The sequence below is a fragment of the Bartonella australis AUST/NH1 genome, assembly GCF_000341355.1.
Lineage (GTDB): Bacteria > Pseudomonadota > Alphaproteobacteria > Rhizobiales > Rhizobiaceae > Bartonella > Bartonella australis.
Window position 1 is genome coordinate 865,071 of record NC_020300.1, and the last position, 230,686, is coordinate 1,095,756.

General features: G+C 41.7%; 178 protein-coding genes, 10 tRNA genes, 2 other RNA genes and 4 pseudogenes (2 of these 194 only partly in view). 69 read left to right on the top strand and 125 right to left on the bottom strand.

Annotation, left to right across the window (positions count from 1 at the left end; all coding sequences use genetic code 11):
- The 6 genes from nuoE to BANH1_RS03695 form a co-directional block, all read right to left on the bottom strand.
- Positions 1–198, bottom strand: the beginning of a protein-coding gene (nuoE, locus tag BANH1_RS03670) for an NADH-quinone oxidoreductase subunit NuoE (protein ID WP_015398076.1). Its footprint begins 438 nt before the window's first position; the window shows 198 of its 636 coding nt (coding positions 1–198); it begins with the start codon at positions 196–198; the stop codon falls past the left edge of the window.
- Positions 198–1,388 (bottom strand): NADH-quinone oxidoreductase subunit D, encoded by a 1,191-nt coding sequence (locus BANH1_RS03675; RefSeq protein ID WP_015398077.1) that lies wholly within the window; start codon positions 1,386–1,388, stop codon positions 198–200. Before BANH1_RS03675 ends, nuoE begins: the two co-directional genes overlap by 1 nt.
- Before the next feature lie 181 nt (positions 1,389–1,569).
- Positions 1,570–2,178 carry an NADH-quinone oxidoreductase subunit C gene (locus tag BANH1_RS03680; protein ID WP_041583234.1) on the bottom strand — a complete coding sequence of 203 codons (609 nt, stop codon included), beginning with the start codon at positions 2,176–2,178 and terminating at the stop codon, positions 1,570–1,572.
- Between the two features lie 13 nt (positions 2,179–2,191).
- Positions 2,192–2,773: a NuoB/complex I 20 kDa subunit family protein gene (locus tag BANH1_RS03685; protein WP_015398079.1), complete on the bottom strand. Its 582-nt coding sequence runs from the start codon at positions 2,771–2,773 to the stop codon at positions 2,192–2,194.
- Positions 2,764–3,129: an NADH-quinone oxidoreductase subunit A gene (locus BANH1_RS03690; RefSeq protein ID WP_015398080.1), complete on the bottom strand. Its 366-nt coding sequence runs from the start codon at positions 3,127–3,129 to the stop codon at positions 2,764–2,766. Before BANH1_RS03690 ends, BANH1_RS03685 begins: the two co-directional genes overlap by 10 nt.
- A 309-nt stretch (positions 3,130–3,438) precedes the next feature.
- Positions 3,439–3,515 (bottom strand) — tRNA-Asp (locus BANH1_RS03695).
- A 194-nt stretch (positions 3,516–3,709) separates the two neighbouring features.
- On the opposite strand from BANH1_RS03695, the gene BANH1_RS03700 reads away from it, so the two are divergent.
- From BANH1_RS03700 to parE, 5 genes are all read left to right on the top strand, one after another.
- Positions 3,710–3,785 (top strand) — tRNA-Val (locus BANH1_RS03700).
- 581 nt (positions 3,786–4,366) lie between these two features.
- Positions 4,367–5,011, top strand: coding sequence for a LemA family protein (locus BANH1_RS03705; protein WP_015398081.1), 645 nt, complete (start codon positions 4,367–4,369; stop codon positions 5,009–5,011).
- Positions 5,011–5,853, top strand: coding sequence for a TPM domain-containing protein (locus BANH1_RS03710; RefSeq protein ID WP_015398082.1), 843 nt, complete (start codon positions 5,011–5,013; stop codon positions 5,851–5,853). The genes BANH1_RS03705 and BANH1_RS03710 overlap by 1 nt, the downstream gene beginning before the upstream one ends.
- A 931-nt stretch (positions 5,854–6,784) precedes the next feature.
- Positions 6,785–7,522: a lipoyl(octanoyl) transferase LipB gene (gene lipB, locus BANH1_RS03715; RefSeq protein WP_015398083.1), complete on the top strand. Its 738-nt coding sequence runs from the start codon at positions 6,785–6,787 to the stop codon at positions 7,520–7,522.
- A 96-nt stretch (positions 7,523–7,618) separates the two neighbouring features.
- A complete protein-coding gene (parE, locus tag BANH1_RS03720) occupies positions 7,619–9,697 on the top strand; it encodes a DNA topoisomerase IV subunit B (protein WP_015398084.1) in 2,079 nt (692 codons plus the stop codon).
- A gap of 17 nt (positions 9,698–9,714) precedes the next feature.
- Here parE and recJ read toward each other — a convergent pair whose 3' ends face one another.
- Complete coding sequence (recJ, locus tag BANH1_RS03725) at positions 9,715–11,499, bottom strand: single-stranded-DNA-specific exonuclease RecJ (RefSeq protein WP_015398085.1); 1,785 nt, start codon at positions 11,497–11,499, stop codon at positions 9,715–9,717.
- Between the two features lie 317 nt (positions 11,500–11,816).
- On the opposite strand from recJ, the gene rplM reads away from it, so the two are divergent.
- On the top strand, positions 11,817–12,281 hold the full coding sequence (rplM, locus tag BANH1_RS03730) for a 50S ribosomal protein L13 (RefSeq protein WP_015398086.1): 465 nt from the start codon (positions 11,817–11,819) through the stop codon (positions 12,279–12,281).
- A gap of 2 nt (positions 12,282–12,283) precedes the next feature.
- Positions 12,284–12,766, top strand: coding sequence for a 30S ribosomal protein S9 (gene rpsI, locus BANH1_RS03735; protein ID WP_015398087.1), 483 nt, complete (start codon positions 12,284–12,286; stop codon positions 12,764–12,766).
- Positions 12,767–12,903: 137 nt separating this feature from the next.
- Here the strand turns inward: rpsI and BANH1_RS03740 are convergent, their stop codons facing one another.
- The 7 genes from BANH1_RS03740 to BANH1_RS03770 form a co-directional block, all read right to left on the bottom strand.
- Positions 12,904–13,269: a response regulator gene (locus BANH1_RS03740; RefSeq protein WP_015398088.1), complete on the bottom strand. Its 366-nt coding sequence runs from the start codon at positions 13,267–13,269 to the stop codon at positions 12,904–12,906.
- Between the two features lie 801 nt (positions 13,270–14,070).
- Positions 14,071–16,824, bottom strand: a complete 2,754-nt coding sequence (locus tag BANH1_RS03745; RefSeq protein WP_015398089.1) for an autotransporter outer membrane beta-barrel domain-containing protein — start codon at positions 16,822–16,824, stop codon at positions 14,071–14,073.
- 440 nt (positions 16,825–17,264) lie between these two features.
- Positions 17,265–17,341, bottom strand: a tRNA-Arg gene (locus BANH1_RS03750).
- 39 nt (positions 17,342–17,380) lie between these two features.
- Positions 17,381–17,686, bottom strand: a complete 306-nt coding sequence (locus BANH1_RS03755; protein WP_015398090.1) for an ETC complex I subunit — start codon at positions 17,684–17,686, stop codon at positions 17,381–17,383.
- Between the two features lie 86 nt (positions 17,687–17,772).
- Positions 17,773–17,849 (bottom strand) — tRNA-Pro (locus tag BANH1_RS03760).
- Positions 17,850–18,552: 703 nt separating this feature from the next.
- Positions 18,553–19,242, bottom strand: coding sequence for a DnaA regulatory inactivator HdaA (hdaA, locus tag BANH1_RS03765; protein WP_015398091.1), 690 nt, complete (start codon positions 19,240–19,242; stop codon positions 18,553–18,555).
- The gene (locus tag BANH1_RS03770; RefSeq protein ID WP_015398092.1) at positions 19,239–20,456 is read right to left on the bottom strand and encodes an AI-2E family transporter; all 1,218 of its coding nucleotides are present in this window, start codon (positions 20,454–20,456) and stop codon (positions 19,239–19,241) included. The genes hdaA and BANH1_RS03770 overlap by 4 nt, the downstream gene beginning before the upstream one ends.
- 169 nt (positions 20,457–20,625) lie before the next feature.
- Here BANH1_RS03770 and purM point away from each other — a divergent pair, with 169 nt between their 5' ends.
- A complete protein-coding gene (purM, locus tag BANH1_RS03775) occupies positions 20,626–21,711 on the top strand; it encodes a phosphoribosylformylglycinamidine cyclo-ligase (RefSeq protein WP_015398093.1) in 1,086 nt (361 codons plus the stop codon).
- Complete coding sequence (gene purN / locus BANH1_RS03780) at positions 21,708–22,319, top strand: phosphoribosylglycinamide formyltransferase (RefSeq protein WP_015398094.1); 612 nt, start codon at positions 21,708–21,710, stop codon at positions 22,317–22,319. Before purM ends, purN begins: the two co-directional genes overlap by 4 nt.
- Before the next feature lie 278 nt (positions 22,320–22,597).
- Here purN and BANH1_RS03785 read toward each other — a convergent pair whose 3' ends face one another.
- The 3 genes and pseudogenes from BANH1_RS03785 to BANH1_RS07205 all read right to left on the bottom strand — a co-directional run bounded on the left by BANH1_RS03785 (position 22,598) and on the right by BANH1_RS07205 (position 27,487).
- Positions 22,598–25,144, bottom strand: coding sequence for a response regulator (locus BANH1_RS03785; protein ID WP_015398095.1), 2,547 nt, complete (start codon positions 25,142–25,144; stop codon positions 22,598–22,600).
- A gap of 785 nt (positions 25,145–25,929) precedes the next feature.
- Positions 25,930–26,346, bottom strand: a complete 417-nt coding sequence (gene dksA / locus BANH1_RS03790; RefSeq protein ID WP_015398096.1) for an RNA polymerase-binding protein DksA — start codon at positions 26,344–26,346, stop codon at positions 25,930–25,932.
- A 685-nt stretch (positions 26,347–27,031) separates the two neighbouring features.
- Positions 27,032–27,487: pseudogene (locus BANH1_RS07205) on the bottom strand (flavin reductase).
- Between the two features lie 222 nt (positions 27,488–27,709).
- Between BANH1_RS07205 and rpe the strand changes: the two are divergent.
- The 10 genes from rpe (at position 27,710) to BANH1_RS03840 (ending at position 36,826) form a co-directional block, all read left to right on the top strand.
- Positions 27,710–28,384 carry a ribulose-phosphate 3-epimerase gene (gene rpe, locus BANH1_RS03795; protein WP_015398097.1) on the top strand — a complete coding sequence of 225 codons (675 nt, stop codon included), beginning with the start codon at positions 27,710–27,712 and terminating at the stop codon, positions 28,382–28,384.
- A gap of 10 nt (positions 28,385–28,394) precedes the next feature.
- Entirely contained in the window at positions 28,395–29,720 is a 1,326-nt protein-coding gene (gene purB, locus BANH1_RS03800; RefSeq protein ID WP_015398098.1) for an adenylosuccinate lyase, read from the top strand.
- Between the two features lie 55 nt (positions 29,721–29,775).
- Positions 29,776–30,324, top strand: coding sequence for an RBBP9/YdeN family alpha/beta hydrolase (locus BANH1_RS03805; protein ID WP_015398099.1), 549 nt, complete (start codon positions 29,776–29,778; stop codon positions 30,322–30,324).
- A gap of 158 nt (positions 30,325–30,482) precedes the next feature.
- Positions 30,483–31,247: a phosphoribosylaminoimidazolesuccinocarboxamide synthase gene (gene purC, locus BANH1_RS03810; protein ID WP_041582991.1), complete on the top strand. Its 765-nt coding sequence runs from the start codon at positions 30,483–30,485 to the stop codon at positions 31,245–31,247.
- 82 nt (positions 31,248–31,329) lie between these two features.
- Positions 31,330–31,569, top strand: a complete 240-nt coding sequence (purS, locus tag BANH1_RS03815; RefSeq protein WP_015398101.1) for a phosphoribosylformylglycinamidine synthase subunit PurS — start codon at positions 31,330–31,332, stop codon at positions 31,567–31,569.
- A gap of 11 nt (positions 31,570–31,580) precedes the next feature.
- A complete protein-coding gene (purQ, locus tag BANH1_RS03820) occupies positions 31,581–32,249 on the top strand; it encodes a phosphoribosylformylglycinamidine synthase subunit PurQ (protein ID WP_015398102.1) in 669 nt (222 codons plus the stop codon).
- Between the two features lie 310 nt (positions 32,250–32,559).
- A complete protein-coding gene (gene purL, locus BANH1_RS03825) occupies positions 32,560–34,770 on the top strand; it encodes a phosphoribosylformylglycinamidine synthase subunit PurL (protein ID WP_015398103.1) in 2,211 nt (736 codons plus the stop codon).
- A 71-nt stretch (positions 34,771–34,841) separates the two neighbouring features.
- Positions 34,842–35,075 (top strand): BolA/IbaG family iron-sulfur metabolism protein, encoded by a 234-nt coding sequence (locus BANH1_RS03830; protein WP_015398104.1) that lies wholly within the window; start codon positions 34,842–34,844, stop codon positions 35,073–35,075.
- A 99-nt stretch (positions 35,076–35,174) separates the two neighbouring features.
- Positions 35,175–35,507, top strand: a complete 333-nt coding sequence (grxD, locus tag BANH1_RS03835; protein ID WP_015398105.1) for a Grx4 family monothiol glutaredoxin — start codon at positions 35,175–35,177, stop codon at positions 35,505–35,507.
- Positions 35,508–35,575: 68 nt separating this feature from the next.
- The gene (locus tag BANH1_RS03840; RefSeq protein WP_015398106.1) at positions 35,576–36,826 is read left to right on the top strand and encodes a multidrug effflux MFS transporter; all 1,251 of its coding nucleotides are present in this window, start codon (positions 35,576–35,578) and stop codon (positions 36,824–36,826) included.
- A 104-nt stretch (positions 36,827–36,930) separates the two neighbouring features.
- Here the strand turns inward: BANH1_RS03840 and parC are convergent, their stop codons facing one another.
- Both parC and aspS read right to left on the bottom strand, forming a co-directional pair.
- Entirely contained in the window at positions 36,931–39,183 is a 2,253-nt protein-coding gene (parC, locus tag BANH1_RS03845; RefSeq protein ID WP_015398107.1) for a DNA topoisomerase IV subunit A, read from the bottom strand.
- 431 nt (positions 39,184–39,614) lie between these two features.
- A complete protein-coding gene (gene aspS, locus BANH1_RS03850) occupies positions 39,615–41,405 on the bottom strand; it encodes an aspartate--tRNA ligase (RefSeq protein WP_015398108.1) in 1,791 nt (596 codons plus the stop codon).
- 150 nt (positions 41,406–41,555) lie between these two features.
- Between aspS and rnd the strand changes: the two genes are divergently transcribed.
- Positions 41,556–42,710 carry a ribonuclease D gene (rnd, locus tag BANH1_RS03855; protein ID WP_041582994.1) on the top strand — a complete coding sequence of 385 codons (1,155 nt, stop codon included), beginning with the start codon at positions 41,556–41,558 and terminating at the stop codon, positions 42,708–42,710.
- Positions 42,711–43,007: 297 nt separating this feature from the next.
- On the opposite strand, the gene ppx is transcribed toward rnd, so the two are convergent.
- Both ppx and BANH1_RS03865 read right to left on the bottom strand, forming a co-directional pair.
- Positions 43,008–44,519: an exopolyphosphatase gene (ppx, locus tag BANH1_RS03860; protein ID WP_015398110.1), complete on the bottom strand. Its 1,512-nt coding sequence runs from the start codon at positions 44,517–44,519 to the stop codon at positions 43,008–43,010.
- Between the two features lie 7 nt (positions 44,520–44,526).
- Positions 44,527–46,668 carry an RNA degradosome polyphosphate kinase gene (locus tag BANH1_RS03865; RefSeq protein ID WP_144050537.1) on the bottom strand — a complete coding sequence of 714 codons (2,142 nt, stop codon included), beginning with the start codon at positions 46,666–46,668 and terminating at the stop codon, positions 44,527–44,529.
- A 309-nt stretch (positions 46,669–46,977) separates the two neighbouring features.
- Between BANH1_RS03865 and BANH1_RS03870 the strand changes: the two genes are divergently transcribed.
- Together BANH1_RS03870 and BANH1_RS03875 are read left to right on the top strand one after the other, a co-directional pair.
- The gene (locus BANH1_RS03870) at positions 46,978–47,226 is read left to right on the top strand and encodes a zinc-finger domain-containing protein (RefSeq protein ID WP_015398112.1); all 249 of its coding nucleotides are present in this window, start codon (positions 46,978–46,980) and stop codon (positions 47,224–47,226) included.
- 21 nt (positions 47,227–47,247) lie between these two features.
- Positions 47,248–48,501, top strand: coding sequence for an FAD-binding protein (locus BANH1_RS03875; protein WP_015398113.1), 1,254 nt, complete (start codon positions 47,248–47,250; stop codon positions 48,499–48,501).
- A 67-nt stretch (positions 48,502–48,568) separates the two neighbouring features.
- Here BANH1_RS03875 and dnaE read toward each other — a convergent pair whose 3' ends face one another.
- A complete protein-coding gene (gene dnaE / locus BANH1_RS03880) occupies positions 48,569–52,057 on the bottom strand; it encodes a DNA polymerase III subunit alpha (protein WP_015398114.1) in 3,489 nt (1,162 codons plus the stop codon).
- Between the two features lie 365 nt (positions 52,058–52,422).
- Between dnaE and recG the strand changes: the two genes are divergently transcribed.
- On the top strand, positions 52,423–54,531 hold the full coding sequence (gene recG / locus BANH1_RS03885; RefSeq protein WP_015398115.1) for an ATP-dependent DNA helicase RecG: 2,109 nt from the start codon (positions 52,423–52,425) through the stop codon (positions 54,529–54,531).
- A gap of 250 nt (positions 54,532–54,781) precedes the next feature.
- Here recG and glmS read toward each other — a convergent pair whose 3' ends face one another.
- The 5 genes from glmS to BANH1_RS03910 form a co-directional block, all read right to left on the bottom strand.
- On the bottom strand, positions 54,782–56,605 hold the full coding sequence (gene glmS / locus BANH1_RS03890) for a glutamine--fructose-6-phosphate transaminase (isomerizing) (protein WP_015398116.1): 1,824 nt from the start codon (positions 56,603–56,605) through the stop codon (positions 54,782–54,784).
- Between the two features lie 170 nt (positions 56,606–56,775).
- Positions 56,776–58,125 carry a bifunctional UDP-N-acetylglucosamine diphosphorylase/glucosamine-1-phosphate N-acetyltransferase GlmU gene (gene glmU, locus BANH1_RS03895; protein WP_015398117.1) on the bottom strand — a complete coding sequence of 450 codons (1,350 nt, stop codon included), beginning with the start codon at positions 58,123–58,125 and terminating at the stop codon, positions 56,776–56,778.
- A 14-nt stretch (positions 58,126–58,139) separates the two neighbouring features.
- Positions 58,140–58,928 carry a cytochrome c biogenesis CcdA family protein gene (locus BANH1_RS03900; RefSeq protein ID WP_041582996.1) on the bottom strand — a complete coding sequence of 263 codons (789 nt, stop codon included), beginning with the start codon at positions 58,926–58,928 and terminating at the stop codon, positions 58,140–58,142.
- A gap of 48 nt (positions 58,929–58,976) precedes the next feature.
- Positions 58,977–59,996, bottom strand: a complete 1,020-nt coding sequence (locus tag BANH1_RS03905) for a hypothetical protein (protein ID WP_015398119.1) — start codon at positions 59,994–59,996, stop codon at positions 58,977–58,979.
- Position 59,997: 1 nt separating this feature from the next.
- On the bottom strand, positions 59,998–60,321 hold the full coding sequence (locus BANH1_RS03910) for a HesB/IscA family protein (RefSeq protein ID WP_015398120.1): 324 nt from the start codon (positions 60,319–60,321) through the stop codon (positions 59,998–60,000).
- A gap of 98 nt (positions 60,322–60,419) precedes the next feature.
- Between BANH1_RS03910 and BANH1_RS03915 the strand changes: the two genes are divergently transcribed.
- The 4 genes from BANH1_RS03915 to BANH1_RS03930 all read left to right on the top strand — a co-directional run bounded on the left by BANH1_RS03915 (position 60,420) and on the right by BANH1_RS03930 (position 67,766).
- Positions 60,420–61,649: a deoxyguanosinetriphosphate triphosphohydrolase gene (locus tag BANH1_RS03915; protein WP_015398121.1), complete on the top strand. Its 1,230-nt coding sequence runs from the start codon at positions 60,420–60,422 to the stop codon at positions 61,647–61,649.
- Between the two features lie 2 nt (positions 61,650–61,651).
- Positions 61,652–63,409 carry an arginine--tRNA ligase gene (gene argS / locus BANH1_RS03920; RefSeq protein WP_015398122.1) on the top strand — a complete coding sequence of 586 codons (1,758 nt, stop codon included), beginning with the start codon at positions 61,652–61,654 and terminating at the stop codon, positions 63,407–63,409.
- A gap of 123 nt (positions 63,410–63,532) precedes the next feature.
- Positions 63,533–66,067 (top strand): SPOR domain-containing protein, encoded by a 2,535-nt coding sequence (locus BANH1_RS03925; protein WP_015398123.1) that lies wholly within the window; start codon positions 63,533–63,535, stop codon positions 66,065–66,067.
- 592 nt (positions 66,068–66,659) lie between these two features.
- Complete coding sequence (locus tag BANH1_RS03930) at positions 66,660–67,766, top strand: branched-chain amino acid aminotransferase (RefSeq protein WP_015398124.1); 1,107 nt, start codon at positions 66,660–66,662, stop codon at positions 67,764–67,766.
- Between the two features lie 93 nt (positions 67,767–67,859).
- Here BANH1_RS03930 and glpX read toward each other — a convergent pair whose 3' ends face one another.
- Entirely contained in the window at positions 67,860–68,855 is a 996-nt protein-coding gene (glpX, locus tag BANH1_RS03935) for a class II fructose-bisphosphatase (RefSeq protein WP_015398125.1), read from the bottom strand.
- Positions 68,856–69,391: 536 nt separating this feature from the next.
- Here glpX and BANH1_RS03945 point away from each other — a divergent pair.
- The 4 genes from BANH1_RS03945 (at position 69,392) to BANH1_RS03965 (ending at position 75,327) form a co-directional block, all read left to right on the top strand.
- Positions 69,392–69,466: transfer RNA gene (locus BANH1_RS03945), tRNA-Glu, on the top strand.
- A gap of 541 nt (positions 69,467–70,007) precedes the next feature.
- Complete coding sequence (locus tag BANH1_RS03955) at positions 70,008–71,993, top strand: DUF1561 family protein (RefSeq protein ID WP_015398127.1); 1,986 nt, start codon at positions 70,008–70,010, stop codon at positions 71,991–71,993.
- A gap of 592 nt (positions 71,994–72,585) precedes the next feature.
- The gene (locus tag BANH1_RS03960; RefSeq protein WP_015398128.1) at positions 72,586–73,800 is read left to right on the top strand and encodes an NADP-dependent isocitrate dehydrogenase; all 1,215 of its coding nucleotides are present in this window, start codon (positions 72,586–72,588) and stop codon (positions 73,798–73,800) included.
- 111 nt (positions 73,801–73,911) lie between these two features.
- Positions 73,912–75,327, top strand: coding sequence for an MFS transporter (locus BANH1_RS03965; protein ID WP_015398129.1), 1,416 nt, complete (start codon positions 73,912–73,914; stop codon positions 75,325–75,327).
- Between the two features lie 285 nt (positions 75,328–75,612).
- On the opposite strand, the pseudogene BANH1_RS07315 reads toward BANH1_RS03965, so the two are convergent.
- The 7 genes and pseudogenes from BANH1_RS07315 to ssb form a co-directional block, all read right to left on the bottom strand.
- Positions 75,613–75,832 (bottom strand): annotated as a pseudogene (locus BANH1_RS07315) (MFS transporter); the annotation flags it as partial.
- 460 nt (positions 75,833–76,292) lie between these two features.
- Positions 76,293–77,411, bottom strand: coding sequence for a tRNA guanosine(34) transglycosylase Tgt (gene tgt / locus BANH1_RS03970; RefSeq protein WP_041583241.1), 1,119 nt, complete (start codon positions 77,409–77,411; stop codon positions 76,293–76,295).
- An 853-nt stretch (positions 77,412–78,264) separates the two neighbouring features.
- A complete protein-coding gene (locus tag BANH1_RS03975; protein WP_015398131.1) occupies positions 78,265–78,777 on the bottom strand; it encodes a peptidylprolyl isomerase in 513 nt (170 codons plus the stop codon).
- An 18-nt stretch (positions 78,778–78,795) separates the two neighbouring features.
- Complete coding sequence (locus BANH1_RS03980) at positions 78,796–79,371, bottom strand: peptidylprolyl isomerase (RefSeq protein ID WP_015398132.1); 576 nt, start codon at positions 79,369–79,371, stop codon at positions 78,796–78,798.
- The gene (coaD, locus tag BANH1_RS03985; RefSeq protein ID WP_187287505.1) at positions 79,361–79,879 is read right to left on the bottom strand and encodes a pantetheine-phosphate adenylyltransferase; all 519 of its coding nucleotides are present in this window, start codon (positions 79,877–79,879) and stop codon (positions 79,361–79,363) included. The genes BANH1_RS03980 and coaD overlap by 11 nt, the downstream gene beginning before the upstream one ends.
- Before the next feature lie 24 nt (positions 79,880–79,903).
- Entirely contained in the window at positions 79,904–82,684 is a 2,781-nt protein-coding gene (gene gyrA, locus BANH1_RS03990; protein ID WP_015398134.1) for a DNA gyrase subunit A, read from the bottom strand.
- Between the two features lie 466 nt (positions 82,685–83,150).
- Positions 83,151–83,684, bottom strand: a complete 534-nt coding sequence (gene ssb, locus BANH1_RS03995) for a single-stranded DNA-binding protein (RefSeq protein ID WP_015398135.1) — start codon at positions 83,682–83,684, stop codon at positions 83,151–83,153.
- 224 nt (positions 83,685–83,908) lie between these two features.
- Between ssb and uvrA the strand changes: the two genes are divergently transcribed.
- The 3 genes from uvrA (at position 83,909) to glnA (ending at position 88,896) form a co-directional block, all read left to right on the top strand.
- Positions 83,909–86,818 (top strand): excinuclease ABC subunit UvrA, encoded by a 2,910-nt coding sequence (gene uvrA, locus BANH1_RS04000; RefSeq protein WP_015398136.1) that lies wholly within the window; start codon positions 83,909–83,911, stop codon positions 86,816–86,818.
- Between the two features lie 252 nt (positions 86,819–87,070).
- The gene (locus tag BANH1_RS04005; RefSeq protein ID WP_015398137.1) at positions 87,071–87,430 is read left to right on the top strand and encodes a P-II family nitrogen regulator; all 360 of its coding nucleotides are present in this window, start codon (positions 87,071–87,073) and stop codon (positions 87,428–87,430) included.
- A 56-nt stretch (positions 87,431–87,486) separates the two neighbouring features.
- A complete protein-coding gene (glnA, locus tag BANH1_RS04010; protein WP_015398138.1) occupies positions 87,487–88,896 on the top strand; it encodes a type I glutamate--ammonia ligase in 1,410 nt (469 codons plus the stop codon).
- Between the two features lie 619 nt (positions 88,897–89,515).
- Here the strand turns inward: glnA and BANH1_RS04015 are convergent.
- Both BANH1_RS04015 and BANH1_RS04020 read right to left on the bottom strand, forming a co-directional pair.
- Positions 89,516–90,298 (bottom strand): ATP12 family chaperone protein, encoded by a 783-nt coding sequence (locus BANH1_RS04015; protein WP_015398139.1) that lies wholly within the window; start codon positions 90,296–90,298, stop codon positions 89,516–89,518.
- A 603-nt stretch (positions 90,299–90,901) separates the two neighbouring features.
- Positions 90,902–91,885: an RluA family pseudouridine synthase gene (locus BANH1_RS04020; RefSeq protein WP_015398140.1), complete on the bottom strand. Its 984-nt coding sequence runs from the start codon at positions 91,883–91,885 to the stop codon at positions 90,902–90,904.
- Positions 91,886–92,292: 407 nt separating this feature from the next.
- On the opposite strand from BANH1_RS04020, the gene BANH1_RS07460 reads away from it, so the two are divergent.
- Positions 92,293–92,445 carry a hypothetical protein gene (locus tag BANH1_RS07460; RefSeq protein WP_210160693.1) on the top strand — a complete coding sequence of 51 codons (153 nt, stop codon included), beginning with the start codon at positions 92,293–92,295 and terminating at the stop codon, positions 92,443–92,445.
- Between the two features lie 289 nt (positions 92,446–92,734).
- Here BANH1_RS07460 and alaS read toward each other — a convergent pair whose 3' ends face one another.
- The 36 genes from alaS to rpsL form a co-directional block, all read right to left on the bottom strand.
- On the bottom strand, positions 92,735–95,398 hold the full coding sequence (gene alaS, locus BANH1_RS04025) for an alanine--tRNA ligase (RefSeq protein ID WP_015398141.1): 2,664 nt from the start codon (positions 95,396–95,398) through the stop codon (positions 92,735–92,737).
- Between the two features lie 223 nt (positions 95,399–95,621).
- Positions 95,622–96,665: a recombinase RecA gene (gene recA, locus BANH1_RS04030; protein ID WP_015398142.1), complete on the bottom strand. Its 1,044-nt coding sequence runs from the start codon at positions 96,663–96,665 to the stop codon at positions 95,622–95,624.
- 486 nt (positions 96,666–97,151) lie between these two features.
- Positions 97,152–97,334 (bottom strand): hypothetical protein, encoded by a 183-nt coding sequence (locus BANH1_RS04035; protein ID WP_144050538.1) that lies wholly within the window; start codon positions 97,332–97,334, stop codon positions 97,152–97,154.
- A 231-nt stretch (positions 97,335–97,565) separates the two neighbouring features.
- Positions 97,566–98,885 carry a replication-associated recombination protein A gene (locus BANH1_RS04040; RefSeq protein WP_041583244.1) on the bottom strand — a complete coding sequence of 440 codons (1,320 nt, stop codon included), beginning with the start codon at positions 98,883–98,885 and terminating at the stop codon, positions 97,566–97,568.
- Between the two features lie 7 nt (positions 98,886–98,892).
- Positions 98,893–100,287: a DegQ family serine endoprotease gene (locus BANH1_RS04045; RefSeq protein ID WP_015398144.1), complete on the bottom strand. Its 1,395-nt coding sequence runs from the start codon at positions 100,285–100,287 to the stop codon at positions 98,893–98,895.
- A 269-nt stretch (positions 100,288–100,556) separates the two neighbouring features.
- Positions 100,557–100,985 carry a 50S ribosomal protein L17 gene (gene rplQ / locus BANH1_RS04050; RefSeq protein ID WP_015398145.1) on the bottom strand — a complete coding sequence of 143 codons (429 nt, stop codon included), beginning with the start codon at positions 100,983–100,985 and terminating at the stop codon, positions 100,557–100,559.
- 24 nt (positions 100,986–101,009) lie between these two features.
- Entirely contained in the window at positions 101,010–102,023 is a 1,014-nt protein-coding gene (locus tag BANH1_RS04055; RefSeq protein WP_015398146.1) for a DNA-directed RNA polymerase subunit alpha, read from the bottom strand.
- A 93-nt stretch (positions 102,024–102,116) separates the two neighbouring features.
- The gene (gene rpsK, locus BANH1_RS04060; RefSeq protein WP_015398147.1) at positions 102,117–102,506 is read right to left on the bottom strand and encodes a 30S ribosomal protein S11; all 390 of its coding nucleotides are present in this window, start codon (positions 102,504–102,506) and stop codon (positions 102,117–102,119) included.
- A gap of 114 nt (positions 102,507–102,620) precedes the next feature.
- Positions 102,621–102,989: a 30S ribosomal protein S13 gene (gene rpsM, locus BANH1_RS04065; RefSeq protein WP_015398148.1), complete on the bottom strand. Its 369-nt coding sequence runs from the start codon at positions 102,987–102,989 to the stop codon at positions 102,621–102,623.
- A gap of 183 nt (positions 102,990–103,172) precedes the next feature.
- Positions 103,173–103,751, bottom strand: coding sequence for an adenylate kinase (locus BANH1_RS04070; protein WP_015398149.1), 579 nt, complete (start codon positions 103,749–103,751; stop codon positions 103,173–103,175).
- The gene (gene secY / locus BANH1_RS04075; RefSeq protein ID WP_015398150.1) at positions 103,748–105,094 is read right to left on the bottom strand and encodes a preprotein translocase subunit SecY; all 1,347 of its coding nucleotides are present in this window, start codon (positions 105,092–105,094) and stop codon (positions 103,748–103,750) included. The genes BANH1_RS04070 and secY overlap by 4 nt, the downstream gene beginning before the upstream one ends.
- 131 nt (positions 105,095–105,225) lie before the next feature.
- Positions 105,226–105,693 (bottom strand): 50S ribosomal protein L15, encoded by a 468-nt coding sequence (gene rplO / locus BANH1_RS04080; protein WP_015398151.1) that lies wholly within the window; start codon positions 105,691–105,693, stop codon positions 105,226–105,228.
- 20 nt (positions 105,694–105,713) lie between these two features.
- The gene (gene rpmD / locus BANH1_RS04085; protein ID WP_015398152.1) at positions 105,714–105,920 is read right to left on the bottom strand and encodes a 50S ribosomal protein L30; all 207 of its coding nucleotides are present in this window, start codon (positions 105,918–105,920) and stop codon (positions 105,714–105,716) included.
- 32 nt (positions 105,921–105,952) lie between these two features.
- Positions 105,953–106,501 (bottom strand): 30S ribosomal protein S5, encoded by a 549-nt coding sequence (gene rpsE / locus BANH1_RS04090; protein ID WP_015398153.1) that lies wholly within the window; start codon positions 106,499–106,501, stop codon positions 105,953–105,955.
- A 111-nt stretch (positions 106,502–106,612) separates the two neighbouring features.
- Positions 106,613–106,975 (bottom strand): 50S ribosomal protein L18, encoded by a 363-nt coding sequence (gene rplR / locus BANH1_RS04095; protein WP_015398154.1) that lies wholly within the window; start codon positions 106,973–106,975, stop codon positions 106,613–106,615.
- Between the two features lie 11 nt (positions 106,976–106,986).
- Positions 106,987–107,520, bottom strand: a complete 534-nt coding sequence (rplF, locus tag BANH1_RS04100) for a 50S ribosomal protein L6 (protein WP_015398155.1) — start codon at positions 107,518–107,520, stop codon at positions 106,987–106,989.
- Positions 107,521–107,556: 36 nt separating this feature from the next.
- A complete protein-coding gene (gene rpsH, locus BANH1_RS04105) occupies positions 107,557–107,955 on the bottom strand; it encodes a 30S ribosomal protein S8 (protein ID WP_015398156.1) in 399 nt (132 codons plus the stop codon).
- Between the two features lie 14 nt (positions 107,956–107,969).
- Positions 107,970–108,275: a 30S ribosomal protein S14 gene (gene rpsN / locus BANH1_RS04110; RefSeq protein WP_015398157.1), complete on the bottom strand. Its 306-nt coding sequence runs from the start codon at positions 108,273–108,275 to the stop codon at positions 107,970–107,972.
- 24 nt (positions 108,276–108,299) lie between these two features.
- Positions 108,300–108,857, bottom strand: a complete 558-nt coding sequence (gene rplE, locus BANH1_RS04115) for a 50S ribosomal protein L5 (protein WP_015398158.1) — start codon at positions 108,855–108,857, stop codon at positions 108,300–108,302.
- A complete protein-coding gene (rplX, locus tag BANH1_RS04120) occupies positions 108,850–109,164 on the bottom strand; it encodes a 50S ribosomal protein L24 (RefSeq protein WP_015398159.1) in 315 nt (104 codons plus the stop codon). Before rplX ends, rplE begins: the two co-directional genes overlap by 8 nt.
- A 12-nt stretch (positions 109,165–109,176) precedes the next feature.
- Complete coding sequence (gene rplN / locus BANH1_RS04125) at positions 109,177–109,545, bottom strand: 50S ribosomal protein L14 (RefSeq protein ID WP_015398160.1); 369 nt, start codon at positions 109,543–109,545, stop codon at positions 109,177–109,179.
- A 149-nt stretch (positions 109,546–109,694) separates the two neighbouring features.
- Complete coding sequence (rpsQ, locus tag BANH1_RS04130; protein WP_015398161.1) at positions 109,695–109,934, bottom strand: 30S ribosomal protein S17; 240 nt, start codon at positions 109,932–109,934, stop codon at positions 109,695–109,697.
- A 9-nt stretch (positions 109,935–109,943) separates the two neighbouring features.
- Positions 109,944–110,144 carry a 50S ribosomal protein L29 gene (gene rpmC, locus BANH1_RS04135; protein ID WP_015398162.1) on the bottom strand — a complete coding sequence of 67 codons (201 nt, stop codon included), beginning with the start codon at positions 110,142–110,144 and terminating at the stop codon, positions 109,944–109,946.
- A 12-nt stretch (positions 110,145–110,156) separates the two neighbouring features.
- Positions 110,157–110,570, bottom strand: coding sequence for a 50S ribosomal protein L16 (gene rplP / locus BANH1_RS04140; RefSeq protein WP_015398163.1), 414 nt, complete (start codon positions 110,568–110,570; stop codon positions 110,157–110,159).
- 36 nt (positions 110,571–110,606) lie between these two features.
- Positions 110,607–111,317 (bottom strand): 30S ribosomal protein S3, encoded by a 711-nt coding sequence (gene rpsC / locus BANH1_RS04145; protein ID WP_015398164.1) that lies wholly within the window; start codon positions 111,315–111,317, stop codon positions 110,607–110,609.
- Positions 111,317–111,706 (bottom strand): 50S ribosomal protein L22, encoded by a 390-nt coding sequence (rplV, locus tag BANH1_RS04150; protein ID WP_015398165.1) that lies wholly within the window; start codon positions 111,704–111,706, stop codon positions 111,317–111,319. Before rplV ends, rpsC begins: the two co-directional genes overlap by 1 nt.
- Before the next feature lie 2 nt (positions 111,707–111,708).
- Positions 111,709–111,987 (bottom strand): 30S ribosomal protein S19, encoded by a 279-nt coding sequence (gene rpsS / locus BANH1_RS04155; protein ID WP_015398166.1) that lies wholly within the window; start codon positions 111,985–111,987, stop codon positions 111,709–111,711.
- Positions 111,988–112,002: 15 nt separating this feature from the next.
- Positions 112,003–112,836, bottom strand: coding sequence for a 50S ribosomal protein L2 (gene rplB / locus BANH1_RS04160; protein ID WP_015398167.1), 834 nt, complete (start codon positions 112,834–112,836; stop codon positions 112,003–112,005).
- A gap of 25 nt (positions 112,837–112,861) precedes the next feature.
- Complete coding sequence (locus BANH1_RS04165) at positions 112,862–113,155, bottom strand: 50S ribosomal protein L23 (RefSeq protein WP_015398168.1); 294 nt, start codon at positions 113,153–113,155, stop codon at positions 112,862–112,864.
- Complete coding sequence (gene rplD, locus BANH1_RS04170; RefSeq protein ID WP_041583005.1) at positions 113,152–113,772, bottom strand: 50S ribosomal protein L4; 621 nt, start codon at positions 113,770–113,772, stop codon at positions 113,152–113,154. The genes BANH1_RS04165 and rplD overlap by 4 nt, the downstream gene beginning before the upstream one ends.
- A complete protein-coding gene (gene rplC / locus BANH1_RS04175; RefSeq protein ID WP_015398170.1) occupies positions 113,772–114,512 on the bottom strand; it encodes a 50S ribosomal protein L3 in 741 nt (246 codons plus the stop codon). Before rplC ends, rplD begins: the two co-directional genes overlap by 1 nt.
- Before the next feature lie 27 nt (positions 114,513–114,539).
- On the bottom strand, positions 114,540–114,848 hold the full coding sequence (gene rpsJ, locus BANH1_RS04180) for a 30S ribosomal protein S10 (RefSeq protein WP_015398171.1): 309 nt from the start codon (positions 114,846–114,848) through the stop codon (positions 114,540–114,542).
- 66 nt (positions 114,849–114,914) lie between these two features.
- Positions 114,915–116,090 (bottom strand): elongation factor Tu, encoded by a 1,176-nt coding sequence (tuf, locus tag BANH1_RS04185; RefSeq protein WP_015397909.1) that lies wholly within the window; start codon positions 116,088–116,090, stop codon positions 114,915–114,917.
- A gap of 63 nt (positions 116,091–116,153) precedes the next feature.
- A complete protein-coding gene (fusA, locus tag BANH1_RS04190; RefSeq protein WP_015398172.1) occupies positions 116,154–118,238 on the bottom strand; it encodes an elongation factor G in 2,085 nt (694 codons plus the stop codon).
- Between the two features lie 30 nt (positions 118,239–118,268).
- Positions 118,269–118,739, bottom strand: coding sequence for a 30S ribosomal protein S7 (gene rpsG / locus BANH1_RS04195; RefSeq protein ID WP_015398173.1), 471 nt, complete (start codon positions 118,737–118,739; stop codon positions 118,269–118,271).
- A 19-nt stretch (positions 118,740–118,758) separates the two neighbouring features.
- A complete protein-coding gene (gene rpsL / locus BANH1_RS04200; RefSeq protein WP_015398174.1) occupies positions 118,759–119,130 on the bottom strand; it encodes a 30S ribosomal protein S12 in 372 nt (123 codons plus the stop codon).
- A gap of 510 nt (positions 119,131–119,640) precedes the next feature.
- On the opposite strand from rpsL, the gene xth reads away from it, so the two are divergent.
- From xth to BANH1_RS04225, 5 genes are all read left to right on the top strand, one after another.
- Complete coding sequence (xth, locus tag BANH1_RS04205) at positions 119,641–120,423, top strand: exodeoxyribonuclease III (RefSeq protein WP_015398175.1); 783 nt, start codon at positions 119,641–119,643, stop codon at positions 120,421–120,423.
- 142 nt (positions 120,424–120,565) lie between these two features.
- The gene (locus BANH1_RS04210) at positions 120,566–121,471 is read left to right on the top strand and encodes a transporter substrate-binding domain-containing protein (RefSeq protein ID WP_015398176.1); all 906 of its coding nucleotides are present in this window, start codon (positions 120,566–120,568) and stop codon (positions 121,469–121,471) included.
- Positions 121,472–121,613: 142 nt separating this feature from the next.
- A complete protein-coding gene (locus tag BANH1_RS04215) occupies positions 121,614–122,366 on the top strand; it encodes an amino acid ABC transporter permease (protein WP_015398177.1) in 753 nt (250 codons plus the stop codon).
- 2 nt (positions 122,367–122,368) lie between these two features.
- Positions 122,369–123,085 (top strand): amino acid ABC transporter permease, encoded by a 717-nt coding sequence (locus BANH1_RS04220; RefSeq protein WP_015398178.1) that lies wholly within the window; start codon positions 122,369–122,371, stop codon positions 123,083–123,085.
- A gap of 11 nt (positions 123,086–123,096) precedes the next feature.
- On the top strand, positions 123,097–123,843 hold the full coding sequence (locus BANH1_RS04225; protein ID WP_015398179.1) for an amino acid ABC transporter ATP-binding protein: 747 nt from the start codon (positions 123,097–123,099) through the stop codon (positions 123,841–123,843).
- A 698-nt stretch (positions 123,844–124,541) separates the two neighbouring features.
- Here BANH1_RS04225 and BANH1_RS04230 read toward each other — a convergent pair.
- The 5 genes from BANH1_RS04230 to BANH1_RS04250 form a co-directional block, all read right to left on the bottom strand.
- Positions 124,542–127,265 (bottom strand): valine--tRNA ligase, encoded by a 2,724-nt coding sequence (locus tag BANH1_RS04230; protein WP_015398180.1) that lies wholly within the window; start codon positions 127,263–127,265, stop codon positions 124,542–124,544.
- A gap of 164 nt (positions 127,266–127,429) precedes the next feature.
- Positions 127,430–127,996: a DUF2497 domain-containing protein gene (locus BANH1_RS04235; RefSeq protein WP_015398181.1), complete on the bottom strand. Its 567-nt coding sequence runs from the start codon at positions 127,994–127,996 to the stop codon at positions 127,430–127,432.
- Between the two features lie 224 nt (positions 127,997–128,220).
- A complete protein-coding gene (locus BANH1_RS04240) occupies positions 128,221–129,513 on the bottom strand; it encodes a TolC family outer membrane protein (protein WP_015398182.1) in 1,293 nt (430 codons plus the stop codon).
- Between the two features lie 56 nt (positions 129,514–129,569).
- The gene (locus BANH1_RS04245; RefSeq protein ID WP_015398183.1) at positions 129,570–130,244 is read right to left on the bottom strand and encodes a protein-L-isoaspartate O-methyltransferase family protein; all 675 of its coding nucleotides are present in this window, start codon (positions 130,242–130,244) and stop codon (positions 129,570–129,572) included.
- A 210-nt stretch (positions 130,245–130,454) separates the two neighbouring features.
- A tRNA-Cys gene (locus BANH1_RS04250) sits at positions 130,455–130,528 on the bottom strand.
- Between the two features lie 188 nt (positions 130,529–130,716).
- Here BANH1_RS04250 and BANH1_RS04255 point away from each other — a divergent pair.
- Positions 130,717–130,791: transfer RNA gene (locus BANH1_RS04255), tRNA-Asn, on the top strand.
- Between the two features lie 385 nt (positions 130,792–131,176).
- Here the strand turns inward: BANH1_RS04255 and BANH1_RS04260 are convergent.
- From BANH1_RS04260 to ilvA, 3 genes are all read right to left on the bottom strand, one after another.
- Positions 131,177–132,556, bottom strand: coding sequence for a DEAD/DEAH box helicase (locus tag BANH1_RS04260; RefSeq protein ID WP_015398184.1), 1,380 nt, complete (start codon positions 132,554–132,556; stop codon positions 131,177–131,179).
- A 275-nt stretch (positions 132,557–132,831) separates the two neighbouring features.
- Positions 132,832–133,362, bottom strand: a complete 531-nt coding sequence (locus tag BANH1_RS04265; RefSeq protein WP_015398185.1) for a hypothetical protein — start codon at positions 133,360–133,362, stop codon at positions 132,832–132,834.
- Between the two features lie 34 nt (positions 133,363–133,396).
- On the bottom strand, positions 133,397–134,662 hold the full coding sequence (gene ilvA, locus BANH1_RS04270) for a threonine ammonia-lyase IlvA (RefSeq protein WP_015398186.1): 1,266 nt from the start codon (positions 134,660–134,662) through the stop codon (positions 133,397–133,399).
- A 160-nt stretch (positions 134,663–134,822) separates the two neighbouring features.
- On the opposite strand from ilvA, the gene BANH1_RS04275 reads away from it, so the two are divergent.
- Positions 134,823–134,908 (top strand) — tRNA-Leu (locus BANH1_RS04275).
- Between the two features lie 1,843 nt (positions 134,909–136,751).
- Here BANH1_RS04275 and BANH1_RS07575 read toward each other — a convergent pair.
- Positions 136,752–136,874 (bottom strand): hypothetical protein, encoded by a 123-nt coding sequence (locus BANH1_RS07575; RefSeq protein ID WP_256378710.1) that lies wholly within the window; start codon positions 136,872–136,874, stop codon positions 136,752–136,754.
- Positions 136,875–136,900: 26 nt separating this feature from the next.
- Here BANH1_RS07575 and secD point away from each other — a divergent pair, with 26 nt between their 5' ends.
- From secD to BANH1_RS04295, 3 genes are all read left to right on the top strand, one after another.
- On the top strand, positions 136,901–139,444 hold the full coding sequence (secD, locus tag BANH1_RS04285; protein WP_015398188.1) for a protein translocase subunit SecD: 2,544 nt from the start codon (positions 136,901–136,903) through the stop codon (positions 139,442–139,444).
- Positions 139,445–139,539: 95 nt separating this feature from the next.
- The gene (locus BANH1_RS04290; protein WP_015398189.1) at positions 139,540–141,324 is read left to right on the top strand and encodes a cation:proton antiporter domain-containing protein; all 1,785 of its coding nucleotides are present in this window, start codon (positions 139,540–139,542) and stop codon (positions 141,322–141,324) included.
- On the top strand, positions 141,321–142,259 hold the full coding sequence (locus BANH1_RS04295; RefSeq protein WP_015398190.1) for a lysylphosphatidylglycerol synthase transmembrane domain-containing protein: 939 nt from the start codon (positions 141,321–141,323) through the stop codon (positions 142,257–142,259). Before BANH1_RS04290 ends, BANH1_RS04295 begins: the two co-directional genes overlap by 4 nt.
- A 103-nt stretch (positions 142,260–142,362) precedes the next feature.
- Here the strand turns inward: BANH1_RS04295 and BANH1_RS04300 are convergent, their stop codons facing one another.
- A complete protein-coding gene (locus tag BANH1_RS04300) occupies positions 142,363–143,931 on the bottom strand; it encodes a TerC family protein (RefSeq protein WP_015398191.1) in 1,569 nt (522 codons plus the stop codon).
- Between the two features lie 499 nt (positions 143,932–144,430).
- On the opposite strand from BANH1_RS04300, the gene BANH1_RS04305 reads away from it, so the two are divergent.
- A tRNA-Lys gene (locus tag BANH1_RS04305) sits at positions 144,431–144,506 on the top strand.
- Positions 144,507–145,275: 769 nt separating this feature from the next.
- On the opposite strand, the gene BANH1_RS07050 is transcribed toward BANH1_RS04305, so the two are convergent.
- On the bottom strand, positions 145,276–145,578 hold the full coding sequence (locus tag BANH1_RS07050; RefSeq protein WP_051039098.1) for a hypothetical protein: 303 nt from the start codon (positions 145,576–145,578) through the stop codon (positions 145,276–145,278).
- A gap of 444 nt (positions 145,579–146,022) precedes the next feature.
- Here BANH1_RS07050 and cycA point away from each other — a divergent pair, with 444 nt between their 5' ends.
- Together cycA and BANH1_RS04325 are read left to right on the top strand one after the other, a co-directional pair.
- Positions 146,023–147,408: a D-serine/D-alanine/glycine transporter gene (cycA, locus tag BANH1_RS04315; protein ID WP_015398192.1), complete on the top strand. Its 1,386-nt coding sequence runs from the start codon at positions 146,023–146,025 to the stop codon at positions 147,406–147,408.
- A gap of 403 nt (positions 147,409–147,811) precedes the next feature.
- The gene (locus BANH1_RS04325; protein WP_015398193.1) at positions 147,812–149,212 is read left to right on the top strand and encodes an amino acid permease; all 1,401 of its coding nucleotides are present in this window, start codon (positions 147,812–147,814) and stop codon (positions 149,210–149,212) included.
- A gap of 97 nt (positions 149,213–149,309) precedes the next feature.
- On the opposite strand, the gene ilvC is transcribed toward BANH1_RS04325, so the two are convergent.
- The 10 genes from ilvC to BANH1_RS04375 all read right to left on the bottom strand — a co-directional run bounded on the left by ilvC (position 149,310) and on the right by BANH1_RS04375 (position 162,089).
- The gene (ilvC, locus tag BANH1_RS04330; RefSeq protein ID WP_015398194.1) at positions 149,310–150,329 is read right to left on the bottom strand and encodes a ketol-acid reductoisomerase; all 1,020 of its coding nucleotides are present in this window, start codon (positions 150,327–150,329) and stop codon (positions 149,310–149,312) included.
- 565 nt (positions 150,330–150,894) lie between these two features.
- Positions 150,895–151,629, bottom strand: coding sequence for a pyridoxine 5'-phosphate synthase (locus BANH1_RS04335; RefSeq protein ID WP_015398195.1), 735 nt, complete (start codon positions 151,627–151,629; stop codon positions 150,895–150,897).
- A gap of 87 nt (positions 151,630–151,716) precedes the next feature.
- The gene (locus BANH1_RS04340; RefSeq protein ID WP_015398196.1) at positions 151,717–152,838 is read right to left on the bottom strand and encodes an ATP-dependent DNA helicase; all 1,122 of its coding nucleotides are present in this window, start codon (positions 152,836–152,838) and stop codon (positions 151,717–151,719) included.
- Between the two features lie 528 nt (positions 152,839–153,366).
- Positions 153,367–155,166: an acetolactate synthase 3 large subunit gene (locus BANH1_RS04345; RefSeq protein WP_015398197.1), complete on the bottom strand. Its 1,800-nt coding sequence runs from the start codon at positions 155,164–155,166 to the stop codon at positions 153,367–153,369.
- Positions 155,167–155,379: 213 nt separating this feature from the next.
- Positions 155,380–156,255 (bottom strand): tRNA (adenosine(37)-N6)-dimethylallyltransferase MiaA, encoded by an 876-nt coding sequence (gene miaA / locus BANH1_RS04350; protein WP_015398198.1) that lies wholly within the window; start codon positions 156,253–156,255, stop codon positions 155,380–155,382.
- Between the two features lie 691 nt (positions 156,256–156,946).
- Complete coding sequence (locus tag BANH1_RS04355) at positions 156,947–158,437, bottom strand: Do family serine endopeptidase (RefSeq protein ID WP_041583248.1); 1,491 nt, start codon at positions 158,435–158,437, stop codon at positions 156,947–156,949.
- A gap of 183 nt (positions 158,438–158,620) precedes the next feature.
- Positions 158,621–159,526 carry a protease modulator HflC gene (gene hflC / locus BANH1_RS04360; protein ID WP_015398200.1) on the bottom strand — a complete coding sequence of 302 codons (906 nt, stop codon included), beginning with the start codon at positions 159,524–159,526 and terminating at the stop codon, positions 158,621–158,623.
- A gap of 3 nt (positions 159,527–159,529) precedes the next feature.
- Complete coding sequence (gene hflK / locus BANH1_RS04365; RefSeq protein ID WP_015398201.1) at positions 159,530–160,663, bottom strand: FtsH protease activity modulator HflK; 1,134 nt, start codon at positions 160,661–160,663, stop codon at positions 159,530–159,532.
- 125 nt (positions 160,664–160,788) lie between these two features.
- Positions 160,789–161,298, bottom strand: coding sequence for a dihydrofolate reductase (locus tag BANH1_RS04370; RefSeq protein WP_015398202.1), 510 nt, complete (start codon positions 161,296–161,298; stop codon positions 160,789–160,791).
- Positions 161,295–162,089 (bottom strand): thymidylate synthase, encoded by a 795-nt coding sequence (locus tag BANH1_RS04375; protein WP_015398203.1) that lies wholly within the window; start codon positions 162,087–162,089, stop codon positions 161,295–161,297. Before BANH1_RS04375 ends, BANH1_RS04370 begins: the two co-directional genes overlap by 4 nt.
- A 165-nt stretch (positions 162,090–162,254) precedes the next feature.
- On the opposite strand from BANH1_RS04375, the gene BANH1_RS04380 reads away from it, so the two are divergent.
- A complete protein-coding gene (locus BANH1_RS04380) occupies positions 162,255–163,562 on the top strand; it encodes an MFS family transporter (RefSeq protein WP_015398204.1) in 1,308 nt (435 codons plus the stop codon).
- A gap of 754 nt (positions 163,563–164,316) precedes the next feature.
- Positions 164,317–165,627, top strand: a pseudogene (locus tag BANH1_RS04385) (MFS transporter).
- 346 nt (positions 165,628–165,973) lie between these two features.
- On the opposite strand, the pseudogene BANH1_RS07325 reads toward BANH1_RS04385, so the two are convergent.
- Positions 165,974–166,112 (bottom strand): annotated as a pseudogene (locus tag BANH1_RS07325) (thymidylate synthase); the annotation flags it as partial.
- 199 nt (positions 166,113–166,311) lie between these two features.
- On the opposite strand from BANH1_RS07325, the gene BANH1_RS04390 reads away from it, so the two are divergent.
- From BANH1_RS04390 to BANH1_RS04425, 9 genes are all read left to right on the top strand, one after another.
- Positions 166,312–167,619: an MFS family transporter gene (locus BANH1_RS04390; protein ID WP_015398205.1), complete on the top strand. Its 1,308-nt coding sequence runs from the start codon at positions 166,312–166,314 to the stop codon at positions 167,617–167,619.
- A gap of 466 nt (positions 167,620–168,085) precedes the next feature.
- Positions 168,086–168,441: a transfer-messenger RNA gene (gene ssrA, locus BANH1_RS07210) on the top strand.
- Positions 168,442–168,599: 158 nt separating this feature from the next.
- Positions 168,600–169,148, top strand: a complete 549-nt coding sequence (locus tag BANH1_RS04395) for an SspB family protein (protein WP_015398206.1) — start codon at positions 168,600–168,602, stop codon at positions 169,146–169,148.
- Between the two features lie 13 nt (positions 169,149–169,161).
- Positions 169,162–169,344, top strand: a complete 183-nt coding sequence (locus BANH1_RS04400; protein ID WP_015398207.1) for a DUF4169 family protein — start codon at positions 169,162–169,164, stop codon at positions 169,342–169,344.
- Between the two features lie 18 nt (positions 169,345–169,362).
- Positions 169,363–169,608 (top strand): ribbon-helix-helix domain-containing protein, encoded by a 246-nt coding sequence (locus BANH1_RS04405; protein ID WP_015398208.1) that lies wholly within the window; start codon positions 169,363–169,365, stop codon positions 169,606–169,608.
- A 136-nt stretch (positions 169,609–169,744) separates the two neighbouring features.
- The gene (locus BANH1_RS04410; protein WP_015398209.1) at positions 169,745–172,198 is read left to right on the top strand and encodes an ATP-dependent helicase; all 2,454 of its coding nucleotides are present in this window, start codon (positions 169,745–169,747) and stop codon (positions 172,196–172,198) included.
- A gap of 401 nt (positions 172,199–172,599) precedes the next feature.
- Positions 172,600–173,181, top strand: a complete 582-nt coding sequence (locus BANH1_RS04415; protein WP_015398210.1) for an SCO family protein — start codon at positions 172,600–172,602, stop codon at positions 173,179–173,181.
- Between the two features lie 28 nt (positions 173,182–173,209).
- On the top strand, positions 173,210–174,079 hold the full coding sequence (locus BANH1_RS04420; protein ID WP_015398211.1) for a 50S ribosomal protein L11 methyltransferase: 870 nt from the start codon (positions 173,210–173,212) through the stop codon (positions 174,077–174,079).
- 13 nt (positions 174,080–174,092) lie between these two features.
- Positions 174,093–175,919: an aminopeptidase P family protein gene (locus BANH1_RS04425; RefSeq protein ID WP_015398212.1), complete on the top strand. Its 1,827-nt coding sequence runs from the start codon at positions 174,093–174,095 to the stop codon at positions 175,917–175,919.
- Positions 175,920–176,452: 533 nt separating this feature from the next.
- Here the strand turns inward: BANH1_RS04425 and ligA are convergent.
- The 23 genes from ligA to ettA all read right to left on the bottom strand — a co-directional run bounded on the left by ligA (position 176,453) and on the right by ettA (position 205,637).
- The gene (gene ligA / locus BANH1_RS04430) at positions 176,453–178,609 is read right to left on the bottom strand and encodes an NAD-dependent DNA ligase LigA (protein WP_015398213.1); all 2,157 of its coding nucleotides are present in this window, start codon (positions 178,607–178,609) and stop codon (positions 176,453–176,455) included.
- A gap of 97 nt (positions 178,610–178,706) precedes the next feature.
- Positions 178,707–180,374, bottom strand: coding sequence for a DNA repair protein RecN (gene recN / locus BANH1_RS04435; protein ID WP_015398214.1), 1,668 nt, complete (start codon positions 180,372–180,374; stop codon positions 178,707–178,709).
- Between the two features lie 6 nt (positions 180,375–180,380).
- A complete protein-coding gene (locus tag BANH1_RS04440; protein ID WP_015398215.1) occupies positions 180,381–181,274 on the bottom strand; it encodes an outer membrane protein assembly factor BamD in 894 nt (297 codons plus the stop codon).
- Positions 181,275–181,423: 149 nt separating this feature from the next.
- Positions 181,424–182,296 carry a UDP-3-O-acyl-N-acetylglucosamine deacetylase gene (gene lpxC / locus BANH1_RS04445; protein ID WP_015398216.1) on the bottom strand — a complete coding sequence of 291 codons (873 nt, stop codon included), beginning with the start codon at positions 182,294–182,296 and terminating at the stop codon, positions 181,424–181,426.
- 220 nt (positions 182,297–182,516) lie between these two features.
- Positions 182,517–184,286 (bottom strand): cell division protein FtsZ, encoded by a 1,770-nt coding sequence (gene ftsZ, locus BANH1_RS04450; RefSeq protein WP_015398217.1) that lies wholly within the window; start codon positions 184,284–184,286, stop codon positions 182,517–182,519.
- A 68-nt stretch (positions 184,287–184,354) separates the two neighbouring features.
- Complete coding sequence (gene ftsA, locus BANH1_RS04455; RefSeq protein WP_015398218.1) at positions 184,355–185,653, bottom strand: cell division protein FtsA; 1,299 nt, start codon at positions 185,651–185,653, stop codon at positions 184,355–184,357.
- Positions 185,653–186,561 carry a cell division protein FtsQ/DivIB gene (locus BANH1_RS04460; RefSeq protein ID WP_015398219.1) on the bottom strand — a complete coding sequence of 303 codons (909 nt, stop codon included), beginning with the start codon at positions 186,559–186,561 and terminating at the stop codon, positions 185,653–185,655. Before BANH1_RS04460 ends, ftsA begins: the two co-directional genes overlap by 1 nt.
- Entirely contained in the window at positions 186,549–187,475 is a 927-nt protein-coding gene (locus BANH1_RS04465) for a D-alanine--D-alanine ligase (protein ID WP_015398220.1), read from the bottom strand. The genes BANH1_RS04460 and BANH1_RS04465 overlap by 13 nt, the downstream gene beginning before the upstream one ends.
- Before the next feature lie 235 nt (positions 187,476–187,710).
- Positions 187,711–188,679, bottom strand: a complete 969-nt coding sequence (gene murB / locus BANH1_RS04470; RefSeq protein WP_041583010.1) for a UDP-N-acetylmuramate dehydrogenase — start codon at positions 188,677–188,679, stop codon at positions 187,711–187,713.
- Positions 188,657–190,084 carry a UDP-N-acetylmuramate--L-alanine ligase gene (murC, locus tag BANH1_RS04475; protein WP_015398222.1) on the bottom strand — a complete coding sequence of 476 codons (1,428 nt, stop codon included), beginning with the start codon at positions 190,082–190,084 and terminating at the stop codon, positions 188,657–188,659. The genes murB and murC overlap by 23 nt, the downstream gene beginning before the upstream one ends.
- On the bottom strand, positions 190,068–191,204 hold the full coding sequence (locus BANH1_RS04480; protein WP_015398223.1) for a UDP-N-acetylglucosamine--N-acetylmuramyl-(pentapeptide) pyrophosphoryl-undecaprenol N-acetylglucosamine transferase: 1,137 nt from the start codon (positions 191,202–191,204) through the stop codon (positions 190,068–190,070). The genes murC and BANH1_RS04480 overlap by 17 nt, the downstream gene beginning before the upstream one ends.
- Entirely contained in the window at positions 191,201–192,355 is a 1,155-nt protein-coding gene (locus BANH1_RS04485) for an FtsW/RodA/SpoVE family cell cycle protein (protein ID WP_015398224.1), read from the bottom strand. Before BANH1_RS04485 ends, BANH1_RS04480 begins: the two co-directional genes overlap by 4 nt.
- Positions 192,356–192,486: 131 nt before the next feature.
- Positions 192,487–193,884: a UDP-N-acetylmuramoyl-L-alanine--D-glutamate ligase gene (gene murD / locus BANH1_RS04490; RefSeq protein WP_015398225.1), complete on the bottom strand. Its 1,398-nt coding sequence runs from the start codon at positions 193,882–193,884 to the stop codon at positions 192,487–192,489.
- A gap of 4 nt (positions 193,885–193,888) precedes the next feature.
- Entirely contained in the window at positions 193,889–194,959 is a 1,071-nt protein-coding gene (gene mraY, locus BANH1_RS04495; protein WP_015398226.1) for a phospho-N-acetylmuramoyl-pentapeptide-transferase, read from the bottom strand.
- A 21-nt stretch (positions 194,960–194,980) separates the two neighbouring features.
- Positions 194,981–196,408 carry a UDP-N-acetylmuramoylalanyl-D-glutamyl-2,6-diaminopimelate--D-alanyl-D-alanine ligase gene (locus BANH1_RS04500; protein ID WP_015398227.1) on the bottom strand — a complete coding sequence of 476 codons (1,428 nt, stop codon included), beginning with the start codon at positions 196,406–196,408 and terminating at the stop codon, positions 194,981–194,983.
- Positions 196,405–197,856 carry a UDP-N-acetylmuramoyl-L-alanyl-D-glutamate--2,6-diaminopimelate ligase gene (locus BANH1_RS04505; protein WP_015398228.1) on the bottom strand — a complete coding sequence of 484 codons (1,452 nt, stop codon included), beginning with the start codon at positions 197,854–197,856 and terminating at the stop codon, positions 196,405–196,407. Before BANH1_RS04505 ends, BANH1_RS04500 begins: the two co-directional genes overlap by 4 nt.
- A gap of 17 nt (positions 197,857–197,873) precedes the next feature.
- Positions 197,874–199,625, bottom strand: coding sequence for a peptidoglycan D,D-transpeptidase FtsI family protein (locus tag BANH1_RS04510; protein WP_015398229.1), 1,752 nt, complete (start codon positions 199,623–199,625; stop codon positions 197,874–197,876).
- Positions 199,625–200,029 carry a cell division protein FtsL gene (gene ftsL / locus BANH1_RS04515; protein ID WP_015398230.1) on the bottom strand — a complete coding sequence of 135 codons (405 nt, stop codon included), beginning with the start codon at positions 200,027–200,029 and terminating at the stop codon, positions 199,625–199,627. Before ftsL ends, BANH1_RS04510 begins: the two co-directional genes overlap by 1 nt.
- Positions 200,023–201,024, bottom strand: coding sequence for a 16S rRNA (cytosine(1402)-N(4))-methyltransferase RsmH (rsmH, locus tag BANH1_RS04520; protein ID WP_051039116.1), 1,002 nt, complete (start codon positions 201,022–201,024; stop codon positions 200,023–200,025). Before rsmH ends, ftsL begins: the two co-directional genes overlap by 7 nt.
- Before the next feature lie 238 nt (positions 201,025–201,262).
- Positions 201,263–201,654, bottom strand: an RNA gene (rnpB, locus tag BANH1_RS07115) — RNase P RNA component class A.
- Positions 201,655–201,749: 95 nt separating this feature from the next.
- Positions 201,750–202,262 (bottom strand): lytic transglycosylase domain-containing protein, encoded by a 513-nt coding sequence (locus BANH1_RS04525; protein WP_015398232.1) that lies wholly within the window; start codon positions 202,260–202,262, stop codon positions 201,750–201,752.
- Positions 202,263–202,878: 616 nt separating this feature from the next.
- Positions 202,879–203,250 carry a hypothetical protein gene (locus BANH1_RS04535; RefSeq protein WP_015398233.1) on the bottom strand — a complete coding sequence of 124 codons (372 nt, stop codon included), beginning with the start codon at positions 203,248–203,250 and terminating at the stop codon, positions 202,879–202,881.
- Positions 203,251–203,987: 737 nt separating this feature from the next.
- Positions 203,988–205,637 (bottom strand): energy-dependent translational throttle protein EttA, encoded by a 1,650-nt coding sequence (gene ettA, locus BANH1_RS04540; protein ID WP_015398234.1) that lies wholly within the window; start codon positions 205,635–205,637, stop codon positions 203,988–203,990.
- Positions 205,638–205,822: 185 nt separating this feature from the next.
- Here ettA and BANH1_RS04545 point away from each other — a divergent pair, with 185 nt between their 5' ends.
- Both BANH1_RS04545 and pncA read left to right on the top strand, forming a co-directional pair.
- On the top strand, positions 205,823–206,332 hold the full coding sequence (locus tag BANH1_RS04545) for a hypothetical protein (RefSeq protein WP_015398235.1): 510 nt from the start codon (positions 205,823–205,825) through the stop codon (positions 206,330–206,332).
- Between the two features lie 54 nt (positions 206,333–206,386).
- Complete coding sequence (pncA, locus tag BANH1_RS04550) at positions 206,387–206,995, top strand: bifunctional nicotinamidase/pyrazinamidase (protein ID WP_015398236.1); 609 nt, start codon at positions 206,387–206,389, stop codon at positions 206,993–206,995.
- A 45-nt stretch (positions 206,996–207,040) separates the two neighbouring features.
- Here the strand turns inward: pncA and BANH1_RS04555 are convergent, their stop codons facing one another.
- Positions 207,041–208,093 carry a DUF475 domain-containing protein gene (locus BANH1_RS04555; RefSeq protein ID WP_015398237.1) on the bottom strand — a complete coding sequence of 351 codons (1,053 nt, stop codon included), beginning with the start codon at positions 208,091–208,093 and terminating at the stop codon, positions 207,041–207,043.
- Between the two features lie 363 nt (positions 208,094–208,456).
- Here BANH1_RS04555 and BANH1_RS04560 point away from each other — a divergent pair, with 363 nt between their 5' ends.
- The gene (locus BANH1_RS04560) at positions 208,457–208,996 is read left to right on the top strand and encodes a helix-turn-helix domain-containing protein (RefSeq protein ID WP_015398238.1); all 540 of its coding nucleotides are present in this window, start codon (positions 208,457–208,459) and stop codon (positions 208,994–208,996) included.
- 427 nt (positions 208,997–209,423) lie between these two features.
- Positions 209,424–209,603 (top strand): YegP family protein, encoded by a 180-nt coding sequence (locus BANH1_RS04565; protein WP_015398239.1) that lies wholly within the window; start codon positions 209,424–209,426, stop codon positions 209,601–209,603.
- 1,588 nt (positions 209,604–211,191) lie between these two features.
- On the opposite strand, the gene BANH1_RS04570 is transcribed toward BANH1_RS04565, so the two are convergent.
- Together BANH1_RS04570 and BANH1_RS04580 are read right to left on the bottom strand one after the other, a co-directional pair.
- Positions 211,192–211,869 carry a lysozyme gene (locus tag BANH1_RS04570; protein WP_015398240.1) on the bottom strand — a complete coding sequence of 226 codons (678 nt, stop codon included), beginning with the start codon at positions 211,867–211,869 and terminating at the stop codon, positions 211,192–211,194.
- A gap of 2,016 nt (positions 211,870–213,885) precedes the next feature.
- A tRNA-Ile gene (locus tag BANH1_RS04580) sits at positions 213,886–213,962 on the bottom strand.
- A 169-nt stretch (positions 213,963–214,131) separates the two neighbouring features.
- On the opposite strand from BANH1_RS04580, the gene BANH1_RS04585 reads away from it, so the two are divergent.
- Positions 214,132–214,884 carry an SIMPL domain-containing protein gene (locus tag BANH1_RS04585; RefSeq protein WP_015398241.1) on the top strand — a complete coding sequence of 251 codons (753 nt, stop codon included), beginning with the start codon at positions 214,132–214,134 and terminating at the stop codon, positions 214,882–214,884.
- A 413-nt stretch (positions 214,885–215,297) separates the two neighbouring features.
- Here BANH1_RS04585 and rpoD read toward each other — a convergent pair whose 3' ends face one another.
- Together rpoD and dnaG are read right to left on the bottom strand one after the other, a co-directional pair.
- Positions 215,298–217,295 carry an RNA polymerase sigma factor RpoD gene (gene rpoD, locus BANH1_RS04590; RefSeq protein WP_015398242.1) on the bottom strand — a complete coding sequence of 666 codons (1,998 nt, stop codon included), beginning with the start codon at positions 217,293–217,295 and terminating at the stop codon, positions 215,298–215,300.
- 346 nt (positions 217,296–217,641) lie between these two features.
- The gene (dnaG, locus tag BANH1_RS04595) at positions 217,642–219,570 is read right to left on the bottom strand and encodes a DNA primase (protein WP_015398243.1); all 1,929 of its coding nucleotides are present in this window, start codon (positions 219,568–219,570) and stop codon (positions 217,642–217,644) included.
- Between the two features lie 135 nt (positions 219,571–219,705).
- Between dnaG and BANH1_RS04600 the strand changes: the two genes are divergently transcribed.
- The 3 genes from BANH1_RS04600 (at position 219,706) to BANH1_RS04610 (ending at position 223,482) form a co-directional block, all read left to right on the top strand.
- Positions 219,706–220,917 (top strand): mechanosensitive ion channel family protein, encoded by a 1,212-nt coding sequence (locus tag BANH1_RS04600; RefSeq protein ID WP_015398244.1) that lies wholly within the window; start codon positions 219,706–219,708, stop codon positions 220,915–220,917.
- A gap of 71 nt (positions 220,918–220,988) precedes the next feature.
- Entirely contained in the window at positions 220,989–222,680 is a 1,692-nt protein-coding gene (locus BANH1_RS04605) for a Na/Pi cotransporter family protein (protein WP_015398245.1), read from the top strand.
- Between the two features lie 550 nt (positions 222,681–223,230).
- Entirely contained in the window at positions 223,231–223,482 is a 252-nt protein-coding gene (locus tag BANH1_RS04610) for a GlsB/YeaQ/YmgE family stress response membrane protein (protein ID WP_015398246.1), read from the top strand.
- 1,454 nt (positions 223,483–224,936) lie between these two features.
- On the opposite strand, the gene BANH1_RS04620 is transcribed toward BANH1_RS04610, so the two are convergent.
- On the bottom strand, positions 224,937–225,152 hold the full coding sequence (locus BANH1_RS04620) for a hypothetical protein (RefSeq protein WP_144050540.1): 216 nt from the start codon (positions 225,150–225,152) through the stop codon (positions 224,937–224,939).
- A gap of 682 nt (positions 225,153–225,834) precedes the next feature.
- On the opposite strand from BANH1_RS04620, the gene carA reads away from it, so the two are divergent.
- The gene (gene carA / locus BANH1_RS04625) at positions 225,835–227,031 is read left to right on the top strand and encodes a glutamine-hydrolyzing carbamoyl-phosphate synthase small subunit (RefSeq protein WP_015398247.1); all 1,197 of its coding nucleotides are present in this window, start codon (positions 225,835–225,837) and stop codon (positions 227,029–227,031) included.
- A gap of 139 nt (positions 227,032–227,170) precedes the next feature.
- Here carA and BANH1_RS04630 read toward each other — a convergent pair whose 3' ends face one another.
- Positions 227,171–228,442 (bottom strand): TCR/Tet family MFS transporter, encoded by a 1,272-nt coding sequence (locus tag BANH1_RS04630; protein WP_015398248.1) that lies wholly within the window; start codon positions 228,440–228,442, stop codon positions 227,171–227,173.
- A 719-nt stretch (positions 228,443–229,161) separates the two neighbouring features.
- On the opposite strand from BANH1_RS04630, the gene carB reads away from it, so the two are divergent.
- Positions 229,162–230,686 carry the start of a carbamoyl-phosphate synthase large subunit gene (carB, locus tag BANH1_RS04635; protein ID WP_015398249.1) on the top strand. Its footprint extends 1,961 nt past the window's final position, so 1,525 of the gene's 3,486 nt are visible here — the first part of the coding sequence; its start codon is at positions 229,162–229,164; its stop codon lies off the right edge, out of view.

Genomic DNA, 230,686 nt, shown 5'->3' on the forward strand with positions numbered 1-230,686 from the left:
CTGAGCAACATGCTCAATTGCAGCACGCGTTACCCACCCTTCTTGCTCTTGAGCACGCATCAATAAAGGAATTACTGCAGATTGCTCACGCCCTACAGGGTATTTTTTGATAGTATTTTGCGCCCACACTTGATTTTCTTTTGTAAAAGAAAACTTTATGGGCTGATAGCTCTCATCTGCAAGACGGCGTACGGACATTAGCGATCAACCTCCCCAAAAACAATATCAATTGAGCCCAAAATAGCCGTCGCATCCGCCAACATATGACCTCGAGTCAAAAAATCCATAGCCTGAAGATGAGCAAAACCAGGCGCACGCAATTTAACGCGGTAAGGCTTATTAGTCCCATCGGAAACGAGGTAAACACCAAATTCACCTTTTGGTGCTTCTACAGCAACATAAACTTCGCCAGGAGGTGTATGAAAACCTTCCGTATAAAGTTTAAAATGATGAATGAGCGCTTCCATAGAACTTTTCATTTCACTGCGCTTTGGAGGCACAATTTTACGATCTAAGCTCGAAACTGGTGTATTTTTTTCACTACTAAGTAAACGGTCTACGCATTGGCGCATAATTTTCGCCGATTGACGCATTTCTTCCATACGAATAAGATAACGATCGTAACAATCGCTATTTTTACCTACAGGAATATCAAATTCCATTTCGTCATAACATTCGTAAGGCTGGCTTTTACGTAGATCCCATGGCACACCAGCTCCACGGATCATTACTCCAGAAAAACCACGCGCCCAAGCTTCCTCAATACTCACCACGCCAATATCGACATTGCGCTGTTTAAAAATCCTATTTGGAGTTACAAGCGCGTCAAGTTTGCCGAGAGCAACGAGAAATGGATCAATAAAATTTCCAATATCTTCAATTAAAGATTCTGGTAAATCTTGATGTACGCCACCAGGACGAAAATAATTCGCATGAAGACGCGCACCGCATGCACGCTCATAAAAAATCATTAATTTTTCGCGCTGTTCAAACCCCCAAAGCGGAGGAGTTAAAGCGCCGACATCCATCGCTTGCGTTGTTACATTCAATAAATGATTAAGAATACGCCCTATTTCAGAAAATAGAACGCGAATTAATTGTCCCCTTTTAGGAACTTCAACACCCAGTAACTTTTCAATAGCAAGCACAAAAGCGTGCTCTTGATTCATGGGAGCAACATAATCCAAACGATCTAAATAAGGGCCAGCTTGAAGATAAGTTTTTGTCTCCATTAATTTTTCGGTCCCGCGATGCAATAGTCCAATATGCGGGTCCACGCGCTCAACAACTTCACCGTCTAGCTCCAAGACCATGCGCAAAACACCATGCGCCGCGGGATGTTGCGGACCAAAATTAATATTAAAATTTCGGACATTAACCTCAGCCACAATCGACCCCTTGCTTTTCTAAATGCGCTCTAAACTGGACATCAGTAAAACTTTGCTTACTACGCTGCAAAACATAAAACAGCCACCCACCCAGCACAAACACGTTAAACCTCTGACTCAAAAATACCAAATCACCTAAGAGCATCTTACTACTTTAATAACATATTTACCAACCGCAACATTACTTTTCACTATCCACCTTTTCATTAGGAGGCAAAATATGCTCAGCCCCCTCCCATGGTGAAAGAAAGTCGAAATCGCGCATTTCTTGCCGAAGAACAACAGGTTCGTAAATTACACGTTTTGCTTCATTATCATAGCGGCATTCAACGAACCCCGTTACAGGAAAGTCTTTACGCAAAGGATGCCCTTCAAACCCGTAATCGGTCAAGATACGCCTTAGATCCGGATGGCCAGAAAATAAAACCCCGTACATATCGTACGTCTCACGCTCGTACCATTCTGCACCAGGATAAATCGAGCAAGCAGAAGCAACTGGAGTATTTTCATCAGTGCGCACTTTAACACGTAATCGCAAATTCTGACGAGGAGACAATAATTGATAAGAAACATCAAAACGCTTGTCACGACAAGGATAATCAACACCACTAATATCTATTATAGCTATAAATTGGCAACGAGGATCATCACGAACAAACGCCAAAACATCGAGAATTGCGTCAAGACGTGACACAATAGTCAACTCACCAAATGCAAGAGCGCTTTCTTCTAGCTTATCGCTTAATTTATCTTGTAAATAAGCAGAAAGCTCAACCAATGATTCATTCATCATTATGAACCCCTTATCGCTCTATGGACCCGGTACGACGGATTTTTTTCTGCAATAATAATATACCATACAACAACGCCTCCGCAGTAGGAGGACAACCGGGGACATAAATATCTACAGGCACTATACGATCGCATCCGCGCACGACTGAATAAGAATAATGGTAATATCCACCACCATTCGCGCAGGACCCCATAGATATCACATAACGCGGCTCAGGCATCTGATCATAAACTTTACGCAAAGCAGGCGCCATCTTGTTTGTCAAAGTACCGGCAACAACCATTACATCGGATTGACGTGGCGAAGCGCGCGGCGCATATCCAAAACGTTCATTATCATAATGAGGCATTGAACATTGCATCATTTCAATAGCGCAACACGCTAAACCAAAACTCATCCACATTAATGACCCAGTACGTGCCCAAGTGATTAAAGCGTCTACCGAAGTTACCAAAAATCCTTTATCCCCCAATTCAGCGTTAACATCGCGGAAGAATTCATCATTAGAACCTATCAATTTGCCTGTGCTCGGGTCGATAATTCCCTTAGGCTTTGGAGCAAAGGCTGTTGAACTATCAAACATTAATCCCATTCAAGAGCTCCCTTTTTCCATTCATATACAAACCCGATTGTTAAAATCACTAAAAACATAATCATCGACCAAAAACCGAACATACCTATCGAGCTAAACGAAACAGCCCAAGGAAAAAGGAAAGCAACTTCGAGGTCGAAAATGATAAATAAAATTGAAACCAGATAAAACCTAATATCAAACTTCATTCGGGCATTATCAAATGAGTTAAATCCGCATTCATAAGCTGATAATTTTTCGGGATCAGGTGCGCGATAAGCTACGATATAGGGTATAACCAAAAGGACACCCGCAATAACTATCGAAACAACAATAAAAACCAACACTGGCAAATAAGAGCTCAATAAATGAGTCATAATCCTCTTCCGCTTTAATGAGACGCCTGAATTAACGCAATCACACAACATTGTCCAGATTGAACGCGCAAATTGTGATGAACATTTCGTCAATCCCGCTCGTACAACCCAAAGGCGTGCTGCGCGACATTATTCCCACCAGCATAGGTACCGCAGAGCGAAGAAAGACGCAAGCCCCTATCCTCAGAACCATAAAATAAAAAGGAAATTTAAGCTCTCAGTGCCCCGCGCCGCGCCGATAATATATAACCGTCAGCGGCCCCAATAGCAAAATGCCTACATTAAATAAAGGCTTAAAATAACCCGAAATGGCGCGAGTGACGGGGCTCGAACCCGCGACCTCCGGCGTGACAGGCCAGCACTCTAACCAACTGAGCTACACCCGCGCACTCTTTTCGGACCAATTAAATTGGCTTAAGCGGTCGTGTTAAGACCTTCATTCGTTCCTGTCAAGCAGGCTTGTGTATTTTTTTAAAATTAAATATATGGAAAACTTTTCTTCCCTTTAAAAAATATCAATGAGCAACATCTTTGCCCTTGCGTTTAAAAAAAAAGTTCCTTAAAAGGCGCTGATCGCATCGGGCGATTAGCTCAGCTGGTAGAGCGCCTCGTTTACACCGAGGATGTCGGGAGTTCGAGTCTCTCATCGCCCACCATCTTGTTTTTAATCAAAAATAGCGAGATTGGCTATTTGATATTTGCAGGTGAGATCGTCGGGTTCAAAGGCAGAAAAAGATCCTTCTTTCTGCAGCCAGCGCTTCGTATAAATGAGATGTCGCGGATGACATTTAGAGCTTTAGAACCCTTTTACCAAAGCAAATAATAAAGTCCACCTCCCCCATTAACGTAAGCATTTTAAATTTTCGATAGCTGAAGAGCTTAAGTAAAAGGTTTAACTTTTTTGTTTAACTCATGAATATTTTTTAGCTATGTATTATTTCATAAAAAATGCAATAAATCTGATAATACTTTTCATTATTAGTATTCATACAAAATATTCAATTATTAATACCATATTTTCAAATATTTCTCGAAGCAAATTAATTACAAACTTCATTTTTTTAATCTAAGATAGCTAAACTAGCTTCTTAAACAAGATAAATAGCAAGAAAGTTGCAAAAAAACTAAATACTTTCATAAAGTACAGCCTTTTCCACTCACTTAAAATTTAAGATACTTTGACCATATACAAATATGTCCTATATACACAGACTTAGGAAATTTTGGAGATATCTTTATGCTAAATGCACTGACCGCGTTAACTTCGTTCGCTTATCCTGTGACAAAAAGAGCAAAACGGTGGTCGATTGCTATTTTTTTGGCATCTTTAATGCCGTTTTTAAATGGTTGCGGTTTCAATACAATACCGACAAACGAAGAAAAAGCGCATGCAGCATGGAGCGAAGTATTAAATCAATATCAGCGTCGTGCAGATCTTATTCCCAATTTAGTAGATACCGTTAAAGCTTATGCATCTCATGAACAAACCGCGCTTTCTAATGTTGTTGAAGCGCGCGCAAAGGCAACGCAAACGCCCCTTAACGTTAATATGTTAAATGATCCGCAGGCTATGCAGCAATATCTCGATAATCAGACAAATTTATCGAGTGCGCTTTCGCGTCTTATGGCCGTTGTCGAAAACTATCCTGACCTTAAAGCGAATCAGAATTTTCTTGCTCTTCAATCTCAATTAGAAGGAACTGAGAATCGTATTTCCGTTGCGCGACGTGATTATATTGAAGCGGTACGTGTATATAACACTGCACTCAAAACGATGCCGACGATGATTTGGGCAAAATTATGGTTCCGTGATTCCAAACCCATGCAAACATTTACTGTCGACAACAATGTCCAACAAACACCAAGAGTTAATTTTAATTAATGATACCATCCCAACGCTCTATACAATATAGTTTTTTCCCGTATTTATGGGTTGTTGTGTGTCTTTTCTGTTGTTCCATTCCGCTCGGCAGTAGCGTTGCTTATCCGCAGGGTCGGTATCCTTCTTTGACCGGTCGCATCAATGATGTCGCTCGTTTACTTGATGATGCGACGATAGAAGATTTAACAAAAAAGCTAGCTGCATTGGAAGAAAAAGCAGGAGACCAAGTTGTTGTCGTGACCATTCCCAGTCTTTCAGGAATGGATATTGAAACTTACAGCAATTCCCTTTTTCGCATATGGAGTTTAGGTCAAAAACAGATCAACAACGGTGTATTGCTTGTTGTCGCACCAAATGAGCGCAGAGTACGTATCGAAGTGGGATATGGTTTAGAAGGAGAGTTAACGGATGCCATTTCCACGGTTATTATTAATAACTTCATTCTTCCCAATTTTCGTGAAGGAAATTATCGAAAAGGAATTATTGAAGCCATTGATGCAATTATCAATGTTATTACAAACAATGATTCTGATTTTACATATAGAATCAAAGAACAAGCTAAAATTATTGAAATAAAACGTAAACAAGCTGAAAAAGAACAGATGATAGCAAATGCAATTATATTTTTAGTCTTTTTTGCGGTGATTGGCTTGCCCATACTCGCAATGATCTTTGGCAAAAAAGTAGGACCTCAAAAATATCGCTGGATGGGTATCGTTTTTACCCCTTGGTTTATCGGCTTAAATTTTGGTAGAGGGGAATTTGGAAAGCGTTCAAGTGGCGGAAAATTTAGAGGCGGCGGGGGATCATCAGGCGGCGGCGGAGCGTCTGGCAGATGGTAAAATCCACCTTACGGGCGGGCAGGTAAGCACTTTGGTTCCCGTGCTTTTCAGCACCCAGTGCGCGCCGTCTTTTATGGAACCATTTCGAGGTGAGTCATCTTCTAATTCTCAACTCATATCCCACCCCGCTAACTATAATATTTTTCTCACGATATCCTGTAAGGATATTTTTTTAAGCTTTTAAAAATGTAATATAATGTAATTTCTTAACGAAAAACCTTCAATCAGTGATTAAAATAACTGAAGATATATCTTCAATTTCTAAAATTTTACAATTACATCTTTAGAGAGGCTCCTCCGTCGCTGTAGCAGAGACGTAATTTATTTTCGGCGCGCTCGCTCTTTTGCAGATTAAAATATAATCCTACCTATCACCGACGATAATGCCCCCCACTTAGAAGAATCTCCTATAAAAATGCCGTTTACACTAAAAATCAAACCGTAAGGTAAAATACCGCAATGCAATTATTAAAAAATTTTAATAATTTTTCCAATCTCGCCCTTCGTATCTTCCTTATTTTTAATATCATAATAAAATAATTTGAAATTACGGCAAAATCAGCCCGCGCATTGCAAGAAGCTTAAGCGCCCAAAAATAAACTAGTAGGCCCCTATAATCACTGACTCAAGGACTGGCTATATTTATTCTACCACTATTTAAGTTTTTTTTTCTACCAAAAATGATCAAATACGGCTTTTTACAAGACATTCAGTTTTCCGGTTTATACGCTCTAATCCGTAAACTGGTGGAATCTTCGCAATTTATTCCATTCATGAGCTTATAATTCTTCTCTGCTGCATTTAAGTTTATAAAAGGTCGATTTTTTTTGAAAAAGAAAAATATCAATAGCTTTATTTTTTGTGTTAGTTTTAATGCATAAGCTCGTGTCTTGCCACGTAATTGCTTTTACCGATAACAAATAAATCGCCAATGAGATTTAAATTGAAACATATTAATCGTCACCGCTCATCTCATCACTTCAAAGCAATTGATGATGCGCCACCAGTTGAATGGAAAGTAAGTAATAGCTTAGTTGAATACCCTGAAGCGCTTCGTTACATGCAAGAACGTGCAGAAAATATTTTTACCAAAACTGCGCGCGAACAAATTTGGCTTCTTGAGCACCCTTCCCTTTATACAGCAGGTACTAGCGCTAAAAAAAAAGATCTTTTAACCCCCGACTTATTCCCTGTTTATGAAGCAGGCCGTGGCGGCGAATTTACATATCACGGCCCTGGACAGCGTATCGCTTACATTATGCTTGATCTTAAGCGTCGGAAGCAAGACATACGCGCTTTTATCGGCGCATTGGAAGAATGGATCATACAAACACTTGCGCAATTCAACATTAAAGGTGAACGTCGCGAAAATAGGGTTGGTGTATGGGTTGTACGACAGAATTGCTCATCAGCAATAGGTAACATGCCTACTGAAGATAAAATCGCCGCTATTGGTGTCCGTGTGCGCAAATGGGTGAGCTTTCATGGCATTGCTATCAATGTCAAACCCGACTTATCTCACTATGCAGGAATTGTTCCTTGCGGAATTACGGACCACGGTGTAACAAGTTTACTTGATCTAGGTCCATCTGTAACAATGCATGATTTTGATATTGCTATGAGACAGACATTTGAACAAATCTTTGGTCCAACAATTGATGTTTCTTAAGTGCATTGATTTTCAAATAAAAAACAGGCATACAGGTCATCTCGGCCAAAAATTTATTTTAAACAACTCTAGATTTCAGATAGATAATTGAACGCCATGAGCGATGAGAATAAGGATCTTTTTAGTATTTTACATAATGCTCAGTCCCGTGCGGAAATGAAAGCGAAAAATCTCCACGTTTCAGTGGGTCCGGATGTCGAAGTTCCCGCAGTCTCCGCATCTTCTCCGAAAGACGATACAAAAGAAAGCGACTATAGTGCCTTATCTATACGAGTTCTTGAAGGTTTAGAGCCAGTCCGTTTACGGCCCGGAATGTATATTGGTGGAACAGATAGCAAAGCTCTTCATCATTTATTTGCAGAAATCATCGACAATGCTATGGATGAAGCCGTTGCCGGTTATGCTGATTTAATTGATGTATCATTAGACAGATACGGTTATCTAACGGTTACAGACAATGGACGCGGAATTCCTGTTGAGAACCATCCTCAAATGCCGGATAAATCGACCCTTGAAGTTATTATGACGCAACTCCATTCAGGTGCAAAATTTGATGGAAAAGCTTATCAAACCTCTGGCGGCTTGCACGGAGTAGGCATTTCTGTTGTTAATGCTCTTTCTGACCATATGGAAGTTGAAGTAGCGCGAGATCGCAAACTTTACCGCCAATGTTTTTCACGTGGTATTCCTCAATCCGGACTGGAAGATTTAGGTGATGTGTATAATCGTCGTGGTACACGAGTCCGTTTCCATCCTGACAGCGAAATTTTTGGCGAAAAAGTAGCTTTTGATCCAGAAAAAATTTATAAAATGGCCCGCTCTAAAGCCTATCTTTTCGGCGGAGTAAAAATTCGGTGGAATTGCGACCCTATAATTCTTGAAAACGTAAAAAATATTCCAGAGAAAGCTGTTTTTCATTTTCCGGATGGACTTAAAGATTACTTATCATCATTATTGGAAAATGAATATAGAGTAACAGCTGAAATTTTTTCTGGTAAAACAAAACAACGCGGGGGTCATGGCTCGGTTGAATGGGCGGTAGCTTGGCATGGCGGCGATGCTCGTATACAGTCTTACTGCAACACCATTCCCACCGGAGAAGGCGGAACACATGAAGCAGGACTGCGTCAAGCTCTTTTGCGAGGATTGAAAGCGTACGCCGAATTAACAGGAAATAAACGTGCTTCCATCATCACTTCTGATGACGTCATGATTTCGACAGTTGCGGTAATTTCTATCTTTATCAGAGAGCCAGAATTTGTCGGACAAACTAAAGATCGATTAGCCACAATTGAAGCGCAACGTATTGTAGAAAATGCAGTACGCGATCCTTTCGATCACTGGCTTGCAAATTCTCCTCAAGAAGCTACGAAACTCCTTGATTGGATCATTGAACGAGCCGAAGAACGTATCAAGCGACGCCAAGATAGAGAAATAAATCGGAAAACTTCCGTGCGTAAATTGCGCCTGCCCGGTAAATTGGCGGATTGCAGTCAAAATTCCGCTGCTGGCGCCGAATTATTTATTGTTGAGGGTGATTCTGCCGGCGGTTCTGCTAAACAAGCGCGGAATAGAGCAAATCAAGCAATTTTGCCTCTTCGTGGAAAAATATTAAATGTAGCAAGCGCTGCACGGGAAAAGATGGGCTCAAATCAAACAATCGGCGATCTTATACTCGCCCTTGGATGCGGAACACGCTCTAAATACCGCGAAGAAGATCTCAGATATGAGCGCATTATCATTATGACAGATGCGGATGTTGATGGCGCTCATATCGCCTCGCTCTTGATTACTTTTTTCTTTCAAGAAATGCCCGACCTTATTTGTCAGGGGCATTTATACCTCGCTGTTCCTCCTCTTTATAGAATATCACAAGGGGGAAAAGTCGCTTATGCGCGCGACGATATTCACAAGGATGAATTATTAAAAACAGAATTTACGGGGAAAGCCAAAATTGAAATTGGACGTTTTAAAGGTCTTGGAGAAATGCGCGCTGAGCAGCTAAAAGAAACAACTATGCATCCTGAAAAACGCACACTTTTACGTATTTCCGTTGATGCAGTTGAAATGCAAAAAGCCAAAAACACCATAGAAAGTTTAATGGGAACTAAACCAGAAGAACGATTTCGATTTATACAAGAAAATTCCGCTTTTGCGCGTAACTTAGATATCTGATCTTCAAAATATATTTATCAAACCACTGCAGCTGCGTCGATAACCCGTAATTGCGGATTAATAGTCCCTTTCCAATAATTTAAACTGAGATTACCGGCTAAATGAATTATTTTATCAACATTTTTAGAAAGAAAATCACCAAGCGGTGTTCCTACTGCGTGAAAAGCTACCCCTTGCAGTTTTTCCCCATCAATACTAGAGATAACAAGGCGAAGATGCCCTTTTCCAACTTCACACAAACTAATTAATCGATGAGAAGGAAAAGCAAAAACAGGTGTAGCATTTCCCGCGCCAAATGGGCCCGCTTTTTCGATCATATCAAAAAGGTCTTTATTAGCACCAGAAGCAGAGAGACAACCATCTACGCGGAGAGATTTGTTAGCGCGCAACTCTGAAACCACCGAAGCAACTTTTTCTTCGAGCCACTTTTGAAAATTTTCAATTTTTGCCGATTGAATTGTAAGGCCAGCAGCCATACTATGCCCCCCACCTTTTTCCAATAAATCCAATGCGACAGCCTCACGAACGAGTGCTCCTAAATCTATACCATTAATTGAACGCCCCGACCCCGTACCACTTCCGTCCGCTTTCAAAGCAATTGCGAAAACAGGGCAAAAAAAACGTTCTTTCAAACGAGACGCAAGGATACCGACAATCCCTGGGTGCCATTCTTGCCGAGCGACTACAAGCGATGATGGTGTTTCTTTATCCTGGTTAACAAAATCAGCATATATTTCTGCTTGGGCTAATTGTAGCTCCTCCATCTCCTGGCGTTCTTGATTAAGTTGGTCTAATTGTTCCGCTATTCTATCGGCTTCATCTCTATCGTTACAGCTAAGCAAACGCGCTCCCAACGCCTGATCTCCAATGCGTCCCCCAGCATTAATTCTCGGACCCAATAAAAAACCCAAATGAAAACTATTCAGCGGTTCGCCTATACGCGCAACCTTCGCTAAAGCCGCGATTCCAGGATTGCGCATGAAACGTGCAACTTGAAGCCCTTTAATCACAAAAGCCCGATTAACACCCTGCAACGGAACCATATCGCATATAGTGGCTAATGCAACAAGGTCAAGCATACTCAGAAGATCCGGAATAGCCCCTTCCCCTTTTTGCTCCCGCAATAAATGATTAACCCACGCTAATGTGATAAATACGACGCCAGCGGCACATAAATGCCCCTGTTCAGAAAAATCGTCAGGGCGGTTAGGATTAACAAGAGCAACAGCCTCCTGATGAATATCAGTCATTTGATGATGATCCAAAACCACCACATCAACACCTGCAAGCCTAGCCGCCTTTATTGCGCCTGGACTATTTGCGCCGCAATCAACAGTAATAATTAAGCTCGCTCCTTCTTGCGCTAACTTTTTCATAGCTTGTTCATTTGGGCCGTAGCCTTCTGCAATACGGTCGGGGATATAAATTTTTACTTTTAGACCAAAATAGCGCAAAAAGCGCGCCAATAGCGCTGATGAACAAGCACCATCAACGTCATAATCACCAAAAACAGCAATTTCCTCTTTGTTTATAATAGCTTTGACTAGACGCTCTGCCGCGTACTGCATATCAGTAAAGCTTTTGGGATCAGGCATTAAAGTACGTAAGGTCGGATTAAGAAAAGCGACAGCTTCAGTTTCATCAATATTTCGCGCCGAAAGAACCCGGGCTAACTGATCTGGCAGACCAAATTTTTGAGAAATAGCGAGAGCATTATTAATTCCCCAAATATCAAGAGAATCGAGCCAAACTTGGCCACAAGCGGAAGATTTGACATTAAGAAAATAAGGGGACAACTGCATCGTGCTCTATTATACGATTAAGGCACTAAAAATACAACAAAGACTCAAAAATGAAATGTCCTATTATAGAATGATATCCTTATAGAATGACACCACACTTGAAGAAAAAATATGAATAGCGCAATAAAGGTATTATAATACCTCTGTTATAACATACTGTTCCGAAAGTTTTATTTTTTCTTGACGCAAACTAAAAGACATTATATCAGGCATAACTTATTAATGTGCGTCGGAGCACATCTGTTGTGGTTATAATTCACAACGCAAAGCAACAAAAAATGCCCTCAATTTTAAGAGGGGCCAATAAAGGATTTTCTATGGCAACTTTTTCGCAAAAGTCAACTGAAGTGGTGAAGAAGTGGGTTGTTATTGACGCAGAAAACCTCGTTTTAGGCCGTCTTGCTACCCTCGTTGCTAACCGCTTGCGTGGCAAACATAAAGCTACTTTTACCCCACACATCGATGATGGTGACAATGTCATTATTATTAATGCAGATAAAGTGACTCTCACCGGTAAAAAATACACCGATAAAAAATATTATTGGCACACTGGCTACATCGGTGGCATCAAAGAGCGTACGACTCGCCAAATTCTTGAAGGACGTTTTCCTGAACGCGTTATAGAAAAAGCCGTAGAACGTATGATTCCTCGTGGTCCGCTTGGTCGCCGCCAAATGAAAAACCTGCGCGTTTATGCTGGGAACCAACATCCACATACAGCGCAACAACCTGAAATTCTCGATGTCGGTGCCCTAAACCGCAAAAATAAAAGGATTGCTTAATTATGGTTGAAAATGCTTTTTCTCAACTTAGTACAGCAGAAAGCACCGTAGAAGTTAATGCAAATGTTGCTCCTGTCCACGTGCAAAAGCTCGATTCACAAGGACGCGCCTACGCAACAGGAAAACGTAAAAATGCCGTCGCTCGTGTATGGGTTAAGCCAGGCTCCGGAAAAATTATCATCAATAAGAAAGAATTTGATAAATATTTTGCCCGTCCCGTTCTTAGAATGCTTCTTCGTCAGCCAATCGTTGCAGCAAATAGAGATACGCAATTTGATATTGAGGCAACTGTTGCTGGTGGTGGACTTTCTGGTCAAGCAGGCGCAGTGCGACACGGCATTTCTAAAGCGTTAACTTATTATGAACCAGAACTCCGCCCAATCCTAAAAAAAGGCGGCTTCCTTACGCGTGATAGTCGTATCGTGGAACGTAAAAAATACGGTAAAGCAAAGGCACGTCGTTCTTTCCAATTCTCAAAGCGCTAACCATAATTTTTATGTGGTACATAAAAACCCCTCTTTTCAGAGGGGTTTTTATTTTGAAGATATTATTAAAATTATTTCGTCGAAATTGCATCATTTCAGTTTTTTCCTTAATCGAAAAAGGAATCTTAATAAAAACTTCAACCCAAAAAACGCTTGACCGTTGCAATAAAATGGGGAACTGAGATAGGCTTTGACATATATTCTTCGCACCCACTCGCACGAATCCGTTCTTCATCTCCCTTCATAGCAAAAGCCGTTACAGCAACGACAGGGACAGATTTGAGTTCTTCATCTTCTTTTAATTGTTTAATAACATCGATACCTGATACTTCAGGTAACTGAATATCCATTAGAATAAGAGAAGGCTTTGATGAACGAGCTAAATCTAATGCAATAAGACCATTACGCGTTTCGACGGTTTCATAACCACTCGCTTCTACAAGATCACGAAATAATTTCATATTAAGTTCGTTATCTTCCACGATCATGACTTTTTTTAACATTAGCGCAACTCCACCCTTCCTATATAAAAAAGGATACATATAGGTCAAAATACATTACCGCTTAGCTAAAATAAAATGGCAAAAAATTGCAGACTACAAAAAACCGGGTAGCGTGCCGTGCGTTTGTAAGGGCGCCTTTTTACCACTCGTAACAATCTACTAGTACATTGCTTTCCAGCTCACGGAGATATACCTAAAAATATTCCTGCAACGATATTATCATCAAATTTTTGGGGCAATATACTAGCTTTCTATTTATTATCTATACCTGAACCAATTTTTAGCTTTTTTATCACAAAGCGCACTATAGAACGCGTAAAAAACCCAGACCCCGCCCTTTTCGTCAAAAAAGTGGAGCCCTCCGACCGACGGGCAGTAGCGCCCCTTAAATTAACATAATTCTATAAGTTTTGAGCACGACTGCCCTGGAAAACAACAAACAGTGAAATATCCGGAAGCATCCCCTGCGCCCTCATTACAACTAAGAAAGGCGCCCCTCCTCCAAAGACACACCAAAAAAAATCTGCGTTATTCTGCAAAAAAGAAAAATGGCCGCTACAAAAATATTTTTATTTATTCACAATTCCTTTTCCCTTGATTTAAAGGAGAGTAACTTCACGATGCTACGGGTACCTCCTAGACGACAACCCCCACGACGTGACAGGTACTTACTACTCATCATCAAAAATACTATATAGAGACTCCCCGCCTGTGATATATAAACACGTCACGTTTATATAAAAAACACTAAGGCCACAATATGTAATTTGTGACCTTATAAGGTGTTAATCAAAATACCGCTCAAAAGCGATAACGTAAACCACCGGATAAACTAATCCCAGAAAATCCAGCTTCAGTGAGTTTTTGCTTATAAAGCACGTCGCCACGAAGTGTAATTTTTTGAGGTAATATGACCTGGACGCCTAGTCCCGTCTCTAACAAAGAGCCAAAGGCGCCTAACTGGAAGGCATCCCCAAAACGCACAAACTGTTCATCTTTCAAGCTTCTGGAAAGATGCAATTTGCCATATAAAGAAACAGAAGGCTTATTTTCAATTGCAACAAACGTCTTGCTTAAACGCCCACCGACACGCACCGTCCACTGATCGAGATTCCCCATATCAATATCAAATTCATCGATATCACGTGCCTTATCAAATGAAAGATTCTGGTAAATAAGCTGAACCTGCGGATCAAAAACAAGACCTTCATATCGCGTCGTAAAAGCCTTACCACCCATTAACGAAATACTTAAGGGTTTTCCCTTTAAGCTTGCCGTTTTACCTCGCACAACAGTAGAGACATCACCCTTAAATAAGCCGTAAGATAAAAGCCCATCTATATAAAAACCTGCACTACGCCGCACACCAGCATAAGCAGAAACTAACCATTTTTCAAACGAACTTTTTTGACTATTTTCGACATGCTGAGGCTGGAGAGAGAGCTTGCCATAAGTTCCAATAACCCCGACAGATACGGCGCCATATTCATTCTCTACCGCTTTCAGCGAAAGACCCGCTTCTACGGCATTATAATCAACATCAGCTCCATACCCATACTCAAATTTTGATAAATTTGAATCATAGCGGTGACGCCCTCCGTAACTCAGCGCAAAAAAGGCCTTCCCTTCACCTGTAAACTTGTCAAAATTGGCTCGCGTGGTTTCTAATTGTTTATTTTGAGTATTGATATCCATCAAACCACTGTGAAACAAAGCGTTCGGTAAAAGAAGATAATTTGAAACTTGGGGCACAACGGCCTTAATCTTTGCTCCAGAAGAAGATAGCTCCATATATTTGTGTTCGAGGCGGAAATCCCAAAAATCTGGATCGGTTGGTCCGGTTCCATTAGTTTTCATAAATCTTTGACTTGTGGCGGGTCCAAGAGGAGAATTAGGGCCATAAGCATTAAGCTGATATTGATAAGGCAGGCCGTGCAGTGCGGCGTAACCATAACCTAATTTAAAAGAATCTTGCGTTGCTGCCCCCCAAATCTGAATCATCGAGATACCTTGACTATTTTCGCCACCTTCCGCCATCTCCCCGAAATTTTCCGAAACAGATTGCACATAAACCTTAGTAGTCCCGGAAATATCGCCGTGTATTGAAATCCGATCGCTTCGTTGAGCACCACGCGAATCACCAGCATTGAGATGAAGGCGAGCATTGCCCCGCGCAGTATAAGCAGCACCCGCCCCCTCCCCGATGATGAACGTTTGGTATTCCCCGGATTCCGGCTGTTCAAAAGTAATAGAACTATCAGAAAGATTTAACGATGTAATACAAGAAGAAGAACCTTGGCAACCACGCCTCCTGATGTGCATATCCCTGTATTTGCTTTGTGTTAAAGTCCACAGCGAATCGTTCGTCAATTCGATGATAGCCTTAGCTGTGCTCGCAGTATGGACTCCCCCTCTGAGTGTAGAAGAATCAGACAGAACTAGCGCAGAATAGTAATCACCTACTTCCAACAATATATCACCAGAAAGTTTTGTATCTTCTGATAAATAGACGCGGCCGTCAGCGCTTTTAGCGTAAATAGCTGTGCTTTTTGGAACCGCAAAAGTCGTTTTTTTCAAACGAACAACCCCTGTTTCCGCCCTTATTTCTTCTGCTGTTGTATCTTCCTGAACCTGATCCTTTTTCTCACTTTCCTCTAGAAATAAAATGCCATAGCGCCCCTTACCTTTTACACTGATAACCGAATTTTCGACATTAACCTCGTTCTTCCAAGGATAACCTTTAACCTTTTGAAGCCACATGCCGTCGTCATCTATAATGTCAGTAGTTCCATTTTTGAAAATAACACGCCCCCCCCCTAAAAGATAGAAAACTACATGAGAAGGTCTGAGTCCTTCATATTCTTTTGGCGACCGCGTGGAGGTAATAGAAACTTTATCCAAAGCGATATTTCCCCTTCTGCTTAAGTAGAGGACGCCGCTGTCTACTGCGCTGATCGCTCCCCCTGTCACCTTAATGGTTGAATCCGCTACGGAAACAAGACCCGTTCCAAAATCATTTGCCTCGATTTGTGTATCAGTTAAAGTGACAAAAGCTCCTTGATCTGCCGCCATGACACCCGTCGCTGCTTTAATCACTCCGCCCCTCATCTCAGCTATTCCTTTAGAAACATTGAGACCTATCTCCACATTTTCAAAGGTCGAATCGTTCAGAATGATCTTTCCTGCCTTTTCTACATGAACACCGTAATTTCCTTGAAGACTTGGATTGCCAATAACCTTTATATTTGCCGCTTTAATTACCGTATTTTGATTCGCCACTCTCAGGACTATAACTCGCGGAGGATTACCGTAGCTCCAATTTTGAGGAATATGAGAAGAAAAACTAGAAGGAGGAGACAAAAATTTTTCTAACTGATAAGATTTATCTACGAGTATGTGCGTTTTACCATCACTACATGTATAAAGGGCTGCTTCTTCATCACAGGCCGCCGGCACTCCGGCCTCAGGCTCTGCACTGAAACCCGCACTTTGTGAAAAAAGGGCAGCGACCATGATAACATATAAACTGACACAATTTTTAAACCTTTGAATCATATTATTTTAAACTTTCTCCCCCATAAAAAAATAAAATGGGCACCTTAACAGTATAAAAATACATAACGGATGCTATACATCTCGCACAGTGAAATATATAACTCATTATGTATTTTGTGTAAAGTCAAGACTAAATAACATAAAAATTTAGAATTTATGCTTTATGTTGTTGCTAAAAAATAGCCAGAAAGTATTCCCTCAAACATAACAAGTGGCTTGAAGAATAAACTAGGCAAAAACAAAAATCGTGAAACTGACGATATTACATCTTAGAGCTTTAAGCTGAACCAAAAACAGAGAAGCACCATTCTCTATCAAAATAGTCCGCGAACATAGTTAATAAAAAATAAAACAGTAACGAGGAAAAGAGAAGAAAAAGTGTGAAGTAACATAAAAGTGAAGATTGTCTATTCTTAAATAATTATTAATTTACTGTATTTTGGCGATCCCGACAGGATTCGAACCTGTGACCCACGGCTTAGAAGGCCGTTGCTCTATCCAACTGAGCTACGGGACCAGTTGACAATTTTTTCTTGAGTGCAAGCAGCAGCACCCTTTAATGCGTCCAAGATTGCTGCCGATCACTGCGGAAATTATCAGAATAAGAAACAGCACGCCGAGAAATTTCATGCGACTCCTCTACACGATAAGGAATAGCATTTTTAACAGCAAAAGCAACCGCTTCCTCCCTCGTCTGAAACCGAATCTTTATTTGACTATTCATATCAAATGTCGCTGTATATCCCATAAGAGGTTCAAGCATTTTTGCCCGCGCCGGTTCATATTGCAGAACCCAAAATCCGGTATTTGCCTTACCTGACTGCATTGATGTTTTAGCTGGACTATAAATACGTGCGACCACAGCTTTCTTCCTTCAGACCACGCAAAGCGCTTAAATAATACTTTTAACGTATACCGACCCAATCAGCTTATTATGCTTCATCAAAGTGGTCGGAGCGATAGGATTCGAACCTACGACCCCCTGATCCCAAATCAGGTGCGCTACCAGGCTGCGCTACGCTCCGCTATTTATACTCACTTCACGCACCTTCCCTAAAATTTTCACGACAGAAGTGCAAGAGCAAAACACATTTTTTTTTAATTTTGTTCCATTTCTCTATGAATGGGAACTTTTCCAAAACCCTTTCTACCCACTTGCGCACTCTTAATAAAACTATTTTAAAAATACTTAACCGCTTAACAACACTGACATAATATAATGCTAAGAGCAAAAACGGCCAAACTACAACAAAATTTTGAAATAATACTAGTTTTCATAAGCACCATTTTTACTTACGTAACAGTTAATCTTACTGCAAAAAATCTTTGAAAAAAACTTTACTCATGCTCCACCCAAATAGCTCTTATTCAAAAAATATTTGTCCCCTTAATAATGCACAAATACACAATCTAAAAAGGCGTCTTAGATACTTAAATAGCCTAACTTTTTCCTAAACTAAAAAAGGTTCTATTCCCCCTCTTTTAATCTTAATTTGGAATACACTATAATCGCTGACAGAGCATCTTGGCGTCGTTCATTAAAAAACTAACTATCCTTCGAAGATGTAATCAACGAGCACAAAATGGGTGATACACAACGACACGCCCCCATCCAATGAGCGTTGTTACCGAAACTGAGAAACCAAAACTATGCCCTTCTTTACACGCCAAAATGACAGTGAACACCAACGCTTTCTCGAATCATTTTGGGCACTAGAGGAATCATATTTATGAAATTTTAGCATTGATAGCTTCACCAATGACAGAACGGGTTATCTTGCTCTTCCTTTGGAGCGCCAACCGATCAGCAGAGTCAATAACACGACCTAACGAAAATACAGAACGCTCACAATGACTCACAAGATAGCGGACAATATCTGGGTTAACAGCAATTTGCCGATCAGAAAAAAGTTTAAAAGCGATAGCCGTTAATAATGCATCATCTGGCTGATCAATTATAACCAGCATAACTGAATTTAAACGACTTTTTAAGTCATTCAATTTCAACTTCCATGTAGATGGTAATGTGCGCGCAGTTATCAATAAAGTGGCTTGATCTGTGTCGAGACTTGCTTGTTTAACACTATTAATTAAGTGAAAAAGCCCAATTTCATTAATTTCGGCTGCATCAATATCCTCGATTAAAAGCGATCTGCCTGCGGAAGCCTCGGTAATAGCCCGATCAATTTCATCACGATGAATGCTTAAAGCGTTAGCTTTTTGCATCCATACACTAGAAAAATGCGTTTTCCCGGATCCTTTTGTTCCGACTAAAACTGCAACAGGCAAAACCCAATTCGGCCAATGATCAATTAATTGAAAAGCTGTACGATTACTATCCGTAATCACCAAATCATCAAATTGGAAAACCGATTCGTGAAAAAAATCTAGCGGTAATTGTTTTTCACGCTTAGTCATTCTATAGGCTCCGTCTTCCCACTCGGCGAATACATCTGGGAATTAAGATAAGTATGAAGGGCGAAGCGAACCAAAACGCCGATAGCAGCGGCCGCAGGAACAGCAATGAGCATACCTGTGAAACCAAATAAAGAACCAAAAGCAAAAAGTGCGAACATCAACCACACTGGGTGAAGCCCCACCGATACACCAACAAGTTTTGGTTGAAGGATATAACCTTCGACGAATTGCCCTATAAAGAAGACAGCTATAATAATAACAATCCATATCCAATCATTTGGATAAAACTGAACCCACGCGACACCAACGGATAATACCAGGCCGATCATTGTACCGATATAAGGAATAAAGCTAATAAGACCAATAAACATGCCGATCAGAAGACCAAAATTAAGCCCTGCTATAGTTAGACCGGCAGCATAATATCCCCCCAATATCAAACAAACCGTCCCTTGCCCGCGAATAAAACCGGCAACAGCTCGGTCCATTTCGTGAAAAATACTACGAACGGTTTGCAAATGATCTCTTGGTATCCATGAATCAACCGCTTCAACCATATAAGGCCAATCAAGCAACATATAAAACGTCACCACGGGCGCTACTACAGATAGGCTGATGATATTAACGATAGATTTTCCTGATCTCAAAAGCGAATTTAAAAGAGATGTAATTAAGTTCGATCCTTCTCCTAAAAACGCTTTAACGCTTCTCTGTAATTCGTTTGGATCACTGCCAAAATAGCGCCTTACCCAATCAAAATTATAATCAACAAAAAAAGCTTGAATGCGCTCAACGTAAACAGGCAAACCATTACTCATAAATTGCTGTATTTGCCAACTGATAACGGGGATTAAAATGATTAAAGCAGCCACAAAAATAATAATAATGGACAAAGTAATCAGGACCGTACCAAAAACACGACTAATACCGATTTTTTCAAGCAATTCAACAATGGGATTGAGAAAGTAAGCCAGCACAATCCCTGCTACGAAAGGAAGCAAAATTGATCCAAAAATAAACATAAAAACGACGAAAAAAACCAGCGCACCTAGCCAAAAAAAGACCTGCTTGCTCAAACTGTTCGGCAGCGGCACCTGAGTATAGGCTGGCACGTAAGTCGTATAACGGCCCCGCGCCCCGTTCTCCCTGATTTTCTTTTTCATTTTCGTCAGCTGCGCAGCGAAATTATCATGATCACCCGATATCTTATTCATAAATATCCCAAAACAAACCTTTCACGAAAGATTATGCAACTTCTTCCGCTAAGGTCAAGCGTACAATCATTTATTTCCTGAGTACTAAATAATCAATATCTCTTGCAGAGATGGCTTTATCATGGCATTGCGTAACATCGACACATGATTTTCTACAAGGAAAGCTCCGATGAGCAATCAAAAGCCAATAAGCGATAAACATAGTAGCACGCTTACCTACGCAAAAGCCGGTGTTGATATTGACATGGGCAATGCCATGGTAGAGAAAATTAGGCCTTGTATACGCTCAACTAAGAGGACTGGGGCTGATACAGAAATTGGAGGCTTTGGTGGTCTATTTGATTTAAAAGCAGCGGGTTTTACAGATCCTATCCTCGTGGCAGCTAATGACGGCGTAGGGACAAAATTAAAAATTGCCATTGAAGTAGGTATCCACAACACCGTCGGTATTGACCTCGTGGCTATGTGCGCCAATGATTTAATTGTACAAGGTGCTGAGCCTTTATTTTTCCTGGATTATTTTGCAACCGGGAAGCTGAATGTTGAACAAGGAGCTGCAATTATTTCTGGCATTGCAGAAGGGTGTCGGCAAGCAGGTATGGCCCTCATTGGAGGAGAAACTGCGGAAATGCCTGGAATGTACGCAAAAGGAGACTATGATTTGGCAGGCTTTGCTGTAGGAGCTGCCGAACGCAACGCGTTGTTACCTTCAAAAGACCTAATAGAAGGCGACATTATTTTAGGTCTTAACTCATCTGGAACTCATTCTAATGGTTTTTCTCTTGTCAGACAAATTGTTAAACAAAGTGATTTAAAATGGAATCACCCCGCCCCCTTCGATTCCAAAATGAATCTTGGTGAAGCGCTTCTCATACCAACTCGTATTTATATAAAATCGCTATTGCCGATCATACAACATTACAAAGGGATCAAAGCTCTTGCTCATATCACGGGCGGTGGTTTTTCTGAGAATATCCCGCGTGTACTCCCACCTTCCCTCTGTGCTGAAATTAATCTTTCCGCCATCAATGTCCCACCAGTATTTTCGTGGATCGCCAAACAAGGTGGAGTCCGAGGAATAGAAATGTTACGAACTTTCAATTGCGGTATCGGTATGATTGTCATCACAGCACGAAATTCAGCTGAAGCCATTACGCAAGAACTCGAATCACGAGGAGAAATTGTTACCGCTCTCGGTGTTTTAACAAAATGCCAAGATAAAAAAGTCGTCTATAAAGGTAAACTTAAGTTATGAAAAAAAAAATAACTATCTTTATTTCGGGCAACGGATCCAACATGGTCTCGCTCGCCGAAGCAAGCAAACAACCCGATTATCCCGCTAAAATCGTCTCGGTTATTTGTGATAATCCTCATGCTGCCGGTATTGAAAAAGCGCGAAACAATAATTTGCCTGTCCATATTGTCGATCATAAACAATATTCAACTAAAGAAGCATACGAAGAATCTATTCTTACTATTTTAGCCCAATATCAACCAGACCTTATCTGTTTCGCTGGCTATATGCGACTTATCTCACCCCATTTTATAAAACTTTATGAAGGGCGGATTCTCAATATTCATCCTTCTCTTTTGCCTTTATTCAAAGGCCTCAATACTCATGAAAGAGCCTTACAAGAAGGAGTCAAAATCACAGGTTGTACCGTTCATCTCGTCGCGGAAAAAGTAGATTCAGGAAAAATTCTCGCTCAAGCTGCTGTCCCAGTGCACCCCCATGATACTCCTGATAGTTTAGCACAGAGAGTCCTCAGAGCCGAACATAAACTTTATCCAGAAGCTCTAAAGACATTTATTGAAGGAAATAATAACACTGTAGATTTCCAACAGCAACTTTTATCCTTTTAAATTGGCCGCGCGCGCCACACCTTTTCATTGAACTTACTTTCTCATTCTGAAACACTAGCTCGCATTAACAAAAATGACGCCCCGTAAAAAAAGCTAGGTAAATAAAACAGAGAACTCAATCTCCTTGTTGCTAAACATAAAAAATTTATTTTTCCTTTCTTAGCATTCTAAAATACCACGTCGCACCTAATTTTATCCACGCCTTATCGTGAATATTCCCCAAAAGCACCCCAATTTACTGCTTTTCAACACTCCTTGAACCTGCGGCTTCTTTCTCTTTATCGCGCCAACGTTTCTTTGACTTCTAGAGTTAATTGCTTAAGCGTAAATGGCTTAGATAAAAATCCGAAAACAGCGTCTTCAGGAAGATTTTTAGCAAAAGCGTCCTTAGCGTACCCAGAAACAAAGATAAATTTGATGTCAGGATAATTTTTGCGCGATTCCTTAAGTAAAGTCGGCCCATCCATTTCTGGCATAACCACATCAGAGACAATGACATCAATAGCGCCTTTTTTTTCTTCAAGTATAGCAAGCGCTTCTACCCCGCTTGCTGCCTCTAAAACAGTGTACCCTCTCATTTTAAGAGCTTTTACCCCACCTACTCTGACCGCGTCTTCGTCTTCAACCAATAAAATAGTTGCAGAACCTGTCAAATCCGTATTTCTCTCCTGTTCTACAATTTTTTCGATTTGTTGAAACGCTTTATCCCTTGTATCACAAACATAACGAGGCAGAAAAATATGAAACGCTGTTCCTTCCCCTTCTCTACTGTCGCAATAAATGTATCCCCCCGTCTGTTTAACAATGCCGTAAACCATTGATAAACCCAGCCCTGTTCCCTTTCCAACTTTTTTTGTCGTAAAGAATGGTTCAAACATCTTTTCTTGTACAGCACTAGATATGCCAGTCCCTGTGTCTGAAATGGCTAATTGTACATACTCGCCAACCGCCAAGCCAACATAACTAAATTCAGTACTTTGCTGCTTTGTAATATTGCTTGTTGCAATCGTTACTGTGCCTCTATCAGATATAGCGTCACGTGCATTAATAACTAAATTCATAATAACACGCTGGAAAGATGCTTGATCAACTTCAACATCCCAAAGATCTAACCCCCCATGAATAAGCTTTAACTGAATATTATTTCCTAAAAGGGGCAAAATAAGATTACGGATATCTGATAAAAGTTCTGTAAAATCGACTTTTTCAGGTCGAAGCGTTTGCTTTCTAGAAAAAGCTAATAATTGTTGCACGAGCGCAGCTGCACGATTAGCGTTATTTTTAATATTGATGAGATCAGCATGTGCTGGATCAGAACTACGGTGTGTATTTAATAGAAGGTCACATGACATCAAAATTGCTGTTAAAACATTATTAAAATCATGAGCAATACCGCCAGCTAATTGCCCAACAGCCTGCATTTTCTGATTTTGAATTATTTCATCTTCGAGAGTTTTTTGTTCCGTTGTCTCTACTGCAGATATAATCAGCAAATTTTGTAACGTGTCATCGTAATTTTGTATCAGGGGCGTAACATAGAGGCGTAAATGACGTTCTTTGTTATTTTTTAACACTGTTTCTATCGGAGCGGAATAATTTTTATTCACCGCGACCTGCCGAAATGCACGATCTAACCATGCGTGATCACTACGAGATATAACATCATAAAGGCTAACGGTCTTGCTGATACATCCCATCAACAACGAAAAAGGGCTATTTATATGAACAAATTGTCCTTTTTGATCCACGACTGCTATCGCAAAAGGACTCGCACTAAAATATTCCGTTAATATATCGGGCAATTTAAACTGATGATCACTTTCACCCTTTTGCATCTTCTGTGGCGTCATAACAATGCGATAGAGAATACTCTCGTCTGGAAGAGGAGAGGAATAGATAAGGCAATTTAAGGCTTCTTTTTCACCTATCCCTGAATTTAAATACAAAGAAAATGCATAGGGTACAGAGCCATTTAAATTTTTGTGCCTGTCGCTTTGCAAAAGGATATCGCTCCACGTGCTATTAATTCCGGCCTTGCTCAATAATTGGTCAAAATGATATCGGTCAACGGTAAAATTCTCGAAATTTATTGAGAACCACTTGGCAAAAATCGCATTTGAATAGATAATTACTCCTTGTGCATTGACAGACACAAATCCAACAGGAGCTTGATCTAAGTGACTGACAGCTTCCTGAAAATTCAAGAAAAGGTCTTCGCGGCGCTTCCGTAGGTGCGAGATATCTGCGATACGCCAAAATAAAAGTCTTTTCTCCCGCTTTTTCACTGGCTGTACAGATATGTTATACCAAGCAGATTTTTTTTGTGCAGAATAGGTAAAAATTGATCGATCCACCTCGACTTCTTCTTGAGCTGAAAGGCCGCTCAACGCTGCTACTTTTAGGCGATATAAAAGTGCGCCAACACCCGGGAGATCAGCAATAACTGTATAACAAGAAGCCTCGGGCTCGTACGTAAAAATCTTTTGATAATTTTGATTAGAGTAATAAACAAATCCCGATAAATCAGATACTATAATGACGTCATCCATCTCGTTAAAGATACTAAAATCTAAGTCCCTACACAACCGCGTAGCGTCATATCTTAAAATACCCGCCCCCATCAGACACAGTACGATAACACCCACAATTGCCAAAACTAAAAAAAATACCAAAGCGATCTTGTAAAAATAGCTCTGCGGATGAAAAACGCCTAAAAAACCGATAATGAACAAAAAAGTTATCACAAAAATAACGCACCATATCGCAGCTCCCAAGCGGTTAGAGCTGGAGAATGATTTCTCAATACCACTTAAATTTATACACATCTTTACCCATCTCGGTTATGGTCATATTTGCATTACAGCTTATTTCTCTAATTGTTATTATGAAGTATTTACAACGACTTCTCCATGACCTCATCTGCCCCAGTAGAAATTACCCAATACTACGAAGCCGATGCCTTATATTTAACCGACTCTCTTACATTATTTACAAACTTATAAAGCCCAAATAATAATAACTTGGCCATCAAATAGGAAAAATAACATGAATATCTGGACGCCACACTAAATAGAAATACCCGCCGTAATATAATAACGAACCTTGATTTTTCATAAATGTGATTGCAATAATTTTCTCATCACTAATGTGTTTTTGCGCCACTTAAATCAAAAAAGCACCCCGCAACGCCCCAAAAAGACATCCGCTTTGTTTGACTACCATACGCAATAAAATCTCCGTTGGCTATAATCCCGCTTTATTCCGACGCGCTACGATGACGTAGAAAAGCTCATTGCTCGTTGCCGGATAAACAAACATTGCTGTAAAATCAATATCATCAGAACACACACCGCACAAAAACGCAGCCGATAACCATGAAGAGGTACACCGCCAACATCAATGGTAAAAAACAATCCAAATTTTGCTCTCAGGAAGAATATATTTTTCTTCGCGAATGCAATCAAGCCATATGAGATAACGTCTTCCCCCCTTATTTATCTATTTAGAAATTTCAGAAATCACAGCTAAAATTAAAGGGCGGAAAGAATTATTCTTATTTATCCCGCCCATAAAAATAAAATATCCCGCTTCAAACCCGAGTAGTTTATTTTTAATCATCCCGATAGACTTTTTCCTTTCGCTCGTGGCGTTCTTGTGCTTCCAGCGACAAAACCGCAATTGGTCGAGCTTCAAGACGCTTTATACCAATAGGTTCACCAGTTTCTTCGCAGAATCCGTAAGTACCGTCATTAATACGCTCTAAGGCAGCGTCTATTTTTGAAATAAGCTTTCTCTGACGATCACGAGCACGTAATTCGACCGTGCGTTCAGCTTCGCAAGACGCTCGGTCAGTCAAATCGGGTTGATTAGCATTCTCTTCCTGCAAATTTTCCAAAGTTTCGCGCGCTTCCCGTAATATATCATTTTTCCAAGAAACTAATTTAGCACGAAAATATGCCTTTTGTCGCTCGTTCATAAAAGGCTCGTCTTCACTAGGACGATATTGTCCATCAACCTTTTTGTTCATGCCATAAAACCTCCACATATGGTATGTGCGGTCTATATATTGTTCCAAACTGCTCAACACAAGCGTAAAATGCGTTTTGATAACAGTATTCAGAATATATTTCACTAACTGCCGAAATTTTTAGCTCATTTATCGCTTATTATATTATAATCTCTTATACCTTGAATCACGATATTTCCGGGGATTCTTTCGCCTAAAATGTAAGCCGCAGATCTTTCCAACTTAGTCCCCAAAAATAATTTCTCATTTTGAAGTAAAATACTTTTTTTGCAAAATATTGGGGCTACACTCGTCCTAATTTCTCCCTCGCTCAGTCAGATAAAATCATTTTTAAAATATCCAAAGACTGAATCACAAAATTTCATACCCCCCTCTTCAGTATTTTTCACACTAAATCACCGTATATAAACAGGCACTCTATTTATCTGTCCTTTAAAAAAGCTATTTTAAAATGCCGCTTACACACGTCCAGATAGCGACCGTTGCATTAACGCTTTTTTTGTCTATATAGCGCGATCATTATTCAACAAAAATCAAATTTCAGACATAATTTATTTATGGCCGTTCAAAAAGCGAAAACTCCGACATCACCCTTGATAAAATTGGAAAAAATTACGTAGTGTTTACGCTTAATTTTAAAAAGACCAAAAGTACTAAAAAGGGAAATTTTCAAAAATAAAAGTGCTCATAAAGACAGAGCATGATAGCCGCGGTTAAAATACATCGAAGCATCTTCTTCCCGATTGCAATTTATTGCGACAACTTCGCCGATTAGAATATAATGAGTTGCATGTTCGTGCCAACATATCAAACGACAATCAAGTGGGGCCAAAACACCCAATAAACTAGGTGCACCGGTCCTCAAAGTACCCTGTTATACCGCATTAAAGCACTCAGTTTGTACAGAACCACAACGTCCAGAAAAAATATCTGCTAACAAACGGTGTTTTCCCGCTAAGCTATTAACGCAAAAATTTCCATTTTCCATAAACAGCTATTTGGGGGGTCACGAAGCATCAAACAGACGAGAAGCGTAGGGGGATTATCTAATAAAGAACAGCAAGCTGAAATTGTCAGCCCACGTTTCTCCTTGACACCATTTGTCGTCACAATATGCACAGCTCCTACACTATTGAATCATAGCATCTCAGTATTTTTGCGGAGGAACGGTGACGATTGATTGCAGTTTAGGTGTTAAACATGTTGGCTTGACATATTTTTTACTTACAAAATTTTGAGGAAGATTTCAGTAAATTATTCTATTATACATTCTCATTTTGCTACATCAAATCACATGACAAGCGAAAATGTGTATTTATAACGCAATATCACGTGCTAAAAAGAGCTAACTCAGGAGACCTTAATGCCCCGCTCCCACCTTATTTCGCCTTCACTTTTAGCTTCTGATTTTTCAAAACTTGGCCAAGAAATATCAGATGTTGTTAATGCGGGTGCAGACTGGGTCCATCTTGATATCATGGATGGTCACTTTGTTCCTAATATCACCTTCGGCCCCGATGTCGTTAAAGCACTTCGTCCGCTGACCAAAGCAGTGTTCGATGTTCATCTCATGATAGCGCCTACAGACCCTTACCTTGAAGCTTTTGCGAAAGCTGGCTCAGACATCATAACTATACACGCAGAAGCAAGCCCTCACGTTCATCGCTCACTGCAAATCATCAAAGCGATGGGGAAAAAAGCGGGGGTTGCGATTAATCCGAGTACACCGGAACATGTGCTGGAATATTTGCTAAATCAATTAGACCTCATCCTTATCATGACCGTTAATCCCGGCTTTGGTGGGCAGAATTTTATTTTAGAAATGGCAGAGAAAATCAAGCGCGTAAAAAATATGATTACTAATTACCCTATTGATCTTGAGGTTGATGGCGGTATTACAGTTGACACAATCGGAATAGCTGCGAAAGCGGGCGCAAACGTATTTGTCGCCGGCTCTGCAATTTACAAAAATGGTAACAAAGATCTTTATAAAACACGTATTAGCGCGTTGCGCCAAGCCGCAATCTTCTCACAATAAGGAATCAATCATGATCACCCGCTATTCTCGTCCTGAAATGGTAACAATCTGGTCAGCCGAAGCCAAATACCGTATTTGGTTTGAAATTGAAGCGCATGCCTGTGATGCATTAGCTCAGCTAGGCATTATTCCAAAAGAATCAGCCCAAATCATTTGGGAAAAAGGCTCAGCCGCTGTATTTGACGTGAATCGTATTAATGAAATTGAAGCAATCACAAAGCACGATGTTATAGCATTTTTGACTCATTTGGCCGAATTTATCGGCCCAGAATCGCGTTTTATCCACCAGGGCATGACATCATCAGATATCCTAGACACGACATTCAATGTTCAATTAATGCGTGCCAGTGATATTTTGCTGAAAGACATAGATGAACTTCTTGAAGCACTAAAAAGACGTGCATTTGAACACAAAGAAACAATCACCATTGGGCGTAGTCACGGCATTCACGCTGAACCTACGACATTTGGAACAAAATTTGCCCTCGCATACGCTGAATTTTCTCGTTGTCGCAAACGTCTTCTCGCAGCGCGCGAAGAAATTGCCACTTGCGCGATCTCAGGGGCTGTTGGGACTTTCGCCAATATTGATCCAAGCGTTGAAGAACACGTAGCAAAGGCATTAGGTATGCGTGCTGAACCTGTTTCTACCCAGGTTATACCACGTGATCGCCACGCTATGTTCTTTACAACACTTGGTGTTATTGCTTCCTCTATCGAACGGATAGCTGTGGAAATACGTCATCTACAGCGGACAGAGGTCCTTGAAGTAGAAGAGTACTTCTCACCTGGCCAAAAAGGCTCATCTGCTATGCCACATAAACGTAACCCAGTTTTAACAGAAAATTTAACTGGACTAGCGCGTATGGTGCGTGCATTTACGATACCGGCCATGGAAAATGTCGCACTTTGGCATGAACGCGATATCTCGCATTCATCTGTCGAACGTTACATTGGACCCGATGCTACTATTACGCTTGACTTTGCCCTCACCCGCTTAACATCTGTTATCGAGAATTTAATTATTTATCCAGAAAATATGCAAAAAAATCTTGATAAATTCCGCGGCCTCGTTCATTCACAACGAGTTCTTTTAGCGCTCACACAAGCTGGTGTAAGCCGTGAAAATGCGTACCGGATTGTACAACGAAACGCGATGAAAGTTTGGGAACAAGGGAAAGATTTTTTAGAAGAATTGCTCAATGATCAAGACGTCATACAAGTTTTGAGTGAAGCCGAAATTCGCGAAAAATTTGACCTCACATATCATACAAAACACATCGACACGATTTTCAAACGTGTCTTCAATTATAACAACGATTTCACGCGGGAGTAAAAATGTGTTGCTTTTCTCTCTAATTTTGAGCCCGTATTAATGAAAGATAAAATTTATGAAAGCGAGTCAACTCGATATTCTCATTATTCCAGGTTATAAGGGATCCGGCCCTGACCACTGGCAAACACGCTGGGAACGAAAACTATCCACCGCCCGCCGTGTTGAACAAGCTCATTGGTCGAAACCTGTACGTGAGGAATGGGTCGAGAAAGTTGAAATCGCTATTGCGCAAGCTACAAAACCGGTCTTTATTATCGCCCATTCATTAGGAGTTCCAACGGCCATTCACGCAGTTGCGCGCGGAGCGGAAAAAGTTCGTGGTGCTTTTTTTGTCGCTCCACCGGATGTGACTAATAAAAAGACATGCCCTAAACACTTAATGACATTTGGTCCATATCATTGCGCAAAATTGCCTTTCCCTTCAGTGGTTGTAGCCAGCCGCAATGATGAATTTTGCCAATTTTCCGTAGCAGAAAAACTTTCTAATGATTGGGGAGCGTTCTCAGTGGATGCCGGACAATCTGGACATATTAACGCAGAATCTGGGCACGGACCTTGGCCTGAAGGGCTTATGATTTTTTCCCATTTTCTCGCGAAGCTTTGATAGCGGATACAAGCAATTTTCAAAAAATTATATGGCTTAATTTTTCTTTGGAATAATGAAAATTGTAGTAAGTGTCTCGGCGATCATTGAGAATTTTTATCAATTAGGATAATATCGCCCGTCAACACTATCGAGACTTCTCAACGGAAAGAATCATGATGAATCGTCGCAACCGTATTTACGAAGGCAAGGCAAAAATTTTATATGAAGGCCCTGAGCCAGGAACTTATATTCAGTTTTTTAAAGATGACGCAACTGCATTTAATGCAAAAAAATATGAAATTATTGACGGAAAAGGGGTTCTAAACAACCGCATCTCAGAGTATATCTTCACTCAGCTCGGCTGTTTAGGGATTCCAACGCATTTTATAAAACGTATCAATATGCGAGAACAACTTATTAAAGCGGTTGAAATTATCCCGCTAGAAGTTGTTGTACGCAATATAGCTGCAGGCTCCCTTTCTAAACGTTTAGGGTTGGAAGAAGGAACAGCTCTTTCGCGGTCTATCATCGAATTTTACTATAAAAATGATTCTCTTAATGATCCAATGGTAACCGAGGAACATATTACAGCTTTTGGGTGGGCCGCCGCGCAAGAAATAGAAGATATTATGCAACTTTCAATTCGCATCAATGATTTTCTCTCCGGACTCTTTGCGGCTGTTGGTATTCAATTGATTGATTTTAAAATGGAATTTGGCCGCTTATGGGAAGGCGAAACGATGCGCATCGTTCTTGCCGATGAAATCTCACCTGATTCTGCTCGTTTATGGGATGTACGAACGCGAGAAAAAATGGATAAAGATCGCTTTCGTCATGATATGGGCGGGCTCATCGACGCTTACCAAGACGTCGCAAGGCGCCTCGGTATCATGAATGAAAATGAACTCCCACGACCGAGTGGCCCGGTTTTAGTGAAATAAAAAACAAGGCAATATGATGTTACCTTGCTTTGCTTAGCGTCCCTCTTCAAAAATGACCCCCTTTCAGCGACAGGAAACAAAAATGAAAGCACGCATTACAGTTACCTTAAAAAGCAGCGTTCTTGACCCTCAAGGAGAGGCGATCGTTGGCGCTTTAAATAGTTTAGCGTTCAAAGACATTCGATCCGTCCGCCAAGGAAAAATCTTCGATATTGTACTCGATGATATGCCTGATAAAATAGCAAAACAAAAACTTGAGCAGATGTGCGAACAATTACTCGCGAACACTGTTATCGAAAATTACGCGATAGAACTTCTTTAAGTGGATATTCCATGAAAACTGCTATTATTCAATTACCTGGATTAAATCGTGATCGAGATATGATCGCGGCGTTATACCATATAACGGGTGTTGAGCCATTAAAAATTTGGCAAACAGAGACGACAATCCCGGACGTAGATATGATTATCATCCCTGGTGGTTTTTCCTATGGTGATTACCTAAGATGTGGTGCTATTGGTGCACAAACGCCTGTTTTGCGGGCTGTTCGTGAAAAAGCGCAAAAAGGTGTACTGATTGTGGGAATATGCAATGGTTTTCAAATTTTGCTGGAAGCTAGGTTGTTACCTGGTGCCTTAATGCGCAACGCTTCGCTAAAATTTGTTTGCCGTGAAGTAAAACTTGAAGTAACCAACGCTAACACAAAATTTTCCCGAAGCTATTCTCGAGGACAAATTATCCGCTGCCCTGTCGCTCACCACGATGGAAACTACTTTGCTGATAGTGATACGTTAAAACAAATGGAAGATGACGAACAAATTGTTTTTCGCTATGCGGAGAATACAAACCCCAACGGTTCCATTAATAACATCGCAGGTATTATTAACAAAGCTGGTAATGTTTTTGGTATGATGCCTCACCCTGAAAATTTCATTGAAGCCGCACATGGTGGTGTTGACGGCCGCCTATTTTTCCAGAGTGCTTTAGAATTGGCAAATTAATGATCACTAAAATAAGTTTTGTAAACTCCTTTGCTGCTCTTATATCGGTCGTCTGTACTGAGCGGTCGGGGCTATGCGAAATAAATTTAGCAACCAAACTTCTTTACCCTCAACAGTGGAGACTATTATTACTCCAAAGACACTAAGGCTATTCTAATCTTCACTTCAACTAATGTATTTAAGGAGCAGTCCCAATTTATAAATAATCAATTATTGTAGTAATAAAAAACAAAGTCACTGGTGATTTAAATATCTAAATTAAGCAGCTATCAATATTCAATTTTGATTAATTTGGCGGAATAAAATACCTATGAATCTTCGCAATGACATTACCATTACCCCAGAGTTAGTCACGCGTCACGGCCTAAAATTTGACGAATATCAACGTATTCTAGAGTTAATTGGCAGAAAGCCAACATTTACAGAACTTGGAATTTTTTCTGCAATGTGGAATGAGCATTGTTCTTATAAGTCATCTAAAAAATGGTTGAAGACTTTGCATACGACAGGAAAATGTGTCATCCAAGGGCCGGGTGAAAATGCTGGTGTCGTCGACATTGGTGATGGCCAATGTGTTGTTTTTAAAATGGAAAGCCACAACCACCCTTCTTACATTGAACCATATCAGGGCGCAGCAACGGGTATAGGAGGCATTTTACGTGACGTCTTCACAATGGGAGCGCGTCCTGTCGCAACCATGAACGCATTACGCTTTGGGTCACCTGATCACCCTCTAACACGCCACCTTGTTTCCGGTGTCGTTTCTGGAATCGGAGGCTATAGCAACGCTTTCGGTGTCCCAACTGTCGGCGGAGAGATTAATTTTGATAAGCGTTATAACGGTAATATCCTCGTCAATGCATTTGCAGCTGGTATCGCTAAAACAGATTCTATTTTTTACTCTAAAGCGCGAGGAGTAGGACTTCCTGTTGTTTATCTTGGCGCTAAAACAGGACGTGATGGCGTCGGTGGAGCAACAATGGCTTCAGCTGAATTTGACGATTCAATTAATGAAAAACGTCCGACCGTTCAAGTTGGTGATCCTTTTACCGAAAAATGTCTTCTTGAAGCTTGTTTAGAATTAATGGCACTAGGAGCTATCATTGCTATCCAAGACATGGGTGCCGCAGGGCTGACATCCTCTGCAGTCGAAATGGGCGCAAAAGGAGATCTCGGGATAGAGCTTAATCTTGATAAAGTACCCGTTCGCGAAGAGAACATGACAGCCTATGAAATGATGCTTTCTGAGAGCCAAGAACGTATGCTTATGGTTTTAAAGCCAGAAATGGAAGAACAAGCAAGCGCGATTTTTTATAAATGGGGGCTTCATTTCTCTATTATCGGAAAAACGACAGATGATCTACGTTTCCGCGTACTGCATCAAGGAGAAGAAGTGGCCAACCTTCCAATCAAAGAGCTCGGTAACGAAGCACCTATTTATGATCGTCCTTGGATAAAGCCGTCTCAAAAACCTATTCTTAAGTCAGAAGAAGTGGAGAAAGTTCAAAATCTCGGTGATGCGCTCCTTGCATTACTTAACTCTGCTGACCAAAGTTCACGGCGGTGGGTTTACGAGCAATATGATACAATTATCCAAGGGAATAGTCTTGTCTGTCCAGGGGGCGACGCGGGTGTTATACGCGTAGATAATAAAAGCAGACGTGCTCTCGCTTTTTCTTCTGATGTCACACCTCGTTATTGTGAAGCTGACCCCTATGAAGGAGGAAAACAAGCCGTCGCGGAATGCTGGCGTAATATTAGTACCACAGGCGCAACACCGCTGGCTGCTACGGACAATCTCAATTTTGGCAATCCTGAAAAACCTGAAATTATGGGGCAGCTAGTTTGCGCACTTAAGGGTATAGATGAAGCCTGTAGAGCTCTCGATTTTCCGATCGTCTCGGGGAATGTTTCCCTCTATAATGAAACTAATGGGGAAGCAATCCCTCCCACACCTACAATAGCTGGTGTCGGTATCCTGGATGATTGGTCAAAAATGGTTACAATCAGTGGCATGCAGAACGAAGATATTATCGTTTTAGTTGGCTCTTGTGGATCACATTTGGGACAATCAATTTATGCGCGTGATATTTTAAACATTGAAGAAGGTGCACCACCTTATGTAGATTTACAACTTGAAAAAAAACATGGACAATTTGTCCGAAATGCTATTAACCGTGGTTTTGTTCATGCTGCACACGACATTTCTGACGGCGGATTGGCTGTTGCTCTTGCAGAAATGGTCATTAAAGCAAATAGAGGAATCAAAGCGGAATTGAGCGCTTCATCGATGCAACATGCCGAACTTTTCGGCGAAGATCAAGGGCGTTATCTTTTAGCGATCAAACCCGATGCACTCGATGACCTTAAAATACTCGCACAAACGGACGCTGTTTCTTTAACAGTGCTCGGTACAGTTAGAGGTGATATGCTCGATATAAAAAACACATTTGCACTTTCTATATCTGAACTTACGCAAGCTTATGAGAATTGGTTTCCGGAGTTTATGGGCGAAAAATAAAAAAAATTATTCATTATTGTTGACTATATGCTATTTTCGTAAACCCAACGAACAATTAGAGGAAAACGGCCATGGCAATGAGCGCTCACGCAATTGAAACTCTTATTAGTGAAGGTATTCCCGGTGCAAAAGTAACGGTCCGTGACCTTGCCGGAGATGGCGAGCATTACGCTGCAAAAGTTGTTTCTGAAAGTTTTCGGGGAAAAAACCGCGTCCAACAACATAAAATGGTTTACGACGCTCTTAAAGGTAATATGGGAAGTCTACTCCATGCTTTAGCGCTTCAAACAAGCGTCCCTGAATAATTTAAAAATTTCTTCTTGCATTCATTCCGTCAATACGATTAAAAAACGGCGCAGGCATAACTGCGTGCACCTCCGCACTTGCAATATTGAGGAACGATAATGACCACCGCTTATGATCTTATTGATAACGAAGTTAAAACGAATGATGTCGTTTTATTCATGAAAGGAACGCCCAACTCCCCACAATGTGGGTTTTCTGGGCAAGTTGTCCAAATTCTTGATTATCTGGGATTAAAGTATAAAGGAATTGATGTCTTGACCTCTGATGAATTACGTCAAGGAGTAAAAAGCTACTCAAATTGGCCAACAATTCCCCAGCTTTATATCAAATCTGAATTTATTGGCGGTTGCGATATTGTTAAAGAAATGTTCCATAGTAACGAATTGCAAAATTTACTAAAAGAAAAAAACATTACCTTTAATATGTCATAAATTATTTTCGTCTTATTCAGCCTTTTACAAAGCGGTATTCAGTCGGGATTTCTACTTCGAGGGTGCTCATGTCGTATTCAGTCGACGAACAAAATCACAGAGATGCAATCAGAAAAAAAATTGGATATAAAGAGTTCGCTATTATCATCGCAGCGCTGATGGCGGTCAATTCTGTAGCTGTTGATATTATGCTGCCTGCCATGTCTGATATTTTAGGGGATTTTCGCATTGCCGATGAAAATGGTCAACATTACATCATTTCCTGTTATCTTATAAGCTATGGCGTCACACAGATATTTTTTGGTCCGATAAGTGACCGTTACGGGCGGCGCAGACTTGTTCTTTTCGGCCTCGCTCTTTATTCATTTACCTCTATCGGCTGTGCATTTGTATCTAGTTTCCCTATATTGCTCTTTTTACGCATCTTACAAGGGGCTGGTGGGGCAGCTATGCGTGTCCTTGCAACTTCCATCGTACGTGATCTTTACGAAGGTCGTAAAATGGCAGAGGTCATGTCTATAGCCATGATGGTTTTTCTCGTTGCGCCAATGATTGGACCGGTAACAGGACAGGTAATTCTATTATTTGCACCCTGGCAATTTATTTTTATATTCATGGCAATCATCGGCTTTGGACTAATGATTTGGATTCAACTGCGTCTGCCCGAAACACTTCACATGCAGCATTCTCTTTCATTTTCTTCTGTCAAAAATAGCTTTCAGCTTGTTATCACCAATCGTAGTACTCTTTGCTATACTCTTGCAACTTCTATTATCTTAAGTTGCATATTTACTGCTATTAATACATCACAACAGATATACGAAGGAATTTACAATTTAGGCCCTTGGTTCCCCGTTGCTTTTGCTATTGGCGCTGCATTCCAAGCTGTATCTTCTTTTTTTAATTCTCGACTTGTTGGACGCATGGGAATGCGACGTATTGCCCATACTATGCTTTTGTTATTCTGTGCTGTCTCGTGCGTGTGGTTTGTCGCTTCGATCTTGGCAGGTGGCACTGTTTCTTTCTCTTTTTATATGTTGCTGTACTGCACACTCATGTTTGCATGCGGTGGTATGATGGCCAATTTTAATACACTCGCTCTCGAAAGCGTGGGGGAAGTCGCTGGGACTGCGTCTTCTGTATCAGGTTTTCTCCAGACATCCATTGCTACGGGCCTCGGCTTTCTTATCGCGCAACAATTTAACGAGACGACAATTCCTAATTCAGCAGGATTTTTCTTTTCTAGCCTCGTTGCTATATTACTTGTCTTATGGGCTGAACATGGGCGTCTTTTTATGCAATATCACTCTGCTGAATAAATATCGACTATAAAATTGGAAAAAGGTTCGGGATAAGCATTCAAAAAACATAATAGAATCAATGGGGGCAAAATCCCAAAATTTATATTAACTCTTTGATTTTATTATGTTATAGTAAATTTTCCTGATTTAGGAAATCCTTTTGGAACAAAACGCCCTACTCCAGCGCGTGCCCCCATCCACTCAACTAATTCGTCAGCTTTACGATTAAAACTGCGTTCAGCTGCATCTTGCCAACTTAACCCTTCTGATAAATTGAATGTTTTAGCGTCAGCGACACTGCTGCCTTTATAACGCTGCAAGCGAACACCTTTACCACGGCTCATCTCTGGTATTTGCTCAACCGGAAAAATAAGCATTTTACGATTTTTTCCAACCACTGCAACGTGGTCACCTTTTACAGGAATGCAAAGCTTCATCTCATCCAGGGGCCCCAGCTTCATCACCTGCTTACCTTTTCGCGTATTAGCAGTTACTCCGGTTACAGAAACAATAAAGCCGTTCCCACAAGATGAAACTAAAAGAAGCTTTTCTTGCGCATCATGCACAAAAGCCGTGAGAATATCGTGTTCATCATCCATATCAACTAAAATACGGATAGGCTCACCCTGTCCCCGCCCTCCAGGCAAACTATTCGCGCTAATAATAAAAAATTTTCCACCCGTAGTTACCATCACAATTTTATCTGTAGTGAAGGCTGGAAACGCTAATTTTAAGCAATCCCCTTCTTTGAAAGAGAGAGTTCTGTAATCAGTTAAATGGCCCCTTAAAGCACGCATCCAACCCTTTTCAGAAATGACTATAGTTACCGGTTCTTTTTCGATCATCGCTTGATGAATCTCGCTAATATCATGTCTCGGAGCATCCTCAAACGTTGTACGTCTCTTTCCTAAAAGAGTTTTGGGACTAAAAGCTTCACGAACTTTTATTATCTCTCCCGAAATCATATCCCATTGCTTTACATCAGCTGCCAATAAATCTTGTAATCTTGTTTTTTCAGTCTCCAAAGTTTCAAATTCTTTACGAATCTCAAATTCCTCAAGCTTGCGTAAAGAACGTAACCGCATATTAAGGATAGCTTCAGCCTGATTTTCCGTTAATTCAAAACGTATAATTAATTCTTTTTTGGGCTCGTCCTCTTCACGAATAACCTGAATAACTTCATCAAGATTTAAATAAGCCACTAAATATCCATGAAGAATTTCTAACCGATGCTTAATTTCATTAAGTCGATAACCTGAACGACGTAGAAGCACTTCTCGACGATGATCAAGCCACTGCTGCAAGCTTTCACGTAAAGAAAGGACATTAGGGACCCTCCCTAAAGTCAACACATTGAGATTAAGAGGAAACCTCACTTCAAAATCAGTTAGTTTAAAAAGCGATTCCATCAAGAGTTCAGGATCAATTGAACGATTTTTGGGAACGAGCACGATGCGGATATCTTCTGCCGACTCATCGTGAATATCTTCGAGCATTGGCAGCCGCCGTGCGAGTAATAATTCTGCAGTTTTTTCAATGAGACGTGACTTTTGAACCTGATATGGAATCTCGGTAACAACAATTACATAAGAACCGCGGTTACCCGGTTCTTGACGCCAGCGTGAGCGCAATCGGAAGAATCCGCGTCCTGTGCGATAAGATTCTTCAATACTCTTTTTAGGCTCAACTAAAATGCCACCCGTTGGGAAATCGGGTCCGAGCACAAATTGATTTAAATCTTCATTATCTGCATAAGGATTGGCAATCAAATGCAGAGCTGCATCACATAATTCAGCGACATTATGTGGCGGAATGGATGTGGCCATACCGACAGCAATACCCGATGAACCATTGGCTAAAAGATTAGGAAAAGCGCCTGGTAAAACGACAGGCTCTTCATCTTCTTCGTTGTAAGTTGGTCGAAAATCGATAGCGTTTTCGCTAATTCCTTCAAGCAAAAACGCAGCCACTTCGGTCATGCGCGCTTCTGTATAACGCATAGCAGCGGCATTATCACCATCAATATTACCAAAATTCCCTTGTCCGTCAACCAATGGGTAACGAACGGCGAATCCTTGAGCCAAGCGCACTAACGCATCATAAATAGATGCATCGCCATGAGGATGAAACTTACCCATTACATCGCCTACGATCCGCGCGCACTTAGCGTAAGAATGTCCAGGATTGAGCTTCAATAAACGCATAGCGTGGATAATGCGCCGATGTACAGGCTTTAATCCGTCGCGCACATCAGGCAACGCACGGTGGGTGATAGTAGAAAGCGCATAAGCCAAATAGCGTTCCTGCAAAGCAGAACGCAGCTCTATTGGTTCAATATGCTCTTTATCCAAGGATAAACTTATTTTGTCAGGCATAGTATCAGGGCAGAAATTCCGAGAATAATAACAACTATTTTATAATTTTTTTATTAATCGACTATTTTTGTTCAAAATTATATTATATGAAGATAAATACCGTGACTAAAACACGAACGGGGAATTATATCAATTCTAAAAATTCACGCAAGCGCTTTACTGCTCACTTCAACAACACAGAAAAATCTCAGATTGTTGATAAGCAAATTTGAAAATAAGCAAAAAAACGCGGCCTGTACTGAATTAAATTTACCAAACCAAATAAACAATCCTTACCGCCCGCACGACATCGTCCTTTGTACTAAAAAACGCACACAACATCCAACTCAACAGCTGACGATTTTAGGACAGCTTGAGTTCATTAAATTTTGAATGAGAAAACAGGTTTTTTATTCAGCTTTTACAGAAAGCGACATTAAAAACAGCTTTTATCAATCCTTTTTAGAAGCAGGTGCAATCCGAATTCTCAGGTCATGCAATTGTGTGGCAGAAACATCAGATGGAGCATTCATTAAAAGATCGAGTGCTTGCTGATTCATAGGAAATAAAGAAATTTCGCGCAGATTTTTTACACCTTGTAAAAGCATAATAATGCGATCAACACCAGCTGCCATACCGCCGTGCGGAGGAGCACCATAATGAAACGCGCTATAAAGAGCTCCAAAGCGCTTTTCCACTACATCCTTAGAAAGACCTGCCAAATTAAAGATTTGGAGCATCATTTCCGGTGAATGATTACGGATTCCACCTGACGCGATCTCATAACCATTGCAAATAAGATCGTACTGAAAAGCCTTGAGGGTAAGGGGATTCTGAGAATCAACGGCTTCTTTTCCACCTTGAGGCATTGAAAAAGGGTTGTGCGCAAAATTAAGCTTTTTCTCATCTTCATCCCATTCAAAAAACGGAAAATCAATAATCCATGCAAGAGAAAAACATTCATGGTCGATGAGACCTAGTTCCTCCCCGATTCGCCCGCGCGCAGAACCAGCAAAAAGCGCGATTTTTTTCGGATCTCCCGCAACAAAAAAACAAGCATCACCAGTTTCAAGTCCAAGCTGCGCGCGAATAGCCTCTGTTTTCCGCTCACCGATATTTTTAGCAATAGGACCTGCTCCTTCAAAAAGCCCATCTTCTTCACGCCAAAAAATATAGCCGAGACCTGGCTGACCTTCGCTTTGTGCCCATCCGTTCATACGATCACAAAAAGCGCGGCTACCACCTGTTTTAGCAGGAATAGCCCATACTTGCGCATTTTCATCATTAGCTAAAATATGAGCAAAAACCTTAAAACCAGAATCACGGAAATGCTGGGAAACATCTTCCATAATAATCTGGTTACGCAAATCAGGCTTATCTGAACCGTATTTCCGCATCGCCTCATCGTATGGGATACGAGGGAAATTCTGCGTTACAGATTTTCCGTCTGCAAATTCTTCAAAAATAGAGCGCATAATAGGCTCCATCACCGCAAAAACATCCTCCTGCTCGACAAAACTCATTTCTACGTCTAACTGATAAAACTCACCTGGTAAGCGATCTGCTCTCGGGTCTTCATCTCTAAAACACGGAGCTATTTGAAAATAACGATCAAAACCAGACATCATTAATAATTGTTTATATTGCTGAGGTGCCTGAGGTAACGCGTAAAATTTTCCTTGATGAATACGGCTTGGGATTAAAAAATCGCGCGCCCCTTCCGGCGAAGACGCTGTCAAAAGCGGCGTAGTAAATTCTGTAAAGCCGCTATTTTCCATATGCCGCCTCATAGAAGCGATAATTTCAGCGCGGCGCATCATATTTTTGTGCATAGTTTCTCGACGTAAATCAAGAAAACGGTATCTCAGTCGAATATCTTCTGGATAATCAGGTTCGCCAAAAACTGGCAAAGGAAGTTCGTCAGCCTTCGAAAGAATTTCGAACTCTTTCGCAAAAATTTCAATTTCACCTGTTGAAAGAGCCGTATTAACGACTTCATCAGAACGTGCGCGCACTTCTCCATCTACACGTATAACCCACTCGGAGCGAACTTTTTCGATCATTTTAAAAGCTGATGAAGCGGGATCAGCCACAATTTGTGTGATTCCGAAGTGGTCGCGTAGATCAATGAAAAGAATCCCGCCATGATCGCGAATACGATGAACCCATCCAGAAAGACGGACTAGCGTTCCTACATCGCATTTACGAAGGGCAGCGCAATTATGGCTACGGTAACGGTGCATAGTTTTTACCTTTGGTGATAATTGTTTCATACGCGTTACAAACGCTTTTTGGCAGCTATTTGTCAAGACACGACCATAAAGCCTTCCCAGAAAATACAATAAAAGATAAATTTAAGCTACTTTGCTATAATAAAATTTTGCTATAATAAAATAATGAAGCTGATCACACAAACAACAGACCTTGAAATTGCTATTGCTGCTTTGCGCAATTCTGATTTTGTAACCGTTGATACTGAATTTATCCGTGAAACAACCTTTTGGCCCAGGTTATGTCTCATTCAGCTTGCATCGCCGAAAGCCACAATACTTATTGACCCAATAGCTCCAGATATTAATCTACAACCATTTTTTGACCTGATGACAGATGAAAAAATTATCAAAGTTTTTCATGCTGCACGCCAGGATATTGAAACTATTTACCACCTCGGGGAAGTCATCCCCTCCCCTCTATTTGATACACAAATAGCAGGATCAATCTGTGGATTTGGCGATTCTATTTCCTATGATCAAATTGTACAACGCTGTACTGGGCATCGTCTCGATAAATCGTCCCGTTTCACAGATTGGAGTTGCCGCCCCCTTTCGAAAAAACAACTGCTCTACGCTCTTGCTGACGTTACCCATTTGAGAGACGTTTATATTTCGCTAAAAAAGCAGCTAAAAGAAAATCAGCGCACTCATTGGATGGATGACGAAATAGCGATTCTTTTAGCGCCGGCGACTTACGATATACCAGAAGATGAAGTATGGAAAAAAGTAAAAGGAAAAGTCAAAAAACCCCGCGAACTGGCTGTATTACAGAAAATAGCAGCTTGGCGTGAACGCGAAGCCCGTAAACATAATATCCCACGTCGTCGTATTCTGAAAGACGAATGCCTTATCGAAATAGCAATCCAACAACCAAAAAACGAATCTGCACTAAAATGTTTACGCAGTATCGGCAAAAACTGGAACAATTCATCCACTAAGCAGACACTAATCAAAGCTATCCACGAAGGCTTGGAAGCCGACATTGCTACTTTACCTGCTCTCCCTAAACGTAATCCTATTAATGATAAAACAGCTGCCGCAATAGACCTTCTCAAAGTATTATTAAAGCTCGTTGCAAATGAAAACGATATTGCGCCTAAAATCATAGCAACTTCTGATGATTTGGAAAAAATCGCTAACGGCATCTTGACACACAATATCCCCGCTATGAATGGTTGGCGTTATAAAATATTCGGTCAAAAAGCTGAACAAATGCTCAAAGGCCAGATAGGGTTTTATTTTAACGATGGAAAAATAACAATGAAACAACTTTAGCTGCAAAAAACTTGAGTTCTTTGTATCTTAATAAAATCCAACCGGCACAACTGCAAATTGGAATATGCCTTGATCTTATTCAAATCAAACTAGCAGCCGCGTCTTAATGAACATGAGTTGAAAATGAATGCGCTCTGACTTTTGTTTCGCAAAGAGCGGGTTTTTAAATAAAATAAAAAGCTCCCGATTCCCAAACGTGGCGAACTACAATTTTTCACGTGGAATATTTTACGAAATACACAAAATTACAAACACACCGCGACACCCGGTAAATCGGCATTAGGGACTCGTAAAAAATTAAGAACTTTCAAAAACCAAAGGACATTTCACTATTTTTGACAACTGATTCAACCGCCCGCGGGGCCGCTCACCTATCAAATCAGCATAACGCACAGGGATGTGTAGTATAATATAATCTTGCTTTTTATGCCATGTTAAGTTGGGTAAAATTCCTGCAGTAGAAGCACTAAAAAGGTTAGCAACACGCATAATCCCACCAAGAATACATGCTTTTTCAGTTATGTCCTTAGTCGCTAATTTGAGAATCTCCGGGGATTCTTCGTCAATAAATGAACCTGTATTGCGAAAAAATACAGCTAACGCAGCATAAATACGTCCTTCATGGGAAATCCCTGGATAAGATCCTAATGCTATCTGATTAGCAGCTTCGTTACCCCGATAATCCGGATGTATGCGCCAACCAATATCAGCGAGAAGACAAGCCGCCTTACGATAACGATATTCATTTTCAGTTTCTGAAATTCCAAAAATTTCAAACGCACTCGTAGTAAAATCAATAAGTTCCTCTGCCTGCTTCGGTGAGCGTGCCCGTAAAACAGCAGTTTCTGCGCATGCCGCAATTAAAGGATCTGAGACACGAACATCCTGCGATAATTGTGAATATAGAAACCCTTCGCGCACGCCGGCACCAGAAAAAATGATCTTTTCAAACCCCATACACTGGATAAGTTCAGTAAGGACGGTTGCTCCGTAAGGTAAAAGCTGACGCCGATTCTTCGAAATAGCTGAAATTCCTTTCATCTTATCGATATTTTTATTCGCTACAAGACGCAAAAAATCCTTTATTTCAGGTACATCAACTTCATAGCCGTGCATAACAGGCAGCTGATAGTGCATAGTTGCCATATGGAGTTTTGCCAAGTTACGCCAGGTTCCCCCCACCGCATAAAAATATCGTGCCCTGCTTCTACGCGCGATAGCAGCTTTGCGAAGCTGCTCGCGTACAATCTTTTCAGCCGTGACAATATCATTATTTGACATATACTGCAGCTGCAAACCACCAAGAGGTAGTGTTATTCCCTCACCTATATTGAAATCATGAATATCAATAAGTTCGAGGCTTCCGCCGCCAAGATCACCAGAAATACCATTTGGCCGATGAAAAGTAGAAATAACCCCATAAGCGGAGTAAATAGCTTCTTCACTTCCTGAAAGGACATATATTTTATTTTGCAAAATATTTTCGGCCCTTTGAATAAAAGTCAACCCATTTTTCGCTTCTCGTGCTGCTGCCGTTGCCAAAGTATGGATCTTATCTGCACCAATTTGCCGACAAAGTGCGCGAAACCGCTTTAGCGTTCTTAGCGCCATTTCAACTGATTTTTCTTCTAAAAACCCTGTTTTTGCGACACCTTGACCAAGCCCGCATAGAATTTTTTCGTTAAATAAAACTGTCGGAGAACGCACCAGACCTTCATAAATAACAAGCCGAACAGAATTGGAACCGATATCGATAACGGCGACGGGCTTTCGCCCCTTAAGCCGACCCTGAGCATTTATGTATGTCATTGATATTTCAGTCTTTATGTATTGCTTTCTTCTGCCGATATAACGCAATCAAACACGAAGCAGAAGACTGAAAAGACTTCCCATCCCCAGAAAGACCTGCATTTGTCATAAAATACTCCTGCATATTAAACGGCTTTTCACCTTTTTGTAACGTCACACGCTTTGATGTCCCATCGCCCAATATATCAAAGCTTTGTTGGTTATCAATAATATTAGCCAACATGACCTGAAAAAGAATTTTCTGACGAACTATTTTATCAAAAACCGGAACTAATACTTCGATCCGGTGATCAAGATTGCGTGGCATCATATCAGCCGAACTAAAATAAACAATAGCGTTCTCACTCGGCAAATCTTCACCGTTACCAAAACAAAAAATACGGCTATGCTCAAGAAAACGCCCCACTATTGATTTTGCACGAATATTATCTGAAAACCCCGGAATACCAGGACGCAAACAACATATACTTCGCACTACTAAATCGACCTGCACACCTGCTTGACTAGCACAGTATAAAGCATCAATAATTTCAGGATCAACTAATGCATTTACTTTCATCCAAATAGCAGCGAGCCGTCCCTGTTTCGCATGAGCAATTTCCCTTTCAATATGCTCAAGAATACGGCTACGCAATGTTAATGGTGAAAAAGCAATCTTCATTGGCTCACTTGGCCGTGCATATTCAGCGATATAATTAAATAACAGCGCAACATCGCGGCCGATATCATCATCAGCAGTAAAAAAAGAAAGATCCGCGTAAACTTTGGCAGTGACCGGGTGGTAATTTCCGGTTCCAAAATGCACATAAGAGCGAAGACGTTTCTCTTCTCGTCTTACCACTAATGACATCTTAGCGTGCGTTTTGAACTCAATAAAACCGAAAATGACCCGGACACCTGCACGCTCAAGGTTACGCGCCCAACGAATATTAGCTTCTTCATCGAAACGCGCTTTAACCTCCACTAAAGCGGTCACCAGCTTACCTTGTTTGGCCGCACCTATCAAGGCGCCCACAATAGGGCTGTCATTCGATGTGCGATAAAGAGTTTGCTTAATTTCGATAACATTAGGATCATCTGCAGCCTGGCGCAAAAATTGTACAACGACATCAAATGATTCGTAGGGGTGATGAATAATGACATCCTTTTCTCGAACAGCTGCAAAGCAGTCGTCACTATACTCACGGATACATTCAGGAAAACGAGGATTATAAGGAATAAATTTTAAATCACCGCGCGGAATAGAAGCAATTTCTGATATCATATTGAGCGCTAACAACCCATCTAACACACTTATACGATTATCAGAAACAGCTAATCCACTCATTATAAACCCGCGTAAATTTTCAGGCATTTTCGCATCAAATTCAATTCGAATAACCTGTCCACGACGGCGTCTTTTAAGCGCAGTTTCAAAAAAGCGAACAAAATCCTCAGCCTCTTCTTCCACTTCAATATCGCTATCGCGGATAATTCTAAATGCACCAAATCCACTGACTTCATAACCAGAAAACAAGTGATTAATGAAAAGACTTATAATATCCTCAGATGCGATAAAACGAAAACCGTTACCTTCGTGAGGAAGAAGAATAAAGCGCTTTAGAGACATCGGTACGCATAGCACTGCCATCGTAGAATATTCATCAGCATGTCGTGACAATTGAAACGCGACAGAAAGACTTAGATTAGGAATAAATGGAAAAGGGCGATCAGGTCCAATAGGTAAAGGCGTTAAAACAGGGAGAATTTTATCAAGGAAATACCTTTCAAGCCATATTTTTTCAACTTCTGAAAGCTTCTCAGAACAAGTAATTTCAATATTATTCCGCTTTAACTCATGACATAAAATACAAAATTCTTTCTGTTGATTAGATTGTAAATGCGAGATTTCGGTTAACACAAAATCAAGTTGCTCTTGTGGTGTGCGCCCATCTGCACCATGCGTTGTAATTCCAGCGCGGACTTGGGCAGCGAGTCCAGCGACGCGAACCATAAAAAATTCATCAAGATTAGTTGCTGAAATTGAAAGAAATCGTACTCGTTCTAATAAAGGATGTTTAGGGTTAGCAGCTTCCATCAACACACGATCATCAAATTGTAACCATGAAAATTCTCGATTAACGAACCGCGCTGGATCCTTCATCATCATACCCTGTTAAGCAATTTGATCTATCACCACCTGTTTCATACATCCTGGCTAATATTTATAATTTATAAATGTTCCCCGCGAATGCACCCTCAAGTAAGGCTTAAAACATTTTATTGTTTATTGTGACTGCAATATATAAACTTTATTATATTATTTATATTGATATTTTTAAACAATTGGAACCATCCCTGTTTATAAATTAAGTAAAAAACATCTTGCATCGCAATGAATTGTATTACAAATTAGTGAATATGGGGCATGTGCTCTACCCCACGTCTTATTGAGAAACCTATCCGGAGTTTGCATATTATGGCTGATCATAACGTCCCCTATTTTCAAAACGACCTCGGATATAAAGTAATTGAAATCGGTGTAAAAGAATTTATGTGCGTCGGGGCCACAAAACCATTTGACCATCCTCATATTTTTATCGATATGGGAGCGGCTGAGGAAAAAATTTGCCCCTATTGCTCAACACTTTACCGCTATAATCACTTACTACCACGTGATCAAACAAACCCAGCAGGATGCAGATATTACGCGGACGGCCTGTTGTAAACTATTGTTTATTTTTTCAACATGGATACAAAATGGCCAACAGACCAATTTCCAATCATCGTCGGAGCGGGTATAGCGGGCTTGAGCTCCGCTTTAGCGCTCGCCCATAAAGGAATTGCGAGTATTATTATCGAAAAGCGTGAACAGCTCGATGATGCTGGGTCTGGCATTCAGCTCACGCCGAACGTGACGCGTATTTTTTCCCGCTGGAAAATTCTCGACAAATTAAAGGAAGCAGGCGTTGAGCCGCATTTTCTTGAGCTAAAAGACGGAATCTCTCTAAAAACGCACCTGCGTATAAACCTTATTAATTTATCTAGAAAACGCTGGATGGCCCCTTATATTACGATTCACCGGGCTGATTTGCAAAAAATTTTATATGACACCGTTATTAAAAATCCTCTCATCGAATATAAAAAAGGCGAGGATATCACGTCGTTAAATCAAACCGAAACCAATAGCATTAATATAGAAACAATAAAGACTGAAAAATCCATTAAAATACAACAATATTGTTTTTATTCAACGCCGCTTCTCATCGGGTGCGATGGCGTTTGGTCGAAGTTACGGCAATTTCCTCCTTTTTATGAAAGAGCAGATTTTAGCGGCTTTATTGCCTGGCGCACCACAGCAATATTAGAAAATTTACCTAAAAGCTTTTGCTCTTTATTGCAGGATATGAAGACAATTACAGCTTGGATGGGGCCTAAAAATCACCTCGTTATTTACCCCATTCAAGCAAGAAAAATTTTTAATTTCGTAGCTATCACCCGCGGAGAAAATCCAGGAGAAGAGTGGAACAAAAAGGGAAAAAAAGAAAAACTCCTATCTCTTTTCAATGACTGGAATCCTCAAATTCTTCAAATCTTTGACAATATTGGCGAATGGAGCTATTGGCCATTATTCCAAATGAAATATAATCGTTTTTTAGGTCTAAAGCAGCAAGTATTTGTCGGCGATTGTGCGCATGCAGCCCTACCCTTTGCAGCACAAGGCGCCGCTATGGCTATAGAAGACGCTGCTATATTAGCAGAAGTACTCTCCATGAATAATCTTTCGCTTACCGAAGCCATTTCACTTTATGAAAAAATACGCAAACCCCGCATCACAGCTGTAAAAAAGCGTGGAAATTTTAACAGACTGGTTTACCATGCAACCGGACCTGTAGCAATTATGCGTAATCTCATAACGAAAATCCGCTCGCCAGAAAGTATCATGTCTGACCTTGATTGGCTTTATAATTATGACGCTCTGAGCACAACAAAAACGGTATAATGGAAATTTTGTGAAAGCGCGGTCTGAAATTGAGGAGTCAGTACAAGATAATCGTCTCACTATTTTTTCAATTTAGTTCTACATCAACGACGCCATGAAGCGCTTTCATAACACTCGCTACACGTAAATTTACTTTATATCGTTCTGGAAGAGCTATCTCAATTTCTCGTGATCCATTTTCTTGAAGCAGAATGATCCCTACCTCTCCGTTGCCGTCTGAATTTAAATTTTGCTCAATTTGCGGGAGCATATCCACTGTTTGTATAAAGAGGCGCATCATTTTGTGATTTCGTACAGATTCCTTCTCTAAAGACTGAACCGTCTCAATGCGCAAACTAATACCCTCAGAGCGGTTTTCCGCACTCACTGTAACAATAAAGGATTTTCCAGGCTCTAACATATCCCCGTAAACAGAAAGCCCCTCAGAAAATATAACCGCCTCATACTGGCCACTTGTATCAGAAAACTGAACAATTCCCATTTTTTTGCCAGATTTTGTTTTGCGAATTTGTTTTGCTACGACAGTCCCAGCAAGCCGAGCGGCTGTCGCCCCCCCTTTAACCGCGTTAGCAAAATTGTCCCAAGTTTGGGCGCGTTTTTTAGCGAGAACAGTTCGATACTCATCCAAAGGATGAGCAGAAAAGTAAAAGCCTATCACCTGAAATTCGTGATGTAGTTTCTCAGCTGGAGACCAAAGAGGAGCTTGCGATAAAATGAGGGGCTCTTTCGGCCCGTCCATCATCCCGAATATATCGGTCTGCCCACTAAAATTATTATCAAGGACACGAATAGCGCGCGCATTAAGGGTTCCAAGACTAGCCAATAAAACCTCACGCGCAACGTTAAAACAATCAAAAGCACCGGCATAAATTAAATTCTCCATCGCCCGCTTATTAACGATGCGAGGGTCGATGCGCTCAAAAAAATCCTCTAGATTCTTAAAAGGTTTTTCTCCGCGGCAAGCTACGATATGATCAACCACCGAATCTCCCACACCTTTAATAGCTGCGAGAGAATAATAAATACGATTTTCGCCAACCTCAAAAACGCGGTGTGATGTTTGCACGCAAGGCGCCATAACTTCAATACCTAATCTCAATGCCTCACGCCGAAAATCATTTAACTTATCTGTATTCGCCATATCATACGTCATAGAGGCGGCTAAAAACTCAACTGGATAGTGTGCCTTCATATAAGCTGTTTGATAAGAAACAATTGCGTAAGCGGCAGCATGTGATTTATTAAAACCGTAATCTGCAAATTTCGCTAAGAGATCAAATATAAAATCAGCCTGCCCCTTATCAATACCACCATCAACAGCACCACTCACAAAACGTGCACGTTGTTTTTGCATTTCCTGATGGATCTTTTTCCCCATGGCGCGGCGCAATAAATCTGCTTCCCCGAGCGAATAGCCAGAAAGTACCTGAGCAATCTGCATTACCTGTTCTTGATAAACAATGACACCTTGTGTTTCTTTAATCAGATGATCTATTTTAGGGTGGATAGAAGTAATTTCTTCTTCCCCGTGTTTGCGTGCATTATAAATCGGAATATTTTCCATAGGGCCGGGGCGATAAAGCGCTACAAGTGCGATGATGTCTTCAATACAATCCGGTTGCATTCCGATAAGCGCCTTACGCATACCAGAACTTTCAACTTGAAACACGCCAACCGTCTCACCGCGTGCCATCATGGAATAAGTCGCTTCATCGTCGAGAGGAATATATGATAAATTTACTTTAATACCTTTTCGCGCGACAAAATCCGCAGCCATTTTCAAAACAGTGAGCGTTTTTAAACCGAGAAAATCAAATTTTACCAGCCCGGCCTGTTCAACATATTTCATGTTAAATTGGGTGACTGGCATGTCAGAACGTGGATCACGATACATTGGTACAAGCTCTAACAACGGCCGGTCACCAATAACAATCCCTGCAGCATGAGTCGATGCGTGACGGTAAAGCCCCTCAAGCTGCAGCGCGATATCCAACATGCGCCCAACAACTGGCTCTTTTTTCTTTTCTTCCTCAAATTTTGGTTCATCCTTAATAGCCTTAGCCAATTCAACATTACTACCAGGCGCGGCGGGAACTAATTTTGTTAGATAATCTACCTGGCGATAAGGAACTTCCAGGACACGGCCCACATCACGCAGTACCGCACGTGCTTGCAATTTACCGAATGTAATAATCTGAGCTACTTGGTCGTAGCCATATTTTTCCTGAACGTAATGAATGACCTCTTCGCGCCGCTCTTGGCAAAAATCAATATCAAAATCAGGCATAGAAACGCGGTCTGGATTGAGAAAACGCTCAAACAATAGGGAAAAACGCAATGGGTCAACATCGGTGATAGTCAGCGCGTAAGCAACAAGCGAACCTGCACCAGAGCCACGTCCTGGACCAACAGGAATATCACGAGCTTTTGCCCACTTAATAAAGTCCGAAACAATTAAAAAATAACCAGAAAATTTCATACGCGTAATAATTGAAATTTCGTAATCAAGCCGTCGTTCATAATCCGCGACCGTGTGGCCTTCGGCCAAACCAATTGTTTCAAGGCGCATTTTTAAACCTGCTGCAGCCTGTCTTGATAATTCTTCAGCCTCTGCCTCCAAAGCAGAAGCGGAGTTTGTAGATTGTTTTATGAAACGAGGCAAAATAGATTTTCGAATTGGTGTAAAAGCGTGGCAACGTAATGCAATTTCAACGCTGTTTTCCAACGCTTCTGGAAGATCAAAAAACAATACGGCCATTTCATTTTGCGTTTTCAAATGATGATCCAGCGTCACACGCTTTCGATCCGGATTAGAAACAATTTGTCCTTCCGCGACCGCCATCAATACATCATGAGCCTCATATCCCTCTTTATTCAGAAAAAAAGCTTCATTAGTTGCAACAAGAGGAATCTCATGTGCATAAGCTAATTCTACAAGTGCTGCTTCCACTTTCCTGTCGTAAGAATCATGCCGCTGTAATTCGATATAAAGGCGATCACCAAAAATCTGCTTCAAATAAGCTAGACGCTCTGCAGCTTGTTCTACCCTGTCTTCTGCTAAAGCCGAATTAATGGGCCCCCCCTTACCGCCAGTTAAAGCGATAATCCCATCATTGTGCGACAATAGCCAATCAGCCTTAATATGAGGAGAATCAGTATCTCTCTTATCTAAATGAGCACGGCTAACGAGGCGGACTAAATGAGCATAACCTGTTTCGCTAGCAGCAAACAAAACGATAGAGGAAAAATCAGAAGTACAACGCCATTTAGTTAGACGTGTATCATGGTTTTCATCACCAAAATCAACCGCGAGCTGGCAGCCAATAATCGGCTGAATGCCCTCAGCAAAACAACATTGCGAAAACTCCAAGGCACCAAATAAATTATTCGTGTCCGTTATAGCTATTGCCGGTGCATGGTCAGAAACTGCGTGCTGAATAATTTGTTTGATCTTCAAAGCTCCCTCAAGAAGCGAATAAGCCGAATGTACTCTCAAATGAATGAAACGAGGGAGACAATTTTGACCGTCTTGTATTTTGTTTTTTTCTTCTGACACTCTTGCAATTCCCTACCGTAAATAAATGTCAAACCAAAACTCTCATCTGTCTTGCGATAAATTGCACCTGACCCCGTCATGCTGAGCCTGAAGCTTCAGCATTCTCGTATATTCAGAAAATACGCTAATTTCATTCATATCTCATATTAGATTACCGTAAAGCAAACACTTAGTAATCATATAAAATATTATTTGGTATGAACTCTTTTTGTGCTCTTATTTTACTTACTCGTCAACAGCTTCCTTTTCTATCTAAGGCCGAAAGTTAAATAGCGCAGCTTCTTTGTATATATATTAAGTGGTTTATTCCCAAAAATCTCTTTTAAGGTACTGGAAAAAATAAAAAGGGCAGGCTAAATTTTCTTATGCCTTCAAGCCTCGTTGACCCTCTTTTTTCCTCCATTCGCACCCTTTCGGGAATCAGCCCAAAGGTTTGTTCTTTGATAGCCAAAATCCTTAATATTAATCTTACACAACGGGATCCTTACCTCATAGATCTACTCCGGTTGATGCCTCATTCTGTTATAGATCGTAGAATGCAACCCGATATTATTTTCGCAGAAGAAGGAACCATCGTCACTCTTGAAATCATTATCGATGAACATCAACCGCCACCAATGAGTCGCAGACGATTGCCTTATCGCGTTATTGCTCACGACAAAACGGGCACTATAAGTTTAGTGTTTTTTCACGCCCAACGTTCTTGGTTAGAAAAACAGTTACCAAAGGGAAAAAAAGTTACTGTATCGGGTAAAGTTGAACGATTCAACGGACAGCTCTCAATGATCCACCCTGATCATATCACATCAAATGAACAGCTAAACCAGATGCCATTAATAGAGCCTCTTTACCCCTCTACTACTGGATTATCAGCAAAAACACTGAAACGCGCAATACAAAACGCCCTCGACTATATTCCTCTTTTACCTGAGTGGATAGATGAAAGTGTGAAAAAGCAGCAAAACTTTCCCTCTTTCTCTGTTGCTTTGCGCCGTATCCACGCCCCCATAGATCCCCGCGACCTTACTTTAGAAAGTACTGCGCGTAAACGTCTTGCTTATGACGAACTTCTCGCGGGCCAATTAGCTCTCGGCCTTGTGCGTTTAAAAACAAAATCTTTTTTAGGAGCTTCCCGCCCATCAACGGCCACTTATACTAAAAAACTTCTCAAAGCCTTGCCCTTTCAACTTACAAATGGGCAAATAGAAGCGATAAAAGATATTGAAAGGGACTTAGCTTCACCTGAACCTATGTTAAGGCTTCTTCAGGGTGATGTGGGGGCAGGTAAAACTGTAGTTGCACTGATGGCGATAACGCAAATTGCTGAAAACTCTGGACAGTCAGCTTTAATGGTACCAACAGAAGTTCTTGCCCGACAACACTTCGCCACAATCGCCCCTCTCGCTCAAAAAATCGGTTTACAAACGACTCTTTTGACAGGACGAGAAAAAGGAAAATCGCGTACAAATATCCTCAACGGTATTTTATCAGGGCAAACCTCTATCATCATTGGCACTCACGCGCTTATACAAAAAAATATCGCATATAATAATCTTGCGCTTGCCATCATTGATGAACAGCACCGTTTCGGCGTTCACCAACGTCTCGCTCTCACAGAAAAAGGCCATAAACCTGATATGCTGGTCATGACTGCTACCCCCATCCCGCGCACACTGGTATTAACGGCTTTTGGTGATATGGATGTATCAAAAATTGCGGATAAACCAATGGGACGACAACCAATTACCACAGCGACAATTCCTTTAGAGCGGATAAATGAGCTTATAGAGAGAATTGCATCTGCGTTAGAAAAAGGCGAAAAACTTTATTGGATCTGCCCCTTAGTTGAAGAATCTACAGCCCTCGAATTAACATCGATTGAAAGTCGTTTTGCTTCCTTACAAAAACAGTTTGGAACTTGTGTTGGTATGATACATGGGAAAATGCCTTCCGGTGAAAAAGACGCAGCGATAACATCTTTTAAATGTGGAGATATACGTATTTTAGTCGCAACCACAGTCGTCGAAGTAGGGGTGGATATTCCTGATGCCTCAATCATTGTCATCGAACATGCGGAACATTTCGGCCTTTCACAACTACATCAATTACGCGGACGTGTAGGGCGTGGAGACAAAAAATCTTCTTGTATTCTGCTATACAAAAATCCCCTCACAAAGACAGCCGCAGCGCGCCTTAACATTATACGTAATACAGAAGATGGTTTTAAAATCGCTGAAGAAGACCTGCGCTTACGAGGCGAGGGCGAGCTTTTAGGAACACGACAATCTGGTATACCCGAATTCCATATCGCAAATCTCGCAGCACATAGTGATCTCTTATTAACGGCGAGAAAGGAGGCACGCCTATTTTTACAACGCGACGCCAATCTTTCTTCAGAACGAGGAAGAGCTTTACGGCTACTCCTTCATCTTTTTGGACGCGACGACGCCATTCAGCTCTTACGCGCAGGCTAATCTGAAAAAGAAATTCCGCAAATGAGATTATAAAGAACCGCACCGCCAAAATTGTGATCATTTTCACAAGTATAATTAAGTATAAATTTCAGCACGCTCAATTTATAAAAAGATTTTTGATATTCTGAAGCACCCCCCACCCTACCCAGGTATCACAGATGTGGAATTTTTGAAACATCAGCGTGTTTCTTAAAGATATAAAATAACACACTGAAAATAATTACAACTCCCAAAGATAAAAAATCCTCTTTTACTCAACAGTCACTGATTTTGCCAAATTACGCGGTTGATCAACGTCTGTCCCCAATAAAACAGCTGTATGATAAGCGATAAGCTGAATGGGTAAAGCATAAATAATGGGTGCAATAAACTCAGGAACATCCGGTAAAATAATAACCGACGAAGAATCAAAACGCGTTGCCATCGCTCCTCTTCTGTCCGTTATTAAAATAATACGACCGTTACGCGCTGCTACTTCTTGCATATTAGAAGAAGTTTTTTCAAACCATTTATCATAAGGTGCAACGACAATGATCGGTATCGTCTCATCAACTAACGCGATCGGTCCATGTTTCAGCTCGCCTGCTGCATACCCCTCAGCGTGAATATAAGAAAGCTCTTTTAGTTTAAGAGCACCCTCTAAAGCGATTGGGTAAGAAGTGCCGCGTCCTAAGTAAAGAACGCCCTTTACATTTATTAAATCACGGCAAATGAGTTCAATTTTATTATCTAGCTTTAAAACCTCATTTAAAATCTTCGGTACTTCCGCCAATTGTTGAATTAATTTCTGTTCTGTCATCTTCGAGAGACACCCACGTTGCTTAGCTGCACTAAGCGCCATTGAAGCGAGTGTTGATAACTGGCACATAAAAGCCTTCGTTGAAGCGACCCCAATTTCTGGACCAGCTAATGTTGGTAAAACAAAATCAGCCTCTCTTGCCATAGTTGACTGCATAACATTCACAACTGTTGCTGTTTTTACGCCACAGTCCCGACAGTAGCGTAAAGACGCCAATGTATCCGCTGTTTCACCAGATTGAGAAACAAAAACCGGTAATATGTCAGTTGTTATAGGTGGTTCACGATAGCGGAATTCAGAAGCTACATCATTATCAACACTGAGTGCAGCGAAGCTCTCGAACCAATAGCGCGCAATTAAGGTTGAGTAGTAAGCTGTCCCGCAACTCGCGAATGATAACCTATTGATATTTTTCCAGTCGATTAAATTTCCAAGCGAGCGAACCGAATAATTTCCAAGATCAAAATAATGAGCTAAATTACGAGAAATAGCTTCAGGTTGCTCAAATATCTCTTTGCGCATAAAATGGCGGTGGTTGCCTTTAGAAACTAACAGAGAACCCTCAAATGATTTAATGATAGGGCGTTCTACGCGCTGATTATCGAGATCGTAGATTGTTACCCCTTCACGTGTGAGTACAGCCCAATCCCCATCTTCCATGTAACTTATGCGATCAGTAAATGAAGCTAAAGCGATTGCATCCGACCCCACAAAAAATTCATCTTTACTATAACCAACCGCCAAAGGTGGCCCAGAGCGGACGGCAATCATAAGGTCGTCTTCACCTTCAAAAATGAGAACAATCGCAAAGGCGCCCTGTAATCTTTTCCGGCTAGTAAGAGTCGCTTCTTGCGGAGACAGGCCGCTTTTTAACGCGCGCGTAATTAAATGAGCAACAACTTCAGTGTCAGTTTCTGTTTCAAAGATGTAACCATCTTCGGTAAGTTCTTTTCGCAATTCTGCAAAATTTTCGATAATACCATTATGAACAATCGCAAGCCGCTCAGTCATATGAGGGTGAGCATTCCTCTCTACTGCCCCTCCATGCGTAGCCCAGCGCGTGTGGCCAATGCCTAAATTTCCTTCCAAAGGTGTTATTTTTAGTTTCTCTTCTAAATGAATTAACTTTCCCTCAGCTCGAACACGATGAAGGCGCCCATTATGCACTGTCGCTAAGCCGGACGAATCATATCCCCTATATTCAAGGTGCTTCAAACCTTCAATCAAATAGGATGCTACAGACCTATTTCCAAGAATTCCAATAATCCCGCACATTAGAAAGCTCCGATCCGCATCCAAAATCTATAATAGATCTGCAAAATAATTTAACTGTCTTTGTACAAACTTCAGGCAACCACCCAAATCGAATATGGTATGGCAGTAACTAAGGACAAGGCTCTGCATGATTATTAAATTACCATAAAATGGAGAGATGGGTTTAAAAATTATTTATTTCGTTTATTTTCTGATAAGCGCGCACGCAATCGCGTTGCACCATCCTCTTTTATAACCTGTCGTGCACGTCCAAAAGCCACGCTGTCCACAGGAACATTTTCGGTGATAACACTACCAGAAGCGATATAAGAACCTTCCCCTATGATCAATGGAGCAACAAGCGCTGAATTAGAACCAATAAAGGCATTGTCACCGATTACAGCCTTAAATTTATTTATGCCATCATAATTACAAGTAACCGTGCCTGCTCCGATGTTGGTATGCATACCAATTTCTGCATCGCCAATGTAACTTAAATGGTTAATTTTGGTAGCTTCACCTACTTTTGCTTGTTTAATTTCACAAAAATTTCCAACTTTAACCGATCGTGCTAACTCTGTTCCAGGACGTAAACGTGCATAAGGCCCAATTTGTGCATCCGCGCCAATATCAGCCCCCTCTAAATAACTAAACGCGCGGATAACCGCACCAGACCGTATTTTCACTCCTGGTCCGAAATAAACATTTGGTTCAATCACAACGCCTGGTTCAATTTCTGTATCATAAGAAAAATAAACACTCTCTGGCTTCAATATAATAACACCGGATAACATAAGGTCACGTGCTTTACGCTTTTGCCATAAAGTATCAGTCTCACAAAGCTCAAGACAATTATTGACTCCTATAACGTTGTCAAAAGGCACCTCGACTATTCGAACATCCAAGCCTTTATGTGAAGCGATAGAAACAATATCTGTCAAATAATATTCTCTCTTCGTATTGTTATTACCAACCTTATTTAAAAGAGAAAGTGCACACTCCCCATTGATAGCCATCACGCCGCCATTACAAAAGGAAATTTTTTTTTCTTCATCGCTCGCGTCTTTTTCTTCTACAATAGCGACGCATTGACCATTTTTCCTAATTAGACGGCCATAACCTGTTGGATCAGAAGCATAAAAACCAGCCACAACAACATCTGCGCCCATAGCGAGATGCGCACGCATTCGCGCCAATGAATCTTTTTCAATCAAAGGAGTATCACCAAAAACAATAAGGATATCATCTATCCTATTCTGTAAAGCTAGCTGAGCGGATAAAACCGCATGGGCGGTTCCTAAACGTTCTTTTTGTTGGAAAATTATTGCATCTTTTGCAAATGATCGAACGACTTCAGCAACATCTTCAGCCCCAGATCCGACAACCACCGCCAACTGCGAGGATTCTATCAATTCTATCTGTCTTAACACGTGACATATGAGTGGTAGTCCAGCTATTTTATGAAGTACTTTTGGAAGGGACGATTTCATACGCGTTCCCTCACCTGCTGCAAGAACAATAGAAAGGCAATTTCTAACCATAAAAATACACAAAATTAATGAGAAAACTTAAATAAATTTGTAGCATCATGCCAATTAATAGATTCAACCTCGCTCAGCAAAGGATATTTTTCTAAAAGCCAAAACGAAAAATTTTGCATAGAGCCTGTCAAAAATAAAATACCCGTAGCGATCAAAAAAATTCCTATAATTTTTTCAATTTTCCCTAAATGAACACGAAAAGCGCCTAAAAATCTCGTAAAGCTGCCCGAGAATAAAGCCGCCAGCATGAAAGGCACTCCAAGTCCTAGTGCATATATTCCTAAAAGTACAGCCCCTTCGCCTGCAGTTTCTTTTGTTCCTGCAAGTGTTATAATAGGCCCCAAAATTGGGCCTATACACGGCGTCCAGCCAAATGCAAAAGCTAAGCCAATTACATAGGCTCCCAAAGGTCCGGAAGGCATTTTGCGCGTTTGAAAACGCGCTTCTCGAAATAAAAAACCAATCTTGAAAACGCCCAAAAAATTTAAGCCAAAAATAATGATAATAATTCCAGCCGCAATAGCTAACCAATCACGATAATAGCCCACAAATTTGCCAATCGTACTCGCACTCGCACCCAATGCAATAAAAACAGTTGTAAAACCGAAAATAAAAGCAACAACGGAAGATAAAAGTGCTAAACGCACAGAAGTGCTCCCATTTTGCTTCGCCAAACGAAAATCGTCGATAGTTACGCCCGCCATATAGCATAAATAAGGGGGAACTAAGGGCAAAACACACGGCGACAAAAAAGACAACGCGCCGGCGAAAAATACACTAAATGTCGAAAATTCAGTCATCAAGGCTCTACACCCATTTTAAACTACTGTTTATATACTCATAAACGATAATCAATCTACCAATTCATCAAATTTTTGTGCATTCTGTACGTCTGCCAAAACGTTTACGTCTTCATCTTGGCCAGAAACTACTGCAAAAACCTTTTGATAAATTTGGTCTTTATTTTTGGCAATAGCAATATAATTGCCCTCAACTAGCACAAACGAAACGTACGCGCCAACCGTTTCATAAATAATATCACCGGAATCATTAGTGATAGACCAGCTTGTGTCTGCCAGCGCTTCCCCTCCTTCTTGACGTATTAACTTTAACACGATTTGGGCCGCTTGATGCTGAAGACTTACTTCTGTAATTTTACCGGCATCCACGTGGATATCTGAACGTATAATGGCATTAACTGAACCATAATGAGAAACGACATGATAACTCCCTGCCCTTAAACGCACAATTGACCCTGGCTTAACATCTGACAAAATTATACCCGTATCATCGTCTTCCTTCGCATCCTTGTATATGGTAAAAAGCAACTCCTTTTCATTAATTTTACCATTGAGTAACGTACCATTAAAAATAACGCCACCCGCGTTAAGATTAAAATTTTTGGTAAGGTGTTGACCGCTTTCCAAACTTATGTATTCTACCATACTGGCGTGGCCAAACGAAACATGGACAAGATAGCTTCCTTTTTCTAAATCAAAGCGCGCACTCCCCCCTTCAGAAGTTGCTATTAATGGTAATTTATCATCGATTCCCAAAGTAGGTGCATAAACTCGCCACACTAGGCCTTCTGTAAGATTTTCGCTACTAGCAGTTAACCGAGCGTGCAATATTAGCTGAGCCTGAGGGTGCATAACTTCTGTTTCGTGATTCTGAGAATATATAATGGAAGTTAACGTTTTTTCTCGCTGATAATTTGGAAGTCTTTCTCCGTCGGAGAATGCGTAAGCGCTACAGCTCGATAAGGTAAATATTACTACCCGCCAAAGAGCTCTATACAATATTTTCGTAAAAATACCCATTTTTATATTGTTGACTAAAGCGATAATCTTTTCAAGGAGCAATATTGCCATCCTATATTGAAAAACTAACACCACAACCGCATGATGAAACAGCATTGGGGTTACGAATTTGAAAAGATTGCTCCATAAGATTGTCAACAAAATCAATTTCAGCCCCTTCCATAAAAGGTAAAGACATTGAATCAATAAATATAACCGCTCCACCTTTTTTAATAACGAGATCACCCTCCTTGCTTTCGGAAACCAAATCATATTTATAAGAAAAACCCGAACACCCGCCGCCTTCAACAGAAATACGTAGAGCCCTTTTATCGGGTTCATTCAAGAGTATTTGCTCAATCCGCTTGGCAGCACAATCTGAAATGTGCACACTCATTTTTCATATATCCTTGCATAAAATTATCGAGAGAGTATCTTAAAAACCTATGAGTAACAAACTGATTCTAAATTTAAGAGAAGAATAGATAACTTGCAATGAACGCGAGCGCTAGTAATGTTAATTATCAATCTCGAGCGATATATAGTACTAATCCTCAAGAAAGCCGCGGCAGATTATTTCATGAATCTGCGAGCACTTTGCGCACACATTTTCAGCGAGATCGGGACCGTATCATTCATTCTAATGCATTTCGGCGTCTTAAACACAAAACCCAAGTATTCATTGCTGTTGAAAGCGATCACTATCGTACGAGGCTTACTCATTCAATCGAAGTTTCTCAAATTGCACGCACATTAGCCCGTGCGCTGCATCTTGATGAAGATCTCACTGAAGCTATCGCTCTCGCTCATGACTTTGGGCACCCTCCCTTTGGTCACGCAGGAGAAGAGGTCCTTAATCAATTAATGGCACTTTATGGTGGGTTCGATCACAATGCTCAAGCATTACGAATCGTTACGAAGCTCGAACAGCGTTATGCAAATTTTGATGGACTGAACCTTACTTGGGAAACACTCGAAGGGCTTGTAAAACATAACGGTCCCTTTTTAGGCCCTTATTCTAACAACAAAAATGTCCCTATCGACATTCTGCAGTATAATGAAAAACAGAATCTTGAACTTGACTGTTTTGCCGGATTAGAAGCACAATGTGCTGCTGTCGCTGATGACATTGCCTATAATGCTCATGACATCGATGATGGTTTACGTTCGGGTCTTTTGACAATTGACCAACTTAAAAAAAATTCGCTGACCGCTTTATTATTGGAAAATATTAAGGAAGAATACCCGCAGCTCGACCAAACTCGATGTGGCTACGAACTGGCCCGGAGACAAATAACGACTATGATTGAAGATGTTATCGAGCAGTCACAAAAAAATTTAGCGGTCCTTAAACCAACAAGTGCATCAGATGTTCGTCGAGCGGGACGAATTATTATTACTTTTTCTCCTACAATGGCCATTCAAGAAAAAGAACTAAAAGCTTTTTTATACAAAAACCTTTACTCTCATGATCAAGTCTTAATACGTTTAAATAAAGCAAAACACGTTGTGCAAAAATTATTCAGCTGTTACTATGAAAATCCGAACTTAATGCCTGAAAGCTGGTGCCTCCAAGTAACTCATCTAACAAACCGAGAATTAGCGCATCTTGTTGTTGATTTTCTGTCAGGTATGACCGATCATTATGCTTTACGCGAATATCGCCGGTTATTCGGCCCTATAGATGATTTAGCTCAATCGATTTCGAATGAACACGGAATGTAAATATGAATATCTTTAAGAATTTCGAGGATAAGATTAAAAAATTGCTCGAATTATCTGATATAAAAGGGAAAAATGGTGAAAATCTAAATTTATCAAAAATCACCGTCGACCCTCCGCGCGATTCTTTACACGGTGATTTGTCAACGAATGCTGCTATGGTATTAGCGAAATCCGTTGGACTAGATCCGCGTATATTAGCGGAAAAAATCGTGGAACTTCTAAAAAATGATCAATTCATCGACCATATCAGTGTCGCTGGCCCTGGATTTATCAACATTAAGCTCACAAGATCATTTTGGCAGAATACATTAAAATTAATAATTGAAGAAGGTACGATTTACGGTCGTGTTTTCATAGGGCGAGGTAAACGGGTCAACGTTGAGTATGTATCTGCGAATCCGACCGGCCCGATGCATATCGGACATTGCCGGGGCGCTGTTATTGGGGATGTTCTCTCTAGTTTACTAAAATTCGTCGGCTATGATGTTACCAAAGAATATTATATTAATGATGCTGGTGAGCAAATCGAAGTGCTTGCCCAGTCTGTGTTGCTGCGCTACCGCGAAGCACTTGGGCAGGCAGTCAGTGAAATTCCAGAAGGGCTGTATCCCGGCCAATATCTGATACCATTAGGGCAATCACTAGCTCAAGAGTTCGGTGACCGCTTGCTCACTATAGGTGAAGATGAAGCTTTATCTGTAGTGAAAAAGCGTGCAATTGATGCGATGATGGCCGCGATTCGTGAGGATTTAGCCACCCTTAATATTTACCATGATGTCTTTTTTTCTGAACAAGTGCTTCACGAAAATAACGCGCAAGCCATTCGTAATACGATTAACGAGCTTACTTTAAATGGTTATATCTATAAAGGGGTACTACCGCCACCAAAAGGGAAAAATACAGAAGACTGGGAGCCACACGAGCAAATCTTGTTCCGTTCAACCGATGTGGGCGACGACCAAGACCGTGTCTTAGTTAAATCTGACGGCTCTTATACTTATTTTGCTTCTGATATTGCTTATTTTCGTGATAAATTTAATCGTCATTTTGACGAAATGATTTACGTCTTGGGAGCAGATCATGCCGGTTACGTAAAGCGGCTAGAAGCGATGGCAAAAGCAATTTCTGCCAATAAAGCCAAATTAAGCGTCTTTTTGTGTCAATTAGTAAAGTTCTTTCGCAATGGCCAACCTGTGCGTATGTCTAAGAGAGCTGGATCATTTATCACTCTTCGCGATGTTGTAGAAGAAGTCGGCAGTGACCCAGTACGTTTTATGATGCTTTTTCGTAAGTGTGAAGCACCTATTGATTTTGATTTTGCAAAAGTGATGGAGCAATCAAAAGATAATCCTATTTTTTATGTGCAATATGCGAACGCACGTTGCCACTCAGTCTTCCGTCAAGCGCAAGAAAATTTTCTCATCAAAAATTTTTCAAATAACTCGATGATTACGAATCTTTATCGATTAACAGAGGATAGCGAAATATCACTGATACGTAAGCTGGCTGAATATCCGCGTGTTATTGAACAAGCCGTGCTTCACAGAGAGCCGCATCGATTAGCGTTTTATCTCTACGACCTCGCTTCAAATTTTCACGGACATTGGAACAAAGGTAACGATGATCCTAATTTGCGCTTTATCCAACTTGATGATAAAGAGCTTTCATTGGCTAGGTTAGGCCTGATTCAGGCTGTTATTAATGTCTTATCTTCAGGACTTTCGATTGTAGGTGTAAAGGCGCTAACAGAAATGCGTTGAAAAATTTCTGCAAATACATAAAATGAGGAGCCTGTGGAGAAAAAAAGGTTTATAATCTAAAACTAAGAATTGGTCCAGAAATAATTTACTGTACTCAAGTCCAGATCATTTGTGAGAGAAATTATGAGCGGTAACGATCGCAAAAATCCGTATGAAATAAAAAAAGGATATAGACCCTATGATCCTTTAGGGAGGTTTACGCGAATTCTCGATTCGGACAAACGGGATGAAAATTCTCTTCCTCAGCGCTCCCAATCTTCTCCAAAGCCAGATAGCTCAGCGCCTCAAACTCCCGAAACTCCATTTCAAAATGGAGATTTTGATTTACCTTTTTTAAAAACGGAACCCAAAGATATTTCAGCTAATGAATTACCACTTAATAAGCAAAATGAGCAACGGGTCTTACAGTCAGGTGTTAATGATCTAACCTCAAAGGGCAGTAGGCTGACTACTTCTGTCGGCAGCCAAAAGCAAAATGATATCTTATCTGTATCGGTATATTCTTCCCCTACCGATAATGAAGAAGAGAAAATTTTAGACGCACTTTCTCCGTTACCAATTCGTAAATATCAGGCACCGCAAGATAGGACATCACCGTCCGATAGTACCTCCGCTTCTGAAAAAAGTCATTTTGACGCGGAATCAGAGAGTCCTTTTCTTGATGACATAGACGCCCAAAATAACAGAACGGTTGCTGAAACGCCGCGTGAGGGAACTGAGCCCTTCGTGCAAATAAGCGCACAACAACCAGGAAATTTTGCACGACCTAATTACCATAGCCAAAGAAATAACTATAACACACTCAAAAGCTTTTCGTATAAAATGTCGACTGACCAAAAAAAATGGGCAGAGGAGCGTTGTACTGATATACTAAAATTTTCTGCAAATAAAGATTCTCTTTCTTCATCTCCTGACACAGTTTCAGATAAAAATAATGATCTAACAAATGAGGCAGTAAGGGCCTTTTCACGTGTCTCTGATTCATCGCAAGTCGACGAACTGTCCAGTTTAGAAAAGCTCCCACCCGAAGGTCATTTTATTGATCACCTCGGTCGCCGCGGAGGAGAGTTTTTAACACAAAAAATTGACGCTGAAAAAAATCCGGAATATGATGACGCCAGGGTTCGGTGGCCTGGAGGCATTATAAATAACATTGGAAATATTGTCTCTGATAAAGATAATAAAATTAACATCTGCTACGACGAAAAGAGTCCAGATTGTAAACAAGGCTCGCCGGGGATTTCTAACGCTAACCAGATAAAGAGTCCTCTTGCGCATGGCCGCGCTCATAGCGATAATCACCCTCCTCGTGTTGACACTCACAAATTCGCAGACGAAATCGTAGAAAAGACTGGCCCGATTACAGTTTCGAAGATTTTACATGAAGAATTAGGGCATGGTACATCTGTTGATAGCTTGAAAAAAGAATTTTCAGATATATTTAACGTGGGGAATATTTCGCGAAAGCAAAGAACTGAAGCTTTTAGTAAAATATTTCATTCAACGAAGCAGGACCCAGAAGAAAATTTACGTGTCAATGCCCCAAAACAAAATACTTCCTATTCCGTCGTTGATAATAAAGGGGGATCTTCTCCTGCTGAGAGTCTTGAGTACGAATATGCAGATGAAGCGGCTGCCGGTGTGCTAATGGCTCCTGCGTCCAAAAATTTCGTCATCGGTAAGACTTTTATCGGGAGCATTGCTCTTTTTATCTTAGGGGCAATTGGTTTCATTAGCTATTCTCATTTCTTTACGTCGCAACATGGGAATAAAAATCCGCTTATTATCCGTTCTGATGATAAGCCCTTTAAAATTAGGCCAGAAACGACGGAAACAGAGAGTGACGTCACCCATAATTTAGATATTTACAAACAAACAACTGAACAAAACGAAAAACAAAAAAATGCGCAGCAATTTCTTGTTGATAAGTCTGAGCAACCTAAAGATTTGGCAGAATTAAATAAATCGACGCCCGCAAGTACCTCGTCTACATCTCTTGATAAAGGAGACGTCGAAAGCGCGGTCGCGGAAGCACTCAATCATGTCGTTCCAATGCGGGAAGTTCAGTCTGTCATCGTGAGGAAAGATGGCACGATTGCGTTAACTCCGAATCCCCGTACAGATGAAAAACCCGCTAATCTTCCTGAAGTAAGCAATAATGCTGCTGCAGCCCAATTTCAAGCTGCAGCCCAATTTCAAAGTGAATCCTCTGAAGCAAATAATGAGGAAGAACAACGTAGCCCTGCAACTGATGTTAATCAAGTAATTACAGGAAAGATTCCTGTTCCTAATCTTGAAGAAAGGGCTGAAAATTCATTTACAGCAAGTTCTTCTTCTACTAGAATCGATCCGGGCGCGCAGGGACATATTGCTTCTCACTCGGATTCATTAACACATTCAACGACACAAAATTCTGAGCATTACTACGTACAACTTTCATCTCAACCGACATCCGTACAAGCCGAAAACTCTCTAAAAAACGTCAAATCTAAATTTAAATCCCTCATCGGTGCTCGCCCTTTAAATATTCAGTCCGCTTTTATACCGGGGAAAGGTACCTATTACCGTGTCCGTGTTCAAACTCAAAGCCGTGATGAAGCTGTGACTCTTTGTGAAGAAATCAAAAATGTTGGGGGAACCTGCTTTATCACGCGTTAAATGGGCATACAGTGGCAATTTTTAAAGCTGGTGCCGCGTTTCAGAGGCTCTGTTGCGCGTTTGGCTTGTTGTCCGCCGGCTTGTAGATAAACCTTAATTGCTGAGTTTGTCGAGGTCTTGCGTAATTACCTGTCGGAAAATATTCTTTCTCTTTCAGCTGCGCATAATAGATCTTTGTAGCTGAGGGAAATGCAATATTAAAATCCTTCTGTGGGCTCTGCGTTATCTACTTTGATTCTGTAGCATCATAGTTGGAAAAGGATTTTTGGATTTTTCAAAAAAAGCGGCTATACGCTAGCAACGTATCAGGTAATTTCCATCAATCATAACGAATAATTATTTTCCAATACCCGGGTAGTACGCGAATGTTATGGTCGTGTAGGCATTTAATTTCGACAGGCTAACTTGGCAAGATCTAAAAAAAAGTTCTAAAACAAAGATAAAAGGATACCTACAAATGGTACTCAGTCCATTTTACAATAACATGTTGACATAAAGGAGTTGCTGATCGTAGGGTTAGGACGAAAGGATCTTACCTTTCTTCCAGATAAAAATACACAAAATAAAGCTATCGCTTCAGAGGATTTTGTTTATGAAATCTTTTACATCGCCGCTTTTGTTCGAAATAGAAGAACATTCATCTCCTTTATCGGATGCAAAACGTGAAGAAATTTTGAAAAATCCTGGTTTCGGCCAATTTTTTACAGACCATATGTGTGTCATTCAATGGACTGAAAATAAAGGCTGGCATAATGCTGTTATCTCTGCATACAGACCTTTGCAGATCAACCCTGCAAGTACCGTTTTTCATTATGGTCAGGAAGTTTTTGAAGGTTTAAAAGCATACCGTGCAAAAGATAATCGTATTTTGCTGTTCCGCCCTGATGCCAATGCGCGACGTTTCGCTGAATCAGCCAAACGATTAGCTATGCCTGAATTACCCGAGGACATCTTCTTGGATGCGATTAATCAATTAGTCAAAATTGATCAAAAGTGGGTTTCCAATAACCCAAATGCTAGCCTTTATATACGCCCATTCATGTTTGGCAATGAAAGCTTCTTAAAAGTCCATCCTTCTCGAGAATATATTTTCTGTGTCATCGCATCCCCAGTTGAATCATATTTTAAAGAGGGAGAAAAATCTATCAGTGTATGGGTTGAAACAAATTATAGCCGGGCTGGCCCAGGCGGTACAGGAGCTGCCAAATGCGGCGGAAACTACGCAGCAGGCTTACTTGCACAAAATAATGCTGCAAAAAATAATTGCAGCCAAGTCCTCTTTCTCGATATGGTTGAACGTAAGTGGATTGAAGAGTTAAGTGGTATGAATATTTGCTTTATTACGGCGCATAACGCGCTTGTAACACCACCACTTAACGGCACCATTCTCCCAGGGATAACCCGTCATTCAATTTTGAAGCTAGCGCAAAAAATGGGTTTAACGATAGAAGAGCGCCCTTATTCTTTTGAAGAACTTAAGGAAAATGCAGAAAGTGGTCAACTTAAAGAAGCTTTTGCCTGCGGCACAGCTGCCGTCATCACATCAATCGGTCGATTCAGCTACAAAGATGGAGAATTCATTGTTGGAGGCGAAATGACCGGTGAAATTACGAAAAAACTTCGTACAGAACTTATTGGGCTTCAAAGAGGAAATATAGAAGATGAGAACAACTGGGTGCGCCCTGTTAGGTTATCGTGATAAGCAGAAAAAGGCGAAAAATATCTTTGAGATTAACTTTCAGAGCCCCACGGAAGTGCGCGCCGTACAGCGGCGCTTCCCCGTCTTTATCTATCAACCAAATTCCGACTGATCGCTATGTTGCGCTTTTATTTTACGAATCGTTCTCCTGTGGGAACTGAAACACATTGCAAGAGTCTCTGTATGGACATAAAGACGGTTAAATTGAACACCAGAGAGCATATCGCCATCAGTGACACCCGTTGCAGAAAATAAAACATCGCCTTTTACCATTTCTTCCATTGTGTAAGCCATATTAGGGTTACTGATTCCCATATTGGCCGCACGCACGATTTTTTCTTCTGTATCAAGCTGCAAACGCCCCTGCATTTGACCTCCAATACAGCGTAGAGCTGCCGCTGCTAAAACGCCTTCTGGCGCTCCACCGACGCCCATATAAATATCAATGCCGGTTTTACTCGGATCTGTTGTATGAATAACAGCAGCAATATCGCCATCGCCAATCAAGCGGATCGACGCACCCGCCGCGCGCACTTCGTCAATTAATTTCGCGTGACGAGGTCTATCCATGATACAGGCAGTAATTTGATCAACAGCCACTCCTTTGGCCTTTGCAAGAGCATGCAGATTATCTGTAGGACTAGCGTCTATATCAACCACTCCCTCAGGATAGCCGGGACCAATAGCAATTTTTTCCATGTAAACGTCCGGAGCATGAAGCAAATTACCTTTTTCGGCAATCGCGACCACCGCGAGCGAATTAGCGAGATTTTTGGCGCAAATTGTAGTTCCCTCAAGGGGGTCAAGAGCAATATCGACCATCGGCCCATTTTTACTCCCTACCTCCTCCCCTATATAAAGCATAGGGGCCTCGTCGCGTTCACCTTCGCCAATCACGACCGTACCATTAACAGGCAGGCGATTAAGTCCCCGGCGCATCGCGTCCACAGCCGCTTGATCAGCTGCCTTTTCATCACCGCGTCCCCGCCAGTGCGCAGCTGAGATAGCAGCACGCTCAGTCACGCGCGCCACTTCGATCAGTGAAATACGACCGAGCCCGTTTAAAGTCTTATCGGTTGACCCAAGCATATGGAAAACTCCAATTGAATTAGCGTCGGAGAAAAATACAACACTCGCCCCCGAATATTTGTAACAAGGCTTCCACGAAGATGCAAGCTTCCTGTAGGGAAAAAGCAGCTAGATTCCTCTTTCTCGTCATAAAACGAACAAACCACATAAAATAAATCCTGAAATTTTCGTCAAAAAATCTCATATAATTTAGCCGCAGCTGCGCAATAAAGCGGCCGCCTTCTGCAATTTCCCCGGACACCTCGCGACACCTAATAAAATAAAGTGCGAAGCCCTTTATATACCAAAATGGTTATTCTTACAATTAGGTGCAATGAGGGGCACCATCCCATTACCTCTGTATTACTAGCAAGACATTTCACGAACTTTCACAACTATATTCATATAGTTCTCCTTCAAGCTTTATGGAATAAAGTAACCCAAGTTAGGCCAACATATATTTAAAAATAACTCGTTAAAATTCGTTTTTTTTCTAAAAATCACATACAGGGCTTGCGAAGTAAAAAGATCCTCTCTATAAGCCTGATCATTGATTTGCGCCCATCGTCTAGCGGTTAGGACGCCGCCCTTTCACGGCGGAAACAGGGGTTCGATTCCCCTTGGGCGTACCAATCTCTTTATAAAGCGTTGTTCTACCGTCTTTTTTGACGGATGGTGGTCCTCGCTTCCCTGTTTTTTTACAAGGTGTGAAAACGCCAAGGTTTTGTTGCACCCTTTTTTTAGAGCTCTAGAGACAGAATCAGAGCTTCAGAAGCCATCTTTTGATATGAGCGAGGCAGTTATCAATTGCATCAATGAACTGTGATATCCCAAGCGTGAATGCTAGAAGACATAATATAATCCATTTTAACATCCACGTAAGCAGCTTGAATTTTTCGTAATGACCTAAAAAATCAAGTAAGAGCCTGAACTCTTTTTCATTGAGCTTTTGGATATCTTTTTCACGAGTGATTCTATCCTTCTCTTCCATGCATCACCTCATAAAAAAAGCCCCCAAAATGGAGGCCGGTGTTGATACTAATCGAAGTGGTTTACGCGCATTTTAGTTTTAAACATACTCTTTTTCGTAATTCTCTAGTCTAATTGCCTTTCCGCCCTATAACTCGAGCCTGAATGTAACTTGAATTATTAAACATCAGGACTCTCCGTATCATGAAACACGATAAAGCTCCGTTTTTTGATTTAAGGGAGCATAGTTTAAGAAAAAAAAGTAACGTGAAATTTCTTTCGTTCTTTTTTGTCTTTTTATTATCTCTCAATTCTCTCCCTTCTTTCTCTGCTCCCATCCCCCAAGTTATTCAGAAGCCTGCTGATGAACCTGCTGATAGAGCTATCCGCGTTAAAGCTCACAACGGGGGGGAATATTGTTACGCCTTGGCATTTGTAGATGGCGAGGGCTACGTTTACCTTGACAACTGCTCTTCTCAAAAAGTTCCATTCGCTCGGTATGATGTTTTTCAAAGGATAGCTTGGAAGATTAAAGACGTCTGGTTGTGTATGACAGCTCCAAGTTCTGTCACAGGTATTGGCGGAAGCGCAACAGCAGATTGGGATTATATCAAGCTCAGACCTTGTGTTATCAATGACGCCAATCAACGTTGGATCGTTAAAGATAATGCCTTTCACACGGCAGACGAAAAGTTTCGTGTTAAAGATTATAAGTGGTACACTTATATCTCGAAAAATCCAAAAGACTACTACAACCATACTTTGATGACGCCCACAATGGACGAGTGGGTAAAAACTATCGCAATACCTGGTAATATGAGCTTTAAAACTTCACTAGGCTGGAAGTATGTAAGCCGCTCTGGCTTCTTTATGTATTATATTTCAAATAGCGGATCTGAATCTGGAGCCTTTGACCTTTACTATAACCCTGAAAATGGTCATATCGCCAGATATTTCCCTTCCGCTGGATTGCTTGCTTGCATGACTTCCCAGCAATCTTCTTCGGAGGAATGGGGTTGGGTCAAGTGGTTATTTTGCAATGATAATGTCCCCACCACAAAGGATAAAACATTCTGGGACGTTTCTTTTTTAGCTGGACGTGAGGGACTGATTTTGGATTACCAAAATAATTTGTTAAGAGTTACTCAATATGGTTCTAATTGGGGATTCCCTTATACCGCAAAACCTGCTTATATCAAACAAGACACGCAAAATTCTCCAACATCTAAATTTGTTTTAGATTATGATATTGAGCGGTGGAATCGCTATGTTATGGCAAATGTGGAAGACGCACTTCCTTACTGCCCGGCTCCTGGAAAAACGCCGCCTGTTCTCGGTCCGAGACAAAAAGCAAAACGGTCCTTACCCCCTGATTTCCACTTTGATGATCAATGGCAAAGGCGGCTTTACGAGATAGCAATCTCTACGGATGATTCCCATGCTACAGCGGGAATGTGCGGTATCTGCCTTATACATACTCTTCAAATGATTGCTGAACTTCACGACACTTTCCCGGGTGCCCCCCGTTCAAGAGGTTATTTTTTTGATACAGCTCCGAATGTCAATCCGCTAATTTCATTAGAAAACAGATATCCTTTGCTTTACCGGGCTATAGAATTTGCTTCTACTATTCATAACGTCCCTATGACCCCGCAAGACGGTTACCTTACGACTGATGTACTGGTAGCGAACGCGGTAACGCAGATCGCTTTGCCGAATTATGCTTGGAGATTATCGAGCATATCCACCACTGCAGTCACCATTGCGAATGCCATCGAGAACCTTTTCCGCGCACCTCCAGGAACAGTGTGGATTGGTTTGTCTGTCTACCTAGATGGTGAAGTAACCAGACATGCGCTGCCGATTTTGCGTTCTCGCGATGGGCTTATAATAATTCCGACAAATCTTGTATCCGGTGCAACAAGCTTTGAGGATTTTTCCAGCACACTTCAGCCAATTCGGGATGGCGATATTGACACTGTTTTATATCGTCTTACCCAGCAAAGCCCTTATCTCCCCTTTCTCGCTCTGGCAACATTGCAGCTAACCGGAGAGGCCGACCAACCTTTGAGCGTTACAATCTCCCAAAATAACTGTACCGGAGAAGGAGAACGTAGAAGAGGCAGTGGAAAAGTACCAAAAAGTTCTTTAATTAACCAATGTACAGGCGGAAGGTGCGCTATCCTTTAAGAAAAATACAAAGACCCAGAGCGCGTTTAGCGACGCAAAATTCGCGCTGTGTCCCGCGGGGGGCTCGTTTCTCAAATTTCTTCTAAAATTTAGCGTAAGAGCGGAAGCTCTTACGCTAAAATCGGCTTTTTAAAAAGGACGTATATTAGTATTAACTGAATTGACTTACGCGCGTTTCTTGAGTTGCAGCTTCCCCAAAACAGGACATTATAATCCTGTGTCTGAACCGATAAATCCCGTATAGTCCCTTTTTTCTTTTTAAAATTAAAAAAGCTAAAGCAGCGAAACCGAAAGGCGCTTCTTTTCCCAATTCAAGACTTTGCCCACCTGATATTTTTATGAAGCTTTACATCATACAGTTTTTTTCTAAACCTAAACAAACAAAGATAAAAAGCAAACAATGCAAATAAAATTTATTTCTAAATTTCACGCTTCTACTGAAAAAACTAACAATCATACAATCACTGCTTTGTATACCGATTCATTATCTTTTGTAAAATTGAATATCTCTTATTACCTTTGTTTCCGCTTTTCATTATAGACCTGAAAGTGTTATGAGATGCAATATCACTTAAATAAAAAGGGAATCCTAATGGCAAAGATCAAAGTGGCAAATCCTGTTGTTGAACTCGACGGCGATGAAATGACTCGCGTTATCTGGAAATATATTAAAGAAAAACTAATCTATCCTTACCTCGATATTGATCTTAAATATTACGATCTTTCTATAGAAAACCGCGATGCAACTAATGATCAAATAACGATTGATTCCGCTCACGCTATTAAAGAATATGGCGTCGGCATAAAATGTGCAACTATTACTCCTGATGAATCACGGGTTAAAGAATTTAGCTTAAAAAAAATGTGGAAGTCACCAAATGGTACAATCCGCAATATTTTAGGAGGGGTGATTTTTCGTGAACCCATTATCTGCAAAAATGTTCCGCGCCTCGTTCCTAACTGGACCAAGCCAATTATTGTTGGACGCCACGCGTTCGGTGATCAGTATAAGGCGACCGATTTTAAATTTCCTGGAAAAGGAAAACTGAGCATTAAGTTTGTTGGCAGTGACGGCCAAATTATCGAGCATGACGTTTTTGATGCTCCAAGCGCAGGGGTTGCTATGGCTATGTATAATCTCGATGAATCAATTCGTGATTTCGCTCGTGCATCTTTTAATTACGGTCTGCAGCGGGGTGTTCCAGTTTATCTTTCAACAAAAAATACCATTTTGAAGATGTATGATGGCCGTTTTAAAGACATTTTTCAGGAAACATTTGATGCGGAATTTAAAGCTGAATTTGAAAGCCGTAAATTACATTACGAGCACCGCCTAATTGACGATATGGTTGCCTCTGCGCTTAAATGGTCAGGTGGCTACGTTTGGGCGTGTAAAAACTATGATGGGGATGTTCAATCAGATATCGTGGCCCAAGGCTTTGGTTCCCTTGGTCTTATGACTTCCGTCCTTATGACACCAGACGGCGAAATAGTTGAGGCTGAGGCCGCGCACGGTACAGTAACACGCCATTACCGCCAACATCAAAAAAATGAAGAAACGTCAACGAATTCTATTGCCTCTATTTTTGCGTGGACGCGTGGATTAATGCATCGCGCTAAGCTTGATAACAATGAGGAATTAAAAAACTTTGCTACTACATTGGAAGAAGTCTGTATTCATACTGTTGAAAAAGGATTTATGACTAAAGACCTCGCACTTTTGATAGGACCTGAGCAAAAATGGCTTTCCACAACAGGATTTCTTGATAAAATTGATGAAAATTTAAAAGAAACAATGGTCGATTGACATAATTTAGCCTTAAAGCTCTACGAGAAGGAAGCTTCGATTCTTAGAAAAATCGAACAATCTGCCCTCCAAAGGGAGGGGCGTGATTCTTTGACAAATAATAGGGAAATAGTGAAAAAACAAAGCTGGTCTGCGCTTTTATCTGGCAAAAACGGTGTTCATACTCTGGTTTTCGCAGGTGGTTCTGTTTTATATGCTGTTGACATTTACGTTACGATTACGGCCTTGCCCTCCCTTATTAATGATATTGGGAGCGGGGGTTATTCTTGGGCGATGAGTATTTTCACCATGGCTTCGCTTATTGGTACCTTGCTTTCAACAAGAATATTAGGAAAAATAGGTCTTTGCAAAACTTATATTTTTTCTGCATTAATTTTTGCGGTCGGTGCTTTTATGTGCAGCATTGCCCCGACTATGCTCTTATTTTTGATAGGGAGGTTCATTCAAGGCTTTGCTGGCGGCTCTCTGCTGTCCTTGCCTTATTCTATGGTGCGTATTGTTTTCGATCCGTCTTTATGGTCACGTGCATTGAGTATTATCTCTGGTATGTGGGGAATATCGACTTTATTAGGGCCAGCTATTGGCGGCCTCTCTATACAGTACGGTACGTGGAGAGCATCTTTTTGGACAGTCGGCATTTTAGCAATAATTTTTCTATTTACGGCCCTTAAAATTTTGCCAAAAGATAGAAAAGAGATCTGTGTCTCATCCCCTCCTCTTCCTCTCTTACAACTTTTCGTACTTGTCTTATCAATTTTTATTATTTCTACCGGAAGCGCCGTGGATACTACAATTGCAAAAATCTGCGGATTAGTCACCGGAGTCGGTCTTCTCTTTGTTTTAGCAAAAATTGAGTCATCTACGCATCGTCCTATGCTGCCACACAAGACCTTCTCTTTCTCCTCCAAATTTCTCCCTATTTATTCATTGATGTTTATCATGTGTGCAATAGCATGTGGTGTAGAACTTTATTTTCCACTTTTTCTTCAGGAACTTTATAAAAAAGACCCACTCACTGCTGGTTATATAGCAGCATTATTGAGTCTTGGTTGGACATGCGGTTCTTTATTAAGTGCTAGCGCACCCTCAAAAAAAATTCACAAAATTATTGTATATTCTCCTATATCAAACCTTTTAAGTATAAGCGTTCTTTTATGGCTTATCCCGACAGAAGCTTCCGCGCCTGGACGTATCTTTATCATTTGCCTAGCATTGTTTTCCACCGGAATTAGCTTCGGTGTAGCGTGGCCGCATCTATTAGCACTAATATTGCAATGCGCTAGCCATCAAGATGCTCTGCGCGCTGGCGAATCTCTCACCTCTGTACAGCTATTCTCTACAGCTTTCGGTGCGGCATTAGCGGAAAAAATTACTAATCTTGCTAGCCTATTTAGCTCTGGAGAAGGAGTAAAGCTAATCTTCGAAGCAAAAATTCTTCTCGCGGTGTTCATTGGCCTTTTACTCTGTGTTTGTATCCCATTCTCTCTGCGAATTTCTAATAACACGCTAAAAAATAAAACGGAATAATAAAGAAACACTCGGGAAGAATAAAAAAGCTCTCAGTAACCCTAAAAAATTTTAAACATACTTCACTAAATAATAAACTCTAACAAAGGGCGTATAATTATCTAAGTGCTCTTCGAATTAGAAAAACAATGGATAGATATCAGAACGTTTTTTGAAGCTCATCGGTACGTGGAAATAAATAAAAAGCACTAAACTAAGCAAATAATTTTTTTCATAACCAGCCTGAAATACATAAAACGCAACTGCTTAAAAATAATCATAGCGTAACGAAAAACTGACTTTTCCTTAAAAGTCACTCATAAATGAGAAAGGTGCCGAGCGCTTTTTTCCATGCGCTACGAAAATAAAAATCAACAGCCACCTAAAGCCAAAATGCCTCCAAGTATAGCGGTATATTCATAACTGTAACCTATTTTAAAACCCATGCCCCAGATTCTGCACCAAATGCATTAGCGATATTAAAAGCAGATTGCACCAAAGCTCCCGCTAAAGCTCGTGCATGCATTTTGGCCTACCTTCAGAAGACAAAAATAATACATCCTCCAGGTGTTAGCGTCAATTTTCTTAAAAAAATACGATATCACGCACCTTATCTCTGTAATCTCTTATAAAAAACACAAATAGGCCTATAAAAGCGCAATGTTTATATTTTTTTAAGAAATCGCTAACCCGTCATTAATATTGTTGATCTAGACAATAGGCAGAAACGGAAAACAAACTGTTTTTCTTCGGGTCAGGTAGTGCGTACCGAAGCAATGATCTCTGCCGAATATTGGGTATTATAGAGAGAACATGTACTCATAAGACTGCGCATCTATTTTTCAGGATAGCGCAGTTTTATGCTTTATAGGAAGGCCATTTTGGCCGTGTATATTATCGGTAAAAATCTTTTCTACGAGGGAACAATTTATCAGCGTGCTTAAACAAATTCAAAAAAAGAAGATGCACACTATTTTGCTAATTTTTCATCGTCCTTGCGCCCACAAAGCGCTTGTTTCAGCACAAAAATCAGCATAGCATTCCGCTTCGATAGAAGCCCGAATACCTTGCATAAGCTGTTGATAATAAAAAAGATTATTCCACGTTAGTAACATACCCCCAAGAGATTCTCCGGACTTAATTAAGTGGTGTAAATAAGCGCAACTGTAATCACGAGCAGCGGGACAAAGCGATTGTAGATCGAGAGGAAGTGGATCTTCTGCATAACGAGCATTACGCAAATTAATCCTGCCGAAGCGAGTGAAAGCTAAACCATGACGACCCGCACGAGTTGGCATAACACAATCAAACATATCAATACCCCGGGCGACACTTTTCAAAATATCATCCGGCGTTCCCACCCCCATGAGATAACGCGGTTTATCCTCTGGCAAAATCGAACAAACAACATCTAATACATTTATCATAATATTTTGAGGTTCACCAACCGCAAGCCCTCCAATCGCGTAGCCTTTCAAATCCATCTCTTTCAGTGCTTGAGCAGAGCGTTCGCGCAACTTCATATTATCACCGCCTTGCACAATACCGAACATAGCTTTATTTGGTTGATCACCAAAAGCCGTTTTACAACGCTGCGCCCAAGATAGCGAGAGTTCCATAGCCATTTCCATTTCTCTCTCGCTTGCCGGTAACGCAATACATTGATCAAGCTGCATTTGAATATCAGAATCAAGGAGCCCTTGGATTTCGATGGAACGCTCCGGACTCATTTCGTAATACGCTCCATTAATATAAGAGCGAAAAATTACGCTTTTCTCCGTAATTTTACAAATTCCTGCGAGCGACATAACCTGAAACCCTCCAGAATCTGTCAAAATAGGTCCAGGCCAGCGGATAAACTCATGTAGCCCTCCCAAACGCGCTACACGCTCAGCTCCTGGGCGCAACATTAAATGATATGTATTGCCCAAAATTATATCTGCCCCAAGAGTACTCAACTGATCCATATACATGGCCTTAACAGTTCCCGCGGTCCCAACCGGCATAAATGCTGGTGTGCGAATACACCCACGCGCTGTTATAATTTCGCCCCGGCGTGCGCACCCATCTTGAGAGATTTTGTTATAATGAAATGTTTTTATCATCATTCTTATCTTTTTAATTTTATCAACTCATACCGTCATAAAAATAAAAAATACTTTTTCAAACTACATTATAGACGCTTCCAAGATTCTCTATACGCTGAAGGTCTGCACACAGAAAATTTGAGAAAAATAAGTGAAAATAGTAATTTGGCCTAATACCCCCCACAATAAATAGCCGTACTCACCCATTACAACCTAAATACCCGTAAAACTATTGCTTTAGCGGGAACGATGTTTGTTCTTACAGATTTTTGCTACTATATTGATATTTTTATAGTTTGAGCGTTTATATGGCCAATTTCTGAGCACCTTTTACAACCACACGCGTTCCCCACTTTTATAGATATAAAAACTTTTTACGTCTATAAGTAACGTAACAAAATACCGCTTTGTGCATGATTTTTTAAACCATCTAGAGATCTTTGACAAAATATGAACAGCGTTAACGCTGTTGCTGCCTTTTCTTCGCTGCTAGAACTGACAGAGTGACCTTTTTATCTTAACATCCCATCATCAAATGTGCTCCATCACAACATATAAAAAGCAAAATATAGTCAAAAGTCAGCTCCCGCAGTGCTATCAGCACATAATAAGGTCCGCAGAAACTGCATCAAACAACTTAATATGTAGTATTAGCGCCCCCGCATCGGAACTTACCAGAAAATTAAGAGACGCAAAATCCCGCGCTCTTTTTTAATAAACCTAAAGCGAAGAGCCCACTCACACAGATAGTCAATTTTAAGGTAATTGATTGTCCTAAAAAACGCGAAATAAAAATCCTATTTACTCGAAATGTATGGCCCACACCTGCCCCAAAGAACCTTATAAAAGGCAATTATTGTACAACGCATAATTATTCTATATTCGCGGCGATTGTAGCTTTAATAATGACGTCAGGATTCACTACAGGTTCGCCACGCTTGATCTTATCGACATTTTCCATACCTTCAATAACCTGCCCCCACACGGAATATTGACGATCAAGCCAAGGAGCGTCCGCGAGGCAAATAAAAAATTGCGAATTAGCAGAATTTGGATTCTGACTACGTGCCATAGAAACTATACCGCGTTTATGAGAAAAATTGGAAAACTCTGCTTTCAAATCAGGTTTATCCGAGCCGCCCATACCTACACGCGACGAATTAAATTTTTCGCTGTCTTTTTTTCCAAATTGCACATCGCCGGTCTGTGCCATAAAACCATCGATAACGCGGTGAAAAACAACATTATCGTAAGCACCTTCGTCAGCGAGTTCTTTAATACGCATAACATGACAAGGAGCCAAGTCAGCAAAAAGCTCAATAACTATTTTGCCTTTTGTTGTTTCAAGAATGAGAGTGTTCTCTGGATCTCTGACCTCAGCCATGTAGATTACTCCTTTAAATTATTTATCAATTTTCAAATAGGCAGCATCGATAACATCAGGATCTGGTACAGATCCATTATTATCCACAGTGCCTTTTTTAATTTTATCAACAACCTCTATTCCCTCAATAACTTCCCCGACAACAGTGTACTGACTATTTAAAAAAGGAGAGTCACTGAAACAAATAAAGAATTGAGAATTTGCCGAATTAGGGTCCTGTGAACGTGCCATGCCAACTGTGCCACGTTTAAATGGCTGCGCCGAAAACTCTGCTGGCAGATTAGGATAATTTGAACCACCTGCGCCAACACGTTTAAGATCAAAATCAACGCTGCCCTTTTTCCCAAACTTTACATCACCAGTTTGTGCCATAAAACCGGGAATGACACGATGAAACACAACATTATTATAAGCTCCTTCTTCCGTTAATTTCTTGATTTGATCAACATGTTTTGGCGCGAGATCAGGACGAAGGCGAATAATGACGTTACCGTTTTTGAGGGATAAAACGAGGATATTACGGTCATCTGCTACTGCGTTAGACGAAAAAAAGCAAAAAACATATACTAAAATGGCAAAGACTTTAGGATACATCATCATTCTCTTTCGAAGATTTGCATTTTAAGAGCAAAGCTTGCGCGACATTTTGGGGGACAAAAGGTGCAACATCCCCCCCCATAGCAGAAATCTGCCGCACTAACGTAGAGGTAATCGTACGGCCGAAAACACTAGCTGGTAAAAAGACAGTTTGCAATTCGGGAGCCATGATCCCATTCATTCCTGCCATCTGCATCTCGTAATCAAGGTCAGTGCCATCGCGCAAACCGCGAATGAGGAAAGAAGCACCAATCTCACGTGCTTTATCTATTAAAAGATTATCAAATGAAATAACCCGCAACCGTTTAGAATCTACATTTAATAAATCCTTCCCCACTTGTGCGATTAAATCAGCACGTTCTTCAAAGCTAAAGAGTGGCTGTTTTTTAGGCTGTATGCCTATCGCCACCACGACTTCATCAGCTAACGCCAAACTGCCTCGCAAAACATCAAGGTGACCATTTGTAATAGGATCAAAGGAACCCGCATAAAGAGCAATTGTCATCATTCTACCCCGACAGTTTCAGAGTCATTTCTCTTCTTTAACGCTAACCGCCTCAAAATGCTCTTCGCTTTCACCGTCTAATTGGCCGGCGTGATCTTCAGGATCGGAAATACGCTCTACCGATACAACTTTTTCACCTTTCGCTGTATTGAAAATTTTTACCCCTTTAGTTGAACGACCGGCTATACGGATACCATCAACGGGAACGCGAATAAGCTGCCCCCCATCAGAAACCAACATAATCTGATCTTTTTCCTCTACCGGAAAAGCAGCTACTAATTTGCCAATTTCAGCTCTCTTGGACGGATCAGTTGCACGAATTCCTTTCCCGCCACGGCCCGAAATACGGAATTCATAGGAAGAAGATCTTTTTCCGTAACCAAGCTCGCTAATTATCAAAAGCGTCTGCTCGTGAGCACTAAGTTCTGCGTAACGTTCATCACTTAATTCCGTTTCAGTTCCCTCTCCATTTTCATCAGCGACCGCAATATCTTCGGTATCAGCACCAGCTGCCCGCCGCTCCTGGAGCACCCGTTTAATGTAAGCGGAACGCTCAGCTGATGTCGCCTCAGTATGCTCTAAAATCGTCATTGAAATGACCTTATCGCCGTCAACGACGTTAATACCGCGCACCCCTATAGAATTACGTCCCGCGAATACGCGAACATCAGTTACAGGAAAACGGATACACTGCCCGTTAGCTGTTGTCAGAACGACGTCATCAAGCTCCGTGCAGGTTTCTACAGAAAGGATTTCATCTCCTTCTTCATCAAATTTCATCGCAATTTTACCATTACGATTAACTTGAACAAAGTCTGATAATTTATTCCTACGCACAGTCCCACGCGTTGTCGCAAACACAACATCCAGTGCGCTCCAGCTTGCCTCATCCTCCGGAAGAGGCATGATCGTTGTTATACGCTCATCTTTCTGTAAGGGTAACATATTAATTAAGGCTCGCCCGCGCGATTGCGGTGTACCAACAGGCAAACGCCAAACTTTTTCTTTATAAACAATCCCGCGCGACGAAAAGAAAAGAACCGGTGTATGTGTATTAACTACAAATAAACGGGTTACAAAATCCTCCTCCTTTGTAGTCATGCCAGAACGCCCCTTACCTCCGCGACGCTGAGCGCGATACGTATTTAAAGGTACTCGTTTAATATAACCACTATGACTAACCGTTACCACCATATCCTCTGGCACGATTAAATCTTCATTATCCATATCGGCGCTACCAAAGCCAAATACAGTACGCCGAGGAGTTGTAAATGTTTCGCGAAGAGCAGTCAATTCGTCTTTAACAATGTTCATAATCCGTGAACGCGACGCTAAAATAAGAAGATAATCAGCGATATCTACCCCAATTTTATTCAATTCATCCGCGACTTCATCACGCCCAAGTGCCGTCAACCTCTGTAAACGCAGTTCCAAAATAGCCCGCGCCTGCTCCTCAGATAAATTATATGTATTATCCTCGTGAATAATGTGCCGAGGATCATCAATAAGTTTAATTAAAGGCGCCACATCAGCAGCTAACCAACGCCGCTCCATTAACTGTATACGAGCTGTTTGCGGATCAGACGCTTTACGAATTAACGCTATAATTTCATCGATATTAGCGACGGCAATAGCAAGACCGACTAAAATATGCGCACGTTCGCGAGCCTTACGCAAAAGATATTTAGTCCGCCGGCTCACCACTTCTTCTCGAAAAGCGACAAACGCGCGAAGCATATCGAGCAAAGTCATTTGCTCAGGCTTTCCTCCATTTAACGCAACCATGTTACAACCGAAAGAAGTTTGCAGCGGCGTGTAACGATAAAGTTGATTCAAAACAATATCGGCAACAGCTTCTCTCTTAAGTTCAATAACCACCCTGTACCCGTCACGATCAGACTCGTCGCGTAAATCAGAAATCCCCTCAATACGCTTATCTCGCACTAATTCAGCTATTTTTTCAATCATCGTTGCTTTATTAACTTGATAAGGTATTTCGCTTACGATAATTGCCTGCCGACCACTGCGAATTTCTTCAATATCGACCTTAGCGCGCATAATAATCGAACCGCGCCCTGTTTCATAAGCCGACCGAATACCCGAACGACCGAGAATAATAGCACCTGTCGGAAAATCAGGCCCTGGAATAATCTCAATCATTTCGTCGAGTGTTATATCAGGGTTATCAATCAAAGCGATACACCCATTAACAACTTCGTCAAGATTGTGTGGGGGAATATTAGTCGCCATCCCCACAGCAATCCCGCCTGACCCGTTTACTAAAAGATTGGGAAAACGTGCTGGCAAAACCACGGGTTCATGTTCACGCCTATCGTAATTATCTTGGAAGTCGACAGTATCTTTACCGATATCAGTCAAGAGTTCTTCCGAAATTTTTTCTAAACGGCATTCAGTATAGCGCATAGCTGCGGGAGGATCACCATCAACAGAACCAAAATTTCCCTGTCCATCAATCAATGGATTCCGCAGAGAAAAATCCTGCGCCATGCGCACTAATGCATCATAAATTGAAGCGTCACCATGGGGGTGAAATTTCCCCATTACTTCACCAACGACACCTGCTGACTTGCGATAAGACTTGCTGAAAGAAAGCCCCATTTCATTCATCGCATAAAGAATACGCCGGTGAACAGGCTTAAGACCATCACGCACATCGGGCAGTGCGCGCGACACAATCACACTCATCGCATAATCGAGATAAGAGCGTTGCATCTCCTCTATAATACTGATCGGCTCAACACCAGTCAGCGCATCACGTTCTGATAGCGAAGTAAGGTCGGTCACAATTTTAATGCTTTCAAATTAAAGAATCACTCCACTCTTTTATACCGAAAAATACACCAAAATGCCAATTTCATTCCTGTTCCAAAGAAGAAATTTAACAATAATTTTCAATATGTTATTCACCAGTATTAAAAATAGTGGATAAAATGATCAGAATTTTCTCCCCTGAACCTTAAAAACATGAAATAAATAATTACAGAAACGCGCGCACACGAGCCAGCCTCGGTGCCGCTTTGAGCAATTATCTTAAACGGAAAATTATAACACCCTTGAGAGAAAAGCTATAGCCTCCGTTACAGCAGGTATTATTTTCAATTTTACCACAATTTCACGATACTGCCCTATCTTATCGGAGAATACCTCTATCCTCACAGAGCCTCCAACGCGTTACTTTTCATTTTCTGACCTTTAGCCGAAAACACCCCCCCGCGCTTCTTCTCTTAAATAATAATACCACCTCAAATCATCAAAAAGGTACATCATCATCTAATTGACGAGAAAATCCCCCTTCTGGCTGAGTACCGCCTTGACCAAAACCGCCCCTCTGATCAGAATCACCGCTCCCAAAATTACCGCCACTGTAACCAGAGTTACCGTAGCCGCTGCCTGATTGATTAGCATCTTGCACATGTTCCCCGCTACTTGCTCCGCGATTATCAAGCATCTGCAATTCACCGCGGTACTTCTGCAAAACGACCTCTGTTGTATAACGATCATTACCGTTTTGATCTTGCCACTTGCGTGTCTGCAACTGACCCTCAATATAAACTTTGCCACCTTTTCTTAAATATTGTTCCACAACCTTGATAAGATTTTCATTAAAAATGACAACGCTGTGCCATTCGGTGCGCTCTTTGCGCTCATTCGTGTTACGATCACGCCAACTTTCTGAAGTGGCAATGCGTAAATTTGCCACTTGATCACCGGAATTTAGGCGGCGAATTTCAGGATCCGCGCCAAGATTACCAATTAAAATAACTTTATTAAGGCTACCAGCCATCACATAAACTCCAGAATTTTAAACCGCCCCATTATAACAAAAGATGATAACAACGCATAGTTTATTCGATTACTTTAAAATAAAAATACCACTATCTCTACCATTTCTCCCACAAAATCTACGTTTTTTATCTCATAAGGATAATAGAATAGATTGTAATTTCAAAAAAATGGCCTTATCTGACGTTTAGCGTTCGATTTTGTCTGCATATGTCAAGGATGAACATGCCTCATCAAAAATATATCTCTATTCGCGGCGCGCGTGAACACAACCTCAAAAATATTGATCTTAATCTCCCTCGTGAAAAACTAATTGTTATAACAGGGCCTTCTGGTTCAGGGAAATCATCCTTAGCTTTTGACACAATTTACGCCGAGGGGCAACGTCGTTACGTTGAAAGCCTTTCCGCCTACGCACGCCAATTTTTGGAAATGATGCAAAAACCAAATGTTGATCAAATAGACGGGCTCTCCCCCACAATCGCTATTGAGCAAAAAACTACTACCCGTAACCCCCGCTCAACAGTTGGTACCGTAACTGAAATTTACGATTATATGCGCCTCCTTTTTGCTCGTGTTGGCGTTCCCTATTCGCCTGTTACAGGCCTTCCTATCGGGAGTCAGACGGTTAGCCAAATGGTTGATCAAATTATGGTCCTACCAGAAGGGACGCGGATCTTTATTATGGCGCCTCTAGTACAAGGGCGGAAAGGCGAATACAAAAGAGAATTGATGGAACTTTTAAAAAAAGGATTTCAGCGTGTCAAAGTTGATGGAAAATTCTACGAAATCCCTGATGTTCCTCCCCTTGATAAAAAATATAAACACGACATAGATGTAGTAGTCGACCGCATTATTGTGCATAATGACATCGCCTCCCGCTTAACCGACAGCATAGAAACCTGCCTGAAATTAGCAGATGGGATCGCAATTGCTGAAATGACGGATCAGCCTTTAACAAAAAAAGGAACCGCTAAAGAACCCGCTAATAAATCAAAAAATGAAACTCATAAAAGATTTATTTTTTCGGAAAAATTTGCCTGTCCCGTGTCGGGATTCTCCATTCCTGAAATCGAACCACGCCTTTTTTCATTCAATAACCCCTTCGGCGCTTGTCCTATTTGCGATGGTCTTGGTACCCAAAAGACAATTGATCCTGCAAGAATCGTTCCGAATGAAAATCTTACTTTGAAAGCCGGAGCAATTGCTCCTTGGTCTAAATCATCTTCACTCTACTATAAGCAAATTTTAGAGGGATTAGGAGAAGCTTACGGGTTTAAACTCACAGATAAATGGTGTGCACTTTCAGATGAAGCACAACGTGCTATTTTATACGGCTCACAAACAAAAGAAATCACCTTTGCTTATAAAGACGGCGCGCGCTCTTATACGGCGACTAAATGCTTTGAGGGTATTATCCCAAACATGAAGCGGCGATGGAAAGAAACCGATTCTGCGTGGTCCCGTGAAGAAATTGAGCGTTACATGTCTTCTTCGCCTTGTCCAGCTTGTAATGGTTACCGCCTAAAACCAGAAGCACTAGCTGTCAAAATCCACGGAATGCATATTGGACAAATATCGGAACTTTCTATTTTAAAAGCAGATGACTGGTTTGCTAATATCCATCAATATCTTGATGAAAAACAACGTAATATTGCAACGCGTATTTTAAAAGAAATCCGCGAACGTTTGGCATTTTTAAATCACGTGGGGCTCGAATATCTGACTTTATCCCGAACTTCAGGGACACTTTCAGGCGGAGAAAGTCAGCGTATTCGACTAGCATCCCAGATTGGCTCAGGTCTTATAGGTGTCCTTTATGTTTTGGACGAGCCATCTATCGGTTTACACCAGCGCGATAATGAACGACTTTTAGAAACGCTGCGCCATCTACGTGACCTTGGAAACACAGTCATAGTTGTTGAGCATGATGAAGATGCCATTCTTGCTGCAGACTATATCGTCGATATTGGCCCTGCCGCAGGCGTTCATGGTGGAGAAATCATAGCCCAAGGCACACCGCAAGAAATCATCGATGATCCATCTTCCCTTACCGGCCAATATCTCTCAGGCAAAATGGCTATCCCTATTCCTATTCAGCGACGCAAAATATCAAAATCGCTTAAAGTGATTGGTGCTCGAGGCAACAACCTTAAAAATATTAGTGCCAACATTCCTCTTGGAACCTTTACTTGCATAACGGGTATTTCAGGAGGAGGGAAATCAACATTTCTCATTGAGACCCTCTTTAAAGCTGCGTCGCGACATATTATGGGAAGCCATCAAAATCCAGCAAGCTATGATAAAATAGAAGGGCTAGAATTTCTTGATAAAGTAATTGATATTAATCAGTCACCTATCGGGCGAACTCCACGTTCTAATCCAGCGACCTATACCGGAGCTTTTACTCCGATCCGCGATTGGTTTGCTGAGCTTCCAGAATCAAAAGCCCGCGGTTATCAAGCAGGGCGTTTTTCATTCAATGTTAAAGGAGGACGTTGCGAAGCCTGCCAAGGTGACGGCGTTATCAAAATTGAAATGCACTTTCTACCTGATGTCTACGTTACTTGCGATGTGTGCCAAGGAAAGCGTTATAATCGGGAAACACTAGAGGTGAAATTTAAAGGAAAATCCATCGCAGATGTCCTCGATATGACTGTCGAAAAAGCCGAGAAATTTTTCCAAGCTGTTCCTGCTATCCATAACAAAATGAAAACCCTCGTCGCAGTCGGGCTTGGTTATATTAAAGTTGGACAACAAGCTACGACGTTGTCCGGTGGAGAAGCGCAGCGTGTAAAGCTCGCCAAAGAACTTTCACGCAAAGCAACAGGCCACACGCTTTATATTTTAGACGAACCGACAACTGGCTTACATTTTCACGATATTTCTAAACTTCTTGAAGTATTGCACGAACTCGTTGAGCAGGGTAATACTGTTGTGGTCATCGAACATAACCTCGAAGTCATTAAAACAGCCGACTGGATTATTGATTTAGGACCAGAAGGCGGAGACGGCGGTGGCGAAATTGTTGCTTCCGGGCGTCCTGAAGATATTATTAATGTCTCCGATTCTTATACCGGAAAATTTCTGAAAAAATTCCTGTTGCGCCAACCTCTGTATAACTCAGACTCTTAAGAAAATTATTGAACAATACAGTGGCAGACAAAGACGGGGTTGTGCCCTTATCTAAGCTATTTTTTCCTGTACGCGCTCCCCGGTTTTTGCGTCCCGTAAAAGGACAGAACTTTACTCCATGTTTACGATAAAATCTTACCAACAAAAAACACACAATCACATTATTTCTGATTTTTCCACGCAAAAAGTATTCATTGGTAAGCCCCGTAATTACAAAGTAATATATAACGGCTTAACTTTGAAGAGAAGATAATGTGGGATATAATTTTAAATAAAAAAATTGAAGCTATCATAAAACTTTTTGAACTTGACAAAGTGAAAGAAGCTCTTCAAAGAGTTGGTTTGCAGGGTAGCACTATGATAGAAGTAAAAAGCTTTGGCCTCCAACGAAGATGTATAAAACTCTATCACCGGGGAGTTAAATACATCGTCTATTTTCTGCCTAAAGTAAAAATTGAAATCACCATTCTTAATAAAACTCTAGAGAAAATTACTGAAGCAATATACAAAGCAATTCAAGCAAGGCATATTGGAGGCGGAAATATATTCGTCTCATCCATCAACGGTGCCACCTATATCTGTAACAGCGAGTCTAGCATTAATGCTCTCTAAAGATTTATGACATTTTCACCTTTTTATTCTCCCTCAGCCCAATAAGGAAATTAAATATGAAAACTGTATCAGATATCCTCAAGCAGATCGCCGATAATGATATACACTTTCTCGACTTGCGCTTCACTGATCCACGAGGTAAATTACACCATGTTACAATGGATGTTGCTGAGGTTAACGAGGACCTATTCACCGATGGTGTTATGTTCGACGGTTCTTCGATTGCCGGCTGGAAGACGATTAATGAATCCGACATGGTATTAATACCAGATCCCCAAACTGCCCACCTGGACCCTTTTTTTGCTCAGTCTACTTTGGTCATACTTTGTGATGTTTTCGAGCCTATTTCTCGAGAATTTTATAGCAGAGACCCCCGTTCTATTGCCAAAAAAGCTGAAGCTTATATGAAATTTTTAAACATCGGTGACACAGTTAATATAGGACCAGAAGCGGAATTTTTTATCTTTGATGATGTACGCTATAAAACTGATCCCTACAATACAGGCTTTAAACTTGATTCAAGTGAACTCCCATCGAATGACGACACTGAATATGAAGTAGGCAATCTCGGCCACCGCCCACGTGTAAAAGGCGGTTATCTTCCTGTTCCTCCTATCGATTCTTGCCAAGATATGCGTTCTGAAATGCTTACTGCACTGACAGATATGGGTGTACGCGTAGAAAAACACCATCATGAAGTAGCTGCGGCCCAGCATGAATTGGGCATCCGATTTGACACTCTGGTTCGTGAAGCTGATAAAATGCAAATTTTTAAGTATGTTGTGCATCAGATCGCAAATAGCTACGGGAAAACAGCCACTTTCATGCCGAAACCGATTTTCGGTGATAACGGCTCAGGTATGCACATTCACATATCGATCTGGAAAGATGGAAAGCCGGTCTTCGCGGGAAATAAATATGCTGGTTTATCAGAAACTTGCTTGTTCTTTATCGGCGGCATCATTAAACACGCGAAAGCCATAAACGCCTTTACAAACCCGTCCACAAATTCCTATAAGCGCTTAGTTCCTGGTTATGAAGCCCCTGTCCTTCTCGCATATTCTGCACGTAATCGTTCCGCAGCTTGCCGTATCCCATTTGGATCCCAGCCAAATTCAAAACGCGTAGAAGTTCGTTTTCCAGACCCAACCGCGAACCCATATCTGGCATTTGCAGCAATTTTAATGGCTGGTCTTGATGGCATCAAAAACAAAATTCAACCCGGGCAAGCTATGGATAAAAATCTTTATGAACTGCCTCCAAAAGAGCTCAAGGACATCCCTACAGTTTCAAGAAGTCTACGTGAAGCACTTGAAGCTCTCGATAAAGATCGCGATTTCCTTAAAGCTGGAAATGTTTTTGATGACCAACAGATTAATTCTTATATTCAATTGAAAATGCAAGAAGTTACGCGCTACGAGGCAACTCCACATCCTGTCGAATTTGATATGTACTACTCTGTTTAAAAAACAAACAATTTCATCCAATCCGGGAATGGAAGTCAAAAGCTTTCATTTCTGGGGAGTGTTTTTTTCATTTATGAATGATGACTTACCTGTTGCCTTTAATATAATAAATTGGGCTACTTGAGCCCGTTATTAAACTTTCTAAGATGCAAATCCAGCAACTTTCTTCTGTTTTTTATTCTCCCCTCATTGTACGAACGACCCAAAATTGAATAAAGAACAACGAAAATTCATAATTCTAAATAGCAAAATCCTTTGAAAAACCAGCGCTGACGCCACCTTAATTCAACCTCTTTCTGAATCATTTGATGATCACTCTATCCGAAAAGCTTAATAAATTCAGGATTTCGTTTAATTGTGAAAAAACCAACAGAACAGCTAATAAAAAATTATAAAAATCATTCAAACCCGAAGCTATGAAAGAAGATCTAGGATACTTTTTGTATGTTCTGGAATCTACCGATATAGAAAATAACGAAAAAAAGCCTACCAAAATTAGCTTCTCATTCAAAGATAATCAGCGACATTTTATTTTTATAATAAGAACGATTCAATCTTAAATACAATAAACGAAGAAGTATTTTCTGGATTTTTAAAACTAAAAACTAAAAAAACTTATCTATGAATAAGCAAAAATAACTTCTGCTGCTGCTTTAAATTCAGAATTCTTGTAAGCGCGGCGCGTCATCACTTCCTCATCAATGCCCCATTGTTCCATCGTCCAATCTTCATCTAAATGCGCAATAGCCCAAGCCTTATCCAAACTGATTTTCCTTTCGGCTACAGCGAGAGCAATGAGAGCGGAACCGGTCAAAGTGGTTATCGTATGAAGCGCAGCAAGTATATAAGGAGATTCTATCCGACGTAAATAATTGCTCACCGCTTGAAGAACTTCCCGCGGTTGTTCAATATACATAAGCCCCTCTGCCAAATTAAAACGCGCACCAAGTTTTTCCTCTATCCAATCAAGTAAAAAATCCCACTGCTCGCACTGTCGTTTCACTAGTTCTTTCGGTGTTTGTGCACGATATAGAATCATATCGCATGCAACAAAACGCAATAAGTCTTCGAAAATAGCTTGCATATCATCGGCTACCCCATCGATAACAGTGTTAACAAGGCGTGTAATCGGCATTTTTACTGGATCAATGACCTCTTCTTGTATATCAAACTCCTGCACCACCAATGCCGCAAGCGTTTCCTTAGGCACAAAGAGGCAGCGCCTCGCAGGCGTTTTTACTGGGCTTCCATCCAATAATATAAAATAGTTCCCTCTCTCATACCTTGCATCCACTTTTTTATAAAACCGTTTAGGCAACGACTGGCGTGAAAATTCTTGGGCTTTATGGATAAAATTATCTTTATCTGGTAACCCCTTAAAATCATCTAAAACTCCGCGCATATTGCTTTACTCCTGATCATTGCCGATAAATTGACCGCTTCCTACCGCTTAATCTACGTTATCTTACTGAAAAACGAATACCGCGCAATTATTCTGAAAAACACTAAACATCATTACGATAACTGGTTTATTCAGAGGTTATTTTTTCGCGATATAGCGTTTTATGTTTTCACTCCTATCTCTGTAAAATAATCCAAATGACTGTACGACAGCGGGCTTAAAAGATGCGCGATCTCCTAATTATCATAATGTGAAGCTAGTACAAAAGCCGGAAATAACAGCGCTATACTTCCCTTTACTATACTAAGAAAAATGTTTGTATCTTACGCTAAAGTTGCCAGGATCCTCTAATTTCTAAATGAAATGCCGCTTCAAACTTAAAGAAAATACCCATTTATGGATAAAATTGCTGCCTGCCTCGCACTACCAACGCGAACTCTATCCCGCAAACGGTATTTTTTTATCAAATAATGAGCACGACAACGTGCCAAGCCCCTTTTGCAACTTAAGCCTAGAGTCAAATAATCCAAATATTTTATAAAAGAGTAAAAAACGCCCGTGAATATTACCACAATCATATAAGCAAAAATCCAAGGTTTTCCTCTATTCTGTTTCGCCCTCTATTTGATTAAAAGCCAAGAGGTTAAAGCTTTGTACCATATGAGGTGGTAAAGGTGCAGTAATATCTAGCACTCCCCCTGAAGGGTGAGGTATCCTGATACGATGCGCGTGAAGGTGAAGACGATTTTGAATTCCTCCGGGTAACTCCCAATTACTATCGGAGAAAAAATACTTCGAATCCCCAATAATTGGATGTCCCATATAAGCAGCATGTACGCGCAGCTGGTGAGTTCTTCCAGTATGAGGCTCCATTTCAAGCCAAGAGAGCGCGCGTCCCCGTGTACCTAAGACACGATAATAAGAAATCGCATGGCTAGAATCCGGCTCTCCATGCCCGCAAATGCGCATTTTATCGCCCTGCGCGGTTGTTTCCTTTACCATCCACGTTGAAATTTTATCCTTTTTTTTTCTGGGGATCCCCCGTACCAACGCCCAATAAATCTTTTTGGTTTCCCTCGCTCTAAAAGCGGAAGTCAAAGCCTGTGCAGCTCCTCTTGACCGAGCAACGACCAGCACACCTGAAGTCTCACGATCAAGACGATGAACCAATCGCGGCCTTTCACCTTTTTTGTTGCGCCACACCCCCAGCATACCATCAACATGCTGTGTCAAACCAGAGCCACCTTGCACAGCTAAACCCGCAGGTTTATTAAAAACAAAAATCTTCGAATCTTCATAAAGGAGCATTTTTTTCAAAATTGCTCCATCATCTTGCCCATCAGTCATTTTACTCGTCGTAAAAAGAATTTTCTTTTCATCAACAGATAAAGGCGGTACGCGGATGGATTGCCCGGTTACGAGGCGTATGTCGGCTTTAACACGTCCACCGTCGACCCGCACTTGACCAGAACGCAGCAGCTTTTGCAGATACCCAAATCCAAGTTCTGGATAGTGCACTTTAAACCAGCGATCTAAACGCATCCCGCTTTCGTCTTCCCCGACCTTTTTTACTTTTACGCCTACCATGACTTTTCCCTCGCCGCACAATCCTCTTATCTACCGGCTTTCTTTTTTCCTTTATAAACGCAAAAAACTACACCCATAAAATTTGCTTTATCACGCTACATTACAATTAGTATCCAAAATTGCACTCCTCTATAATACAAATTTTATTAGCTCAAAAATTAGCTAATACACCAGCAACCCACAACCTCAATTTTGTATCTGCGTAGCTATTGGAGGTAAGCATCTTCGCCTTCATCTAAAATTCACGCTCTCATCCTTTTTTGTCCGAGTAGAGAAAAAAGCATCTCTTTTTATTTGTGCTGCTAATGTTGTGCCGGAAATCATCATGATTGCAAAACCCCTTTTGTTTGAGCCAGCCGGCTAACGCGGCTTTCGGTCATTACGCGGAGAAAGGAGATGATAAGTGATTGCGCGCGCTATTTCAGAAGGCGCCGCCCATTCTTATTTTAGAAGAAGCAACGAATACTATTGATATTGAAACAGAAGCCAAAATTAAAAACACCATCGATTACATAACCCAAAACTATACAGCTTTATTACAGCGTACCACCCCTGAATAATCCACAATACCTATCTTATACTATTTGTGGAGCAAAGTCGCCTCATCGAAAAAAGTGGTTCCCGGGAACTAATCAAAAAAGGCCGTCGCTTCTATAAAATGTCAAAGGCTGATAGCTTAATAAGTAATAAGCCAACCACAAAATTAGAAGCTAAAAACGCGACTTCATTGCGTAAAGTTTTATCATCATAAAATCAATTATTTTTCAACATATTCAATGGAAAATTTAATCTAAATTATAATCGTTTTTGAAATTTCAAAATCAGGAAATACAGATAATAAATTGAAAGCTATTTCTCAAGAAAAGCCGCTAATGCCCTGATAGCTTCATGAGCTTTGTCGCCTTTGGGACCGCCAGCTTGTGCCATATCAGACCGCCCACCTCCTCCCTGACCACCGAGGACACCTGAAATAACACGCACCAAATCGACAGCATTCAATATATTAACCAAATCATCAGTAACGCCAACGACGGCACTGCCCTTACCATCTCCTGAAATGCCTATAAAAGCTACAACGCCAGACCTGATCTGCTTTTTTCCAGAATCCACCAACACCTTAAGATCTCGTGGTGAGATATTTTTAACAACACGCCCCATAAAAGAGATACCATTTATAGTTCTAACATCTGCTTCATCGCTTTTTACAGACCCACCATTAAGAGCAATCTTCTTGTATGAATCATTCAATTCTTTTTCAAGCTTATGATGATCATCAAGTAAAATTCGAATGCGCTCTTGAACATTTGCAGGAGAGCTTTTTAAAAGGCGAGCAATTTCGTAGATTCGTTCGTCCTGACCACTAAGATAGAGACGTGCAGCTCTAGCCGTTAATGCCTCGATACGGCGCACCCCAGCCGATACGGAACTTTCAGAGATAATATGAATCAAACCGATATCACCCGTCCTTTCCACATGCGTTCCACCGCAAAGCTCAATTGACCAATGATCGTTCAACCCTGCCTTCTCGAGCTTTTCGCCCATAGAAACAACACGAACTTCATCACCATATTTTTCGCCAAATAGCGCCATTGCTCCTTCAGCAATTGCGTCATCTACTGCCATAAGACGCGTTGTTACCTTACTATTTTGCAACACAATATCATTAGCTAAATCTTCTACTTTTTTCAGTTCTTCCAGCGAAATAGATTTTGGGTGAGAAAAATCGAAACGCAACCGATCAGGCGACACAAAAGATCCCTTTTGGACGACATGGGGTCCTAATGTTTGACGTAAAGCTTCATGCAATAAATGGGTAGCGGAATGGTTCACGCGAATTTTCTTACGACGAATAGAATCAACGATTAATTCCACGTGATCACATATTTGTGCCCGACCATTTTTAATTTCACCGATATGAATAAAGACGCCGTCAGCCTTTTTTTGAGTATCGTGCACCTCAAAAATAAAATGCTCACCGGAAATTACGCCGCGATCACCAAGCTGCCCCCCAGATTCGCCATAAAATGGCGTTTGATTAACAACAAAAATGGCCTTTTGCCCCTGCGAAACGTGATCGACAATTTGATCATCACACACAAGAGCTGTTATGATACCTTCAGCCTTTTCCGTTTCATAACCCAAAAACTCTGTAGCTCCGACTTGATCGCGAACAGAGAACCAAATTGCTTCCGTTGCAGTTTCACCAGAACCAGACCAATTGGCACGGGCTTCTGCTTTTTGGCGTTCCATTGCTTTATCAAAAGCATCAATATCAACAGATATTCCGCGACGCCGTAAAATATCTTGCGTCAAATCAAGCGGAAAACCGTATGTATCATAAAGCTTAAAAGCAACCTCACCGTTAAAACGATGACCCTCTTTAAGGTCCCCGCTTGCTTCGTTCAACAAACTGAGACCCCTCTCAAGAGTTTTACGAAAACGCGTTTCCTCCAATTTTAAGGTTTCTGAAATTAGAGATTCAGCGCGTACCAACTCAGGGTAAGCCTGTCCCATCTCACGTATCAGAGCAGGAAACAGGCGCCACATCAACGACTCTTTAAAACCAAGAAGATGAGCGTGGCGCATAGCACGGCGCATAATACGACGCAAAACATACCCTCGACCTTCATTAGAAGGTAAAACACCATCGGCAATTAAAAAAGCTGACGAACGGAGATGATCAGCAATAATACGATGGCTGACAATAAAATCGCCGGTTGCCTCAACCCCCGTTATCTCCTGTGATGCACCAATTAATGCGCGAAAAAGATCGATATCATAATTATCATGAACACCCTGCAAAACTGCAGCAATCCGCTCTAACCCCATACCAGTGTCAATGGAAGGACGAGGTAACTCAATCTGCTCTTCTTTGCTCACCTGCTCATACTGCATAAAAACTAAGTTCCAGATTTCGACAAAACGGTCACCGTCTTCATCCGCACTTCCAGGAAGACCACCCCAGACTTTATCTCCGTGATCATAAAAAATTTCCGAACAAGGGCCGCAAGGCCCTGTATCTCCCATTGCCCAAAAATTATCAGATGTTGCAATACGGATAATTTTTTCCTCTGAGAGACCTGAAATTTTACGCCATAATTCAGCAGCTACATCATCATTATGATAAACTGTGACTAATAACTTATCTTTCGGAAGGCAGAATCCCTTCGTGAGCAGATCCCATGCAAAAAAAATTGCTTCTTCTTTGAAATAATCACCGAAAGAAAAATTACCCAGCATTTCAAAAAAAGTATGATGGCGTGCCGTGTAGCCAACATTATCGAGATCATTATGCTTCCCACCCGCTCGCACACATTTTTGTGCGGTCGCTGCCCGCTTATAAGGGCGTTGTTCGAGCCCAGTAAAACTATTCTTGAACTGCACCATTCCTGCATTTGTGAACATTAATGTGGGATCATTGCGCGGAACAAGAGGGCTAGAGGGAAGAACTTCATGCCCATTAAGACGAAAATAATCCAAAAAAGTCGATCTAATTTTATTAACGCTGTCCATATTTACACCTGCAGAGTACAATATAAAACTGCAAAGAAAAAACTAACCATTAACCAGATACTCTCTTCGATTTTTTTGGATTCATTTACCAAAAATAAGAATATCTTTTCAGAAAAAGCGGAAAATAAGCAATTTTATACTTTAAAACTATGATACTAAATAAAAACGGAAAAAATTCTAAACAGAGAGACTTTACCTGAGCCAATATTTATTAAATTATTTGTTAAATTGGCTCATCACTTTCTGTATTTCCAGACCCCGCATTTTCCAATAATTCGACCGCAATCAAACCAGCATTCTGACGTAGAGCTGTTTCAATCTCTGCGGCTATTTCTGGATGCTCGCGTAAAAATTGCTTCGCGTTCTCACGCCCTTGCCCCAAACGCTGGGAATTATAAGAGAACCATGCACCAGACTTCTCTACAATGCCAACTTTAGCGCCTAAGTCGATCAATTCCCCTAATTTGGAGATACCTTCACCGTAAATAATATCAAATTCGACTTGCTTGAACGGGGGCGCTAACTTATTTTTCACTACTTTGACTCGCGTTTGATTACCGATCACTATATCCCGGTCTTTAATCGCCCCGATGCGACGAATATCTAAACGAACAGAAGCATAAAATTTCAAGGCATTTCCGCCCGTCGTTGTCTCAGGAGAACCAAACATTACACCAATTTTCATACGAATTTGATTAATAAAAATAACCATACAGTTGGAGCGAAAAATGGATGCAGTCAGTTTTCGCAGAGCTTTACTCATCAATCGAGCTTGCAGCCCAGGTAAAGAATCACTCATTTCACCATCAATTTCCGCACGCGGTGTTAAAGCTGCCACTGAATCAACAACGAGAACATCAACCGCTCCAGAACGGACTAACGTCTCCGTGATTTCTAAAGCCTGCTCACCCGTATCCGGCTGAGAAATGAATAAATTCTCTAAATCAACACCAAGCTTGCGCGCGTAAACAGGGTCAAGAGCATGCTCTGCATCAATAAAAGCGCAAACACCACCACTCTTTTGTATTTCTGCGATAGAATGAAGAGCCAGTGTCGTTTTCCCGGAACTTTCTGGCCCATAAATTTCGATAATACGCCCTTTCGGCAACCCACCTATACCCAAGGCGATATCCAGGGACAATGATCCCGTCGAAACTGTTTCAATTTCAACAACCTGCTCCTTTTGTCCAAGACGCATAATCGAGCCTTTACCAAAAGAACGTTCAATTTGTGACAGAGCAGCATCTAGAGCTTTCGTTTTATCCACAGTTGTATCCTTAGCGAGTCGCGATAATTTCTGGTTGAGTATATACTGTTCCCTTCACTTAGTTAAAGCGTTGAGTTTAAATTTTCACAGGCTATTTCATCTCTATTTTAACGTTGTATTCGCGGCATCCAATCAACCTGTCTAATACAAAATCGTATTCCCCTTCCTTAATACAAAGCATAGCTCACAAAAATATCCCTACAGAAGCTGATAATAAGCTTCTATATTATTTTATACGCTTGTTCCAGGAAGGAGGTAATTTAAATTCTAATACAGTGCTTTGCATATAGCCTTTTAATGTTGTATTTTAACGGCAAGAGTCACTTTTTACCACTAAATATTATAAACTGGCATCGATCAAAATTACGTCATGCCATGTATAGCCCAGATTGCAGCTTTCAAATCAAAAAAGTGCACAAACACAAGCATACCAAAACCTGAATAATAAGCAGTAATGCTCCTTTCACTTTACGCTTGTAATCGTACCTAAAAGCGATAAAGTGCCCAATCTCCTGAATGTAAATCAGCCAGAAACTCATCTATAGAATCAAACTGGGCAAAGCGCCTTTCTCGACTCCACCGACAGCTTTTATCGTTTCTATATTTGATTGAAATAATATCGGCGCTTATGCCATACGCGTCGTCAATCGACAAAGCCAAATGTTTCATAAGCTGATTAACGAGACCCGGAGATATTTTGGAGCCCATGCTGAAACTATATAATTAGCGATCATAACTACTCTTCTCATACAACTCACACCGTAGAACAAAGCAATGGATTTTCCAATATATGAAGGATAATCAGCTTTTAAAGCATAATGAGGCTTTTGATAAAGCTGCAATAATATGACTGAAATAAGAACTTCCCAAACAAAATAAAAAGTTCCAATTTGAGAAAATTTATTTTTGATCGCCCCGTTTTCGTCTCAACTTCTTCCACCACTCAAGGCGTTTTGCAATTTCACGCTCAAAGCCGCGTTCTTGTGGCTGATAATAGATCTGGCGACCAAGTCCTTCAGGAAAATATTCCTGACCTGAAAAGGCCTCTGGTTCATCATGATCATAGCGATAATCACTCCCATATCCTTCTTCCTTCATAAATTTTGTAGGCGCGTTAAGAATATGCTTAGGGGGAGACAAAGAGCCGTATTTGCGTGCACAATGCATCGCTGCTTTATAAGCAAGATAAGCCGCATTTGATTTTGGTGCAGTTGCAAGATAAAGGCACGCTTGCACTAAAGCCAATTCTCCTTCGGGGGACCCTAAATAATCATAAGCATCCTTCGCTGCATTACAAATGACAAGAGCCTGTGGGTCCGCTAAACCAATATCTTCAATAGCTATACGTACCAATCTCCGCCCGATATATAAGCGGTCTTCGCCAGCATCGAACATACGAGCAAGATAATAAAGAGCAGCATCAGGATCAGATCCACGAACTGATTTGTGCAACGCTGAAATGAGGTTATAATGGCCATCTCGCCCTTTATCATAAATTGGAGCTCGGCGCTGAATAATTTTTTGTAAAGCCTCAACATCGAATATTTCTTCCGGTCGTGCAGCACACCAAATTTCTTCTGCCAATGCTAATGCGGCCCGCGCATCACCATCAGACATTCTTATCAAAGCGTTTCTGGCGTAGCTATCTAAAGGAAGAGATCTTCCTTCTAGCTTTTCAGCGCGCTTTAAAAGCGTGTCTAAGCTTTCACTATCATGTGAGCGAAATGTCAAAACACGCACGCGTGAAAGAAGAGCTGCATTAAGTTCAAATGAAGGATTTTCAGTTGTTGCACCTATAAGAATGACCGTGCCGTCCTCTACGAATGGGAGAAAACTATCCTGCTGAGCGCGATTAAAGCGGTGAATCTCATCGACAAATAAGAGCGTCCTACACCCCGACATAAAACGAGTTTGTGCCAGTTCAAAAATCTTCTTTAGCTCCGCAACTCCAGAAAAAATGGCAGAAATTTGCTCAAAAGCGAAATTCATTTCACGCGCTAATAAGCGCGCAATCGTTGTTTTTCCTGTTCCCGGCGGCCCCCAAAAAATCATCGAACCCAACGAACCAACCGCCACCATACGCGAAAGCAGGCCGTCTGCTCCGATGAGGTGATTTTGCCCCGCCACCTCACTGAGAGAGCGAGGGCGCATCCTTTCTGCAAGCGGCCGATTTTTCTCAATACGAAAGTCAAAAGATGGAGTAAAAAAATCTTTATTCAATGAAACCTCAACGAACAAACTGACGAATATAAACACCATTACGTTCATATTCTAGTTGCCAAACACGTGGATAACCTCGCGCAAGCACTTCTTTTAACTGGCTTACAGTCTGAATTTTATAACCATTAACAGCGCGTAAAATGTCTCCAGGACGAAAAATCCTCGCGGCATTGCTTATTTCATCAAGACTCATAACCACAACACCCCTTGCCGTTGCAGGAAGATGGAAACGTCGGCTATTTTGTGGCGTTAAATCCAATACTTCAGCACCAGAAAGTGGACTTTCATCAATAATTTTTTCAGATTTTTCAAAAGCAGACTCTGGAGTCGATGACACAGTTATTTCTGTTCGAAAAATTTTTCCACCCCGCAGATATTCTAAAATCAGGCTGCGCCCAATACCGGCCGTCATCAAACGATATCCGAGACTATCCGGGGTATCAACTCGCGCACCTTGCACGCTTACAATAACATCACCTACTTTCAAACCAGCTTTTGCAGCGGGACTATCTTTAACAATCTCGATAACAAGAGCACCGTAAGAATGTTCTAAGCCCAAGCCATCTGCAATATCAGGCGTAATACTTTGGAAAGACGCGCCTATATAAGGTGGCACAAAAAATTTTCCACCCCGTTTAACTGTATCAAGCACCACTTTAATGAGATTTGCTGGAATAGCAAAACCAATCCCTACAGAGCCACCTGAACGCGAATAAATAGCTGTATTAATCCCGATTAATTGGCCTTTCATATCGATTAAAGCTCCACCAGAATTACCCGGATTAATGGCAGCGTCCGTCTGAATAAAAAAGTCAAAATCGGAAATACCAACATGTGTACGCGCTTGAGCTGAAACAATGCCGCTTGTAACTGTCTGCCCCACACCGAAAGGATTACCGATCGCAAGAACGAGATCACCAACCTCGACTGAATCAGAATTTCCTAAGGGAAGAACAGGAAATTGAGCATCTTTTGAATCAATTTTTAGCACTGCGATGTCGGTCGCTTCATCTTTCAAGACAACTACACTTTCAAATTCTCTCCCATCAAAAAGAGCAACTTTAATTTCACTAGCGTCCTTAATTACATGATAATTGGTAATGACTAAACCGCGTGCATCAACAATCACCCCTGATCCTAAAGAGGATTGCGTGCGCAAAGGCCGATTATTTTTATAACGGCCAAAAAATTGCTCAAAAAATGGATCACCTTCGAAGAGTGAGCGCACCTTCACCTGCCGGGCAGCATAAATATTCACAACAGATGGAACAGCTTTTTTAACTAAAGGAGCAAATGAAAGTGTGATTTCTGATTGCGTTTGAGGAACTTGAGCGTTCGCGCAACAAAACGATGTCCGTACTATAACGGCAAAAAAAAGCCCTACTAGAATAGAATACTTCACCACTAGCTCCTTCATAAAACCAAAACTTATGCTTCGTAAATAAAACGGAAAACACCACCCTCCAGGTTAACAGTCACCGTTAATCTGCGACCTAAACCGGCGGCGGTTCAGCTAAATCACGAATATCACAAAAAACCAATAATCTAAAGAACACGTGACTTCCTTTCTTTTCCTTTAGTTATTGTATTGAAAAGTAACTTACCCCAAAATAATCATAAAAAAAAACCGCCCTAAAAAGACGGCTTCTTAAATCTAAAAAAGCAAATTCTTTACGAAGCAGTCTCTTTGCTACCTACCCCTGCCTCCATGCGAGCACGATCCCCCGCACCCTTCGCATCAGCGTCGCGATCAACAAACTCTATAACAGCCATGGGAGCGTTATCGCCGGTGCGAAATCCTGCTTTCATAATGCGCAAATACCCACCATTACGCGACGCATAACGCGGCGCGAGTGTGTCAAACAGCTTTGCAACCTTTTCTACATCACAAAGGGCCGAAATTGCTTGTCGACGTGCGTGCAAGCTCCCACGCTTACCCAGTGTGACCAATTTCTCAACGATAGGACGAATTTCTTTAGCCTTCGGAAGCGTTGTCACGATCTGCTCGTGTTCAATCAACGAAGTCGCCATATTTACAAACATCGCTTTACGGTGACTAGCAGTTCGGTTCAGCTTGCGGCCTGACTTACCATGACGCATGAGCCCTCTCCTTAAATCTTATTTTTAATACTGATCTTCGTAGCGTTTGGCAAGATCATCAATGTTTTCAGGTGGCCACGCAGGAATCTCCATGCCAAGATGAAGCCCCATACACGCAAGAACCTCTTTAATTTCATTTAATGACTTCCGCCCAAAATTCGGCGTCCGGAGCATTTCAGATTCCGTTTTTTGAATGAGGTCACCAATGTAGACAATATTATCGTTCTTAAGGCAATTCGCAGAGCGAACTGAAAGTTCCAATTCGTCGACTTTCTTAAGAAGCGCTGGATTAAAAGCAAGTTCAGAAGCCGATTCCTCAACAGCCTCTTTCTGTGGCTCTTCGAAATTGACAAATACCGATAGCTGATCCTGAAGAATACGCGCAGCGAAAGCGACGGCATCTTCGCCATTGACGGCACCATTCGTTTCAATCGTCAATATCAACTTATCATAGTCCAGAACCTGCCCTTCACGTGTATTTTCTACTTTATAAGACACTTTACGAACTGGCGAAAAAAGACTGTCAACTGGGATAAGACCTATCGGTGCATCATCGATGCAATTACGATCAGATGGAACGTACCCCTTCCCTGTATTAACAATAAACTCCATACGAATTTCTGCGTCTTCATCAAGCGTGCAAATAACATGCTCCGGATTAAGAATTTCCATATCCCCGATAATATTTATATCCTTGGCCTTAACAACACCAGGCCCTTCTTTATAAACGACGATACGCTTAGGCCCTTCCTCTTCCATACGAATAGCTATTTCTTTTATATTCAAAATAATATCCGTAACATCTTCCCGAACCCCCGGGATTGAAGAGAATTCATGTAATACACCGTCGATTTGCACAGCGGTAACCGCAGCACCACGAAGCGAAGACAACAGCACACGACGCAGCGCATTTCCTAAAGTCAAACCAAAACCACGCTCAAGAGGCTCTGCAATCACGCTCAAAACGTTCGGGTTACCATATGTCTGAAACTCAACCTTACTAGGTTTAATTAACTCCTGCCAGTTTTTCTGGATCATATTTTTATTCCTGTTCTTTAGTTCCGTTACCATTCAATCGCAACGGCCAGTGTGAACATCAGAGAAAGCCTCGATAACGAAAAACAATCTCAATCAAACGCGCCGTCTCTTCCTTGGACGACATCCATTATGAGGAATCGGCGTCACATCACGAATGGAAGTAATTACAAAACCAACAGATTGCAATGCCCGTAAAGCAGACTCGCGGCCCGCTCCAGGACCGCAAACCTCAACTTCCAGCGAACGCATACCATGTTCCTGCGCCTTTTTGGCACAATCCTCTGCCGCAACCTGAGCAGCAAAAGGCGTAGATTTACGCGACCCCTTAAACCCCTGAGCACCAGCAGATGACCAAGCAATCGCGTTTCCTTGAGCGTCTGTGATAGTGACCATAGTATTATTAAACGTCGAATTGATGTGCACAACACCCGACGAAATATTTTTGCGTTCGCGGCGGCGAATACGCGGGGCTTCCTTAGCCATAGCTATCCTTTCAACGATCTCTCCACCACCGTAACACCAGTGGCTCCACCTTATTTGCTTTTGATAAAAAACCTCAGCAAAAAACAAAATCCTATAAACAAAATAAAGATACTATTACTTCTTTTTACCAGCGATTGCCTTCGCAGGACCTTTACGCGTACGCGCATTCGTATGTGTACGCTGCCCACGGACAGGCAAGGAACGGCGATGACGTAATCCACGATAACAACCAAGATCCATCAAACGCTTAATACTCATTGCGACTTCACGGCGAAGATCCCCCTCAACTTGATAATCTTTGTCTATCGCCTCACGAATCTGCAGCACTTCCGCATCCGAGAGCTCATGCACGCGGCGTTCCGCAGGAATGCCAACTTTTTTGACAATTTCTTGAGCAAACTTCCGCCCAATCCCATGAATATATTGAAGCGCGATAACTACGCGCTTGTTAGTCGGAATATTGACACCCGCGATACGAGCCACGCCTATTCTCCTTGATTATATTGACCGCCAACTATAAAGCGCTTGATGCACCCCACGCCGAAAAAATAGCTCAGCCTCAAACGCGCTTTAAGCCCCATTATCTCACTGAAGTAAATTAAAATGGCTTTTGATAGATTTCACCAAAAAAGTCAACTCTTTTCATTTACTTCTCTAAAAAATTCCTTACCCAAAGAGTTCCTGAATAGTTCTGGACACCTCAAAGACAGAAGGCATCCCGTCAACGGTCCTCAGCAGCCCTTTATCGGAATAAAATTTCGATAAAGGAGCTGTTTTTTTACGATATTCAGTCAATCGCTTCGCAAAAACATCCGGATTATCATCTGAACGAACCTGTCCACCCAAAACTACTGTTTCCTGAACACGTTGTTTCATCCGTTCAATCAATGAATCTTCATCAGCAGAAAGCTCTATAACAGCATCAAGCCGCGCACCCTTTGACTGCAAAATCCTTTGTAATTCTTCTGCTTGTCCCACAGTACGCGGATATCCATCCAGTATAAAACCATTTGAACAGTCATTTTGGTCGATACGATCCGACACAATCTGATTAACAACATTGTCAGGCACTAAGACGCCCGATTCTACGATAAGCTTAGCTTTTTTGCCAATCTCTGTCTCTTTCATAACGACTTCGCGCAGCATATCACCCGTCGACAAGTGAGGAACATTATACCTCTCTGCCAACATCTTAGCTTGTGTACCTTTACCAGCTCCAGGGGGACCTAAAAGAATGATTCTCATCGGCTCCTTTTACCCCCACGGAGTTTTGATTTTTTGATCAACCCCTCATATTGATGCGCAACGAGGTGTCCCTGAATCTGAGCAACTGTATCAAGCGTAACGGTAACGACAATTAACAAAGATGTACCCCCGAGGTAAAAAGGAACATGAAAAGCCGACACCATAAACTCGGGTAATAAACAAACGAGAATAATATAAACCGCACCCAAAACAGTAATGCGCGTCAAAACATAATCAATATACTCGGCTGTACGCTCTCCAGGACGAATCCCCGGAATGAAACCAGAGTGTTTCTTTAATTGATCTGCTGTATCACGCGGGTTAAACACAATAGCCGTATAAAAAAAGCAAAAAAACGCCATTAAAACGGCATAAATAATCATATAAAGCGGCTGCCCATGAGCAAGAGAAGAAGAAATAGCCTGGACCCATTGTGGCATTTTATCAGAGAAATTATTAATGGTCGCCGGCAGTAATAACAAAGACGAAGCAAAAATCGGCGGAATGACACCGGCAGTGTTCAGCTTTAAAGGGAGATGCGACATATCACCCTGAAATATCTGATTACCAACCTGGCGCTTTGGATATTGTATGAGAATCCGCCGCTGTGCGCGCTCCACAAAAACAATAACCCCTACGACAGAAATAGCGATAATAATTATCCCTATTAATAGAAAAGTAGGCAAATCAGAGTGACTATGGGCAGTCAAAAGCTGAGCAAAAGTGGCAGGAAAATTAGCCACAATACCCGTAAAAATAATAAGAGAAACCCCATTACCAACACCACGTGATGTAATTTGCTCACCGAGCCACATCAAAAACATCGTTCCTCCAACCAGCGTGATAACAGACGAAATACGAAACATCATGCCAGGTTCGTTAACAATTTGGAGGCCTGTCCCTATACCAGTTTCAAGAGCGACAGCGATACCAAAAGCCTGAAAAATTGCCAATATCACCGTTACGTAACGAGTATACTGATTAATAATTTTACGACCCAACTCACCTTCTTTTTTGAGAGCTTCCAGCGAAGGAACAACTGACGTTAATAACTGCACAATAATCGACGCTGATATATAAGGCATAATCCCCAGCGCAAAAATCGCCATACGTCCAACAGCCCCCCCTGCAAACATATTAAACAACCCCAATACGCCAGATGCATGATGTTCAAATGTCTGCCGTAAAGCATCAATATTAATGCCTGGCAAAGAAATATAAGTACCAAAACGATACACAAGGAGCGCAGATAAAGTAAACCAAATGCGTTTTTTTAGTTCAGTCGCACGTGAAAAAGTACCCAAATTTATGTTAGAAGCAAGTTGCTCCGCAGCCGATGCCATAAAACCTCTCCAGTTTATACCCCAATCCCTTAATTACGCGAGCGCAGCTCACCAAATCCACATCGCCATACATAAAAACTAAAATACCCCCTAAAAAAGAGATATGCTCGAAGTTATTTTCTACGCTGAATCTACTGAACAGCTTCAAGGCAACTGACCTGACCGCCGGCTTTTTCAATTTTTGCACGAGCAGCCTTGGAAACACCAGAAACATTAAACATAATCCCAGTTTTTAATTCACCACCCGAAAGAATACGTACACCGTCTTTGACACGGCGAATAACGCCAGCTTCTTTTAACACAACAGCATCAACCGTTTTTGCCGTGTCTAGCTTGCCCGCATCAACCGCTAACTGAACGCGCTCAAGCGAAACCTCGTTGTAAATCTTCGCGAACGAATTCTTGAATCCACGCTTTGGCAAACGACGATATATAGGCATTTGCCCACCTTCAAAGCCGTTAAGCGAGACACCAGAACGGGATCTCTGCCCCTTAACGCCACGACCACCGGTTTTACCAGTTCCCGAACCGATACCACGCCCAATACGTTTACGATTTTTCGTTGCGCCTTTGTGATCACGCAGCTCATTAAGTTTCATATCCTACACCCCTGCGGTCCCTAATTTTCACCCACGATTCGAACGAGATGGCTAACCTTAGCGATCATACCTCGCACACAAAGCGTATCTTCCAAAGTACGGCAGCGATGCATTTTATTCAACCCGAGTCCCTTTAACGTCGCGTGTTGAACCCGCGGATTCCGAATCGGACTTCCAATTTGCTCCACCGTCACAGTCTTACTATTCTGAGACTTTTTTTTAACCATTTTCTAAATTCCTTTTTTACAAGCGTCGAGAACTATTCTTCTAAACCGCCTAATTGCTGACGCCCTGCTTGCAAAGTAGAATATTTAATACCGCGTTGTGCTGCGACGTCCTTAGGATGCACCTGACGCTTTAACGCATCAAAAGTTGCACGCACCATATTGTAAGGATTTGACGATCCCAACGATTTTGCAACAACATCCTGCATACCAAGAGTTTCAAAAATAGCACGCATCGGGCCCCCAGCAATAATACCAGTACCCGCAGAAGCAGAGCGCATCAACACACGACCTGCCCCATGGCGTCCTTCAACATCATGATGCAACGTACGCCCAAACCGAAGGGGAACATAAATCATCTCACGCTTCGCAGATTCCGTGGCTTTACGAATTGCCTCGGGAACTTCACGTGCTTTACCATGACCAAAACCAACGCGCCCTTTCTGATCCCCAATAACAACAAGAGCGGCAAAACCAAAACGCCGACCACCCTTCACAACCTTAGAAACACGGTTAATGTGGACAAGTTTATCAACAAACTCACTGTCACGTTCATCCCGATCATTGCGCTCTTTCTGCGTCATTCCTCATTCCTTTTTTCCAGAAATACGCCAACAAAGTTCCAACATTTAACTAAAGGAACTCACACAAAATATCTTAAAAACTCTCTCATCAGAATCTTTAAGGAAAACACTTCAAAACCTTAAACCACCTTCACGAGCAGCTTCAGCTAAAGCCTTAACTCTGCCATGATAAACATATGCTCCACGATCAAAAACAACCTCGTCGACACCAATCTTTTTTGCGCGCTCAGCAATTAATTTACCAACAGCGAAAGCGGCCTCCTTACCAGAACCGTTCTTTAAAGACTTCTTTAAATCGCTCTCAAGAGTACAGGCTGAAGCAAGCGTGCACCCACGTAAATCGTCAATGACCTGAGCGTAAATATTTTGATTAGAACGATAAACACTAAGCCGAGGACGGCCATTGGCGACCATTTTAATCTGGCGCCGAACACGCTGCGCACGGCGCTGAATAATTTTTTTAGATGAAACCATGACGCAAATCCTTATTTCTTCTTACCTTCTTTACGGACAACACGCTCATCTGCATACTTAACCCCTTTGCCTTTATAAGGCTCAGGCCTACGATATTCACGAATCTCTGCCGCAACCTGCCCAACTTGCTGTTTATTAATCCCAGAAACAACAATCTCCGTCGGCTTAGGAACTGTTATGCTAACACCTGACGGCACTTGATATACAACATCGTGAGAGAAACCGAGGGACAATTGAATATTTTTACCTTGCAAAGCAGCACGATAACCAACCCCATTAATCTCAAGCCTTTTTTCAAAGCCGTCCTTTACGCCACAAAAAATATTCTCGATCATTGAACGCGACATACCCCATTTGGAGCGTGCATCCTTCGATCGATCGCGCGGAGCGACTGATATAACATTCTCCTTGAGCTCAACAAGCACTTCGTCATTAACAACGTAGCTCAATTCACCTTTCGGCCCCCTCGCCTTCACTAACTGGCCCTCAACAACAGCGGTAACCCCAGAAGGAACCGGAATGGGCTTTTTTCCAATACGAGACATTGTTTTAACCTGTTTTTTCCATTTACTTACAATTGCTCAGAAAATACGACAGAGAATTTCTCCACCAACATTCCTTTCACGTGCTTCGCGGTCCGCCATTACCCCATCAGGAGTTGACAAAATCGAAATGCCCAAGCCATTCGCTATTTGAGGAATAGACTTAGCAGAAACATATACACGACGACCCGGTTTGGAAACACGCGCAATCTCACGAATAACAGCTGAGCCCTCAAAATATTTTAGTTCAATTTCGATCTCAGATTTTCCATTACCCAAATCAATCTGATTATATCCGCGAATATAACCCTCTGACTGAAGAACATCAAGAACTCGCGCACGAAGCTTAGAGGCAGGCGTAATTACTTTATTCTTTTTACGACCAAGCGCATTACGAATACGCGTCAACATATCACCAAGAGGATCTGACATAGACATCTAAAAATTTCCTCTCACCAACTAGATTTAACAATGCCGGGAATACGCCCGAGGGAACCAAGATCACGCAAAGCAATACGTGACATTTTTAATTTGCGATAATAAGCCCGCGGACGACCCGAAACCTCACAACGATTACGGATACGAACCTTCGCGGAATTACGCGGCAATTCTGCCAAATGGACAGAAGCTTTAAAACGCTCTTCAAGCGAAACTTTCTGGTCCATTACAATTGCTTTCAAACGTGCACGACGTAAAGCATAACGCTTCACCATCGCTTCACGACGTTTATTTTTTTCAACGGCACTTACTTTGGCCATAATCCTACCTCACTATATTTGCCGTTACGAGCGGAACGGAAAATTAAGAGCGCGGAGTAGTTCGCGCGCTTCATTGTCCGTCCTTGCTGTCGTGCAAATGATGATATCCATCCCCCAAATTTGGTCGACTTTATCGTAATTAACTTCCGGAAAGACGATATGTTCTCTGATCCCCATAGCGAAATTTCCGCGGCCGTCGAAGCTTTTAGGGTTTAAGCCGCGGAAGTCGCGGACTCGCGGTAGCGCGATCGTAACGAGGCGATCCAAGAATTCGAACATACGGTCTCTGCGCAACGTGACCTTAGCCCCAAGAGGCATACCTTCGCGGACTTTGAAAGTAGCAATGGAATTGCGCGCACGGGTGACGACGGCTTTTTGACCCGTTATTAATGCCAAGTCCTCGGCTGCGATAGACGGCTTTTTGGAATCAGCAGTCGCCTCGCCAATCCCCATATTAACAACGATCTTATCAACGCGCGGGATCTGCATTTCATTCTTATAACCAAATTTCTCCTGAAGCGCTCTACGAACCACTTCAAGATAATGCGCCTTCATACGCGGTTTTTGTTTTTCCTCAGCCATTAATCAATTCTCCCGAACGTTTGGCAAAACGGACCTTATCACCCCCCGCATTCACGCGAAAACCTACACGTGTAGGCTTACCATCTTTAGGATCGGCGACAGCCAAATTAGATAAATGAATAGGAGCTTCCTTAGAAACAACCCCAGCTTCTTGTTTTTGCGTTTGGCGTTGATGACGCTTAACTACATTAACCCCACGAACAAGAGCACTCTCTTCCTTCGGATTGACTTTAATAACTTCGCCCCTACATCCTTTATCTTTTCCGGACAAAACAACGACTTTATCACCTTTTCGAATCTTTTGCATAATAACTGCTCCTTATAGCACTTCAGGAGCGAGTGAAATAATTTTCATATGATTCCTACCACGAAGTTCGCGAGGAACCGGTCCAAAGATACGCGTACCGATGGGCTCTTTTTTATTATCAACTAAAACAGCAGCATTTCTATCAAAGCGGATAACACTACCGTCAGCACGACGAATATCCTTAGCAGTACGAACCACCACAGCTTTCATCACGTCACCCTTTTTAACACGACCACGAGGAATAGCATCCTTAACCGAAACAACAATAATGTCGCCGACCGAAGCATATTTCCGCTTTGAACCGCCCAACACCTTGATGCACATGACACGACGAGCGCCAGAATTATCCGCGACGTCGAGGTTTGTTTGCATCTGAATCATGACCGCCCACCTTCTTTTCAATACCTAAATTTGACTGCACTTCTTGCACAATCTGAATTCGCTCGCCAAGTAACGGCGAAACCACCGCTCTTAAACCTATCAGTGGAGACAAAACCAACACCAAATTCTCGAACGATAAACTTAATTAATTAAACTACACTGTCTTTAACAGCAATCCAACGTTTATCTTTCGAAATCGGCTTAGACTCTTGAATAAAAACCTGATCTCCGACTCTGAACTGATTATCTTCGTCATGTGCCTTGTACTTTTTAGACTGCCTAACTGTCTTTTGGAGAAGCGGATGAGAATAACGGCGCTCCACCCTGACAACCACAGTCTTATCGTTCTTATCACTGACGACAATACCTTGTAAAATGCGTTTAGGCATCTTTCTTCCTTAAGCCTCACTATCATTCATCTTCTGACGAAGAAAAGTTTTAACACGCGCAATATCACGGCGAACCTTTTTAACACGCGCGGTCCCTTCTAATTGGCCCGTTGCTTTCTGAAAGCGCAAATTAAATTGCTCTTTTTTCAATTTAGCCAATTCATCTTTCATTTGGTCGAGCGTCTGCGCCCGTAATTCTGCGGCTTTCATTACTTACCCTCTTTACTCAGCAACACGCTGGATGAAACGAGTCTTAATAGGTAGCTTCGCAGCACCCAACCTGAGCGCTTCACGTGCCACATCTTCCGGCACTCCGTCAAGTTCAAATACGACGCGCCCCGGCGCAACACGCGCAGCCCAATAATCAACACTTCCCTTACCCTTACCCATACGAACTTCAGTAGGCTTAGACGTAACCGGCAAATCCGGAAAAATACGAATCCACACACGACCAGAACGCCTCATATAACGCGTAATCGCACGACGCGCAGCTTCGATCTGGCGCGCAGTAACACGTTCTGGCTCAACAGCCTTTAAACCATAAGCACCAAAATTCAGATCCGTACCGCCTTTTGAAACACCTCTGATACGACCCTTAAATTGCTTACGGAACTTTGTGCGCTTTGGCTGCAACATTGCTCTCTACTCCAAATTTTAATCCGACCACAAAAATCAAGCATTTTCGCGGCGACGACTCGATGAAGAACCCGAATGGTCATTTTCTGCAGCACGATGCTCCGAAGCCATCGGATCATGCTCAAGAATTTCACCTTTAAAAACCCAAACTTTAACACCGCAAATGCCATAAGCAGTCTTAGCCTCCGCCGTACCATAATCAACATCAGCACGTAGAGTATGAAGCGGAACACGACCTTCACGATACCACTCCATGCGAGCAATTTCGGCACCACCAAGACGACCAGAACAATTAATACGAATGCCTTCCGCCCCGAGGCGCATAGCTGACTGAACTGAACGCTTCATTGCGCGCCGAAAAGCAACACGACGCTCAAGCTGCTGAGCAATTGATTGAGCGATAATCGTTGCATCAATTTCCGGTTTACGAATCTCAACTATATTCAACGAAGTTTCAGCATCCGTCATCTCCGAAAGCTTGCGACGGAGTTTCTCAATATCCGCACCCTTTTTACCAATAATAAGGCCAGGACGTGCGGAATGAATTGTTACACGACACTTTTTATGAGGACGTTCAATAACAACCTTGGAAATAGCCGCCTGCTTCAATTCTTCAATCACATATAACCGAATTTTCAAATCTTCGTGAAGAAGACGCCCATATTCACCGCTATCAGCATACCAGCGTGAATCCCAAGTCCGATTAACTCCAAGACGAAGCCCTATTGGATTTATCTTCTGGCCCATTATGCGGCCTCCCCTTCTTCGGTAACTTCACGGACAACAATAGTAAGATGCGAAAATGGGCGCTCAATCCTGCCCGCCCGCCCGCGACCACGGACATGAAAACGCTTCATAACCATCGATCTACCAACATACGCCTCGGCAACAATCAACGTATCAATATCGAGATCATGATTATTCTCTGCATTCGCAATCGCTGATTCAAGAGTCTTTTTGACCGTCCCAGCAATACGTTTACACGAAAATGTTAAATCAGCCAATGCCATATTAACTTTTTTTCCACGAATCATCGCAGCGACTAAATTAAGCTTTTGTGGACTAACACGAACCGTCCGGGCAACAGCCCTCGCCTCATTATCCTTAAGCTGGCGCGGAATCTTAGCTTTGCTCATTCCTACTTCCTCTTTGCTTTCTTGTCGGCACCGTGCCCATAATAGGTCCGAGTAGGGGCAAACTCGCCAAACTTATGCCCAACCATTTCTTCAGAAACAGAAACGGGGACGTGCTTGTTGCCATTGTAAACACCGAAAGTCAAACCGACAAACTGCGGCAAAATAGTAGAGCGGCGACTCCAAATTTTAATAACTTCATTACGCCCACTTGCACGTACTTTCTCCGCTTTTCCAAGAAGATAGCCGTCAACAAACGGACCTTTCCAAACTGAACGAACCACTTCAGACTACCTTTCTTATTTTTTGCGCTGATGACGTGAGCGCATAATAAACTTATCAGTGGCTTTATTGGAGCGTGTACGCTTACCTTTAGTAGGTTTGCCCCAAGGAGACACTGGATGACGACCACCTGACGTACGACCTTCACCGCCGCCGTGCGGATGATCAACTGGATTCATGGCAACACCTCGAACATGAGGGCGCTTACCGCGCCAACGTGACCGGCCCGCTTTACCATCACTAATATTTCCATGATCAGGATTTGAAACAGCACCAACAGTTGCAAAACAATTGCCAAAAACTAGACGCTGCTCACCAGAATTAAGACGAAGAATAGCCATTCCTTGATCTCGCCCAACTAGCTGCGCATAAGTCCCCGCTGAACGAGCAATCTGACCACCTTTCCCAGGCTTCATTTCAACATTATGAATGATCGTACCTACCGGCATATTAGCAAGAGGCATCGCGTTACCCGGCTTAACATCGACGTTCGAACCAGCTACAACAGAATCCCCAACACTGAGACGCTGCGGCGCAAGAATATAATTTAATTGTCCATCTTCGTAGCGAATCAGAGCAATAAAAGCAGTACGATTCGGATCGTACTCTAAGCGTTCAACTTTTGCAGATACATCACGCTTAAGGCGCTTAAAATCAATGAATCTATAATTACGCTTATGACCACCACCTCGAGAACGGACAGTAACGCGACCACAATTATTACGCCCACCCTTCGACGACAATCCTTCGGTTAACACCTTTACGGGCTTCCCTTTATAAAGGCAAGAGCGATCTACAATAACGAGCTGACGCTGTCCGGGAGTGGTCGGATTAAAATTCCTGAGTGCCATTTTTTATCTCCTACCTCCGAGCCCCTTAAAGACCTGTCGAAAGATCGATTAATTGACCTTTATCCAACGTCACAATCGCTTTTTTAACATCACTTTTCCGACCAATAACGCCTTTAAAACGTTTTATTTTACCCTTACGAATCATCGTATTGACGGCTTTAACTTTCACACTAAAAAGCGCTTCAACAGCAGCTTTAATCTCAAGTTTTGTCGCCTTTAATGCAACATTAAAAACAACTTGATTATACTCCGAAATTGTAGTCGACTTCTCGGTAACAACTGGACTAATAATTACATCATAGTGCCGAAGATCCGTCATTTGAAACGCTCCTCAAGAGCCTCGACAGCAGCTTTAGATAAAACAAGCTTGCTGCGACGCAAAATATCATAAACATTAATTCCCTGAATTGGCAAAACATCAATATTAGGAATATTGGACACTGCACGAGAAAAACTCATATCAATTTCTCTACCGCCAATCAATAAAGCATTATTAAAACCGAGCTTAGAAAAATTCGCAGCGAGCACTTTGGTCTTAGCATCTTGAACACTAAACTCCTCGACTACAACTAAATTATTCGTTTTTACCTTCACCGACAAAGCAAGACGCAACCCAAGCGCACGAATCTTTTTTGGAAGATCATGTGCGTGATTACGCACCACCGGACCATGAGCTTTACCACCACCCCGAAATTGTGGAGCACGAGCAGACGAATGCCGAGCACGCCCAGTCCCTTTTTGCTTAAACATCTTTGCTCCCGTTCGAGACACATCAGAGCGGCCTTGCGACTGATGCGTTCCTTGTTGACGACGAGCAAGCTGCCAACGAACAACACGTTGCAAAATATCTTCGCGTGGTACAAGGCCAAAAATACTCTCAGAGAGCTTCAATTCACCAACCTCATTACCGTCGAGAGTTTTAACTACAAGATCCATCATTGAACCCCCTCAGCTTCAGAAGCTCCCGTCATTGAGGCCGCTACTTCTGTTCCATTTTTGACAAGATGGCGAACACCCCCAGGCTTCGGAGCGTTATCAGGAAGGTGCTTTTTTATAGCATCTCGCACCAAAATCCAAGCCCCCTTAGAACCAGACACAGAGCCACGCAGTAAGATTAAGCCGCGATCAACATCCGTAGAAACAACTTCTATATTCTGAGTCGTTACCCGAACCTGCCCCATATGACCAGCCATTTTTTTGCCTTTAAATACTTTACCCGGATCTTGGCATTGCCCCGTTGAACCGTGAGCACGATGCGTAATCGAATTACCATGCGAAGCACGGTGTCCACCGAAATTATGCCTCTTCATAACACCGGCAAAACCCTTACCGATAGTCGTACCTGTTACATCAACCCTCTGCCCTGGAATAAAATGCTCAGCCGTGATCTCAGTCCCAATTTCAAGAAGATTATCAGGACTAACACGAAACTCCGCCACTTTAGCTTTTGGCTCAACCTCAGCCCTGGCAAAATGTCCACGGAGAGCCCGCGAAGTATTTTTAACTTTTGCGAACCCCACACCTAACTGGACAGCAGTATAGCCATTTTTTTCAACTGTACGTTGAGCAACAACCTGACACTTTTCTAAACGAAGTACCGTTACTGGCACATGTTCACCAGCATCGTTATAAATACGGGTCATGCCCAATTTCTGTGCTATTACACCTGAACGCATCGGGTTTGCTCCTTCCGTTTTCAAACCTCAAAGCTTGATTTCAACATCTACACCCGCAGAAAGATCAAGCTTCATAAGCGCATCTACTGTTTGCGGTGTTGGATCAACAATATCAAGAAGACGCTTATGCGTACGCATTTCAAACTGCTCACGGCTCTTCTTATCAATGTGTGGCCCACGGTTAACCGTAAATTTTTCAATCCGCGTCGGAAGCGGGATAGGACCGCGAACATTAGCGCCAGTACGCTTAGCAGTCGACACAATCTCACGCGTCGACACATCAAGAATCCTGTGATCGAACGCCTTTAAGCGAATGCGGATATTCTGACCATTCATGCTCTTTATTTCCTCATCATGCAGAATGTTTTAAACAATTAAAAACATTCTCAACGATTATCTTCATCACTCAATGATCTTAGAAACGATTCCTGCTCCGACGGTGCGACCGCCTTCACGGATTGCAAAGCGGAGCTTTTCTTCCATCGCAATCGGAACGATCAAAGAAACATCCATTGCAACATTATCACCTGGCATAACCATCTCTGTACCTTCAGGAAGAGTAACAATCCCCGTCACATCCGTAGTACGGAAATAAAATTGCGGGCGATAATTAGTGAAAAACGGAGTATGACGACCCCCTTCATCCTTCGTCAAAATATATGCTTCAGCTTTAAACTTAGTGTGCGGTGTAACAGAACCGGGCTTCGCCAAAACCTGACCACGTTCAATCCCTTCACGATCAACACCACGAAGCAATGCGCCAATATTATCACCTGCCTGCCCTTGATCCAGAAGCTTGCGGAACATCTCAACCCCTGTAACCGTCGTTTTAGAAGTTGGGCGTATGCCGATGATCTCTATTTCTTCACCAACTTTAATAAGCCCACGCTCGACTCGACCTGTAACAACTGTCCCACGGCCCGAAATTGAAAAAACATCCTCTATCGGCATCAAAAATGGCTGATCAACCGGACGCTCAGGTGTTGGTATATAATTATCAACCTCACTCATCAAAAGACGGACCGCGTCTTCACCAATGGCTTTATTTGTATCCTCAAGAGCAGCCAAAGCGGACCCCTTAACAATAGGAATTTCATCGCCAGGAAAATCATACTTCGAAAGAAGCTCCCGAACCTCAAGCTCAACTAACTCCAAAAGCTCAGCGTCGTCAACTTGATCAACTTTATTCAAGAACACGACAATCGCCGGAACCCCAACCTGACGCGCCAAAAGAATATGCTCCCGTGTTTGAGGCATTGGACCATCAGAAGCCGAAACAACCAAAATGGCACCATCCATCTGCGCGGCTCCTGTGATCATATTTTTAACATAATCTGCGTGCCCAGGACAATCAACGTGTGCGTAATGACGTTTCTCTGTTTCATACTCAACATGCGCCGTAGAAATAGTAATCCCGCGAGCACGTTCCTCAGGTGCTGCATCAATTTGATCATACGCTTTAAATTCGCCAAAATATTTCGTAATTGCCGCTGTCAATGAGGTCTTACCGTGGTCAACGTGACCAATCGTACCTATATTAACGTGCGGCTTCGTGCGTTCAAATTTGCTCTTTGCCATTTGAGCTCTCCATTTTTTTATCCTAACAAAGGACCAAGTTTAAAATTAATGCACCCCAAAAAGTTACGCATATTTTTTCTGTATCTCCTGAGATACAGCTGAAGGAACAGGTTCGTAGTGATCGAATTGCATCGTATATTGAGCACGCCCCTGACTCATTGAGCGAAGCGTATTCACATAACCAAACATATTAGCCAAAGGAACCATCGCATTTACTACCGTCGCTATACCGCGCGCCTCAGTTCCCGAAATTTGACCCCTACGAGAATTTAGATCACCAATTACATCACCAACATAATCCTCCGGCGTCACAACTTCTACCTTCATAATCGGCTCCAAAAGCTGTGCACCGGCCTTTTGCGCCCCCTCCCGAAATGCAGCGCGCGAGGCAATTTCAAAAGCTAAAACAGAAGAGTCTACATCATGATAAGCACCATCGATCAGAGTAGCTTTTACACCAAGCATGGGAAAACCCGCAAGAGGCCCTGACCCCATAACACTCTCAATACCCTTCTGAACACCTGGGATATATTCTTTAGGAACCGCACCACCAACAATTTTTGATTCAAATATAAAATCATCACCATCATGAGGTTCAAAAATGATTTTCACGCGAGCAAATTGCCCGGCGCCGCCAGATTGCTTTTTATGAGTATAATCAATTTCTGCATTCTTGGTAATAGATTCGCGATAAGCAACCTGAGGCTGGCCAACATTAGCCTCAACTTTAAACTCACGCCTCATACGGTCAACAATAATATCAAGATGAAGCTCACCCATCCCAGCAATAATCGTCTGACCAGATTCTTCATCAGACTTAACGCGAAACGAAGGGTCCTCCGCCGCTAAACGATTAAGCGCAATACCCATTTTTTCTTGATCTGCTTTCGTTTTTGGCTCAATCGCAATCTCAATAACAGGTTCAGGAAACTCCATTCGCTCCAAAATAACAGGCTTCAAAGGATCACAAAGAGTATCGCCCGTTGTTGTTTCCTTAAGACCAGCAAGAGCAACAATATCACCAGCAAACGCCTCTTCAATATCTTCACGAGAATTCGAATGCATCTGCAACATACGTCCCAAACGCTCCTTCTTCCGCTTCACAGTATTTTCGAGAGAAATACCCTTCTGAACTTTACCAGAATAAATACGACAAAAAGTCAAGGATCCAACAAAAGGATCATTCATAATTTTAAAAGCGAGCATAGAAAGAGGAGCATCATCTGAAGATTCGCGCGTCGTCTCAAGCTCTGTCTTAACATCAATACCGCTGATAGCCGGAACATCAATCGGAGAAGGAAGATAAGAAACAACAGCATCCAAAAGCGGCTGCACTCCTTTATTTTTGAAAGCAGTACCACAAAGAACTGGATGAAACTGAACCTCTATAGTCCCCTTGCGGATAAGAGCCACAAGCTGCTCATTAGTTGGCATAACACCTTCCAAATACGCTTCCGTCGCAGCTTCATCAACTTCAACAGCCATCTCAATCATTTTTTCGCGATATTCTTCCGCCTTCTCTTTCAATTCAACGGGAATCTCACTTACTGTGGCCGAAGAACCAATGGAACCATCCCACTTCAACGCCTTCATCTCAATAAGATCAACGACGCCTTCAAAATCATTCTCAGAGCCGATAGGCAACTGAATAACCAGCGCCTTAGCACCTAGTCTGGAACCAACCATTTCCACACTACGATAAAAATCAGCCCCAATTTTATCCATCTTATTAACAAAAACCATGCGCGGCACGTGATATTTCTCAGCTTGCCGCCAAACAGTCTCTGTCTGAGGCTCCACACCGGCGTTTGCATCCAACAATGCTATTGCACCATCGAGGACACGCAAAGAACGCTCAACCTCAATCGTAAAATCAACGTGCCCAGGTGTATCAATGATATTAAAACGCCGCCTCCGACCATCAGACCCTTCCCAAAAAGTCGTCGTTGCAGCAGACGTAATCGTAATACCACGTTCTTGTTCCTGCTCCATCCAATCCATCGTAGAAGCGCCGTCATGCGTCTCCCCGATTTTATGATTCTTGCCAGTATAGAACAAAATACGCTCAGTCATCGTAGTTTTACCAGCGTCGATATGCGCCATAATACCAAAATTACGGTAGTCTTCGATTTTATATTCGCGAGCCATCTTACTTGCCTTAAATCCTCAAAAACACGCCTACCAGCGATAATGAGAGAACGCACGGTTGGCTTCAGCCATACGATGAACATCCTCACGCTTTTTCACTGCAGATCCACGATTATTAGCCGCATCAACTAACTCACCAGACAAACGATCAATCATTGTTGTTTCATTGCGCCCACGCGCCGCAGAAATCAACCAACGAATAGCAAGGGCTTGACGACGATCAGGACGCACATCTATTGGAACCTGATAAGTAGCACCACCAACACGACGTGAACGAACTTCAATATGCGGAGAAACATTCTCCAATGCCCTATGAAACAAAGCAATAGGATCTGTCTTTGCTTTACTTTCAACCGCATCAAGCGCACCATACACAATACGCTCAGCAACCGACTTCTTACCATCAAACATAATGGCATTCATAAATTTGGTGACAACCAAATCACCAAATTTTGGATCTGGATTAACTTCACGTTTTTCTGCTCTATGACGACGGGACATTAGCTTTGTCTCTCAATATTTATTTCGGACGTTTCGCGCCATATTTTGAACGGCGCTGTTTACGATTTTTGACACCCTGTGTATCAAGCAAACCACGAATAATGTGGTAACGGACACCAGGCAAATCTTTCACACGACCCCCACGAATCATCACAACAGAGTGCTCTTGGAGATTATGTCCTTCACCAGGAATATACCCGATTACCTCGAACCCGTTTGTTAAACGGACCTTAGCAACCTTACGAAGAGCAGAATTCGGCTTCTTCGGCGTCGTTGTATATACACGAGTACAAACACCACGCTTTTGCGGATTTGCCTGAAGAGCAGGAACCTTATTGCGTTTAACTGACGCTGTACGCGGCTTGCGAATCAACTGGTTTACGGTAGGCATAAAACCTTCCTCTTTCAATCTGCGTTCATCTTACCCACTTGGGCTTCTTCACTTGCACTTACTCTGATACAAATCAGAACAAACACTCAACCTTATACACAAAATCGGGCACGACTGCACGCACAGCTTACCCGACTAAAAGCAGAGGAGACAAAAAGCCTCTTGCACCAGCGTTTACTTTTAAATTCCCTAAAAGAAACCCTACTAATACAAACCCAGGGGCGAATACCCCAAACAACAACCACTTCTATACCGGTCGTGATGGTTTTTAATAGCGAGAACACATACACTCGTCAAGTACTAAACACCAGAAAGTTTACGAAAATGAAAATAAAACAATATTACGGCAATTTAACTTTAGTTTCTATAAAGCCTATTACTAATACTGAATCAAAGCGTCGCCATAATGACCATTAGTAATAAAAACGCCGTAGTATATTTGAGGGTAGTTGTTAATATCCGAGGATAGCAACTTGCTAATTACATTGTATAGTGCTTAAAGCTAACATCATGAAAATCGCAACATGGAATATTGCTGGGATAAGAGCGCGACATGAGACGTTACGTGGGTGGCTACAACAAAATCAACCTGATATAGTTTGCCTACAAGAGGTAAAAACTATCGATGAAAATTTTCCGCGCGAAGAAATTGAAAACTTAGGCTATCACATAGAAACACACGGCCAAAAAAATTTTAACGGAGTTGCAATTCTCTCTAAAAAAACGCCCGACGACGTTATCCGCCAATTACCAGGCGACGATAATGACAAGCAGGCGCGTTATATTGAAGCCGTTTACTCAACAAATAAAGGGGTTATTCGCGTCGCTTCCCTTTATCTTCCAAATGGAAATCCCGTAAACAGCGAAAAATATCCTTATAAAATGGAGTGGATGGAGAGATTGTACGCGCATGCGAGGTCGCTGTTAGCATACGAAGAACCTCTCGTTTTAGCCGGTGATTATAATGTTATTCCAGCCCCATTAGATGCAAAAAAACCTCAAGAATGGAATAATGATGCTTTATTTCTTCCGCAAACAAGGCAAGCATTTCAACGTATTGCTTATCTAGGTTTGTATGATGCCGTCCGCAGCGTCACAGATGATCCCGCATTCAGTTTTTGGGACTTCCAAGCCGGTGCATGGCCAAAAAATAACGGCATTCGTATTGACCACTTATTATTATCGCCGGAAGCCGCCGATCAACTTACTTGCGCCTACAGTCAAACAGAAGTAAGAGGATACAAAAAAACATCAGACCACGTCCCTGTTTGGATCGAGCTCAATTTAAATTAAGGAAGGTCAAAATCGATTTCGTTAAGGTAGTCCAAAAACATCTCGTCTAAAATAGTGAACAGATATGCTATACACTTACACGCGGGAGTGCGCTCTAAACATACTAATAAAAGAAAAAATTATAAAGCGAATAGAGGAAGTAATGAAAAAATCGCTGTCGGTACTCATTGCAATAGCCGTCATTGAGATGACAGGTGCAGCGCGAGCGAAAAGTGATACACTTGAAAAAATTAAAAATACGGGAGTAGTCACCTTAGGTGTTCGCGAATCGTCGGGTTTAGCTTATGCCCTTGGTAACGGTAAATATACAGGATTCCATACGGAAATGGCGGAACATATCGTTGGTGACATTGCGAAAAAAATAGGAAGGAAGATTGAAATTCATTATCTCCCTATCACATCGCAAAATCGGATTCCCTTACTACAGAATGGTACCTATGATTTTGAGTGTGGTTCTACAACGAACGATTCTGCCCGCCGTAAAGAAGCGGCATTTACTTATACAACCTACGTTGAAGAAGTCCGAATCGCCGTTAGAAGGGGCTCTAATATCAGATCTATTGAGGATCTAAACGGTAAAACAGTCGCAACGACCACTGGCACGACCTCTGTTCAACTTATCCGTAAAAATAAACGTGCCAAAGATATAAATTTTAAAGTCTTAAACGGTAAAGACCATGGAGATAGCTTCCTGTTTCTAGAATCCGGGCGCGCTGACGCATTCGTCATGGACGCGTCAATTCTTGCAGGCCATATCGCTAAATCAAAAAATCCATCCGATTATGTGATTCTCGATAATGTACTTTCCGTCGAACCTATCGCGTGTATGCTCCGTTTAAATGATAAAAACCTTGAACAAGCAATTAACGATAGTATCGTGCGCCAAATCAACGATTCTTCGCTCGAAAAGCTTTACAATAAATGGTTTATGAAACCAATTCCTCCCGCAAATATCGTGGTTAACCTTCCATTGTCTCAATCGACGTTACACGCTTGGAAATACCCAAACAATAAGCCTCGAGAGGAATATACTGAAAACCACCTGTAAAATAAAAAAAGATGGCCGCTCTCTTTGAAAATTTGGATATAGTTATATTTTGATTAATTTTTAGCCAAATTTGGCGTATGTAAATTATGGCTAATTTATCCACCTTATCTAAAGGGCGATCGGCTTTAGGAAATATCAATTAATGGACTTTTCTTTCCTGTGCATGGATGATCTTGATCAAACACTGGTGGCTGGGTGCCTCGGGACCCCTGGCGTGAGTCATACTTATTTAGATACATTACTCGATGGCTTAAGAAATACAGTTGTATTATCAATCTCCTCGCTGATATTGGCAATATTTGTCGGTGTCATCGTCGGAACGATACGCACCCTACCCGATACCTCTGTAACTAATCGCATACTTCGCGCTATTGGTCGTATTTGGGTAGAAATGATGCGTAATATTCCTCTGCTTGTACAAGTATTTTTATGGTATTTTGTCGTACCTAAAATTTATCCACCAGCAATGAAATTTTCACCTATTTTATTAATAACTTTTGCATTGGGCTTCTTCACGTCCGCTCGCATCGCCGAGCAAGTACGCTCAGGCATTGAAGCTATTCCTTCTGGGCAACGTTACGCGGCTATGGCACTGGGTTTTAACACTTACCAAAGTTACCGCTACATCATATTACCGCGTGCTCTCCGTACAATCATACCACCTCTTACTTCAGAGGCTATGGGCATCGTAAAAAATTCATCGATAGCATTCGCTGTTTCTATCAATGAATTAATGCAGTTTCAGTACCAAACAATTGAGGAAGTGAGTCATGTTTACGAAAATTATCTACTTGTAACAGTTCTGTATATTATCATAGCCTTGTTTATATTCGCCATTATCACAATGATCGAGCGAATGCTTAAAATTCCCAAGTTTCAATCGGAGAGGCGCTAAATATGATAAATTTTGTGAGCTCTCATTTTTCAGCTTATTTTCCTTTTAATTTCTCGGATTTCGATTTTTCGTTTTTTACCTTTAATATATTCCGTTCTTACATTCTTTCAGGTTTGCTTTTTAGCGTTTTTTTAACGCTTTTTGCGACGATATTCGGACTTATTTTGGGCTTGCTTTTGACGATGATGCGGCTCTCTTCCATAAAAACTGTCTCTTTACTCGCGGTAATTTACATAACGGCTATGCGCTCAATACCGCTTGTTATGGTTATCTTATGGTTTTTTGTTCTTCTACCCTTCTTAATTGGCACGTCAATCGGTGCGGATAAATCAGCATTAATCACTTTTACCGCATTTGAAGCGGCTTATTTTGCTGAAATTATGCGCGCTGGCATACTTTCAATCCCTCAAGGGCAAAAATACGCGGGACAAGCTCTCGGAATGACATATTGGCAAAATATGTACATCGTGGTCCTCCCTCAAGCCTTTAGGGACATGCTCCCGGTCTTTTTGACGCAAATCATTATTCTTTTTCAAGATACCACTCTTGTTTATGCAATTAGTGGCAGTAGCCTTTTGAACGGATTTGATATCGTTTCTAACAATTTCGGTGTAAAGCAAGAAGCCTATATTTTGGCAGCCGTTTTCTATTTTATTATCTGTTTTACACTGTCGCAAATGGTTTTATATCTGCAAAAAAAGATATCCATTATTCGCTAACGGGGAAGAAAATGTCCACTCATATGATCGAAATAAAAAATGTTTCTAACTGGTATGGTGAGATTAATATTCTCAAAAACTGCACGGCCAACATCGATAAAGGGGAAACCGTCGTAGTCTGTGGACCATCAGGTTCAGGCAAATCAACATTTATAAAAACTATTAACGCCTTGGTACCCTTCCAAAAAGGAGAAATTTGGATTGATGGAATACCGGTCCACTCAAAACAGACAAATCTTTCAAAATTACGCAGTCGCGTAGGAATGGTGTTTCAACACTTTGAGCTTTTTCCGCACTTATCCGTTACAGAAAACCTGACAATCGCACAAATTAAAGTTCTAAAGCGCAGTAAGAAAGAAGCACTTGAACGCGGATTGCTCTATCTCGAACGCGTTGGACTTATTGAGCATAAAGATAAATACCCCGGTCAGCTTTCTGGAGGTCAACAACAACGTGTCGCCATTGCGCGCGCATTAACAATGGACCCTCTTGTAATGCTTTTTGATGAGCCAACCTCTGCTCTTGATCCCGAAATGGTGAGCGAAGTATTGGATGTTATGATCGATTTAGCCGAGGAAGGCATGACGATGATTTGTGTGACCCATGAAATGGGCTTCGCTCGGAAAGTATCAAAGCGCGTAATTTTTATGGATCAAGGAGAAATTCTCGAAGATTGTTCATCCAAGGAATTTTTCTCTGATCCACAAGCTAGAATGCCGCGTACACAGGAATTTTTATCAAAGATTCTGAATCGTTAATCTTAATTATCGTAGTATAATTCAGGTTATTTCTAAAGGAAATGCGGGCATGAAAACGAGTTTTTGTGTTCAAGTCTGAGAGTATTCAAAAAATTATATCTTTGATAAAATTAACAAGTAGCGAGGCTATCGTGCACAATCTAGGCTTATATTAAATAGTTAATAGCCGGTTTTTGCGTGAGATAAATCTGGCTCGGCTTTTTGGAAACTGCCGCCGATTCCGCTGCGCTATGCGTCACTCATCTACCCAATATAATAGTTCCAACATAAACCTAAGCAGGAAGCTCTCTCTTCTTAACTAAAAGACGAAGTCATCGTGCTATCTTACGTAAAACTTTCCTCTATCTCTCTGCTTAAAAACGTCTTTTTTCGGTGAGTTTAGATCCAAAAGTCTTTTAAATCTTGGCACCTTATACATGAAAGCCAGCCGTGCGAAAAAAATCAATAACCTATTAAGCGCCTTTATAAACTGTTGTTTATTTGTCGTATAAATAACAGAGAGGTAAACCTCTTAACGAAGTTAATTCTGCTTCATTTCGTCGTCGTAGCCGCCGTAAATACGTGCACGGAACTTTTTTGTTCTGTATCAGGAATAAAGTATTTAAAACACAAAAATTTTGTAAAACACGCAGATCATCAAAAATGCCACCTCTAAAAAAGATTCGACGTTTACAAAAAGAATAAAAAGAGGATTTTAACTAACTTAACCGCCCTAAGGCGACGGATATTCTTTCTTTTGCTGCACACAAATCTGTAATTCTTGCACGCTCAACCTCGACAACTTCTGGCCTTGCATTTTCTATAAATCGCGGATTATTCAATTTAACTAACGTTTTTTCAATATGTTGTTGGATTTTGTCGATATCTTTGAGCAAACGCGCGCGTTCAGCGTTTAAATCGATTAATTGTCCCAGTGGCAAACAAAAAGTTGTTCCTCCTAAGATTATTTGCGCAGACATAGCCGGAGCGTTATCAGAGAACTGGATCATTTCTATACGCGCTAATCTTTTAAGAACGGCATCATAACGTTGTACGCGTTCCTGTATTTTTTCGCTCCCCTCTATGATTACGAGAGGCGCCAATGCAGCCGCCGGAATATTCATTTCAGAGCGCACGGAACGAATCTCACTGACAACACCAATAAGCCAATTAATATCGGAGGCAGCCGCCTCGTCTATAAATGTTGCTTGTGGCCACCTCGTCAACGCCAACATATCCTCACGCTCCGTGCCTTGCATTGCGGTAAGAGACCACAATTCTTCTGTTATATGAGGCATGAAAGGATGAAGCAGTTTATAAACTTCATCAAGAACCCAAGCAGTACACGCCTGCGCTTCTTTTTTAGAATCCCCATCCGGGCCTTGAAATACAGGCTTAAGAAGTTCTAGATACCAATCGCATAATGTATGCCAAATAAAGCGGTAAAGTGCGCTAGCGGACTCATTGAATTTATAGTTTTCGATACCCTCAGTCACTTCTAAAACTGTTTTAGATAACTCCGTTAAAATCCAACGATTAAGCGCAAACTTCGCTTTTGCTGGCTTAAAAGCCAAATCATGTTTAGCACCATTCATTTCTGCAAACCGCGCGGCGTTCCATAATTTTGTAGCAAAGTTGCGGTAGCCCGCGACGCGCGATGGGTCGAGCTTTACGTCACGACCCTGCGCTGCCATGATAGCCAAAGTGAAGCGCAATGAGTCCGCGCTATATTGGTCAATTAATTCCAATGGATCAATAATATTTCCCTTCGACTTTGACATCTTTGCTCCCTTCTGGTCTCGTACGAGAGCGTGCACGTAAACAGTCGGAAAAGGTACGTCACCCATAAAATGAATACCCATCATTATCATACGAGCAACCCAGAAAAAAATAATATCAAACCCGGTAACCAATAAAGATGTCGGATAGAAAGTTGCTAACTCATCAGTTTTATCAGGCCAACCCAACGTTGAAAAAGGCCAAAGAGCCGATGAAAACCAAGTATCCAAAACATCTTGATCACGCGTTAAGCTAACTTCTTTACCATAATAAGAAAAAGCTGCGGCCTCAGCTTCTTCTTCACTTTTCTCAACGAAGATCGTATGATCGGGACCATACCAAGCCGGAATTTGATGCCCCCACCATAACTGACGAGAAATACACCAGGGTTGAATATTCTGCATCCAATTAAAATAGGTCTTTTCCCAATTAGCTGGGACAAACCGTATTTTTCCTTGATGGACAGCTTTCATCGCTGGTTTTGCTAATTCCGCCGCATCGAGATACCATTGATCCGTTAGGAGCGGTTCAATAGGCACTCCGCTTCGATCACCGTGAGGAACGGAATGAAGGTGATTATCAATGGTTACAAGATATCCCCCCTTTTCCATCAAAGAAACGATCCGGTCTCGCGCTACAAAACGGTCAGATTGCTCCAAATCCTCCACTAATTCCCTTAATTTATCTGATAAAATTAAACCTTCAAAAAACGCCCCATTATCGCGCAAAAAAATCTCGGCCTTTTGCGTAAAAATATTAATTAAGCGCAAATTATTACGCTGCCCCACCTCAAAGTCATTGAAATCATGCGCTGGTGTAATTTTCACAGCGCCGCTTCCTTCTTCAGGATTGGCATATGAATCGGCAACTATCGGTAATTTACGGCCAACAAGCGGCAAAATAGCATTTTGGCCTATAAGATTTTTATAACGGCTATCTTCTGGGTTAACCGCAATTCCAGTGTCACCGAGCATTGTTTCAGGCCTCGTTGTCGCAACCGTTATAAAAGTAGTAGCATCGTCCGGATTAAAAACTTTTCCTTCAAGCGGATATCTAAAATGCCACAAATAGCCTTTAACTTCTTTTGGCTCAACTTCAAGATCTGAAATAGCCGTCAACAATTTTGGATCCCAGTTCACCAAACGCTTGTCTTTATATATTAACCCTTGTTTATAAAGCGAGACAAAAACCTCACGGACAGCTCGAGACAACCCCTCATCCATCGTAAATCGTTCGCGTGACCAATCACACGAAACACCGAGACGCCGCAGCTGATCGGCGATAACACCGCCCGTTTCGCGACGCCATTCCCAGATACGCTCAATGAATTTTTCCCTGCCCATTTCCCAACGTGTCGGCTCTTTACACTCGAAAAGCCGACGCTCGACAACCATCTGCGTCGCGATCCCAGCATGATCCATACCCGGCTGCCATAAAACATTCTTGCCACACATCCGCTGGAAACGCACTATGATATCTTGAATGGTCGTATTTAAAGCATGCCCCATATGAAGCGAACCCGTGACGTTCGGTGGTGGGAGCATAACGCAAAAAGGCTCGGCATCTAATCCTGAACCCGCCCCTGCTTTAAAAGCGCCACGGGCCTCCCATTTTTCCGCGATCCTCGACTCTATAGAAGCGGCATCATAGTTTTTTTCTAGCATTCTCAACCTATCTACTCGGAACACCGCTGGAAAACGCAGCCCCCCACCACTCTTCGGTCATAGCATCTGCAAATGACATTTACCCAAAATAGCTCTACAAAACGGACCGCTTTATGGCAAAAAGTAAAACACCAAGCTACTAAAAGCAGTAAATAAACGGGTAGTTAAGGCAAATTTTTAACTGCTTTAGCGACTTCTTCACGCAGAATCTCATCAATCAAAACAGGCAGTTGCCCCTTCAACCATTTTGCTATAGCGGGACGCAAAATATCCTTCGCAATTTTCTCCACAGCGGAAGCGCAATCTGCGGACAACTCTACACGATCAGGAGCCGAATTTTCTTGCCGCGGTGCAGACTCTTCACAATCATACTTTTCTTCTTTATGAGCAGAAGGTCGCTCTCCAGAAAAAAAATTCACCTCCTGCATATTCGCACGGACTGTACCGTCTCCCCCATTCGCATCGTCTTTTACTTGCATCAAAGAAGAATCCCGATCCTCAGAAGAAATACCGATACGATCGGCCAAAGCCTTCATGGCATCATCAACAGACGAAGCTCCTTCATAAATACTTTCAGGCGGCGCTTTCGAGTAATCTGTAGGACCACCTGCTGTAGCACTTTCATTCGAGAAGTGATCAACTTGAATTGCGTTCTCTTCGATTATCTCACGAATAGACGTCAAAATTTCGTCCATACTTGGCTCACACAACGCACCCGAATTCTGTACCATACTTCAAACCCTCTTCAAAAACGCGACAAGCAGAATCACTAACTCAGTGTAAACAAAAGAATCACAAGATCAACACACTCTCTCACACCGCTTATAGTACCGCATAATCTTCTTTTCTATAACAACACTAAAACGCCAAACTTCTCTGCATAATCCGCCGCCAATTTATTCGTCCCTTGAAAATTAAAATTATGCCTACACGTGCAAAACTATTTTTTATGCCCTTAGCGAATATATTGGGCCACCTTCACGCCCAAATAATCCGCAGTTAATTTGCCAATAGAAGACTGAACACTATAGCTGGCAATGACAGCATCGCGTTCGGCAGTCGCTAATGCAATTTGAGCATTAATTAATTGGGTCCGAGAATTTAATACATCTAACGTAGTCGCTTGCCCCACGCGGTTCTCCTGTATACGGCCTTTAAAAGCAACTTCGGCGGCGCGAACACTCTCGCGATAAGCAACGACAGACGCGCGAGCGCCTTCCAGTTGAAACCAAGAAGAAGTCAGCGCCTGTCTCATGTCGCTGTGGGCAAGATCAAGCTGCAGGCGGGCTTGCTCATGGGCTTCTTTCGCTTGGCGAACCTGCGCGGACGCGCGGCCACCCTCAAAGATCGGGACGCTAACTGAAAGCCCCACTGACTGAGAAAACCCATTCTCTCCGGGACCACTATAAATCCGGTTGTAAGACGTCGTTGCAGAAAAATCAACTTTTGGGAGGAACTCCCCTTCTTTTGCTTTTACATTATAGGAACTAGCATCGGTCAAATATCTTGCATAGAGAATTGCCGGATGCATGATACTGCCAATTTTATAAGCAACATTGAGATCCGCGGGCAGCTCTTTTGCCGCCAGTGGGCGTTCTAATTCTCCTGGATCAGAGCCGATGATTTTCCGATACATCGCTTCTGCCGACTTTATATTGGCGCGTGCAAGGCTGAGCTCAGAGACAGCGATAGAGTACGCAGCCTGTGCTTGGGCAAAGTCAACACGCTCTCCTTCCCCTACATCAAGTTTTGCTTTATTTGAACGAACTTGCTCTTCCAAAGCTGCCAAATTTTCTCGGCGAAGAGCGGCAACACGGCGCGCTTGGTATAGATTGGCATATGCAGTTACAGCGTCTAAAAACATATTTTGCTCAGCGTTTCGAAGATATTCACGCTGCGCCCGCATTTTAACTTGAGCTGAAAAAAATAGATTCTGTGTGGACAAACCATCAAACAACCGTTGACTTAATTTTATCCCTATAGAACCAGAAGAACCATGCAATCCCGAAACGTCCTTATGCCAACCGTAGCTTCCAACTCCTTCGATCCGCGGAAAAAGCCCCGAACGTGCAATGACTAAGTCGTCATCAGATATACGTGCCGCTGCACGCTCGCTATTTAACTTAGCATTCTGAGTATAAGCTTTAGTGAAAGCACCCACTAACGTCTCTGCATAAACCGATCTTGATGTAAAAATACCCAATGTCAGCAACAAACATATTTGAAGCTTTTTATTTATTTTAAGCATGACACAAATCCTAAACTAGCCATACACCCACCCATCATTAATGAAAGAAATAAACGTTAAAATACAAAATCAGGCACCTTTAAAAACTCAGGGAGGCATTTTACGGACAGATTAAAAGCGCGGCGGTTGGAAATAATTCCATTGTTTTTTATATAAATTCGTGCAACTCCGGCGTTACCATGCCCTTCAACCGCAACAAGACGTCCACCTTCTTTCATTTGTCCCAAAATTCCATCAGGGATAAAATCAACAGCACCCTCAATAAAGATAACATCGTAGGGTTTCCCAGCTGCATATCCCTGCTCCAATGGCCCATGAGCGACCATTACATTATCACATCGATGATATTCTAAAAGCTCGGCCGCTCGTTTTGAAAGTATTTTATTGCTTTCCAACGCAACCACACTCCCAGCAAGCTTTGAAAGCAATGCCCCGCAATAACCACTATTGGCGCCGATATCTAAGACAACGTCCGACGGCTTGATAGCTGCAAGCTGTAATAACTTCGCTAAAGGTGCAGGCTTCATCAAATAGCGTGCGGGCGAGTTTTCTTGCGCTGGGGATACCATAATATCGGCATCAAGGTAACTCAAATTTTTAATTTCTTCTGGTACAAAATCTTCACGCGGTACCGCCAAAAACGCCTCAAGAACCGATAAATTCGTTACATCCATTGTCCGAATTTGATTATCAACCATTCTGCGGCGAAGCTCTGCAAAATCTGCGACCATAACTAGCCCTTTCCCCCATATATGGTAAAAACTACGACAAAACGCCAATAATCCGGGAGCTAAATATCTTTCACTTTGGGTGTGACAAAAAAGTACGCCACAGTCAACAATAAGATTTTAATTGTGTTAATTTTCACGAGTAGGTTCTTTTATTAGGAGGGCAAATAGTTTATTGAAGATCCTCCTAAAAGGCCTCTCAATTAAGGTGACTGGAGGCCTTGCCCGGAATCGAACCGGGATACAAGGATTTGCAGTCCTCTGCGTAACCATTCCGCCACAAGGCCTCGTCAATAAACATGACGCTTGTCAATAAGGGAAGGCGGTTCATTCGTCAAGGTACAGAAATCTCCTCCGGCCTTTTTTATTTCTCTTATACAGTTTCTGACATTTTTTTATAAAAAAATATTTTTTACCCTTTGCAAATCGGCAGCGCTTTGCTATAGCCCTTGCGTGTTGGGCAAATTAATGCTGTTCCCCGGTAGCTCAGCGGTAGAGCAACCGGCTGTTAACCGGTTGGTCGCTGGTTCGAATCCGGCCCGGGGAGCCACGTGTCCTTTATAACGCGTATATTTTGTATTTTTGAAGTTGAAGAGTGGGATTCTGACATCCCGTGTTTGGGTCGCTTTATGCGAAAAATAGCGTTAAATCCAGAACTTTAAAAAACTCAAACACAAAGCGTTGAAATCAGGGCCTGTTCCCCTCCTCCGCACATCTCGGACTCCTCGTAGTCGCTTAAAAGATCAAGTAAAAGCTAGTGATGAAAAAGTCACAACGAAAAACGCTTTACCGACCTGTACCCTTACCTTCGCATCAAAGAAAAAAAAGATAATAACCACCTTGCAGCACGCAGACCTCAGTGCAACCGATGTTTGTGCCCACACAAAAAAAATCTGTTTCCCCTTTTACATCAAGATACAAGGTTAAATAACCGATTAACGCACCGGCTCGCGTAGTCGAAGCGATCTCACGCGTTTCGCTGTTTCTTTTGCCTTTTTGTGCCTCGCACTTTTAGATGAAGAATTTTTATGGCATAATTGCGACTGCGCGACTTTATCCGTACAATTAAAAGTTGAATTTTGACGTTTTAGTTTTCTAAAACGCCGCGACTTGCCACTTTTTTGCCCCTCACCTTCCGAAATAAACGGTTTTTCTGGCGATACTGCAAATTGTGGCAAAATATTCCCACGCACTAATTTTGCGCGAATTAAACGTTCTACAGCGTGTAAACGCGCCTGCTCTATCCCCTCGTCAAAAAGTGTAATCGCCTCGCCAAAAGCGCCATTACGCCCCGTGCGGCCAATGCGATGCACATAATTTTCAGCTTCATCTGGTAAATCATAATTAATAACGTGGCTAATTCCCGGTATATCGAGACCACGCGCAGCAATATCAGTTGCGACAAGAATTTTCACGGCTCCTTCGCGAAAGGCCTTCAACGCACATTGCCGAGCATTGTGCGATTTATTTCCATGAATCGCGGCGACAGAATGTCCCGCCCTTTCCAGATAACGCGCGACAGCATCAGCACCATGTTTGGTTCGAGTAAAAACAACGACCGAAACAAAATCTGGATTTGTCAAAAATTTATTCAAAACATTCTTTTTCTCTCTCACGGGTACGCAATACAATTTTTGCGTAATTTCCGCAGCAGTAGTTCCTTGAGGCGCCACCTCTATCTTCACTGGCTCATTCAATAAATTATTTGCAAGCGCAGTGACTTCTTTCGGCATTGTGGCAGAAAAAAGCACCGTCTGGCGCTCTTCATGCAAAAGTTTTGCAATTTTCTGCACATCATTAACAAAACCCATATCTAGCATACGGTCAGCTTCATCCAGCACCAAAAAACGGGAATGAGAAAGATCTATATATTTTTCGCGGACGAGATCCATTAAGCGTCCCGGCGTTGCGACTAAAACATCTACACCTGATTTCATACGTTTAATTTGCGCAAAACGTGATACCCCACCTAAAATTAAACATGTCGAAAGATGTGCCCCTTTTACAATGATATTAATCGATTCCTCGATCTGAACGGCAAGTTCGCGTGTAGGAGCTAAAATCAAAGCACGTGCTGTTTTAGGATGGCGCTTATCACCCGCAGCTAAAATCCGGCTCAAAATGGGCAAACTAAATGCCAATGTCTTTCCAGAGCCCGTCTGGGCAATACCCAAAACATCTTTCCCTTTCAGCATCATTGGAACAGCTTGTTCTTGGATAGGGTTAGGTTTTTTTATGCCGGCACTAAGGAGATTCTTAACTAAGAGGGTAGGCAGGCCCAGTTCTGTAAAAAAATTTTTTTCATCTATATTCAAAATAAAATCTTTCCCAAGCTCAACAATTACGAGCGAATAACTCAGCTAAACAACGCTACTCGACTGAGATCTTAATATTTATTTGCGAGGCAATACTCGAGACAAAAAAAGAGTTTCATGCACAAGCATCCAGAACATCGAAATAAAGAGATATCATTTATTCAATGGAAATTACTCAATCAACTCGGGCGCCCCCACCTTTACAGCTGAATTAAAGTAAAAAACTACCCCGCGCAAGTGCTCAGTATAAACAGGAAGAATGCTATTTTAATCTTTTATTTTTTCATTACCATCTCTTTCGGCAAATTGATTCCGTTTAAGCTAGGATAAATCTCAAGGAAAACCGAATTTTGTACAGTCTTTTGTCCTCCGTAGATTAAATGCCACCCAGCTTCATCAATAATCGCCAATGTTTTGTACTGAATAATACGATCTTCTGTCGAAAGCGTAGTCGGAATCAAAGCATAAAAAGTACCGTTATCGGTTTGTCGGTAATCTATTTTTGTTTCATCTAAACGATAAGCGCCAACAGGCAAATTTTCAAATTGATCCTGTAATTGTTTAAGAAGACCACTACGCAAAGCGACCTCTGTCGTATTTAATCGGCGTGCCATCTCTTTGTAGAGTCGATCAGGCATATTAGCAGAAATAACTTCAAAATTGCCACTTTGTACGGCATTATTGATATCAATAACTAAATTTGAAAGCTCGGTTTTCTGTACAATTGTTAGCTCTGCTGCTAAACTTTGTTGATCAATACTTAGCAGCCAAAATACACTCAACACGAAATAAAAAACAGACTTCATTTTATTCTCTTAAATTTTTAGCAAAAGTAGACTCTTAAACGACAAAATCGAATAAGGTCTGATCATGCGTAATATCATGATAACGCCAACCTAAAGTTTTAAATTTCTTCTCTAATAAGGAAAAATTATCATATTTCTTTGTTTCAATTGCAATCAATACAGAACCAAAATTTCTAGCTGATTTTTTGAGATATTCAAAGCGCACGATATCATCATCTGGAGATAATTGAGTAAGGAAACTACGCAACGCGCCAGGATGCTGAGGAAAACTGAAGATAAAATATCTCCTCAATCCCTGAAAACGCAAAGCACGCTCTTTAATGTCGGGCAAACGCTCAAAATCAAAATTACCACCTGAAACAACCAAAAGAATTTTTTTGCCCTTCAACTCTCGGCGGGAAATACTGTTGAGAGCATCAATTGATAGCGCACCGGCTGGCTCAAGGACTACACCTTCAATATTGAGCATTTCAACCATTGTAAAACAAACTCGATTTTCGGGGACCGTAATAACAGAATCTGGTAAAAACTGCTTCAAGATAGCATAATTTAATGTGCCAATTTCAGCCACAGCCGCCCCATCTACAAACGTATTGATGTCATCAAGTTTGGTATGTCTTCCATTATTTAAGCATGCAGATAAACTTGCAGCTCCTTGCGGCTCAACAAAACGGAGTTTTGTCTTCCAACTATATTCACGTAAAAAATTGCTTACACCGCTAGCCAGACCGCCGCCACCCACAGGTACAATAATCAAATCTGGCTCATTTTTTCCATTAAGTTTTTCCCACTGTAAAGCGGCTTCGCACAAAACTGTTGCCTGCCCTGTAATAACGTGGATATCATCAAAAGGTGGTGCCATCACTCCTCCACCCTCAGCAACAAAATATCGCGCCGCCGCGTAGCATTGATCGAATGTATGACCAACTAAACGGATTTCAATAAATTCCTTACCGAAGATTCGCGTCTTCTCAACTTTTTGCTGCGGTGTTGTCGTAGGCATAAAAATAATGCCTTTGCGTTTAAAATGACGGCAAGCAAAAGCGACCCCTTGCGCATGATTACCTGCTGATGCGCAAACAAATGCCGCGTCTTGGGGTATCTTATCTAGCATCTGCGAAACAAAATTGAGGGCACCGCGAATTTTATATGACCGCACGGGCGTTAAATCTTCGCGCTTTAAGTAAATTTCTGCATCATATTTTTGACTAAGAAAGTCATTTCTTTGTAGTGGTGTTTCAGTAAAAACATTATGTAAAGCCTTCATAACTTTACTCACATCCTGAACAAATTTATTCATAGCACCAAACCATTTTCCCGCTTTGTGAATACTGTATAAATTTCTTTTAACCACGAAGATAATTATTGCCAGTCAAAACTTTATCAAAGGGCAAAGAGATTTCCTTTTATTATTAATTCTTGATTCAGCAAAAGATATAGCTTATGAGGGACCCGTCATTGCGGACGTGATGAAATCGGTAAACATAGCAGACTTAAAATCTGCCGGCCTAAGGCCTTGCGGGTTCAAGTCCCGCCGTCCGCACCATTTCCCTTTTTAGATTCTATTTGGCTATTTCGTATCTAAATTATTATCTTTATCATTCAGATACTTGTTTTTGTTATTTTTAATTAATAAACAACTAAGTTGTAGCACGACGAGAACTAAATTAAGATTTTAAAAGTTAAAGGGTGAATTTTTCATTCTGCTATCAACCACTGATAGCAGTCGGTGTGTAATTCCGGCAAGTATCCGTGTTACTTTTTTTTACGAGCCAATTCACAGTAACACCACACCATTTATAAAACTGTGCTAGTTGATCTATAACATATTTTTACAAACTACTCTCCAACCATTTTAGTAAGTTTATGTTCCCCTGCATCCTACTTTCATAAAAAATATTAAACTATTTTATTAAAATATAATATTTACTCATTGATTTTCATCATATATTTTTATTAATTAAGAAATAACCCTTATTAAAAACGCAAACGACAAAATAGCCTTTAAGATGGCCTGTAACTATCTGAGCAATTTTCAAAAATATCTGAAATGCGCTCTCTTACATAATAATAAACGGGCGGGCTTTTAAACTGATATTCTTCATAGCCCCCGAAAATCTGCGTTGCTTAACGTAACTTATAATCATTTTGACGTAATCACTCGCGCTGGGGTTATCCTCCTCTTCGCGCATCATCACTGTATAGCCCGGCTAATTGATAAATTGGCGGATAAAGAATCAATTAAGCAAATAAATAGGCATATTTTCCATTCGAAGATCAATAACAATTGCTACGCTGAACTCAGTCCAAACACAAAAACTAAAACTGCCGACTAACGTGCCTGGTTCGCATAAAATACGGTGACAATCGAATTGAAGAAAGCATTACTAAGCACTTTCTACTTGCCCCACCGTTTTCGCTTTTAAATAGGACTATTATAATGGAAACTTAATTAATTTTATTTTAAAATTATATTTTAATACAATGTCTTATGTCGTTTTTTTTATAAAAATACACTATCAATCATAATTTACTCTGCGAGGAAACTTACTGAACTGACGTAACTCAAAAATACACCCACCATAAGGAAGATCTTTGATATAATGTGGAGAATACGTACATAAAACGACTAAGACAGTGCTCTAGCTCACGCAGGAGGCAGCCAAGGTTCAAATAAAATTATAAGAAACAGAATCTCTGCTCAAATCTGTGAAGACGCGCTCATCTTCTGATTTATCCATTAAATGCCTCCAGAAAAATTCGATTTCTTATTTAAAATTTACTAACAAATATTTGCTAATATTAGATAATATAACGAATAAAATATGTGATTAGTAATCATCTCGCTATCATAATTTACGAATTTATACCCCCCCTGCATGAGCGCTAAATACACCGCCAATCTCCAAAATAATAGAAAAGTAAATGTATATGTGCCTCAAGAATAAGGGCGAAGAATGCTCCTCATCGAATACGTTGATACGAAATTAATTTTTATAAAATAAACCTATAAAAGCTTTCCCTCATTCCATAATACTGCTAAAGAAGAAACTGAAATAAGCTAAAATTAATAAAACGAAGGAAGCTTCTCGGCATGTTTTTTTTGCGCTTACATTGCAAAAAAGGGAATTTCCTTCCTTTTGCAATCTGGTTTCTTTTGAGTATTTGGTTGACCAGTAATCTAAAAATGCATTTTCATTTAATCAAACAATGGTACGCTAATGATACGATTAATGCCAGCATACTTTATCCGCAAAATAAGTACAATCAGTCGGGCTTTATAACGGGCGCAGATAAAAAATTTGCAGAACTTCATACATATCACACCCCCCCCGCTACAGCCTTTCAAGGCGCACCGGCGTTGAATATATTCCCGAATCTCACTATCATTAACTATGCACAACTTCGCGATTTTCAGCCCCAACATTTTTTACATCAACGCGCTCCTCCCCTTGCTTGATCTGCAAAATCACCATCCTAACTTTACTCCCGCGCTCAACTTTAATAACCATTTAATCGTCTGTTATTGGAATATATCATGCGTGTATCCGGCTGGCTAACTACCTTCTACTGTCTTGTCCTTTTAGGCGGCATTTACGTTGCTTTACCTAATTTATTTTCACAAGAACAAGTGAAAAACTCGATTTTTTTGCCTGACACTCGTGTGACGCTCGGGCTCGACCTTCAAGGAGGATCTTCTCTCCTACTTGAAGTCGACGCTAAAACGTTAAAACGCGATCAGTTACGTACAGTTTTAGGCAATGTACGCCAAAAACTGCGCGAAAAACAAATCCACGTATCGGGTACTCGCATCGTCGGAGATAGTATAGTCGCCATTGTTCCCGACCCAATACAAAATAAAGAAGCGGTCACTGCTTTAGAAACATTAATCACGCCTGTACCAAACAGCTTTACTGCTGCCAGCGATATCGCTATTAGCACTCAAAATGAAGCTATCCACATCACGTTAACTGAAGCGGGTGTTAAGGATCGTGTCAATAATGCTATCGAGCAAAGCTTGGAAATTATCCGTCGCCGTATTGATCAAATCGGTGTTTCTGAACCATCTATCCAAAAAGTAGGAAATGATCGTATTATGGTTCAGTTGCCTGGTCTACAAGATCCAAAACAATTACGCGATCTTTTAGGAACTACTGCTAAGATGACCTTTCATCTTGTGCCTTTTAACGTGGATCTAAACAATCCACCCCCAGGCGTTTCAATTCTTCCCGGATATATAGATGAAAAACAGCGTTATGCAATTTATGACAAAATTTCTCTGGATGGAAACGTACTTAAAGACGCACGTGCAGGCTTTGATCCACAAGTGCCAGGGCGTTCCATTATCTCATTCACTATGAACTCAATTGGTTCAAAAATATTTGCGGAAATAACGCGGCAAAATATCAACCGTCCCTTTGCGATCGTTCTTGATAACAAAGTCTTAACTGCTCCTACTATTAATAGTGTCATCCCCAACGGACAAGGTCAAATTACAGGAAATTTCGATTCCAAAGAAGCATCAACCCTCGCCGCTTTACTCCGAGCAGGCTCTTTGCCGGCACCCTTAACCGTTATTGAAGAAAGAACTGTAGGGCCAAATCTCGGTGCTGATGCTATTAAAATGGGCCTTTATACAGGAATCATAGGTTTTATTCTCGTTACAGTTTTTATGTTCGTTTTATACGGTGCTTGGGGTATTATTACTGATATAGCTCTGGCGCTACATACTATTCTGACATTTGCCGCACTTAGCCTTCTTGGAGCTACACTCACGTTACCAGGTATTGCCGGTATTATTTTAGGTATTGGGATTGCTGTTGATGCCAATATTTTAATTAACGAGCGTATCCGCGAAGAAAGCCGAAAAGGTATCAGTGCCTTTGCAGCCTTAGACCGCGGATTTAAACAAGCTTTCTCGACCATTATCGATGCCAATGTTACTGCCGTAATTGCAACTGTTTTACTTTTTTGGTTTGGCACCGGCCCCGTTCGCGGTTTCGCTGTAACAATGCTTCTTGGCATTATTATCTCTATGTTCACCAATATTACTATCGTGCGTATCATTATGATTTGGGCGGTACGTAAATGGAAAATAAAAACTCTGCATCTTCAACCTTTTTTCAATTTTGTACCCCAAAATACAACTTTCCACTTCATGAATGCTCGCTTTATTGGAATCGGCGTTTCAATCATTTTATCACTTGCTTCAATTTTTCTATTCTTCAAACCAGGTTTAAATTTCGGAATTGATTTTGTCGGCGGTAGCCAAATAACTATTACGACAAAAGAACCGACAAATCTGGGAACCTTGCGTTCAAAGCTTTCTACCCTGAATATTGGCGAAGTGACACTGCAGAATATCGGCAACGAAAATACGGTTTTGATTCGCGTCCAGCAACAAAGTGGCGGTGAAACAGAGCAGACGGCTGCTATTGATAAAGCCAAAACAGCTGTACAAAGCGTCTACCCAGATGCTGTATTTGATCAAATAGAAGTTGTGGGACCAAAAATTTCAGGCGAGCTCGCTTCAGCTGGTTTTACTGCTGTCCTTCTGGCTGCTATCGCTATGTCACTTTATATTTGGTGGCGCTTTGAGTGGTTTTTCGCGGCTGGGGCAATTATTACGCTCGTCCTTGACACAACAAAAATGATTGGTTTTTTTGCTTTATTTCGATTTGATTTTAATTTAACCGCCATTGCCGCTCTTTTGACGATTGTCGGCTATTCCATAAACGACAAAGTTGTTGTCTATGACCGGATGCGCGAAAATGCGCGCCTTTATAGAAAGATGCCGCTGCGCGAACTCATTGACTTTTCAATTAACCAGGTCCTCGTGCGCTGTATCTTTACTTCGACCAGCACAGTTTTGGCTATGTTGCCCATGGCATTGTGGGGTGGGAATGCCGTCAATAACTTCGCGTTTCCCGTCGTCTTCGGGATCATCATCGCGACATCGTCCTCCATCTTCATCGCCGCCCCCATTTTATTATTATTAGGCGACCGAATGCATAAAAGGAACAAAGAAAATGATAAAACACCGCAGCACCGCGCAGACACTAAAACGAAACTGCCGCGTTAATTTATATGGCGTGCCATCTTTTTTCCTCATATAAGTATATAAAAGAATATATAGAGGCACTAATGATAACTTTTTAAAAGAGTCACCCACACACTATGCCCCACGATACACCGCTTATTACGGCTATTGTCGCAGGCCTATGTTTAGCGTTCCTCTTCGGTATGACCGCTAACCGCCTGCGTATCTCACCGCTTGTCGGCTACCTGTTAGCCGGCGTCATCGTGGGACCCAACACAGGCGGCTTTAGAGTAGACTCTATACTTATCAACCAACTTGCCGAAATTGGCATCATTCTGCTCATGTTCGGTGTCGGACTGCATTTTTCGTTAAAAGACCTCTTGTCCGTCAGAGCCGTCGTCATCCCCGGTGCCATCGCACAAATGGCATCCGCTACTTTTCTAGGCTCGTGCCTCAGCTGGGTTATGGGGGGAAATTTTGGCAATAATTTGGTATTTGGTTTATCTTTATCAACAGCGAGTACTGTAATTTTACTACGCACCTTGCAAGAAAAACAGCTTATTGAAACAGAAAAAGGACGTATTGCTATTGGCTGGTTAATCATCGAAGATTTAGCTATGGTCTTGATACTTGTCCTTATACCTACATTGGCCAGCATTTTTGGCGACGCGACGAAGACATCAATTAATCCGCTTGTTCACTGGCTGCATTTAAACACTTTCGAGATCATTTGCTTCACTATCTTTAAAATTATCATATTCATAGCCCTCATGCTCGTTATTGGACGGCGTGTTATCCCCTGGTTGCTAAAAATAAGTGCCCAATCGGGATCACGTGAATTGTTCCGCCTCAGTGTTTTCACTATCGCGTTGGGAGTAGCCTTCGGGGCCGCCAATTTATTTAGTGTTTCACTTTCTCTTGGCGCTTTCTTCGCAGGTATGATTATGAGCGAATCAGAATTGAGTCACCGTGCAGCGGAAGAATCTTTACCTTTGCGGGATGCATTTTCTGTTCTCTTTTTTGTCTCTGTGGGTATGTTATTTGACCCAGTAAAACTCTTAACAAACTTTTTTCCTCTTTTGGTAACATTATCAATTATCATACTGGGTAAATCTTTCGTCTCTTTTCTCATTATTAGAGCTTTTCGCTATTCTTATGGGACAGCTCTCACTATTTCAGCGAGCCTCGCCCAAATTGGGGAATTTTCTTTTATCCTAGCAGGATTAGGCTCAAATTTTGGACTTTTAAGCCACGATACCCTCGACTTAATTCTCGGAAGCGCAATTCTTTCTATCTTGCTCAATCCCCTCGTTTTTGTCGCCGTAGATAAAATTAAAAGCTATTTGGAAAATTTCCCTATAAATATACAAGATAAACAAACAACCATAAACATCGCCGCAGTGGATTCTGATCAAGAGCTTCTACCAGTTACCTCAAAAGCTGGTCACACCGTGATTATTGGTTATAGTCACGTCGGCGAATGTGTCGCGCTATCTTTGATGAACCGAGGCGAATCTATAGTAGTGGTAGAAAAGTCAAAGCATCTTTCTGATAAGGCACTTGCAGCCGGGATAGAAACAATTTGTGGTAATATAAATAAACAAGAAGTTATCGACGCCGCAAATATCGGAGGTGCGTGCAAAATTGTCATAACAATGCGTAGCACTATTGAAATAGGGCAATGTATAGCTAACATACGTAATCTTGGAAAAGACCTCAAAATAATTACTCATGCGCTATCTAACGTAGAAGCAGACTATCTTATTGATCTTGGCGCAGATATTGTAGTAACAATCGACAAAGAAGTTGCGAATGGCGTCATTGAGTATGTGACTGGACAGAGATCCACGGCTAATATCCACGATTGTGAATCTAATTTACAAAAAACATACGCGAAAACAAAAATAGGCAAAGAAGTGTGAAATTGAAGAAATTTTTGTGGCCACTTGTCGGCATATTAACAATGTTAGTATCTATACGTATTCTTTACGTAAAGCTATCTGCTATTTCTTTTAATGACGTATTGGAACGTTTAGGTGATTTAAGTACACATGACTGGCTTTTAGCATTCTCTTGCTCGCTCTTCGCTTATAGCGCTCTTGCAGGATATGACCGAATTGCATTACAACACCTCGGCCATAAAATTTCTTGGATGTTTATCGCCATATGTTCATTTACCACCTACGCACTCTCACACAATATCGGCGCTTCAGTTTTCTCTGGTGCCGTCGTGCGTTACCGTGCTTACACAATAAAAGGGCTAAGTGGATCAGAAATTGCAATACTAGTAGGTTTTTGCTCTTTTACCTTTGTGATTGGCACAATTATGCTTTCTGGTATCGTTCTAATTTTGCAGCCCCAAATTATCACCCTCATTCACAACGATCTTCCTACATGGCTCGGTACACTAATTGGCGCGCTTTTCCTCGCTTTTATAGCGCTCTATACTTTTGGCAGTTGGCTTCAATTAAAGCCTTTACGCATAGGAAAAAAAATCCAGCTTTCTTACCCACAATTCAGAATTGTTGTACAACAACTTCTTATTAGTCCATTAGAACTTTTAGCGGCAGCAGGTATTATATATGCTGTGTTACCGCATAGCGCCGATATTCATTTTATTTCGGTGCTCGGTGTTTTTCTCGCATCTTTCAGCGCAGCTCTCCTTTCCAACGCCCCTGCGGGCGGGATTGGTGTCCTTGAAGCTTTATTTATAGCGGGCATGCCTAACGTAAATTCCGCCGATGTTATAGCTGCACTCATTGTATTTAGGATGCTTTATCTGATTATACCTTTTATCATCTCCTTATTTTTTGTGGCAATTTTTGAAGTCCAGCAATATTGGAAGCGAACACAGTAGCTCCCGCTGAAATAAAAGCTACTAAAACAGCAGCAAGCAGTTCGCGTGTTCTTTTCATCGCTAAGAAAGGCAGCGGATTTTGTCGTCTCTTTGTCTGCCTAAATCAGTCTTTTTCCTTCAAAATAAGCGGAGAAATAAGCACCTTAGAAATATTCCGGCGATCTATTTCAGTCACTTTAAAGCACAAACCTTCGGCTTCAAAACTTTCACCCTCATTTGGTAAATGACCAAAATGCCAAAGCATAAATCCTGCTAGCGTAGTATAACGATCTGCTTCATCAACGAGATTACGGTCGAGATAACCACTTAAACGACGAATATCTGCATATCCCTCAACCAGAAGGCTTCCATCTTCAAACTGTTCCGCTACCACAGATTCTTCGTCACCATCAGGAAAATCACCAGCAATAGCCTCAAGAATATCCGTCGGCGTTGCGATACCTTCAAAGGATCCATGTTCATCAACGACAACCGCAAGTTGGATTGAAGAATGCCGTAATCGCTCCATTAATCGCAAAACGCTTGTATTTTCATGAACGACGAGTGGTTCCCGCATAGCTTCCTGCCAATTAACCCTGTTACCCTCAGCCAAATTTAAAAGAAGATCTTTAGTTAAAGCAACACCGACAAATTCATCTACTTTTTCGTACGCGAGGATCAAACGACTATGTTTAACCTTCTGCAATTCTTTACGCATTTCATCATCGCCGCCTTTTACATCCAGCCATTCAATTTCGTTACGTGGTGACATAATAGATCGTACGGGGCGATCAGCTAGGTCAAGAACGCCGCGAATCATTTCTTTTTCTTCCGGCCGAAAAAGCTCTGAAGCGGCTGCTTGTTCAGCAATAACATCTACAGTTTCACCAAGATTTCCATCTTTTTTTCCACCCCCTAAGAGCCTCAGTACAGCATCAGCTGTCCGCCCACGTAGATCATTTGTTGTAATCAATTTTTCACGGTTACGGCGGCCAATTTGATTAAAGACTTCAATAAGAACTGAAAAACCAATAGCCGCATACAAATAACCTTTTGGAATGTGAAAACCGAACCCTTCAACAATCAGAGCAAAACCAATCATCATCAAAAAACCGAGACAAAGAATAACGATAGTGGGGTGGCGACTAATAAAACGCATAAAAATGCCAGATCCCCACATCATCGCACCCATAGCGACGACAACTGCTATATACATGACCATTGCATGATCTTTGGTAATCATACCTGTCGCAGTGATGATACTATCAAGAGAAAACACTGCATCAAGCACCACAATCTGAATGATAACTTGCCAAAAAACAGCGTAAATAACGCCTGTTTCTTTCTCATGCTTCGTCCCTTCTAGCCTTTCATGCAGCTCTAATGTCCCCTTTGCTAATAAAAAAGCGCCACCACTAATCAAAATGAGACTATGCCAACTGAACGCGAAGGACGCGACAGAAAGAATCGCTTTATCAAGACTCATTACCCATCCAACAATTGTGAGAAGAAAAAGCCGCATAACTAAGGCTAAAGTTAAACCGACTAAACGTGCGCGATCGCGCAGACGCGATGGCAATTTTTCCGCTAAAATTGCAATAAAAACGAGGTTATCTATCCCCAAAACAATTTCAAGGAAAATTAATGTAACTAAGCCAACCCAAGCATAAGGGTCGGCGATCCATCCCATCATAGTTCACCCTTAAAGAGTATCTTTAAAAGCTTGAATGCACGTTGCTGATGAAACAAATTCATGAACTTTCATTCACACCATTGACTAACAGCATTGAACGTAAATGAGCTGCGTTCAAAAGAAGACAATCGCGAGGCACTGCCCAAACTTATATGATTATTGATAAAATTCATAAATGAAACACACACCTCAGCCGCTGAATACGACGATAAGGTTCTTCTGAATTATGCCCGGGCATTACGCTCGATGATCCTCCAGCCGTAGTTCTGCGTAACAATTCAGAACATTTTGTTCACAAGGGTCCCTTATAATGGATCTATTTTTATATAAGATCAAGGGGGTATCACATTTTTTAATTAGATGCGCCTTTTTTAACTTTACGCATTGTACCGGTTTAGCTACAGACTTTATTGATATAATACAAAAAAAATGAAACTACCTAGACATACCCTCTTAGGAGCGTTATAGAAACGCCCGTCCTTATTTTTCGAGAAATCGTGGGTGATTAGCTCAGTCGGTAGAGCAGCTGACTCTTAATCAGCGGGTCGTGGGTTCGATCCCCTCATCACCCACCATTCGCCCCCGTATTTCATTATTGGGTTTTGTGTGATTTTCAATATGCATTGTGTTATTCGTCAAAAGGTTTCGCAGCAATTTATTTTTTTAAAGGGGCTTAAAGGGAATTTCAAAGACATCCAAAAAGTTGTTTGAAAGCTTACGATTTTTTCCGCAAAAACTTATCTTTTTCGTGATTCTGGTACGACAAAAACAATAATTTTTTTCTCTGCACTCGGACCACTTTACGTGCAGACTATACAGAGAGTATCATTTTTAGGAATCATTTTTCCCTTGTCTGGTTCTTCCAGTGTGACTTCTGTAGTATAATTGTTTGATTTATCATAGCGGTGGATAACTGTGAAAGCTTTGCGTAGGCTATTAACTTCCTCCCCCCAGTAACATAAGAGGTTAATCCGCTATAATTTTTGGTCAACCCTCCCGTAGCAAAAACCACTCCCAATGGTGCGACACATCCTATCCGATTCTGATACAGCAGCGGCCAGAGCCTCTTCCTGACAGGCGTAGTAACAGTGTAAACGTCATGTCAGACCTGTGAAGCCTATCGAATGTTTCGACATACCATTATTGCACTTTGGCATAATCAAAATAACTAGCTTCAACTGCGCTATATTGCGTCCGTAGCTCAGGTATAAACTTAAAACGAACACAGTAATATTTATGGTTGCCAAGAAGCCGGTAAACTATCTCACTCTAAAAAAAACTTATTATCTTGACTAAAGGACTTGCCCACATCCAGTCAGTAAGATGCATTAAAATAATGGTCGATTAATCGGCGCGGACCACATAAGGTGAAACTTTTTCGTAAAACTGTCGGCTCATTTTGGCTTGATGACCACGACGCTCAGCCCGTGTTTTAACAATATCTCTAACGATTTTGACATCGAAATGTTTACTGCTTTGTTCTTTTATTTTTTTACGCATGGAAGTATTTTTGCCGCAGAAGCGTAAAATTTCTTCGTCACTGCTATTCAAACTAATACCAATTGGGTCAAACGCGATGAATTCAAGTAAGCTGACATTCAAACCACACGGCAAAAGATAATTATATCGGATAATATCCAGATTCATCCCCGAAGCTGTTTATAAACAGCCTTTTAATGCCGTGATTTTAGTGCAACCCTCTAAAAAGACAGGGCAGCCCCTACACAAGCAAAACCGGCGTAATTTAAGAACTTTTACTTAAATATTTCGTCGTGCCCTACGGCGATATCGCGGTCTTCCCCTCCCCAACGACTCAATGATAATTATCCCAATCACACCTAGCCTTAATGGCCATTAAATACCGGCTGTACTTTAAAACTATTTATTCACAATTGGTCAAACATAATATCGGAACTATATTTGTATCCGTGCTAATTTCCCCTCCTTCTAATCTCTCTAAGCTCTAAAAGTTGTTAAAAGTGTTTTTTTCCTTTACGATTCAATCATATCATATTTTACGCAAAGAATTAACTCTTTCCGGCGTAATTTTGGCATTACTTAAATAACAAATTAAGGGGGGTGCATCCAAAAATGGATAATAAGCAAAAACAAAAAAGAAAATTACGACGTGGACTAAGCAACCGCCATGTACAGCTCATTGCCATCGGTGGAGCTATCGGAGCAGGCCTCTTTATGGGGTCAGGAAAAACGATCAGCATCGCCGGTCCCTCAATTATATTTGTTTACGCCATCGTCGGTTTCTTTCTCTATTTTGTCATGCGTGCTATGGGGGAATTGTTGCTTTCCAATACGCAATACCGATCCTTTGCTGATTTCTCGGCCGATTTGTTGGGGCCTGGTGTTGGATTCTTAATTGGCTGGACTTATTGGTTATGTTGGATCGTGACCGGGACTGCAGAGATTATCGCCATCGTCACTTACGTACAGTTTTGGTGGCCCGATCTTAATCCATGGATTCCCATTTTCACCTGTATAATTTTATTCTCATTGTTTAATCTTACAGCAGTCAAACTGTTTGGTGAACTTGAGTTTTGGTTTAGTCTTATCAAGATTGTTGCAATTTTATCGTTAATTGTGACGGGATTTTATATGATATTCACAAACTTCATTTCTCCAAATGGCAATATTGCCTCTTTCGATAATTTATGGAACCATGGAGATCTTTTTCCTCGGGGGAGTACGGGATTTTTTGCCGGATTTCAAATTGCTATTTTTTCCTTCGTTGGTATTGAACTCTCAGGGACAAGCGCAGCTGAGGTGAGAGAGCCTCAAAAAGTCCTACCAAAAGCGATCAATTCAATACCTCTGCGCATCGTATTTTTTTATATTTTCTCTCTTGTCGTAATTATGTCAGTCACTCCTTGGAATCAAATGATTCCGGGTAAAAGCCCGTTTGTAGAAATGTTTCGGCTCGCTGGTATTCCGGCAGCAGCTGGTATGATTAATTTTGTCGTTCTTACAGCAGCTGCATCTTCTGCTAATAGCGGTATCTTCTCTAGCAGTCGCATGGTATACGGACTCGCAACTAAACAAGGAGCTCCTAAATTCTTAGGGAAACTCTCCAAAAACCATATTCCGGCCAACGCATTATTTTTTTCATGCTTATGCATCTTATTAGGCTATACAATTTTATCGTCATCCCCGACCGTCATAGCTTCCTTTACGATCGTCACTACTATTGCAGCGATTTTATTTATATTTGTGTGGTCTGTAATTTTGGTCAGTTATATTGTTTATCGTCGCAAACGGCCTGCACAACACACGGTATCTGCTTACAAAATGCCAGGAGGTATTTTTATGTGCTGGATCACTCTAGCGTTCTTTGCTTTCATTCTTTTTTTATTGACTCTAGAACCTGATACTTTCTCGGCTTTAAAGTACACTCCGCTGTGGTTTATATTTTTAGGAATTATGTATTTTTTTAAAAAGAAAAATTTTGCCGAACCTAAGAAATAAAATTTGTGCGCAAAAAGCATATTAAAAAAGGTAACCCCGGTTACCTTTTTATTTAAAAACTTCTTCATAGCTTACTACAATTTTAAGGGTACTGTATAACTCCCCCGGTTTAATGGTAATTATTGCACTTACGCCGGGTGTCGGGCCTTAACGGCCACTAAACACCAGCTGTGATCAAAATTCCGTACTCACAAATTTTTGCCGTTCTGCTTTTAAATACCGCAATTATATTTCAGCTCGCGTCAGTTTTTCTTTTTCATAAGCTCCCTAAAGCCACTAAAATTGCCAAAAATATTTTTTTCCTTTACGGACTCACCCGTATCATATATCACGCTTCACGTAGGAAATTACCCTATTTTAGCATAAATTTAGCCTTAAATAATATTAGAGGGAACATCCAAAAATGGGCACTAGACAAAATTTAGATGAAGGTTATCAAAGAAAATTAAAACGCGGATTGGATAACCGCCACGTACAGCTTATCGCTATTGGCGGGGCTATTGGAACAGGCCTCTTTATGGGGTCAGGAAAAACGATCAGCATTGCCGGTCCCTCAATTATATTTGTTTACGCCACCGTTGGTTGCTTTCTCTATTTCGTCATGCGTGCTATGGGAGAATTGCTGCTTTCTAACGCGCAATACCGGTCTTTTGCTGATTTCTCAGCCGATTTGTTGGGGCCGTTTATTGGATTCTTAATCGGCTGGTGTTATTGGCTAAGCTGGGTTGTAGCCGGAGCCGCAGATGTTATCGCCATCGTCAATTATATGCAATTTTGGTGGCCCAATCTCAATCCGTGGCTTCCAGTTCTTGCCTGTATTATTTTCTTCTTAGCCTTTAATCTTGTGGCCGTAAAAATGTTTGGTGAACTTGAGTTTTGGTTTAGTCTCATCAAAATCGTCGCAATTTTGGTATTAATTGTTATCGGATTTTATATGATATCTACAGGCTTCGTCTCCCCAAGGGGCAACGTCGCCTCTTTGAATAACTTGTGGAATGACGGAAACATTTTTCCTCGAGGGGTTACAGGATTTTTTGCCGGATTTCAAATCGCTACTTTTTCTTTTGTTGGTATTGAACTCGCTGGAACAAGCGCAGCTGAAGTCAAAGAACCCGAAAAAGTCTTACCAAAAGCGATCAATGCAATACCTCTGCGCGTCGTATTTTTTTATATTTTCTCTCTTATTGTAATCATGTCAGTTACACCTTGGAATCAAGTCGTTCCGGATAAAAGCCCATTTGTAGAAATGTTTCGGCTCGCTGGTATTCCGGCAACAGCTGGTATGATCAATTTTGTTGTTCTTACAGCAGCCGCATCTTCCGCTAATAGTGGCATTTTCTCTAGTAGCCGCATGGTATACGGGCTCGCGACTAAACAAGGAGCTCCTAGATTCTTAGGGAAACTCTCCAAAAATCATATCCCAGCTAACGGATTGATCTTTTCGTGCTTATGCATCTTATTGTGCTACACACTTTTATTGTTAGCCCCGTCCGTTATATTTGCTTTTACAATCGTCACCACTATTTCGGCGATTGTATGCATATTTATATGGTCTGCAATTTTGGTCAGCTATATTGTTTACCGCCGCAAGCGGCCTACGCAGCATGAAGCGTCCATCTACAAAATGCCGGGAGGTATTTTTATGTGCTGGATCGTTCTGGCCTTCTTTGCCTTTATTCTTTTCTCATTAACGTTAGAGCCTGATACTTTAATAACTTTAGAATATATGCCTTTGTGGTTTGGATTTTTGGGAATCATGTATTTTATGCTTAAAAAGAAAACTCCTGTCGGGAACAAAAAATAAAATCTGCGCAGAAAAAGCGCATCAAAAAAGGGGTAATTTCAATTACCCCTTTTTATAGATCCGCAATCTTCCGTTCATAAAGAACTTAAATATAAAATCAGTTACGCTCTTTATTAATCAAAGCGTTAGATTTAATCCAAGGCATCATAGCACGAAGTTTTGAACCAACTTTTTCAATAGGGTGCTCATCATTCAAGCGACGAATTCCTTTAAAATGAGCTGCACCGGCTTTATATTCCTGCATCCACTCCGACGTAAATTTACCCGTCTGGATATCCCGCAAAACACGCTTCATTGCGGCTTTAGTTTCATCAGTAATCACGCGTGGGCCAGATATATATTCACCCCATTCAGCGGTATTAGAAATTGAATAATTCATATTCGCGATACCACCTTCATAAATAAGATCAACGATTAATTTAACTTCATGCAAACATTCAAAATAGGCCATTTCCGGTGCATACCCCGCTTCCGTCAATGTTTCAAAACCCGCGCGGATAAGTTCTACAAGACCACCACAAAGGACGGCTTGTTCACCAAAAAGATCCGTTTCGCATTCTTCTTTAAAAGTTGTTTCAATCACGCCTGCGCGTCCACCGCCGATACCACAAGCATAGGACAATGCTATATTATGAGCATTACCTGAAGCATCCTGTTCGATCGCGATTAAACAAGGAACACCACAACCGCGTTGATATTCGTTACGTACTGTATGACCCGGACCTTTTGGGGCAATCATCATAACATCAACCGTCTTCTTAGCTTCAATTAAACCAAAATGAATACTCAAACCATGAGCGAAAGCAATCCCTGCTCCACTGCGCAAATAATCGTGAATGTGCTCTTTATAAATATCAGCCTGTAACTCATCAGGTGTTGCCATCATAATGAGGTCCGCCCATTTTGCTGCCTCAGTAACACTAACAACTTTAAAGCCATCTGCTTCAGCTTTTTTAACGCTCACTGACCCGGGACGTAAAGCAATCTGCACATCGCGAACACAAGAGTCCTTCAAATTTAATGCATGCGCACGCCCTTGTGAACCATAGCCAACAATAGCTACCTTTTTTTCCTTAATTAAATTGATGTCTGCATCACGATCATAATAAACACGCACGGAAAGACTCCCTTGTACCTACATTAAATTAAAATTAATATTTTCACCTGTTCAAAGGCAGAAAGCCCCCATTGAGGCCCTCCCCACTTAATGAATGATTAAACTGCATTTTACGATAAAATAGCAACTAAATAACGTAATATTTGCGTATCCCAAACAACAAAGCCATAAATCTGTGACCTTTTAAAAACGTGCTCGGACCTAAAATAGACTTTAATTATTATTTACTGTTCTACAACTGGGAAAATAAGATCGCTGAAGAAAAATACGTATCTTAAAATATAATCTTCTTCTGATATAGCCTATCATACCCTTATAAATTAATACACAATCTGTAGCTCTTAATCATGAACAAACTAAAGGGTGGAAACGAAGGCAACACGAGCCTCACATCGGCCTCTTATATTTTGGCACCAAACTCAAGTTTACTCTCTCACAGAGAGAATAACCTCTAAAGTAGCGGAATATTATTCATATAGCCCTATTTATTTTTTTACCCAGAGAAAAGCACCCTATAAAAAACAAAAAGTCTTAATCTTCTCCGATCATCAAATACTCGAAAAATTTACTTCAATAACTGGATGAAACGCTGAACGGTATTGTGCATCCCATATTCTAGTGCATCAGCGATAAGCCCATGACCAATAGAGACCTCGTTCAACCAAGGTATTTTATTAACGAGAGCAGAAATATTGGTAATTGTTAGATCATGCCCTGCATTGATCCCTAAATGCAACTGCTTGGCTTTTTGTGCCGCAAAAACAAGTTTATCTAGCTCATCATTCTGTTTTTGCCTGTCTTCAAACGCACCGCCGTAAAGCCCTGTGTAAAATTCCACACGGTCAGAGCCGATCGCTTTAGCAATATCAAGGCCATCTGGAACAGGATCAGAAAATAACGATACACGAATTTTTTTTTCTTTTAAGCGTCGAACAATAGGCGCCAAAAATTCCGCATTGTTAGCAAAGTCCCAGCCATGATCAGAAGTCGACTGAGTCGGGTCATCAGGCACGAGAGTAATCTGATCAGCGTACTTTTCCGCAAAACTTAAAAATGTCTCACTCGGATAACCTTCAATATTAAGCTCAGCAGTGGGAAAAGTTCTGTTAATTAAAAAACGTATGTCCTGCAAATCAGAAAAACGAATGTGCCTCTCATCTGGTCGCGGATGAACCGTCAAGCCTGCTGCACCAGCCGCAAGTGCTATACGCCCCATATTCTCGACGCTCGGCCACGGAAGATTACGCCGATTGCGCAAAACAGCGACGGCATTGAGATTAACAGAAAGTTTTACCCTCATACACATTTCTATTTCCATCAATACCCTAAAAATAGAGGAGGAACGCCCTCCCTATAATAACCCTAGACAATAAAATAGTACTTTTCTTCACCGCACAATCGTTAAACGCTCTGCTGCACGAGTGATAGCAGTATAAAGCCAACGTGCGTACATATCACGAAATGCAAAACTTTCATCAAATAAAACTACATTATCCCATTGAGATCCCTGAGCTTTATGAACAGTCAGCGCATACCCGTAATCAAAATCATCGTATCGTTTTTTTAATTGCCACGAAACTTCATGATCAGGACCCTCAAAAGTCGCTTTTAGAAGTTTAATCTTTGCCACCCCGCGCTCGCTCTCTTCCGGCTTAACAAGGAGGTTGATAGTTGGTTTAACCGTTTCTTTCTGTGAGGTTAGCACCTTCCATAAAGAGCCATTTAACAAGCCTTTAGCAGGATCATTACGCAAACACACAAGCTTGTCTCCAGCTTGCGGATAATCCGCTGTAAATCCTTTTAACTCACGCAAACGTTTATTATAAAGGTGACGCGTTCGGTTGATCCCCACCAAAAGCTGATCGGCATCTAACACGAGCTGTTTGTCAACCTCTTTACGCGCAATGACGCGTGCCAGCCCGTAATCGCCATAAGCTATTTCACGCCCCTCGCGTACATCCATAGCCAGGCGGATGATTGGGTTGTCGTAAGCTTGTCGGTGAATTTCTGATAAAAGGAAATCTGGCGCGCTCTCAGAAAAAAAACCACTGCCTGATATAGGAGGCAATTGGCCTGGATCACCGAGGACAAGAATTGGCGTCCCAAAACTCATCAAATCACGTGCTAATTGTTCGTCCACCATCGAACATTCGTCAACAATAACGAGTTTAGCTTGCGCGATTGGGCTTCGCCGATTTAACGCAAATGTCGGCGCAACAGATGTCCTGCCCGTCGCATCATCAGAAATTTCTTCTTCTCCGCGAGGACAATAAATTAATGAATGAATAGTACGAGCGTTACTTGCACCCTTAGAACGCAGAACTTGCGCCGCTTTACCTGTGAATGCAGCAAACTGGACGGAACCATCAACTGTTTCTGCAAAATAACGAGCGAGTGTCGTTTTTCCTGTTCCTGCGTAACCAAAAAGACGGAAAATAGGAGAGTGCCGGTCTCTTAACCACGCGGCCACGGCTTTCAATGCATTATCCTGTTCTAGCGAAAACTGCATAATTTATCAAAGATAAGATTCGCACCGAAAGGGCAAGCATTAAAAAAACAAAAACTACCGTAAAAATAGCTACTTATCTCTATAGTAGTCCTAAATAATAACTCACCCCTCCTGCATTTGCTCGGTATTTTTTCAAATATTAACAAATACAAAGCGCTTATATACCAATCAATGCATATATCTTTCCAATAATTTCACATTAAAACGGTTATCCGCCGCATCAATAAGTTCTGCGCATAGCATTTTAGCATCTATAAAAACTGAGTTTAGTAAAACGCTCCCTAACTATTTTAATCAATACTCGTTGTCTATTTTGAAATAGCAAACTTTTTATAGATAAAAGACACAAGCAATCTAATCGGTGCACGGCGAGTGGAAGCGATTATTTCACCACGACAATAAGTCGGTCATATATGAAAAACTGCCTACTCAAATAATGAAGATACACGTTATTGTGGACGGTTTTTAAAAGAGGTACAAGTTAATGAAGTGAAAATTTAAATCTTTATAATTCTAACCTCAAGCTCCTTATACGAGAAATTGCCCACCAGCAGGGACGGCGTTAGAAATAGTTTCGTCGCTAGCTTCTTCAGATAACAGCATATCATTGTGCGCGCACCCAGATGGAATCATTGGGAAACAATTCGCCAAATTATCAACACAACAATCGAATAAAATCGGTCCGTCGTAGTCGATCATTTGCTGAATTTTTCCATCAAGTTCGTCCGGCTTTGAACAACGGATACCGATTGCTCCATAAGCTTCTGCTAATTTCACAAAGTCGGGTAGTGCTTCCGTGTAAGAATGAGAGAGACGATTGCCGTGCAATAATTGCTGCCACTGGCGCACCATCCCCATATACTGGTTATTCAAGATAAAAACCTTCACCGGGGTATTATGTTGAATTGCCGTCGCAAGTTCCTGAATATTCATCTGAATTGAGGCGTCACCAGAAATACATATAACAAGCGCGTCAGGATGAGCAATCTGAACACCGATAGCAGAGGGAAAGCCATAGCCCATCGTCCCAAGTCCACCAGATGTCACCCAATGTTTTGGCTCGTCAAAATGACAATATTGGGCAGCCCACATCTGATGCTGCCCGACATCAGTAGTAATATAAGTATTCGCATTTTTGGTAAGAGTATGAAGACGCTCAAGCGCGTATTGCGGCATAATAACATCTTTTTTTTCGGTATATGCCAATGAATTACGAGCGCGCCAATAATTAATTTTTATCCACCATTCATTACGGCTTTTCTCATCGACCGTTAATCGTAGCGCGCGCAAATATTGCATCATATCTCCTAAAACGGATGCCACATCACCAATGAGAGAAATATCTGCCTTGACTATCTTATTGATTGAAGAGGGATCAATATCAATATGGATGATGCGCGCGCGGGGTGCGAACGCGTCAAGGCGACCGGTAATACGATCATCAAACCGCGCGCCGACGGCTAGCATAACATCGCAATCATGCATGGTCATATTAGCTTCATAAGTCCCGTGCATCCCAAGCATTCCAAGCCAATTTTTATGAGAAGCAGGATAAGCACCAAGCCCCATTAATGTCGAAGTAATCGGAAAATTCCCCCAAATGACCAAATCACGTAAAAGCTGTACAGCTTTCTGTCCCGACGAAATAACACCACCACCAGAATAAATGACGGGCTTTTTTGCTTCTACTAAAAGAGAAACAGCAGATTCAATGGCCTCTGTATCTCTTTTCAATTGTGGATGACAATATGTAGACGTCCTAGCCTTAGGTACCCTATAAATCCCTGAAGCAAATTGAATATCTTTAGGAATATCAATCAAAACCGGCCCTGGACGACCCGATTGCGCAACATAAAACGCTTCATGAATAATCTGTGCTAGGTCGTTTACATCTTTAATCAGCCAATTATGTTTGGTACAAGGCTTCGTGATGCTAACTATATCTGCCTCTTGAAAAGCATTCGTCCCCATCACAGTCGTAGGCACCTGACCAGAAAAACAAACAATGGGAATAGAATCCATTAATGCATCCTGTAAAGGAGTCACCGCACCCGTTGCACCTGGGCCAGAAGTCACCAGCATAACACCGACCTTCCCCGTACTACGCGCATAACCCTCGGCTGCGTGACCTGCCGCTTGTTCGTGGCGCACCAAAATATGCTGAAATGAATCTTGCTGATAAATTGCATCAAAAATAGGAAGAACAGCTCCACCAGGATAACCAAAAATATGTTTAATCCCTTGATCTATAAGAGCTTGAATCACTATTTCAGCTCCTGACATTATTGTTCCGTCCGCACTCCCTTTTGCTTTTGGACAATTTTTCATTCTTCCCACCCGTCTTATTGCAAAGCAAAATAAAAAGGCCCCCCGATAGGGGCCTACCGCACATTACACTCTCCACCCTATGCGCAGTAATACTATAACGAGAATATTCTCTGCAGAGGGAGATTTAATGTCGTCAATGCCATTCGTCAATCAAAAATTACCACCCAAAAACCTCTTCCTTTTCAAAGCGTTTCGAGATCTTTTGCTATTTTATTACGAGGAAATTAGCTTCCATTCTCTATCAAACTGATTAGAAAACCAAGTTATTTGCCTTTTTGCGTATCTCCTAGTCTGCATTTTCGCCATCTCAATAGCATCTTCTAAACTTTTGTCTCCATCTAAATAAGCCGTAAATTCCGGTATACCAATGGCTTTCATCGCCGGCGATAAAGGAGAAAGCGTGAGTCTTCTCATGGAAATGACTTCTTCTAAAACCCCTCTTTCGACCATAGAATCAAGCCTCTTATTAATGCGCTCATAAAGCAATTGGCGTGGCGGAATTATAAGAATCTTTTCTAAGCAATCCTGTGCAAGCGGAGGTGTTGTTTTTTGCTTTTGCCACCAACTTAATTTTTTACCAGTCGCTTCATAAACTTCTAAAGCGCGTATAATACGTTGGCCATCTTGCGGAGAAATTTTCGCAGAGATATCAGCATCCACTTGCGATAACTTGTGGTAAAGGCTTTTAGGCCCCTCCTTACAAAGCCGCGTTCGCCACTTCTGCCGGAGAATGTCTGGAATGTAAGGGATTTCTGAAATCCCTTCTAAAAGCGCGCGAAAGTAAAGTCCCGTACCACCAACAAAAATAAGAGGTTGTGATGTAAACATGCTTAAAAGCTTACGAACATCGCATAACCATTGCCCCACAGAGTAACTAAGAGCGGGACTCACGTGACCATAAAGATAATGCGGGACGGTCATAATATCAGTTTTCGTCGGCCGTGCTGTCAAAATATTTAACACATCGTAAACCTGCATCGAATCAGTATTAATAATGACGGCGTTTTTTTCTTGAGCCATTTTTAGTGCAAGCTCCGACTTGCCGCTTGCAGTTGAACCAGCTATCAATGTGACCGTTCTTTGTGTCATAAATGAAAGCCTCCTACACTCACCAATGAACAATTTACTGCAATATCAATATCCATGACCGACATTAAAATCCAGCATCCACTTATGATCTTGTAGATAACAGCCTTCAAAGTATAAATGCAAACAGTGTTATGCGCTTAATGCAGGAAAGATCTGTGATATTTCTTTACGCTTTAAAAGGGTAAAATAACCAGTATAATAATTCCAAAAGAGTACGAAAATATCTTTTACCGATATTGTCACCTGCAAAAGAGAAAGCGTCGCAAAAAACTCTTACTTTCAGCCATGAAATTTATGCCGTTAAATAAAAACGCTCTGCTGAACAGGCTAATAAAATAGGATAGAGAAAGATAACATTGATGTCACTAAATCAACCACGAATAGCGAAATGATTTCTGAACTTGCATGAAGGAAATACTTTATGCCGCCCAAAAGTCCTTCTCAATAATAATGGATGAAGATACAGAAACCGCACACCGTCTTATATTTCTAAAAACAAAATATCGCTCGCCGACTATATACAAAAATAACAATTACTCAGTGCTCAGTTCTACCCTTTATATAACCGAATCTGCACCTTACCTACGCATACTCATCATAGAGACCGCACGCTTCCTCTTATATTGAATCATAAATACACAGCTCGCAATCATAATGAGGCCGCGGATAATCGGACATTTTCGCAAAAATATTAATCCATTTGGATTGTCACAAATCGTAATTCTCCATTCGGAGAAGCGATGATAAATAAAACGTTTTGACGCCCGGCTTCACGTAATTTATGAAAACGTTTTTTGGCGTCTTCGAGCGTCGTGACTGCGCTCTGATTAATATCAACAATTACCTCACCAACACGAATGCGCTTTTTATCGGCCGCGCTATTTTTTACGATAGACGTCACAACCAACCCATTAAGCTTATCAGTGATTGAATAACGCTGACGCAGATCAGCCGTGAGCGCCGATAACGTCATTCCCATAAACTGCATTGTCACGTCTTCTGATGCGGCACTGTCCTTTTCGTTATCAGAATCCCCTGCTGTGTCTTCGTCTGGGTCTGTCTCAATTAGACGGCCAAGTTTAACTTTTACTGTTTTTTTCAGTCCGTCGCGCAAAACCGTAACATCTACTACCTTTCCTGCCGAGCTTTCTGCGACTAAACGCGGTAAATCATGCGCATTCTTGATTTTACTACCCCCAAAAGCAAGGATAACATCACCTACATGCAACTGGCTATTATCAACCTCTGCATTTTCTATTTTACCTGCAATGAGCGCTCCGACTGCTCTATCCAATTTTAAATTTTTCGCAAGATCATCTGTTACTGGCTGAATATGGATCGCTAGCCAACCTCGCTTTACTTCCCCAAAATCGCGCAACTGATTAATAACAGAAAGAGCCATACTAGACGGTATCGCAAAACCAATCCCAATTGACCCACCAGAAGGCGAAACAATCGCTGTATTAATACCGATTACTTCACCATTTCTATCAAAAAGCGGACCGCCAGAATTACCTCGGTTAATCGCTGCATCTGTCTGAATAAAATCATCGTAAGGACCAGCATTAAGATCACGATTACGCGCAGAAATAATTCCAACAGTTACACTACCACCAAAACCAAAAGGATTACCAATGGCCATAACCCAATCACCGATACGCGCTTTTTCTGAATCGCCAAAACGTACAGCTGTTAATTTTTTGCTTCCTGCTACGACTTTAAGCAAAGCCAAATCCGTTTTGCTATCTTTTCCGAGCAATTTTGCTGCCAGTTTTGTACCATCTGTAAAATTAACTTCGATATCATCAGCATCGGCAACAACATGATAATTTGTAACGATAAGCCCTTCTTGTGCATCAATTACAAAACCTGACCCCAAAGAACGTATTTTTTGAAATTGACTATCTTTTTGACCATCTTTAGGCGTGAAAAAATCGTTAAAGTACTCTTGCAGTAATGAATCTTTCGGAACGGCAGGCGCAGAAGTGTTTTCATCTTGCTCTGTCCCGTCGATTTTCTGCGCTGTAGAAATATTGACGACTGTATCCAAAAGCGCAGAAGCTAAATCAGGGACCGATAGTGGTATATTTTTCTGCTCAATAACACTAGACCAACTTATTGATCCTGATAAAAACAAAACCACGTAGACGGTGGCTATGGCGGCGAAGCGCTTCAATAACATATTCTCACCTGCGACACGCGTTTGATCAATATCTGCCCTGGGCACCGTTAAATCCGCTTATTTGAAACTGACACACCCCTATCATGCTCCTTTATCATAAAAGAAAATGAGCATAGATCAAGCTTCCCTGAAAAAGTAAAAGCCTACGACATAATCGGTTTTCTCAGTCGATAATCGCCGATTTTATTTCTGAGTACCAACATCCGGTGCAAAAGCCCCATTTTTCTGCGGTAAATTATGAAAATAAAAAAAGAAATTTTCTTTTGGTGAAATCACCATCGGCGTTTGTTCTAAATTTTGGTACTGTTCCATTGCTAACCAAAAATCGTAAAATGACGGAGAGATCTTTCTTGCATCTAATAAAATACGAATGCTCTCGGCTTGACCTTCCCCACGCGTGATCTCAGCGTCACGTTTTGCTGCCGCTACAATTTCTTCATATTCGCGATTGGCTTCCGCGACGATGCGATCCCGCTCTTGCTGACCACGAGCACGAATATTCTCTGCTGCTGCTTCACGTTCAGCTGCCATCTGTCTGTACACATCCTCTGAAACAGCGTCGGTTAAATCAGTTTTGCGAATACGTACATCAACAATGGTGATACCTAATGAACCTGCGTCTACAGAAAATTGTCGTTGGACTTCGGCCATCATCGCTCCGCGTTCATCTGACAAAGCCGCTCTAAATTCCCGCTTGCCATAAACGGCACGCAAAGCATCGATAAAACGTGGTGCGAGGTTTTCACGCGCAGCGATCTGAGGCCGACCTGATGCAATGCGCTGTAAAAAAAGTTTCGGATTTGCGATGCGGTAAATAAAAAACGCGTCTACTTCGTAATAAGCACCACCACGCACCTGAACAGATTGCGTAGGAACGTCGTAACGCAATAACCGGTTGTCAATAACAACCATCTGATCCAAAAAAGGGATCTTAAAATAAATACCAGGATCAGGTTCTACCTTAACAATTTGCCCAAAGCGCTTAATAGCTACCTGCTGACGAGGATAAACGATAAAAACGGATGCCCATAACGCTATAAAAATAAGCGCTACGATACCAAAAATAAAAAAGAAACGAGACTGCTGCATAAGTTAGTGTCCTCCAGAGACCCCAGAGCCCGACAAAAATACGGGACGTTCTGACGCTGTAGTTGCTTTTCCAGACGAACCGCGCAACAATTCATTTAGCGGTAGATAAGACACCGCCGAGGTGTCCGTTTGATCTAAAACCAATTTATTTGGTGATGAAAGAATACGCCCCATCCTTTCCATATAGAAACGATAACGGGTCGCCTCCGGTGAAATTTCAGCTTCACGAGCTATAGCCCGGAAACGTTCAGCGCGTCCTGTTGCTTCTTCAATCATCTGTGCCTTTTCGCCCTTAGCTATTTCACGTGTCCGCGAGGCCTCACCATTAGCCAAACCAATTTTAGTAAAACGCACGCGATTACCCTCCTCAATCATTCGCCCACGCTCCTGCTCTGCTTGTTGAACAGAATTAAACGCGGCGGCAACCTTAGTAGGAGGGGCGGCTTCGCTAATCGACACGCGATTTATCTCGACACCAAGTTGATATTTATCTGCAGTTAACTGGATAATCTTTTTAACATCGTCGGCCACTTCTTCTTTTTTGTCGCGTAAAACGTCATCAACTGGTCGAGAGCCAATCACTTCACGCATCGCACTTTCAGCAACTTGACGAACCGTCCCCTCCTGGTCATTCACGTTAAATAAGAAGTGGCTGGGGCTTGAAATCCTATAATATACAGAAAAATTAACATTAACGATGTTCTGATCACTCGAAAGCATCAGGCCTTCACTTTGCTGCATCTGACCAGATTGGCCGCCAATCGCGATTGTTTTTTCCGTCAAAGGCACTTTCATGTAAGTTTCGATCGGCCAAAAATGAAAATGCAAACCATCGCCAATGATTCCTGCTTTAGGGACACCGAAACGCAACACCACCGCTTGTTCATTCTGCTGAACAATATAAACAGACTGAAAAAGCCATAAAAGCACACCAAAGAAAAGCAGCGAAATCAAAATACTGCCACCCCCAAATTGCTTAAGCTGATCTTGCCCTTTGCGCAAAATATCGTCAATATTGGGACCATCACCGCTACCACCAGAACCAAAAGACCCCTTAGGTGATGACTTTTTATCATCGTCACGCTTACTTTTGCCACCATCCCAGGGGCCACCACCATTTTGATTCGTCCAAGGCATCACCACCTCATTTTTTAAATTAACGCCGCTTATTAGATACCAACATCCACAAAAACTTCCTTTTGTAAAGTGCCTATTATCTGGCAGCGAGGGAACTGAAAAAATATTTCTCTCATTATCAAATGTTACAACCGATCATAAATCACAAAACGTGTCGCGTGGCTGTCCTTACCTCCTTCCGGGATATATTGTGTTTCAAGAATAGTCCACTTATCTTTGTCAAAAACAGGGAAAAAACTATCCCCTTCGATAGAATCCAAAATTTCCGTAAGAAATATTTTATCAGCGATAATTAATCCTTGTCGAAAAATTTCACCACCACCAATAATAAAAATGGCATCTCCACCATTTCTGAAAGCTAGTTTTTCTGCAATGAAGCAAGCTTTAGGTAGAGAATGAGCAACGACAGCGCCTTCAGCCGCAAACGAACGATTACGGGTAACGACGATATTTGTACGCCCTGGTAGAGGTTTTTTAAGAGAGTCCCAAGTTTTTCGCCCCATAATAACGGGTTTTCCTAAAGTCAAAGTTTTAAAACGTTGCAAATCCGTTGATAAGCGCCAAGGCATCGTACCCTCGCGGCCGATAACACCATTTTGCGAGACAGCTGCAATTAAATAAACTGGAAGGGTCATATCGCTACTGGTGCCTTAATATGCGGTTGAGCTTCATAATTTAGCAATTCAAAATCCTCAAATTTGAAAGAAAAAAGATCTTTGATTGCCGGATTCAAAAGCATCGATGGCAAAGTGCCTGGTATACGGTTCAGCTGCCGTTTTGCCTGCTCAAAATGATTAAAATAAAGATGAGCATCACCAAGCGTATGAATAAAATCACCAGCTTTTAAACCAGTTACTTGAGCAATCATCATCGTTAACAATGCATAAGAAGCAATATTGAATGGAACGCCCAAAAAAACATCTGCTGAACGTTGATAAAGTTGACAGGACAATCTACCAGAAGCAACATAAAATTGGAATAAACAATGGCAGGGCGGTAAAGCCATTTCCTCAATCGAGGCAGGGTTCCACGCTGACACAATGAGGCGACGCGAATCAGGACTTTTATTAATCATGGCCAAAAGGTTACTGATTTGATCGATATAACGTCCATCAGGTGCGGGCCAAGAACGCCACTGGTAGCCATAAATAGGGCCCAGATCCCCTTTTTCATCAGCCCACTCATCCCAAATGGATACGCCGTGCTTCTTTAGCCACGCAATATTTGTGTCACCTTTAAGAAACCATAAAAGCTCATAAATAATTGAGCGTAAATGTAATTTTTTTGTTGTTAATAAAGGAAATCCAGACTGCAAATTAAACCGCATCTGATACCCAAAAATCGACCGCGTCCCGACGCCCGTCCGGTCTGTGCGATCGGTGCCGTTATTTAACACATGAAATAAAAGATCAAGATACGCCTTCATATAAGCTTTATGGCAGATTCTATAGCACTGCAGAAACTAAAAAATTCCGCAATTTGCGAAAATATTTTCCACGAAATTATTATTATATAATTGAATTTGTGTAACTCCAACTGTAAATAGCCCTGAAAAGAAATGAACAATATAACTACATGGGGGGATAACTTTATGGAAAATGAAACAACCTTGGCATCACGTGATATGAGGAAACGTATCTCATCCGTTGTGTCCAGCGCGTCGGGTAATTTAGTAGAATGGTACGACTTCTATGTCTATTCCTTTGCATCAATTTATTTTGCGTCGCAATTTTTTCCCTCAGGTGGTGACGTTGTTGTCCAGCTTTTGAAAGCCGCAGGTATTTTTTTTGCCGGCTTTCTTATGCGCCCAGTAGGGGCATGGCTTTTTGGTTTTATCGCTGATCGTTATGGTCGCAAACGTTCGATGCTCATCTCCGTTTTCATAATGTGTGCTAGCTCATTTTTGATCGCTCTGCTTCCTACTTACAAAACCATTGGGGTAGCGGCAGCAGTCCTTCTGCTTTTAGTCCGAATGCTTCAAGGGCTTTCAGCCGGCGGGGAATATGGCATCATAGCAACTTATATGGGTGAAATTTCTGTCAAAAATCACCGAGGCTTCTTTAGCTCTTTTCAACCTGCCACACTGATTTGTGGACAGCTCTTAGCAAGTCTTGTCATATTTATTCTTGCGTTTTATCTCACAGAAGATCAGATGAGGGCTTGGGGTTGGCGTATTCCTTTTGCTATTGGCGGATTAGCGGCCATTGTCGCAATTCGTCTACGCCGTTCGCTCCATGAAACAACGACCAAAGAAAGCCGTTCTAAAATACAAACCGGCGGTCTTACAGAACTTATGAGAAACCATAAAAAGTCCTTTTTAAAAATCGTTTGTTTCACATCCGGAGGATCGCTCACATTTTACACTTATACGACTTATATGCAAAAATACCTGATTACGACGACTGGGTTCGACAAACAAACAGCCATAACTGTGATGGCTGCTGCGCTTTTTGTCTTCATGTTATTGCAGCCTCTATTTGGCATATTGGCCGATAAAATTGGAACAAAAACTTCATTCATTATCTGGAGTATTTTGGCCATTATCTTTACGATCCCTGGCTTTAGAACCATTGGAAATACTGACAGTACGTGGGTCGCTCTACCGGTTATTATTGGATTGTTGTGTATAATGAGTTTTTATACATCTGTCGCTGGTGTCGTTAAAGCAGAAATGTTTCCTTCTTCAATACGAGCAACAGGAGTGGGTTTGTCTTTTGCAATTGGCAATGCGCTCTTCGGTGGCTCTGCAGAATTCGTAGCGCTTAAGCTAAAGGAAAGCGGACATGAATCAATTTTCTATTTCTATATAACTGCCGTGATGATAATTGCGTTCATCGCAATTCTTACAATGCCAGATGCCCGGAAAGAAGGATATCTTCAAGACAAAAATATCCATTAAAATCCCCTAAGTAAACAAAAAGCCTGGTATTTTCAGGCTTTTTGTCTTTATTGGAAATTTAATTTCAAAATTATCTCAATTTTATCAAATATAATTAGTTTTTGGCCGCTTAGTTTAGTAATTTTTGATATAATCATTTTTAGCATTTGGTCCGCCTGTATAATATACCTCGGAATCAGTTCACGCCTTTAGACTCCTTTTTCTAATATAAAAGCTAACCGACACATTTTTCTTCTTCGTCACCAAAATCAAACAACACTGCAGTGAACAATACCTGAAACAGAGCTTCACCGCTGCTTCGCGTGCCTAAAATGATTAAAATAAAGATGAGCATCACCAGGCCTGTAAATAAAATCGCCGATTTCTAACTCGTTATTTTGGAAAGCGTTGTCATTGACTACGCAATATTTGTGCTACCTTTAAAAAAACATAAAGGCTCATAAATAATTAAGCGTAAATGTAATTTTTTTGTTGTTAATGGGAAATCCAAACTACGAATTAACCGCGTCTGATGTCCAAAACCGACTGTATTCTACGCTTGTCTGATCTGAGCGGCCGGCGTAGTCGTTTGAAACATGAAATATAAAGACCGAGATACGTCTTTATATTATTTTCGTGGCCGGTTTCACCTATTACAGAAACCAAAAATTTCGCGATTCGCAAAAATTATCGTTACGCAATTAAATTTTGATGACTCAAATTCTAAATAGCTTTAAAAGAGACGGACATATAATTATATGAGGGGGATAATTTTATGGGAGATGAAGCGGCTTTAGCGCAGCATGATACAAGAAAACACGTCCAATCTATCGTGTCGAGTGCGTCGGGTAATTTAATAGAATGGTATAACTTTTACGTCTATTCCTTTGCATCAATTTATTTTGCATCACAATTTTTTCCTTCAGATGGTGATGTTGTTGTTCAACTTTTGAAAGCCGCTGGTGTCTTTTTCGTTGGCTTTCTTATGCGCCCAATAGGCGGGTGGCTTTTTGGCTTTATTGCTGACCGTTATGGCCGAAAACATTCAATACTTATCTCTATTTTTATGATGTGTGGCAGTTCATTCTTAATCGCTCTGCTTCCTACCTACGAAACCATTGGGATGGCAGCAGCAATCTTCCTGCTCTTACTTCAAATGCTTCAAGGGCTTTCAGCCGGCGGCGGATATGGTACCATAGCAACTTATATGAGTGAAGTTTCTCTCGAAAATCACCGGGGCTTCTTTAGCTCTTTTCAAGCTACTACGCTAATTTCCGGACAACTTTTAGCTAGTCTTGTTATATTCATTCTTGCGTTTTGTCTCACAGAAGATCAGCTGAAGGCTTGGGGTTGGCGTATTCCTTTTGCTATCGGTGGATTAGCGGCAATTGCTGCGGCCTATCTGCGCCATTCGCTCCACGAAACAACGACTAAGAAAAGTCGTTCTGAAGTGCGGGCTAATAGTCTTACAGAACTTTTTAAAAACCACCGCAGGGCTTTTTTTACGATCATTGGCTTTACATCTGCAGGGTCACTTACATTCTACACTTACACGACTTATATGCAAAAATATCTGATCACAACGACGGGATTTGATAAACATGCAGCCATAACTATAATGACCGTCGCGCTTTTTATCTTCATGCTATTGCAGCCTTTATTTGGCAAATTGGCCGATAAAATTGGAGCGAAAAATTTGCTGATCATTTGGAGCCTCTTGTCCATTATCTTCACCTAAATCCCTGGCTTTAGAGCCATTGGGAATACTGGCAGTATATGGGTCGCTCTATCGGTTGTCATTGGAATGCTGTGCATCGTGAGCTTTTATACGTCTATTGCCGGTATCGTTAAAGCAGAAATGTTCCCCTCTTCAATACGAGCGACAGGAGTGAGTTTATCTTATGCCATTGCCAATGCGCTCTTTGGTGGCTCTGCGGAATTCATAGCACTTAAGCTGAAGGAAAGTGGGCATGAATCCGTTTTCTATTTTTACATAACTGCCGTGACGATAATCGCGTTCATTGCAATTCTTACAATGCCGGACACCCGGAAAGAAGGTTATCTTCGAGACGACAATATCCATTAAAATCCCCTGATTAAACAAAAAGCCTGGTATTTTCAGGCTTTTTGTCTTTATTGGAAATTTAATTTCAAACTTAGCTAAATTTTGTCAAATATAACTAGTTTTCGGCTGCCAAATAAGGAAAAGTTGCACGACGACTTTTGAAATCTTCTCGTATTATTCTGGTAATTTTTAAAATAACCATTTTGGCGTTTAGTTGACCCATATAATATGCTTCGAAATCATTTTAACGCTCTTGGACTCCTTTTTCTAATGTAAAAGCTGATCAACACATTCTGGTCTTTCATCACCAAAATTAGGCAATGCAACATCAAAAAATAGCTGATATGCAGCTCAATTGCCGCTTTGCAATTTTTCGTCGTTAACAAAGGAAATCCAAGCTGCAAATTAAACCGCATCTGATATCCAAAAACCGACTAGGTTCCGCCACTTATCTGATCTGAACGGTCAACGCCATTATCTAAAATACGAAATATAAAGATTGAGATACGTCTTTGTGCGGGCGTTACAGCTGATTTTTTCTATTACAGAAACTAAAAGTCTCACAATTCAAAAAAATAAAATTCACTTAAGTTCACGAGAATATCTTTCACAAGAAATTATCATTATATAATTGAATTTTGATGATCCAAATTGTAAATAGCCCTAAAAAATATGAACAACAAGGATATAAAGGGATATAACTTCATGGAAAACGAAAAAACCTTGACACGGCATGATACAAGAAAACGTGTCGCGTCTATTGTGTCTAGCGCATCAGGTAATTTAGTAGAATGGTACGATTTCTATATTTATTCCTTTACATCAATTTATTTTGCACCGCAGTTTTTTCCCTCAGGCGGTGATGTTGTTGTTCAACTTTTGAAAGCCGCTGGCGTCTTTTTCGTTGGCTTTCTTATGCGCCCGATAGGTGGGTGGCTTTTTGGCTTCATCGCTGATCGTTACGGTCGCAAGCGTTCGATGCTCATCTCTGTTTTTATGATGTGTGGCGGCTCATTCTTAATCGCTTTGCTTCCTACTTATGAAAGCATCGGGATATCAGCGGCAGTTCTTCTGCTTTTATTGCGGATGCTCCAAGGGCTTTCAGTCGGGGGTGAATACGGTACTACAGCGACTTATATGAGCGAAGTTTCTCTAAAAAATCATCGGGGCTTTTTTGGCTCTTTTCAATATACCACACTCATTTCTGGACAGCTTTTTGCCAGTTTTGTTATATTCGTTCTCGCAATTTATCTCACAGAAGATCAGCTGAGGGCTTGGGGTTGGCGTATTCCTTTTGCTATCGGTGGATTAGCAGCGATTATCGCGATTTATCTGCGCCGTTCGCTCCATGAAACAACGACTAAAGAAAGTCGTTCTAAAGCGCGGGCTGGTGGCCTTGCAGAACTTATGAGAAACCATCGAAAAGCTTTTTTTACGATCATTTGTTTCACGGCCGGAGGATCACTTACTTTTTACACTTATACGACTTATATGCAAAAATATCTGATCACGACGACTGGGTTTGATAAACATGCGGCTACAACTATAATGACCGCTGCGCTTTTTGTCTTCATGTTGCTGCAGCCTCTATTTGGCGTATTGGCAGATAAAATTGGAACGAAAACTTCACTCCTCATTTGGAGCGTCTTGGCTATTATCTTTACAACCCCTGGACTCAAAGTCATCGGGAGTACTGACAGTAGGTGGGTAGCTCTATCGGTTATCATTGGAATGCTATGCATCATGAGCTTTTATACGTCTATTGCTGGTATCGTTAAAGCAGAAATGTTCCCCTCTTCAATACGGGCAACAGGAGTGGGTCTGTCTTATGCCATTGCTAATGCTCTCTTTGGTGGTTCCGCCGAATTCGTAGCGCTTAAGCTGAAAGATATTGGACATGAATCCATTTTCTATTTCTATATAACTGGTATGATGATAATTGCGTTCGTTGCAATTCTTACAATGCCAGATGCCCGGAAAGAAGGATATCTTCAGGGTGATGATATCCATTAAAATCCCCTTACATTCGACAAAAAGCCCGGTATTTTCGGGCTTTTTGTCATTATTGAGAAGTTTGATTTCAAAATTATTTAAATTTGGTTAGATAAGCTTATTTTGACTGGCAAATAATAAAATTTTGTACGGCTTTTTGTGATTTTTTAAAATTATTCTAGTAATTTTTAAAATAGCCGTTTTGGCGTTTGGTTTACCCATATTAATATGTTTTGAAACCATTCTAGCACTCTTGAACTCTTTCATCTCAATACAGCCAGCGGAATCAATATATTAATATATTTGGTCCTTCGTTACCAAAGCTAAACGATGTTTATGCCGTCCCGTTGCAACTTCATTAAAGTTCAGGCTACGTTATTAATATCAAGAAGAAATTACTTATTGCTCTGTACTCTCCGCGAGAATGAGCAAACCTATTCTATAATTACGGTATGAAATCTATAAATGACGGAAGATTTTTAAGATCCCCCTTTCCCAAAGAATGTTCTTGATCTATATTAGGGGGGCTGGTTTTCCAGATATGGTAATAAATGGACAATGAAATAAACCCATTGGACCCGGGGGCGGTACCCGGCGCCTCCACCTGAGTATAACTAAAAAGGTTATATTTTGGTGGGGGCGAAATAGGATCGACAAGGGCGTAAAGATTGCTCTTTTACCCGGCATTGTACCACCGTCATCGGACTAAATGAGTAGTTGCAAACGACAACTATGCGGAGGCACGCCTCGCCGCTTAACCGTGGTGCGGAAGCTTCAAGTGAGTCTTAAACCGTCGCAGGTTTAAGCGGGGTTCGGAGGCACCTGGCAACAGAAGCCTTCACTTTTGCGACGCTCATTAAGCAGTGTTTATCGGGAAATTCGTATTTTTCTCTGTTAATTAAGTTTATGATGAGCAAAATATTGCTAACTTAAAGAAATATTTCGTTGAACTGTGTTATCCATGCTTAATTGCCGTGTTAAAGTGAGAGGAATAGACTTCGATGATTCAAGATCAGATCCGCTATGACATCCTCGTTCAGGAGGCACTCCGTGGAGTTATTCGTAAAGTTTTGTCGGAAGTTTCTAAAGCGGGCCTTCCAGGTAATCACCATTTTTTTATCACCTTTTTAACAAAAGCACCGGGAGTAAAAATTTCCAATAGGCTTAAAGATCGCTACCCTGATCAAATGACGATCGTGTTACAGCACCAATTCAGAGATTTAAGCGTGTCAGAAATTGCTTTTGAAGTAACGCTCTCCTTTAAAGAAATTACTGAAAAACTAGTTATACCTTTTTCCTCCATTCAAGTTTTTTACGATCCCGTGGCAGCGTTTGAAGCAGCCTTTGATCTTCCTGCTAACCTTACTTCTGGAGAAAACGAAAATCCGGGAAGTGCGCCGCACGAACCTGCTACTCTCTTAGACAACAAGCAAAAAAAGGGAGATACATCCACAAAAGAACAAGATCTTAAAGTAAATAAAGAGCCGTCAGACAATGAAATTAAACAAAGTGCTGATGTAGTTTCTTTAGATTCTTTCCGAAAGAAATGAGTGAATCGCGCCTATGACTGAACCAATTAATCTTCGTAAATTTCGAAAAAAGAAAAAACGTATAGAACAGGCCGTTCACGCAGAGGAAAAACGTTATCGTTTCGGACGGACGAAACTTGAAAAACTTTTTGAGGCAAAAAAATCTCTAGAAGCCAAAAAATTTCTTGATCAAAATTGTCTGACTAACGATGAATAAAAACTTAAAAGAATACAAATGAGTAATTTTATTGATTGGTCGAAAGCAATTCCGCATAAAATATCCGTACGAATTGGCGGCCACTCCACAAGTGTATCATTGGAACAGCCGTTTTTGGACATTCTCAAAGCCATAGCTCGGCAAAAAGGGCAACCTTTAGCTTTCATCATCGCCGATATCGATAGTAAGAGACCACAAAAAGTAAAGCTTTCAGCTTCATTACGTATTTACGCACTTCATAGCGTTCTTACCCGACAACTTTAGTATTTTTCCTTGCTTTTTATCCTATGATTCAATCTATTCATCTAACTAAACTAAATTAAAGAAAGTGCTGTGGTTTTCCTAAGAAAAGAGTTTTTAGACCTAGCGTTCATATAAAAAAGATACTACAAAAAATACAATGAATGACTTTTCTGATCACATACCATCCCCCGGAGATGGGGGCTTTCCTCATAAGGGCGGAGATAATTCTGAAGTAGGGACTTATGCCGTGACAGAAAGAAAAAAAGTACGATACGAACCTGATTATTTGGAAAAACTTAACCCAGAGCAACGACAAGCTGTCCTGAGCACGGAGGGGCCTGTCTTAGTTCTTTCAGGTGCCGGTACCGGAAAAACACGCGTTCTTACTACCCGTATTTCTCATATTCTGCATCTTGGGCTCGCTTCTCCTGAGCAGATATTGGCTATCACTTTTACTAATAAAGCAGCACACGAAATGAAAATGCGTATTGGTGAACTTATCGGCGAAACTGTCGAAGGTATGCCTTGGCTCGGAACATTTCATTCCACCGGTGTAAAAATTCTGCGTCATCATGCGGAACTTGTAGGCTTAAAAAGCAACTTTACTATTCTCGATAGCGATGACGTCATTCGCCTGTTAAAACAGCTCATTCAAGCTGAAGGCCTGGATGATAAACGTTGGCCCGCACGTAATTTGGCGACGATGATTGATTCTTGGAAAAATCAGGGACTTTCACCCAATGACATTTCGGAAAGCGATGCCTACTCCTTTGGTAACGGCATGGGGCGCGAACTTTATCGCAGCTACCAGAATCGGCTAAAAAGTCTCAATGCCTGCGATTTTGGTGACCTTTTACTCCACCCTATTCATATTCTGCAACATCACCATGATATTCTTCACGAATATCATGCTAAATTTCGCTATATTCTTGTAGACGAATACCAAGATACAAATACAGCACAATATCTTTGGCTTCGCCTTTTAGCTCAACGCCCTAAAGGGCAGCCGGTCAACTTTTGTTGTGTTGGTGATGATGATCAATCTATTTATGGATGGCGTGGTGCTAAAATTGATAATATATTACGGTTTGAAAAAGACTTTCCCCCAGCGAAGATCATCCGTTTAGAATGCAACTACCGCTCCACGTCGCATATTTTAAAAACTGCTTCCCATTTAATTTCTCATAATCAAGGGAGACTAGGAAAAACGCTTTTTTCTAATCAAATACACAGCCAAGAAGAGAAAGTAAAAATTAATGTAGCATGGGATTCAAAAGAAGAAGCTCGCGCCATCGGAGAAGAAATTGAACAAGCGCAACAAGCTGGGCGGCCGTTAAATCATATAGCTATATTAGTGCGAGCATCATTTCAGATGCGTGAATTCGAAGATTGTTTTCTGGCGCTTGGTCTTAATTATCGCGTTATTGGCGGTCCGCGTTTTTACGAGCGAATGGAGATACGTGATGCTATAGCTTATCTGCGCGTTGTCGTCCAACCAGCCGATGATTTGGCATTTGAACGCATCATTAATACCCCTAAACGCGGCTTGGGAGACACAACATTACGTCACCTTCGCAATAGTGCGCGCGCGCACGGTATTCCCCTTTTTGCTGCCGCCGCTGAAATAATTGAAACGGACGAATTAAAGCCCAAAGCGCGAAACGCCTTACGAGGCGTCATAGAAAATTTCCACCGGTGGCAAGATATGCTACAATACACACCACATACAGAGCTTGCTGAAACAATTCTCGATGACTCGGGTTATACAGAGATGTGGCAAAAAGATCGTTCGCCAGAGGCACCAGTACGGCTTGAAAACCTTAAAGAAATGATCCGTTCCATGGAACAATTTGAAAGTCTTCGTAGCTTTTTAGAACATGTTTCACTGGTCATGGATTCTGAAAAAAATGAGAATATGGATGCAGTCAACATTATGACTCTTCACTCAGCTAAAGGACTTGAGTTCGAGACAGTCTTTCTTCCTGGTTGGGAAGAAGGGCTTTTTCCTCTTCAGCGTTCGTTAGATGAAGGTGGCCACACAGGCTTAGAAGAAGAACGGCGACTAGCTTATGTAGGGCTAACAAGAGCGAAAAAATATCTGTATATATGGTTTGTATCCAATCGGCGAATTCATGGGCTTTGGCAATCCGCGCTTCCTTCTCGTTTTCTGAACGAATTACCGGAGCAACATATAGAAATAGCAGAAGCCGGGACACATTATGGTGGATATAACCAATCGCGTTTTAAATATCAGGATCCCTTCCGTAGTCATTACTCGACACCAGGTTGGCAACGCGCGCAAAAAAAACAAACAGAGGAAACGCATAATCACCGGAATACACGACTAAACGAATATATCGAACGAATCGGTTATGGTGACGTTGATTCAAATTTTGGAACTATTCAATCTCACCGACAAAAAACTATTAAAGGGGAGATTATCACTAAATCGGTAGTCAAAGCTCCATCAGCTTTTTCAATCAATGACCGAGTTTTTCATATAAAATTCGGTTATGGCCATATTTCAGCAATAGAGGGTAATAAACTAACTATTCTATTTGATAAAGCCGGAGAAAAACGTGTCATCGATAATTTTGTAACAAAAGCATGATGTAATAAAAACTGTGGTGCTATATCTACAAGCAGAGGGTCTCGCTCTTACATCCGCGATTAAGTGTGATCACCGGTGGATTGTTACACAAAATTACGCGCTCATTCGTTACTGCATAATACCAGAATTTACGATTGTACCGCTGTGTTGGTACATCATTTACTGCCACAAAACTTAGAATTTTTCCTCAATATCCACTCTTTCTTTTCTTGTTGTTTATACGCAAATAAAAAATATACCGACTAGATAAATGACAGCACCTAATCATTCATTTGTAGTGAAATATTTCCGCGATGCGTATTTTGTCGTATTTACAACACACCAGTTTTCAACACTGGAACAAAGATTGCAAAACTAACTTGAGAATGTTATGGCTTTCAAATCTTTTAGAAGGTTAAGCTATGAAAAATGTGATACGCATCTTGGGGCTAACGGCTGTATTCCTTTTTGGCGTTTTTGCTTATGATCTGTTTGTGAATAAGCCTTTAGGTGATGATTTCACGCTCGTTGATTCTAACGGAAACACTGTTACCGAAGCTGACATCCGCAGTGGACCTGCGGTAATTTTTTTCGGCTTTACTATGTGCCCTGAAAGTTGTCCTGTCACGCTCCTTAACCTTCAGCGGTGGCTTACGGCGATCGGCCCAAGTGCTGATAAATTAGGCGTATGGTTTGTAACCGTTGATCCTGAACGCGACACACCTGAAGTGCTGCATGAGTACTTAAGTAATTTTACCTATAAAATTATTGGTATAAGTGGGGATCCTGAAAAAGTTCATAAAATGGTGGCATCCTTCAATATCGTCGCTGAAAAAGTACCCGGAACAAATGGGAACTATACCTATGATCATACAGCCGCAATTTTCTTACTTAAAAAAGGTGGAAAACTAGCTGGTATTATCCCCTATAATGCTAGAGAAAGCGAAAACGAACTACAAGATGATATTGCTATAGAACGACTTAAAAAACTCGCCTCGAACTAAATTCAAAAAACTCAATAGAAAAAGCAATATGTCACAACAAGTTCGTTTGTACTGTACTATTCCTAAAAGCAAAGTAAAACAGTTTTATGCTCTCATAGAGACGGCCTTTGATGAAGAAGGGTATCCTCTTTCCCTTATGGAAATAGATGAGCAAAATGCCATTTATGAGCTTTCACTTTACGTCGACAAAAAAAAACAAGAGAGCGCCTATAAGCGCTTTGCTCAAATTTTTTCTATAAATCCAAGTCAAATTAATATAGAAATTTTACCCAATATCGACTGGGTTAAACAAAGTCTCGAAGGGCTAAAACCCGTGCGTGCGGGCCAATTTTTTCTTCACGGCAGTCATGACAGAAAAAATATTCCGCCCAATGTGTTACCCATCGAAATTGAAGCTAATCAAGCCTTCGGTACGGGCCATCATGGGACGACACTCGGTTGTTTGGAAATGATTACCAAGGTGATGCAAAATGAAAATCCACATAAAGCCCTCGATCTCGGGACCGGAAGCGGCGTATTAGCCATTGCTATCGCTATGCTCAAGCCTATTCCTGTGCTTGCATCTGATATTGATCCCATCGCTATTCAGGTCGCTCAACACAATATTCAACTCAATGGTGTTAAAGAATATGTTACAGCTATCACGGCGACAGGTTTAAATCATAATGAAATTGTATCACGCGCGCCTTTTAATCTCGTTATTGCTAACATCCTTGCTAATCCTCTCGTTGAATTTGCACAAGAAATGACGCGAATTCTGCAAAAAAATGGATCCATCATATTGTCTGGAATTCTCGAAGAACAACGCGACTACGTTTTAAAATCTTATGCGAAACAAGGCTTAAAGCATATCGAAACAATCCGCCACCAAGGATGGGTTACTTTACACCTCAAATAAAAAGGACGTTATTGTGCACCAATCTTTTAAAACAATCGCAAATCCAGCCTATACTGCAGAACGCATTTCTGCTCTTCGTAAAGAACTTGATCGCTTCGGATTGGATGGATTTCTGGTACCTCGCGCAGATGAACATCAAGGAGAATCTATTTCTTTGCATGCCCAACGTCTTAGCTGGTTAACTGGCTTCACTGGATCAGCTGGTATAGCGCTAATTTTAAAAAATAAAGCTATTATATTCACAGACGGGCGTTATAAACTTCAGGCTCGCCAGCAAACCGATTCTCATATCTTTGATTATGAAGATCTGGCTACTTGTTCACCGTCACAATGGCTTGCGAAAAATGGACAAAAACTTTCTATCGGCTTTGATCCATGGCTCCACACAATTACAGCTACAGCTACGTTGAGACAAGCTTTAGAAGTCGAAGCAAAAGGAAAACTCGTAGAAAGTCAATCTAATCTCATAGATCTCATCTGGCATGACCAACCACCGTTACCACAGGCAGCTTTATCGCTCCACCTCCTCAAATACGCGGGATGTAGTACTGACGAAAAATTGGCACTGATTTGTAAAGATATACAAAAAGTTGGAGCCGGCGGTTTTATCCTCACCGATCCCTCCTCTATTGCGTGGACTTTCAATATACGTGGTAACGATGTCCCAAACACGCCTTTAGCCCTTTGTTTTGCTCTCATCCCTATCAAAGGAATGCCCTCCTTATTTATCGATAGTAGAAAACTTGGTGCAGAGCAGAAACAATATCTAGAAAGCTGCGCAAAATTACACGAACCCAAAAAACTCATATCAGAGATAAAAAATCATCTCAAAATAGGAATGATTTTTGCTTTGGATCCGTCATTAACTTGCGAAAAATTGCGTATTATTATCGAAGAGGAAAACAGCTCTTTTATCACACTGACTAATCCTGTTTCCTTGCCACGTGCCATTAAAAATAACACAGAGCAAAATGGTGCACGTAAAGCGCATTTACGCGATGGCGTAGCCCTCACCCGCTTTCTTTCCTGGTTAAATAGACAAACCCCAGGCACAGTCAGTGAAATTTCGGCCGCCCAAAAATTAGAGGAATTCCGAGTAACGACGGCAAAAGAAATGGGAGAAAAGCTTGAAGACCTCTCCTTCGATACGATCTCTGCAGCAGGTGCTAATGGTGCGATTATTCATTATCGCGTAACCACTGAGACAAACAAAATACTTAACGCTGGTGAAGTTTATCTCGTTGATTCGGGTGGACAATATCGTGATGGCACTACAGATGTTACACGTACAGTAGCAATTGGTAATATTGGAAAAGAGGAAAAGCACTGTTTTACCCTCGTCCTTAAAGGCATGATTGCCCTTTCAACCGCGCGATTTCCAAAAGGCACGCGTGGGCAAGATATTGATGTTTTAGCGCGCATCGCACTATGGAAAGCTGGATTTGATTACGCGCATGGTACCGGTCATGGAGTCGGATCTTACCTCTCTGTGCATGAAGGACCACAAAATGTTTCGCGCTATGGAAGCCAAGAACTTGTTCCCGGAATGATTATTTCTAATGAACCTGGGTATTACCGCGAAGGAGCTTTTGGTATTCGTATTGAAAATTTGATGATTGTGAAGCCAGCACAAAAAATCACCGCTGGTGATATAGATATGCTGTCATTTGAAACACTCACAAATTGCCCCATCGACCGGAGCTTAATCTTGCCAGAACTTTTGACAATAGAAGAACGACAATGGCTTAACAACTACCATGCCCACGTTTATAAAATTAATGCACCTTACCTCAACGAAGAAGATAAAAAATGGATGCAAGAAGCCACGATGCCTTTTTGACTAAATAAAAAACACACCTTTTTTCTCCCAGAAACTTTTCTTTATTTTTATCTCTTTCAAGGAAAATTCATGCCGCCTCCCTCTCCCAAAATACCGCTGATTACAGGCAGCATCATCAAAGATAGAATAACTAAATATACTTAATCGAATAAGCTAGATGCAACACAGAGTGTATAATTGCTTGAAAGGAAAATACCCTGTTTATAAAAAAATGGTCAATCCGCAGCCCAGCTACGTATCCTTAAAATGCAGCACCACACGGTAAAAGCCTAAAGCTGAATCCCAAAGTCCGTGTATCATAGAAACAGGCTATGAACATCTGAAGACAAAACGAACCTTTATATAATCTCTTTTCCCTTAAGGGACTTTTTAGTCGTATAAAAGCTAACAACAAATAATAATGGACCATAATAGCCGAAGGGAGGATAACAAGATTAAACAGAATTTTCATTACAATACAATGAGATGTAAAAAATATACCTCCTATAATGAGAATATATTGCTAGCCCGTTCCTCTTTCTAAAAGGGGACAGCTAGCTATAGTGCTTTTTAATCAATTTAAGCCAGCTTTCTTCATCCATAACCTCGATCCCTAATTTTCGTGCTTTGGCCAATTTTGACCCCGCTCCAAGCCCCGTAATAAGGAGATCAGTCTTCTGGGAAATAGAACCGGATGTTTTAGCTCCTAACCGTTCCGCTAATGCTTTTGCTTCATCACGTGACATATGAGCCAAAGTCCCCGTAAAAACGATTATTTTCCCCGTTATCGATGAATGATCCGTTACTGCAGCTTCTTCGTGAAAAATCGTCACTTCTTTAAGCAAGGCTGACAAAATATTTCGGTTATGCTCTTCCTGGTAAAAATCAATAATTGCTTCCCCGACACGAGGCCCAATTCCCTCGATAATCGTGAGCTCTATCCAAGCCTCGTTACCCTTGTCTGCTTTATCACGAGGCATAATGGCCTTCATTGCCGCAGTTTCAAACGCGGTATAATTTTGATAGAAACGCGCTAAACGTCGTGCATTAACCTCTCCAACATGGCGAATTCCCAATGCAAATAAAAAGCGGCTTAAAGAAACCTTTCGGCGAGCATTAATAGCATCATAAAGCTTACGAACTGAAACAGTGCCAAAACCATCCATATTTTCTAGACGTGTTAACGCTTTTTCTTGGCGCCGTTGTAAAGTAAAAATATCGGCCGGTGAATGAATACAAAGTGCTTCATCTTGGGCGTGAAAGAAAAATTCTACCTGTTTTTCACCGAGCCCCTCAATATCAAAGGCATTGCGTGAAACAAAATGACGAATACGCTCTATCGCTTGCGCTGGACAAATCAGTCCACCTGTACATCGACGCACAGCTTCACCCGCTTCGCGAACAGCGCGGCTCCCGCAAGCAGGACATAGATGAGGGAAAATAAAAGCGGGTGCATCTTCGGGGCGTTTTCCGGGGACGATATCAACGATTTGGGGAATTACGTCGCCGGCGCGCTGAATAATTACTGTATCACCCACACGGATATCGCGCCCTCCGCGGATTAGTTCGCCCTTATGACCAATTCCCTTGATGTAATCCTCGTTATGCAAACTTGCATGAGAAATCACAACTCCTCCCACGGTAATAGGTGCGACGCGTGCGACAGGAGTTAATGCTCCAGTCCGACCCACTTGAATGTCAATAGCTTCTAAGAGCGCCTTAGCTTTTTCCGCAGGAAATTTATGTGCAATTGCCCAACGTGGTGAACGAGACACAAATCCTAAGCGCATTTGCAACGCCAGATCATTCACTTTATAAACAACTCCGTCGATATCATAGCTTAAAGATTGACGACATTCTTCAATGAAATCATAATATGAAATAAGGTCTTCTACTCTTTTAAAAACTTTCGTTAATGGATTGATAACGAAACCATATTCTTCGAACTTTTTCATCATCTCCATTTGGGTTGTCGCTGGTATTTCACTCACCTCACCTAAAGCGTAAGCAAAGAATTTAAGCTTTCTACTGGCAGTTATCCGTGAATCGAGCTGGCGCAAAGAACCAGCTGCCGCGTTCCTAGGATTCGCAAAAACAAGCTTTCCCTCCCTTTGTTGACTAACATTAAGCGCCCGGAAATCCTCCTGCCCCATATAAACTTCACCACGAACCTCGATAATATCTGGAAATTCACCCTTTAAAACACGGGGAATATCAGCGATCATCCGCGCATTTGCGGTCACATTCTCCCCCACATGCCCGTCGCCACGTGTCGTAGCACGCATGAGCTTTCCTCGTTCATAACGCAAAGACAAAGATAAACCGTCAATCTTCGGCTCAGCTGTCATTTCCAATATCTCTGTTGTTGGAAATCGTAAAAAACGGCGAACGCGCTCAACAAATTCACTAACATCTTCAGAACTAAATGCATTATCAAGAGAAAGCATTGCCTGCGTATGAACAGATTTTTCAAATTTTTCAGAAACCGGTGCGCCAACTTTATATGAAGGCGAATCTGCACGAATTAACTCAGGAAATAGGGCTTCAATTTCCTCATTGCGACGACGAAGAGCGTCATATTGTGCATCAGAAATTTCGGGTTGATCATTGCTATTATAAAGAACATCGTGGCGCGCAATTTCTTTCGCCAGCCACTCCAACTCACTTTCTGCTTCAGAAATGGTTAAGTTTTTAATTGCGTCTTTATTCATAAATCTTATTTCCAATCACAGCCTGCGGCCACACAATTCCCTGTTATCAATAAAATACAAAAAACCTAAATCCGCTGGTATTTTCTCTTGCTGTCAATTATACCGGTGTTAAGAGCCTTTGAGCCGCTGCACGCGCCTCATCAGTGATATGTTCTCCCGCCAACATGCGTGCAATTTCTTCTGCACGTTCACGCCCTTCTATTTTACGGATATCTGTAACAAAACGTCCTTCATCGCCACTTTCAAGCTTTGAAACGAGAAAGTGATCATGAGCTTTGGATGCTACCTGTGGTGCGTGCGTAACAGCAAAAACCTGAATATTTTTTGATAAAAGAAGCAACCGCTGCCCAATCGCAGCTGCAACGGCCCCACCAACTCCTGTATCAACTTCATCAAAAATCAGCGTGGGAGCTGATCCACGATCAGCTAGCACAACCTTTAACGCCAACAAAAAACGAGATAGTTCACCGCCAGACGCCACACTTAACATCGGCCCAGCTCGTGTCTTAGGATTTGTACGTACCCAATATTCAACACGATCTATACCGTCCGCACCGCGCTTTTCAGCATCGCTTTGCATCTCAACAATGAATTCAGCCTTTTCCAATTTTAACGCTGGTAACTCGGCCATAACGCTAGCGGACAAATGCCGTGCTACTTCTTGGCGTTTTATCGAGAGTGCTTGTGCTGATATATCGTAATTTTTTTGCGCTTCTAGAACTTCAGATTCTAAACGTGCTAAAGTGATTTGAGCAGAATCTAAATGAGCAAGCTCAGAATTCATTTTATCACGCAACTGAACTAATTCATCTGTAGAAATATGGTATTTACGAGCCAAACCCCGAAGTGCAAAAAGGCGCTCTTCTACCTTCTCTAACTCGCCGGTATCAAAATTCGACGCCCGCATCGCAACTTCAATAGCATCTTGAGCTGTCGTAAGTGTGTGCAGCGCGTCGTCAATGGATTTTACTATAGGCGCGATTAACGCTTGTGCTTCAGGAATTTTACGTTCTAAGCGCCTTACCAAATTGGAGAGGACAGAAATCGGCGATTTTGGGCCATTTAAGAGGTCATCGGCTTCCTTAATGTCTGTCGCTATTTTTTCTAATTTAAGCATATCCGCGCGACGAATGGACAGCGTATCTTCTTCTCCAACTTTGAAATCGAGCTTCTCGAGTTCTTCTACACTCGCGTGAAGATAATCAGCCTCACGCATTGCATCTGTTACTTCAGCACGCTGTTGCTGTAGACGCTCTTCCAATTTACGCCATGCCCAGTAGCATTTTCGCACATTTTCCGTTTCGTTATCAAGTCCACCAAAAGCGTCTAATAACTGACGGTGCGTGCCGACATCAATGAGCGCGCGGTCATCATGCTGCCCGTGAATTTCAATCAACATACGGCCAATATCGCGCATCAGAGCAACTGTAGCTACCTGATCATTGATAAAAACGCGGCTACGGCCGTCGCCTAATTGCACGCGCCGTAAAATAACATCACCCTCATCATCAAGACCACTTTCACGGATGAGCTGGCGGGCTGGATGGGAAATAGGCACATCAAAAACGGCCGTTACCTGTCCACGCTCCGCTCCATGGCGCACAAACGAAGCACCCCCGCGTCCGCCGAGAGCAAGCGATAAAGAATCGAGTAAGATGGACTTCCCTGCACCTGTTTCCCCGGTTAAAATTGACAACCCCCCTGTGAAACGAATATCGAGCTTTTCGATCAAAATAATATCATGAATCGAAAGCTGTATCAGCATATTAAATCAATGCTTCCTATTTTGATCATGGCTAAAGGCACGCGAAATCCAAGAAGATTTGTATTCTTTTGGTGACACACTATTCTTCTGCAGCAAATTATAAGCAAATACGTACCACTGACTTCTCGGGTAATTATATCCTAAAATTGCCGCTGCTGTTTGAGCCTCTGCGGTCAAACCAAGAGCGAGATTAACCTCCGTCAGACGATAAAGCGCTTCTTCAATTTGGTTCGTATCTGAATACTCTTCTAGCACCGTACGAAACCTTTTGCTTGCCGCTAGATACCGCCGACTTTCTTCATAGTAACGACCAACTTGCATTTCTTTACCGGCTAATTGCTCCCGACCAAAACGTATTTTAGCTTTAGCATCTTCAACATACTTAGATTGCGGGTAATTTTCCACTAGAATCTGCATAGCAGCGACAGCACGCTTGGTATCTTTTTGATCACGCGTAACATCAGGAATTTTATGAAAAGAAGAAAGGCCAATGATATAATAAGCATAAGCAGTATCTTCAGAAGCCGGATAAAGATTAATATAACGTTGTGCCATACTTATTGCATCATCGTATTTAGCCGATCGGTAATTTGTGAAAGCACCCATTACCAAAGACTTACGCCCCCATTCTGTATAAGTATATTGTTTTTCAATAACAGAAAACTTTTTCGACGCTTCATCAAGCCGCCCTATATCAAGATTAGCGAGTGCTTGATTATACAATAAATCTGGCGGATCCATTACTAAAACGTACGCAGACGGACTCAAGGTGTTTTTTCCTGTGGTAAAACACCCCGCCAATAAGCAGACTCCCCCCCAAAAAAGCCCCGTAAATATTTTGCGTACAGTGCTAGATTTTCTATGTATCATATTTCCAATATATGTACTAGATTGCGTCATAGTTTTTCTGGCCTCCAGAGAATGTCATTTTGTAGCAAAAGCCGTTTACTAAAAGGCCTTATACTATATTGCTATACCCCCGCTAACTGATTTATAGGCTTGCAATCAATCAAACCAAGGAGAAATTTTCAAGTCGCCTTGCACTTCACCTACAAATTACTCTTTTCGTAGCAAGATTCATCCGCTAAAACCGCTTTGACCAACCGCGAATTAAGAGCGTGTCCACTGCGATATGAACGAAATAACCCAATAAAAGGCGCGCCAAGCAGAGCAGTATCACCGATCGCGTCAAGCACTTTATGCCGAACAAATTCATCTTCAAAATAAAGACCACCCGAATTAATGATTTGGTCGTCAAGACCGATGATAAGGGAATTTTCTAAAGAAGAACCTAACCCTTTTCCAGAAATCCACAATTTTTCTACGTCTTTTACAAAACCAAAGGTACGCGCACGTGATAAATGATCACGAAATCCCTCTGAAGTAAGTTCAAAGCTTAATTGTTGTTCCCCAATAACAGACGAAGAAAAAGAAATCGAAACATCAAAATGGCGTCCATTAAACGGTAAAAATTCTGCAAAGCCGTAAGCAGTTTCAACGCGCACTGGTTTTTTAATAACGAAATAAGAACGCAACGCCGCCTGCTGAACAGTGCCAACTTCCTCAAATCTCTGACAATACTGCCACGAAGCACCGTCTAAAATAGGAACCTCATTGCTTGATACCTCAATGACAAGATTATCCAAATCATAAGCAGCAATTGCTGCCATCAAATGCTCAATTGTTTCAACTCTTACTTCTCCATTTCCAAGCACCGTTGATAATTCAGTAGTTCCTGTTTGCGATGCATGTGCCCGAAATATTTTTTCTTTTCCATTTGCCCCGCAACGCTTAAAAATAATACCACATTCAGCATCAGCTGGACAAATCTTTACGACAGATGAGCGCCCACTATGGACACCACGTCCCTCGAATGTAATCATATTTTTAAGAGTCAGCTGATATTTTTGCAAAGATTTCATAACATCACTTCATCAATTTTCTTTGAGGACCTTCCAAAAGGCCAGCAAAATAATGAAAAGATATCCGTATAAGTAATAATAAACCCGCTTATCATAAGCGGGTTCACGAGGAGGATATAGAAACTTTTACACAAACTCAACAGATTTCACTCCAATAAAAACCATTTTTATATCATAAAAAAGACACAAAAATTTTATTTTTTCCCGGTTTTTCCGTCTGTTAATGTGACTGACGGCGTAAAAATGCCGGTATCTCCAGTTGATCTTCTTCATCCACAAAAGTGCGCTGATCCTGCGGTGCCTGTGCTCGCGAATCAGTAGAGCGATGCGGAACATAAACGGCAGAATCAGGAAAAGATTCTGGGGAATTTTTATCAGAAATCTGGGACTCCTCTCCATGCTGTAAAGGCTTTACAGCAGGCTCTAGCCGGGCCTCTAGTTCAGTTTCTTCACGGTATGTTAAGCTTTGTTTCAAACGCTGCCAAAGATTACGCGGTCCTTGATCAGAAGCAAAAAAACCTCTATCCTGGTCGTGAGCAACGGAAGAAAAATCCTTTAATTCAGGCAGCCGCGCCGGCGCTGAGGGGGGTTGCGTTTGTTTTTCCTTCCGTTCTGCAACCTCAGCCACTTCGTCGAAAGCACGCACTGTTGCCCCTACACTGATCGCTGTAGCAGCAGGCTGTTGAGAAACGCGGCCAATCTGCATACGCGGCGCGGCTGATGCGCCTAATACACCCGATATCTGCCCATGAGCTACACTATGCCCGTAAAGAGTCGGGCTTATATTTCGTCCGGAAATTACATCTGCGTTCTGTGAAAAAATCTGACTTTTGGGGCGAAATTGCTCCTCAATTGGCTGACTTACGTTTACTTCAGGTACTTCCGCTACCTCTACCATTGTTTCAGAGCGCGATGACGCTGATTGAATATGAGAAGAAACTTGGGTCGTTCCAGCGTCATTTTTGCGAATCGAAGCCACGGGCCGCTGAAATTTAGGGTTAGAAAGCTGAGCTGTATCATCAACGACACGGTCAATACCCGTCGCAACAACAGAGACACGGATAACACCCTCAAGTGACTCGTCATCGATAGCACCAAAGATAACATTCGCGTCGATATCAACTTCTTCGCGAATGCGATTAGCAGCTTCGTCCACTTCAAACAAAGTCATATCGCGACCGCCAGTAATCGAAATCAAAAGACCACGAGCTCCGCTCATAGAAGTTTCGTCTAATAACGGATTCGCAATAGCAGCCTCAGCAGCGGCCAAAGCGCGCCCTTCACCAGATGCCTCGCCCGTACCCATCATCGCACGACCCATTTCATGCATAACGGAACGAACATCCGCAAAGTCAAGATTAATCAATCCCTCTTTAATCATTAAATCCGTAATAGAGGCAACACCGGAATAAAGTACCTGGTCCGCCATAGCAAAAGCGTCAGCGAATGTTGTCTTTTCGTTCGCAATGCGAAAAAGATTCTGGTTAGGAATAACAATTAATGTATCAACAGACTTTTGTAATTCTTCTATACCAGCCTCTGCTGTCTTCATACGGCGCGCGCCTTCAAATTGAAAAGGTTTCGTTACGACGCCAACAGTCAAAATACCTTTCTCACGAGCTGCACGAGCAACAACAGGCGCAGCCCCAGTTCCGGTACCGCCCCCCATACCTGCCGTAATAAAAACCATATGAGAATCGGCGAGATGATCAATAATCTCATCAATACATTCATCTGCAGCTGCCTGTCCGACTTCTGGTAAAGCACCAGCGCCCAGACCTTCTGTAACTGCTGCACCAAGTTGGATCAAACGCTCAGCTTTTGACATAGCCAAAGCCTGTGCATCTGTATTAGCAACAACAAAATCAACTCCTTGGAGACCAGCATGTATCATGTTATTTACGGCATTTCCACCACCACCGCCAACACCAAAGACGGTAATGCGTGGTTTCAATTCCGCAATATCTGGCCGGTGCAGATTAATCGTCATTTTCTTTTCCTTTTCATAAGACACCGCGAGCCGAAGCGATGAAAATTAGCTTTTTCAAATAAATTTACCTAAAAACTCTCACGCAACCACTGACTAACACGCTGAAAATACCCACCCGTGCCTGTCAACAAACTATTTACCGCAACCTGAATTGTTCTTTCTTCAAAACCCGCTAATTGTGGGTAAATTAACAGTCCAGCAGCAGACGAAAACGCCGCCCCCTTTGCAAGAGAGGGAAGCTTAGAAATGCCCAAAGGCCGCCCCATACGAACATCTCTCCCCAATATACTACGTGCCACCTCCGGCAAACCTGTTAACTGGCTTGCTCCCCCGGTCAAAACGACACGTTTACCAATGACGTGACCAAAACCAGAACGGCTCAAACAATCACGTATCATCTCTAATATTTCTTCAACACGCGCACGAACAATACGACCCAAAACAGCGCGTGGATATTGAGCTTCGCGACGCTCACCCCCAATTTCCACCACATTGATCATACGCCGATCATCAGCACTCGCTAAAAATGTCGAGCCATAGATAACTTTTAAACGCTCCGCTTCTTCAACAGACATAGAAAGCCCGCGCGCGACATCAAGGGTTATGTGGCGCCCCCCGACTGCAAGCGCATCAGCATGAACAAATTTTCCTTCATAAAACACTGAAAATGTCGTTGTCCCTCCGCCAAAATCAATACACGCTGCCCCCAGACGCGCTTCATCGCTCATTAAAACTGAAAGACCGCTGGCAAAAGGCGTCGCTACCATTGCCTCAACACTTAAATGAGCACGATTAATGCAAGCTTCTAAATTACGTAAAGGAGCCATTTCTGCTGTTACAACATGCACATCCATACCAAGTGATCCACCCATCATCCCGACGGGATCAAAGATTCCTTTATCTCCATCTAAAGAATAAGATATAGGAACTGAATGCATAATATGGCGCTCAGTATCAAAAGCCTTCCGTGAAACATCTGCTAATGCTGTCCGCATATCGCGCGCAGTCACTTCACGTCCCCCCAAACGCGCTATCCCACTGACAAGAGCGCTTTTTAACCGACTTGAAGAAAAATTTACAATCACCGAATCCACTATTAAACCAGCCATTTTCTCTGCTGCATCAACAGCCAAACGTATAGACTTTTCTGCTGCAAGCATATCTGTCACAATACCGGATTTAACGCCACGTGAACGTTGCACACCAAACCCCAAAATTTCCATCGAATGCGTGCGGCCATGTAAACACTGCGCGCGTTCCAAAGGGCGTAAGCAAGCAATAAAGCAGACAACTTTACTAGAGCCCACATCGAGAACTGTTAAAAAACGCGTTTTCCGCCCTCCTCCGTGATGCGAACCCAACAACATTACACTCCCCCTGCCTTCAGCGCCTTCAAGGCCCGTTCTTCTCCTCTCACAGCTTCGTGATAACGCTCCAACATTTCATCTGATAAAGCGACAGTGATCCGGTCAGAAAGACGCAAATCAATACTTAAAATATCGCGCGAAAAAAGATCTTCTAGCACACCCGTTTTGGTGAGAAAAATAAGCCTTTCAACAGCACCTTTTTCGGGCAACATAATACGCATTCCATTATCCAAAATAACGTCCCAACGCCGATCACCTACACGCACATAAGAGCGGATATGATCGCGAAATTGCGGACACACTGAAAGCGACTGAATAAATAATTTAGCAGCATCCTGCGCACCTTGGCCGACCACAAGCGGCAAATTCTGAACTAGACCTGCCTGAAATGGTACAATCACGCGCCCTGTACCATCAATAATATCCATCACGCCATCGTGCTGCCAAATTGCATACGGCTCGCGTTCCACCACAGAAATGCGCACCCTATTAGGGTAAATTTTTTGAACATCAGCCGACTGAATCCAGGCCTGTTGTTCCAAAACGGAACGCGCTTCATCCACATCAAAATTAATAATTGATGAACGAGCATCAAGCCCCAAAATTTTCAAAATATCCTTTTCTGCCAAGCGCTTACCGCCATTTACCTCAATGTTGGCAACCATAAAACCAACACTCGATGCAGCGTCTTTCATGATGCTACCCACACGACCGCTCGATAAAAGACCATAAAGACCAGAAAGAAAGAAAAAAAACAAAACTGCGAAAGAACCAAAACAACGGAAAGCGTAACGATCTCTGAACATAAACTGGGGTATAAACCGGAGGCAGCGGCGGTAAAGACGAGGCAAAACCGGCGCTGACAGCACCACAGAAACACTCATTTTACTAACATTTAACGCATGCACGATGCGTCCTCCATTACCCATTTAATAACATCGCTATAAGTACGACCCCCTGCTCTTGCAATATCAGGGACAAGGGAAGTTCGCGTCATACCAGGCTGAGTATTAATTTCGAGCCAAACTAATTCCCCTGTTTCCTCATTAAAACGAAAATCAGAACGGCTAACACCCCGACACCCTATAGCCTTATGTGCCACCAAAGACATTCTTTGCACATTTTGGTAAATATTTAATGAAAGCTGCGCAGGACAAATGTGAACCGAGCCACCAGGCTTATATTTTGAATCATAGTCAAAAAACTGAAGAGGTTTATCAAGCAAAATTTCGCAAACATCCAAAGCCTCATCACCTAAAACAGCACAACTAAGTTCGCGCCCAGGGATATATTTTTCAATAATTACCTCATCACCATAAATCCACTCAGTACTTACGATATCACACGGCGGAAAATCCTCCCCTTCCTCCACAATCATCACACCAAAGCTAGACCCTTCACGTACAGGTTTAATAACGTAAGGTGGCTTCATCGGATGCCCATATTCTCGCCCTATAGCAAAGCGGCTCATCACACGAGAAGGAGCTACAGGGACGCCAGCACTGGCAGCTATAATCTTTGCACGCCCTTTATCCATCGCCAATGCCGATGCTGCTACCCCAGAATGAGTGTAGGGAATTTTTAAATATTCAAGAATACCCTGGATAAAACCATCTTCACCAAATGGCCCGTGCAACGCGTTAAAAGCGACACCCGGCCGCAATTGTTCAAGCACAGAAGCAATATGACCGTCAACATCTATACGAACTACATGATATCCCTGTTCTTCAAGAGCGTCAGAACAAGCTGCACCCGAAGATAAGCTTATGGACCGCTCAGCGGAAAACCCTCCCATCAACACGGCTATATGCTTATCTCTCATAACAACTCACCTTTTTATAATCTAGATATAGAATCCATAACAGAAACCGATACCACATATAGAAAAAGCTAGATTTATCATTGCGAATCAACAATCTAGCATTTTCTCCTAATGAATCAGAATCAGAAGCATGAAGCAAGAGTTTCTCTGTTAATTTATTGATTTTTAATAGATTTTTTTCTTATCTCTTTGAAATGACTCAATTTTTTAAATTACCAAAATTAAAGAAACAAAATTAATCAAAAGGAAAGACCGTGCGATCTCGTTCAAATTGGCCGATACGTTGTATCTCCCACTGTAAGAGATGAGCTGAATGAGCAAAAACACGCGCACGTACTGTTTCACCTAATTTCTCAAGATCATAGCCTGTAGCTTGACCTGTATTAATCATAAAATTACAATGCATATCGCTCATTTGAGCGCCGCCGATCCGTAGACCACGGCACCCCGCTTCGTCAATAACACGCCACGCGGACGTTCCATCGGGGTTGCGGAAAGTTGATCCCCCCGTTTTTTCACGAACAGGCTGCACCGTCTCCCGATGGAGAGCCACTTCGTTCATAGCTGTGCGGATATCTCCCCTCTTTCCTACTTCTCCTTCCAACAAAGCAGAGATAAAGACAAATCCTTCAGGAATATCACAATGACGATAAGAATAATGCATATCCTCTGGCTTCAAGGTATGACGCTGCCCTCCACGGTCAAGTGCGTAAACCTCAACGACGCGCGCCGCCGTTTCAAAACCGTTCGCACCAGCATTCATTTTCAGCGCTCCGCCGATCCCACCAGGAATACCATAATAAAAATGAAAACCAAAAATCTCAGCCTCTAAAGCTGCTAACGCTAAATGCTTACCCGCCGTAGCGGCACCGACCAGAAAGCGCCTTGGAGAAATTTGCTGCAATTGCCCAAAACCCTTTGCAGAAAGACGAACGACAACACCAGGGATACCCCCATCGCGCACTAAAAGATTAGAACCAATTCCCACAATCGTTACAGGAACGGATTTGGGCAAAACTTGAAAAAATAAAGCTAAATCAGCCTCATCAGAAGGCTGATAAAAAAGCTCAGCTAACCCGCCAGTGCGAAACCACGTCACCTTACGCATATCAACATTGGGGGTTAATTTTCCCTTTATACCGCTTAAGACCGGCTGTAATTGCGCCAATAGCGCCCCACCATCAATTAGCTGAAAATTCATCATTTTTATCAAATATCGCTAGCTGATTAGGTAAAGCATAAGCCCACTGTGTAATACTGCCGGCACCGAAAAAAACTAAATAATCACCGGCCTTTGCAGACGCCGCTACAAACGAAACTACGTCTTCTAGAGAATTAATCAGATGAACATCACTATGGTTTGTCATTTGAATATGTTTCACCAATTCTTTAGAATTAAAGCCAGCTATAGGCCCTTCACCAGCTGCGTAAACTGGTGCAATCATCACTGTATCAGCATCGTTAAAACAACAAACAAAATCGTCAAATAAATCACGTAAACGAGAAAAACGATGAGGTTGCACAATAGCAATAACCCGCCCTTTCGCACTTTCTCGAGCAGAGTGCAAAACGGCCTTTATTTCAACCGGATGATGCCCATAATCATCAAATATTTCGATACCACGCCAACTCCCTGTCTGAGTAAAACGGCGCTTTACTCCACCAAATTCCGCTAACCCTTTCCGAATAGATTCATTTGAAATACCGAGCTCGTGAGCAACAGCGATCGCCGCGGTAGCGTTAGAAACATTATGTTGTCCTAGCATCGGCAAAACTAAATTTTTAAGTTCAACCTTCGTACCTGTTTTTCGCGAGCAAATAAGGACATCAAAATGCATTTTTCGACCCTCTATCGAAAGATTAAGGAAACGGACATCAGCCCGTGGATTTGCGCCATAAGTAACCACCCAACGGTCATCAATGCGATCAGCTAATGCCTGAACCTCTGGGTGATCAACACACATAACGGAAAAGCCGTAAAAAGGTACATTCTCCACAAATTTTCGAAAAGCTCCACACAAGGTATCAAAATTACCATAATGATCTAAATGCTCAGAATCAATATTGGTAACAATAGCGATATCAGCGGGCAATTTTAAAAATGTACCATCACTTTCATCGGCTTCAACTACCATCCAATTTCCGCTACCCATACGCGCATTGGTTCCGTATGTATTGATGATGCCGCCGTTAATTACTGTCGGATCAAAGTGACCTGCATCAAGAAGCGCCGCTACCATAGATGTAGTAGTCGTCTTGCCATGCGTACCGCCAACAGCAATCGTTTGGCGAAAGCGCATCAACTCAGCCAACATTTCCGCACGCTTAACAATTGGTAAGTGCCTCTTCTTGGCAGCGATATATTCAGAATTTGTTTTTTTAATAGCAGTAGAAATAACAACAACTTCTGCCGCTCCTAAATTTTCAGCCTTATGACCTACATAGATATTAATCCCCTTATCCCGTAAGCGTTCGATATTTGCATTATTAGCTTGATCAGACCCTTGAATTTTATAACCGAGGTTATGAAGGACCTCGGCAATCCCGCTCATACCGATACCACCAATTCCTACAAAATGAATAAGTCCTATATTAAGCGGCATTTTCATCAAAATACTCCCTTTTAATATTTAATACCGACCGCCCTGCAATCAACGCTTCAACTGCATCTGCAAGAAGGGTGGTTGCACGAGGTTGCCCAGCCTTTTTTGCAGCAAGTGCTTGTTTTTCTAATAAATGTGGTTCGCGACAGGCTTTTGCTAAGAGAAAAGCGAGCATTTGCCCATTCAAATCTTTTTCTGCTACGATTTGAGCTCCTCCCATAGCAGCGAGCGTAGCTGCGTTCGCCGCCTGATCGTGATCTAAAGCGTGTGGATACGGGATAAATAAAGCCGGCCGGCCAATCACCGCTATTTCACAAACAGTTGAAGCACCAGAGCGCGCTAAAATAAAGTGAGAGCGAGCGATATGTTCTGCCATATTGTCGAAAAAAGATGCAATCTCTGCCTGCACTCCCATATCGTTATAAATTTTTACTAAATTTTTAGTTTCACTGCGAACTTGCTGGATGATACGCAGGCGCTTACGCACGTTATTATCAAGTAAAGCGATTGCTTCGGGAACAATTTGTGAAAAAAAAGAAGCCCCTTGACTCCCGCCAAAAACCAAAAAATAAAACGGATCTTCACCAAGAGACGGAGAATAACAAATTTCCGCTGCTTTGAGGACGGCTTCACGAACAGGATTACCTGTAAGAAGCATTTTACGGGCGTAAACACTGTCATCCGCTAATAAACCACCCGCTATCATGCGTACTCCAACAGCCAACATTCTATTTGCGCGACCCATCACAGCATTTTGCTCATGAATAAATGTCAAACGCCTCGTTAAGATAGCAACCAAAAGCGGTGGGAAAGTCGGATAACCGCCAAATCCGCCAATAAGGACAGGACGTAACTTGCGAAAAAGCATCCATGATTGCGTGCTCCCCTTCAGCAAAGACCAAAACGCTTTTATGAACGCAAAAGGACAACGTCGCACCGATGTCGCTGACGAAATAATATGAATATGCTTTTCATCAAAATGGCGTACAAAACGCCTAGCTCTTTCATCTGTTGCTAAATGAACATCATACCCACGCTGCCTTAACTCAACAGAAAGTGCTTCCGCGGGAAAAAGATGCCCGCCTGTACCACCCGCAACCAAAACAATAACTTTTTTCTGCGTCATAATATAGAGCCTGAAACGATAGGTGGCAAAAAATCCGAAAGTCGCGCCTCTGGTCGGCGACGTGTTAAACTAAGCAAAATGCCCATCGAAATCGCAACTGCCATCATAGATGAGCCACCATAAGAAATAAACGGTAATGTCATTCCTTTTGGAGGCAGCAAATGGAGATTAACCGCCATATTAATGGCTGATTGAAAACCAATCATCATCGCTATACCTGTAATGCTAAGACGCGTAAATGAATCGCGTGTATTTAACGCTATATAAAGCGAGCGTACGACGATAAAACCAAAAAGTGCCATAATCAATAAACAGAAGATGACGCCATATTCTTCCGCTGCAACAGAAAATACAAAATCTGTGTGGCTATCGGGGATAATACGTTTAATAGTACCTTCACCTGGCCCTTGACCAAACCATCCACCATTTAAAATAGCTTCGCGCCCCGCGTCTGCCTGAAATGTATCACCTTCGCCTGTCAAAAAACTATTAATACGTTGGCGTACATGGTGAACAAACAAATAAGCCGAAAAGCCTCCTGAAATACCTAAAAAAAGAAATAAAAAAACAACGGTCAGAGACACACCTGCCACAAAAAATAGACTGCCCCACGTCGCGCTAATCAAAAGTGTTTGACCAATATCAGGCTGTAAAACAAGAAGTACGCAACAGATAGCGTAAACTATGATCGCCAATAGATACCTAAAAATACCGTACTGTTGCATTTGGTCTGAAAAAAGCCAAGCAGACATAATCACGAAAGCTGGTTTCATGAATTCCGAAGCTTGTACGGAAACACCAAATACAGAAATCCAACGCTGCGCTCCTTTTACTTCAAAGCCAAACAGTAAAGTTATAACCATGAGAATGAGCGCCATAGCCAACAAAAGAGCGCATAAACGGCGGATATTACGGGGAGAAAAAAAGGAGATAGTAATCATAACGAAGAGTGCAAAAACACTAAAAATGAGATGCCAACGAACAAAATAAAAATTATCGATAATCCCAATTTTTTTTGCAACAGTAGGACTCGCCGCAAAAGACAACATAACGCCGATCCCCATTAGGATCAAACAAGCAGAAAAGATAGAACGATCGATCGTCCACCACCAATTAGCAATTGGATCGCGATCCGCACGAGTGAGCGCCATCTTCACTTAATCCCTTCCATAATCCTGTCAAAAGCGATACCGCCTTTCCTACGTCTTTTTAACGCATATTCCGAATAGATTTACGCTCAAAAGGATTCTGGATCGTTAACGTAGAATATTTTTTACGCCCCTCACTTCTCTAACTGTGTAACGAAAGAAATGAAGGCCTCTCCACGCTCTTCATAATTTCTAAATTGATCGTAACTTGCACAGGCTGGTGAAAATAAAACAACGGATTCTTTTGTAGCATCATAAGCCGCATCAACGGCTGCTTCACGCACCGCATTTTCCAGTGTTAAACTCACAGAAAAAGGAAAGGCAGAACCAATAACGTGAGAGAATTTTTCCGCGGAAGCACCAATTAAATAAGCTTTACGAATTTTACTAAAAAATCTTTTAAGGATATTAATTCCACCTTCTTTCGCTTGCCCTCCAACGATCCAAAAAATATCATCAAAAGTAGAAAGTGCGAAAGCCGACGCCTCTGCATTAGTAGCTTTACTATCATTAATAAATAAAACTGATCCGATTTTGCAAACCCGTTGCATACGATGCGCAAGCCCTACATAACTTGCTAAATGTTTCTCTATATCCAGATCACTTATTTTTAGCACTTGCAATGTCGCTAAAGCCATGAGAGCGTTCTGCACGTTATGGCTGCCACGCAGTGAATCCATATCAGCAAGATCTGCGAGCATATAACGCCGCCCGTGACGGACAGAGAAGAGTTTTGTTCCTTCCGCATAAAAACCATTTTCGATAACATGCCCCTCAGAAATTGCTTCTACTTGGTGGCCTTCATTCACAAGCCGTTGATATAGAGCTCCACAAACCGCGTCATTAATTGAAATCAATGCGTGAAAAGCTTTAGAAACTAAACGCCCCTTGACTTGCGCGTAATAGGCAAAACTACCATGACGATCAATATGATCAGGTGTCAAATTTAATAAAAGGCCCACTGTTGGTCGAAGAGACGGCGTTAAATCAATTTGAAATGACGAACATTCAATGACATAAATGCGCTTCTCTACAAACGGCTTTAGCGTTAATATGGGAGTCCCTATATTCCCCCCCATTTGTACATCATAACCTGTCTGCTCTAAAAGATGGACGAGCAAAGTTGTCGTCGTTGATTTGCCATTCGTACCTGTAATGGCAATGAATGGAACATCTTGATCGCAAAAACCATGCTGCTGTAAAAAATGATTTCGTGCACGAACAAATAGTTCAACATCGCCGACAATTTCTACGCCCGCCTGCTGTGCCCTACTAACTGCCCAATGAGGCTTAGGATGAGTTAAAGGCACTCCAGGTGCTAGAACCAACGCAATAAATTCTGACCAATCCTCATAATAGAGATTTTTCGTTGGAATATTTTTCTCACGAGCAGCTTCTACGCAAGAAAGATTATCATCCCACGCAACCACTTCTGCTCCACCAGCAATGAGCGCCTGTGCCGTAGCCAACCCCGACCGCCCTAGTCCCAGTAAGGCAACTTTTTGACCTTTATAACATTCAACAGAAATCACGACTTTACCTTAGCTTAAGCGTTGAAAGACCAATCAACGCCAAAACAATCGAGATAATCCAAAAGCGTATCACGATCTGGCTTTCAGTCCAGCCTTTTTTTTCAAAATGATGATGGATCGGAGCCATAAGGAATATACGCCTTTTCGTCAATTTGAAGTGGCCCACCTGAATGACGACAGATAGCGCTTCCAAAACAAAAAGGCCGCCAATAACAATCAAAACAATTTCATGCTTTGTCGCTACAGAAACAACACCTAATAGTCCCCCAAGAGCTAGCGAACCGGTGTCGCCCATGAAGATAGCGGCCGGAGGTGCATTAAACCACAAAAAGCCGAGCCCTGCACCAACAACTGCTCCTAGCAAAACAGTCAATTCACCTACCCCTTGCACATAATGGATTTGTAAATAATTAGCAAAATTCATATTACCAACGAGATAAGCAATCAATGCAAAAGACGAGGCGGCAACCATCACAGGAACAATAGCAAGTCCATCAAGACCATCAGTCAAATTAACTGCATTACCTGTTCCTACAATAACGCAGGCCGTAAAGGGGATGAAAAACCAACCTAACTCGATAAAATATTCCTTCACAAAGGGCAAAGATAATCCTGGCGACCCAGTTTGTAAAAAGATAAAAGAAGCGCCCGCCGCAACTAAAAACTCTAAGCCTAACCGCGCTTTGCCAGAAAAACCTTTATCTGTTTGCTTTGTTACCTTGAGATAATCATCATAAAATCCGATCCCCCCGAAAAACAGCATGACCAGTAATGATACCCAAAAATAAATATTCGATAAATTACACCACAAAAGCGCAGATACCACAACGCCGACTAAAATAACCAATCCACCCATAGTGGGTGTTCCAGCCTTTTTGAAATGAGTCTGAGGGCCGTCAGCCCGAATTGGCTGCCCTTTGCCCTGCCGTACTTTGAGAAAAGAAATAATACTAGGACTAAATAAAAAAACAATCAAACCCGACGTCAGTATAGCCGACACCGTACGGAAAGTGATATAACGAAAAACATTGACACCTGGAAACCAATCACTCAGGAAAGAAAGAAACAGCATCATAACGCAAAAACCTTGTTAAAATTATAAAGGGATCACTTTATACTGATCAAGGAGAGTAGCCACAATATGCGATGAACGAACGCTGTGAGATGACTTGATCATAACGAGATCTCCATCTGAAATTTCGGTGCAAACGAGAGGGAGGATTTTTTCTATATGTTCAGCATAATGAATCTTGACGTGCGGGGAAAGATCGGCGGCTAAAGGCTTCATTTCCTCACCGACTAAAAAAACTGGGTTAGCGCCTGAAGCACGGATTGGTTCAGCAAGGTCGCGATGAAATTTTTCGCTGTGAGCTCCTAATTCAAGCATATCACCCAAAATAGCAATTCGCCGACCACATGAGCCTACCTGCCCCATAGCAAGAAGACTGAGGGCTGCCCGCATAGAAGCAGGATTAGCATTATAACTTTCATCTATTAAATGAAATTCGCCACCACTAGGTAAAGATAGCCGATAACGGGCACCACGGCCTTTTTGAAGAGAAAAGTGGCTCAAAGGGAGCGCAACACGAAATAAATCGGCACCTATCGCATCACACGCTGCAATAACACCCAAACTATTTTGCACAATATGTCGACCGGGAGCGCCAATTTTAATCATCATACCTTGACTTTGACCAGAAATACAAACACTCACACGAGAATAATTCGCTAAAAGGCAAATCTCCTTCGCTTGGTAATCAGCATGGTCCAATTCACCAAAACTCAGAATCTTTTTTACACCGCACTGTTTTGCTTTTTGAACTAAATAAGAAAAAAAATCGCTATCTGCATTTAAAAGAACGACACCCTCATCGTCCAATCCTTCGAAAATTTCGGCTTTTGCATCCGCGATTTCTTCGAGATTTTTGAAAAAACCTATATGCCCTGTAGCAATCTGAGTGATCAAGGCTACGTGCGGGCGAATTAACTTCACCAGAGGACGAATTTCGCCTTTATGGTTCATACCAATTTCAAATATAGCGTAATCACTGTCAGCAGGCATTCGCGCCAAAGTCAGAGGAACACCCCAACAATTGTTTAAAGAATCAAGGTTAGCGTGAACTTTCCCAATAACTCCAAGTGCTTGTTTAAGAGCTTCTTTTGTTGTCGTTTTTCCAACAGAACCTGTTATAGCTATAATCTTAGCTTTTGAACGTTTGCGTGCTGCTTTCCCGAGTTCTTCTAATGCTCGTAAAACGTCAGCAACAACGAATAATGGAGCTGATAATTTTTTCATTGTGGCTAAACGATCTTGCGCAATAATAAGAACCCCAGCTCCCCGCTCATAAGCTCGTGCAGCGAAATCATGACCATCGAGATGAGCACCTTTAATACAGAAAAAAATATCGCCTTCTACGAGAGTTCGACTATCAATAGAAACCCCGGAAAAAGTTTCCGGTAAGTGCCCAATCGCGAAACCATTAATTGCAGCGAGGAGTTCTTCTTTACCCCATAAAGCCTTCATTTATCGTATTCCTTCAAAGCAGCGATTATTTTTAAACGATCTGAAAAAGGATACGTCTCCCGTCCTATAATTTGGCCATTTTCGTGACCTTTTCCAGCAACAATTAATGTATCCCCAGCTTTAAGTAAACCTACTGCGTGACGAATGGCCTCGCCACGATCTGCTATTTCTATTGCTTCCGGTACTGCTTGTAAAATATCTTGCCGAATTTTCGCTGGTATTTCAGTGCGGGGATTATCATCGGTTATAATAACGATGTCAGCCTTATTTTTCGCAATTTTCCCCATCAAAGGCCTCTTGCCTTTATCACGGTCACCGCCACATCCAAAAACAAGAATTAAACGTTTTGGTGTAAAAGGGCGGACGGAGAGCAATACCTGCTCTAAAGCTTCTGGCTTATGAGCATAATCTACATAAATAGGCGCGTTATCTACTGTCTTTCCGACCAACTCTAACCGACCTGGTGCCCCTTGTAATTTTTCAAGAGAATGAAACACTTTATCCGAAGATATACCCGTCACAACTGCTAAACCCGCAGAAATAAGTGCATTAGCTATTTGAAAATCTCCTGCTAAAGGCAGATCAAATGTATAAATATCGTTTCCCATACGGCACTCAACGCGCTGTTTTGAACGTTGATGCTCAACACGATTAATTGTGATAAACTGCCCCTTACGCCCGACGGTCAACACTTGGCGGCGTGCCTGCGCGACATGGTCAATAACCTTCTGCGAATAAATATCGTCCGCAAAAATAAGAGCAGGCGCATCACGCGGCAAAAGCGCATCAAATAATTTCATTTTAGCACTCAAATAATCTTCCACACACGTGTGATAATCCATATGATCACGTCCCAAATTAGTGAAGGCAGCGGCTGCTAAATGCACCCCATCGAGCCGACTTTGATCAAGACCGTGCGAAGAAGCTTCGAGTGCCGCATGTGTAACACCCTCATCGGCCATCTCATGTAATAAACGATGCAATACCACCGGATCAGGCGTTGTTAGAAAACCGTAATCACTACGTTGGGGAGAAATAACACCCACCGTCCCTACACTGGCAGCACAAAATCCAGCATATTCCCAAATTTGCCGAAGGAAAGATACAACTGACGTCTTACCACTCGTACCCGTGACGGCCACTACAGTCTCGGGCTGAGAACCATAAAAACGTGCAGCCGCTATAGCTAAGCTATGACGTACATCAGAAACACGCAAAATCGGAACAGGTAAATTCTCAAAAACAAAATCACAATCTGTAATAATTGCGCACGCACCACGCCGTACAGCATCGTACACATATTTTCTGCCATCCGTTTGTTTCCCTTGAAGAGCTACAAAAACATAGCCAGGTGATATCTGCCGAGAATCCGCACTTATTCCCGTGATTTCAATTAAGGCAAGACGTTCATCCTTAGTATATTCTGCAAATAATGTTTCAAATAACACGGCTACTCACCTTTATATCAATTTTTTACTGTTGTTTTAGCTAACCTTAAATCGCCGCCCGTTCCTGAAATTGCTTCATATTCTTTTTTAAAATCTGACTTTATTCCGAGAAAACTGGCCGAACGGCGAATAATATTAGCCAGTGTTGGCCCAGCATTCATTGCTGCTGTTGCCGAATGTTTTCCAACTTCAGGCTGAGGTTCATCAATAATTGTTAAGACAACATAAGAGGGATCATCAATAGGGAAAGCAGCAAGAAAACTATTAAAATTTTTTGTTGTAGAATATTTTCCATTCTCAACTTTTTCAGCTGTTCCTGTCTTTCCGCCGACGCGATAACCTTCCACCCTTGCGTTACGCCCAGAACCAATGCTACTATTCAATTTATAAAGGTAGCGCATGTCTCGACTGGTTTGAGATTTCACGACCTGTTTAGCGTGTTTCAGAGCTTGTTCTTCAGTGCGCATCAAAAATGTAGGCCCTATTAACCAGCCGCCATTCATTAAAGCAGCTGCCGCTGCCGCTGTCTGTAATGGCGTTGTTGCCATACCGTGCCCAAAAGAAATCGTCATCGAATTAATATCCCGCCAATGGCGCGGCTCTATAGGGCGAGCAACCTCGGGTAGTTCTATTGTCATGCGATCAAGTAAACCAAGACGTTTCAAAAAATCGCGATGTCGATCAACCCCCACTGCCAGAGCTTCTTGAGCAGAACCAATATTAGAAGAGTAAATAAAAACTTCCTTTAATGTTAAAGGGCGATTTTTTCCATGGAAATCGTGGATAAAGTAACCACGACCAGCTTGAATTGGTTTTGAAGCATCAATGACACTATTTAAATGAAAAATGCCTGAGTTAAGTGCCATCGCCGTAGTAAAACTCTTAATGATCGATCCCATTTCAAAAGTTCCAGCTGTCATTCGGTTAAGGCGGTTACTTTTTAGAGCATCGACGGGGTTTCCGGGATTAAAATCAGGTACAGACGCCATAGCCAAAACTTCACCAGTACGGATGTTTAAAATAACAGCTCCCGCTGCTATTGCTTTATAACGCTCCATCGCCTTCATGAGTTCACTGCGTACAATAGCCTGAATACGCACATCAATTGAAAGTTGAACCGGCTTTAACGATGTTTCACTTACAAGACCGGTTTCACGAAGAACACTCAAGCCAGTATCATCAATGTATTTTTCTATGCCGGCTATGCCTTGGTTATCAACATTAACCATGCCGAGAATATGAGAGGCCACAGGACCATCTGGGTAAAAACGGCGTATTTCAGTGCGAAAACCGACGCCTGGGATACCAAGTGCCATAATTTTTGTTTTTTGTGTTGGGCTCAGCCCACGCTGAATCCAAGAAAAACCGGACTTTCTTTTCAAACGCCGATAAGTTTCCTGCCAATTAAGTTTCGGCAAAACCGTTGAAATCAGTTCGATTGTTTCATCCACATCGACAATGCGACGCGGCTCAGCAAAAAGCGAGTAAGTTTTAATATCCGTCGCCAATAAACGCCCGTTACGATCGACAATATCAGGCCGCGTGGCCAATTGCGGCACCACTGGTCCCTTCGTTTCTTCAATTTGACCATCTTCAAGCCCATAAGAAATAAGGCACCATCCCATAATTCCGTAAAGAACGAGAAAACATAATAAAGAAAAAATTAAGCGGGGGCGATCAGAATATGAGCGATGAATAGGAAAATTTTTAAAATTCGATTGACTATTTAAACGTGTTTTTTTTCGCGGAAACGGAAACGATAATTTCATCACCGCGCGCCTCTTTGGACAACTCTATTAATATGAGAAACATGATTATTAAGAGGAGAAATCTTACCCGCTATAAAACTGTTTTGTTTGATCAATTCTCCAATTTGATCATGCCAGCCTAATGGAATATCTCGCAGTTCGACAACTTGGCGGGGCTGTATCATCTCCAAATTAAGCTCTTTTTGATAACGTTTTGCCAGTTTTTCCATGCGTGAAGGTTCTATCATCACAGCCCACTCAGCATAAAACAAATTAACCATATCTTTCTCGGCTGCAATTTCGCGCTCAATACGGTGAACTTCACCAATTTGTTTTTGAACATCACACTTCACCTTATAAGTAAGGCCTGCCATACAGATCATGATCACCACTAAAATCACATCTAATGTGCGAAACATTACCATTTCTTACTGCCTTCAAAACTGGCAATTTCTGCCAAGTCAAACAATTTCATATCCGCCACGACGGCCTCTTTTTCGGTACGTACACCAACGCGCAGCCTTGCAGAACGTGCACGAGGATTTTGCCGCAATTCTTCTTCATTTGCAATTTTTCCACCTTTAAACAAAGGGACAAATGTCGCTGGAACAGATTCTATTTCAGGAAGATAGCGTGATCCTCCTCCTTTACCCGAACGTGCAGAAAAAAATCTTTTTACCATACGATCTTCAAGCGAATGGAAACTAACTACTCCCAAACGGCCGCCTGCTTTCAAAACTCGCTCAGCCGCAAATAAGCCGCGCGCAAGTTCACCAAGCTCATCATTGACATAAATACGCAGTGCTTGAAATACGCGCGTCGCAGGATGAATATGATCTCCCTGCTTACGACCTACTAAAATCTCAATAGCGTCAGCAAGATCGCTCGTTCTCAAAAAAGGGCGGACACGGCGACGTTTTTCAATCATTCGCGCAATTCGACCCGCGTGACGCTCTTCCCCTAATTTTCTAAACATCCGCGCCAAATCATCTATTTTAAAGTGATTAACAACGTCGCCTGCTGTGAAACCAGTTTGCGCCATTCGCATATCCAACGGGCCATCTTTTTGAAATGAAAACCCCCGTTCAGCTTCATCAAGCTGCATCGAAGAAACGCCAATATCGAGAATAACCGCATCTACTTTCCCTTCAACGACGCAATCTAATCGTGAAAACTCCGTTTGCACTAAACGCAAGCGTGGGAAAAATTCATCGACGAGTGGCTGCCCCTCGCGAATTGCAAAAGGATCGCGATCAAGAGCGATGACATCTGCGCCTGCATTCAATAAGGCACGCGTATAACCGCCGGCACCAAAGGTACCATCAATCACCCTTGCCCCAACTAATGGTGCGAGCCCGGCTAAAACCGGCTGCAATAACACAGGAACATGACGCCTAGTTTCACTACTTTTATCTACCAAAATAACCCATCTTGATTTACGCTTTTCCAAATCGATAGCTGCCAACAGCAAAGGATGTCGTCACAACAAAAATTTCAACTCTCATGCTCACTATAATCAATGAAAGAAAATTGAGTTAAAATCGACCTGATGCATATATTAGCTTATCGCATTTAAAGAAATGTTATGATTTTTAAAAAAATTCTTTATTTAAGTGCACAATTTAATAAAAACGTGCAACCGTGAAGTTTCTATAAAGGATATCAGTCGGTCTATAAGCCGGGTTCTGTATGATAAAGCTCATAAGCTTTACATGGCAGCCATTCATCTAGGACGGATGTCACCATCCGCCTCATGCAACCTACCCGAACGACTTGCCTGGAAACTGGCTGCAAGTCGAACCTTGCGCGTCATTCCTATTCGGTCTTGCTCCCGGTGGGGTTTACCTTGCCACGCTCATTACTGAACGCGCGGTGGGCTCTTACCCCACCCTTTCACCCTTACCTGTAAAAACAGGCGGTTTGCTTTCTGTGGCACTTTCCCTAGGGTCACCCCCGCCGGGTGTTACCCGGCACCGTTTTTCCATGGAGCCCGGACTTTCCTCACCTGAACTTTTTAACACCGAACAAGCGCGGCTGCCCGACCGACTGACCTACTCCTTGTAAAACATTTTTTGTAAAGTGGAAATACCGACAACGAAACATTTCGCAAATCCCCTCAAGAAAGCTCGTTATTCCTAAAGAGTATTACCGCTTCAACGAAGCTAAATACATTTTAACTTTTTCACAATATCTGGCTGAAATGGGATTCATCTTTTTCGCAGCGTGACCAGCGTTATATTTAAGAATCGTACGACATGTATTACCGCCGCTTAATTGACGCGCCTGTGCTAGATAACGCATGCCATATTCAAGGTTAATTGCAGGATTATAAAGATCCCGCACGGGGCCGCTGAACCCGAGCCCCCGCGCGGTAGATGGTTTAATTTGCATCAAACCTATTTCACCAGCGGAACCTTTTGCACGCGCTTTATAATTACTCTCAACGCTTATAACGGCATGCGCCAAACTGACCGGTACTTTATACTTATTTGCAATTTTTTTTATGAGAGCTTCATAAGGACGAACGGACCCCCCGGAAAAAACAGCAGCTAAACTCTTAGTCGGAGCCGAAGCAACTAGTACTGCGTGAGTTTTATTTACACCGAATAAAAAAGACACAGCAAACGCCGTACTTAAAAAGATTTTCAGAAACCGCATTCCCCCCTCTTAATTAGGCTTTTAATACAATTACACTCGGCGTATTTTACTTAAAAAAAGAGCTAAAGAACGGCCCAAAAATGAAAATATTAAGACAATTGCAAAGTAACTTTCTCATGCTGCAAAAAAATTGCTAACTAAGATCAATTTTTTCATAAAAAATACCTGAACACACTGAAATACATCAATTATATAACATATACGATGGCCGAGTCGCATTCTGAAAAGACCCAGGAACCGATCCTATCTGTTGTTACGAACTATTGCCGCAGAAATTTTGTAAAGGACGAATATTAACGACTTCGCTAAAGATTTACACTATTACTGTCCCTCTGGGCGCTTTTACCTGCTTGCTGTACATGATCAGCTTTGCTTATCAGTGATGGAGCATGCCCACTGTCGTGAATTAACATAACAGGCAAGCAGCTTAAAATCCGCAAACAAAAAGCCACGGTGACCGCACTATCTTCCATATTTATGTAGTGCAGAATTAAAATTCCCATGGCAGCCCTCCGACGCTACCATAAAAACTTTTTTAATGATGCAATACGGCGAATCTGAACCCTTTAAGAACGCATAATTCTCCCAAATAATTATACAAATAGACGGCTAAAAATTAAGAAGCGCCAGCAGAAGGGTGATTTATCGCTTTCGATATAGCCTCAGCCGCGACGTGGCCGAATTTTTGTGCTTGCTCATTATTTTGGCCACTCGCGGAGGCAGCGGCGATCGCGTCCCGGCGCGCCTGTTCGATAATCTGCCGTTTTTGCTGAACACTCATCTTAGATATCTTTTCTATAGCATCTGGCGCAGATACTGCCGGCCTTTCTAACAATATATCTTCTGTCAAATTAACCTGCTGAGAGAGAGAATTACCATTAAATACAAATTGATAAGATAAAAAAACTCGGTAAACCAAAAAAGCAGATACAAAAATCAGCGATATAAACAAAATTAAAATAATAGTACGACGCCACCTAAGCTTCATCAGCTCTCACCCCAAACACTACAGTATTACAAAATATGCGATTATCTATATAAGCATTCTTGCTGTTTGACAAAGAGCAATTTCCTCGATCATCAAAGGCAATCCGGCGAAACGAAATATGGCACTTCTGACATCCCCGCCTCATCTACCATAGGCAAATCAGCGTAGATAACGTTATGTGAAAAATTTACGCCTTTTTGAGTAATCTGCAAAAATGTGATAATTCCGTTAAATTCAGACGCCGAAATTAAAACAAAAAAGCCCGACCGAAGTTATCCCCAGTCGGGCCAGACAATCTAAGGGATCCACGCGGGGGGGGGGGGAAGGCTCCCTGATCGTCCCATCACATCAACCATCAAGATAGCCGACGCAACATTCATTGCTATGGAACAAAATGTTTTAAACAACAAGAATTTCTTATCATCTTTCATAAAAAAATAATGCAAAAAGGCGTACAATCCCTAAAAAAAGGAAAAATTTAGGCAAAAAATATTAAATTTGATCCAATTTGAAACAATTTTATCCAAAATACATAAATAGGACTTTTTTGGTGCCCCGAATATCGTCGCGCTTTTGTCGTGAAAAAAGGCGTCCCCCCTAACGGACAGCGCCGCTTAACTCAACGTATTTAGTGTCAGGGCACAAGATTGCTATCCATTCTATAAAAGAGACAAAACGAATAAGATGAATTTATGCAAAAACTTATTTAACTGAACTTACACAAAAGGCAGACAATATTAACGTGTGAGAGGTTTATAATTCGTACGCTTATGATTCGCAGAATCGGGGCCAAGACGGCGTTCTTTATCTGCTTCATACTCGGCAAAGTTGCCTTCAAACCACTCTACATGACCGCCACCTTCAAAAGCTAAAATATGGGTCGCCAACCTATCAAGAAACATACGATCGTGCGATATAATCACCGCACAACCAGCAAAATCTTCTAGCGCATCCTCCAACGCACCTAACGTTTCTGTGTCAAGGTCATTTGTTGGTTCGTCAAGGAGAAGGACATTTCCTCCTTCTTTTAAAAGCTTAGCCAAATGCACACGATTGCGCTGTCCCCCTGACAAATTTGCGACCTTCTGCTGTTGATCTGCACCCTTAAAATTAAATGCACCGCAATAAGCGCGACTATTCACTTCATGTTTGCCTAATTTAATGACCTCATTGCCCCCAGAGATTTCTTCCCAAACAGTTTTATCACCTGCCAACGAATCGCGATCCTGATCAACGTAGCTCATCTGAACTGTTTCTCCGATCCGTATTTGGCCTGAATCTGGCTGTTCTCGGCCCGTTAACATTTTAAATAAAGTAGATTTTCCCACGCCATTAGCGCCAATAACCCCAACAATCCCACCAGCAGGAAGCTTAAAAGAAAGAGAATCAATTAACACACGATCACCATATGCTTTCGACAAATCACAAACTTCGATAACGACCTGTCCCAATCTTTCACCCACGGGTATAATAATCTGAGCATCCCCAGGGCGGCGCTCACGCGCTGCTTGAACTAATTCATCGTAAGCTTTAATGCGGGCCTTTGATTTTGCTTGGCGTGCCTTCGGGCTAGAAGCTATCCATTCCTGCTCACGCAATAATGCGCGCTGACGAGCTGCTTCTTCACGGCCTTCTTGCATCATACGCTTGGCTTTAGCGCCCAAATAAGCTGAATAATTGCCTTCATAAGGGATCCCTTTACCGCGATCTAATTCTAAGATCCAACCCGTTACATTATCGAGAAAATAACGGTCGTGCGTAATCAAAAGCACTGCGCCCGGATATTCACGCAAATGTCTCTCAAGCCACGACGTAGTTTCAGCGTCCAGATGGTTTGTTGGTTCGTCCAAAAGCAATAAATCAGGTTTAGACAAAAGCAATTTACAAAGTGCAACGCGCCGTCTCTCTCCACCAGAAAGTTTTGCCACATCTTCATCAGCGGGTGGACAACCAAGAGCAGCCATAGCCATTTCTACTTGATTTTCTAGGTCCCAAAGACCTTGATTATCAATAATATCTTGGAGATTAGCACTTTCATCAGCTGTTTCATCACTATAATTGATCATCAATTCATTATAACGATCTACGATGGCCTGCTTATCCGCAACACCTTCCATCACATTACCAAGCACATCTTTACTTGCATCAAGAACAGGCTCTTGCGGAAGATAGCCACAACGAGCTCCCTCAGAAAGCCATGACTCTCCCGTAAACTCCTTATCCAGCCCGGCCATAATACGTAAAATAGTCGATTTACCTGCACCATTCGGCCCTAAAATACCAATTTTAGCATCTGGATAAAAAGACAAATTGATATTTTCCAAAATCTTCTTATTACCATATACTTTGTTGAGTCCAGCCATGTGATAAATAAATTGACGTGCCATAAATTTCCCTTTAATGTTACGTGATATTGGGGGGGTTAGAACCCTGAAAAGGTTGCTTCTGTTTTCTCTCGATTTTGCAGTGAGCGGGGTCCTTATCTCTCTAACAGCTTTCCGCCCTATATTGGTATATTTTTTCTAATCTCACAAGTCCTGCAACGATTCTAAATGCAAAAGTCCCCCCTTCAATGAGCAAAAAACAAATACACTTGGCTGTTCCTGAAACATGCCATCAAGCGTTGTCTCTTTTCGCTGCACCAGACATAAAACTGTATTTTTACCGTATCAAACCAGTCTATCAATGCACCATAGAGCGGCGAGAAAAGCCGGTTCTCTACGCTCCATCGTTCCTCGCATTATGGGCTTTACATTACTCCGTACAAAACCCACACCTCTTTTCATCAATATTATGTTATGGGGAGCAACAATATTCACCTCTTGCCTTTATGTGGTTCAAACTACGTTTAAAAATTGAACGCTACCTCATGGGATCTGACGTCTCAAGCCCCATAATTACTCGAGCTTTGCGCCGACATACCGCGAATGCTGACTATAGCGCATTGCCTATTGGAACATGGCTACAATTAGCAAAAAATTACCAAAATCATCGTGAAAACTCGCCCGTTACTCTCTTTTGGCTTGATAAGCATAAAAATAGCGCTGACCTTCACCAAATGATTTTGAAACTTCAAAACTGAGATATAACCTCCGAGAATCACAATAAAAAGCAAGCTGCTCATAGGAATGAATTTATGGAAAAAAAAGCCTTGATCGTTATTGATATCCAAAATGACTTCTTGCCGAGCGGAGCACTTGCGGTACCGCAGGGTGACGTTATTATACCTATCGTTAACAATCTTATAACCCGTTTTGATCATGTTATTTTAACTCAAGATTGGCATCCTAAAGGGCATTGCAGCTTCGCTTCTTCCTATCCCGAAAAAGCAGCTTACGACACAGTTGAGCTAAACTATGGTACTCAAATACTCTGGCCTGATCATTGTGTACAAGGAGCAAAAGGTGCGGAATTTCCCGAATCTCTCGAAGCTGATAAGGCGCAACTTATTCTTCGAAAAGGTTATAATGAGAAAATCGACAGCTACTCCGCTTTTTTTGAAAATGACCAAAAAACGCCGACGGGTTTGCAATTCTATCTTAAAGAACACGGCTTCACAAAGCTAGCCATGTGCGGTTTAGCAACTGATTTTTGCGTCGGCTTTTCTGCACTCCACGCCATAAAATGTGGCTTTAAAGTCAGCGTTTTACTCAATGCATGCGCTGGTATCGACTTAAACGGATCACTAAACACAATGCTCAAAACTATGAATGAAGCTGGCGTAGAGCTTCTTATGGCCTATTAATCACCCTTTCCCGGCATACTGCTACGACAAAAAATTTCATACCGTCTAGTTGGATGCAGTATGCCCGTTTGAGTGGTTACGTCTGAAACGAACAGATGAATAAAGCGCCATTCCGATAACGCTCACACCGACAAGCCCTGTTAATTCCTCAGAAATCGGCATAACAGCTTGTGTATACATAACCACAGCGAGTGTCAAAATAGCGTAAAATGCACCATGTTCCAGATAACGGTAACGTAATAATGTCCCTGCCTTAACGAGCATGATTGTCATGGAACGTACATAAAATGCACCTATACCTAGGCCGATCGCGATGATAAAAATATTATGTGAAAAAGCGAATGCGCTGACAACTCCATCAAAAGAAAAACTAGCGTCCAGAATTTCTAAATAAAGGAATGAACCAGCTCCCCCCTTAGCAGCTGAAATCAATAAATTTTGGGGAGAATCCAAAAAAAAACTGATTGCTTCAACCATTATAAATGTTAAAAGCCCATAAAGTGCAGCAAGTAAAAAAGTCAGTTTGTCTTCTTCCGCAATTTTTCCTGAAAAAAACAATATAAAAACCAAAACAACTGCGATATTAGCCCCCGTGAGTGAACCCAATCTCTGAGCCGGTCTCTCTATAAATGCCAGCCAATGTACCTCTTTTTCGGGATCGAAGAAATATTTTAAACCGACCATCATGAGGAAAGTACCGCCAAAAGCTGCAATACTTACATGAGCATCCGTTAAGATTGCCGCATATTGATGTGGCTCACATATCGCCAATTTGACCGCTGCAATTGGATCTATCCAAGCAGCACAAGAAACTACCAAAATCGGAAAAATGATCCGCATACCAAATACTGCTATCAAAATACCCCATGTCAAAAAACGACGTCGCCACAGCTGTTCCATCCTTTCAAGAACACGTGCATTAATAATAGAATTATCAAAAGATAAAGAAATTTCCAAAATTCCTAAAACACAGCAAATGAAAAAATATTTAAAGAAACCAGTAATATGCCCTGTTTCGAGCCAACCAATGACCCCACTTAAACAGACACCAACAATTGTGAAGAAAAAAGCCCATTTAAAATAGCCTAATAGGGCCATGATTATTCCTCAGAATTCATCTTTTAAACTTATTTTTTGCCAACCAAAAAATCACATTTACCAGCAAAAATGTAGAATACGCGCAATAAGCCTATATGCGATCCGCTCTTCAAAAAACAAGAACAAAATCGGCCGAGCTTTATCATCATTTATTTAAACACAACCACTAAGCAGTAAAATACAAATAATAGTAAAACATAAAAGTTAAAACTCATTTTATATCCATTAAATTTCAAAAAAAAGAGAAATAAAAGTTACAAATATTGACTACAAATGTTAAAATTGAGTAATGAGATATTAATACATTGTGTACATTTATCGGCAAAAGCTCATACCATGATGATTTATTGAGGGAGATAATTCATGGCACGTCCTGAAACTGAAGCAAAAACTGTATTCGGAAAACGCTTACGTCATATACGCCTCGCTTTAGGGAATCCATCACGTGAGGCATTAGCTAAAAATTTTAGCATGACAAAAAACTCTATCGCTTTTTACGAGCGTGGAGAAAGAGAGCCTAATCTCAGCGTCTTACAAACGTATCGGATGCTGTACGGCGTCAATATCAATTGGCTTTTAACCGGACAAGGAAAAATGTTCGACACCGAATGCACTAAAAGTGAATTTGACTGGAATTATTTTATTAAAAAAATTGAAGGGCTTGAAGATATCCTCACCAATAATTGCCACAGCGGCAACCTAAATCAGGAAAAAATTGAAAGCTCCTATGAAAAACTACAGCAATATCTGCTAGCACAAGACATATCCAATGGCTTTAGCCCTAAAATTGCCGCCTCTTTGATTGATATGAAAGCAAAGATGGCCAGTTCTTACGCCCTTAGTCTTTTCATCGATTTACTCATTCGAAGTGTGTCACGTAAAGAAACTGTTCCTCATAAATAAATATTTGTATCGTTGAGGGAGGGCGGAACTGAAGAAATTTTGACTTTAGCGGTATGGAGAAAAGAGATGCTCTAATTTTTTCCATACTGACGGAGTTCTGCGTGCCCCGCGAGACTCACCTTTACCGTAAAGAAAACGCTGCTGCCTTGCGATGGCAAAAAGCGAATTCCCTCATTTTAAGCGAGAAAGCTGCGTTGCTCAGGTTAGCATTATACTACTCCACTTCGAAGTAGAAATTTTTACTTCATTACCCAGTAAATAGCTTTTTACTACACAATAGTATTCTCACAGAGGCTATCGGTTTAACTTAAAAAAATTTCAAGAAGGATATATTGACTCCCTTTCATGGGAACATACTTATTGCCGGTGCGGGGGTGTGTCGGGTGCTCGTCTTGTGGGGCGAGGGCTTTTTTGTGAGGTGAGAAGCGTGTGTTTTGAAATATTTCAGGGTGTTCGTGATCGATGGTACTGGCGTTTAATTTCAGAAGATGAGCGAAAGATTGCTTTCTCTAGTAAGGGTTATCTAACGAAGCAGGATATCCTAAGGGATATTGATAAAGTTAAAAAGGTCGCGCACGGCGCTTTTGTAAAAGAATTGTCGCTCTAGTATTTTTTGCGGGGCTTTTTCTTCGCGTTCTGTATAGTGGGTGCGAGGGGGGCTGGGTCTAAGTGATCGAAGAGAGCCCTTTCTTCTGTAACGGAAGACGGCGCTTTTTGAGTGGGCGGTGTGTTCCGAAAAGTGCAAAGCGAGTATCTTCGCAAGAAATTTGGCTTAATAAGCCGGCGGCGAGGCTGCCGCAAAGCCGCCGCTGAGGGGGGTGATTGTTTACAATGCGCGCTGTCTATAATGGTAACTTCCCACTCGCCCCATTAAGAACCGCTTCCTGTCTACGCCTCGGTAATATTGTTTTGGCCTGACACCCAGATAAAACCTTTTCTACCAAAAAAATTCCAAAGAAAGGCTTAATTGACCTCATTGAAAAAATTTTTATATAATAATATCTTCCTTAGAAAAGGGGCTAAAACCTAGCGCACCATTAATATTAGCACTATATCAAAGCAATAATAGCGAAGGGTGCGGGTGTATCTAATTCCTCTTTTTCATCAAAATTAGCTGCACTAACAAATAAACACGGCCCCCTCATTTTAAATATAGCAACGCCTGTTCTGATCATTGACTCACCGTTTACCGCACATTCTAAGTATGAATTAATACTCTCTTAGACTTTTATAGCTTTCCTATAAACCTACATCTTCTCGAAGTTAGACCGACAGTCACTCCTGTTATTGACCTTAAAAATAAACCCATCTTAGGACTATTTGGTAAGCAAGAGAATTTGTTAGTAAAATCACCCCACTTGGGTTTATTGCATAAAAAAGCGAAAAATTAATATAAAATACCCCCTATTATACAACCAGTCGCAAAGCTCAGCCCTTATGGTATTTCAAGATTCGGCAAGCTAATGGCAAGCTCATATTGGCCACATCCTTTGGCGTTGGGTGAATTGATGCCACCAGACACAAGATGAACCCCTATTTATCACTTACCCATTTAAGCATGCTAAAACGCACACGATTATCGCTATCTTGATTGACTGCATGCTCGACCTATGATCTTATTCGCGCGTCCCTTAAATTGACCTATATTTGCGTGCGCTTCTCTTTGTCCTGGCTAAGCTTAAATATCTTGAAGAGAGCCGATAAAAAAACGGCTAATACCGCATCGGTAATAACGAGATAGCTTTTCACTTGAGCTGAATTTTCTCTATTTTATAAGTTACAATAACGATTAAAATAAAACAGACTAAAATTTTCAAAAATGGTTTGATAAACTTAAGAACGCAAGAGCAAAGCATAAAATTTCTGTATGCCTCTTTCGTTTAGAATCAGGTCAGCTAAATGATGCTAAATTCTTCGGTACAATAGGTGAAATAAAAATTGCACCCTCTAATGTAAGCAAATCGCTCCAAAAGCGAAGTCACACAAGATGAACTTTTACGAGACACTTTTGAAAATAGATCGTGCAAAAGGCACGATAGGTATTTCGCAAAAGCGTTCTCAGCGCGCGAAGCTTTCTGCTGTTCTTTGAATAAAAAAGGCCCCCCCGCTTAGTCAATATTTATGGGTATCATTCAACGCGCTTGGCCTTGAACTAAGTTATTTAACATCAAAAATACGTTGATCGCTGGTACCCATTACGTCTCTTTTAGTCGCTTCATCGTTGCCAAAAGTCCAAGCCCGACACCCGCGAATGTTAATATTAAAAACGCATAGCGCATCATACTCACGTTCTCAACTAAAGGCTGAATCTGATGAGCCGTCTCAAGACATATAGACCCCAAGAGCCCCAAGGCCGCGAGAATAGCTGATTTGCCTTCTCTTGTCTCATGAAGCTGCTTAGGTTCAGGCTCCCCACACTCAACGTTCTGTGAAGCAACAAAGGAACCCCTCGACCATAGTCCTATTTCGGAAGCGCGGCGGTTGATCAAACCCTGCAATTTTTTTCCTCCAGAGTATACCCACCGGTTAAGTTGCTCAGGCACGCTATCATAATCACCGCTATTGAGTTTTTTAACCAAGGTGGATCCTTTAAAGGCGGCCGCCCCGATATTGAATGCAAGGGAAACGAGAGCAGCAAACTGGTTGTCGCTTAAGTCTACTTTAACTGCTTCATTAACGGCCTGTTCAAAGTGTGTGAGGTCCTTTTTTAAGAGGGTTTCGGCCTGCTGAGCCGTGATCTTATCTCCTTCTTTAACGCCGTCTGTATGGCCATAACCGATTGTCCAAGCACCTCTAATATCCTTGTAAGCCTCAAGCCGTAAGCCTTCCCATTTCTTTAATTCTTCAATCCCATCTTTGCTAATTTTTCTCATAAATATCTCCTTTCTTGAACAAAATATCCCTGATTATAAACGAAAAAGTGCGCAGTGTACCACTGTTAGGGTTATGAAATTAAGGCGATTGCTGACGTCAGGCATAATTGAGTGTATTTTATGAAGCTGGCGTGTTGGGGGCCGCTGAAGTGTGAGCTTTTTCGCGCGTCTCGATGTGCACGGTGTGACTGAAGACTGGGGCATCGGTTTAAGTTTGCGGCATATCGAGTTCGTTGATTATCAAGATTGGCGAAAGAGAGTGTATTATGACGCGCGATCTCCCTCACGCGGGTTTCATTTTACGCAATGGTTATTAAAGGGCTCGGCTTGATGGTGGGTGAAGCAGCACAGTTCTTGGCGGTGCCGCGCGCGGCTTTACGAATCCTTAAAGGGCATTTGAGCATTCAACTAATCTTGTTGTCCACCTTGAAATGGCAGGAGTAAGTGCAGCGCGCCCGTGGCTTTCGCCGCGGACTAACTTTGATCTTTGGTAAGCAAAGAAATGCAAACAGCTCCTTACACCTCCGTCCTTTAAGCATATAAATAAATCGGAATAACTTCAGAAAATTATCTGAGCTAAACTTTGAAGAGAGTTTCTGCCTTATCTAAGATTTTTTTATTACCAGATGTACGGGAGCAAGAGACGGTGATTATACGAAAGGGGGATAATGTAGCTATGAATCGCAAAGAATAGAGTCACAAGGTAATTATATTGGCCAAGAGAAGCTGAAATTCCTGAATTTATCGATAGTCTAGGTATTTTCCAGAATATTTAAAGAAGGAGAGTGGGATTATTAAGGATTAGAGAGAAAAGAGCTGCTTATCGCCTCTTCGCGTACCTTATATACCACCTTAAAGCGGGGAAACTTCAGGGGACTCGCTTTTAATTGTCCCCTGAAGTCCTTAACCCAACTTCCCATTTCATTACCTCTTCACATAGAGCCTTAATACACTACATTTAGCGTCCTCTTTTGTAAAATGATATATTTGCCATATCCATACAAAGAGAGATTATAAAAAAGAAATACGAATTTATGGCAGATTTCATAATTCATGCTTTACGTGACTTTTGTGAGGTTAAAGCCGGTGGGCAACTTAGGCGACTTTTTAGAGAGCGAAGAGAATTTATCCATACAAGCAATTGTGAAGCCGATAGTGATACGTATATCTTCAGTGATATGTGTTCTGGGAAACGTATCAGTCCCTACCGGGCATACTAACGCCAAGCATTAAATTTTGGCAATAGATTGACTTATGAAAATGAGAGAGCAATGATAAATATTCAATGCTCTATCTGAGAACAGGCACACACTCTGATTTTAACCTCCGATCTGTCTGGCTTAGGTAAAATATAATAGTGTTTTATTATACGCCCACGATTGGCGTCGAAAAACTATATTTTAAAATAAAGATGGATTTACAGCTTAGACGGAAAAAGACGCAGAAACCTATCATGCGCATTGGGCTGGTTACACCAAAGAATGTGCACGGCTTGACATTTTGCTTTATACAGGCTTGCGTCGCAATAATGTGGTTCGTATCAGTTAGAAGATGTTTAATACAGTATCTTATCTTTTAAAATAGACAAAGAGCAGCTTTTAACAGAGGTTCACTCACCATTTTTCCGGGACTTAAAAACAATTTGTAGCGTAGCGAAACGGGTTCAGATACTTTTATACGCTGTAAAAAAGGGGATTCTTTAACAAAAGAAAGCTTTGGAAACCGTTTCTGTGAGGCCTATATGCAGCCGATATTAAAAATCTGCTCATGACGCTCAAAAATAGCCGCTGCACATGCTGCAAATGCAGGTGTAACCTTAGCACAAATGGGAGCACTGTTTGGTTGGAGTAACGATTACAATAGCGTCACATTATACAAAGATAGCAGAAGAAAAAGATTAGCCACCGAGGCAATTAAAAAATTAGGGAAATGCGCAGGATAGTATTCAAAAAATGCAACAGAATCAACGGGAAAAAATCTCGCATTTTTACATAAATTGCGGATTTTACTGAAATGTGGTGGGCCCGGAGGGACTCGAACCCCCAACCAAGCGGTTATGAGCCGCTGGCTCTAACCAATTGAGCTACAGGCCCCACAGACTACACCCCTCTAAACTAAAATGCTCCGTGATACAAGAGCTGCCTGAACTATAATTAATCTTTTTCTTTTTTCCCTCAGTTTTTTCTACAATTGCCCTAATTTCTTTACAATTACCCCGAAAAATGACAAGATACCGAGGCCTACGAACATAAAGGAGCAAACATGACAAAAAAACATTTTCAGCTTTTGGGCGTTTACCGGGTTAAAGTGGCCATATTGGCAGCCTTGGCGTTTCTAACCGTTATACCATCTGCGTACGCGCTCGTTTCAGATGAAGACGTATTGAACACTCCAAATATCAGAGTTACCGCGACTGGTGAAAGTCAAGCAGTACCGGACATGGCGATTATCAATTTAGGCGTTGTTACTCACGATAAAACTGCTCAACAAGCGTTGGCGGCCAATAATAAAACCATGAACGATATCATAAATTCTTTTAAAAATAACGGAATTCATGCAAATGACCTACAAACGATGGGTTTGTCTATCCATCAATCGCAGTCGGATGAACAGCAGAAAAAAAAGGACGAGAGTGATCTCTATCAAGTCTCAAATTCTTTGACAGTACGTATCCGTAATCTTGCCGATGCCGGTAAAATATTTGATCAAGCAATAGGGTTCGGTGTCAACTCCGTCAGTAGTATCATCTTCGCTAACGTCGACACGAAGCCGTTATATGAGGAAGCTCGTAAAAAAGCCGTCACTGAAGCTATGAAACGAGCCGAAACCTTGGCGCACGCAGCTGGTGTAAAATTGGGTAAAATCCTTGAAATTAATGAATATAATTCCAGTTCGCATCGGATGTCGCGTATGATGAGCCTTCAGAGAGACGATAATGACGAAGATACAAATTTTTTAGGTGGTGAATTAAATTATAGTGTCACTGTTAATGTAGCATTTGCTATTGACAACTAAGCGGCGCTTAGTCAGTGATCGTTTATGGAGCAATTTTCTCACCGGCTTCTCTGGGGGATGTCGGTGGTAAATTTAGAGCGGCTCTCTTTAGATAGCAGCCCCCGCTCAACTGGTGTGAGCTTTTAATCTGCCAGCACTAAAATATTTACTGGCGCATTGCGGGGCGGTTTTTCGAGAGCAATAGGCACCGTCGTTTTAGGTACTCACTCTCCGCAGATCATTAATAAGCACGAGCCCCCTGAACGGCCCCTCTTTCGGCTACATTCATTAAAGATCGTTGTATATTTGATACCGCGAATCCCGCTCTAATCTTTTCAGACCCTCGCCCCCGCCCTGTTTTGATGCGCACTTCCTCCTTGTATCTACTCCGAGCAATGAATAATAACACACTTCCAGGACGTATCACTATACCCTCAAGAATCGAGGAAACTACGTAATTTTCTGGACCGACTGGGGTGCTTCAATTTACGAAGCGCCTTTGCCTCAATTTGACGGATGCGCTCGCGCGTAACCGAAAATTGTTGACCTACTTCTTCTAATGTGTGGTCGGTGTTCATCCCGATACCAAAACGCATCCGCAAAACACGCTCTTCACGTGGCGTTAATGAAGCAAGCACTCGGGTTGTTGTATCCCGTAAATTAGCCTGAATAGCAGCATCAATCGGCAATAATACGTTCCTATCCTCAATAAAATCACCTAAATGAGAATCATCTTCGTCACCGACAGGCGTTTCAAGTGAAATGGGCTCCTTGGCAATTTTAAGAACTTTTCGTACTTTTTCCAATGGCATAGACAGCTTGCTAGATAACTCTTCCGGCGTAGGTTCACGTCCAATTTCATGTAAAATCTGGCGTGACGTACGAACAATCTTGTTAATTGTTTCAATCATATGAACAGGAATACGAATGGTACGCGCCTGATCGGCGATTGACCGCGTAATCGCTTGGCGAATCCACCATGTAGCGTAAGTTGAGAACTTATACCCGCGCCTATATTCAAATTTATCGACTGCCTTCATTAAACCGATATTGCCTTCTTGAATAAGGTCGAGAAACTGCAAGCCACGATTAGTATATTTTTTCGCAATCGAAATCACTAGGCGTAAATTAGCTTCTACCATTTCCTTTTTAGCGACTGTTGCCTCGCGCTCACCCTTCTGCACTTGTGTAACAATTCGACGGAATTCCCCAATTGAAATAGCAGTTTCTTGCGCAAGATTCTGTATTTCACCGCGCAAGCTTTGAATCACTTTGGTTTCACAAGTGGAAAATTCTTTCCAACCACTCCCAGATAAAGTGGCGATATAATTAATCCAATCCGCATCTAATTCGCGGCCTTGATACTCTTTCAAAAAATCTTCATGCCCAACACCGTAATTCCCGGCGACACGCTTCAATTTACCCTCGTTATGAACTAGCCGTTTATTGATATCGTAAAGTTGCTCAACCAGTGCCTCAATACGATTCTGATTCAGAGAAAGAGATTTCACTGCTTGGATTAATTCGCCCTTTAATTGAATATATTTCTTTTTCTGAGCAGGCGAAAGAACATCCGCTTTATGATCCGCTAAACTACCTTCAACGTGCTGATCTTGTAATTTTCGTAATTTTACATAAGTCTCCGCGATGAAATCCAGAGTCTCCATAACCTGAGGATAAAGTTCGTTTTCCATCGCGGTAAGTGATAAATTAACCTCATCCTCTTCCTCATCTTCATCTTCGACTACATCTCCCGTAATATTCCCCGCATCAGAGAGCGATGCCTCATCTTTTACTCGCTCTACTTTACCTCGATCAATGATAGGAGCTTGCTTAGCCTCTGGACCAGCATAAGTCATTTCAAGATCAATAATTTCACGAAGAAGGATGCGGTGCTCTTTCAGCTCTTCGCGCCAAATAATTAACGCCTGAAACGTCAAAGGACTCTCGCACAGCCCCGCAATCATCGTCTCACGCCCCGCTTCAATACGCTTAGCAATGGCAATTTCACCCTCACGCGAAAGCAACTCAACCGCTCCCATTTCGCGCAAATACATACGTACTGGATCATCAGTCCGATCTGTTGCCTCACGCTTAGATACTGTCGCAACTGCACGGCTCGTAGCCCCTACTAAATCGCCTCCTTCTATAATAATTTCTTCTTCATAATGCTCAGACTCGATTTCATCTTCATCGTCTACAACATTAATACCCATTTCGGAAAACATTGCCAATGTATCTTCAATTTGCTCAGATGTAACTTCATCAGAAGGAAGAACCGCATTCAGCTCATCCATTGTTACATAACCATTTTTTTTGGCAAGCTTGATCATCTTTTTGATAGCATCATCGGAAAAATCAAGAAGAGGACCATCCAAACCCACTTGGCCCGTTTCTTCTGCATCGTCTTTCTGTTTAGCCTTTGTTGCCATACCGTTACTCCACCTGATCACCATGCAAGCTTCGTGCGACCAGCTCTTCTGCGCCTTACTTTAAGTGCATAAACAACTCTACGTATGTACCTTTTTCATAGGGTCAACACTTACCGAAAAAGTGTAGCTCTGCATGCATCCTTAACTCACACGAAAACACGGAAAAGCCATAAAAACCTCCCCGATTCCTCCCAGCTTTTCTGAGATAATCTCTGCACCACATAGAAGAATCAATTTCCCGCTTTTCCTAAAATTCAATCAACATATCTTCACAAAAACGCTGTTTCTGCAACAGACTCTGCAACCTTAGGAATCTTTGGTGACTGATTCGCTAAAAAAAAGCGAATCATTTTAACTTGTTTAATTTATTTCCGTCTGCTTCTTCATCGAACCAACACCCAAACCCTTCAATTAAGGCTTCCGTTGCTTGCATCCGTTCCAGCTCACTTTTTACCTCACGAAGGAGATTAAAAACCTCGTTATTAGGATTTTTCATGAGTTGTTCTTCAACGTCTTGTAATCTTTTATGTAGGTGGTGTTCTTGAAGATGCAAGTAGATAGCCTGTTTTAATGCAGTGCGAGCGTCTTCTATAGGGGCGCCAGCAGAGGCTGTACGCATACCGACATTTTGTACGAGATTTTTTATGCGCTCTAAAATAGCTTTCTGCCCCTTTTCTTCTAACAACATAACCATTGTTACTTTATCGTGAAGCTGCTGGCTCCCAAGAATTTCTAGCATAGACTGATGCAAATTCATTAATTGAATATTTTTCAACTCTAACTCGGCAAGAACTTCAAAATTTTCGTGCCAAAGCTCAGGGTGATGAGCTAAAATCAACAAAATAACTGCCTCGCGCAAAGGAATAGAATAAGATGAATTGCGTGTCATATCAGAATTGACCAAAGCAGAAGATTGATTTTTAAACGTCCCATCCTCTTTTTTTCGGCTATATCCTCCCGTGTTTTTTTTTCTCGAAAAAGATGGACGAAAAAAATCGAAGAGCCGTTTTTTTATATCCTGGAAATAATAACGACGTACATCATCATCCTTAATTGTAAAGATCTGCCGCTTAAGTTTCTGCTCCAGTGCTGCTCTCGCTTCTGGAGTTTCAAAATGCTGCCCATAAGTGGCGCGCCACCATAAAAGCTCAATGAGCGAAATTGATTTTTGCAAAAAAGAATCGAAAAGCTGCGCTCCACCAGCACGGACAATTTCATCTGGGTCCTGGCCTTGCGGCAATAAAACAAAGCGCACAGACATCCCCGCTTTCAAAAGAGGCAACACACGATCCGCAACACGCAAAGCGGCCTTTAAACCAGCTTCATCTCCATCAAAGCATAAAATTGGATTAGGCCCCATTCGCCATAAAAGCTCAATTTGTGTCTCTGTTAATGCTGTGCCTAGAGGTGCCACCACTTCTCTGAAGCCAGCTTTAGTCAGGGCAATCACATCCATATAACCTTCAACAACGAGAATAGAACGTACCTCCCCCGCAGAACGGCTGCTTTTGCGAGCAGAAGCAGCGTTGTAAAGCATATTTCCCTTATGAAAAAGTACTGTTTCGGGACTATTGAGGTATTTCGCCTGCATATTTTTATCTAACGCACGCCCCCCGAAAGCCACGACGCGCCCCCGTAAATCTTCGATAGGAAACATGATACGATTTCTAAATCGATCGTAAGAATCCTCAGTATCTTCATCCGATATGATAAGACCGCATTCTTCCAATTGTTTCATTGAAATACCGCGCGCGCTTAGAGCTTCCTTTAAAATTGTGCGCCCCACCGGGGCGAAACCAATTCGGAAACGCTCTGCAAGCTCTGAAGTTACACCACGTTCATGAAGATAACGGCGCGCCTGCGCACCTCCTTCACCGCGCAAATTATATTGGAAAAAATCCGCAGCTATTTTCATAATATCATAGAGGTCAGCCTTTTGCATTTCGCGCTTATGACTTTGTGGGTCAAAGATAGGCAGTTTTACACCAGCAAAATCGGCCAAACGCTCAACAGTTTCTGAAAAACGCAACCCATCAAGCTCGCCAAGAAAAGTGAAAATATCGCCACTCACACCACAGCCAAAACAATAATAACGGCCTTTACTATCGTCACAGTGAAAACTTGCACTTTTTTCATTATGAAATGGACAACAGCACCAAAAATCTCCCCGAGAAGGCTTGCTTTTTCGGAGGTCAAACGCCACCCTTTGTCCGATAATCGTTGAAATCGGTACCCTCGTGCGAATCTCATCAAGGAAATCAGGCGGGAAGCGCATTATCTCTCACAGATTTTGAAAATTCTTTTTCGAATGTTTAACTACTTTAGAACATAATTTCAATACTTTGTCTTAGGCGGCTGGCAAATTTGTCAATCATTAACCGATGATAACTCAGAAATGGAGACAGAAAAAGTGACAAAATTTCTCGTTCAATACCCCTTGCTAGAAACAACTGCTTGGCTCGTTGTCCTTATTTTTACAGCATTTTCGGTCAATTTTTTAGCTCGGATTTTACTTATAAACAGAGCGAAACGGCTTTTTTCTTTTCTCCCCAAAGCTGCAGCCGCCGACATTGAATATTCTATTAGGTACATGGCTAACATTGTTTCGGCCTTTACCATCTCAATCGGTATTAATTTTATACCCAGAGTACCCGATGAGCTCAATATTGTCATCCGCAATGTTACCAACGCCTTTATCATTTTTGTCGCTGTCTTGACAATTTCTACCCTTTTTAACGTCCTTAATACCCTCTACGAACAACGACCAGCGGCTCGCTTAAAGCCGATAAAAGGTTATATCCAAATCGCTAAGATTGCACTTTTCACTGTTGCTGCCGTTTTAATGGTAGCCATACTGATCGACCGCTCACCTCTCATCCTTTTCTCTGGTCTTGGCGCAATGGCAGCAGTGCTTATATTGGTCTTTCAAGATACACTGCTCGCTCTTGTCGCGGGAATCCAAATTTCATCTACCGATATGGTACGCGTCGGCGACTGGATTGAAATTCCCAATCTTGGCGCAGACGGCGATGTTATTGAAATTGCCCTCCATACCGTCAAAGTTCAAAATTTCGACAAAACGATCACCACGGTCCCTATTCGAAAATTAGTCACAGACCCTTTCAAAAATTGGCGTGGAATGGAAGAAGCCGGCGGAAGACGCATCAAACGGTCCCTACTCCTCGACCAGTCGAGCATCCGCTTTCATACAAAAAAAGAACAAGAATACCTTGCACGCTTTAATCTACTAGAAAGCTACTTTGTGCAAAAAATACCAGAAATTAATGAATGGAATGCTAAATTAAGCAAGAACCATGACGTACCAGCTAATACACGCCGTTTGACCAATATCGGAACCTTCCGCGCTTATGTTTCAGCCTATTTACAGGAGCACGCAAGCATCAAAAAAAATATGACTCTGATGACGCGTCAATTAGCTCCCTCGCCAAATGGCCTACCTCTAGAAATTTATTGTTTTACCAACACAACTATCTGGAAAGACTATGAACAAATTCAAGCCGATATTTTTGATCACCTTTATTCTATTCTCCCTGATTTTGGTTTAAAAATTTTTCAAAATCCAACTGATTATGATTTTCTTCACACACTTGCAAAAAAGTAAAATAAACTTCAATAGCATTAGCGCTCTAAATTAATTATGATTCACCACAAGAAGAAGGAAGAGGAGATATCATGAATGGCTCATTACTGCTCCTTCACCTTGCGGGCGCTGTTTCCCTGCTTCTTTTAGCTACACGCATGGTGCGTACAGGAGTTGAACGTGCCTGCGGGGACAAACTGAAATACGAGCTACGTCACGTCATGTCCAATCCATTTTTTGCTGCGGGCTTTGGACTTTTTATGGCGATTATTTTACAAAGCTCTACTGCAGTGACACTTCTTGTGAGTTCTTTTGTGGGTTCTGGTTTTGTCTCCGGCTTAACAGGTCTTATAGCAGTACGTGGGGGGGAATTGGGATCAGCGTTAGTTGTCAAAATTCTCTCTTACGACCTCACCATTATCGTGCCGTTATGTCTTTTAGTCGGTACTGTTATCTTTATGATGACCGAAAAACCTAATTGGCACCAAATAGGGCGCATCATCATCGGCGTTGGCCTTTTAATTCTGTCTTTGCAAATGATAAGCGCCGCCACAGAGCCTCTACGTGATAGCGTGATTCTGCCTAATATCGTTGGTTACCTTTCAACAGACCTCCTTTCCGCTTTTTTACTAGCAGCAGCTTTAACTTATCTTTTGCACTCATCTATCGCCGGAATTATTTTGTTGGTTAATTTCGCTAACTATGGCCTTATTCACGCTCCATTATGCATTGTAATGGTGCTTGGCGTCAATTTGGGTTCTTCTTTCATAGCGCCACTTTTAACACGCAATGCTCCACCCGATACCCGCCTCGTTTCCTTAGGCAATTTACTGATGCGGGGCGCCGGCTCAGTTCTTATCCTGATCTCGTTTACTCTTTTTCAACCAACGACTACATGGCTTGGTAAAGACGCCCCTAGTCAGGTCATTAACGCCCATATCATTTTTAATATTTTTATCCTCCTTGCCGGTATACCATTATCAAAATGGGTTTTAAAATTAACCACTAAAATTGTACATATGAATGCAAATAAATTGCGCGCCGATAGAACGCTCGATCTAGCGAAGCAAACGGCTCTCGATGATAGCGTTCTTAACCGCCCGAGCCTAGCTCTCTCTAATGTCATGCGTGAAGTCATCCATATTTGTGACCTTGTTGACATTATGCTAGAAAAAATCATGGAACTTTACGAAAAGCCCGATCCCGGCATTATGCATGAGCTCAACCAGCTGAACACTATATTGGACAAAAAATACACCGCTATCAAGCTTTACCTTGTGCAGTTAGCTGGGCAAAAATTATCGGATGAAGAAGCTCTCCAAACACAAGAACTTCTGAGCGCGTGTATCAAACTAGATCAAGCAGGAGATATCATTATCCGTAATATGCTCGCGTTAGTAAAAAAGAAACAACAAAAGGGCTTACAGTTCGCCGATGACAGCTGGAACGACCTACTCCATTTTCACGCCGTTGTTTTAGCAAATGCACATATCGCATTTAATACTCTTGTCTCACGTGACACACACACCGCCCATTTATTAGTGCAGAAAAAAGACCAACTCCGTAATTTAGAAAAAGAAATGAGCTTAAAACATTTCAAACATCTACGTGAAGGTGACATCCAAAATGTGGAATCGTCCAGCCTTCATCTCGACACTATACGCGATCTCAAGCAAATTAATTCCCTCTTGACCTCCATGGTCTACCCTATTTTAGAAGCGCAAGGACTCCTTCAAAGCTCTCGCTTACGGCATCCTCCTAAAGGACAAAAAGCCAGCCCCTAACTTTAATCTTAGTTTTGATTTAAAAATGGACGCCCCCCGTATAAAATACGCAAAAAAAAGACACACACCCCTGCGGCTATAACTACCCACTACTTGTTTTTTTTGCAATCGAGCCGCCGGTGGTGTTTTGAACAAGCCGCTAAATATCATCTCGAAGATTACTGAATACCACGCTGATCGCTTCCCTTTTGAATAGCAATTTTCTCGTTGATTTGGCTACCTCATTTCAAATTTTGTCACGACCTCTATTCTTATAAAATTTGCATGAAAATGCACCTGCCTACGCTCTTTTCACGTCCTAAGACACTTTAGCACACTCTCTTTATATCAAGAAGCCGTTTCTAAATCCTAAGCACCCTCAATAGCGCACACACCTATAAATTCGCGCAATATCATGCTTATTAATGTATTTGTTTTGATTAAAAAACAAAAATTGTGGCAAAATTTTTAGGAATGACTTCTCTTTAAGCAATAAATAGACTAACCTTGATCTTCATGCAACTTACTCTAGCTACAGTCAGCAGTGTAAATTCAGGCAAAGGAGAGTGTAATGGAAGACGCAAATATCGGCTGGCTCGCAGCTATCATCATCGGTGGTCTGGCTGGGTGGGCTGCTCAATATTTTATGAATAGCCGAACAGGGGTGTTTTTGAACATTATTCTGGGAATCGTCGGCGCCGCGTTAGCGAGCTTCCTTTTTAGTCTTTTGGGCGTCAATTTCGTCGGTTGGTTGGGCTACCTCATTTCAGGTTTCATCGGAGCCTGCATCCTCGTGTGGGTTGGCCGGAAAATCCGGCCTTAATCAGCGCCCGCCCCCTCTCGGAGGCGCCCCCCGGTGCCTTCCTAGAGCCGTTCTATCCTCGCTCGGGGCGGTAAACTCCGCGCCCGTGTGCGCGACTACCCCCCGAGGGAAATTTACAGTGCCGCCCCTTTCGCACGGCACAGCACCCGATCCGCGATCCCTGAGCTCCCCTCTCGCTCGCACGACCCCCGCAGCCTTCTCGCCGCGCCTGCGTGTTATATTTTACAAAAATTCGTCATCATTATGACGACCTCAATTATCCGAAAGCGAAAAATTATAAATTAAAACTAAAAATTGAATTTATCGCCCACATTAAAACGCCGATACAATAAAGCGACCAAATCTGTCAGCTTGTGTCGCCTCTGACGGGCACCTACTTTACTATAAAGTACCCTTATTCAAAATAATTGAGCACCCACGCTAATGCCTATCCATCGGATAAAAAATATTTTCTGAATATCAATAAAAAAGCAAAAAAATAGATCCTAAAAAAATAATGACCCGCCTCTCTTGCATTTTTTTCTAAAATTGGTTGCTTTCATATTGCTACACTACAACCGCAGACTCGCTGGCAATTTATACCATCTAACACAGATTGCAAAGCGCGGTTTGCGCAGCGTGTGGAGTGTAATTCAAATAGGGATGGAAATCGATATCCGATGTTAAAGCTTTCATCTTGCCACTACTAAAATGGTTTGCTGATCAGAATTTTTCAGTTTTCGTCACTTTCAGTAACTGGCTTATGGAATCAGGGTTGATGGCTAGCCGTTTGAGCGCCATTGCACTCATGTACGTATTGAACCACAATGTGAATACCTCATCCCTCGTGACAAACTAGAGGAAGAAGCTAAACACCTGCCTGATATCTCGTACTAACTACGCGAAATTGCAGATGGGAGACAGCCAGCCTTGGCTTCTTGGACAAACATTGACCCCGTACAAAACTGTATCTGACCGTAATCGAGCACTAATGGATTTTTAGGGACCAGTACCACCGCGCCGCTATCTTTTCAGCAGCGACAAGTTAACCCGTAATTACATTCACATTAGCTGGCAAGGTGCACAACGGATATACCGCTCCTGCCTGTGGACAGCAAGCAAACCACTGTTGCTGAGCCCCATCTATTTTAAAAGGATTCGCCGCTGCTGGTACCAGATTCTGAGCAAATAAAAAGCGCAAATCTCTTAAAAAAATACCGCGAAGCGTACGGCAAATACACCGTCCCCCCAATAAACAGGATAAACCACCTATCTCCTTCGAAGTATTTCTGCATAACCTATCTAAAGCTAACCATTATTCACAACCACTGTGCTGCGCTCTCTATTATGTTGCAACCCACCAGCGATCAAAAAACACCTCTTAACACCTTTTACAATTTGTTGACACAAATTATCAGTAGCAGCGACTACTTTTATTTACTTTTAATTCCGCTGACGCTAAACGGCCAACTTCTTTATTTGCAGAATTTTTCATTTAATAAATCACTTTCATTAATATTTAAATGATCTAATATTTTTTTTATTTCATTAGTTCTTAATGTATTGTTTTTTAATTTATAACCTAAATAACTTGGACTTTTGTTTAAAACATCTAATGAGACTCTATAAACAGGTATTCCGTTTTCGTATAAATATTTTTTTAGATTATTAGTAAGAACTAATTTATCCATTTTCATTCCTTTCATAAAAATTTTTTATAATTTATGATAAATTATGTCAACACATTTTTTAATTGTTTTAAAATAAATTGGTGATATATTAATAAATGCCAGTGTCTATTCGTTTTTTTATAAGCTTTATGTGTGGATACAGTCCCTGACACGGACCACCATAAAATCCGTCTGTACGGAAATAATATTGCGATTAGAACATTGGCATTTTAATTGCAAGGAAAATGAAATGAGTGGTGACGGTAAATTAAATTCCTCTTATAATCAAGCGTTGACTTCTTGCTCAGTTTAAATAAGCTGCGTTGGACTTTCGCCTATTTTTAATTTTCCTTCATCAAAATGAAAAAGATCACGTTTCTTAACCACAGCATCGGTTAAACCAAACAAAGCCCCCTACTCTTCTTAAACAACCTTGAACGCCCTGTTAACCTGGTCATGTAACACAAATTTATCTAAATTCACTCAACTGAGAATACTTTTTTCATAACTAATAAAGAGTATTACAATGTTAAACGAAGTCTTAGAAAAAACAAAAAGAGGCCTTTACCTATTCATAGAATATACCTATACTTTCTATATTAAGAGAAATATTATAACAATAATATACAGCCTCTACTACTATTACAGTTTTTACGTGGTGTTTATTATTACGCCTCTCAGATAGCGAGTTATGAGTCACACTATGACGCAGACCATCTCTTCCCCCAGTCCTTGGAGCGTGAGCAAGCCTACAGCCCTTTTAATATTGGCTGATGGGACAATTATTGAAGGTAAAGGCGCAGGCGCCACAGGTGTTGCAGAAGCTGAATTATGTTTTAACACCGCCATCACTGGCTATGAAGAAATCCTTACAGACCCGTCATACACTGGACAAATCGTTAATTTCACCTTTCCTCATATCGGCAATGTAGGTACAAATAACGAAGATATCGAAGATCTTACACCTCTCAATGATCGTGGCGCCATTGGTGCTATTTTTAAAGCGGACATTACTCATCCTTCCAGCTACCGCGCAATTGAAAATTTTAATCAATGGCTGAAGACGCATCAAATTATCGCACTTTGTGGCATTGATACACGAGCACTAACCGTTCTTATCCGTGAAAAAGGTGCACAAAATGCCGTCATCGCCCATGATTTAAACGGAAATTTTGATATTAATGCCTTAAAAGAGCGCGCGCAAAAATGGCATGGCCTTATTAATCTTGATCTTGCAAAAAAAGTGACGTCAAAAAAATTAGTAAACTGGAATGAAAAACCGTGGGTATGGAACGAATCTTACAGTGAAAATAATAAGAAAAATTTTCATATCGTTGCGATTGACTACGGCATTAAACGCAATATTCTCCGCCTTATAGCCGCGCAAGGTGCGCACATAACTGTTGTACCAGCGCACATGAACGCAGAAGAAATTTTAGCGATGAATCCCGATGGTATTTTTCTATCTAACGGCCCAGGGGATCCAGCCGCCACAGCTGAATATGCTGTTCCAACTATTAAAACACTCATTGATTGTAATATACCCCTTTTTGGCATATGCCTCGGTCACCAGCTTCTTGCTCTTGCTGTTGGGGCTAAAACTGTAAAAATGCATCAAGGGCACCACGGCGCTAACCACCCCGTTAAAGACCTGACTACCGGAAAAGTCGAGATTGCGTCGATGAATCACGGTTTTGCAGTAGACGCGTCATCTTTGCCGCAACACGTTGAAGAGACACATATTTCCCTCTTCGATGGTTCAAACTGCGGCCTTAAGATCAGCGGAAAGCCTATTTTTTCTGTCCAGCACCACCCCGAAGCCTCTCCGGGGCCACAAGACAGCCATTATCTGTTTACACGTTTCCGCGATTTAGTTGTGAATTATAAAAAAACAATCTAATTTAGTGATTTCTTATCTCCCAGGCTTCTATCTTTTTCACTAAAGAGCGTAATCTTTTTACTGCGCACCGGCACGCCATCTCCCAAAATGAATCAAATGCCTTAATTCATTTACGAAGACGATAAACTCCATTTTTGCTTTAATTACCGTGGCGTAATGGTTCTGGCAGCATTTTAGGAAGTGGACGCACGCGCAAAGCGAAAATTATAGTCGCTACAGCAACCATACAAAAGCTTCCTATAAAAGGAGCGCCAGAAAAATGAATTTCTGCGCCTTCATGCGTAAATTGTCTAAAAATAAGTGTATAAAAAATAGGTCCAATTATTGAGCCCAATGAAGTAACAGATGTCATCGCTCCCTGTAATTCTCCTTGCGCGTTCGCCGGTACTTGTGCTGAGGCAATAGCGCGCATGGGAGCATGAACGAGATATTCAAGTATCGTACACGCAAAAACGGCATAAACCATCCACCCTTGCGTTGCGAATGCGAAGCCGAACATAGCGACTAACGCAGAAAAAAGACCAACCATAGTAATGCGCCAATCGTTCCAACGCTTAGAGAGATATGGCAAAATCAAAGCCATCACAATGATCTGCCCCATACCGAAAACGCCATAAGACACTCCAATAGAAAAAGCACTCCAATCATAGCGCTCTTTAGCGACGAATGACCAAATGCTCGGCCACACAGATTGCCCAACCCAATAAAGAAAAAAAGCTAACAACACCCAGAAAACGACTGGATATTGTCTAAGTTGCAAAAGCGCGCCTAAAGGATTTGCGCGCTTAATATCAAAAGGGCGTCTATTGCGCATAGAAAGAGTTTCTGGGAGCATAATCCACGCGAAAATAAAATTAATAAATGAAAAACTAGCAGCAAAATAAAACGGAACACGCGGCCCAAACTGGCCTAAGAAACCACCAATAAAGGAGCCTAAAGTAAACCCAACTCCAAATGCTACCCCGATAAGAGCAAAATTGCGTGTACGAGTCTTATCGTCCGATATATCGGCTAAATAAGCGGAACATGTCGCGAAACTAGCGCCACTCACTCCCGACAAAAAACGCCCGATAAATAACATAGAATAACTCCAGGCTATAGCACATATGAAATTATCGATGGCAAAACTGATAATAGAGATAAGCAAAATGGGACGGCGACCATAACGATCAGAAAGATTACCAATGAAGGGAGCAAATAAAAATTGCATCACTGAATAAGCAGCCAATAATCCCCCTCCTTCTACAGATGCCTTACTAATATCCTCTCCTGTCAACTGATGGATATAATCAGGCAAAACGGGACCGATGATCGCGATGCCGATGATATCTAATAATAAAGTAATAAAAACTAAAACGAGCCCGCGACGAACGAATGCCGAATCAAGTTTTGGACTTTTCATAGCATGCATATCACTTCCCTCACCATCCTTCTAAATCCCTGCTTATTTTTCGAAGCCTCCACTTAGCATAATTTGCGTCAACGCAAAACCTAAAGCAAAAAATGTCTCTAGATTCCACTTTACCGAGCGTACAGACATTTAATATTTTCACAAAGAGCGGATGATTTTTTACATTGTGTAAGCCTCAACGAAAATTTTCGCATATTTTGCAAAAAATTGGCCACACTCAGTAATGCTTCAAAAGTGCTATTTTAAAATATTTTTGAACAGAACAAACAAACTTAAATTCCAAAATAACGACCCACCTCTCACCCCTGTTTTAATGAGAATATTGCCACCAGCAAATGTTTAAATACGTCTTCACGTGCCTATCACCTTTAAAATTTCATCAAATTTCGATGTAATATCCACTTCCGTTTAGAGTAAATGGCACTCAGCTTCATTTGCTGTAAATAACCCGCTATGCTGTGTTAAATATGGTGGCCTTTAACGTCTCAACTTCGCTAAAATTTTATGTCCTCTTGATGATAAGTTACAGTTTTGCACTTACAGAAAGTTAATAAGCCTTAAAGAAGCTATTCATCTTCAATTTTACGAAAAAAGCATGGAAAAGGCATTTTATGGCTTACTTTCTGTACTTATTAACCTATAAAACAAGCGTAGCCTCGAAAATTTTTAATGTTCTGCCTACCGCAACTGCGCGCGGGCGCTCATCGTAGGAAAAAGCCATGCCAAAACGTACAGATATAAAATCTATCCTTATCATCGGAGCGGGGCCTATCATTATCGGTCAGGCGTGCGAATTTGACTATTCAGGGACACAGGCCTGTAAGGCTTTAAAAGAAGAAGGCTACCGAATCATTCTGGTTAACTCTAACCCTGCCACTATTATGACTGATCCAGATTTAGCTGATGCGACCTATATTGAGCCCATCACTCCGAAAGTGGTAGCTGAGATTATTGCCCACGAACGTCCTGACGCTCTTTTGCCAACTATGGGGGGACAAACAGCTCTTAACACCGCTTTATCGTTGAAACGCATGGGAATTTTAGACCGCTATAATGTTGAAATGATCGGTGCTAATGCCGACGCTATTGATAAGGCTGAAGATCGTGCTTTGTTTCGCTCAGCAATGGCAAAAATTGGTTTAGAAACACCGCGTTCTATGTTGGCCAACGCAACTGAACTTAAAGAAGAGAACCGCCGGCTCTACGAAGAAACACGTAATAGACTCAAAGCTAAATTTTCGGGTGATACTCTTGACAGAGAACTGGAAAAGCTTGGCCATGATTGGCGCCGTGCAGAAGCGGACCGTAAACAACATTACATAGCGCATGCCACCGCAAAAGCGGTTCAGGCGCTCGATGTTATCGGGCTTCCGGCTATTATACGCCCTTCATTTACGCTCGGTGGTACAGGTGGTGGCATTGCCTATAATCGCTCTGAATTTTATGAAATTATTGAACGTGGCCTTGAAGCTTCACCTACGACAGAGGTTTTGATTGAAGAAAGCGTCTTAGGATGGAAAGAATACGAAATGGAAGTCGTCCGCGATCAAAAGGACAACTGCATTATTGTCTGTTCCATTGAAAATATCGACCCTATGGGCATCCATACTGGTGATTCCATTACAGTCGCCCCTGCTCTTACCCTAACTGATAAAGAATATCAAATTATGCGCAACGCTTCAATCGCTGTGCTGCGTGAAATTGGTGTTGAAACCGGTGGCTCCAATGTGCAATTTGCTGTTAATCCTGAAAACGGCCGTTTAATTGTCATTGAAATGAATCCGCGTGTTTCTCGTTCTTCGGCGCTTGCCTCGAAAGCAACAGGTTTTCCGATTGCTAAAATAGCTGCCAAACTAGCGGTTGGTTACACGCTTGATGAGCTAAAAAATGATATCACAGGAGGTGCAACACCAGCATCGTTTGAACCTTCCATTGATTATATTGTTACGAAGATCCCTCGTTTCGCCTTTGAGAAATTTCCTGGCTCGACGCCTGTCCTGAACACTGCCATGAAATCCGTCGGGGAAGTCATGGCAATTGGCCGTACATTTCAAGAATCGTTGCAAAAAGCCCTTCGTGGTCTTGAGACCGGCCTTACCGGTCTTGACGAAATTTTGCTCCCTGAGCATGCCGAGAGTGATGAAAAAAATTCTATACGCTCGGCCATTGCAATACCGAGCCCTGATCGTCTGCGCTATGTGGCCCAAGCAATGCGTATGAACCTATCATTGACCGAGATTCACC

What these genes read in the sequence shown, in the direction of transcription:
- BANH1_RS03680 (WP_041583234.1), bottom strand. Translation starts at nt 2,178, where the DNA reads ATGAATGAATCATTGGTTGAGCTTTCTGCTTATTTACAAGATAAATTA.
- BANH1_RS03685 (WP_015398079.1), bottom strand. Translation starts at nt 2,773, where the DNA reads ATGGGATTAATGTTTGATAGTTCAACAGCCTTTGCTCCAAAGCCTAAG.
- BANH1_RS03690 (WP_015398080.1), bottom strand. Translation starts at nt 3,129, where the DNA reads ATGACTCATTTATTGAGCTCTTATTTGCCAGTGTTGGTTTTTATTGTT.
- BANH1_RS03705 (WP_015398081.1), top strand. Translation starts at nt 4,367, where the DNA reads ATGCTAAATGCACTGACCGCGTTAACTTCGTTCGCTTATCCTGTGACA.
- BANH1_RS03710 (WP_015398082.1), top strand. Translation starts at nt 5,011, where the DNA reads ATGATACCATCCCAACGCTCTATACAATATAGTTTTTTCCCGTATTTA.
- lipB (WP_015398083.1), top strand. Translation starts at nt 6,785, where the DNA reads ATGAGATTTAAATTGAAACATATTAATCGTCACCGCTCATCTCATCAC.
- parE (WP_015398084.1), top strand. Translation starts at nt 7,619, where the DNA reads ATGAGCGATGAGAATAAGGATCTTTTTAGTATTTTACATAATGCTCAG.
- recJ (WP_015398085.1), bottom strand. Translation starts at nt 11,499, where the DNA reads ATGCAGTTGTCCCCTTATTTTCTTAATGTCAAATCTTCCGCTTGTGGC.
- rplM (WP_015398086.1), top strand. Translation starts at nt 11,817, where the DNA reads ATGGCAACTTTTTCGCAAAAGTCAACTGAAGTGGTGAAGAAGTGGGTT.
- rpsI (WP_015398087.1), top strand. Translation starts at nt 12,284, where the DNA reads ATGGTTGAAAATGCTTTTTCTCAACTTAGTACAGCAGAAAGCACCGTA.
- BANH1_RS03740 (WP_015398088.1), bottom strand. Translation starts at nt 13,269, where the DNA reads ATGTTAAAAAAAGTCATGATCGTGGAAGATAACGAACTTAATATGAAA.
- BANH1_RS03745 (WP_015398089.1), bottom strand. Translation starts at nt 16,824, where the DNA reads ATGATTCAAAGGTTTAAAAATTGTGTCAGTTTATATGTTATCATGGTC.
- hdaA (WP_015398091.1), bottom strand. Translation starts at nt 19,242, where the DNA reads ATGACTAAGCGTGAAAAACAATTACCGCTAGATTTTTTTCACGAATCG.
- BANH1_RS03770 (WP_015398092.1), bottom strand. Translation starts at nt 20,456, where the DNA reads ATGAATAAGATATCGGGTGATCATGATAATTTCGCTGCGCAGCTGACG.
- purM (WP_015398093.1), top strand. Translation starts at nt 20,626, where the DNA reads ATGAGCAATCAAAAGCCAATAAGCGATAAACATAGTAGCACGCTTACC.
- purN (WP_015398094.1), top strand. Translation starts at nt 21,708, where the DNA reads ATGAAAAAAAAAATAACTATCTTTATTTCGGGCAACGGATCCAACATG.
- BANH1_RS03785 (WP_015398095.1), bottom strand. Translation starts at nt 25,144, where the DNA reads ATGTGTATAAATTTAAGTGGTATTGAGAAATCATTCTCCAGCTCTAAC.
- dksA (WP_015398096.1), bottom strand. Translation starts at nt 26,346, where the DNA reads ATGAACAAAAAGGTTGATGGACAATATCGTCCTAGTGAAGACGAGCCT.
- rpe (WP_015398097.1), top strand. Translation starts at nt 27,710, where the DNA reads ATGCCCCGCTCCCACCTTATTTCGCCTTCACTTTTAGCTTCTGATTTT.
- purB (WP_015398098.1), top strand. Translation starts at nt 28,395, where the DNA reads ATGATCACCCGCTATTCTCGTCCTGAAATGGTAACAATCTGGTCAGCC.
- BANH1_RS03805 (WP_015398099.1), top strand. Translation starts at nt 29,776, where the DNA reads ATGAAAGCGAGTCAACTCGATATTCTCATTATTCCAGGTTATAAGGGA.
- purC (WP_041582991.1), top strand. Translation starts at nt 30,483, where the DNA reads ATGAATCGTCGCAACCGTATTTACGAAGGCAAGGCAAAAATTTTATAT.
- purS (WP_015398101.1), top strand. Translation starts at nt 31,330, where the DNA reads ATGAAAGCACGCATTACAGTTACCTTAAAAAGCAGCGTTCTTGACCCT.
- purQ (WP_015398102.1), top strand. Translation starts at nt 31,581, where the DNA reads ATGAAAACTGCTATTATTCAATTACCTGGATTAAATCGTGATCGAGAT.
- purL (WP_015398103.1), top strand. Translation starts at nt 32,560, where the DNA reads ATGAATCTTCGCAATGACATTACCATTACCCCAGAGTTAGTCACGCGT.
- BANH1_RS03830 (WP_015398104.1), top strand. Translation starts at nt 34,842, where the DNA reads ATGGCAATGAGCGCTCACGCAATTGAAACTCTTATTAGTGAAGGTATT.
- grxD (WP_015398105.1), top strand. Translation starts at nt 35,175, where the DNA reads ATGACCACCGCTTATGATCTTATTGATAACGAAGTTAAAACGAATGAT.
- BANH1_RS03840 (WP_015398106.1), top strand. Translation starts at nt 35,576, where the DNA reads ATGTCGTATTCAGTCGACGAACAAAATCACAGAGATGCAATCAGAAAA.
- parC (WP_015398107.1), bottom strand. Translation starts at nt 39,183, where the DNA reads ATGCCTGACAAAATAAGTTTATCCTTGGATAAAGAGCATATTGAACCA.
- aspS (WP_015398108.1), bottom strand. Translation starts at nt 41,405, where the DNA reads ATGCACCGTTACCGTAGCCATAATTGCGCTGCCCTTCGTAAATGCGAT.
- ppx (WP_015398110.1), bottom strand. Translation starts at nt 44,519, where the DNA reads ATGACATACATAAATGCTCAGGGTCGGCTTAAGGGGCGAAAGCCCGTC.
- BANH1_RS03865 (WP_144050537.1), bottom strand. Translation starts at nt 46,668, where the DNA reads ATGATGATGAAGGATCCAGCGCGGTTCGTTAATCGAGAATTTTCATGG.
- BANH1_RS03870 (WP_015398112.1), top strand. Translation starts at nt 46,978, where the DNA reads ATGGCTGATCATAACGTCCCCTATTTTCAAAACGACCTCGGATATAAA.
- BANH1_RS03875 (WP_015398113.1), top strand. Translation starts at nt 47,248, where the DNA reads ATGGATACAAAATGGCCAACAGACCAATTTCCAATCATCGTCGGAGCG.
- recG (WP_015398115.1), top strand. Translation starts at nt 52,423, where the DNA reads ATGCCTTCAAGCCTCGTTGACCCTCTTTTTTCCTCCATTCGCACCCTT.
- glmS (WP_015398116.1), bottom strand. Translation starts at nt 56,605, where the DNA reads ATGTGCGGGATTATTGGAATTCTTGGAAATAGGTCTGTAGCATCCTAT.
- glmU (WP_015398117.1), bottom strand. Translation starts at nt 58,125, where the DNA reads ATGGTTAGAAATTGCCTTTCTATTGTTCTTGCAGCAGGTGAGGGAACG.
- BANH1_RS03905 (WP_015398119.1), bottom strand. Translation starts at nt 59,996, where the DNA reads ATGGCAATATTGCTCCTTGAAAAGATTATCGCTTTAGTCAACAATATA.
- BANH1_RS03910 (WP_015398120.1), bottom strand. Translation starts at nt 60,321, where the DNA reads ATGAGTGTGCACATTTCAGATTGTGCTGCCAAGCGGATTGAGCAAATA.
- BANH1_RS03915 (WP_015398121.1), top strand. Translation starts at nt 60,420, where the DNA reads ATGAACGCGAGCGCTAGTAATGTTAATTATCAATCTCGAGCGATATAT.
- argS (WP_015398122.1), top strand. Translation starts at nt 61,652, where the DNA reads ATGAATATCTTTAAGAATTTCGAGGATAAGATTAAAAAATTGCTCGAA.
- BANH1_RS03925 (WP_015398123.1), top strand. Translation starts at nt 63,533, where the DNA reads ATGAGCGGTAACGATCGCAAAAATCCGTATGAAATAAAAAAAGGATAT.
- BANH1_RS03930 (WP_015398124.1), top strand. Translation starts at nt 66,660, where the DNA reads ATGAAATCTTTTACATCGCCGCTTTTGTTCGAAATAGAAGAACATTCA.
- glpX (WP_015398125.1), bottom strand. Translation starts at nt 68,855, where the DNA reads ATGCTTGGGTCAACCGATAAGACTTTAAACGGGCTCGGTCGTATTTCA.
- BANH1_RS03955 (WP_015398127.1), top strand. Translation starts at nt 70,008, where the DNA reads ATGAAACACGATAAAGCTCCGTTTTTTGATTTAAGGGAGCATAGTTTA.
- BANH1_RS03960 (WP_015398128.1), top strand. Translation starts at nt 72,586, where the DNA reads ATGGCAAAGATCAAAGTGGCAAATCCTGTTGTTGAACTCGACGGCGAT.
- tgt (WP_041583241.1), bottom strand. Translation starts at nt 77,411, where the DNA reads ATGATAAAAACATTTCATTATAACAAAATCTCTCAAGATGGGTGCGCA.
- BANH1_RS03975 (WP_015398131.1), bottom strand. Translation starts at nt 78,777, where the DNA reads ATGGCTGAGGTCAGAGATCCAGAGAACACTCTCATTCTTGAAACAACA.
- BANH1_RS03980 (WP_015398132.1), bottom strand. Translation starts at nt 79,371, where the DNA reads ATGTATCCTAAAGTCTTTGCCATTTTAGTATATGTTTTTTGCTTTTTT.
- coaD (WP_187287505.1), bottom strand. Translation starts at nt 79,879, where the DNA reads ATGACAATTGCTCTTTATGCGGGTTCCTTTGATCCTATTACAAATGGT.
- ssb (WP_015398135.1), bottom strand. Translation starts at nt 83,684, where the DNA reads ATGGCTGGTAGCCTTAATAAAGTTATTTTAATTGGTAATCTTGGCGCG.
- uvrA (WP_015398136.1), top strand. Translation starts at nt 83,909, where the DNA reads ATGCCTCATCAAAAATATATCTCTATTCGCGGCGCGCGTGAACACAAC.
- BANH1_RS04005 (WP_015398137.1), top strand. Translation starts at nt 87,071, where the DNA reads ATGTGGGATATAATTTTAAATAAAAAAATTGAAGCTATCATAAAACTT.
- glnA (WP_015398138.1), top strand. Translation starts at nt 87,487, where the DNA reads ATGAAAACTGTATCAGATATCCTCAAGCAGATCGCCGATAATGATATA.
- BANH1_RS04015 (WP_015398139.1), bottom strand. Translation starts at nt 90,298, where the DNA reads ATGCGCGGAGTTTTAGATGATTTTAAGGGGTTACCAGATAAAGATAAT.
- BANH1_RS04020 (WP_015398140.1), bottom strand. Translation starts at nt 91,885, where the DNA reads ATGGTAGGCGTAAAAGTAAAAAAGGTCGGGGAAGACGAAAGCGGGATG.
- alaS (WP_015398141.1), bottom strand. Translation starts at nt 95,398, where the DNA reads ATGGACAGCGTTAATAAAATTAGATCGACTTTTTTGGATTATTTTCGT.
- BANH1_RS04035 (WP_144050538.1), bottom strand. Translation starts at nt 97,334, where the DNA reads ATGAAACATTTGGCTTTGTCGATTGACGACGCGTATGGCATAAGCGCC.
- rplQ (WP_015398145.1), bottom strand. Translation starts at nt 100,985, where the DNA reads ATGCGTCATGGTAAGTCAGGCCGCAAGCTGAACCGAACTGCTAGTCAC.
- BANH1_RS04055 (WP_015398146.1), bottom strand. Translation starts at nt 102,023, where the DNA reads ATGATCCAGAAAAACTGGCAGGAGTTAATTAAACCTAGTAAGGTTGAG.
- rpsK (WP_015398147.1), bottom strand. Translation starts at nt 102,506, where the DNA reads ATGGCTAAGGAAGCCCCGCGTATTCGCCGCCGCGAACGCAAAAATATT.
- BANH1_RS04070 (WP_015398149.1), bottom strand. Translation starts at nt 103,751, where the DNA reads ATGAGAATCATTCTTTTAGGTCCCCCTGGAGCTGGTAAAGGTACACAA.
- secY (WP_015398150.1), bottom strand. Translation starts at nt 105,094, where the DNA reads ATGGCATCGGCTGCGGAGCAACTTGCTTCTAACATAAATTTGGGTACT.
- rplO (WP_015398151.1), bottom strand. Translation starts at nt 105,693, where the DNA reads ATGAAACTTAATGAGCTGCGTGATCACAAAGGCGCAACGAAAAATCGT.
- rpmD (WP_015398152.1), bottom strand. Translation starts at nt 105,920, where the DNA reads ATGGTTAAAAAAAAGTCTCAGAATAGTAAGACTGTGACGGTGGAGCAA.
- rpsE (WP_015398153.1), bottom strand. Translation starts at nt 106,501, where the DNA reads ATGACGCAGAAAGAGCGCAATGATCGGGATGAACGTGACAGTGAGTTT.
- rplR (WP_015398154.1), bottom strand. Translation starts at nt 106,975, where the DNA reads ATGGTTTCATCTAAAAAAATTATTCAGCGCCGTGCGCAGCGTGTTCGG.
- rplF (WP_015398155.1), bottom strand. Translation starts at nt 107,520, where the DNA reads ATGTCTCGTATTGGAAAAAAGCCCATTCCGGTTCCTTCTGGGGTTACC.
- rpsH (WP_015398156.1), bottom strand. Translation starts at nt 107,955, where the DNA reads ATGTCTATGTCAGATCCTCTTGGTGATATGTTGACGCGTATTCGTAAT.
- rpsN (WP_015398157.1), bottom strand. Translation starts at nt 108,275, where the DNA reads ATGGCCAAAGTAAGTGCCGTTGAAAAAAATAAACGTCGTGAAGCGATG.
- rplE (WP_015398158.1), bottom strand. Translation starts at nt 108,857, where the DNA reads ATGGCTGAGGAAAAACAAAAACCGCGTATGAAGGCGCATTATCTTGAA.
- rplX (WP_015398159.1), bottom strand. Translation starts at nt 109,164, where the DNA reads ATGCAAAAGATTCGAAAAGGTGATAAAGTCGTTGTTTTGTCCGGAAAA.
- rplN (WP_015398160.1), bottom strand. Translation starts at nt 109,545, where the DNA reads ATGATTCAGATGCAAACAAACCTCGACGTCGCGGATAATTCTGGCGCT.
- rpsQ (WP_015398161.1), bottom strand. Translation starts at nt 109,934, where the DNA reads ATGCCTAAACGCATTTTACAAGGTATTGTCGTCAGTGATAAGAACGAT.
- rpmC (WP_015398162.1), bottom strand. Translation starts at nt 110,144, where the DNA reads ATGAAAGCCGCAGAATTACGGGCGCAGACGCTCGACCAAATGAAAGAT.
- rplP (WP_015398163.1), bottom strand. Translation starts at nt 110,570, where the DNA reads ATGTTGCAGCCAAAGCGCACAAAGTTCCGTAAGCAATTTAAGGGTCGT.
- rpsC (WP_015398164.1), bottom strand. Translation starts at nt 111,317, where the DNA reads ATGGGCCAGAAGATAAATCCAATAGGGCTTCGTCTTGGAGTTAATCGG.
- rplV (WP_015398165.1), bottom strand. Translation starts at nt 111,706, where the DNA reads ATGAGCAAAGCTAAGATTCCGCGCCAGCTTAAGGATAATGAGGCGAGG.
- rplB (WP_015398167.1), bottom strand. Translation starts at nt 112,836, where the DNA reads ATGGCACTCAGGAATTTTAATCCGACCACTCCCGGACAGCGTCAGCTC.
- BANH1_RS04165 (WP_015398168.1), bottom strand. Translation starts at nt 113,155, where the DNA reads ATGACGGATCTTCGGCACTATGATGTAATTATTAGTCCAGTTGTTACC.
- rplD (WP_041583005.1), bottom strand. Translation starts at nt 113,772, where the DNA reads ATGGATCTTGTAGTTAAAACTCTCGACGGTAATGAGGTTGGTGAATTG.
- rplC (WP_015398170.1), bottom strand. Translation starts at nt 114,512, where the DNA reads ATGCGTTCAGGTGTAATAGCACAGAAATTGGGCATGACCCGTATTTAT.
- rpsJ (WP_015398171.1), bottom strand. Translation starts at nt 114,848, where the DNA reads ATGAATGGTCAGAATATCCGCATTCGCTTAAAGGCGTTCGATCACAGG.
- tuf (WP_015397909.1), bottom strand. Translation starts at nt 116,090, where the DNA reads ATGGCAAAGAGCAAATTTGAACGCACGAAGCCGCACGTTAATATAGGT.
- fusA (WP_015398172.1), bottom strand. Translation starts at nt 118,238, where the DNA reads ATGGCTCGCGAATATAAAATCGAAGACTACCGTAATTTTGGTATTATG.
- rpsG (WP_015398173.1), bottom strand. Translation starts at nt 118,739, where the DNA reads ATGTCCCGTCGTCATAGAGCAGAAAAACGTGAAGTTAATCCAGATCCA.
- rpsL (WP_015398174.1), bottom strand. Translation starts at nt 119,130, where the DNA reads ATGCCTACCGTAAACCAGTTGATTCGCAAGCCGCGTACAGCGTCAGTT.
- xth (WP_015398175.1), top strand. Translation starts at nt 119,641, where the DNA reads ATGAAAATCGCAACATGGAATATTGCTGGGATAAGAGCGCGACATGAG.
- BANH1_RS04210 (WP_015398176.1), top strand. Translation starts at nt 120,566, where the DNA reads ATGAAAAAATCGCTGTCGGTACTCATTGCAATAGCCGTCATTGAGATG.
- BANH1_RS04215 (WP_015398177.1), top strand. Translation starts at nt 121,614, where the DNA reads ATGGACTTTTCTTTCCTGTGCATGGATGATCTTGATCAAACACTGGTG.
- BANH1_RS04220 (WP_015398178.1), top strand. Translation starts at nt 122,369, where the DNA reads ATGATAAATTTTGTGAGCTCTCATTTTTCAGCTTATTTTCCTTTTAAT.
- BANH1_RS04225 (WP_015398179.1), top strand. Translation starts at nt 123,097, where the DNA reads ATGTCCACTCATATGATCGAAATAAAAAATGTTTCTAACTGGTATGGT.
- BANH1_RS04230 (WP_015398180.1), bottom strand. Translation starts at nt 127,265, where the DNA reads ATGCTAGAAAAAAACTATGATGCCGCTTCTATAGAGTCGAGGATCGCG.
- BANH1_RS04235 (WP_015398181.1), bottom strand. Translation starts at nt 127,996, where the DNA reads ATGGTACAGAATTCGGGTGCGTTGTGTGAGCCAAGTATGGACGAAATT.
- BANH1_RS04240 (WP_015398182.1), bottom strand. Translation starts at nt 129,513, where the DNA reads ATGCTTAAAATAAATAAAAAGCTTCAAATATGTTTGTTGCTGACATTG.
- BANH1_RS04245 (WP_015398183.1), bottom strand. Translation starts at nt 130,244, where the DNA reads ATGGTCGCAGATTTTGCAGAGCTTCGCCGCAGAATGGTTGATAATCAA.
- BANH1_RS04265 (WP_015398185.1), bottom strand. Translation starts at nt 133,362, where the DNA reads ATGAAGTCTGTTTTTTATTTCGTGTTGAGTGTATTTTGGCTGCTAAGT.
- ilvA (WP_015398186.1), bottom strand. Translation starts at nt 134,662, where the DNA reads ATGAATAAATTTGTTCAGGATGTGAGTAAAGTTATGAAGGCTTTACAT.
- BANH1_RS07575 (WP_256378710.1), bottom strand. Translation starts at nt 136,874, where the DNA reads ATGGTTATTAAAGTTGAGCGCGGGAGTAAAGTTAGGATGGTGATTTTG.
- secD (WP_015398188.1), top strand. Translation starts at nt 136,901, where the DNA reads ATGCGTGTATCCGGCTGGCTAACTACCTTCTACTGTCTTGTCCTTTTA.
- BANH1_RS04290 (WP_015398189.1), top strand. Translation starts at nt 139,540, where the DNA reads ATGCCCCACGATACACCGCTTATTACGGCTATTGTCGCAGGCCTATGT.
- BANH1_RS04300 (WP_015398191.1), bottom strand. Translation starts at nt 143,931, where the DNA reads ATGATGGGATGGATCGCCGACCCTTATGCTTGGGTTGGCTTAGTTACA.
- BANH1_RS07050 (WP_051039098.1), bottom strand. Translation starts at nt 145,578, where the DNA reads ATGAATCTGGATATTATCCGATATAATTATCTTTTGCCGTGTGGTTTG.
- cycA (WP_015398192.1), top strand. Translation starts at nt 146,023, where the DNA reads ATGGATAATAAGCAAAAACAAAAAAGAAAATTACGACGTGGACTAAGC.
- BANH1_RS04325 (WP_015398193.1), top strand. Translation starts at nt 147,812, where the DNA reads ATGGGCACTAGACAAAATTTAGATGAAGGTTATCAAAGAAAATTAAAA.
- BANH1_RS04335 (WP_015398195.1), bottom strand. Translation starts at nt 151,629, where the DNA reads ATGAGGGTAAAACTTTCTGTTAATCTCAATGCCGTCGCTGTTTTGCGC.
- BANH1_RS04340 (WP_015398196.1), bottom strand. Translation starts at nt 152,838, where the DNA reads ATGCAGTTTTCGCTAGAACAGGATAATGCATTGAAAGCCGTGGCCGCG.
- BANH1_RS04345 (WP_015398197.1), bottom strand. Translation starts at nt 155,166, where the DNA reads ATGAAAAATTGTCCAAAAGCAAAAGGGAGTGCGGACGGAACAATAATG.
- miaA (WP_015398198.1), bottom strand. Translation starts at nt 156,255, where the DNA reads ATGACACAAAGAACGGTCACATTGATAGCTGGTTCAACTGCAAGCGGC.
- BANH1_RS04355 (WP_041583248.1), bottom strand. Translation starts at nt 158,437, where the DNA reads ATGTTATTGAAGCGCTTCGCCGCCATAGCCACCGTCTACGTGGTTTTG.
- hflC (WP_015398200.1), bottom strand. Translation starts at nt 159,526, where the DNA reads ATGCAGCAGTCTCGTTTCTTTTTTATTTTTGGTATCGTAGCGCTTATT.
- hflK (WP_015398201.1), bottom strand. Translation starts at nt 160,663, where the DNA reads ATGCCTTGGACGAATCAAAATGGTGGTGGCCCCTGGGATGGTGGCAAA.
- BANH1_RS04370 (WP_015398202.1), bottom strand. Translation starts at nt 161,298, where the DNA reads ATGACCCTTCCAGTTTATTTAATTGCAGCTGTCTCGCAAAATGGTGTT.
- BANH1_RS04375 (WP_015398203.1), bottom strand. Translation starts at nt 162,089, where the DNA reads ATGAAGGCGTATCTTGATCTTTTATTTCATGTGTTAAATAACGGCACC.
- BANH1_RS04380 (WP_015398204.1), top strand. Translation starts at nt 162,255, where the DNA reads ATGGAAAATGAAACAACCTTGGCATCACGTGATATGAGGAAACGTATC.
- BANH1_RS04390 (WP_015398205.1), top strand. Translation starts at nt 166,312, where the DNA reads ATGGAAAACGAAAAAACCTTGACACGGCATGATACAAGAAAACGTGTC.
- BANH1_RS04395 (WP_015398206.1), top strand. Translation starts at nt 168,600, where the DNA reads ATGATTCAAGATCAGATCCGCTATGACATCCTCGTTCAGGAGGCACTC.
- BANH1_RS04400 (WP_015398207.1), top strand. Translation starts at nt 169,162, where the DNA reads ATGACTGAACCAATTAATCTTCGTAAATTTCGAAAAAAGAAAAAACGT.
- BANH1_RS04405 (WP_015398208.1), top strand. Translation starts at nt 169,363, where the DNA reads ATGAGTAATTTTATTGATTGGTCGAAAGCAATTCCGCATAAAATATCC.
- BANH1_RS04410 (WP_015398209.1), top strand. Translation starts at nt 169,745, where the DNA reads ATGAATGACTTTTCTGATCACATACCATCCCCCGGAGATGGGGGCTTT.
- BANH1_RS04415 (WP_015398210.1), top strand. Translation starts at nt 172,600, where the DNA reads ATGAAAAATGTGATACGCATCTTGGGGCTAACGGCTGTATTCCTTTTT.
- BANH1_RS04420 (WP_015398211.1), top strand. Translation starts at nt 173,210, where the DNA reads ATGTCACAACAAGTTCGTTTGTACTGTACTATTCCTAAAAGCAAAGTA.
- ligA (WP_015398213.1), bottom strand. Translation starts at nt 178,609, where the DNA reads ATGAATAAAGACGCAATTAAAAACTTAACCATTTCTGAAGCAGAAAGT.
- recN (WP_015398214.1), bottom strand. Translation starts at nt 180,374, where the DNA reads ATGCTGATACAGCTTTCGATTCATGATATTATTTTGATCGAAAAGCTC.
- BANH1_RS04440 (WP_015398215.1), bottom strand. Translation starts at nt 181,274, where the DNA reads ATGACGCAATCTAGTACATATATTGGAAATATGATACATAGAAAATCT.
- lpxC (WP_015398216.1), bottom strand. Translation starts at nt 182,296, where the DNA reads ATGAAATCTTTGCAAAAATATCAGCTGACTCTTAAAAATATGATTACA.
- ftsZ (WP_015398217.1), bottom strand. Translation starts at nt 184,286, where the DNA reads ATGACGATTAATCTGCACCGGCCAGATATTGCGGAATTGAAACCACGC.
- ftsA (WP_015398218.1), bottom strand. Translation starts at nt 185,653, where the DNA reads ATGTTGTTGGGTTCGCATCACGGAGGAGGGCGGAAAACGCGTTTTTTA.
- BANH1_RS04465 (WP_015398220.1), bottom strand. Translation starts at nt 187,475, where the DNA reads ATGAGAGATAAGCATATAGCCGTGTTGATGGGAGGGTTTTCCGCTGAG.
- murB (WP_041583010.1), bottom strand. Translation starts at nt 188,679, where the DNA reads ATGATGAATTTTCAGCTAATTGATGGTGGGGCGCTATTGGCGCAATTA.
- murC (WP_015398222.1), bottom strand. Translation starts at nt 190,084, where the DNA reads ATGAAAATGCCGCTTAATATAGGACTTATTCATTTTGTAGGAATTGGT.
- BANH1_RS04480 (WP_015398223.1), bottom strand. Translation starts at nt 191,204, where the DNA reads ATGACGCAGAAAAAAGTTATTGTTTTGGTTGCGGGTGGTACAGGCGGG.
- BANH1_RS04485 (WP_015398224.1), bottom strand. Translation starts at nt 192,355, where the DNA reads ATGGCGCTCACTCGTGCGGATCGCGATCCAATTGCTAATTGGTGGTGG.
- mraY (WP_015398226.1), bottom strand. Translation starts at nt 194,959, where the DNA reads ATGATGCTGTTTCTTTCTTTCCTGAGTGATTGGTTTCCAGGTGTCAAT.
- BANH1_RS04500 (WP_015398227.1), bottom strand. Translation starts at nt 196,408, where the DNA reads ATGAAGGCTTTATGGGGTAAAGAAGAACTCCTCGCTGCAATTAATGGT.
- BANH1_RS04510 (WP_015398229.1), bottom strand. Translation starts at nt 199,625, where the DNA reads ATGAAATTATCGTTTCCGTTTCCGCGAAAAAAAACACGTTTAAATAGT.
- ftsL (WP_015398230.1), bottom strand. Translation starts at nt 200,029, where the DNA reads ATGGTAATGTTTCGCACATTAGATGTGATTTTAGTGGTGATCATGATC.
- BANH1_RS04525 (WP_015398232.1), bottom strand. Translation starts at nt 202,262, where the DNA reads ATGCGGTTTCTGAAAATCTTTTTAAGTACGGCGTTTGCTGTGTCTTTT.
- BANH1_RS04535 (WP_015398233.1), bottom strand. Translation starts at nt 203,250, where the DNA reads ATGAAGCTTAGGTGGCGTCGTACTATTATTTTAATTTTGTTTATATCG.
- ettA (WP_015398234.1), bottom strand. Translation starts at nt 205,637, where the DNA reads ATGGCACGTCAATTTATTTATCACATGGCTGGACTCAACAAAGTATAT.
- BANH1_RS04545 (WP_015398235.1), top strand. Translation starts at nt 205,823, where the DNA reads ATGAGCAAAAAACAAATACACTTGGCTGTTCCTGAAACATGCCATCAA.
- pncA (WP_015398236.1), top strand. Translation starts at nt 206,387, where the DNA reads ATGGAAAAAAAAGCCTTGATCGTTATTGATATCCAAAATGACTTCTTG.
- BANH1_RS04555 (WP_015398237.1), bottom strand. Translation starts at nt 208,093, where the DNA reads ATGGCCCTATTAGGCTATTTTAAATGGGCTTTTTTCTTCACAATTGTT.
- BANH1_RS04560 (WP_015398238.1), top strand. Translation starts at nt 208,457, where the DNA reads ATGGCACGTCCTGAAACTGAAGCAAAAACTGTATTCGGAAAACGCTTA.
- BANH1_RS04570 (WP_015398240.1), bottom strand. Translation starts at nt 211,869, where the DNA reads ATGAGAAAAATTAGCAAAGATGGGATTGAAGAATTAAAGAAATGGGAA.
- BANH1_RS04585 (WP_015398241.1), top strand. Translation starts at nt 214,132, where the DNA reads ATGACAAAAAAACATTTTCAGCTTTTGGGCGTTTACCGGGTTAAAGTG.
- rpoD (WP_015398242.1), bottom strand. Translation starts at nt 217,295, where the DNA reads ATGGCAACAAAGGCTAAACAGAAAGACGATGCAGAAGAAACGGGCCAA.
- dnaG (WP_015398243.1), bottom strand. Translation starts at nt 219,570, where the DNA reads ATGCGCTTCCCGCCTGATTTCCTTGATGAGATTCGCACGAGGGTACCG.
- BANH1_RS04605 (WP_015398245.1), top strand. Translation starts at nt 220,989, where the DNA reads ATGAATGGCTCATTACTGCTCCTTCACCTTGCGGGCGCTGTTTCCCTG.
- BANH1_RS04610 (WP_015398246.1), top strand. Translation starts at nt 223,231, where the DNA reads ATGGAAGACGCAAATATCGGCTGGCTCGCAGCTATCATCATCGGTGGT.
- BANH1_RS04620 (WP_144050540.1), bottom strand. Translation starts at nt 225,152, where the DNA reads ATGGATAAATTAGTTCTTACTAATAATCTAAAAAAATATTTATACGAA.
- carA (WP_015398247.1), top strand. Translation starts at nt 225,835, where the DNA reads ATGACGCAGACCATCTCTTCCCCCAGTCCTTGGAGCGTGAGCAAGCCT.
- BANH1_RS04630 (WP_015398248.1), bottom strand. Translation starts at nt 228,442, where the DNA reads ATGCATGCTATGAAAAGTCCAAAACTTGATTCGGCATTCGTTCGTCGC.